The 201,166-nt window shown below is 70.2% G+C and carries 156 protein-coding genes, 2 tRNA genes, 1 pseudogene and 1 riboswitch (1 of these 160 cut by a window edge); of the genes and pseudogenes, 81 read left to right on the top strand and 78 right to left on the bottom strand.

All coding sequences use genetic code 11. From position 1 onward, the window contains the following. Nucleotides 1–491 precede the first annotated feature (491 nt). From MZC64_RS26620 to MZC64_RS26610, 3 genes and pseudogenes are all read right to left on the bottom strand, one after another. A pseudogene (locus MZC64_RS26620) lies at nucleotides 492–866 on the bottom strand (glycoside hydrolase family 27 protein); the annotation flags it as partial. Between the two features lie 522 nt (nucleotides 867–1,388). Beyond that, on the bottom strand, nucleotides 1,389–3,776 hold the full coding sequence (locus tag MZC64_RS26615; RefSeq protein WP_247764057.1) for a cation-translocating P-type ATPase: 2,388 nt from the start codon (nucleotides 3,774–3,776) through the stop codon (nucleotides 1,389–1,391). A gap of 83 nt (nucleotides 3,777–3,859) precedes the next feature. Beyond that, nucleotides 3,860–5,143 (bottom strand): hypothetical protein, encoded by a 1,284-nt coding sequence (locus tag MZC64_RS26610; RefSeq protein WP_247764056.1) that lies wholly within the window; start codon nucleotides 5,141–5,143, stop codon nucleotides 3,860–3,862. Nucleotides 5,144–5,243: 100 nt separating this feature from the next. On the opposite strand from MZC64_RS26610, the gene MZC64_RS26605 reads away from it, so the two are divergent. The 3 genes from MZC64_RS26605 (at nucleotide 5,244) to MZC64_RS26595 (ending at nucleotide 8,917) form a co-directional block, all read left to right on the top strand. After that, complete coding sequence (locus MZC64_RS26605) at nucleotides 5,244–6,518, top strand: MFS transporter (RefSeq protein ID WP_247764055.1); 1,275 nt, start codon at nucleotides 5,244–5,246, stop codon at nucleotides 6,516–6,518. 13 nt (nucleotides 6,519–6,531) lie between these two features. After that, nucleotides 6,532–7,824, top strand: coding sequence for a cytochrome P450 (locus MZC64_RS26600; RefSeq protein WP_247764054.1), 1,293 nt, complete (start codon nucleotides 6,532–6,534; stop codon nucleotides 7,822–7,824). Nucleotides 7,825–7,975: 151 nt separating this feature from the next. Further along, complete coding sequence (locus MZC64_RS26595) at nucleotides 7,976–8,917, top strand: ribose-phosphate diphosphokinase (RefSeq protein ID WP_374205795.1); 942 nt, start codon at nucleotides 7,976–7,978, stop codon at nucleotides 8,915–8,917. Nucleotide 8,918: 1 nt separating this feature from the next. Here MZC64_RS26595 and MZC64_RS26590 read toward each other — a convergent pair whose 3' ends face one another. Then, on the bottom strand, nucleotides 8,919–9,755 hold the full coding sequence (locus MZC64_RS26590) for a serine hydrolase (protein WP_247764053.1): 837 nt from the start codon (nucleotides 9,753–9,755) through the stop codon (nucleotides 8,919–8,921). A gap of 153 nt (nucleotides 9,756–9,908) precedes the next feature. On the opposite strand from MZC64_RS26590, the gene MZC64_RS26585 reads away from it, so the two are divergent. Both MZC64_RS26585 and MZC64_RS48810 read left to right on the top strand, forming a co-directional pair. Next, on the top strand, nucleotides 9,909–10,592 hold the full coding sequence (locus MZC64_RS26585; protein ID WP_247764052.1) for a response regulator transcription factor: 684 nt from the start codon (nucleotides 9,909–9,911) through the stop codon (nucleotides 10,590–10,592). Further along, nucleotides 10,589–12,403, top strand: coding sequence for an ATP-binding protein (locus MZC64_RS48810; RefSeq protein WP_247764051.1), 1,815 nt, complete (start codon nucleotides 10,589–10,591; stop codon nucleotides 12,401–12,403). Before MZC64_RS26585 ends, MZC64_RS48810 begins: the two co-directional genes overlap by 4 nt. 5 nt (nucleotides 12,404–12,408) lie before the next feature. Here the strand turns inward: MZC64_RS48810 and MZC64_RS26575 are convergent, their stop codons facing one another. Continuing rightward, nucleotides 12,409–15,978, bottom strand: a complete 3,570-nt coding sequence (locus MZC64_RS26575; RefSeq protein WP_247764050.1) for a helix-turn-helix domain-containing protein — start codon at nucleotides 15,976–15,978, stop codon at nucleotides 12,409–12,411. Between the two features lie 243 nt (nucleotides 15,979–16,221). Here MZC64_RS26575 and MZC64_RS26570 point away from each other — a divergent pair, with 243 nt between their 5' ends. The 3 genes from MZC64_RS26570 to MZC64_RS26560 all read left to right on the top strand — a co-directional run bounded on the left by MZC64_RS26570 (nucleotide 16,222) and on the right by MZC64_RS26560 (nucleotide 28,445). Further along, entirely contained in the window at nucleotides 16,222–20,145 is a 3,924-nt protein-coding gene (locus tag MZC64_RS26570; protein ID WP_247764049.1) for a hypothetical protein, read from the top strand. Between the two features lie 250 nt (nucleotides 20,146–20,395). Further along, the gene (locus tag MZC64_RS26565) at nucleotides 20,396–24,304 is read left to right on the top strand and encodes a hypothetical protein (protein WP_247764048.1); all 3,909 of its coding nucleotides are present in this window, start codon (nucleotides 20,396–20,398) and stop codon (nucleotides 24,302–24,304) included. Nucleotides 24,305–24,485: 181 nt separating this feature from the next. Beyond that, on the top strand, nucleotides 24,486–28,445 hold the full coding sequence (locus tag MZC64_RS26560) for a sialidase family protein (protein WP_247764047.1): 3,960 nt from the start codon (nucleotides 24,486–24,488) through the stop codon (nucleotides 28,443–28,445). A 4-nt stretch (nucleotides 28,446–28,449) separates the two neighbouring features. On the opposite strand, the gene MZC64_RS26555 is transcribed toward MZC64_RS26560, so the two are convergent. The 5 genes from MZC64_RS26555 to MZC64_RS26535 all read right to left on the bottom strand — a co-directional run bounded on the left by MZC64_RS26555 (nucleotide 28,450) and on the right by MZC64_RS26535 (nucleotide 37,175). Further along, nucleotides 28,450–29,502, bottom strand: coding sequence for a zinc-binding dehydrogenase (locus MZC64_RS26555; RefSeq protein ID WP_247764046.1), 1,053 nt, complete (start codon nucleotides 29,500–29,502; stop codon nucleotides 28,450–28,452). 24 nt (nucleotides 29,503–29,526) lie between these two features. Next, nucleotides 29,527–30,468 (bottom strand): ricin-type beta-trefoil lectin domain protein, encoded by a 942-nt coding sequence (locus MZC64_RS26550; protein WP_246492496.1) that lies wholly within the window; start codon nucleotides 30,466–30,468, stop codon nucleotides 29,527–29,529. 274 nt (nucleotides 30,469–30,742) lie between these two features. Beyond that, a complete protein-coding gene (locus MZC64_RS26545) occupies nucleotides 30,743–34,033 on the bottom strand; it encodes a GH92 family glycosyl hydrolase (protein WP_247764045.1) in 3,291 nt (1,096 codons plus the stop codon). A 161-nt stretch (nucleotides 34,034–34,194) separates the two neighbouring features. After that, the gene (locus MZC64_RS48025) at nucleotides 34,195–35,079 is read right to left on the bottom strand and encodes a DUF3995 domain-containing protein (RefSeq protein WP_282105823.1); all 885 of its coding nucleotides are present in this window, start codon (nucleotides 35,077–35,079) and stop codon (nucleotides 34,195–34,197) included. A gap of 95 nt (nucleotides 35,080–35,174) precedes the next feature. Then, nucleotides 35,175–37,175 (bottom strand): prolyl oligopeptidase family serine peptidase, encoded by a 2,001-nt coding sequence (locus MZC64_RS26535; RefSeq protein ID WP_282105822.1) that lies wholly within the window; start codon nucleotides 37,173–37,175, stop codon nucleotides 35,175–35,177. Nucleotides 37,176–37,259: 84 nt separating this feature from the next. On the opposite strand from MZC64_RS26535, the gene MZC64_RS26530 reads away from it, so the two are divergent. After that, the gene (locus tag MZC64_RS26530) at nucleotides 37,260–38,234 is read left to right on the top strand and encodes a TetR/AcrR family transcriptional regulator (RefSeq protein WP_247764044.1); all 975 of its coding nucleotides are present in this window, start codon (nucleotides 37,260–37,262) and stop codon (nucleotides 38,232–38,234) included. Here MZC64_RS26530 and MZC64_RS26525 read toward each other — a convergent pair. Then, nucleotides 38,224–38,883 (bottom strand): response regulator transcription factor, encoded by a 660-nt coding sequence (locus MZC64_RS26525; protein WP_308301073.1) that lies wholly within the window; start codon nucleotides 38,881–38,883, stop codon nucleotides 38,224–38,226. The two genes, MZC64_RS26530 and MZC64_RS26525, sit on opposite strands and share 11 nt — an antisense overlap. After that, nucleotides 38,880–40,076, bottom strand: coding sequence for a histidine kinase (locus tag MZC64_RS26520; protein ID WP_247764043.1), 1,197 nt, complete (start codon nucleotides 40,074–40,076; stop codon nucleotides 38,880–38,882). Before MZC64_RS26520 ends, MZC64_RS26525 begins: the two co-directional genes overlap by 4 nt. Before the next feature lie 396 nt (nucleotides 40,077–40,472). Between MZC64_RS26520 and MZC64_RS26515 the strand changes: the two genes are divergently transcribed. From MZC64_RS26515 to MZC64_RS26505, 3 genes are all read left to right on the top strand, one after another. Continuing rightward, the gene (locus MZC64_RS26515; RefSeq protein ID WP_247758917.1) at nucleotides 40,473–41,168 is read left to right on the top strand and encodes an ABC transporter ATP-binding protein; all 696 of its coding nucleotides are present in this window, start codon (nucleotides 40,473–40,475) and stop codon (nucleotides 41,166–41,168) included. A gap of 77 nt (nucleotides 41,169–41,245) precedes the next feature. Next, the gene (locus tag MZC64_RS26510; protein ID WP_247758918.1) at nucleotides 41,246–43,408 is read left to right on the top strand and encodes an FtsX-like permease family protein; all 2,163 of its coding nucleotides are present in this window, start codon (nucleotides 41,246–41,248) and stop codon (nucleotides 43,406–43,408) included. Nucleotides 43,409–43,543: 135 nt separating this feature from the next. Then, the gene (locus tag MZC64_RS26505) at nucleotides 43,544–43,750 is read left to right on the top strand and encodes a hypothetical protein (RefSeq protein WP_247758919.1); all 207 of its coding nucleotides are present in this window, start codon (nucleotides 43,544–43,546) and stop codon (nucleotides 43,748–43,750) included. Nucleotides 43,751–43,833: 83 nt separating this feature from the next. On the opposite strand, the gene glyA is transcribed toward MZC64_RS26505, so the two are convergent. From glyA to MZC64_RS26480, 5 genes are all read right to left on the bottom strand, one after another. Continuing rightward, on the bottom strand, nucleotides 43,834–45,084 hold the full coding sequence (gene glyA / locus MZC64_RS26500) for a serine hydroxymethyltransferase (RefSeq protein WP_247758920.1): 1,251 nt from the start codon (nucleotides 45,082–45,084) through the stop codon (nucleotides 43,834–43,836). A gap of 15 nt (nucleotides 45,085–45,099) precedes the next feature. Next, complete coding sequence (gene gcvH / locus MZC64_RS26495) at nucleotides 45,100–45,471, bottom strand: glycine cleavage system protein GcvH (RefSeq protein ID WP_247758921.1); 372 nt, start codon at nucleotides 45,469–45,471, stop codon at nucleotides 45,100–45,102. A gap of 44 nt (nucleotides 45,472–45,515) precedes the next feature. After that, entirely contained in the window at nucleotides 45,516–46,622 is a 1,107-nt protein-coding gene (gene gcvT, locus MZC64_RS26490; protein ID WP_247758922.1) for a glycine cleavage system aminomethyltransferase GcvT, read from the bottom strand. Nucleotides 46,623–46,770: 148 nt separating this feature from the next. Further along, nucleotides 46,771–46,870: riboswitch (glycine riboswitch) on the bottom strand. 53 nt (nucleotides 46,871–46,923) lie between these two features. After that, nucleotides 46,924–48,099 carry an ATP-binding protein gene (locus tag MZC64_RS26485; protein WP_247758923.1) on the bottom strand — a complete coding sequence of 392 codons (1,176 nt, stop codon included), beginning with the start codon at nucleotides 48,097–48,099 and terminating at the stop codon, nucleotides 46,924–46,926. After that, a complete protein-coding gene (locus MZC64_RS26480) occupies nucleotides 48,080–48,733 on the bottom strand; it encodes a response regulator transcription factor (protein ID WP_247758924.1) in 654 nt (217 codons plus the stop codon). Before MZC64_RS26480 ends, MZC64_RS26485 begins: the two co-directional genes overlap by 20 nt. A gap of 130 nt (nucleotides 48,734–48,863) precedes the next feature. Here MZC64_RS26480 and MZC64_RS26475 point away from each other — a divergent pair, with 130 nt between their 5' ends. From MZC64_RS26475 to MZC64_RS26460, 4 genes are read left to right on the top strand one after another with little or no spacing between them, the layout of a single operon-like run. Then, entirely contained in the window at nucleotides 48,864–49,403 is a 540-nt protein-coding gene (locus tag MZC64_RS26475; protein ID WP_247758925.1) for a hypothetical protein, read from the top strand. Continuing rightward, nucleotides 49,400–50,497 (top strand): peptidoglycan-binding protein, encoded by a 1,098-nt coding sequence (locus MZC64_RS26470; RefSeq protein WP_247758926.1) that lies wholly within the window; start codon nucleotides 49,400–49,402, stop codon nucleotides 50,495–50,497. Before MZC64_RS26475 ends, MZC64_RS26470 begins: the two co-directional genes overlap by 4 nt. Then, nucleotides 50,494–51,177, top strand: coding sequence for an ABC transporter ATP-binding protein (locus MZC64_RS26465; RefSeq protein ID WP_247758927.1), 684 nt, complete (start codon nucleotides 50,494–50,496; stop codon nucleotides 51,175–51,177). Before MZC64_RS26470 ends, MZC64_RS26465 begins: the two co-directional genes overlap by 4 nt. After that, nucleotides 51,174–52,400 carry an ABC transporter permease gene (locus tag MZC64_RS26460; protein WP_247758928.1) on the top strand — a complete coding sequence of 409 codons (1,227 nt, stop codon included), beginning with the start codon at nucleotides 51,174–51,176 and terminating at the stop codon, nucleotides 52,398–52,400. Before MZC64_RS26465 ends, MZC64_RS26460 begins: the two co-directional genes overlap by 4 nt. 87 nt (nucleotides 52,401–52,487) lie before the next feature. On the opposite strand, the gene MZC64_RS26455 is transcribed toward MZC64_RS26460, so the two are convergent. Then, nucleotides 52,488–53,153: a C39 family peptidase gene (locus MZC64_RS26455; protein WP_247758929.1), complete on the bottom strand. Its 666-nt coding sequence runs from the start codon at nucleotides 53,151–53,153 to the stop codon at nucleotides 52,488–52,490. Nucleotides 53,154–53,288: 135 nt separating this feature from the next. Between MZC64_RS26455 and MZC64_RS26450 the strand changes: the two genes are divergently transcribed. Then, complete coding sequence (locus MZC64_RS26450; protein WP_247758930.1) at nucleotides 53,289–54,266, top strand: helix-turn-helix domain-containing protein; 978 nt, start codon at nucleotides 53,289–53,291, stop codon at nucleotides 54,264–54,266. Here the strand turns inward: MZC64_RS26450 and MZC64_RS26445 are convergent, their stop codons facing one another. The 4 genes from MZC64_RS26445 to MZC64_RS26430 form a co-directional block, all read right to left on the bottom strand. Beyond that, nucleotides 54,267–55,496: a glycoside hydrolase domain-containing protein gene (locus MZC64_RS26445; protein ID WP_247758931.1), complete on the bottom strand. Its 1,230-nt coding sequence runs from the start codon at nucleotides 55,494–55,496 to the stop codon at nucleotides 54,267–54,269. A gap of 115 nt (nucleotides 55,497–55,611) precedes the next feature. Next, a complete protein-coding gene (locus tag MZC64_RS26440) occupies nucleotides 55,612–57,291 on the bottom strand; it encodes an alpha-L-fucosidase (RefSeq protein ID WP_247759894.1) in 1,680 nt (559 codons plus the stop codon). An 882-nt stretch (nucleotides 57,292–58,173) separates the two neighbouring features. After that, nucleotides 58,174–60,009: a substrate-binding domain-containing protein gene (locus MZC64_RS26435; RefSeq protein ID WP_247758932.1), complete on the bottom strand. Its 1,836-nt coding sequence runs from the start codon at nucleotides 60,007–60,009 to the stop codon at nucleotides 58,174–58,176. Between the two features lie 80 nt (nucleotides 60,010–60,089). Beyond that, nucleotides 60,090–60,782 carry a hypothetical protein gene (locus tag MZC64_RS26430; protein ID WP_247758933.1) on the bottom strand — a complete coding sequence of 231 codons (693 nt, stop codon included), beginning with the start codon at nucleotides 60,780–60,782 and terminating at the stop codon, nucleotides 60,090–60,092. Between the two features lie 112 nt (nucleotides 60,783–60,894). Between MZC64_RS26430 and MZC64_RS26425 the strand changes: the two genes are divergently transcribed. Next, nucleotides 60,895–61,611 (top strand): TIGR02206 family membrane protein, encoded by a 717-nt coding sequence (locus MZC64_RS26425; RefSeq protein ID WP_247758934.1) that lies wholly within the window; start codon nucleotides 60,895–60,897, stop codon nucleotides 61,609–61,611. A gap of 168 nt (nucleotides 61,612–61,779) precedes the next feature. Next, nucleotides 61,780–61,956, top strand: a complete 177-nt coding sequence (locus MZC64_RS26420; protein ID WP_185001948.1) for a DUF3073 domain-containing protein — start codon at nucleotides 61,780–61,782, stop codon at nucleotides 61,954–61,956. Nucleotides 61,957–62,035: 79 nt separating this feature from the next. On the opposite strand, the gene MZC64_RS26415 is transcribed toward MZC64_RS26420, so the two are convergent. The 6 genes from MZC64_RS26415 to MZC64_RS26390 all read right to left on the bottom strand — a co-directional run bounded on the left by MZC64_RS26415 (nucleotide 62,036) and on the right by MZC64_RS26390 (nucleotide 67,950). After that, nucleotides 62,036–62,290: an acyl carrier protein gene (locus MZC64_RS26415; RefSeq protein WP_185001949.1), complete on the bottom strand. Its 255-nt coding sequence runs from the start codon at nucleotides 62,288–62,290 to the stop codon at nucleotides 62,036–62,038. Then, on the bottom strand, nucleotides 62,287–63,333 hold the full coding sequence (locus MZC64_RS26410; protein ID WP_247758935.1) for an HAD family hydrolase: 1,047 nt from the start codon (nucleotides 63,331–63,333) through the stop codon (nucleotides 62,287–62,289). Before MZC64_RS26410 ends, MZC64_RS26415 begins: the two co-directional genes overlap by 4 nt. Continuing rightward, entirely contained in the window at nucleotides 63,334–63,798 is a 465-nt protein-coding gene (locus MZC64_RS26405) for a GNAT family N-acetyltransferase (protein WP_247758936.1), read from the bottom strand. Continuing rightward, nucleotides 63,795–64,967 carry a bis-aminopropyl spermidine synthase family protein gene (locus tag MZC64_RS26400; protein WP_247758937.1) on the bottom strand — a complete coding sequence of 391 codons (1,173 nt, stop codon included), beginning with the start codon at nucleotides 64,965–64,967 and terminating at the stop codon, nucleotides 63,795–63,797. Before MZC64_RS26400 ends, MZC64_RS26405 begins: the two co-directional genes overlap by 4 nt. Nucleotides 64,968–65,020: 53 nt before the next feature. Continuing rightward, nucleotides 65,021–66,571: a substrate-binding domain-containing protein gene (locus tag MZC64_RS26395; protein WP_247758938.1), complete on the bottom strand. Its 1,551-nt coding sequence runs from the start codon at nucleotides 66,569–66,571 to the stop codon at nucleotides 65,021–65,023. Between the two features lie 122 nt (nucleotides 66,572–66,693). Further along, nucleotides 66,694–67,950, bottom strand: a complete 1,257-nt coding sequence (locus tag MZC64_RS26390) for an MFS transporter (protein WP_247758939.1) — start codon at nucleotides 67,948–67,950, stop codon at nucleotides 66,694–66,696. 239 nt (nucleotides 67,951–68,189) lie between these two features. Here MZC64_RS26390 and MZC64_RS26385 point away from each other — a divergent pair, with 239 nt between their 5' ends. The 5 genes from MZC64_RS26385 to MZC64_RS26365 all read left to right on the top strand — a co-directional run bounded on the left by MZC64_RS26385 (nucleotide 68,190) and on the right by MZC64_RS26365 (nucleotide 72,319). Further along, nucleotides 68,190–69,494: an MFS transporter gene (locus tag MZC64_RS26385; protein ID WP_247758940.1), complete on the top strand. Its 1,305-nt coding sequence runs from the start codon at nucleotides 68,190–68,192 to the stop codon at nucleotides 69,492–69,494. Nucleotides 69,495–69,751: 257 nt separating this feature from the next. Then, complete coding sequence (locus MZC64_RS26380) at nucleotides 69,752–70,273, top strand: SigE family RNA polymerase sigma factor (protein ID WP_247758941.1); 522 nt, start codon at nucleotides 69,752–69,754, stop codon at nucleotides 70,271–70,273. Nucleotides 70,274–70,275: 2 nt separating this feature from the next. Beyond that, on the top strand, nucleotides 70,276–71,181 hold the full coding sequence (locus MZC64_RS26375; protein ID WP_247758942.1) for a hypothetical protein: 906 nt from the start codon (nucleotides 70,276–70,278) through the stop codon (nucleotides 71,179–71,181). 75 nt (nucleotides 71,182–71,256) lie between these two features. Then, nucleotides 71,257–71,658 (top strand): hypothetical protein, encoded by a 402-nt coding sequence (locus tag MZC64_RS26370; RefSeq protein WP_247758943.1) that lies wholly within the window; start codon nucleotides 71,257–71,259, stop codon nucleotides 71,656–71,658. Nucleotides 71,659–71,770: 112 nt separating this feature from the next. Beyond that, complete coding sequence (locus MZC64_RS26365; RefSeq protein ID WP_247758944.1) at nucleotides 71,771–72,319, top strand: hypothetical protein; 549 nt, start codon at nucleotides 71,771–71,773, stop codon at nucleotides 72,317–72,319. Between the two features lie 45 nt (nucleotides 72,320–72,364). On the opposite strand, the gene MZC64_RS26360 is transcribed toward MZC64_RS26365, so the two are convergent. Beyond that, entirely contained in the window at nucleotides 72,365–73,414 is a 1,050-nt protein-coding gene (locus MZC64_RS26360) for a chitinase (protein ID WP_374205794.1), read from the bottom strand. A gap of 263 nt (nucleotides 73,415–73,677) precedes the next feature. On the opposite strand from MZC64_RS26360, the gene MZC64_RS26355 reads away from it, so the two are divergent. From MZC64_RS26355 to MZC64_RS26345, 3 genes are all read left to right on the top strand, one after another. Continuing rightward, a complete protein-coding gene (locus MZC64_RS26355) occupies nucleotides 73,678–75,015 on the top strand; it encodes an MFS transporter (protein WP_247758946.1) in 1,338 nt (445 codons plus the stop codon). Continuing rightward, nucleotides 75,012–75,980, top strand: coding sequence for an isopenicillin N synthase family oxygenase (locus tag MZC64_RS26350; RefSeq protein ID WP_247758947.1), 969 nt, complete (start codon nucleotides 75,012–75,014; stop codon nucleotides 75,978–75,980). The genes MZC64_RS26355 and MZC64_RS26350 overlap by 4 nt, the downstream gene beginning before the upstream one ends. Nucleotides 75,981–76,134: 154 nt before the next feature. Continuing rightward, nucleotides 76,135–77,667 carry a carboxylesterase/lipase family protein gene (locus tag MZC64_RS26345; RefSeq protein WP_247758948.1) on the top strand — a complete coding sequence of 511 codons (1,533 nt, stop codon included), beginning with the start codon at nucleotides 76,135–76,137 and terminating at the stop codon, nucleotides 77,665–77,667. 43 nt (nucleotides 77,668–77,710) lie between these two features. On the opposite strand, the gene fabF is transcribed toward MZC64_RS26345, so the two are convergent. The 8 genes from fabF to MZC64_RS26305 all read right to left on the bottom strand — a co-directional run bounded on the left by fabF (nucleotide 77,711) and on the right by MZC64_RS26305 (nucleotide 85,741). Further along, nucleotides 77,711–78,991, bottom strand: a complete 1,281-nt coding sequence (fabF, locus tag MZC64_RS26340; RefSeq protein ID WP_247758949.1) for a beta-ketoacyl-ACP synthase II — start codon at nucleotides 78,989–78,991, stop codon at nucleotides 77,711–77,713. Nucleotides 78,992–79,006: 15 nt separating this feature from the next. Further along, nucleotides 79,007–79,966 carry a hypothetical protein gene (locus tag MZC64_RS26335; RefSeq protein ID WP_247758950.1) on the bottom strand — a complete coding sequence of 320 codons (960 nt, stop codon included), beginning with the start codon at nucleotides 79,964–79,966 and terminating at the stop codon, nucleotides 79,007–79,009. A gap of 281 nt (nucleotides 79,967–80,247) precedes the next feature. Further along, nucleotides 80,248–80,454 carry a DUF5708 family protein gene (locus MZC64_RS26330; RefSeq protein WP_247758951.1) on the bottom strand — a complete coding sequence of 69 codons (207 nt, stop codon included), beginning with the start codon at nucleotides 80,452–80,454 and terminating at the stop codon, nucleotides 80,248–80,250. 27 nt (nucleotides 80,455–80,481) lie between these two features. Next, complete coding sequence (locus tag MZC64_RS26325) at nucleotides 80,482–81,777, bottom strand: MFS transporter (RefSeq protein ID WP_247758952.1); 1,296 nt, start codon at nucleotides 81,775–81,777, stop codon at nucleotides 80,482–80,484. A gap of 139 nt (nucleotides 81,778–81,916) precedes the next feature. After that, nucleotides 81,917–82,009, bottom strand: a complete 93-nt coding sequence (locus tag MZC64_RS26320) for a SapB/AmfS family lanthipeptide (protein ID WP_185001965.1) — start codon at nucleotides 82,007–82,009, stop codon at nucleotides 81,917–81,919. Nucleotides 82,010–82,060: 51 nt separating this feature from the next. Then, nucleotides 82,061–82,153 carry a SapB/AmfS family lanthipeptide gene (locus MZC64_RS26315; RefSeq protein ID WP_185001966.1) on the bottom strand — a complete coding sequence of 31 codons (93 nt, stop codon included), beginning with the start codon at nucleotides 82,151–82,153 and terminating at the stop codon, nucleotides 82,061–82,063. Nucleotides 82,154–82,364: 211 nt separating this feature from the next. Continuing rightward, nucleotides 82,365–85,004: a class III lanthionine synthetase LanKC gene (lanKC, locus tag MZC64_RS26310; RefSeq protein WP_247758953.1), complete on the bottom strand. Its 2,640-nt coding sequence runs from the start codon at nucleotides 85,002–85,004 to the stop codon at nucleotides 82,365–82,367. Nucleotides 85,005–85,072: 68 nt separating this feature from the next. Next, nucleotides 85,073–85,741, bottom strand: coding sequence for a GNAT family N-acetyltransferase (locus MZC64_RS26305; protein ID WP_247758954.1), 669 nt, complete (start codon nucleotides 85,739–85,741; stop codon nucleotides 85,073–85,075). Nucleotides 85,742–86,406: 665 nt separating this feature from the next. Here MZC64_RS26305 and MZC64_RS26300 point away from each other — a divergent pair. The 3 genes from MZC64_RS26300 to MZC64_RS48020 are packed head-to-tail and all read left to right on the top strand — an operon-like array spanning nucleotide 86,407 to nucleotide 91,264. Then, a complete protein-coding gene (locus tag MZC64_RS26300; RefSeq protein ID WP_247758955.1) occupies nucleotides 86,407–87,327 on the top strand; it encodes a ribonucleotide-diphosphate reductase subunit beta in 921 nt (306 codons plus the stop codon). Further along, a complete protein-coding gene (locus MZC64_RS26295) occupies nucleotides 87,324–89,453 on the top strand; it encodes an aldehyde dehydrogenase family protein (RefSeq protein WP_247758956.1) in 2,130 nt (709 codons plus the stop codon). The genes MZC64_RS26300 and MZC64_RS26295 overlap by 4 nt, the downstream gene beginning before the upstream one ends. Further along, nucleotides 89,453–91,264, top strand: coding sequence for an FAD/NAD(P)-binding protein (locus MZC64_RS48020; protein WP_282105821.1), 1,812 nt, complete (start codon nucleotides 89,453–89,455; stop codon nucleotides 91,262–91,264). Before MZC64_RS26295 ends, MZC64_RS48020 begins: the two co-directional genes overlap by 1 nt. Here the strand turns inward: MZC64_RS48020 and MZC64_RS26280 are convergent. Further along, entirely contained in the window at nucleotides 91,248–92,756 is a 1,509-nt protein-coding gene (locus MZC64_RS26280; protein ID WP_247758957.1) for an MFS transporter, read from the bottom strand. The two genes, MZC64_RS48020 and MZC64_RS26280, sit on opposite strands and share 17 nt — an antisense overlap. A gap of 68 nt (nucleotides 92,757–92,824) precedes the next feature. On the opposite strand from MZC64_RS26280, the gene MZC64_RS26275 reads away from it, so the two are divergent. Beyond that, nucleotides 92,825–93,424 (top strand): TetR/AcrR family transcriptional regulator, encoded by a 600-nt coding sequence (locus MZC64_RS26275; protein ID WP_247758958.1) that lies wholly within the window; start codon nucleotides 92,825–92,827, stop codon nucleotides 93,422–93,424. A gap of 59 nt (nucleotides 93,425–93,483) precedes the next feature. On the opposite strand, the gene MZC64_RS26270 is transcribed toward MZC64_RS26275, so the two are convergent. After that, nucleotides 93,484–94,128 (bottom strand): NADPH-dependent F420 reductase, encoded by a 645-nt coding sequence (locus tag MZC64_RS26270; RefSeq protein ID WP_247758959.1) that lies wholly within the window; start codon nucleotides 94,126–94,128, stop codon nucleotides 93,484–93,486. A gap of 32 nt (nucleotides 94,129–94,160) precedes the next feature. After that, a complete protein-coding gene (locus MZC64_RS26265) occupies nucleotides 94,161–94,952 on the bottom strand; it encodes an inositol monophosphatase family protein (RefSeq protein ID WP_247758960.1) in 792 nt (263 codons plus the stop codon). A 102-nt stretch (nucleotides 94,953–95,054) separates the two neighbouring features. Here MZC64_RS26265 and MZC64_RS26260 point away from each other — a divergent pair, with 102 nt between their 5' ends. From MZC64_RS26260 to MZC64_RS26235, 6 genes are all read left to right on the top strand, one after another. Continuing rightward, nucleotides 95,055–95,966, top strand: a complete 912-nt coding sequence (locus tag MZC64_RS26260; protein ID WP_247758961.1) for a LysR family transcriptional regulator — start codon at nucleotides 95,055–95,057, stop codon at nucleotides 95,964–95,966. 200 nt (nucleotides 95,967–96,166) lie between these two features. Continuing rightward, on the top strand, nucleotides 96,167–99,553 hold the full coding sequence (locus MZC64_RS26255; protein WP_247758962.1) for a LamG domain-containing protein: 3,387 nt from the start codon (nucleotides 96,167–96,169) through the stop codon (nucleotides 99,551–99,553). Between the two features lie 14 nt (nucleotides 99,554–99,567). Continuing rightward, a complete protein-coding gene (locus MZC64_RS26250; RefSeq protein ID WP_247758963.1) occupies nucleotides 99,568–106,404 on the top strand; it encodes a polymorphic toxin-type HINT domain-containing protein in 6,837 nt (2,278 codons plus the stop codon). Continuing rightward, on the top strand, nucleotides 106,389–106,874 hold the full coding sequence (locus tag MZC64_RS26245; RefSeq protein WP_247758964.1) for a hypothetical protein: 486 nt from the start codon (nucleotides 106,389–106,391) through the stop codon (nucleotides 106,872–106,874). Before MZC64_RS26250 ends, MZC64_RS26245 begins: the two co-directional genes overlap by 16 nt. Nucleotides 106,875–107,353: 479 nt before the next feature. Further along, on the top strand, nucleotides 107,354–107,692 hold the full coding sequence (locus MZC64_RS26240) for a hypothetical protein (RefSeq protein ID WP_247758965.1): 339 nt from the start codon (nucleotides 107,354–107,356) through the stop codon (nucleotides 107,690–107,692). 188 nt (nucleotides 107,693–107,880) lie between these two features. Then, the gene (locus MZC64_RS26235; RefSeq protein WP_247758966.1) at nucleotides 107,881–108,030 is read left to right on the top strand and encodes a hypothetical protein; all 150 of its coding nucleotides are present in this window, start codon (nucleotides 107,881–107,883) and stop codon (nucleotides 108,028–108,030) included. Between the two features lie 76 nt (nucleotides 108,031–108,106). Here MZC64_RS26235 and MZC64_RS26230 read toward each other — a convergent pair whose 3' ends face one another. Then, nucleotides 108,107–108,727, bottom strand: coding sequence for a DJ-1/PfpI family protein (locus tag MZC64_RS26230; protein WP_247758967.1), 621 nt, complete (start codon nucleotides 108,725–108,727; stop codon nucleotides 108,107–108,109). Between the two features lie 86 nt (nucleotides 108,728–108,813). On the opposite strand from MZC64_RS26230, the gene MZC64_RS26225 reads away from it, so the two are divergent. After that, a complete protein-coding gene (locus MZC64_RS26225; protein WP_247758968.1) occupies nucleotides 108,814–110,148 on the top strand; it encodes a PLP-dependent aminotransferase family protein in 1,335 nt (444 codons plus the stop codon). Nucleotides 110,149–110,220: 72 nt separating this feature from the next. Here MZC64_RS26225 and MZC64_RS26220 read toward each other — a convergent pair whose 3' ends face one another. Continuing rightward, nucleotides 110,221–111,441 carry a class I SAM-dependent methyltransferase gene (locus tag MZC64_RS26220; protein WP_247758969.1) on the bottom strand — a complete coding sequence of 407 codons (1,221 nt, stop codon included), beginning with the start codon at nucleotides 111,439–111,441 and terminating at the stop codon, nucleotides 110,221–110,223. Between the two features lie 109 nt (nucleotides 111,442–111,550). Between MZC64_RS26220 and MZC64_RS26215 the strand changes: the two genes are divergently transcribed. From MZC64_RS26215 to MZC64_RS26205, 3 genes are all read left to right on the top strand, one after another. Next, a complete protein-coding gene (locus MZC64_RS26215; RefSeq protein WP_247758970.1) occupies nucleotides 111,551–112,429 on the top strand; it encodes a sugar nucleotidyltransferase in 879 nt (292 codons plus the stop codon). 166 nt (nucleotides 112,430–112,595) lie between these two features. After that, nucleotides 112,596–113,732, top strand: a complete 1,137-nt coding sequence (locus MZC64_RS26210; protein ID WP_247758971.1) for a nucleotide disphospho-sugar-binding domain-containing protein — start codon at nucleotides 112,596–112,598, stop codon at nucleotides 113,730–113,732. A gap of 6 nt (nucleotides 113,733–113,738) precedes the next feature. Continuing rightward, a complete protein-coding gene (locus MZC64_RS26205; protein WP_247758972.1) occupies nucleotides 113,739–114,692 on the top strand; it encodes an NAD(P)-dependent oxidoreductase in 954 nt (317 codons plus the stop codon). Nucleotides 114,693–114,767: 75 nt separating this feature from the next. On the opposite strand, the gene MZC64_RS26200 is transcribed toward MZC64_RS26205, so the two are convergent. Next, nucleotides 114,768–115,496, bottom strand: coding sequence for a class I SAM-dependent methyltransferase (locus MZC64_RS26200; protein ID WP_247758973.1), 729 nt, complete (start codon nucleotides 115,494–115,496; stop codon nucleotides 114,768–114,770). Nucleotides 115,497–115,535: 39 nt separating this feature from the next. Then, the gene (locus MZC64_RS26195; RefSeq protein WP_247758974.1) at nucleotides 115,536–116,966 is read right to left on the bottom strand and encodes an alpha/beta fold hydrolase; all 1,431 of its coding nucleotides are present in this window, start codon (nucleotides 116,964–116,966) and stop codon (nucleotides 115,536–115,538) included. 180 nt (nucleotides 116,967–117,146) lie between these two features. On the opposite strand from MZC64_RS26195, the gene MZC64_RS26190 reads away from it, so the two are divergent. Genes MZC64_RS26190 through MZC64_RS26180 form a run of 3 tightly spaced genes read left to right on the top strand, consistent with a single transcriptional unit; the run spans nucleotide 117,147 to nucleotide 119,429 of the window. After that, entirely contained in the window at nucleotides 117,147–118,148 is a 1,002-nt protein-coding gene (locus tag MZC64_RS26190) for an acyltransferase domain-containing protein (protein ID WP_247758975.1), read from the top strand. A 24-nt stretch (nucleotides 118,149–118,172) separates the two neighbouring features. Beyond that, nucleotides 118,173–119,123, top strand: coding sequence for an aromatase/cyclase (locus MZC64_RS26185; RefSeq protein WP_247758976.1), 951 nt, complete (start codon nucleotides 118,173–118,175; stop codon nucleotides 119,121–119,123). Nucleotides 119,124–119,159: 36 nt separating this feature from the next. Next, nucleotides 119,160–119,429: an acyl carrier protein gene (locus MZC64_RS26180; protein ID WP_185001989.1), complete on the top strand. Its 270-nt coding sequence runs from the start codon at nucleotides 119,160–119,162 to the stop codon at nucleotides 119,427–119,429. Between the two features lie 66 nt (nucleotides 119,430–119,495). Here MZC64_RS26180 and MZC64_RS26175 read toward each other — a convergent pair whose 3' ends face one another. Together MZC64_RS26175 and MZC64_RS26170 are read right to left on the bottom strand one after the other, a co-directional pair. Then, nucleotides 119,496–120,710 (bottom strand): beta-ketoacyl synthase N-terminal-like domain-containing protein, encoded by a 1,215-nt coding sequence (locus tag MZC64_RS26175; protein ID WP_247758977.1) that lies wholly within the window; start codon nucleotides 120,708–120,710, stop codon nucleotides 119,496–119,498. Continuing rightward, the gene (locus MZC64_RS26170) at nucleotides 120,707–121,972 is read right to left on the bottom strand and encodes a beta-ketoacyl synthase (RefSeq protein WP_247758978.1); all 1,266 of its coding nucleotides are present in this window, start codon (nucleotides 121,970–121,972) and stop codon (nucleotides 120,707–120,709) included. The genes MZC64_RS26175 and MZC64_RS26170 overlap by 4 nt, the downstream gene beginning before the upstream one ends. Before the next feature lie 139 nt (nucleotides 121,973–122,111). On the opposite strand from MZC64_RS26170, the gene MZC64_RS26165 reads away from it, so the two are divergent. The 5 genes from MZC64_RS26165 (at nucleotide 122,112) to MZC64_RS26145 (ending at nucleotide 125,922) form a co-directional block, all read left to right on the top strand. After that, complete coding sequence (locus MZC64_RS26165) at nucleotides 122,112–122,579, top strand: SRPBCC domain-containing protein (RefSeq protein WP_247758979.1); 468 nt, start codon at nucleotides 122,112–122,114, stop codon at nucleotides 122,577–122,579. Then, on the top strand, nucleotides 122,579–123,484 hold the full coding sequence (locus MZC64_RS26160; RefSeq protein WP_247758980.1) for an MBL fold metallo-hydrolase: 906 nt from the start codon (nucleotides 122,579–122,581) through the stop codon (nucleotides 123,482–123,484). The genes MZC64_RS26165 and MZC64_RS26160 overlap by 1 nt, the downstream gene beginning before the upstream one ends. 20 nt (nucleotides 123,485–123,504) lie before the next feature. Then, on the top strand, nucleotides 123,505–124,284 hold the full coding sequence (locus MZC64_RS26155) for an SDR family NAD(P)-dependent oxidoreductase (RefSeq protein WP_247758981.1): 780 nt from the start codon (nucleotides 123,505–123,507) through the stop codon (nucleotides 124,282–124,284). 395 nt (nucleotides 124,285–124,679) lie between these two features. Then, nucleotides 124,680–125,444: an AfsR/SARP family transcriptional regulator gene (locus MZC64_RS26150; protein WP_247758982.1), complete on the top strand. Its 765-nt coding sequence runs from the start codon at nucleotides 124,680–124,682 to the stop codon at nucleotides 125,442–125,444. Nucleotides 125,445–125,499: 55 nt separating this feature from the next. Next, complete coding sequence (locus MZC64_RS26145) at nucleotides 125,500–125,922, top strand: nuclear transport factor 2 family protein (RefSeq protein ID WP_247758983.1); 423 nt, start codon at nucleotides 125,500–125,502, stop codon at nucleotides 125,920–125,922. 125 nt (nucleotides 125,923–126,047) lie between these two features. Here the strand turns inward: MZC64_RS26145 and MZC64_RS26140 are convergent, their stop codons facing one another. Both MZC64_RS26140 and MZC64_RS26135 read right to left on the bottom strand, forming a co-directional pair. Beyond that, on the bottom strand, nucleotides 126,048–126,542 hold the full coding sequence (locus tag MZC64_RS26140) for a hypothetical protein (RefSeq protein ID WP_247758984.1): 495 nt from the start codon (nucleotides 126,540–126,542) through the stop codon (nucleotides 126,048–126,050). A gap of 207 nt (nucleotides 126,543–126,749) precedes the next feature. Beyond that, nucleotides 126,750–127,256, bottom strand: a complete 507-nt coding sequence (locus MZC64_RS26135; protein ID WP_247758985.1) for a hypothetical protein — start codon at nucleotides 127,254–127,256, stop codon at nucleotides 126,750–126,752. 303 nt (nucleotides 127,257–127,559) lie between these two features. Here MZC64_RS26135 and MZC64_RS26130 point away from each other — a divergent pair, with 303 nt between their 5' ends. The 3 genes from MZC64_RS26130 (at nucleotide 127,560) to MZC64_RS26120 (ending at nucleotide 130,575) form a co-directional block, all read left to right on the top strand. After that, nucleotides 127,560–128,570 (top strand): ATP-binding cassette domain-containing protein, encoded by a 1,011-nt coding sequence (locus tag MZC64_RS26130; RefSeq protein WP_247758986.1) that lies wholly within the window; start codon nucleotides 127,560–127,562, stop codon nucleotides 128,568–128,570. Beyond that, a complete protein-coding gene (locus MZC64_RS26125; protein ID WP_247758987.1) occupies nucleotides 128,567–129,370 on the top strand; it encodes an ABC transporter permease in 804 nt (267 codons plus the stop codon). Before MZC64_RS26130 ends, MZC64_RS26125 begins: the two co-directional genes overlap by 4 nt. A 62-nt stretch (nucleotides 129,371–129,432) precedes the next feature. Next, nucleotides 129,433–130,575 (top strand): glycosyltransferase, encoded by a 1,143-nt coding sequence (locus tag MZC64_RS26120; RefSeq protein ID WP_247758988.1) that lies wholly within the window; start codon nucleotides 129,433–129,435, stop codon nucleotides 130,573–130,575. Nucleotides 130,576–130,641: 66 nt separating this feature from the next. Here the strand turns inward: MZC64_RS26120 and MZC64_RS26115 are convergent, their stop codons facing one another. Together MZC64_RS26115 and MZC64_RS26110 are read right to left on the bottom strand one after the other, a co-directional pair. Further along, complete coding sequence (locus MZC64_RS26115; RefSeq protein WP_247758989.1) at nucleotides 130,642–131,760, bottom strand: DegT/DnrJ/EryC1/StrS aminotransferase family protein; 1,119 nt, start codon at nucleotides 131,758–131,760, stop codon at nucleotides 130,642–130,644. A gap of 1 nt (nucleotide 131,761) precedes the next feature. Continuing rightward, entirely contained in the window at nucleotides 131,762–132,724 is a 963-nt protein-coding gene (locus MZC64_RS26110; RefSeq protein WP_247758990.1) for an NAD(P)-dependent oxidoreductase, read from the bottom strand. 184 nt (nucleotides 132,725–132,908) lie between these two features. Between MZC64_RS26110 and MZC64_RS26105 the strand changes: the two genes are divergently transcribed. The 11 genes from MZC64_RS26105 (at nucleotide 132,909) to MZC64_RS26055 (ending at nucleotide 154,301) form a co-directional block, all read left to right on the top strand. Further along, nucleotides 132,909–133,559, top strand: a complete 651-nt coding sequence (locus MZC64_RS26105; RefSeq protein WP_247758991.1) for an NAD(P)H-dependent oxidoreductase — start codon at nucleotides 132,909–132,911, stop codon at nucleotides 133,557–133,559. Nucleotides 133,560–133,630: 71 nt separating this feature from the next. After that, complete coding sequence (locus tag MZC64_RS26100; RefSeq protein WP_247758992.1) at nucleotides 133,631–134,452, top strand: NAD(P)H-binding protein; 822 nt, start codon at nucleotides 133,631–133,633, stop codon at nucleotides 134,450–134,452. A 255-nt stretch (nucleotides 134,453–134,707) separates the two neighbouring features. Then, nucleotides 134,708–136,159, top strand: coding sequence for an NDP-hexose 2,3-dehydratase family protein (locus tag MZC64_RS26095; RefSeq protein WP_247758993.1), 1,452 nt, complete (start codon nucleotides 134,708–134,710; stop codon nucleotides 136,157–136,159). A 76-nt stretch (nucleotides 136,160–136,235) separates the two neighbouring features. Further along, complete coding sequence (locus tag MZC64_RS26090; RefSeq protein ID WP_221489848.1) at nucleotides 136,236–136,538, top strand: antibiotic biosynthesis monooxygenase; 303 nt, start codon at nucleotides 136,236–136,238, stop codon at nucleotides 136,536–136,538. 85 nt (nucleotides 136,539–136,623) lie between these two features. Continuing rightward, complete coding sequence (locus MZC64_RS26085) at nucleotides 136,624–138,885, top strand: excinuclease ABC subunit UvrA (RefSeq protein ID WP_247758994.1); 2,262 nt, start codon at nucleotides 136,624–136,626, stop codon at nucleotides 138,883–138,885. A 104-nt stretch (nucleotides 138,886–138,989) separates the two neighbouring features. Next, on the top strand, nucleotides 138,990–140,180 hold the full coding sequence (locus MZC64_RS26080; protein WP_247758995.1) for a cytochrome P450: 1,191 nt from the start codon (nucleotides 138,990–138,992) through the stop codon (nucleotides 140,178–140,180). 30 nt (nucleotides 140,181–140,210) lie between these two features. After that, nucleotides 140,211–141,254: a ketoacyl-ACP synthase III family protein gene (locus tag MZC64_RS26075; protein ID WP_247758996.1), complete on the top strand. Its 1,044-nt coding sequence runs from the start codon at nucleotides 140,211–140,213 to the stop codon at nucleotides 141,252–141,254. 69 nt (nucleotides 141,255–141,323) lie between these two features. Continuing rightward, nucleotides 141,324–150,479 carry a type I polyketide synthase gene (locus MZC64_RS26070; protein WP_247758997.1) on the top strand — a complete coding sequence of 3,052 codons (9,156 nt, stop codon included), beginning with the start codon at nucleotides 141,324–141,326 and terminating at the stop codon, nucleotides 150,477–150,479. Nucleotides 150,480–150,919: 440 nt separating this feature from the next. Continuing rightward, nucleotides 150,920–152,386, top strand: coding sequence for an alpha/beta fold hydrolase (locus MZC64_RS26065; RefSeq protein ID WP_247758998.1), 1,467 nt, complete (start codon nucleotides 150,920–150,922; stop codon nucleotides 152,384–152,386). Between the two features lie 28 nt (nucleotides 152,387–152,414). Then, the gene (locus MZC64_RS26060; protein WP_247758999.1) at nucleotides 152,415–153,362 is read left to right on the top strand and encodes an NAD-dependent epimerase/dehydratase family protein; all 948 of its coding nucleotides are present in this window, start codon (nucleotides 152,415–152,417) and stop codon (nucleotides 153,360–153,362) included. A 96-nt stretch (nucleotides 153,363–153,458) separates the two neighbouring features. Beyond that, nucleotides 153,459–154,301, top strand: coding sequence for an alpha/beta fold hydrolase (locus tag MZC64_RS26055; protein ID WP_247759000.1), 843 nt, complete (start codon nucleotides 153,459–153,461; stop codon nucleotides 154,299–154,301). Nucleotides 154,302–154,396: 95 nt separating this feature from the next. Here MZC64_RS26055 and MZC64_RS26050 read toward each other — a convergent pair whose 3' ends face one another. Both MZC64_RS26050 and MZC64_RS26045 read right to left on the bottom strand, forming a co-directional pair. Beyond that, nucleotides 154,397–155,026, bottom strand: coding sequence for a GntR family transcriptional regulator (locus MZC64_RS26050; RefSeq protein WP_247759001.1), 630 nt, complete (start codon nucleotides 155,024–155,026; stop codon nucleotides 154,397–154,399). Nucleotides 155,027–155,037: 11 nt separating this feature from the next. Continuing rightward, nucleotides 155,038–156,054 (bottom strand): asparaginase, encoded by a 1,017-nt coding sequence (locus MZC64_RS26045; RefSeq protein ID WP_247759002.1) that lies wholly within the window; start codon nucleotides 156,052–156,054, stop codon nucleotides 155,038–155,040. Between the two features lie 46 nt (nucleotides 156,055–156,100). Between MZC64_RS26045 and MZC64_RS26040 the strand changes: the two genes are divergently transcribed. Further along, nucleotides 156,101–157,423: an MFS transporter gene (locus tag MZC64_RS26040; RefSeq protein ID WP_247759005.1), complete on the top strand. Its 1,323-nt coding sequence runs from the start codon at nucleotides 156,101–156,103 to the stop codon at nucleotides 157,421–157,423. A gap of 156 nt (nucleotides 157,424–157,579) precedes the next feature. Here MZC64_RS26040 and MZC64_RS26035 read toward each other — a convergent pair. Then, nucleotides 157,580–157,655, bottom strand: a tRNA-Lys gene (locus MZC64_RS26035). Nucleotides 157,656–157,950: 295 nt separating this feature from the next. Between MZC64_RS26035 and MZC64_RS26030 the strand changes: the two genes are divergently transcribed. Beyond that, the gene (locus tag MZC64_RS26030) at nucleotides 157,951–159,165 is read left to right on the top strand and encodes an Ig-like domain-containing protein (protein ID WP_247759011.1); all 1,215 of its coding nucleotides are present in this window, start codon (nucleotides 157,951–157,953) and stop codon (nucleotides 159,163–159,165) included. Between the two features lie 259 nt (nucleotides 159,166–159,424). Here the strand turns inward: MZC64_RS26030 and MZC64_RS26025 are convergent. Both MZC64_RS26025 and orn read right to left on the bottom strand, forming a co-directional pair. Continuing rightward, nucleotides 159,425–159,497: transfer RNA gene (locus MZC64_RS26025), tRNA-His, on the bottom strand. 66 nt (nucleotides 159,498–159,563) lie between these two features. Beyond that, a complete protein-coding gene (gene orn, locus MZC64_RS26020) occupies nucleotides 159,564–160,184 on the bottom strand; it encodes an oligoribonuclease (RefSeq protein WP_247759013.1) in 621 nt (206 codons plus the stop codon). Between the two features lie 117 nt (nucleotides 160,185–160,301). Here orn and MZC64_RS26015 point away from each other — a divergent pair, with 117 nt between their 5' ends. Then, nucleotides 160,302–161,828, top strand: coding sequence for a helicase HerA-like domain-containing protein (locus MZC64_RS26015; protein ID WP_247759014.1), 1,527 nt, complete (start codon nucleotides 160,302–160,304; stop codon nucleotides 161,826–161,828). Here the strand turns inward: MZC64_RS26015 and MZC64_RS26010 are convergent. The 6 genes from MZC64_RS26010 to MZC64_RS25985 all read right to left on the bottom strand — a co-directional run bounded on the left by MZC64_RS26010 (nucleotide 161,825) and on the right by MZC64_RS25985 (nucleotide 168,564). Continuing rightward, complete coding sequence (locus tag MZC64_RS26010; protein WP_247759016.1) at nucleotides 161,825–163,435, bottom strand: PH domain-containing protein; 1,611 nt, start codon at nucleotides 163,433–163,435, stop codon at nucleotides 161,825–161,827. The two genes, MZC64_RS26015 and MZC64_RS26010, sit on opposite strands and share 4 nt — an antisense overlap. Then, the gene (locus tag MZC64_RS26005) at nucleotides 163,432–163,953 is read right to left on the bottom strand and encodes a PH domain-containing protein (protein ID WP_247759020.1); all 522 of its coding nucleotides are present in this window, start codon (nucleotides 163,951–163,953) and stop codon (nucleotides 163,432–163,434) included. The genes MZC64_RS26010 and MZC64_RS26005 overlap by 4 nt, the downstream gene beginning before the upstream one ends. 249 nt (nucleotides 163,954–164,202) lie before the next feature. Further along, nucleotides 164,203–165,837 carry an AMP-binding protein gene (locus MZC64_RS26000; RefSeq protein ID WP_247759021.1) on the bottom strand — a complete coding sequence of 545 codons (1,635 nt, stop codon included), beginning with the start codon at nucleotides 165,835–165,837 and terminating at the stop codon, nucleotides 164,203–164,205. A gap of 22 nt (nucleotides 165,838–165,859) precedes the next feature. Continuing rightward, nucleotides 165,860–167,764 (bottom strand): SDR family oxidoreductase, encoded by a 1,905-nt coding sequence (locus tag MZC64_RS25995; protein WP_247759022.1) that lies wholly within the window; start codon nucleotides 167,762–167,764, stop codon nucleotides 165,860–165,862. 78 nt (nucleotides 167,765–167,842) lie between these two features. Beyond that, entirely contained in the window at nucleotides 167,843–168,361 is a 519-nt protein-coding gene (locus MZC64_RS25990; protein WP_247759023.1) for a GNAT family N-acetyltransferase, read from the bottom strand. A 2-nt stretch (nucleotides 168,362–168,363) separates the two neighbouring features. Then, on the bottom strand, nucleotides 168,364–168,564 hold the full coding sequence (locus MZC64_RS25985; RefSeq protein ID WP_185002021.1) for a hypothetical protein: 201 nt from the start codon (nucleotides 168,562–168,564) through the stop codon (nucleotides 168,364–168,366). Nucleotides 168,565–168,732: 168 nt separating this feature from the next. On the opposite strand from MZC64_RS25985, the gene sph reads away from it, so the two are divergent. From sph to MZC64_RS25955, 4 genes are all read left to right on the top strand, one after another. Then, entirely contained in the window at nucleotides 168,733–169,686 is a 954-nt protein-coding gene (gene sph, locus MZC64_RS25980; protein ID WP_247759025.1) for a sphingomyelin phosphodiesterase, read from the top strand. Nucleotides 169,687–169,895: 209 nt separating this feature from the next. Beyond that, complete coding sequence (locus MZC64_RS25975; protein WP_247759027.1) at nucleotides 169,896–170,792, top strand: hypothetical protein; 897 nt, start codon at nucleotides 169,896–169,898, stop codon at nucleotides 170,790–170,792. Continuing rightward, complete coding sequence (locus MZC64_RS25970) at nucleotides 170,792–172,564, top strand: GMC family oxidoreductase N-terminal domain-containing protein (RefSeq protein WP_247759030.1); 1,773 nt, start codon at nucleotides 170,792–170,794, stop codon at nucleotides 172,562–172,564. The genes MZC64_RS25975 and MZC64_RS25970 overlap by 1 nt, the downstream gene beginning before the upstream one ends. Before the next feature lie 71 nt (nucleotides 172,565–172,635). Beyond that, the gene (locus tag MZC64_RS25955) at nucleotides 172,636–173,571 is read left to right on the top strand and encodes a tetratricopeptide repeat protein (RefSeq protein ID WP_308301072.1); all 936 of its coding nucleotides are present in this window, start codon (nucleotides 172,636–172,638) and stop codon (nucleotides 173,569–173,571) included. A 189-nt stretch (nucleotides 173,572–173,760) separates the two neighbouring features. On the opposite strand, the gene MZC64_RS25950 is transcribed toward MZC64_RS25955, so the two are convergent. Then, nucleotides 173,761–174,327 (bottom strand): hypothetical protein, encoded by a 567-nt coding sequence (locus MZC64_RS25950; protein ID WP_247759032.1) that lies wholly within the window; start codon nucleotides 174,325–174,327, stop codon nucleotides 173,761–173,763. An 843-nt stretch (nucleotides 174,328–175,170) separates the two neighbouring features. Here MZC64_RS25950 and MZC64_RS25945 point away from each other — a divergent pair. Both MZC64_RS25945 and MZC64_RS25940 read left to right on the top strand, forming a co-directional pair. Continuing rightward, nucleotides 175,171–177,867: an aldehyde dehydrogenase family protein gene (locus tag MZC64_RS25945; protein ID WP_247759039.1), complete on the top strand. Its 2,697-nt coding sequence runs from the start codon at nucleotides 175,171–175,173 to the stop codon at nucleotides 177,865–177,867. After that, entirely contained in the window at nucleotides 177,864–179,579 is a 1,716-nt protein-coding gene (locus tag MZC64_RS25940) for a thiamine pyrophosphate-binding protein (protein WP_247759051.1), read from the top strand. Before MZC64_RS25945 ends, MZC64_RS25940 begins: the two co-directional genes overlap by 4 nt. Here the strand turns inward: MZC64_RS25940 and MZC64_RS25935 are convergent. The 7 genes from MZC64_RS25935 to MZC64_RS25905 all read right to left on the bottom strand — a co-directional run bounded on the left by MZC64_RS25935 (nucleotide 179,576) and on the right by MZC64_RS25905 (nucleotide 184,477). Further along, complete coding sequence (locus tag MZC64_RS25935) at nucleotides 179,576–180,145, bottom strand: hypothetical protein (RefSeq protein WP_247759055.1); 570 nt, start codon at nucleotides 180,143–180,145, stop codon at nucleotides 179,576–179,578. The genes MZC64_RS25940 and MZC64_RS25935 overlap by 4 nt on opposite strands. Beyond that, entirely contained in the window at nucleotides 180,145–180,933 is a 789-nt protein-coding gene (locus tag MZC64_RS25930) for an ESX secretion-associated protein EspG (RefSeq protein ID WP_247759056.1), read from the bottom strand. Before MZC64_RS25930 ends, MZC64_RS25935 begins: the two co-directional genes overlap by 1 nt. A gap of 3 nt (nucleotides 180,934–180,936) precedes the next feature. Beyond that, entirely contained in the window at nucleotides 180,937–182,127 is a 1,191-nt protein-coding gene (locus tag MZC64_RS25925) for a PPE domain-containing protein (protein ID WP_247759058.1), read from the bottom strand. A 14-nt stretch (nucleotides 182,128–182,141) separates the two neighbouring features. Further along, nucleotides 182,142–182,735 (bottom strand): DUF3558 family protein, encoded by a 594-nt coding sequence (locus MZC64_RS25920; RefSeq protein ID WP_247759059.1) that lies wholly within the window; start codon nucleotides 182,733–182,735, stop codon nucleotides 182,142–182,144. Next, complete coding sequence (locus MZC64_RS25915; RefSeq protein WP_247759061.1) at nucleotides 182,728–183,042, bottom strand: PE domain-containing protein; 315 nt, start codon at nucleotides 183,040–183,042, stop codon at nucleotides 182,728–182,730. Before MZC64_RS25915 ends, MZC64_RS25920 begins: the two co-directional genes overlap by 8 nt. A 142-nt stretch (nucleotides 183,043–183,184) precedes the next feature. Continuing rightward, on the bottom strand, nucleotides 183,185–183,754 hold the full coding sequence (locus MZC64_RS25910) for a DUF3558 domain-containing protein (protein WP_247759064.1): 570 nt from the start codon (nucleotides 183,752–183,754) through the stop codon (nucleotides 183,185–183,187). A 93-nt stretch (nucleotides 183,755–183,847) separates the two neighbouring features. Beyond that, nucleotides 183,848–184,477, bottom strand: coding sequence for a hypothetical protein (locus MZC64_RS25905; RefSeq protein ID WP_247759065.1), 630 nt, complete (start codon nucleotides 184,475–184,477; stop codon nucleotides 183,848–183,850). A 233-nt stretch (nucleotides 184,478–184,710) separates the two neighbouring features. Here MZC64_RS25905 and MZC64_RS25900 point away from each other — a divergent pair, with 233 nt between their 5' ends. Next, nucleotides 184,711–185,466, top strand: coding sequence for a thioesterase II family protein (locus MZC64_RS25900; RefSeq protein ID WP_247759067.1), 756 nt, complete (start codon nucleotides 184,711–184,713; stop codon nucleotides 185,464–185,466). 76 nt (nucleotides 185,467–185,542) lie between these two features. On the opposite strand, the gene MZC64_RS25895 is transcribed toward MZC64_RS25900, so the two are convergent. Next, a complete protein-coding gene (locus MZC64_RS25895; RefSeq protein ID WP_247759069.1) occupies nucleotides 185,543–186,538 on the bottom strand; it encodes a sporulation protein in 996 nt (331 codons plus the stop codon). An 89-nt stretch (nucleotides 186,539–186,627) separates the two neighbouring features. After that, the gene (locus MZC64_RS25890; RefSeq protein WP_247759071.1) at nucleotides 186,628–187,323 is read right to left on the bottom strand and encodes a ceramidase domain-containing protein; all 696 of its coding nucleotides are present in this window, start codon (nucleotides 187,321–187,323) and stop codon (nucleotides 186,628–186,630) included. A 134-nt stretch (nucleotides 187,324–187,457) separates the two neighbouring features. On the opposite strand from MZC64_RS25890, the gene MZC64_RS25885 reads away from it, so the two are divergent. Beyond that, the gene (locus tag MZC64_RS25885; RefSeq protein ID WP_247759073.1) at nucleotides 187,458–189,218 is read left to right on the top strand and encodes a serine/threonine-protein kinase; all 1,761 of its coding nucleotides are present in this window, start codon (nucleotides 187,458–187,460) and stop codon (nucleotides 189,216–189,218) included. A 141-nt stretch (nucleotides 189,219–189,359) separates the two neighbouring features. Beyond that, nucleotides 189,360–190,142 carry an FHA domain-containing protein gene (locus tag MZC64_RS25880; protein WP_247759074.1) on the top strand — a complete coding sequence of 261 codons (783 nt, stop codon included), beginning with the start codon at nucleotides 189,360–189,362 and terminating at the stop codon, nucleotides 190,140–190,142. A 1-nt stretch (nucleotide 190,143) separates the two neighbouring features. Here MZC64_RS25880 and MZC64_RS25875 read toward each other — a convergent pair whose 3' ends face one another. Beyond that, the gene (locus tag MZC64_RS25875) at nucleotides 190,144–191,250 is read right to left on the bottom strand and encodes a serine hydrolase domain-containing protein (protein ID WP_247759076.1); all 1,107 of its coding nucleotides are present in this window, start codon (nucleotides 191,248–191,250) and stop codon (nucleotides 190,144–190,146) included. Between the two features lie 88 nt (nucleotides 191,251–191,338). On the opposite strand from MZC64_RS25875, the gene MZC64_RS25870 reads away from it, so the two are divergent. The 5 genes from MZC64_RS25870 to MZC64_RS25855 all read left to right on the top strand — a co-directional run bounded on the left by MZC64_RS25870 (nucleotide 191,339) and on the right by MZC64_RS25855 (nucleotide 193,790). Continuing rightward, complete coding sequence (locus tag MZC64_RS25870) at nucleotides 191,339–191,815, top strand: MarR family transcriptional regulator (RefSeq protein WP_247759082.1); 477 nt, start codon at nucleotides 191,339–191,341, stop codon at nucleotides 191,813–191,815. A gap of 320 nt (nucleotides 191,816–192,135) precedes the next feature. Then, on the top strand, nucleotides 192,136–192,804 hold the full coding sequence (locus MZC64_RS25865; protein ID WP_247759084.1) for a M23 family metallopeptidase: 669 nt from the start codon (nucleotides 192,136–192,138) through the stop codon (nucleotides 192,802–192,804). Nucleotides 192,805–192,853: 49 nt separating this feature from the next. After that, nucleotides 192,854–193,354, top strand: coding sequence for a hypothetical protein (locus tag MZC64_RS25860; RefSeq protein ID WP_247759085.1), 501 nt, complete (start codon nucleotides 192,854–192,856; stop codon nucleotides 193,352–193,354). Between the two features lie 120 nt (nucleotides 193,355–193,474). Continuing rightward, complete coding sequence (locus tag MZC64_RS49175; RefSeq protein WP_221489854.1) at nucleotides 193,475–193,627, top strand: RGCVC family protein; 153 nt, start codon at nucleotides 193,475–193,477, stop codon at nucleotides 193,625–193,627. A gap of 10 nt (nucleotides 193,628–193,637) precedes the next feature. Beyond that, nucleotides 193,638–193,790: a DUF6307 family protein gene (locus MZC64_RS25855; protein WP_247759087.1), complete on the top strand. Its 153-nt coding sequence runs from the start codon at nucleotides 193,638–193,640 to the stop codon at nucleotides 193,788–193,790. Nucleotides 193,791–193,842: 52 nt separating this feature from the next. Here the strand turns inward: MZC64_RS25855 and MZC64_RS25850 are convergent, their stop codons facing one another. The 3 genes from MZC64_RS25850 to MZC64_RS25840 are packed head-to-tail and all read right to left on the bottom strand — an operon-like array spanning nucleotide 193,843 to nucleotide 196,315. Next, nucleotides 193,843–194,625, bottom strand: a complete 783-nt coding sequence (locus tag MZC64_RS25850; protein ID WP_374205793.1) for an amino acid ABC transporter ATP-binding protein — start codon at nucleotides 194,623–194,625, stop codon at nucleotides 193,843–193,845. Then, entirely contained in the window at nucleotides 194,622–195,473 is an 852-nt protein-coding gene (locus MZC64_RS25845) for an amino acid ABC transporter permease (RefSeq protein WP_247759091.1), read from the bottom strand. The genes MZC64_RS25850 and MZC64_RS25845 overlap by 4 nt, the downstream gene beginning before the upstream one ends. Beyond that, nucleotides 195,470–196,315, bottom strand: coding sequence for an ABC transporter substrate-binding protein (locus MZC64_RS25840; protein WP_247759098.1), 846 nt, complete (start codon nucleotides 196,313–196,315; stop codon nucleotides 195,470–195,472). Before MZC64_RS25840 ends, MZC64_RS25845 begins: the two co-directional genes overlap by 4 nt. Nucleotides 196,316–196,455: 140 nt before the next feature. Between MZC64_RS25840 and MZC64_RS25835 the strand changes: the two genes are divergently transcribed. Then, nucleotides 196,456–196,644 (top strand): hypothetical protein, encoded by a 189-nt coding sequence (locus tag MZC64_RS25835; RefSeq protein WP_247759100.1) that lies wholly within the window; start codon nucleotides 196,456–196,458, stop codon nucleotides 196,642–196,644. 685 nt (nucleotides 196,645–197,329) lie between these two features. On the opposite strand, the gene MZC64_RS25830 is transcribed toward MZC64_RS25835, so the two are convergent. The 3 genes in view from MZC64_RS25830 to MZC64_RS25820 are tightly spaced (at most 48 nt apart) and all read right to left on the bottom strand, a layout consistent with a single transcriptional unit that may run on beyond the window. After that, a complete protein-coding gene (locus MZC64_RS25830) occupies nucleotides 197,330–198,589 on the bottom strand; it encodes a C39 family peptidase (protein WP_247759103.1) in 1,260 nt (419 codons plus the stop codon). Further along, the gene (locus tag MZC64_RS25825; protein ID WP_247759104.1) at nucleotides 198,589–200,145 is read right to left on the bottom strand and encodes a glycoside hydrolase family 10 protein; all 1,557 of its coding nucleotides are present in this window, start codon (nucleotides 200,143–200,145) and stop codon (nucleotides 198,589–198,591) included. Before MZC64_RS25825 ends, MZC64_RS25830 begins: the two co-directional genes overlap by 1 nt. 48 nt (nucleotides 200,146–200,193) lie before the next feature. After that, nucleotides 200,194–201,166, bottom strand: partial view of a quinone-dependent dihydroorotate dehydrogenase gene (locus MZC64_RS25820; protein WP_247759105.1) — the 3' portion only. It continues 116 nt past the right edge of the window; 973 of the gene's 1,089 nt are visible here — the last part of the coding sequence; its start codon lies beyond the right edge, outside the window — the gene reads right to left on this strand; the stop codon is at nucleotides 200,194–200,196.

The raw sequence follows: 201,166 nt of genomic DNA, 5'->3' as shown, positions 1-201,166 counted from the left end.
CAAGCGCCCACTCTTGACACCTCCATTCCGGTGCTAACTGCCGCCGGGGCGAAGGAAAGGGGAGGCGAGAGGTTCCCTCTCCACTTCCGCACCGCCGTCGACCAGGGAGGCCCCACATGAACCGCACCCAACACCCCGGCACCGGACAGCTCGCCCTCTTCACCGCCAAGCCCCGGCCAGTCGGTCCCCGGGCCTGCCGCTACTGCCAGAACTGGTTCACCCCGATCACCCGGTCGACGACGCTGTGCCCGCCCTGCGTGATCAACGAGGTCCACGCCGAGGACCGCCAGGCCGCCGCCCGACGCGTCACCAGCCCCCAGCCAGGACAGCTCAAGCTGATCATCGACCGCCCCACACCGACCAAGATCATGCCGTCCACAGGCCGTGAGACGTCCGGACCCAACCGGATGCAACCGGATGCAACCACCACGAAACACCTGGTCAACGGCCTGCCGCAGTTCAACGCCGCAGGTCCGCTCACCAGGCATTCAGTTGTCGTACTTGAGGTAGTCCACGCCCCAGGAGGCGAACAGCTTGGCGTCCAGCTCCTCGAAGCCCAGACCGCCGGGGAAGCCGCCGACCTTGTTGCAGGTCTTGATGCCCGCGCTGGTGTAGATGCCGAACTTGAGGCCCTTGGCGTGCACGTAGTCGGCCAGCCACTTGATGCCGCGCGGGAAGCGGACCGGGTCGGGCACCAGGTTGCCGTCGGCGGCGCGCTGCGGCAGCGCCCAGCAGTCGTCGATGTTGACGTAGGAGTAGCCGGCCGCCTTGAGGCCGCGGTCGACGAAGATGTCCGCCATATCGGTGATCATCTTCTCGTTGAACTCGGCCCGGCAGTGCGTGGTGTTCCAGTTGTTGAAGCCCATCGGCGGGGTCAAGGCCAGGCCGTCGTCGATGGTCACCACCGGTGGCGGCGGCTCGGCGAGCGCGGGTGGCGTGGTGGCCAGCGCACCGCTGCCCACGGCCACGGCGAACGTGGCGGCCAGCGCGGCTAACCGCCGCTTGGACAGGGAACTCATCCGAACTCCTCGGGTTGGCGTCACAGGCAACCGGTCAGAATCAAACGGAAACAGACACAAGCACGCACAGTTCAACCAGAAGCGAACGGGCTGTCAATACGCCTGAGGCGAGGTTGGTAAACATGGAGTAGCCTGCGGATGACAACGTATTCATCCGCGATGGGCTTGACGCGCCGCAGGTCCGAGGCTTACTGTCTGATCAGTCAGTCCACCGAACTCCCTGGATGGCTACCGCCGATCCAGGGCAGGGGTGAACGCACCGAGTGGCGGCTCGGTGCGTTCACCCTGTTCCTTTTTGTTGTACTTTTGGCTATAGCAAGGGCCGCCTGATTGCTCAGGCGGCCCTTGTTCTGGCGAGTCGGGAATTCCTCAGTCGGCGGGCAGGCCCACGCGCTCCTTCTCCTGGCGCAGCCAGCCGTCCAGCCACCAGCTCAGCTCGATCAGCAGCATGCCGACGCCTGCCACCAGGAAGCTCAGCAACAGCGTGGGCGAGTGGTTCGGGTCGATGTCGAAGAAGCGCTGGCCGAACGGGATGAGCACGGCGAAGGCGAACCCGGCCGCCATGGACAGCAGCAGCACGGCCTTCCACCACACGTACGGCCGGGCGATCACCGCGAGCACCCAGAAGGCCACCAGGAACAGCGTGACCACCGCGGCGGTGCTGCGCTGGGCCTGGGTGGCGCTCGGGTCGGCGATGGCGAGCAGGTAGCTGGTGAAGGTGGCCACCGCGGCGATCGCGCCCGCGGGCACGGCCAGCCGCATCACCCTGGCCACGAACCCGCTGCGGGCCCGTTCCTTGTTCGGCGCCAGCGCCAGGAAGAAGGCCGGGATGCCGATGGTGAAGGCGTTCAACAGGGTGGAATGCCTGGGGTAGAACGGATACGGCACCTGGGCGATGATCACCAGCACCGCCAGCAGCACCGAGTAGACCGTCTTGGTGAGGAACAGGTTGGCGACCCGCTCGATGTTGCCGATCACCCGGCGGCCCTCGGCCACCACGTAGGGCAGGGTGGCGAACTTGTTGTCCAGCAACACGATCTGCGCCACCGCCCGGGTGGCCGGGCTGCCCGCGCCCATGGCCACGCCGATATCGGCGTCCTTGAGCGCGAGCACGTCGTTCACGCCGTCGCCGGTCATCGCCACGGTGTGCCCTCGGGACTGCAGCGCGCCGACCATGTCCCGCTTCTGCGCCGGGGTGACCCGGCCGAACACGGTGCCGTTGTCCACCGGATCGGCCAGCGCCGCCTTGCCCTCGGGCAGGGTGCGCGCGTCGATCGGCTTGTCCGCGCCCGCCAGTTCGAGCGAGGCGGCGACCGCGCCCACGGAGACCGCGTTGTCGCCGGAGATGACCTTCACCGCCACGTTCTGCGCGGCGAAGAAGTCCAGCGTGTCCTTGGCGTCCGGGCGGACCTTCTGCTCCAGCACCACCAGGGCCACCGGGGTGACCACGCCGGGTGCGGCGGCGTCGTCCACCGGGCAGCTCGCCCGGCCCAGCAGCAGCACCCGCAGGCCCTGCGAGCCGGTCTCCTCGGCCTCGGCGCGGACCGCGGAACCCGGCGCCAGCAACACATCCGGCGCGCCGAGCACCCAGTCGCCGTCGGCGTGAAAGCTCGCGCCGCTCCACTTGCGCGCGGAGGAGAACGGGGCGATCGCGCTGACCTGCCAGCCGGTGCCGTCCGGGTGCGCCTCGGCGATGGCCTGCAGGCTCGCGTTCGGGCGTGGGTCCGCACTGGCCAGCCCGGCCAGCGCGGCGGCGATGTCGGCGGGCGAGTGCCCGTCCAGCGGCCGGACCTCGGCCAGTCGCATGCCGTTCTCGGTGAGCGTGCCGGTCTTGTCCGCGCACACCACGTTCACTCGCGCCAGGCCCTCGATCGCGGGCAGCTCCTGCACCAGGCACTGCCGCCGCCCGAGCCGGACCACGCCGACCGCGAAGGCGATGCTGGTCAGCAGCACCAGGCCCTCGGGCACCATCGGCACCAGCGCGGCCACCATCCGGCGGATCGCGTCCGGCACGTCCTTGTTGTCGGCGAGCTGGCTGTAGATGGTGAGCGCGCCGATCGGCACGATCATCCAGGTGATGATGCGCAGGATCTTGTCGATGCCCGAGCGCAGTTCGGAGGAGACCAGGGTGAACTTGCTGGCCTCCTCGGCCAGCCGGGCCGCGTAGGCCTGCCGCCCGACCTTGGTGGCCTGGTAGGCGCCGGTGCCTGCGACCACGAAGCTGCCGGACATCACCTCGTCGCCGGGCTGCTTGACCACCGGGTCGGACTCGCCGGTGAGCAGCGACTCGTCGACCTCCAGGGCCTCGGCGGTGAGCACCAGCCCGTCCACCACGATCTTGTCGCCGGGGCCGATCTCGATCACGTCGTCCAGCACGACCTCGTGTGGGGAGACCTCCACCGCGCGCCCGTCCCTGCGCACCGTGGGTTTGGCCTCGCCGACGATGGCCAGCCGCTCCAGAGTGCGCTTGGCCCGTACCTCCTGCACGATGCCGATCAGCGTGTTGATCACGATGATGACGCCGAAGAGGCCGTCCTGGATCGGCCCGATGACCAGGATGATCGCGAAGAGCACCCCGATGATCGCGTTGAACCGGGTGAACACGTTGGCCCGGATGATCTCGCCGACACTGCGGCTGGCGCGGGCTGGGACGTCGTTGGACTGGCCGGCCGCGACGCGCTGCCGTACCTGCTGCTCGGTCAGTCCACTGGCGGGGTCAACCCCGGCGAGCGCGACCGGTTCTTCCGTCGTCGACACTGCGCGAGGGTACGCGCCACGGGTTGCCGGGAGGTGGCGAACCCGCAGGTCCACTCCGCCGAGCGACGGGACCGGGGGAGTTGCTAGCTCCGCTGGGTGACCTCGGCCAGTTCGGTCCATCCTTCGGGGGACTGCGGGCCGTCGACCTCCAGCAGCCGCAGGTAGCACTCCCTGGCCAGCAGCACCTTCTGCAGCTCCTCCAGGATCTCCTCGAAGAACTGCTCCCGGTAGCTCGCGTCGTTGACCGCGTAGACGGCGAAGTAGAGCGCGGAGAAGGCGGCCATCACGATCGAGACCTGGATCAGCTCGTTGCTGATCCCGTCGATCGGGATCGGGATGGTGAAGAAGGTGCCCTCGGTCAGCGGGTGCCCCACCCAGGCCTCGGCCACCGAGTCCTTGATCGCGATCGCGCCGAAGGTGACGAAGAAGAGGAAGACCAGCAGACCGAGCAGGGCGATCTGCAGGCCCTGGCTGACGAAGGCGATGAGCAGCACGTTCAGTCGTTCACCCAGCTTCATCGGGTGCCGGTCGAACTGCAGGTCCTCATCCGGCAGCTGCTCGGCCAGTCTGCCCAGTTCGGTGCCGGCGCAGGCCGCGCGCACCGAGTCCGGGGTGATCTCCACCCGCAGCTTCTTCAGCTCCTCGGGCAGCCGCACGCACAGGAACAAGGCGATGATCACGATGAAGAACCAGGCGATGCCCCACAGCCGGGGGCGGTCCAGGTTGCCCGACATCTGCCAGTTCTCGGTGTTGATGAACAGGAAGGTGACCAGGAGCAGCAGCAACGGCACCGCCCTTGTCACCAGCCTGCCCAGGTTGCCCAGGTGCGGGACCAGGTGCCAGAGCGACCAGTGCACCAGCGAGCCGATGCCCGCCCTGGTGAAGGCGTAGATCACCAGCACCAGCGCGGCGCCGATGACCAGGTCCTCCCGCGCGTCCGCCCAGCTCCAGTTGAGCAGGCCCTCCAGCACCGGCGGCGCGCTGAGGGTGATCACCGCGCCGGTGATGCCCGCGGTCCGGCTGCGCAGATAGCGGCGACCGGTGCGCAGCCACAGGAACAACAGGGCGGCGCCGATCGCTGTGACAGTGGCCACACCCAGACCGGTGAGTTGGTAGGCGTCGTCCTCGGCCATCCGGGCGCTCGCCTGCGCCGCGGACAGGCTGCCGTAGGGCGGGCTCCAGCGCCAGCTGACCGACACCACGATGTAGCCGAGCACCCCGCCCAGGAAGAACATCAGTGCTGGAAGTGAGCGCGCCAGCACCGGGTGCTTGCGCATGTTGCGCACCACGAACGGCATGCCCTCGCGCAGGAACCAGCGCTCGACCTCTTTGATCGGCAGGCTGTTCCGCTGCTTCTCACTCGCCACCCGGCCGAGGCTATCGGCGTTCCCGCGATCGGGTGTGGCGGCACTCTCGGCGGTGGGAAGGCAGCGGCCAAGAATGAGACATCGGTGTATCGTTTGACTCGTGGACGTCCAATTGGGCCAGGAGGCCGCGCGGCCTTCCCGGGTACCTGTCTGGGGCCTTCTGGGCTCGACGGCGCTGTCCGTCACGGGCAACGCGATCGTCAGTGTCGCGATGCCGATCCTGGTGTTGCAGCGCACGGGTAGTGCCGTGCTCGCCGGTGTGGTGGCGGCCGCGGCCATGGCCCCGCTGGTGCTCTCGGCCCTGTTCGGCGGGGCCCTGGTGGACCGGTTCGGGCGGCGGCGTTCCAGCGTGGCCGCCGATCTGCTCAGCGCGGCCGCGGTGGCCGCGCTACCCCTGTTGGACATGACCCTCGGCCTGGGCATCCCGCTGATCCTGGGCCTGGTCGCGCTCGGCGCGGTCTTCGACGGTCCCGGCATGGCCGCGCGCGAGGCGTTGCGGCCGGATGTCGCGGCCAGGGCGAAGATGCCCCTGGAGAAGATCAACTCCTGGGGTGAGGCGGTGGACGGGATCGGCGGCGTGGCCGGTCCGGGTCTGGCCGGCGTGCTGATCGCGCTCATCGGGCCGATGAACACGTTGTGGGCCACCGTGATCATGTTCTTCCTGGCCTCGATGCTGACCTTCACCGTGGTGCCCTCGGTGCAGCACACCGGCGCCGACCGCCCGGCGGTGGAGCCGTACTGGCAGTCGGTGTGGCAGGGCCTGCGGTTCGTCTGGACCGAGGGCGCGCTGCGGGCCACCGCGATCACCGGCATGCTGATCGTGCTGTTCCTGACCCCGCTGTCCTCGGTGATCATGCCCGCGATGATGTTCCAGGCCGGCAAGCCCGAGCAGACCGGCTTCGTGCTCGCGGTGTTCGCGGTCGGCGGCATCATCGGCGCCATCGGCTACGGCGTGATCGCCCGCTTCGCCGGCCGCCGGATCGTGCTGCTGGTCGCGCTGCTGCTGACCTCGCTGGCCTTCCTCGGGTTCGCGCTGAGCACCAACTTCGGCTGGCTGCTCGCCCTGGCCCTGGTCACCGGCGTGGTCTCCGGTCCGATCAACCCGGTCACCGCGGTGGTCATGCAGGAGCGCACGCCGGAGTTCATGCGTGGCCGGGTCATCGGCACCATCGCCTCGCTCTCGCTGGCGGCCAGCCCGCTCGGCGCGGTCGTGGCCGGACCCATCGTGGAGTACTCCGGCCCGGCGACCGCCTTCCTGATCATCGGTCTCGGCTGCCTGCTGGCCACTGTCTACGCCGCCCTCACCCCAGGGCTGCGCAAGATCGAACCTTCCGACGCGCCGTTCGCTCCGGCGCCGCAGAAGGCGACCACCTGATGAGAGGAAACCGATGAACAACCTGGGCCCCGCCGCCTCCCTTCGGCTTGGCTCGCAGATCCAGGCTGCCAAGGCCACCAACTGGCTGCTCGGCGGGCTCGGTGATCTGCTGGTGCAGGTGGAAAACCCGAAATGGCGGGAAAATCCTTATCCACTCTATGAACAAATCCGGCAGAAGGGCCCGCTCTACCGCGGGCTCAGCGGCACCTGGGCCACCACCTCGCACGCGCTGTGCAACCAGGTGCTGCGGGATCGCCGCTTCGGGGTGAAGAACGCCGACGGCTCCGGTGTGGTCGGCGGCGCGCTGGGCGCGGTGGCCAACACCTACCCGGAGAGCTTCCTGGACCAGGACCCGCCGGACCACACCCGGCTGCGCAGGCTGGCCGCGCCCGCGTTCAACCCCAAACGTGTGGACGGCTACCGGCCGCGGGTGCAGCAGATCGTGGACTCGTTACTGGACAAGGTGGAAGGCCAGGAGACCTTCGACCTCATCAGGGACGTGGCCGCGCCGCTGCCGATCACGGTGATCAGCGACCTGCTCGGCATCCCGGACGCCGACCGGACCGACTTCGCCGAGTACGGCGCGCGGATCGGCGAGGGCCTCAGCGGGGTGCACTCGATCCGCCAGGCCAGGGAACTCATCCACGTGGGCGCCGAGCTGGTCGCGCTGTTCGACCGGCTGCTGAAGGAACGCACCAAGGATCCCGGCGACGATGTGATCAGCAGTCTGGCGGTGGCGGTCGGCGAGGAGAAGATGACCGCCCGCGAACTGCACGGCACCGCGATGTTGTTGCTGCTGGCCGGGTTCGAGACCACGGTGAACCTGATCGGCAACGGCGTGCTCGCCCTGCTGGCCCACCCTGAGCAGTGGGCGCAGCTGCGGGACAAGCCGGAGCTGGCCGCCGCCATGACCGAGGAGGCCCTGCGGTACGACCCGCCGGTGCAGGCCACCATGCGGATCGCGCACACCGACATCGAGCTGGCGGGCGAGACCGTCAAGGCAGGCCAGCTGGTCGGGGTCATCCTGGCCGCGGGCAACCGCGATCCGGAGGTCTACCCGGAGCCGGACAAGTTCGACATCACCCGGACCGGTGGTCCCGAGCACCTGGCCTTCTCCAGTGGCATCCACTACTGCATCGGCGCCCGGCTGGCCCGGATCGAAGGCGAGATCCTCTTCCGCAGCCTGGCCGAGCGGATGCCGCTGCTGCGGCAGGCCGGCCGGCTGGAACGGCGGGAGAGCAGCACCATCCGCGGGCTGCGCGAGTTCCCGGTGACCGCCAAGTTCCCGGCGCAACGCAGTCAGTGATCAGACCAGGCGGCCGCGGTGACCACCCCCAGGGTTGTCGCGGCCGCCTACCCGATCGAGCGTGTCCCAGACCACCTTCACCAGGGCTTTTGCCTCTTCGGGCACTAGCATGCGGGGCGTTGGGGGTCCTCAGGTGATTGGGAGCAGGTTCGTGCGGGACATCGCGGTCTTCAGCGGCAGTGCCCACCCCGAGCTGGCGGCGGAGATCTGCGCCCAGCTCGAAGTGCCGTTGCGGCCGGTGCGCACGCAGCGCTTCGCCAATGACTGCATCGAGGTGCAGTTGCAGGCCAACTGCCGGGAGCGGGACGTGTTCCTGATCCAGCCGCTGGTCACCCCGGTGCAGGAGAACCTGGTCGAGCTGCTGCTCATGCTGGACGCGGCGCGCGGGGCCTCGGCGGCGCGGACCACCGTGGTCATGCCGCACTACGCCTACGCGCGCTCGGACAAGAAGGACGCGCCGCGGATCTCCATCGGCGGCAGGCTGGTGGCCGATCTGCTGGTGGCGGCCGGGGCCAGCCGGGTGCTCGCGATGACCCTGCACTCCCCGCAGGTGCACGGATTCTTCAGCGTGCCGGTGGACCACCTGCACGCGCTGCGCGAGCTGGCCCTGCACTTCCGCCAGCACGACCTGTCCAACACCACCGTGGTCTCCCCGGACCTGGGCAACGCCAAGGAAGCCTCGCACTTCGCGCGGCTGCTCGGGGTGCCGGTGGCGGCCGGGGCCAAGCAGCGGTTCGCCGACGACAAGGTGACCATCAGCTCGGTGATCGGCGAGGTGGCCGGGCGGGACATCATCGTGCTGGACGACGAGATCGCCAAGGGCAGCACCGTGCTGGAGCTGCTGGACAAGCTGCGCGATCTGGGCGCGCGCACGATCCGGGTGGCCTGCACGCACGGCCTCTTCGCCGGCGGCGCGCTCAAGCGGATCGGCGATCAGCCCGATGTGCTGGAGATCGTGTGCACCAACACGGTGCCGATCCCCGACGGCGAGCGGGTGCCCAAGCTGAAGGTGCTCTCCATCGCGCCCGCGATGGCCGAGGCCATGCGGCGGATCCACAACGGCGAGTCGGTCAGCGCGCTATTCGACGCCTGAGTTACTTCTCGGCAGGGAACAGCTGCTCGGCGACCTGGCGGCACACGGACGCGCCGTGTGCCTGCCCGAGTCCGATCGGGTAGCTCACCAGTACGGCCAGCACCTTGTCCGACCACACCGCCAGGCAGTTCACCGCCCAGTTGCGGGTGGCGCTGTGCTCGGTCCAGCCGTTCTTGATCGCGAGCGGCTTTCCGGCCAGACCGGGGGCCTCGGCGATGCCGAAGGCGTTGGAGGGGGCCACGTTCCGCATCTCGCCGCGCAGCCAGTCAGTCCACTGTGGACTGAGATGGCGGCCGTCGAAGAGGCACTGGCCCATCCGGGTGGCATCGGCGGCGGTCATCCGGGTCTTGGACCACCAGCCAGGGGTGATCCTGGTGCCGGTCAGGCCGCAGGTGCTGATCAGCCGCTGGATCACCGCGTCCGAGCCGCGCCTGCGGTAAAGCTGTTGCGCGGCCTGGTCGTCGGAGACGTTGATCATGCGGTGCAGGGCGTTCAGGTCGGCCGGACCGGGTTTGGCCGAACCGAGGCCGTGCAGGAAGTCGAAGGCGATCCAGGCCTTGACCATCGACTCCACCGTGTTGGCGAAGGCGCTCTGGTTGGCCGAGCCGCGGGTCTCGCCGGTCCTGGTGTCGCGCAGCGACCAGGAGTACTGGCCGGGGGTCTGCACCTGGACCCGCGGGGTGTTCGCCCTGGGCTGCACCTCCGGTTCCGGCTGCGGGCTCGGCACGGGCAGCTCGAATCCGGGGGCGCTGGTGCTGACCGTGGGCAGTGCTCGCTGGCAGCCGCCGAGGGCCACCATGAGCAGGGCGAACACGGCAACCGTCCTCTTGCGACTCATGGCGGCGACGCTAGGAACGAGGTGATGAAGAACTGACGAAGAAGCTGTGCGGCAGCGGTGCGATCGGACGCGGCCGGGTGATTTCACGGGTTCCGGGGCGGGCCTTCACCATTTCTTCACGGTCGCGGCGGGGGTGGCTGCGACACTGGGCCGGTGAGCGCGCGCATCCTCCTCGCCGAGGACGACCAGAAGCAGGCGCACCTGATCCGCGTCTACCTGGAACGGGCCGGGCACAGTGTGCTGGCCTGCGCGGACGGCCGGACCGCGCTGGAACTGGCGCGCACCAGGCGGCCGGACCTGATCGTGCTGGACGTGATGATGCCCGAGGTGGACGGCCTGGACGTGTGCCGCATCCTGCGCGCGGAGTCCGCGGTGCCGATCCTGATGCTCACCGCGCGGTCCACCGAGGCGGATCTGTTGCTGGGCCTGGATCTCGGCGCCGATGACTACATGGTCAAACCGTTCAGCCCGGCCGAGCTGACCGCCAGGGTGCGCGCACTGCTGCGCCGCGGCGCAGCCCCTGCCCCGCCGGAGCTGATCACGGTGGGGCAGCTGGAGATCGACCCGACCCGGTTCACCGTGCGGTTGCGCGGCGAGCCGGTGGAGCTGACCGCCAAGGAGTTCGACATCCTGCACGCGCTGGCCCAGCAGCCAGGGGTGCCGCTGACCCGGACGCAGATCCTGGAGCGTGCCTTCGGTTTTGACAACCACGTGCTGGAGCGCACGGTGGACGCGCACGTGAAGAACCTGCGGCGCAAGGTGGAGGACGATCCGGCCCGGCCGCGGTACCTGCTCACGGTGAGCGGGCGTGGGTACAAGCTCGCCGAGGCGCTGTGAGTCCGCGCTGGCACGGCAGTCTCCGGTTCCGGTTGCTGGTGCTGACCGCGGTGGTCGCGGTGGCCGCGGCCGGGCTGACCGCCTGGCTGACGGTGTACCAGGCCAGCCAGCAGGTCTCCTCCACCGCGGCCGCCGAGGAGGCGGCCGCCAAGTCCATTGTGGACGAACTGGTCGGCTACGGCGCGCTGCGCGGCAACTGGGACGGGGTCTCCGGCACCGTGCGGGCGCTCAAAGACCGCACCGGGCAACGGATCCGGCTCACCAGCATGGCCGGTGAGGTGCTGGTGGACAGCGACACCCTCGACGGCGGCGGCGCGCGGCCGGTGGGCAACCGGGCGCCCCAGCTCGTCGACCCGGTGCCCACCCCGGTCCCGCCGCCGGACGGCTTCGACGGCGGCGGGGTGCCGCTGACCACCTTCCGCACCGCGCCGGTCAGCCCGACCACGACGGCAGGCAGGCCCTCCGGCCTGCCCTCCGGCCTGCCCTCCGGCCTGCCCTCCGGCCTACCCTCCGGCCTACCCTCCGGCGTCCCGGAGGCATACGTCGGCGCCGCCACCGAGAGCTGGCCCTCGCGGCTGATCAGCTACCGCCGCAAGGTGCAGCTGGCGAACTGCCTGATCGGCAAGGGTTTCCTGGTGGAGCAGAAACCGCAGCCGGACGGGATCCCGGTGGTGGACCTGATGCCCGGTGAGCTGGACATGGCCAGGAAAATGGCCCTCATCGACTGCACGACGAACCGGGATTACCTGCTCAGCGGCCGGTCCGAGGCCGAGATCCTGAAGTCCTGTGCGGAAAAGAACGTGTCGAACTGTCTGCTCAACAGTTTCCGGGCACAGATCGGCGCGATCATGCCCGCGCCGCTGCTGCTCTCCCTCGGCGCCGGCGACCCGCCGCCCTCGCGGACCGTGCCGCTGCTGCCCGCGTTGCTGGCCGCGGCCGGGGTGGCGCTGGTGGCGACCCTGGGCATGTGGCTGGTCAGCCGCCGGGTGCTGCGGCCGGTGGGCGCGCTGCGGGCCGCCTCCACCCGGCTCGGCGCCGGTGATCTGGCCGAGCGGGTGCCGGTGCGCGGGGACGACGAGATCGCCGAGCTGGCCGGGGCGTTCAACCGGATGGCGGATTCCTTGCAGCGCAGCGAGGAACGGCAACGCCGGATGATCGCCGACATCGCGCACGAGCTGCGCACCCCACTGGCCAACATCCGCGGCTACCTGGAGGCGCTCAAGGACGGCGTGCTGCCGCCGGATCGCGCGTTGTTCGCCTCGCTGCACGAGGAAGCCCTGTTGCAGCAACGGCTGATCGAGGACATCCAGCTGCTCGCGCTGGCCGACGCCGGGTCGCTGGCCTACGAACGCGGCCCGGTGGACCTGGGCGAGGTGGTCGAGGCCACCCGCACTGGCTTCCAGGCGGTGGCCACCGCGGCCGAGGTCGAGCTGGTGTCCACTGTGGACGATCCGGCGCCGGTGGTGGACGGCGATCCGAACCGGCTGCGGCAGGTGCTGGGCAACCTGGTGAGCAACGCGATCCGGGCCACCCCGGCCGGTGGCCGGGTCACGCTGACCGCGCGGACGCGGGGTGCGGAGGCGGTGCTCACCGTGGCCGACACCGGCAGCGGGATCGCGGCGGCGGATCTGCCGTTCGTCTTCGACCGGTTCTGGCGGGCCGACGACGCCAGGGCCAGGGCCACCGGTGGCAGCGGGCTCGGGTTGTCCATCGCCCGCGAGATCGTCGCCGCGCACGGTGGCGCGATCACCGCGGAGAGCCCCGGCGGGGCCCGGTTCACCGTGCGGCTGCCCAGATCAGCGAGTGCGTAGCGGTCTCACCCGCACGGCGGCCGGTACGGGTAGTCCGGGAACCGCGCCGCCCACTCCGCCGCGGTGACCGGGCTGCCGCGCAGCGCGCACAGCCGGTTCACCGCGGCCGCCGGATCGGTGTCCCAGAACCGCAGCGTGTGCCCGGCCGCGGCCACCGCGATCCGCCTGCCGCCGGCGTGGAAGACGTTGGTGACCGGGGCATCCGGGCTGGCCAGCGGGGCGTACAGGGCCGGTTGCGCCGGATCCGTCAGGTCCCACAGCCGGGCGGTGCGATCAGCGCTGGTGGTGACCAGGGTGCGGCCGTCCGGGCTGAACTCGGCGGTGTGCACCGGACCGAGGTGGCCGGTGACGGTGGCCAGCCCGGCAGGCCGGGCCGGGTCGGTGACCGTCCACAGCCGGACGGTCTGGTCCAGGCCCGCCCCGGCCAGGGTGCGGCCGTCGGGGCTGAACGCGACCCCGAGCACCGCCTCCCGGAAACCGGTGATTTTGGCGGTCTGCTGGGGGTTTCCCGGGTCGGCGAGGTCCCAGAGCCGGATCGAGCGGTCGGTGTTGCCGGAGGCCAGAGAGCGGCCGTCCGGGCTGAACGCGACCGCGTTGACGGTGCGGAAGTTGTCCGCCAGGATCGCCAGCCGCCGCGGCCTGCGCGGGTCGGCGACGTTCCACAGCACCAGGTCTCCGGCATCGTCGCCACTGGCCAGCAGGGTGCCGTCCGGGCTGAACGCGACCCGGCCGACGGTCTCCCGGTAACCGTCCAAAGTGGACAGTTCGACCGGGTGGGCCGGATCGCCCAGGTCCCAGAGGCGGACGGTGCGGTCCCGGGAGCCGGTGGCCAGGCGGCGGCCGTCGGCGCTGAACGCGACGTGCTGCACCGCGCCGGTGTGCCCGCTCAGCGTGCCCAGCGGCAGCAGCCCGGACCAGTCGGTGCGCCACAGCCGGACCCTCGGGTCCTGGACGCCGGTGGTGGCCAGCAGGTTGCTGCCCGGGTGGCCGAACACGCCGTCGATCTCGCTGTCCCGGCCGACCGGGCTGCCCAGCGGCTCGTGCCACAGGTAGGAGCGGCCGCCGCTGCTGGAGGAGGCGAGCAGCCGCCCGGCCCGGTCGAAGGCGATGGCGCGCACCCGGTTCGGCTGCCGCAGCCGCTCGATCTCCCGGCCTGCCACCAGATCCAGCACCCGCAGCACCCCGTCGTTGGCGCCCAGCACCACCCGGTCCGGATCGGGCCCGAAGGCCAGGCCGCGGACCAGCACGTCCGGCGCGGGCACGGTGCGCGGCACGCCCTCGCTGACCTGCCACAGCGTGTGCGTCTCGTCGGCGACCACCAGCCGGCGGCCATCCTGGCTGTAGGCGATCGCGCTGACCGGGCCGCGTGCGGTCAGGATCCGTTGCGGGGCACCGGGATTGGCCGGGTCAGCGAGCCGCCAGCCGAGGACCGCGCCGTCCGCGCCCGCGGTGGCCAGGGTGGGCCCGTCCGGGCTGAACGCCAGCCCGTACACCTCGCCCGCGTGCCCTGGCAGCACCGAAACCTGCCGCGGCGCACGGAGATCGCGCAGTGACCAGACCCGGGTCAGCGCGTCCGCCGAGCCCGCGGTGGCCAGCAGCGCGCCGTCCGGGCTGAACGCCAGCTGGTTGACCTTGGTCCGTGGCAGCAGCGCGGCCAGTAGCTCGGGCCGTTGTGGCACAACGACATCCCACAACGCCACCCCACCCGCCCCGGCGAGGGCGAGGGTGCGGCCGTCCGGACTGAACTCCAGCCCGCTGACCCGGCCGGTGTTGGGCAGGGTGCGCAGCGGTTCGTCCCGTCGGCCGTCGGTGGCGTCCCAGAGCTGCACCACCCCGTCCAGGCCGCCGGTGGCCAGCAGTCCGCCGTCCGGGCGCAACGCGACCACGTCGACCTGCTCGGCCCCACCGTGCAACCGGGTCGGGTAGGCGGTGGCGAAGGCCGAGAGCACCGCGCCGCGGGCGGCCGGGGTCTCGGCGAGCTGGTAGGCGGCCAGCGCGAGCTGTCCGGCCAGCGCGGGATCGGCGCCGAGCAGACTGCTCGCGTGCTCGCCGACCTGGCGGGAGGTGGCCTCGTCCCGCGCGGTGAGCGCCTGCTGCCGCTGCACCAGCGCGATCCCGCCGGCCAGCACCGCGATCAGCACGAACGCGGTGAGCGCGGCCACCAGCGCGCGCAGCCGCCGCACCCCGCGCTGTTCCTCGCGCGAGCCTGCCCGCAGGAAGTCCCGCTCCACCGGGCTGAGGTCCTCGGGGTGACCGCGGGCCCACTCCTGGGCGGTGGCCAGCGCGATGCCGCGATAGGTCAGCGCGGCGGCCCGGTCGTGCCCGACCCAGGCGTCCACCGCCTCGCCCAGCCGCTGCCGGGCGCGCAGTCCGGCCCGGTCGGTGTCGATCCACTCGCGCAGCCGCGGCCAGGCCCGGACCAGCGCCTCATGGGTCAGCTCGACCGTGTCGTGGTCGAGCACCAGCAGCCGGGCGGTGGCGAATGCCTCCATCGCCACCAGCGCCGGGTCCTGCCGGCCCCCGGCGGTGAGCTGCTCGCGCGGCACCCGCCGCCGGGTGTCCTCGCCGTCCGCGCCCACCCGCACCAGGCGCAGCAGCAACCGCCGCGCCGCCTGCCGGGCGTCCTCGTCGAGCTGGGTGAACACCTGCTCCGCCGCGGCGGCCACCGCACCGCGGATGCCGCCGGTGGCCCGGTATCCGGCCACGGTGAGCCGGTCCTCCACCCGGTGCTCCCAGGTGCCGCGCAACGCATACGACAGCAGTGGCAGCGCCCCTGGCTCGTAACCCCGTTCCCCGGCGCCGAGATCGCTGAGCAGCAGCTCCACCAGGCCCGGTTCCACGGTGAGCCTGCTCGCCTCGGCCGGTCCGGAGATCGCCTCGGCGAGTTCGAGGCGGGACATCGCGCCCACCGCGAACTGGTTGTGCCGCACCACCTCCAGCAGCTCGGGCTGGGCCAGGCACTGCGGGAAGAAGTCCGCGCGCACCGCCAGCACCACCCCGTCGGCGCCCCGGCGGCACAGCTCGGCGAGGAACTCCGAGCGTTCGGCGGCGGACTCGCAGAGGGTGAAGACCTCCTCGAACTGGTCCACCACCAGCACCGCACCCGCCGTTGGCAACCGCCGCAGCGGGTCCGGTCCCGGCGTGATGATCTCCACCGAGTCCAGTCGCGGCGCCAGCCCCGCCCGCAGCAACGAGGACTTGCCCGCCCCGGAGGCCCCGAACACCACCAGCGGCGCCCCGCGCTCCCTGGCCGCGGCCAGCGCGGTCGCCAGCTCCCCGGTGACCCGTTCCCGCCCGAAGAACCAGCGCGCGTCCGCCGTCTGGAAGGCCGCCAGTCCGCGGTAGGGACACACCGGCTCCGGCACCGCGGCGGCCAGCGCGACCAGCATCCCGTCCGCGTCGAGCACCTCGTCCAGCCGCCGGGCCAGGTCCAGAGTGGCCGGCCTGCGCCCGTGCTCCAGGTTGCCGAGGTAGCCCTTGCTGTAGTGCGTCCGCTCGGACAGCGCCGCCAGCGAGAGTCCGCGCTCTCGCCGCAACCGCCGCAGTTCCGCGGCGAACCCGGCCTCGCCGCTCATGCCGTTCTCCCTGGTCAGCACCTGTATCCCGGTATCCCTCGGCAGAGGATACGGCCAGCGACTCCCGGGGCCCTCGGCCCGCACGCAGACTCGCATCGGCCCGTGGAGCACCCGGGTCAGGACGCTGGTCAGCGCGATCGTCGCCGCCCTGCCACCCGCCGGGGCCGGGCGTCCGGTCGCGCCGTCCCGGCGGCCTCCCCATCGGGCAGTGAAGTCGGCATCGGCCGACGCCGAAGGAGACCCATGAGAACGCCATTACGCCGAAGACTGACCGCGACGGTGCTGACCGGCGCCCTGTTCGCGGGCACCCTGGCCGCCGCCCCGATCGCTCAGGCCGCGGTGCCCGTGGACGAGGCCGGGCTGGCCAACGCGCTCTTCGGCGCCACCATGCGCATCACCAACCGGGACGACGACCTGGCCAAGAACCTGGTGGTCAGCGCGGAACTGCTGGACTGGCGGGCGAAGAACCCGGCCGCCGCCCCCGCCGCGGTGACCACCCACCTGGACGCGGTGCGCAAGCACGTCGAGACCGCCGTGCCCAACCAGGCGTGGAGCCGGGAGCCGGTGGAGACGGTCAGCGCGGCGCTGGCCGCGGTGCGGTCCGCGTCCGGCGCGACCGTCGACGGCGCGCGGCTGGGCAAGCTGAACACCACCTTGCTGGGCCTGGACAACGTGCCGGTCTCCACCAAGCCGGAGGACCGGGTTTCCGGCGCGCAGCAGCAGTTCGCCTGGGAGTCCGGCTACGCCGGCAACCAGCGCGAGGTGTGGACCGGGGTGGCACAGACCTCCCGCGCCGACGCCGGTTTCCGTGGTGCCTGGAACGCCGGTATCGGCGACCAGTTCAAGGTCAACTCCGGCGGCGGCTCCGCCGAGTTCGCCCAGGGCGAGCAGCTGCGCACGGTGCTGGACGTCGGCAAGCTCCAGGCCGCGGCCAAGCTGGGCCAGGTGCAGCTGCGGGAGGCGACCGACAACTCCTTCAAGGACATCGCCGCCAAGCTGTACGCGGAGCGCAAGGAGCGACTGGACCACATGTCCAGCGTGCTGCAGCAGAACCCGCCGGACGCCAAGCCCACCGAACCCTCCGAGGCGCAGAAGACCGCGGCCAAGGCCGATGAGGAGAAGCGCAAGGGCTACATCGACACGGCCAAGGGCGGCCTGGATGGGCTGGCCTTCATCGCCGGTCTGATCGACCCGGACTTCGGCAAGCGGATCACCAAGTTCGCCGAGGGCGCGGTCAAGGTGGCCTACGCGGTGAACAAGGCGGTCACCGCGTTCACGCTGATCAACTCGGCCTTCTCGCTGGCGACCGCGGCCTTCACCGGCAACGTGATCGGTGCGATCAGCTCGCTGATCGGGGTGTTCGGCGTTGGTGGCCCGACCATCGAGCAGCAGATCATGGAGCAGATCAAGGCCATGCGCGAGCAGCTGGAGAAGCTGCAGCAGAACATGAACGACCGCTTCGACAAGGTCGACGCCAAGCTGGACAACATCTACAACCGGATGATCGACGAGTTCCGGAAGCTGGAGAAGGGGGTTGACTGGGTCCGTCAGAACACCGTGCAGCTCCTGGAGAAGCTCACCTCGTTCAGCGTGGAACTCCAGGTCGTCGGCACCACGCTGCTGAAGGCGATCGCCGGGCTGTACAAGCTGGACCGCTGGGGCAAGATCGACCTCTACGTGGACTACAAGCGCAAGCAGGGCCAGGACCTGCCGCAGGCAGGCTTCATCCAGGGCGAGAGCGACTTCTGGGTGACCGCGGTGCAGGCGCCGACCAATGAGCTGTTCGTGGTGCCGCAGGCCAACTACCGCACCGATGTGCCGACCGTGCTGACCAACCTCAACCTGCACGGTGACGGCGGCACGGCCGCGTTCCTGGCCTACTACGCCAAGGCCAGCCTGGACGGCGAGTTCACCGCCGCGGGGCAGGGCGGCAACCCCGCGGTGTGGGGGATCGGCGCGAACGCCTACGGGCTGCTGGTCAAGCAGAACCCGAACTGGGCCAAGCAGATGCCTGCCAACGCCGAGCGGGGCGCGCGGGTGCTCAAGGAGGGCAGGGACATCCGGGACCAGTTGCTGTCCTTCAGCCAGCCCGGCCCCAACGGCACGGTCAACAAGACCTTCCAGACCCTGCTGGAGCGGTACGCGGCCAAGGCGGACGAGCTGAAGGACCAGATGGCCGGGCAGCAGGGCCACGTCAGCGAGGGCAAGCGGCTCTCGCTGTTCAGCGGACCGGAGCAGGGCGCGCCCGCGGGCACCCCGAGCCTGGAGGCGCCCGCGCAGATCGAGGGGTGCCAGCGCATCAACGATCCCGCCTGGCATTTCAGCCTGTCCAAGACCAAGACGACCAGTGGACAGCAGCTCAACCCGCAGATCCAGTTCTACCGCTACTTCCGCGGTGCGGACATGGTCTACCAGCCGTGCTGGACCAGTCACGTGCTCTCCCGCGGCAGGGATCACGACCTGCACGTCAAGCTCACCGACCGGTTCTTCCGGCGGGACGGCAGCTACGTGGAGGGGCTGACCCACACCGCGGTGGTGCACACCTGGCTGAACCAGGACGCGCCCTGGCCACAGGACGCCGTGACCTACCTCAAGAACAACTGGAACCACACCCTGAAGACCGTCTTCGAGCGAGACGCCAGGCCAGTGGGCGACGATGCGCGGACCAGCGCGACCATCATCGCCACCAGGGAGGGCAACGAGCTGCTCAAGGCCAAGCGGGCCGAGTTCTACCGCCTGGCTGGCGAGTTCGTGAAGACCAGTGACGTCGCCAAGGAGCTGAACCTGGCCGCGCGGTTGCTGCGCGCCTACACCGAGGCGGGCTTCCCCAGGGCGGTCAACAACACCGATGAGTACCTGCGGTCGGCGCTGTACGGGCCAAGGCAGCTCTATGGCGCGGGCGAGGTCGACAACGAGTACCTGCTCCGGGAGTACCAGCTCGCCGCGGCCAACGTGGCCACCGGCAAGCCCGCCTGGGACCCGGCCCGCGCGGACGCGCCCTCCCTGTGCGCCCAGGTCGCCGGGATCACCGGCACCGACCCGCACGCCTCCTGCCTGCGGCAGAACATGAAGTTCCGGCAGGACCGGCTCGCCGGCCGTCTCACCGAGCAGTTCAAGCAGCGCTGGGAGGGCGCCGATCAGACCCTGCCCGGTCTGCAGACCCAGCTGCGCACGCTGTGGCTGACCCTGCGCTCGGTGCACCCGGCCTACGATTTCGGTCCCGCGATCGAGGCCCCGGCGCCGATCGCGCCGGCGCCCGCGATCTGGAACGAGCCGGAGGCGGTGCACAACCAGGCCGCGTTCGAGAGCGGCGTGACCACCACCATGTTCAAGGGCCGCCAGTTCGTCACCTGGCGGGGCACGGACGGCAACCTGCACGGGTCGCTGGCCGACAGCCGGGGCGTGCCGGCGCCGGTGAAGATCGCCGACCTGGACACCAAGAAGACCCCGTTCGCACCCACCGCCGCGGAGTTCAACGGCAAGCTGGTGGTGGTGTGGAAGGACTTCACCCCCGGCGCCCAGTACCCGATGCAGCGGACCGCGGTCAGCACGGACGGCAGGAGCTGGACCGTCACCGAGATGCCCGCGCACCGGCGGCAGCTGCACAACCTGGACTCGCCGACGCTGACGGTGTTCAACGGCAAACTGCTCGGCCTCTACCGGGGCGTCGACCAGCTGCTCTACCTGACCACCAGCACCGACGGCAGCACCTGGGGCCCGGCCGTGCCCACCCTGGCCGGGAACATGACCAACCAGCGGCCGGGCATGACCGTGCACAACGGCAAGCTCGTCGTCGGCTGGCGCGGTCACGACTCGCACTCGCGCGCCTATATGGCGTCCTCTGTGGACGGCGTGACCTGGGACGCGCCGGTCCGGGTCGGCGGGACGGACGCCGGGATCGACGGCGGGCCCGCGCTGGCCTCGCACGGCGGCAGGCTGTACGCGGTGTGGCGCGGCGTCGGGGCTGACCAGGCGCTGTACGGCTCCTTCAGCGCCAACGGCACGGAGTGGGCGCCGCAGTACTTCTCGGCCCGCGGGGTCAGGACCAACCACGCGCCCAGCGTGGTGGCCTTCGGCGGCCGGTTGCGGCTGGCCTGGGGTCCGCCCAACGACCTGCTCCAGGGCAACACGGTGGCCACCGCGAGCAGCGCGGTGCTGCCCGGCTGACCCCGTAACAGCACCCCCGAACCGCCCCGGCCGCTCGACTGGCCGGGGTGGTTCGGCATGTCCGCTGGTCAGCACAGGTATCCCAAAGTGGTGGAGCGGAGGATACGGCGAGGGTCTCCTCAAGCCGCCTGGCCGCGCACAGACTCACCTCGGCTCGCGGATCCCGTTCCACGGCCCTGGTCGACATCAACGGCCCGGCGGCCACCACTTCGGGCAGTGATCTCCGCGGCGGCCTACCTCAAGGAGACCCATGCGAACGCCCCTGTACCGAAGACTCACCGTGGCCGTGCTCAGCGGCGCGCTGCTCGCGGGCACCCTGGCCGCCACTCCGATCGCGCACGCCGCGGTGCCGGTTGACGAGGCCGGGCTGGCCAACGCGCTCTTCGGCGCCACCATGCGCATTGCCAACCGGGATGACGCGCTGGCCAAGAACCTGGTGGTCAGTGCCGAACTGCTGGACTGGCGGGCGAAGAACCCGCAGGCCGCGCCGGCCGCGGTGACCGCGCACCTGAGCGCGGTGCGCAAGCACGTCGAGGCCGTCGTGCCCAACCAGGCGTGGAACCGGGAACCGGTGGAGACGGTGAGCGCGGCGCTGGTCGCGGCCCGCTCCGCGCCCGGCGCGACCGTTGACGGCGCGCGCCTGGGCAGACTGAACAACACCCTGCTGGGCCTGGACACGGTTCCGGTCTCCACCAAGCCGGAGGACCGGGTCTCCGGGGCCCAGCTGCAGTTCGCCTGGGAGGCGGGTTACGCCGACAACCAGCGCGAGGTGTGGAGCGGGGTGGCGCTGACCGCGCGCGCCGACACCGGGTTCCGTGGCGCCTGGAACGCCGAGATCGGCGACCAGGCCAAGGTCAACTCCGCGGCGAGCGCCACCGAACTGGGCCAGGGCGAGCAGCTGCGCACGGTGCTGGATGTCGGCGCGCTCCGGGCGGCGGCCCAGCTCGGCCCGGTCAAGCTCAAGGTAGCCACCGACACCTCGTTCAACGACCTCGTCGGCAAGCTCTACGCCGAGCGCAAGGAGGCGCTGAACCACCTCTCCAGCGCGTCGGGGAAGAACCCGCCGGATGCCAAGCCCACCGAGCCCACCGATGCGCAGAAGACCGCGGCCAAGTCGGCCGAGGACAAGCGCAAGGGCTACGTCGACACGATCAAGGGCGGCCTGGACGGACTGGCCTTCGTGGTCGGCATGATCAACCCGGACTTCGCCAAGCGGATCACCAAATTCGCCGAGGGCGCGGTCAAGGTGGCCTACGCGGTGAACAAGGCGATCACCGCCTTCACGCTGATCAACTCGGCCTTCTCGCTGGCCACGGCGGCCTTCACCGGCAACGTGATCGGCGCGATCAGCTCGCTGATCGGGGTGTTCGGCGTCAGTGGCCCGACCGTGGAGCAGCAGATCCTGGACCAGATCAAGGAGATGCGCAAACAGCTCGAAGCGGTGCAGCAGAACATGAACGACCGCTTCGACAAGGTCGACGCGAAGCTGGACAACATCTACAACCGGATGCTGGCCGAGTTCGCGAAGCTGGAGATGGGGGTCGCCTGGGTCCGGGAGAACACCGAGCAGATCCTGGCGAAGGTCAGCTCGCTCAGCACCGAACTCCAGGTCACCGGCACCACCCTGCTCAAGGCGGTCGCCGGGCTGTACAAGCTGGACCGCTGGGGCGTCATCGACTACCACCTGGACCACGAGCGCAAGCACCACGGGCAGCGACTGCCCGAGGCCGACTTCAAGAAGGGCGAGAGCGACTTCTGGGTCACCGCGGTGCAGGCGCCGACCAACGACCTGTTCGTGGTGCCACAGGTCAACTACCGCACCGACTCGCCGACCGTGCTGAGCAACCTCAACCTGCACGGTGACGGCGGCGCGGCCGCGTTCCTCGGCTACTACGCCAACGCCAAGCTGGATCCGGGCTTCACCCACACCGGCCACGGCGGCAACGCCGAGGTGTGGAGCATCGGCGCGAACGCCTACGGACTGCTGGTCAAGCAGAATCCGGAGTGGGCCAGGAACATGGCCACCGACGTGCGCGGCAAGAAGGTGCTCGATGAGGGCCGCGCCATCCGGGACCAGCTGCTGGCCTTCAGCCAGTCCGGCCCCGACGGCGGCACCAACAAGATCTTCCAGACCCTGCTCGCCGGCTACCAGGCCAAGGCCGATGAGCTGTCGGCCAAGGTGCTCGAACGGGAGGCCGAGGTCAACGAGGGCAAGACGCTGGCACTGTGGCGCGGCCCGGAACAGGGCGCGCCGGCGGGCACCCCGAGCCTGTACGCGACACCCCAGGTGGAGCCCTGCCTGGCGAACAGCGATCCGGCGTGGAACTTCAAGCTGTCCAGGGCGAACCGGCACAATGGGCAGCACCTGAGCCCGCCCGTGCAGTTCTATCGGTACTTCCGGGGGCACGAGTTCGGCTACCGGGCCTGCTGGAGCTACGAGGTGCGCCTCGTCCCAGGTTCCTTGCGCGCCTATGACCTGGTCATCGCGATGACCGACGAGTTCACCATGCCCGGCGGCGGCACGAAGACCACCAAGCGGAACCTCGCGGTCGTGCATCGCTGGAACGACGGCCTGCCCGCGCCGCACGAGATCCAGAGCTTCATCAAGAACGAGTGGGACCGGGGTCTCAAGGCCACCTACGACAGCAGTGCCGTGCCCGACTCCGGCACCGACTTCACGACGCCGTTCTTCGCCAAGCTGGGCGAGGACCTGCTCAAGTCGAAGCGGGCAGACTTCTACAACCGGGCCGCCACCTTCGTCAAGGACAGCCTGGAAGGCCGGGAGCTGAACCTGGCCGCGCGGTTGCTGCGCGCCTACACCGAGGCCGGTTTCCCGCGGGCGCTCAACACCGACGAGTTCCTGCGCTCCGCGTTGCACGGGCCCAAGGCGCTCTACGGCGCTGGCCAGAACGACAACCAGTACCTGGTCTGGGAGTACCAGCTGGCCGGGTCCAACGTGGCAGCCGGCAAGCCCGCCTGGGACCCGGTCCGCTCGGATGTCAGCGCCGCGTGCGCCGTGATCGCGGCGACCAACGCCACCGATCCGGTGCGCAACTGCCTGCGGGACAACATGAAGTCCCGGCAGGACCGGCTGGCCGCCCGGCTCGTCGAGCAGTTCAAGCAGCGCTGGGAGGGCGCGGACCAGACCCTGCCCGGCCTGCAGACCCAGTTGCGCACGCTGTGGCTGACCCTGCGCTCGGTGTGGCCGGACTTCGACTTCGGTCCGGCGATCGAGGCTCCGGCGCCACTGGCGCCCGCGGCCGCGATCTGGAACCAGCCGGAGCACGTGGACAACACGCTCAACTCCCTGACCAGGCCGGCGATCACCTCGTTCAAGGGCAACCAGTTCACCGTGTGGCAGGGGACCGACGGCAAGCTGTACGGGTCGCTGGCGAATAGCCGGGGCTGGGCACCGAAGGTGCTGATCGACGATGGGGCCGGGGTGGTCGGGTTCGGTCCCACCGCGATCGAGTTCAACGGCAAACTGGTGGTGTCCTGGAAGAAGCGCGGCCGCGGCGAGGTGCCGGTGCAGACGCACGCGGTCAGCACGGACGGGATCACCTGGACCAGCTCCGTCGCGCACCAGCAGACACCGGGGGTCCGCACCTTCGACGCCCCGGCGCTGGCGGTGTTCAACGGCTCGCTCTACGCCCTGCACCGCGGTGAGGACCAGCAGCTGTACCGGACCACCAGCACCGACGGACTCACCTGGACCGCGCCGGTGCACACCCTGGCCGGGAACATGACCAACCAGCGGCCGGGCATGACCGTGCACAACGGCAAGCTCTACGTCGCCTGGCGCGGTCACGACTCGAATCCGCGCGCGTACATGGCCTCCTCCGTGGACGGTGTCAACTGGGTGCCGGCCCCGGTCCGGGTCGGCGGGACGGCGGCCTCGGTCGACGGCGGTCCGGTGCTGGCCTCGCACGGCGGCAAGCTGTACGCGGTGTGGGGCTTCTTCGGTGACGTGGCGATGTATGGGGCCTATTCCACCGACGGCACCGCGTGGTCGCCGCAGTACACCGTGGCCCGTACCACCAGGACCGGGCCCGCCGGCATGACCGTGCTCGACGGCAGGCTGCGACTGGTCTGGGGACCGCCGGGTGCCCTGGACGGGAGCAACCTGAGCACGGCGAGCAGCGCGGTGCTGCCCGGCTGACCCTGGCACAGATCCCACGAACCGGCCCGGTCCACTCAGCGGACCGGGCCGGTTCGTCGTTTGACCTGGTCAGCGACCGTATTCAGGGATTCTCCGGCAGTGAATACGGCCAGGTACTCCCTTGCCCGGCCCAGCGGACGCAGACTCACCGCGGCTGATGGACCACCGAGGGGAGAGCCGTATGCGCACCAGACCGTGGCGCACCAGGATGACCGCCGCACTGGTCAGCGGAGCCTTGCTGACCGGCGCGCTCGGCGCACCGCCGCCCGCGCTGGCCGCGGTGCCGATCGATCAGAACGCACTGGCCAACACGCTGCTGGGCAGCTACCTGCGGATCGTGGACGGGGACCGGGAGTACGCCAGGCACCTGGTGGCCACCGCCGAATTGACCGACTGGCGGGCACGTAACCCGCAGGCCGACCAGAACGCCCTCAGCACGCACCTCAACGGTGTGCAGAAGGCGATCGAGGCCGTGGTGCCGGAGCGGGTGTGGGACCAGCAGCCGCACGAGGTGGTCGCGGCGAGCCTGCACGCCCTGCGCGGCGCGGCGGGCGCGGTGACCAACGGGCCCAGGATCGTCGAGCTGGCCGCCAAGGTGGTCGGCCGGGACGCCCAGGTGCTCACCGGCCGGGTCACCGACCGCATCGCCAACACGGTGCCGCACCTGGGCTACAACTCCGGCTTCGACACCGCCCAGGCCGGCGTGTGGAGCGCGCTGGGCAGCACCGCCAGGGCGGACGCCAACTTCCGCGGCGCCTGGGACAAGGCCATCGGCTCGGTCATCGGGGTCAGCGCGGGTCAGCCCGCCACCCAGCTCAGCCAGCTGCCGCGGCTCAAGCAGGTGCTCGACATCCAGCCGATCCTGGACCAGACCAACAATCCGGCGCAGCTCAAACTGGTCAGCACGGAGAAGTTCCGCCTGCTGACCAGCCAGCTCTACGAACAGCGCAAGACGGGCCTGGGCAGCATCAAGGCCGACGCGGACGCCGGTGTGCCGGGCAAGAAGGCCACCGAGCCCGACGCCAAGGCCAAGGCCGCGGCCGAGGCGGATGAGAAGAAACGCCAGGGGATCATCAACGGGGTCAAGGGCGCTTTCGACGGCCTGGCCTGGTTCATCGGGCTCAACGACCCGGAGGCGGGCAGGCAGCTGCGTGCCTTCGCCAACGGCGCGGTGCAGATCGCCACCGCGGTGAACAAGTGCGTCACCGCGTTCAAGCTGATCAGCAGTGTCTTCTCGATGGCGACGCTGGCCTTCACCGGCAACGTGATCGGCGCGATCAGCAGCATCGTGTCGGTCTTCGCCGGGGCCGGGCCGAGCATCGAAGAGCTGATCATGGAGGAGATCGGCAAGCTCCGCGAGCAGGTCGTCAAGCTGCACGAGGACATGGTCTCCCACTTCCAGCGGATCGATCAGCGGCTCGACGTGATCTACCAGGGGCTGACCAGGCAGCTCCACGAGCTGTCCCTTGGCCTGGACCACATGCGTGGCCAGGTCGAGACGGTCTCCCAGCAGCTGGTGGACCTCTCCACCAAGACCCAGGTCATCGGCACCACGGTGATCGAGAGCCTGGCGAACCTGAGCAGCAGCCAGACCTGGCAGTCGGCCAACCTGATCGTGGACTACAAACGCCTGCGCCCGACCAAGGACGTCACCTTCGGCATGTACGAGACCGCCGAGAACATCTTCCAGGACGTCGGGCAGCTCAAGGCCATGCAGGCGCCCTACGTGGTGCCGGAGGGCAACTACGGCGTCGATGACGAGACGGCCAGGACCAACCTGGCCAACCACGGCCACACCGGTGTCGTCCGCTACCTCAGCGCCTACGCCAAGGCGCATTTCGACGGGGCCTTCCCGGTGTCGGCCGAGATGGTCAACCCGATGCCGTGGAAGCTGGCCGCCAACGCGTACTCGCTGATCGCCGCGCAGAACCCGCAGCACCTCGGCCAGATCCTCTCGGTCCGGCCGCACGCGGTGGCCAAGGAGGGCGCGCGGCTGCGGGACGCCGCCCTGCAGTTCAGCGAACCCGGGCCGGACGGCGCGGTGAACAAGCTGTTCACCGGTCTGACCGACCGCTACACCAGGGAGATCGTCGACCTCTACAACCACAACGCCAAGACCGACTTCGTCGTCACCAAGGGCAACTACAGCCTGTGGGACGGGCCGCAGCAGCCCATCGACCGGATCGGCGACCTGGCCGGTGAGGCGACCGTGCCCCGCTGTGACTCCGGTGGCAACCAGCGGATCAAGCGGCCGGGGATCGTGGACGGCGCCGTGCTGCCGCCCGCGCAGCGCTTCGCCAGAGCCCACCTCGAGCCCAAGCCGGGCTACGACGCGTGCTGGACCGCGGCGGAGTGGGTCAACAAGCGGGTGGAGATCGTGCCCGTCGAATGCGGCCCGCCGATGGAACGCGGCTGCGAGTACCACTGGCGCTTCGCTGACCTGAAGGTCCAGTTCCGGCAGGACATCGAGCTGCCGGGTTTCGCCGGGGTCAGCCGCTGGACCGCCGGGGTGGCCAGGAAGAACGTGAAGTACGAGGTCTGCGTGGGCAAGAACGGGGTGGTCAACCCCCTCTCCTGCGACACCAGGGCCAAGCCGCATGACCTGGTGGCGGGCGAGTGGGACTCGATGGCCGCGATGTTCGAGGGCAACGCCACCCACTACGACCCGGAGTTCACCGAGCGGGCGGCCGTCACGGCGATGACCGAGTTCCTCAAGCGGAAGCAGGCCGACTACTACCGGGCCGTGGCCAACGACATCCGGTCCACCGGCTCGGCCAGGAAGGTCAACCTGACCGTTGACCTGCTGCGCGCCTACACCCAGCTCGGCCTGCCCCGCGCGCTGGAGACCGACGACCACCTGCGGGCGCTGCTCTACGGCAGATACGCCCTGCACACCAGTGTCAACGACGAGCCGTACGGCCTGGCCGGGAACTACGACCAGGCCGCGGACAACCTGTCCCAGGGCAAGCCGCCGTGGGAGTCCGACCAGCATGAGGCGAGCGCGGACGGCTGCCAGCCACTGCCCGGCCTGGTCACCAGGGACCCGTACGCCGCCTGTATCGCCCGGAGCACCAAGATCAGGCTGGACCGGCTGATCGCCCGCTACACCGAGCAGTTCAAGCAGCGCTGGGAGGGCACCGACCAGAGCCTGCCCGAGGTGCAGACCACCCTGCGCAACCTGTGGCTGACCGTGCGGACCTGGCACCCCGACGTCAAGGAGACGCTGACGGTGGAGCCGCCGGCCCCGCTCGCGCCGCCGGTGTCCCGCTGGTCCCGGCCGCTGACGATGGACGAGTCCGCGCACGGGCACGGCGGTCCGGCGCTGTTGTCCTTCAAGGGCAAGCGGTACGCGGCCTGGCGGGGTGTCGACGGCGAGGAGCACAACATCTACCTCTCGTCCACTGTGGATGGACGGACCTGGTCGCCCAAGCAGCTCGTCGGGTTCGCCGGCACGCAGGGCACCGGGGTGTCGATGACGGAGTTCAACGGCCAGCTCGTGCTGTCCTGGCGGGTCCTGCCCAGCCGCAGGCCGAATCTGGCCAAGATCGCGGTGAGTCCGGACGGGGTCACCTGGACCTTGCGCAACGCGCCTGCCTCGATGCACGGCACCGCCGAGCCACCGGCGCTGGCCGCGCACGGCGGCAAACTGTGGGCCGTGCACCAGGGCGAGGACCACGGCATGTACCTGAGCAGCAGCCCCGACGCGGTGACCTGGACGACCCACCCCAGGCTCTACCCGGCGCGCACCACCAGCCACCGCCCGACACTGATCTCCTTCAACGGCAATCTCAACCTGGGCTGGCGGGACGCGGAGAACGGCCGCCTGCAGCTCTCCACCAGCAGCGACGGATCGGGCTGGAACGCGCCGTACTGGGTGTGGGGCGGCGGCACGGCCGAGAGCGGGGTCGCGCTCGCCGTGGTCAAGGGCAAGCTGTTCGCGAGCTGGCAGAACGCGGGCGACCGCACGCTGTGGGGCTCGGAGAGCGTTGACGGCGCGGGCTGGGTGAAGCAACGCGAGGTGGCCAGGGGCAACTACACCGCCCGTGAGCACGCTCTGTCCGAAGTGGACGGACGACTGCTGGTGACCTGGCAGGCTGCGGACAGTCCGTACCTGATGTCGTCGGTCAGCGGGGTGTTGTAGCGGGTCAGCCGGGCAGGAGCACGATCTTGCCCACATGCCCGCGTTCGAGGAACCGGCGCTGTGCGGCATGCACCGCCGTCAGGGGAAAGGTCGCCGCGACCGGTGGTCGCACGGCGCCCGCCCTGGCGGCGGTGACCAGCTTGGCGAAGTGCGGGCGGGTGTGCATGGACGAGCCGATCAGGCCGATGTTGTGCAGGTACAGCCGCCGCAGGTCGAAGTGGATGGTCGGGCCCGCCACCGCGCCCGCGATCACCCAGCGGCCGTCGTCGCGGATCAGCGGCAGCAGGTCGTTGACCGCGGCGCCGCCGGCGATATCGGCCACCGCGTCCAGGCCGTGCGGGGCCTGGACGCGGATCTGGCCGGCCAGATCGCCCGCGTCCCTGGTGACCAGGCCGGTCGCGCCCAGGGCGCGGACCTCGTGTTCCTTGGCGGCGGTGGTCATCGCGATCGGGCAGGCGCCGCGGGCGGCCAGCAACTGGACCAGGGCCGCGCCCACGCCGCCGGAGGCGCCGGTGACCAGCACGGTCTCGCCGGGGCCGATGCCGCCGCGTTCCAGCATGCCCATCGCGGTGCCGTAGGCCACCGGCAGACAGGCCAGTTCGGCGTCGGTGAGCGGGGAATCGGCGACCTGGTGCACCCGGTCCGCCCGCGCCAGCACGTACTCGGCGAACCCGCCGTCGGCCTCGCTGCCGAGCAGTCCGACCGGTGGCGCGTGCTCGCCCTCGTCCCGGTAGAGCGCCGGATCCACCAGCACCCGCCCGCCGATGAGGTCCGCGGGCAGATCGGGGCCCACCTCCGCGATCACCCCGGCGATATCGCCGCCCTGCACCCGGGGGAAGGCGATCGGGCCGCGCCAGCCGCTGCGCGCCTCCGGATCGCCGGGGCGGCCGTAGGCGCCCTCCCTGGTCCAGATATCGGTGTTGTTCAGCGCCGCGGCGGTCACCCGCACCAGCACCTGGCCGGCGCCGGGCGCCGGCACCGGGTGGTCGCGGCGCAGCTCAAGGGTGTCCGGGCCGCCGTGCCGGGTGAGGACCGCGGCCGTCATGACCTTGTCCATGTCCCCACCCTGGCACGCCAACGGTCACACCGCTGACTTGAACACCCACTTGCTCTCGTTGCCCGAGCACTTGCCCGCGGTCACGTTGCCGCCGGAAGCCCGGTAGCACTTGGTGTTGGACTGCATGTCCGAGATGGTGCCGTTCGGGTTGACCGACCACTGCTGTTTCGGTCCGCCGTCGCACTTGTTCAGCACCACGTTGCTGCCGGACTGGGCCGTGCACAGCTTGTTGTGCTCCATGAACGCGCCGTGGAAGGAGAAGCGCTGCGCGGTGGAGTTGTTGCAGGCGGCCACCTTCAGCGCGGTGCCCGGCTTGGTGCTGTCGCCGGGGTTCTCCAGGCACTGGCCGGTGGCGGTGTTCTTGTACTCGCCCACGGTCGTCTTCGGCTTCGCGCCGCCGTAGCACTCACCGGTGCTGGTGTTGAAGATCGGCGTCGGGTCCACGGTCAGGTTCGACGGCGGGTTGATGATCGATTCCTCCATCACCGGCTTGCCGTCCGGGTGGTAGTTGGTGAGCGCGTCCTCGCAGTCGATGGCGTTCATCGCGTTGCCGCCCTTGCCACCGATCCACAGGTCGAAGTGCCACAGCTTCGGGCCGCCGTTGGGGCCCTGGCCGTCCCATTCCTGATTACAGGCCGAACAATCGTCCTCCATGATGAAATATTTCTTCACCCTGGGCACCCAGACCTTGGTGCCGGGCTTGAGTTCCTTCTTGGAGGTGGCCAGGGTGATCGGGTCGGCGTAGGTGCCCTTGCCGCCCGCGGTGTTGTGGATCTGCGGATAGGCGATGGCCCCGCCCGGCGGCGTGTTGTCCCACCAGCCGTAGAAGGTGAAGAAGACCTTCTGCGCGGCGGCGGGGGCAGCCGGGGCGGCGGGGGTGGCGGGAGCGGCCTGGGCGGCGCCCAGACCGAGCAGGCTCAACATCATCAGGCCGAGCGTGGTCACCGACAACAGACGGCTGCGCATGGTTCCTCCGCGGGATCCGGTGGCGTCGGCGGCGGTGTAGCTGAGCGTCCCGCGCCGAGGGCCGGGCGGACAACCAGGGTTAGGTAGGTTTCTTAACAATTTGCGGATGAAAAAGGGGGCTTTCCGGACGAAACCGGAAAGCCCCCGCACCGGCGTGTTGGCCGTTGTCGTACATGGTGTTGGCCGAACTGGTACACCATCCGGCCAACACACCGTCCAGAACGGCCAACACACCGTACGACAACGGCCAACACGGCTGCTTGGGCCGCTGGGGTCAGCCGGTGGCCAGGGCGAAGATGTGTAGGCCGCTGTTGCGCGGGAAGGTGATGCTCGCGATCTGCTTGCCCTCGGGTGCGGCGAAGGGCTTGGTGGCCAGGATGTGCGTGGGCACCTCCTGCTTGCCGCCGATCCCGTTGCGGTAGGGGGTTTTGGCCACGATCACGTTCTCGTACATCAGGCTGCCGCCCCCGCCGCCCAGGGTCCAGTCGCTGAAGCCCAGGTCGAAGGCGCCGGTGCTGCCGTCGGTGTAGGTGACGGTGCCCGGCGCGGTCCGGCTGCCGTTGATCGCACTGCCCACAAAGGACAGTCGGCTGACCGGCGTGGTCAGTTGTACGGTCTGGCCGTTGGCGGCGATGTTGTCCGGCCGCCCGAACGGCTCGCTGGGCCAGGTGAAGTTCAGCCCCGCCACCGTGCCGGGCTGACCGGCGACCAGGCCCGCGGCGGCCAGTGCCTGCTTGGAGTAGCTGTAGCCGCCGCCGTCGAAGTTGGCCTCCTCGTGCGTGCCGGGGTCGTCGGAGACGCCGGTGTTGTCCAGTGCGGCGAACCAGGTCCGCGGCGCGGCGACCTTCACCGTGAGCTGCCGGGTGGTGGTCTTGCCGCCGCTGACGGTGACCGTGGCGTTGACCGGGTGGTAGCCCTGACCCGCGGTCGCCGCGGTCACGGTGAACTCGACCTTGCCCACCCCGTCCTTGATCGGCACCAGCCCGCTGGACGGTTCGATCTTGAGCCCTGGCGTGGGCGCGATCGAGTAGCGGACCTCGGGCTGTGCGCCGGAGAGGTGGTAGACGGTCACCTCGGCCTTGGCGGTGCCGCCGGGTGAGGTGACCAGGTGGTCCGGTCCGACCCCGATCTGGTAGGGCTGCTCCCCGTCCCGCCAGGATGGCGGCGCGTCCGAAGCCGTTGCGCCCCAAGTGGTGTTCGGCTTGGTGTCCATTGTGTACTCAAGCAGCCCGCCGCGCTGCACGAAGGACTCCGGCAGCCACGGCTTGGCCGACTCGCGCCCGTTGACCCGCAACTGGTGGATGTAGGGCGCGTTCGCCGCAGCCTTGGGCGCCAGCACGGTGATGTCCTTGCCGCGGTCCCGGTTGATCCGGGCGAACGGGAACAGCGGGCTGGACAGCACCAGCTCGGCCCGCGAGGGCACCTGCGGGTACATGCCCAGCGCGGAGAAGACGTACCAGGAGGACATCGCGCCGAGGTCGTCGTTGCCGGGAATGCCACCGGGGCCGGTGGTCCACAGCGTGTTCACCACCTCGCGGATGGTCTGCTGCGCCTTGTAGGGCTGCCCGGTGTAGTTGTAGAGGTAGGGCACGTTGACCGAGGGCTCATTGTCCATTTCGGACTTCTCGTCGCCGGACTTGCTCAGCGCCCAGCTGCCGTCGGCGTTGTGGAAGAACTCGTCCAGGCGCTTGTTCACCCGGTCCTTGCCGCCCATGGCCTGGGTCAGCCCGGCCACGTTGTGCTGCACCATCCAGGTGTACTGGGCGCTGCTGCCCTCGACGAACCCGTCGCCGGTGCCGGGGGTGAAGTTCGGCGTCCAGCTGCCGTCGGCGTGCCGGTTGCGGATGTAGCCGCCGGTGGCGTGCGCGGCCGGGTCGAAGTTGTTCTGCCACCACTGCGCCCGCTCGGTGAAGGTCTTCGCGGTTGCCTTGTCCCCCAACCGATCCGCCAGCTGGGCCAGGGCGAAGTCGGCGGTGGAGATCTCCAGCGTCTCGGCCGCCCCGCCCCAGGCGTTGGACACCGAGGGCATGTAGTTGTGCTTGAGGTACTTGTCCAGCGAGGGCCGCTGGCCGACCGACATCACGTTCCAGCCGTCCCGCTTGAGGTCCAGCGCGGTCGGCACGGTGGCCGCCTTGACCAGGGAGCGCAACGAGGTCCGCGCGTCGAAGTCGGTGCCGCCGAAGGCGTGGATGCCGGCGATGGAGGGCGCGGCCGGGTCACCGTTCATCACGTGCGTGCCGCCGTTGGCGTGCGTCCACCGGTCCCACACGCCGCCGTTCTGCTGCGCCTGGTTGAGCAGCGACTGCGCGATGTCCGAGCCGATCTTGGGCTCCAGCAAGGTCAGCAGCTGCACCTGCGAGCGGTAGACGTCCCAGCCGGAGAAGGTGCCGTACTGCACCTGCTGCCCCGGCACCGGCCGGTGCACCTTCCCGTCCATTCCCGCGTACTCCCCGTTGACGTCGCTGAAGACGTTGGGGTGCAACAGGGAGTGGTAGAGCGCGGTGTAGAACTTGGTCCGATCAGCCTCGGAGCCGCCGCCGATCTGAATCCGCCGCAGCTGCCGGGTCCACGCTTCCCGCGCGTTCGCCGCGACCTCTTCCACCGCCGCCCGCCGCGGGTTCTCCGCCCGCAGGTTGGCCTTGGCGTTGTCCAGGCTTACGTAGGAAATGCCGACCCGGACGTTCACCGCCGGGTTCTTCGCCGTGTCAAAGCCCAGATAGGCCCCGGACCCCTTGCCCACCACCGGCCACCCGTTGGTGCCATAGGTGGTGCCCCCGGTCGACGTGGTCGCGCCGGGCGTGAGCTTGTCGTCCTGCCAGGTGCCCACCGAGCTGAACGCCTGGTCGAACTCGGCCACGAAATGCAGCTTGTAGTAGGACCGGCGGCCTTCCTTGTCGAGGTAGCCGCAGAAGTTCCCACTGGTCACCGACCCGGTGACAGTCCGGGTGGCCGGATCCACCGCCACCGCGGCGTCCGTGGACCCCACCTCGGAGTTGGCCGTGCGCACCAGCAGCGACCCGGCCTTGCCGGCCGGGAAGGTGAATCGCCCGGCGCCACTGCGCAGTGTCGCGGACAGATCGGCCTTGGCCCCCGAATCCAGGGTGACCGAGTATCGGCCGGCCTTCGCCGATTCGTTGGCATGACTGAAGGTGCTCGCGTACACCTCGTCCTTGCCATCCACCGCGGGCGAGGAAGTCACCGCACCCACATGCGGAAAGAACGGAATATCCCCGGATCCACCCGCACAGCCGGTGCCGGACATGTGCGTCAGGCTGAAGCCGCGGATCTTGGTCGCGTCGTAGTGGTAGCCGCCGGGCGCCGCGGTCCGGGTGGCATTGCCCTTGGTGTTCTCCGGACTCCAGGACAGCATGCCGAAGGGCATCACCGCACCGGGAAAGACATTGCCCAGGTTCTTGGTCCCGATCAACGGATCGACGTAGGCCGCCGGATCCCGCACCAGTGGGAACCCGCTCCCGTCAAGAGGCTCGGCCGACGCCGTCCCCCCGACCGTACCCAGCACCAGCGCGGCGGTCACCGCACCGGCCAGAGCCCGTGTCCTTCTCACCTGTCCGACCCCATTCGCAAGATGTGTGCAGACAACGTTGACAAACGGTCGTGCCTGGCGGCGGGTCAGAACGTACGTGCAGGTGAGAGGCGAGTGAAGGGGTGCGAATGGAACCTGTCCGATTCTGGCCGACAACCTTGACCAGGATTCGGTCAATCGGACTACGCGGCCACCACCCGGCGTACTCCTCTGCGGAGGACAAGCCGGACCAGCGCCACTCCCAGCACCAGCCACAGCGGCGCCCACAAGCCCAGATCCCAGCCCGCGTACCACCGGGCCTCAGCCGAGGCGGCCCCGAACAAGGTGACCAGCGCGCCGGAAACCCCGGTGACCCCCCGAACCAGCAGGAACACGATCCCCACCCAGGCCGGCCCCAGCAGCAACCACGCGGGCAGCCGATCCCGCCAGGAGGTGGCCAGCCCCAGGATCACCAATGCCCCCGCCGCCGCGATCACCGCGGTCAGCACGTGCACCCAGAACGCCACCGGCCCGTCCCCGAGCAACAATTCCCGATCCGCCCCCGTCAACGGCGTCTCCGCCATCAGCACCTCGGACCCGAAGGCCCAGGCCACCTTCATTCCGCCATAGGCGAGCGCGCACACCAACGCCACCCAGGCCGCTCCCGGCAACACCGGCCGCCAGTACCGCGTCACCAACCGCCACACCAGCCAGGGCCACACCAGCACCACCAACGGCAGTTGCACCCAGCCCGTCCACACCCCGCGCACGGACAGCAACACCACCCCGGCCGCCATCGCCCCCAGCGTCACCACCAGCGCACCCAGCAGCACCCATCGCGCGACCGGCCCCCACCGTCGCAACGTGGCCAGCACAATCCCCGCCGCGACCACCCCGAGCCCGGCATTCCCCAGTTGCAGCAGCCAGGTCTGCGAATACTGCGCCTGCACCGAATCCGGTGCGACCATCCCGGGCAAGCCCACCTGCCCGACCGCGGCCATATAGACCTTTTCCCCGGCGTAGAAAAGCATCTGGGCCGCCACGACAAAGACCGCCCAGCGCTCCCACCGTCCACCCAGCTCGCTCATACCCGGCACCCTGCGCCATCCCGGCTTCGGCTGCCTCCCGAGGGGGAGGGAGCGGGCTCCCTCTTGCGAGGGAACTCCGCCACCCAAATCCAGCCCTATCGCGGCACGAACGTCATCCCCAGCTCCCGCAGCACAAACCCCAGCCATTCCGCCTGCATTTCCGCCCCCACCCCCGCGTCCATGCTCCCGTGTCCCACCGCGGTCCACACCCGCAACAACACATCCCGCCCACTGCGCGAGGCATCCCGCACCCCGGCCACGAATCGCCGGGCCTGCGACGGCGGACAGCTGATGTCACTGTTGCCCACCACCACGAACACCGCCGGATACGACACCCCGGCCCGGATGTTCTGACAGGGCGAGTACCCGGCCATCACCGCCGCGTCCGCCGGATCAGCCGGATTCCCGTAGTCCTTCTCGTACACCGCCCGGATCATCGCCGTCCCCGGCCCTTCCGCCAGCGGCGCCAGCACATCCAGCACCGGCATCGTCGGCACCACCACCCGCCACAGCTCCGCCTGCTGTGTCACCGCCACCCCGGCCAACAACCCGCCGTTCGAGGACCCTTGGAAGGCAAGGGTTTCCGGTGTCGCGACGCCACGCCACACCAGGTCCTCGGCCACCGCCCGCAGGTCGTCGAAGGTGCGCTGCTTGTGTTCCCGCCGGGCGGACTCGTACCACTCCCGCCCGTATTCGCTGCCACCGCGCAGGTTCGCGTGCACGTACACCCCGCCCGACCGCACGAACGGCGTCATCGCCCCCAGGAAGGTGGGCAGCTTCGGAATGTTGAACCCGCCGTAGGCGTTCACCAGCGTCGGCTGCGGCCTGCTCCGGTCCAGATCCTCCCTGGCCAGCACGAAGTACGGCACCCTGGTGCCATCGGCCGAGGTCGCGAAGTGCTGCTCCACCGTGATCCCGTCCAGGGTCACCCCCTGCGTCAGCACGTCCAGGGCCCCGGTGGCCGGATCCAGCTCATACATGGTGTCGCTGCTGGTGAAACTGCTCGCGGTGAACGTGAGCGCAGCCGACCCGGTGGGCAGCCGCGACAACACGGTCAGCGCGAAACTCGCACTGGCCGCGGGCAACGCCGCCCGCGCCACCGGCACCCCGGCCAGCGAATACGACCGCACATCCAGCGAGACGTCGTTCAGCGCGGTCACCACCAGGTGCTCGCCCAGCCGGTACAGACTCCGCAACACCAGGTCGCCGGCCGGGATCAGCTCCTCCCAGGTGTCCGGATCTGTCGACGTGGCAACGGGAATCCGCACCACCCGCCCGCGCGGGGTGTCCGTGCTGATCGCGACATAGGTGTCCTCGTCAACCCAGTCCCCGTACAGCTCCCCGCGAAACCCTTCCGGCGCGAACGCCCGGAAGGCCCCCGACCCGGTGTCCCCGACCAGCGCCGCCAGGTGCTCGTGCGGCGCCGTCACCACCAGCACCCGGCTGCCCCCTGGCGAGACCTGCGGCACCACCGCCAGCGAGGTCGGCGGCACCCCCGGCAGTCCGCGCGGCACCGATTCCCCGCCCCGCACCGGGAAGAACCGCAACTCGTGCGCGCCGTCGGCCGACCGCCCGGCCAGGTAGAACCCGGAGCTGTCCGGCAGCCACCCGGGCCGCACCAGGTTGCCCTGCATGGCGGGCGCCTCCACCGGCAACCGTTCGCCCGTCTCGACCTCCACCACCAGGAACCGCCCGAACGGATCCCCGCCGGCCGCCGCGTTGAACGCCAGCAACTTCCCGTCCGGCGACGGCTCCGGGTAGATCAGCGAGGTGGCCCGGCCGTCACCCCGCTCGGCCGTCAGCGCGGCCGCGGCCACCAGCACCCGGCCCGGCGAGTCCCGGTCCTCGGCCACCCGGATCGCCTGCCCGGTTCCCGCCTCGTCCTGACCCAGCCAGAACCACCGCCCGGCCACCAGCCGCCGATCCGCCAGCACCCCGGCCAGCTGACCCGCCAGCAACGGCCGCAGCTCCTCGACCAGATCGGCGAACCCATGGAAGTCCCGCGCGGCCGCGATCGCCGCGCTGACCTGCTGTTCCTGCCAGGCCAGGACCTCCGCCGTGTCCTCGTTCAGCCACGCGTAGGCGTCCGTGGTCATGCCCCCACCCTCTTTCGGAATATTTCAGATGGTCGTATCATCTGGATGGTGAGAGTATTTCGGTGAGTGGCTAGGGTTTGTCAAGTGGCGAGACTGACAAGGGCGGAGCTGCAGGAACAGAACCGCGGCAAGATCCTGGACGCGGCCAGGGCCGAGTTCGCCGAACGCGGCTACCGGGAAGCCAAGATCGACGACATCGCGGACCGGGCCGGGCTGACCAGGGGCGCGGTCTACTCCAACTTCCCCGGCAAGCGGGCGCTGTACTTCGCCGTGCTCGCGGGCGCGGCGCTGACCGAACGCTCCGCGCCGGAGCCGGTGGACGGCACGACCGGCAGCGCGCTGGCCGCCTTCGCCCGGTCCTGGCTGGCCCGGACCGCCAACCCGGAGCTGGTCGGCGAGGTGCTCGCCGAGGAGGACACCCGCGGGGTCTACGCGCAGCTGCTGGAGATCCAGGCGGTGATGCTGGGCACCCAGCTTGGCGACGGCGGGGCGCAGCGGGCCCGGCTGGCGCTGACCGCGTTGCACGGGGCGAACCAGCTGGCCACCCTCGCCCCGGACTTCGTCGCCGCCGACGTCGTGGTCGCCGCCTGCGCCCAGCTCGCCGAGCTGCCGGTGGCCGATCCCTGGTCACCGCCAACGGCACTGCCCCAGGTGCGCAGGCCGGGCAGCGCCTGGCCGGAGTCGGTCGCGGTCTGCACCGTGCACGCCACCATGATCGAGCTGAACGCCGACGGGCTGATCCTGTTCCTCGGCCCGGACCGGCTCGGCGCGGTCGAGGACCTCGCGCACGGCACGGACGAACCGGTCACGCTGGTGCTCGGCGCGCTCTGGTCGGCCGAGCTACGCCTGCTCGCCGGACTCACCCTGGCCGGGTTCGGGCACAACCTGCGGGCCGCGGGCGGTAAACCCGGACAGCTGCGGGTGGTGTGCGACGCCAGCGTCCCGGCCATCGCCGAACGCCTCGGCATGACCGGTCCGGAAACCGCGATCCGGGTCGAGCGTGGCCGGATCGCCGCCCGCGCGGACGGCGCCGGCGCGGGCTACGCGATCACCCGTTGAGCAGCCCGGATCGCCACGCCCAGGCGGCGATCTCCACCCGGTTCCGCGCGCCCAGCTTGGCCTGCACCGAGGCCAGGTGCGTCTTCACCGTGGACAGCGACAGGAACAGCTCCGCGCCGATCTCGGTGTTGGTCAGCCCGCGGGCCGCCGCGCGCACCACGTCCATCTCCCGCTCGGTCAGCGGCTCGGCCGGATCCTCCGACTTCGGCCTGCCACCGCCGGATTTGTTGAAGTGCTCCAGCATCCGCACGGTGATCTGCGGCGAGATCAGCGCGTCCCCGCGCACCGCCGCCCGCACCGCCTCCACCAGCAGCGCCGGACCGGCGTCCTTGAGCAGGAACCCGCTCGCGCCGTAGCCCAGCGCGGTGTGCACGTACTCGTCCAGGTCGAAGGTGGTCACCACCACGACCTTGATCGGGTCGGTCACGCCGGGGCCGCAGAGCTGTTTGGTGACTTCCAGGCCGTCGATGCCGGGCATCCGGATGTCCATCAGGCACACGTCCGGGCGCAGTTCCCTGGCCCGGCGCACCGCGCTGATGCCATCGGGCACGTCGGCGACCACCTCGATGTCCGGCTGGGCCTCCAGGATCATCCGGAACCCGACGCGCACCATCTCCTGGTCGTCGGCGATCAAGACCCGAATCGTCACCGCGTTGCCTCCCGCACCGGCAGCCAGGCGTGCACCTCCCAGCCACCGGACAGCCTCGGCCCGGCGCTGAACCGGCCGCCCAGCAGCTCAACCCGTTCCCGCATTCCGACCAGACCGTAGCCCCCCGAACCACCGGCTGGCGCGGCGGAGGACCCCTTGCCGTCGTCGGTGACCCGGACGTGCACCATCTCGTCCGCGGTGCTCACCGCGACCCGTACCGCGGTCAGCCCGACCGCGTGCTTCTGCGTGTTGGTCAGCGACTCCTGCACCACCCGCAGCACCGAGCGGGCCAGCTCCACCGACAGCGTCCTGGGCAGGTCCAGGGTCAGGTACACCGGCAGCCCGGCGGCCGCGGCGTCGTCGACCACCTTGCGGATGTCGGCCACCGGATCGGTGGTGGCCGCGTCGCTGGCGCCGACCTCGCCCACCGCGTGGGTGTCCCGCAGGCTGCTCACCAGCGAGCGCATCGCGGTCAGCGCGTCCACCCCGGCCCGTTCGATGTAGGGCAGAACCCGTTGCGCGGCAAGTGGATCCTGCTCGGCCACCACCTGCGCAGCCTGGGCCTGCACCACGATCCCGGTGACGTGGTGCGCGACCACGTCATGCAGTTCCCGGGCCAGCGCCAGCCGCTCGTCCTGCTGGGCGGAGCTGACCGCGGCGGTCACCACCCGGCGCCGGTCGCCGTCGCGGGCCCGGAAGTACACCCCGGTGCCGATGGACAACAGCAGCAGCATGCCGGGGATGGCGACCGAGGCGAGGTTGTCGAACAGGTTGCCGCCAGGGCGGATCACCCCGGCCAGGATGCCGGCGAAGACGATCCCGGCCACCGCGGTGGTGGCCTTGTTCGGCGAGGCCTGGCGGACCACGGTGGCGATCAGGGCCATCCCGGCCGCGGTCTCCACCGGCCCCATGCCGGCGACCGCGTCCCAGTGGTTCACGTGGGTGTAGCGCAGCCCGGCGGTCAGGCCGATCATGGTCATCGAGGCGAGCAGTGCCGACTCCACCGGACGGCGCGGGGCCACCACGGCGATCAACGCGATGATCGCGTCGGCCAGCCAGGCCAGCCCCAGGATGTCGGAGCGGCTGCCGCCGAGCCCCGAGCTGAACTCGACCAGCAACATGAACCCGAGCGCGCCGGCGATCGGCCACTGCCGCCGCAACAACGGCCGCCAGCCGGTCAACGTGGTGTCCACAGTGGAACACGGTACGTGTTCGCCCCGCGCGCGCACCTCGGCCGGGTGGCCACCCGGTCCCTCGGCCGATCGGCCGAGGACGGCCACCCACGCCTGACCCGCTGGCCGAAGTCACCAGGGGCCGCACTCGGCCAGTCTTTGATCCCGTCAGACACAAGCGCAAGCGCCCCGCCCCCCGATCGCCAACGCAACCACCACAACTTGTTGCGAAACAGGCGTGGCGCGCAGCGACACGGCGGGCTCTTCGCCAGCGGCGGGGTGCCGATTTTTCGCGTTGCCTTGTCGTGTGCCCGACGCATCCGAAGCTTGCTTCGCGTGCGGCGGGCACACGACGAGGCGACTTAGGAGCGAAAAATCCAGCGTGCGGAGCACGCCAATTCAACACAGGAGGACACGTTGACGGTTCCGGGTTTCGGTGCGCAGCCGGTGCTCACCGGCCACCACCTGATCAAGCGCTACGGCCAGACCCACGCGCTCGCCGGGGTGGACATCTCGATCGCACCCGGCGAGGTGGTCGCGATCATCGGACCGTCCGGATCGGGCAAATCGACCCTGCTGCACGTGCTGGCCGGCATCCTGCCCACCGATGACGGTGTGGTGATGCTGGACGGCAAGCGGATCGACCAGTTCGGCGAGACCGAGCGCAGCAAGCTGCGCCGCTCCGCCTTCGGGTTCGTCTTCCAGGCCGGGATGCTGGTCGGGGAGCTGACCGCGGAGGAGAACGCGGCGCTGCCGATGCTGCTCGCGGGCATGGCCAAGGACCAGGCGCTGACCGCCGCACGGCAGTGGCTGACCCGGCTCGGCCTGGCCGGGATGGAGGGCCGCCGACCCGGTGAGTTGTCCGGCGGGCAGGCGCAGCGGGTGGCGATCGCGCGGGCGCTGGCGCACCGGCCGCGGGTGATCTTCGCCGATGAGCCGACCGGCGCGCTGGACTCGCGCACCTCGGATGAGACCATCGGCGCGCTGCTGGCCGCGGCCAAGGACTCCGGGGCCGCGGTGGTCATCGTGACGCACGATCCGCAGGTGGCCGCCCGTGCCGAGCGCGTGGTGGAGATCCGGGACGGACTGATCGCGCGGCGGGTCGCCGCGTGAATCCTTTCCAGCTCGCCCTGCGGGTGCTCCGCGGGGATCGCCGCAGCCTGGTCGCGGCAGTGTTTACTCTTTTCGGCGTGGCCATCGCGGTCACCCTGGTGTCCTGGCTGGCGGCCGTGCCCGGCGCCCTGGACGCCCGCGCCGAACACGAGGCATGGCGCCAGCCCCGGCCCGCCGCGGACGAGTCCGCGGCCGGGATCCTGGTCAAGAACAGCCAGGACCGGGTGCGGGACAAGGCCATCACCCGGATCGACGTGGCCGCGCTCACCCCGAACGCCCCGGCCGCGCCCGGCCTGCTGCGCGTCCCGCAACCGGGTGAGGTGCTGCTGTCCCCGGCACTGGCCGCGCTGGCCCGCGACCTGCCAGCCGACCAGCTGGCCAAACGCTTCCAGGGCAAGGTGATCGGCGAACTCGGCGATCAGGCCCTGATCTACCCCGGCGAGCTCGTCGCGGTGGTCGGGCACGGCCCGCAGACCCTGGCCGAGGGCGATGCCTACCCGGCCGCCGGGCTAGTCCCGACCGGCGAACCCCGGCCCGATTTCATGCTGTTGCTGCTCTCCCAGGTCGGCCTGGTCGTGCTGGTGGTACCGAGCCTGGTGCTTATCGCCTCCTCCGCCCGGCTCACCGCGGCCCGCCGGGAACGCCGCCTGGCCGCGTTGCGACTGGCCGGCGCGACCCCTGGGCAGGTGGTCGCGATCACGGTGGTGGAGATCGCGGTCGCCACGGTGCTGGGCACCCTGCTCGGCCTCGCCCTCGGACCGGTGGCCAGGGAACTGACCACGCAACTCCCGTGGAACGGCGGCACCTGGTTCGCCGCCGACCTGGAACCGAGCTGGCTGCTCTCCCTTGGCATCGGCATCGGCACCCCGCTGCTGGTGATCGGCGCGGCCGTGTTCGGCCTGCGCCGGGTGCTCACCCAGCCGCTGGGCGCGGCGCAGCAGCACAGCCGCAAGCCGCCCAGCGCGTGGCGGCTGCTCATCCTCATCGCCGCGGCCGGGGCCTTCATCGGCGGCATCAGCGTGGCCAGCGCCACCGGCGGCACCTCGGTGCTCATCGGCGGACTGGCCGGGATCGCACTGGCCGCCTCGGTGGTCGGGCCGTGGCTGACCTCGGTGGTCGGCCGGATCTTCACGAAGGTTTGGCGCCGCCCGTCCACCCTGCTCGCCGGGCGACGGCTGCGCGATGACCCCAAGGCCGCCTACCGGGCCGCCTCCGGCGTGGTGCTCGCGGTGTTCGCGGGCAGCCTGGCGCTGACCGTGCTGCCCTCGCTGGAGCGCAAGGTGGACGACCGGACCTGGCAGCCGTGGAAGGAGGGCGTGCTCTACACCACGGTCAGCTCGCACGAGGTGCAGACCGCGGCCGAACGGCTGCGGGTGGAACTGGCCAAGCGCGGGGTGAACACCCCGGTCGGGGTGGCCGCGCACGGCAACCTCAAGAACCAGAGCGGCAACTACGTCGGCCGGGCGATCGTGCTCGGCTGCGAGGACGCCACCGCGCTGATGTGGCTGCAACTCGGCCAGTGCGGCGGCGCGCCCGGCGTCCGGGTCGGCAAGGGGCAGCAGTACCCGTCCGGGCCGCTGCAGCTGTCCACTTACGCGGGCCGGGACGAGGGCAGCACCCCGCTGCCTGCGAAGCCGGTCGTGCACCAGATGGCCGGGGACAACGGCAAGGCGGGCGGCACGATCATCATCGACCCCGCGCTGATCCCCAAGGGCGCCCAGCTCACCGGCTACACGCTGACCGTGATGACCAGCCCGGCCAACGCCGAGCTGGTGCGCACGCTGCTGATCGAGCAGGTGCCCGGCGGCCGGATCGGCTCACTGGAGGCCCAGCAGGGCCGGGACACCATGCAGGTCGGCGACATGCGCCGGATCGCGCTGATCGGCCTGATCATCGCCGGACTGCTCGGCGGCATCAGCGCCGCCATCACCGCGGCCGGCTCGGTGGTCGACCGCAGGCGCACGCTGGCCGCGCTGATCGCGGCAGGCACCCCGGTGCGGGTGCTGGCCAGGGCGTTGCGCACCGAGGCGGCGCTGCCCTCCCTGGTGGCCACCCTGGGCGCGGGCCTGGCCGGGCTGGCGGTCGGCGGGGGGCTGATGACGGTGGTCCAGGCGCCGCTGACAGTCAACTATTGGCTGGTCACGCCACTGGTGGTCGGCTTCGGCGTCGCCATGGTCGCGGCCTCGGCCTGCGGTCCGCTGCTGCGCAGGATCTCCCCTCAGGCTTACGCCGAGGAGTGAGCCCTCGGCCGTTCGGCCAGTCCGCCGACTGGCCGAACGGTCGGGGTCAGGATGGCTTAACGGCCGATCCGCAAGCGGGGTCTACCAGCGCAAACTGGTTTCAGACACAGAGAGCGCGAAGCGAAGGAGACCACGATGCTGGAGATGGTGCTGACCTGGACCGGTGCGGTGCTGAGCCTGCTGGTGCTGGCGCTGATGATCCTCCCGGCCGTGGTCGACGGCCAGGGCGAGCCGAAGGCCGTGAAGGTGGCCCGCACCGAGCGGATCAAGGCCACCCGCGCCGCCCGCGCCGCCCAGAAAACCCACCGCCCGGTCCGCCACGCGGGCCCCATCGCCGCCTGACCCACAACCGCCAACCCGTCGAGTTGGGCCAAGTCGTACGCCTGGTTGGGCAAACCGGGCGTACGACTTGGCCCAAATTGGTGTCAGAGGTTGGGGTAGAGGGGGTGCTTGGCGGCCAGGTCGGTGACCCGGGCGCGCAGGGCGGTCGCGTCGAAGTCCGGGGTGAGCGCCTTGGCGATCACGTCGGAGACCTCGGCGAAGTCCGCGTCGGTGAAGCCGCGGGTGGCCAGCGCGGGGGTGCCGATGCGCAGGCCGGAGGTGACCATCGGCGGGCGCGGGTCGAACGGGACCGCGTTGCGGTTGACCGTGATGCCCACCTCGTGCAGCCGGGCCTCGGCCTGCTTGCCGTCCAGCTCGTGGTTGCGCAGGTCGGCCAGCACCAGGTGCACGTCGGTGCCGCCGGTGAGCACGTCCACCCCGCCGCCTGCCTTGACCAGCGTCTCGGCCAGGATCTTGGCCCCGGACAGGGTGCGCCGCTGCCGCTCGGCGAACTCCTCGCTCGCGGCGATCTTGAACGCCACCGCCTTGGCCGCGATCACGTGCTCCAGCGGCCCGCCCTGCTGACCCGGGAACACCGCGGAGTCGATCTTCTTGGCGAACTCCTGGGTGCTCAGGATGGTGCCGCCGCGCGGTCCGCCCAGGGTCTTGTGCGTGGTGGTGGTCACCACGTGCGCGTGCGGCACCGGGCTGGGGTGCAGCCCGGCCGCGACCAGCCCGGCGAAGTGCGCCATGTCCACCATCAGGTAGGCGCCCACCTCATCGGCGATCCGGCGGAACTCGGCGAAGTCCAGCTGGCGCGGGTAGGCCGACCAGCCGGCCACGATCATCTTGGGCTGGTGCTCCTTGGCCAGCCGCTCCACCTCGGCCATGTCGATCAGGCCGGTGTCCTCGCGGACCTGGTAGGCGGCCACGTCGTAGAGCTTGCCGGAGAAGTTGATCCGCATGCCGTGGGTGAGGTGCCCGCCGTGCGCCAGCTCCAGGCCGAGGATCTTGTCCCCGGGGGTGAGCAGCGCGTGCATGACCGCGGCGTTGGCCTGCGCGCCGGAGTGCGGCTGCACGTTGGCGTGCTCGGCGCCGAAGAGGTCCTTGACCCGCTGGATGGCCAGGCGCTCGGAGACGTCGACGTGCTCGCAGCCGCCGTAGTAGCGCCTGCCGGGGTAGCCCTCGGCGTACTTGTTGGTCAGCACCGAGCCCTGCGCCTCGAGCACGCCCACCGGGGCGAAGTTCTCCGAGGCGATCATCTCCAGGGTGGACTGCTGGCGGCGGAGTTCGGCGCCGAGCACCTCGGCGATCTCCGGGTCGATCTGCGCGAGCGGCGTGTCCAAAGTGGACATGATCGGGTCTTCCTTTCAGCCTGCGGTCAGCTCGTCGTACTCATCCGGCGTGAGCAGCTCCCCGTCCGGGGCCGCGCGGTTGATCCTGATCAGCCACCCGGCTCCGAACGGGTCGGAGTTCAGCAACGCCGGATCCTCGGCCACGGCCTGGTTGACCTCGGTCACCGTGCCGGAGACCGGGGCCAGCAGGTCGCTGACCGATTTCGTCGACTCGATCTCACCGCACGCCTCACCGGCGCTCACCACCGCCCCCACCTCGGGAAGCTGGACGAAGACCACGTCACCCAGCGCCTCGGCGGCGTAGGCGGTGATCCCGACTGTGGCGAGGGGACCGTCGGTGATCCACTCGTGGTCCTTGGTGTAGTGCAGCTCGCTGGGAACCGGCATCGCAAAAACAGCCTTTCGGGGAAAGTATGTGCAGGTGGGAGGGGTCAGCGCGAGCGCTTGTAGAACGGCAGCGCGACCACTTCCGCCGGTTCGGCGTTGCCGCGCACGTCCACCAGCACCTCGGTGCCCGCCGCGGTGTGCGCGTGGTCGAGGTAGGCCATCGCGATCGGGTGACCCAGGGTGGGGGAGGGCGCGCCGCTGGTGATCTCGCCCACCACGGTGCCGTCGGCGAGCTTGACCAGCTGACCGGCCCGCGGGCTGCGGCGGCTCTTGCCGGCCAGTCCGACCAGGGCCCGGGTGGTGTGCTGACGGGCTTCCAGCGCGGCCCGGCCGACGAAGTCGCCGAGCTTGTCGAAGCGGACCACCCGGCCGAGTCCGGCGTCGAAGGGGGTCAGTCCGACGTGCAGCTCGTTGCCGTACAGCGCCATGCCCGCCTCCAGCCGGAGGGTGTCCCGGCAGGCCAGCCCGGCGGGCTTGAGCCCCAGCGGCTCCCCGGCCTCGGCGATCCGCCGCCACACCGCCTCGGCCAGTTCGGCGGCCACGTAGACCTCGAAGCCGTCCTCGCCGGTGTAGCCGGTGCGGGCCAGGTAGATCGGGTGCCCGGCGATCACCGCGGGGCGGCCGGCGTAGTACTTCAGGCCGGTGAGGTCCTCGCCGGTGACCGCGGTGACGATCTCGGCGGCGATCGGCCCCTGCACCGCGATCAGCGCGGTCTCGGCGGACCGGTCGATCACCTCGGCGCTCAGCCCGTGCGCCCGCTCACCCAGCAGCGCCCGCACCACCGCGGCGTTGGAGGCGTTGGCCACCACCAGGAACTTGCGCTCGGCCTGCCGGTAGACGACCAGGTCGTCCAGCACGCCGCCGTTGGTGTGGCAGAGCATGGTGTACCGGGCCCGGCCCACGGCCAGCGAGCCGATCGCGCCGACCAGCGCGTAGTCCAGCACCCGGCCTGCCTCCGGACCGGAGATCTCGATCTCGCCCATGTGGCTGAGGTCGAAGAGCCCGGCCGCCTCGCGCACCACCTTGTGCTCGGCCAGCTCACTGCCGTAGCGCAGCGGCATCGACCACCCGGCGAAGTCGGTGAACTGGGCGCCCAGCGCGACGTGCTGGGCGTGCAGGGGGCTGCGGCGGGACGCGCCGACTGCGGTCACGGGAGGCTCCTGGGGTCGAGGCGTCCACCGGCATGCGGACACCGCTGCTGAGCCTCCCCGCTCTGTCATGGGACCTGAGAGCTTCGCCGCGCGGACGCGGGTTGCACCGTGGGTGAGGTGGGCGAACCCACCTGCTTTCCAGAGTCGCCTCGCTCGAACGGTGACGTTGCCTGAGAGTTTCCGGGGAGTGGTTGCTCCTTCGGCGTCCCGCGCGTGCTTCGTGCCGGGATCTCTCCCGCCCGAGCTCAAACGGCCGATATGCGGTTGTGCCGCGAACCTTCCGGGACGGCCGAGGGGTCTGTCAACCCCTGGGCAGCTCGACCTTGACCCGCAACCCGCCGTCCGGCCGGGGCTCGGCCTTGACCGTGCCGCCGTGCGCGCGGGTGATCGAATCCACGATGGACAGGCCCAGTCCGGCGCCTTCGCCCTTGTCGGTGCGGCCCTCGCCCCGCCGGAACGGCTCGAACAGCTGCGGGATCTGTCCGGCGGGCACCTTCGGCCCGGTGTTGGACACGGTGAGGCCGCCGAAGACGTCGGTGCGCACCCACACCGTGCCGCCCTCGGTGTTGTGCCGGATCGCGTTGGAGACCAGGTTGGTGACCAGCTGGGTGAGCAGCACCCGGTCGCCGGAGACGGTCGCCTCGGTGATCCGCACCTGGAGTTCGATCTCCCGCTGCCCGGCCTCGGCCCGGTACTGCTCGACCGCCTCGGCGACCACGGTGTGCAGGTCGACCTTGGTGCGTTTGGCCAGGCCGCGGTCGCTGCGGGCGAGCACCAGCAGGCCGTCGATGAGTCGTTCGATCCGCCGGTTCGCGGTGAGCAGCTGCTCGCGGATCTCGGCCGCCTTCTCCGGCGTGGGATTGCCTGCCAGCCCGATCTGCACCGCGGCCCGCTGCACCGCGAGGGGGGTGCGCAGCTCGTGTGAGGCGTTGGCCACGAACCGGCGCTGGCTGTCGAAGGAGGATTCCAGCCGGTCCAGCATCCGGTCGAAGGTCTCGGCCAGTTCGGTCAGCTCATCCGGCGGGCCCTTGATCGCCAGCCGCTCGTGCAAGTTGGAGGAGGAGAGCCGTTGCGCGGTGGCGGTGATGGTGTGCAGCGGCCGCAGCACCCGGCCGGAGAGCCACCAGCCAGCGGCCACCGACACCGCGGCCACCCCGATCAGCGACAGGATGGAGATCAGCAGCAGGGTCTCCAGAGTGGTGGCCTCCACCGCCCTGGTCACCTCGGCGGCGGGGAGGAAGGCCAGCGTGCCGTCCGGCCGGGTCTGGCGCAGCGCGGTCGAGGCCTGCAACCCCTCCATCGGGATGGTGCGGGCCACCGCGGTGCCGAGCCGGAACGAGAGCTGATCGCGCACCAGCAGGTAGATCACGGTGAGCAGCACCGCGCCGCTGCCCAGGAACAGCGCGCCGTAGAGCGCGGTCAGCTTGACCCGGACGGTCAGCCGGGGCGGTGTGCGCTCAGATCCGGTAGCCGGCACTGGGCACCGTCTCGATCACCGGCGGCTCGCCGAGTTTGGCGCGCAGCTTGGACATGGCCACCCGGACCGCGTTGGTGAACGGGTCGGCGTGCTCGTCCCAGGCCAGTTCCAGCAGCCGTTCCGAGCTGACCACCGCGCCCTGGGCCCGCAGCAGCACGGAGAGCACGGCGAATTCCTTGGGGGACAGGTCAATCCGCCGCCCGTCTCGGCTCACCAGGCGGTTGGCCACGTCCAGCCGGACGCCGTTGCGGACCAGCACCGGCGGCAGCGCGGGCTGGCTGCGCCTGCCCAGTGCCTGCACCCTGGCCAGCAGCTCGGGGTACTCGAAGGGCTTGGTCAGGTAGTCGTCGGCGCCCAGTTGCAGACCGTCCACTTTGTCCTCAAGGGACCCGGCGGCGGTGAGCATCAGCACCTTGGTGCGGCTGCCCTGGGTGGCCAGTTCGGCGCACACGTCGTCGCCGTGCCTGCCGGGCAGGTCGCGGTCGAGCACCAGCACGTCGTAGTCGTGCACGGCCAGCCGCTCCTGCGCGTCCAGCCCGTCGTGCACCACGTCCACCGCCATCGCCTCCGCGCGCAGCCCGGAGGCCACCAGCTCGGCGAGCACGACCTCGTCCTCGGCCACCAGTACCCGCATGGCACCGAGTATGCGCCGACCCGGGGTTTCCGGAACGTTTCCACCGGCGGAGAGCCTCCGGAAACACCCGTCCGCGTAGACCTGGCACCAAACGCCGGGCCAACGGGTCCGACGCGGTGAGGAGGAACCGATGAAGACGCTGACCCGGCTGGGCCTGGGTGCCACCGCGCTGGTGGCCGCTTTCACCCTGACTGCCTGTGGTGGTGGCGAGAACAAGGGCGACGGCCCGGCCAGCCTCAACGGCGGCAACAAGGGCAACGAGCAGAAGGCCGGCGACGACGTGCCCAAGGACCCCAAGGCCGCGATGCTCAAGTTCGCCTCCTGCATGCGGGAGAACGGCGTCGACTTCCCGGACCCCGACCCCGAATCGGGCGGCATGGCCCGCGCGATCCCGGCCGAGGGCCTGGACAAGAACAAGATGGACAAGGCCAGTGAGGCCTGCAAGAAGTACCTGCCCAAGAGCAACTACGACCCCAACGACCCCAAGGAGAAGGACCGCAGGGCCAAGATGAACCAGTGCCTGCGGGACAAGGGCATCGAGGTCAAGGAGGCCGAGGGCGGCAACGGCGCGACGATCGACTTCGGCGGGGACAAGGAGAAGGCCGAGAAGATCATGAAGGAATGCGGCATGGGCATGGCAGGCGCTGGTTCCGCGGAGCCGGTGAAATGATCGAACAGGAATCATCGCGCCCAGCCAGGCGCCGCTGGCCGTACGTGATCCTGACCGCGGCCACCGTGGTCGCGGTCGGCGTGACCGCGGTGCTGGTGCTGGGTCAGGGCGGGGACGCCAACGCGGACAAGGGAAACCAGCAGCCGCAGACCAAGACCAGCAAGGTGCTGCGGAGCACGCTGGAGGAGCACGAGGAGCTGTCCGGCAAACTCGGCTACAGCGGGAAGTTCGACGTCACCGCTGCCGGTGGCGGGGTGGTCACCTGGCTGCCCAAGCCCGGTGACCACCTCGGTCGCGGCGACGCGGTGTACAAGGTCAATGACAAGCCGGTGCCGTTGTTGTTCGGGGACAAGCCGTTCTGGCGCAAGCTGGAGTCCGGGATGGACAAGGGCGCGGACGTGCGGATCCTGGAGCAGAACCTCCGGGCGCTGGGCTACGGCGGGTTCACCGTGGACGACAAGTTCGACGCCAAGACCGCGGCCGCGGTGAAGAAGTGGCAGAAGAAGCTCGGCCTTGAGCAGAGCGGCGCGGTCGACCCGGCCGCGGTGGTGGTCCAGCCCGGCGCCTTCCGGGTGTCCACTGTGGACGCACTGCTGGGCGCGCCTGCCCAGGGCAAGGTGGTCTCGGGCACCGGCACCACCCGCACGGTCACCGTGGACGTGCCGGTGGAGAAGCAGTCGCTGGCCCAGGAGGGCGCCGAGGTGGTGGTGAACCTGCCCGGCGGCAAGTCCACCAAGGGCAAGGTCACCTCGGTCGGCTCGGTCGCGGAGAAGACCGAGGAGCAGAACGGCGGCGGCGGCGGCAAGACCGTGATCAAGGTCGAGGTGCAGCTCAACGAGCCGGACGCGGTGGGCAAGCTGGACGCCGCGCCGGTGCAGGTGGAGTTCACCAGTCGCCGCAAGGAGAACGTGCTCACCGTGCCGATCGGCGCGCTGCTCGCGCTCGCTGAGGGCGGGTACGCGGTGGAGATCGTGCAGCCGGACGGCAGCGGCAAGCTGGTCGCGGTCGAGCTGGGCATGTTCGCCAAGGGCAAGGTCGAGGTGAGCGGGTCCGGCCTGACCGAGGGCGCCTCGGTGAAAGTGGCCGGACTATGACCCCGGTGATCGAGCTGACCGATGTGTCCAAGGAATACCCGGGTGGCGTGCACGCCTTGCGGGGCGCCAGCCTGCGCATCGAATCCGGGGAATTGCTCGCCGTTGTCGGCCCGTCCGGCTCGGGAAAATCGACCATGTTGCAACTCATGGGCACCCTCGACCACCCGAGTTCGGGCATCGTGCGGTTGCTCGGCCATGAGGTCGAATCGCTCTCCGACCGGCAGCTGTCCGCGGTGCGCGCGCACTGGATCGGGTTTGTCTTCCAGCAGTTCTTCCTGACCCCGTACCTGTCCGCGGCGCAGAACGTGGCCACCGGACTGCTCTATCACGGGGTGCCCAGGGCGGAGCGGCACAAACGAGCCGTGCACGCGCTGGAGCGGGTCGGCCTCGGGCATCGGGTGGGGCACAAGCCCTCCGAGCTCTCCGGAGGCGAACGGCAGCGGGTGGCCATCGCCAGGGCGCTGGTCGGCCGGCCGGCGATCGTGCTGGCCGACGAGCCGACCGGCGCGCTGGACTCGGCCTCCGGGCGCGGGGTGCTGGATCTGCTGCACGAGTTGCACGAGGACGGCACCACGATCGCGGTGATCACGCACGACATGGAGATCGCCCGCTCGCTGCCGCGCCGGGTGGAACTGCTCGACGGCATGGTGCGGCACGACAGCGGGCTGGTGGCGGCATGATCAGACGGAGATACACGGCGCCGGGCGAGTTGCCGAAACTGCCGCGCTCGGCCCGGATCAGCGTGCTGGACCTGGTGCGGGCCGGGCTCACCGGCGTGTTCGGCCGCCCGGCGCGGGCGATCCTGTCCGCGCTGGGCATCGCGATCGGGGTGGCGGCCATGGTGTCCGTGCTGGGCATCTCCGCCTCCAGCCAGGCCGAGTTGCAGGCCAAGCTGGCCGCACTGGGCACCAACATGCTCAAGGTCGGCGCCGGGCAGACCATGTTCGGCGAGTCGGCGAAGCTGCCGGAGAACGCCTCGGCCATGGTGCGCAACATCCGCTCGGTGCAGCAGGCGGCCTCGGTCGCCACGCTCAAGGCCAAGGTGCTGCGCAGTGACAAGGAGAACCCGAACAACACCGGCGGGCTCAGCGTCGAGGCGGTCGAGCAGAACCTGCTCGAACCACTGGGCGGCAAGATCAAATCCGGCGCCTGGTTCAACGCGGCCACCTCGAAGTACCCGGCCGTGGTGCTGGGCAGCGTGGCGGCGCAGCGGCTGGCGGTGACCCAGCCGGGCGAGCAGGTCTTCTTGGGCGGCAAGTGGTTCACCGTGATCGGCATCCTGGAACCGATGCCGCTGGCCGAGGAGCTGGACCGCTCGGCCATGGTGAGCTGGGAGATCGCCAAGAGCCAGCTCGGTTTCGACGGTCACCCGACCACGGTCTACGAGCGCTCGCTGGAGTCCACTGTGGAGCAGGTGCGCAACGTGCTGGCCGCCACGGTGAACCCGAAGAACCCGGATGAGGTCAAGGTAAGCAGGCCCTCGGACGCGCTGGCCGCGCAGATCCAGGCCAAGGCCACCTTCACCACGCTCTTCCTCGGGCTAGGCGCGGTGGCGCTGCTCGTGGGCGGCGTCGGGGTGGCGAACACGATGGTGATCTCCGTGCTGGAACGGCGATCCGAGATCGGTCTGCGGCGCTCGCTCGGGGCGGGTCGCGGACAGGTGCGGGCGCAGTTCCTCACCGAGGCGGTGCTGTTGTCCGGGCTCGGCGGGGTGTTCGGGGTCCTGCTGGGATTGGGCGTCAGCATCGTCTACGCGATGAGCAACGACTGGCCGGTGGCGCTTCCGGTGGAGGCGATCGCCGGCGGCGTCGGGGCCTCGGTGCTCATCGGCACCCTGGCGGGGTGGTTCCCCGCCGGACGTGCGGCCAAGCTGTCGCCGACGGTAGCCCTGGCGGCGGCCTGACCCGCACACCACGAGGATCGGGCGCCTCTCCCACGGGGACTTGTGGGGAGAGGCGCCCGATTCCGCTATTCCGTAGTCGTATTACGATTATGCGGCGTAACCCTTTCCGCCGATCCAGGTGCCCAGGTTGTGCGTGCTGATCCAGTAGGTACGCGGCACGTTGGACCAGCCACCGCCGCCGGCGCCTTCACCGGCCGGGTCGCCGATGAGCACCGTGTTGCCGTAGTCGCCGTAACCGAGGATCGCGACGTAGTGGTAGATGGTGCCGCCCGGGTAGCCCGGCGGGCGCCAGCCACTGACCACGTTGGCCACCATCGGGTAGCCGTTGTCGAGGTTGAGCAGCACATCCCGCTTGAGCAGGTCCCGCTGGGCCTGGGTGGGCGGGTCGTACATGTTCTTGGCCGCGAACCACTGGGTGTTCGCGAACCGGTTGAGCGCGTTGCGGACCAGACCGATGTGGTCGGTGCCGCCGGTGTGCGTGCCCATGTAGTTGGCCAGCGTCTGCTGGCTGGGCGGACTGACCCGGGTGCTCAGCGCGATCCAGGTGGAACCGGGACCACACCAGTATCCGGTCTGCTGTCGTTGCCAGGTGTGGTTGAGAACCCGGCTTTGCGCCTGCACACCCAGGTCGTGTGCGGCGATGGCGGCGGCCTTCTCCGGCGCCGGGGCCTCGGTGGCGCTTGCCAGACCGGCGCTGCCCATCAGCAGGGCGACGGCGCTGACCAGCACCATCGTGATGAGTCGTCGAGTCATGCTCGCTCCCGTCCTTGCCAGTTGCGGTAGTGGAAGTTTCACTGGAGCGTGGGTGTTTTGGCTTTCTTATTCACCTATATCTGAAAAGCGCAGGTCCAGTTAGCTTTCGCGGTGTTCGGGGAAGTGAGACCGCCCATGCTGCGAATACATTTCACACCGGAGGACCTGGGACGGACCAGGGTGGCCAATGCGCCCGATCCGCTCTGGGAGTCGATGCTCAGCCTGCACCGGTTGCGCGCCAGGGACGGCGCCCTGGTGTTCGGCCAGTGGCGCGCGCGGGTCCGCGGCGGGCTGGCCACCGCGCAGTGCCGCCCGGAACTGCGCATGCTGCTGCCGCTGGTGCCCCAGCGCGGCTATTTCCCGGACTTCCTCACCCCGGCCGATGCCAGGTCGGGCTGGCAGGCCGGGATCGACGCGCTGCTGCACACCCCGGCCAGCCGGTTGCGCTCGGAACTGGAGCTGCTGGCAGGCCGGCAGCACCTGCCGTCCTGGGCGGCCGGACTGGCCGACGGCGACCCTGACCTGCTGCGCAGGCTGGCCACCGCGCTGACCGCGTACTACGAGCTGGCGGTGGCCCCCTTCAGCGTCGCGCTGCAGGCCCAGCTGGACGCCGACCGCGCGGTGCGGGCCCGGTCGCTGCTCGACGGCGGCGCGGAGGGCCTGCTGGCCGGGCTGCGGCCGATGATGCGCTGGCAGAACCCGGTGCTGGAGGTGGACTACCCGACCGAGCAGGAACTGCACCTGGACGGTCGCGGGCTGCTGCTGGTGCCCTCGTTCTTCTGCTGGCGGCACCCGATCAGCCTGCTGGACCCGACCCAGCCGCCGGTGCTGGTCTACCCGGTGGAGAAGGACCCGGCCTGGTTCGGCGGCCCGGCCGAGTCCACCGAGCAGGCGGTGGCCGCGTTGCTGGGCGGCACCAGGGCGGCGGTGCTGGCCACCGTCGGCATCGGCTGCACCACGGGGGAGCTGGCCCGTCGACTCCGGATCTCCCCGGCCTCGGCGAGCCAGCACACCACTGTGTTGCGCAACGCGGGCCTGATCACCAGTCGCCGCAACGGCCCGGTGGTGCTGCACAGCCAGACCCCGCTGGGCGCCCGGCTGCTCCGGCCCTGATCACCAGGTCCGGTCCACGAAGTTGCTGTCCACGTAGATCTCCCAGCCGTAGTGCGATTCCAGGTGGCCGCCGGTGTACTGCTTGATCCGCCGCCGCTGCCACATGTCCCCGCGCACGTACCGGCTCTCCACGTTGGCCGCGCCGTCCCAGTGCGCCATCCAGATGTGGTCCGGCAACGGGAACCCCGGCGCGTTGGCCACGGCCTGGATACCGGTGGCGGCACTGCTGTAGACGCCGGTGCGGTAGCCGCGCTGGTGCACCCGGATGATCCAGGAGCGCAGGTAGTTCAGCACCGCGTCCCGGCATTCCCCGTTGCCAGGGTCGAAACTCTCCATGTCGTTGTAGATCGTGCTGCCGCCGCCGATGCCCAGCCTGCCTGCCTGGTGCGCCGCGTCATCGCCGTCGGCCCAGCCCTGGTGACCCGCGTTCGCCGGGTCGATCTTGTTGCGGAACCCGGTGCACGGGGCCTGCAACCCGACGTAGACCGGCAACAGCCGCCAGCCGCGATTGCTCTGCCGGTGCACCCAGTCCCAGCTCAGGAACCGCTGGCCGCACGCCTTGCTGATGCCGCCGATGTAGATGCCGACCGCGCGGTAGGGCGAGTACTTCAGCCAGGTGTCCATGCCCTCGTTGGCCGGCGCGGCGCAGGTGTCGAACCCGTGCCCGGTGAAATCACCCGGCGTGTTCACCCAGGTCTCAGCCCGCGGCCTGGCCTCGGTCACCGACCGGGCCGCCATCGGCACCGCCCGCCCGGTGAGCCGGGCCGAGTCCAGCACCGCCCGGATCCCGGCCACCGAATCGCCATAGGAGGCCGTGACCAGCACTCCCGCCGCGGGCACCTGCATGCTGATCTCGTGCCCGGCGGATTCCGGCAGCACCGCCACCCTGGCCGCACCCGCTGCCGCGGTCACCGTGTCCGACCGGATCGGCGCCGCCGCCAGGGGTTCGATCAGCAGTGCCTCGGTCCGTCCCACCACAGTGGACGGACAGATCGGCTGATCCCCCTGCCTCCCCAGGTAAACCACGTTCTGGTCGAACCGGACGCACCGCCGCGGCGCGGTGTCCAGGTCGACGACTTCCCACGAGCCGGGGACCGCCACCTGGTAGCCCCGGTAGTCCACCAGTCGTAACGGTTCCGCCAGTGCGTCCGGAGTGGACAGTCCGGCGGTGAGTCCTAAAAGGACGACCAATCCGCGAATAGGGTGTGCTGACAGGGACCTGAGCGGCATGATGCCTCCCGGATGCGCGCTGCGCTCGACCAGCAGCGTGACACCGCACCCCGGACCGCGCCGGACCGCGCCGCGTTATCCACCCCGAAGGGTGAGTCCCGCGGCGCGGCCAGGATCAGCGATACTCGATCTTGAACACCCAGGCGTGCGCCCCCGAGGCCCGAGCCGCCGCGGGCACGTCGACCACCAGTTTCCCGTCCTGGATCGCCCAGTTCAGCTCCGGTCCCTGGTAACCCAGCAGCCGCACCCGGTCCCCGGCCCGGACCGGCACCGGCGCGTCCACCACGACCTGCGCGCCCGGCCGTTCCAGCGAGGTGATGTAGAACGATTCCCCCGGCTTCTGGGTGAACCGGAGCTTGCCCTGCTGGGCCATCCGCGCCCAGTAGGTCGTGCCGTAGACCGACTCCCCGTTCACCTTCAGCCAGTTCCCGGTCTCCCGCAACCGGGTCTGCATGATCTCCGGGATGGACCCGTCCGCGCGCGGCCCGATGTCCAGCAGGAAGTTCCCGTTCTTGCTGGTGGTGTCGACCAGGGTGTGCACCACCTCGTCCGCGGTCATGTACATGCTGTCCGGGGTGGCCTTGTTGTAGCCGTAGGAGCGCGGGTCGAGACCGCGGCTGGCCTCCCACTTCTTCACCACGGTGTTCGGGTAGGTCGCGTACTCCGGCGTGGTGAAGTCGTGTGTGGGCACGCCACACCGGTCGTCCACGGTGACGTCCTTGGGACGCGGCCGGTTCTTGGCCCGGTTGAAGTAGTCCGCGAGCACGTTCCGGCTGTCATTGGCCCCACCGATATCGCACCAGATCACGTCGGGGTCGTACTGCCGCACGATCTCACTCAGCTGCGGCCCTTGGTAATCCTTGACGAAGTCCCGCCCGCCCGCGTACCCGGTGTACGGCTCGGCCGCGCCGGTATAAGGATTCCGCGGCCCATGCCCCATCCAGGGCCCGTCCGGGTTGTACCACTCCGGCATGGAGAAGTAGAGCCCGTTGCGCAGCTCCGGCGTGTGCCGCCGCGAAGCCTCGACCAACTCCCGCACCAGGTCCCGCTTGGGACCGAGGTCGACCGAGTCCCGCCCGGACACCTTGGAGTCGTACAACGCGAAACCCTCGTGGTGCTTGGCGGTCAGCACGTAGTACTTGGCCCCCGCCTGCTGGAAAAGTTCGGCCCACGCCTTCGGGTCGTACTTGGCCGCGGTGAACTGCGGGATGAAGTCGTCGTACTTGAAATCCTTGCCATAGGTACGTTCGTGGTACCCGTGCACCGCGTTGTTCTTGTCCTCCATCCACCGCCAGTACCACTCCGCGTACTGCTCACCCGGCGGCGACCAGGCGGGCACCGAGTACAACCCCCAGTGCACAAAAATCCCGAACTTGGCGTCATCAAACCAATAAGGCGACTCATGCCGTCCCAGCGAAGCATCCTCAGCCCGATAGTCCGCCGTCCCCAAGGTGAACCGAACCCCCTGCGAGGCCCGAACCCCGTTCCCCTCAACCACAACGTCCCCATCCACCACCGTGTTCACCGGCGCCCCGGGAACCCGCGCGATCCCAATCCGAACCCGGGCCTCCTCGCCGGGAGCAAGCCGCCGAATCACCGCGGGCGCCACCGTCCGGGCCCCGAACACGTTGGCCCGCACCACAACCCGATCCCGCTCAGTGATCCACTCAGACCCCAGGTTGGCCACCGTGGCCTCCACCGCCTGGACATCCTGCCCGTCCCGCAACAACTTCGTCGTGGACCGGGCCCCCCGGACCGCCAGCGCCCGCCCCGTTCCCGCGGGCTGCACCGTCATCGCGAACACATGCAAACTGGCCTTGTTCACCTGCGCCGGATTGGTGGTGGGCAAGGTAATCCCGACCACCTCCCGCCCAGCGTCAAACCACACCTGCGCCGTGCTCAACGAAACCGGATGCTGATCAACAACCCCGCCCGGCCCATACCGAAACGGCGCGACCAGCGGCCCCGAACTCCCATACCAGTCCGCCCCACCCACGTGCGCCGAACTACTGGACCCATCCGCGTAGTGCACCGTCGCGGTCCCCGAAGCCATCCCATAGCTCCCGGCCACCAACAAATGCCCAGCGTGATACCGCCCCCGAGGCACGCTCACCCGCTGCCCCATGGCCACCACATTGTTCCGAACCCCAGCCGCCGCAGCAGGAATCTCAAACGGCACCCCATCCACCAGGACCCGCCCAGCAGGCAACGCATCCCCGGGAAAGCTGTACCCCGACCCGTCAAAATCCCCATCCCGGGCAGCCGCCGTGGCGATCCCGTCATTGTCGAAATACCCGCCCAGCCCCACACTCACCGCCGCGGGCGGATCCCCCACCGCCGCCGCACTCCCCGGCGCCCCCAACCCCGCCGCCCCCAGGACGACCACCAACCCCAACCCGATCCGAACCCGCCAAGGCCGTGCCCACATAAAGCCCTCCAGCCGGCACAACCCACCGCACATCCGATGTCTGGACCCCGTGGCGGACGGCAAAAACACCCCCACCGCGACATTGCGGCGAGTCATGCATGAGTCATCGGATGACTCGATGCTGCTGGCAAGCCCGCATCGCCGTCAAGGGCCGATCGAGGGCTACCCGCCCCGCCCCGTTTGGCCCAAGTCGTACGCATAGTTGGCCCAAGTGGTCGTCCCACTTTGGCCAACTGGACAGGCGGCGTGTCAGAAGTTCGACAGCACCTGTGCCACGACCTTCTCCAGCGACCGGGCGTCCTGCGAGTCATAAGCCTTCGCCCGGGAAGCCCGCGCGATCCGCTCCAGCACCCGCAGATCACTGCTCTCCCCATAGGCGATCGGGAAAACCCGGACCGACCGCTCCGGGCTGTGCTGCCGCAGATCCGCGACCAGACTCTCCAGGTTCTCGTCCTCCGGATACCGGTTCGCGCCGTCGCTCAACAGCACCACCGCGTTGATCCGCGCCGGATCCAGCTGCTGGCGCATTTCCCGCTGCACCTGCCGGATCGTCGCGTACAACGCGGTATCGCCCCGCGCCTCCAGCTTCTCCACCTGTTTCCGGTACCCGGGCAGCACCGCGGACACCGGACCGGATTCCACCAGCACCCGCCACGGCGTCGACTCCCCGGGCGCCGCCGAGCTGAATGTCCACAACCCCAGCCGGTCATCCGGCGCCAGGTTGTCCAGCGCGGGTCCCACCGCCGCCGCTTTCGCCGCGTCCAACCGGGTCGGCCCACCGGGAACCGCCGGATCGGCCATCGAGCCGGACACGTCGATGACCATCAACACGTTGGCGCGCTTGCGATGTTGCTGCCACACCGCGGGCAGCTTCGCCATCACCGGGCCGGACGGGGTGCGGATCAGCTTCAGCTCCCGATCCGTCAGCAGCCCCTTCTCCTTGCTGAGTTCCGGCCCGGCTTTTCCCTCCGCATCGCGGAAACCGGCTGCCATGAACTGTTCCCGTTTCCCGGTCAGGAAAGTCTGGAAGTCCTTGGCGATGTCCTTGCGCACGGGGTCGGTGTCCGGCCAGTCCAGGGCCAGGTACGGGTTGTCCGACATCAGGGTGCCGTCGTTGGGGTAGACCGCGACCAGGGGCACCTTGGGTGGCTCGGCTTTGCCTTCGGTGCGGCCCTCGGGCTGGCCGCGGTTGAAATCGACGATGGACTTCTCCTCCACCGTCACCGCGCTGATGTAGTCCAGGCCACTGGCACCGGGGCCGCGGCCCGCCTCGTACAAATTCTGCAGGAAGGTCAGGGTGGTTTCGCCGTAGTGCACGACGCTGTTCTCCACGCCCTTGACGTAGGCCACGGCCTTCGGGTCGGCCAGGTCGGCCTCGGTCAGATCATCGGATCTGCCGGTGCCGGCGAAGAAGGCGGCGATGGTGGCGTGCAGGCCGGAGGTGGACAGGTTCGGGTTGGTCTTACCCAGGCGGAAGGCGCCCCATTCCGGGTGGCCGTACTTCGCCCAGCCCGCCGGGTCCTGGGCCAGTTCCAGCAGGGTGCGCCAGCCGATGGGCTTGTCCGGCCAGCCCAATGCCTCCGCCATCGGCCTGGGCATGCCGACCACCAGCGGGGACTTGGCCAGGCTCACCGCCTCGCGATCGGCGGTGGGGGAGACGCCGGTCGGTTTGCCGGGGCATTGCAGGTGGCGTTGCTGGGCGACCTTGAGCCAGGTGGTGGCGGCGGGACTCCAGGCGTCGGGGCGGACATCGCCCATCTGCTGGGTGTTCCAGCCACAGGCCATGCCCTCCACCGCGCCGCCGCTGCCCAGCGCCGAGGACTTCACCACCCGCGCCGCCGCGCATTTGTCCCGCACCGGGCGCCGGGCCGCGCTGTAGTCCTTGGCCAGCGCGCTCATCAGGTCGCTCTTCTCCGGCGAGACCACCACGGTGATCTCCACCCGCTCCCCGGCGCACTCCGCCGTGGCCGGTGGCGCGCCGGAGTTCAGCCCGGGCAGGAACACCACCAGCAGCAGCACCGCGCCGAACAGCGCCAGCCCGACGAACGGCCACCGCAGCCGCCGCAGCAGCCCGTCACCAGCCATGGATCCCCCTCGCCAACTCCGGCCTACCTATCGTTGTCGAGCGGACACGCTCAGTGGTTACGGCACAGCCACCAGAAAGGTCACGGAGCTGCCGGTTCCTCGCCCGGAGCCGGTGCTGGGGCCTGGGGGAGCGGCACGGCGTCCATCAGCTTCAACGCGATCGCGGCCAGCAGCTGCTCCCGCTCCCGGTCATCGCGCAGCGCCGCGGCCATCTCCACCGCGCGCATGGTGTGCGCGCTGCGCACCACCTCGGCGTTCAACAGGTCGAACATCCGGGCCGCGCGTTCCCTGGTGGAGCGGGCCTCGCTGAGGAACAGCGCGGCCACCGCCTCGCACACCACCCCGCTGGCCGTGCCCAGCCAGGCCGCGTCCCCGCCCTGGAACACCAGGATCCCCACCGAGGCCAGGATCACCAGGAACCCGACCCCGGCCGCCCCGGCCGCCAGCCGGAAGCTCAGCGAACTCTCGGTCAGCGCGGTCTCGTGGTAGTCGGCGTAGAGCTGCAACTGCCGCGCGGTGAAATCGGCCTCGGGCCGCCGCGCCCCGGCAGGCGGCTCCGGGTCTGACTCCGGCTCACCCGGCTCGCCTGGCGGCGCGGGCGCGGGTTCCCGGCGCAGCCCGGCGGCCACGCCCTCGGCCAGCTCGCGCACGGGGGAGCGCCCGCGTCGCCGGGTGCGCAGCTGGTGCCGCAGCACCGACACGCTCGGCAGCAGCGCGCCGGCCACGCCGATCACGAAGAACAACAACCCGGCCACCGCCACCCAGCTGTCCACGGGCGGTGACCGTACGCGCACGCTGTGCCACAACCCAGGCAAACCGGGCACATTGGGCCGAACAGGTGCGTTCCGGCACTCCGGATGACCGGCTCGGGCTAACCTCGGCCGGGTGACGGTCCTGGCCGCCGATTTCACCCCGTTCGGTCCCTCGCACTGGGGTGCGCTCGCGGTGTTCGCGCTCGGCGCGGCGGCGCTGGTGGTGCTCGGCCGCGGCCTGCGCACCGAGTCCGCCCGGCTGCGCGGCAGCCGGATCCTGGCCGTGGTGCTGCTGATCTGCCACCTGCCGATGCAGCTCTACGTACTGCTGCCCGCGGAGTTCGGGATCGGCCACTCACTGCCGTTCCAGCTCTCCGACCTGGCCTGGATCGCCGCGGTGATCGCATTGTGGACGCACGCCCGCTGGGCGCTGGCGCTGACCTACTACTGGAATCTCACCCTCACCGTGCAGGCCCTGATCACCCCGGCGCTGCGTGGCCCGGACTTCCCCGACTTCGGCTTCCTGATGTTCTGGAGCCAGCACATCTTCGAGGTGTGGGCGGCGATTTTCCTGATCTGGGGCCTGCGGCTGCGGCCGGACTGGTGGAGTTTCCGGCTCACTCTGGCGGTCACCGCGGGCTGGGCCGTGGTGATGTCCGTCTTCAATCCACTGGCCGGAACCAACTACGGCTTCCTCAGCGAGAAGCCCCCGGCAGGCACATTGCTGGACCTGATGGGCGGCTGGCCGTGGTACCTGTTCCTGGGATACGCGCTGCTCAGCGGGGCTTGGGCACTGATGACCTGGCCCTGGGTCGTGATCACGGCAAGATCGCGCCAGCCGGCGAGCTGATCCTCAATCGGCATGTTTTACCAGGCCGCGCCGCGACATGATCGCGGGGTATGTGTGCTTGCTCCGGTCTGCGCACCAGGTATGCTGCGGCCAGGACAAATACTGAGACGAGCGGGGCCCGTCGGCTATCGGCCGACCGCCCTGCCCCGGGTACGAGGGGGTCGAGCCATGGGGCGCGGCCGAGCTAAGGCCAAGCAGGCGAAGGTCGCACGCGAGATCAAGTACAGCTCGCCGACCACCGACCTCGAGGCCCTTCAGCGAGAGCTGTCCGGACCATCGAGCGGCGGCCGTCAGGTCGACGATCGATTTGACAACAGCGACGATCGTTACCAAGACAGGTATTGAGACTGTCCACTCACCGGGCCCCGTGACGGTGCCCGGCGTACCTACTGATGCCCGAGTCCCGCCGGTGGCGCTTCCCGCGTCACCGGCGGGTTCTCGTGCCGACAAACGCGGCCAGGCTGGCGATGGACTCCAACGAGTCCAGGTTCATGTCCTCATCCGCCACATCCACCCCGAACCGCTGCTGGATCGCGCTGAGCAACTTCAGCCCGGCCAGCGAGGTCAGGCCGATCTCCGGGGCGAACAGGCCGGTGTCCGCGGGCAGCGCGTCGATCGCCGCGCGGTCCAGTTCGACGGCCTCGGCCAGCAGACCGCGGATCTCCGCCTCGACACTCATGCTTGGGTCTCCAGTTCCAGGTACTCGGGGTAGTCGGGCAGCCCGCCCTGATCCAGCCTGCGGCCCAGGATCGCCAGATCCGCCGGCTGCGGGCCGGTGACGCGCAGCCCGCACTGCCGGAACAGCACCCGCAGCTCCACATTCGCCCCGGTCGGCCGCACCGGCACGTGCAGTTCCCGCGCGCCCTCGGCCAGCGCCCGGTCCATCACCCAGCGCAGGAACGCGGGTGCGACGCCGCGTCCAGCGACCCGGCAGGACAACGCGAGCAACCGCACCCGCCAGACCGCCGCGTCCTGCTCGATCACCGCCGCGCCGATCAGCCCGTAGCCGCCGAACCGGTCGCTGAGTTCCGCCACCGGCAAGAACCACCCGTCCGGGTCAGTCAGCCGGGCCAGCACATCCTCGACCGGCGGCACCTCACCGGTGGTGTTCATCCGGTGCGTGCGCCGGGCCAGCTCCACCAGCCGCGGCACATCGGCCGCGGTGGCCGGGCGCAGCGTGAGCCGCATCCCGCACCAGCGCAGGAACTCCGCCCTGGACCCGGTGAAGGCGGTCTCGGCGTCCTTGCGCCGGGCGTCCTCCCGGTAGCGGCGGACCCGGCCGCGGGCCTCCGGGGTCAGCGCCGCCGGGTCCAGCTCGGGTGAGTCCAGCAGCCCGGCCGCCTGTTCCGGGGCCAGCACCAGCACCTCGGGCAGGGCCGCGGCCACCTCGGCCCGCTCGAACGGGTTGTCGTCCACGAAGGCCAGCGCGGCCAGCCCGATGCCCAGCTCGGCGCTGATCCGGCGCAGCGCCACGCTCTTGTCCTGCCAGTCCGCCTGCGGCGCCACGAACCGCTCGGCCAGCAGCTCGTCCGCGAGCAGCAGGCCGAGGATGGACGGGTCGGTGCGGCTGGCGATGCTGCTCATGACCCCGCGCGCGGCGAGTTCGTCGATCAGCGCCAGCACCGCGGGCCGGGGTGCGGGCAGGGTCTCGGTGGTCTGCTCGACGGCGATGCCGTCCCAGAGCGTGCCGTCGAGGTCCCACACCACGCACTTGACGCTCATCTACCGCTTCCGCCGGTCGAGCTTCATGGTCAGGTGCGCGGCCTCGAACCCGAACTGGCGGTAGAGCACCCGCATCGGCAGGTTGCCGGCGAACACCTTGCCCACCACCTCGGTGACGCCGTGCTCGTCCACGTGGTCCAGCCCGGCCTGCAGCAGCAGCTCGCCGACCTGGGTGCGTTCGGGGATCTCCGCGACCGCCAGCGAGCGGAAGTTGGCGTAACGCTGCCCGCTCATCGGGTTGGTGTTGACCGTGATCCACAGCCAGCCCGCCGCGGGCTCCGCACCCCGGCAGGCCACGAACATGCCCTCGGCCGACTTGGCCATCGACTTGGCCATCCGGCGTTCCTGCACGTCCAGATCGTCGATCGCGTCGTCCTGGAAGGAGATCCGGGCGATCTCCGCCTCGAACTCGGCCAGCCTGCGCAGGTCGGTCTCGACCGCGGGCCGCACCTGGAAATCGGTCACGAACTCTCTCCGATGAGCTGGAGCGGCCGGAACGGTCCCTTGCCGCACTTCGGGCAGCCCGCGGCCCGCAGGTCGGCTACCGAGTTCCACTCCGCGCCCACGCCGACCGGGAACTTCGCCCCGCAGTTGCCGCACTCGTACTCGCGCTGCCTGCTGCGCTTCTCCCTGGTGTACAGCGGACCCTCATAGGCCCCCGACACAGCCGAGGCGGTGCCCTCGGTGGTCAGCAGGTGCTGGAAGAAGCCGGTGCCGCCCAGGATGCCGCTGCCCTGGTACTCGTTGAAGTTGCGGATCAGGCTGTGCGTGACCAGGTTCAGCCCGAGGATCTCCTTCTGCACCGCCAGCATCTCATCCGGCCCCTTGGCGCCGAAGGAGAAGAAGATGCTCTGCGCGGGCCCCGGCCGCAGCCCCTCGACCGCCCTGGACAGGAACAGCCGCGCGCCCTCCGCGGTGTAGGGCGGGTCGGTCATGGCCGCGTCGAACTGCCCGGCCAGCCGCTGCGGCAGTGGTTCGCGCAGGTCGTGCTTTGCCAGGTCGACCCGGAAGTCCATGGTGGAGGCGGTGTCGGCGATGAAGTCGAGCACCTCGTCGGAGATGTCCGCGACCGCCAGCCGGGACACCAGCGACACGCCCAGCGCCTGCTCGACCACCGCGATCGCGATGGCGATCTGGTCGTCATCACCGACCAGCAGCACCGAGGACCCGGGCAGCACACCGGCCCTGATCAGCGCCAGCACCCGGCGCACCTTGGTCTCGGCGGTGCAGTGCGACTGGTCCAGCGCCAGATCCGCCCCGGGGCCTGCCGCGGCGATCCGCCGCAACTGCTCCACGGCCTCCTGCAACGCCCGCGGGATCGGGATCTCCAGCCCACCGCAGCGCGAGCAGTCGGCGTCCAGATCCAGCCCGAGCCCCAGGTGCGCGATCAGCGCCAGCCCGTCCTCGGTCAGCCGGGACGGCCGCTGCTCACCCAGCAACCCGTGCCGCCGCAGCTCATTGCCCACCGCGGCCACGATCGGCACCGGCAACCCGGTGTGCCTGCTCACATCCCTGGTGGAGGCGGGTCCGATCTGCCGGAACGCGCGGACCACGGCCCGCACCCCCGCAGGTCCTTCCTGAAGCCGGACCGCCTCGGCGATCTCGGCCAGCACCTCGTTGCCCTGCGTGCTCACAATGGGTCGCCACCCGCGCTGATCTGCATGATTGGCCGAGTATAACTAGGCCGTCAGCGTGGGTTGCGGCACAGCTCCAGCACTGAGTCCTCGCCCTTGGCGCACGGCAGGTAGCTGGCCGCGCGCAGCTTCTCCCGAGCCGAATCCGAGCCAAGGTGGCGGAGGAAGTGGCCGAGGATGGACGAGCTGGCCGGGGTGCCGTTGGTGTAGAGGTACTCCACCGTCCAGAACGGGTAGCTGCTGTCCTGTTTCGGGTCGATGTGCTCGTAGATCGGCTCTTTGCCGCCCAGCCGGACCCGGACCAGCTTCGGGTACTTGGCCCGGTCCGCGGCGGTCTGGGCCTCGGCGTAGCCGATCGCGCCGTCCACCGCGTTCACCCGGTCGAGCAGTTCGCTGGTGCGGGCGCGTTCGCAGCGGGTCCAGGGCACGCCGGGGTTGCGGTCGTTGGTCTCGCAGAACTGGGAGGTCAGGCTGGGGGACAGGCGGTCTTCCGGGAAGCCCAGCACGTACTTCTCGAAGGTGGTGCGGCTGCCGGAGGAGCCGGTGCGGCTGACGATCCGGATCGGCAGGCTGACCCCGGGCTTGACCTGGCCCCAGTTGGTGAACTCGCCGGAGTAGATCTTGCGCAGCTGGTCCAGGGTCAGGTCGGTGATGCCCTGTTTGGACACCTCCTCGTTGACCACCACGCTGAACACGATGGCGGCCAGCGGTTTCGGCTTCAGCTCGGGCGCCACGTCCCCGGCGTGCCCGTCGGAGATGGTGGCCAGCCGCTCGGTCGGTCCGGCCGCCTGGAGCTGTTGCAGGCCCTCCAGGCTGCTGTTGGGCTCCAGCTTGATCTCGGTGCCCGCGCAGCCTGCCAGGTGGCCCTTGGTGATCTCCTCGGCGATCGGCGCGAACGCGGTCGACCCGATCAGCCGGAGCTGCCCGTCGCCGCCGCAGTCGTCCGGGGCGCCCCTGGTGGAGACGATCAGCACCACCAGCACCATCGGCGCCAGGGCGCCGGCCACCCAGCGCAGCACCCGCTGCCGGGTGACCCGCCGCTGCGCCGCCTCGTCCTGGATCAGCCCGCCGTGCAACTGCCCCCTGCTCTGCCGCACGCCCTTCTCGGTGCCGGAGAGCAGCACCGCGAACTTGAACCGCTCCCGCCGGTTCAGGTGCACCTTGGGCAGGGTGACCTCGTTGCCCGCGTGCTCCAGCTCGGTGCTGAACCGCTCCTTGATGTCATCGGATGCCTCGGAGACCTTGACCGCCACCACCTCGCGCGCGCCGAAGGTGAAGCGCAGCCGGTTGACGTACTCCGGCTCGGCCACATCGGTGCTGCCGGAGTTGCGGATGGCCAGGATGACCATGCTCGGCGCATCGACCTTGCGGCCGCGGAAGAAGTGCTCCAGCTCGCCGAACTCCCCCGGCAGGCTCAGGTTGAGCCCCGAGTCGAACACCACCCGCCAGGCCAGCCGGTTCCGCTCGAACAGGTACCGGTCCACCACCAGCCAGACCACCACCACGGTCAACCCGGCGACCAGCACCCACAACCCGGTCTCGCTGGTGAGCGCACCGCCCAGCAGATCCAGCATCCCCAACACGGTGCCGAAGAATCCGGCCATGCCCGCCCCCTCGGCAGCTCGGAACACCAACGTTGGCAGGCGCGCGCGGGGTGCGGGACGGCGGTTACGGAAGCGGGATGGCTTCGCTACGTGGGTGACCGGGGGCTGAACGCCGGGAGAACTCAGCGCGCGATGGCCGCGGCGTCCCGGTCCGGCTGGATCAGCAGCCAGGCCGCCACCCCGCCGAGCACCGCGCAGCCGCCGAAGAGCTGGAACGCCTGGCTGAACCCGGCCACCGGGGACTCGGCCGCGCCGACCAGCACGCCGGTGAGCCAGGGGCCGAGCAGGCCGGCGAGGCTGTAGACGGCGACCAGGAAGCCGACAGTGCTGGCCTGCTGGCCGGGTGGGGCGATGTGCGAGACGGCGGCGGTGGTCAGCGGGAAGACGGCCACGCCGATGCCGTAGCCGAGGACCACCACGGTGAGCGCGAGATATCTGTTGTCCAGCAACGGGACCAGCGTCAGCAGTCCGCCGCCGACGAGCAGGCCGACGGCGCTGAAGATGCCGCGGGTGAGCCGGCTGGAGGCGCCGCGGCTGAGCAGGCGGTCGCTGAACGCGGAGATGCCGACCATGACGATGATCGAGGAGATGCTGGGCAGGCCGAACATCACGCCTGCCTGGACGCGGCTGAAGCCGAGCGCCTTCTCCAGGTAGGAGGGCAGCCAGGTGAGCAGCATGGAGACCAGGGCGTACATCGGGAAGGCGGCCAGCACGCAGCCGAGGAAGGTGCGGGAGAGGCCGATCCGGCGGAACGGCACGGTTTTCCGGCGTCCCTCCACCCGCAGCGGCCCGTCGCCGCCGAGGAAGAACCAGGCCACCGACCAGAGCACGCCGAGCAGGATCAGCGTGACGAACGCCGCCCGCCAGCCGTAGCCGACGATGATGAAGGTCAGCACCGGCGCCACCGCGATCTTGGCGATCGAGGACCCGGCGGTGATCCACGCCCCCGGCAGCGCCCGCTTCTCCTTGGGGAACCAGGTGAACGCGCTCGCCGCGGCCATCGCGGCGGCCGGTCCCTCGGCCGCGCCCAGGGCGATCCGGCTGATCAGCAGCGAGGTCCCGGTGGCCGAGAGCAGCACTGGCAGCTGGGTCAGCGACCAGGCGATGGCCAGCCCGATCAGCACCCACTGCGCCCGCACCCGGTCGGCCAGGAACCCGACCAGCACCCCGGTCACGCTGAACAGGAAGAAGAACGAGCTGCCGATGAAGCCCAGCTCGGCGGGGGAGATCCGCAACTCCGCCATCAACGGCTCGGCCGCCAGGCCCAGGATGGACTTGTCCGCCCAGTTGATCACGATGAAGATCACCAGCATCCCGGTGACCGTCCACGCCCGCACCGGATCCGGCGCGACCACCCCCGCCCGATCCGGCACCGTCATGAGGTTGATCACACCCGCTGGGCCCGGGGGCGACAAGCACCCGAACGGGCCGAGGGAGGCAACTTCCGGACAGGTCCTACGAACGGTTAGCGGCGAGCTGGCCAGGGGCAAGAGGTCTACCCGGGTGGGTGGCTGGGCGGGCCGCCTGACGGCTGTCAACGCCCTGGGCATGGCGCACAGTGACCGGTTGGGTACGGAGCACTATCTTCGGGGACTCTTGGCGACTCCTGAGGAGAGCGATGACCGCCGCCGTACCCCGGACGCTGCCCGTTGGCGCCGCGTTCGACCGCATGCCCTTCACCCGGCGGCACTGGTTGATCGGGCTGGCCCTGTTCACCGCGTTCGTGATCGACTCCTGGGAGCTGGTCGCGCTGGTCTACGTGCAGGCGGACCTGGCCTCCTCGCTGGGGATCGACGAGGCGACCGTGGGGCTGGTGTTGTCGGCCTTGTCGTTCGGGATGATCCCGGGGGCGCTGCTGTGGGGGCCGGTGGCGGATCGGATCGGGCGGCGGCCCGCCTGCTTCTGGTCGATGGTGGTTTACAGCGTGCTGGCCATCGGCTCGGCGTTCGCGCCGGACGCCACCGTGCTGATCGCGCTGCGGGTGGTGTCGGGGTTCGCGCTGGCCGGGGTGTACACGATCACGTTCCCGTACTTCCTGGAGCTGGTGCCGACGCGGGTTCGCGGGCGGGCTGCGGTGTACCTGTCCATGGGGTGGCCGATCGGGTTGCTGTGCGCGATCGGGGCCTCCAGCGTGATCCGGGACTGGAGCTGGCAGATCATGCTCGCCGGCGCGGCGGCCGGGGGCTGGGCGTTCGTGTTGCGGGCGGTGGTGCCGGAATCGCCCTACTGGCTGGTCGCGAAGGGTCGCCAGGAGGAAGCCCGGGTGGTGTTGCGTGGGCTGGCCAGTCCGGACGCGGAGGCCGAACTCGCCGGCAGTGGCGGGCGGATCGGCAATCCGCTGGAGCTGTTCCGGGGTGGGCTGGCCCGGATTGCGATCCCGGCGCTGCTGGTCAACTTCGTCTTCAGCTGGGGCTACTGGGGGCTGCAGAACTGGCTGCCGACCCTGCTGGCGCAGCAGGGACTGACCCTGGACGCCTCGCTGGCCTTCGCCGCGCTGAGCGCGCTGATGATGATCCCCGGCTACCTCAGCGCCTCGGTGCTGACCGCGCGGTTCGGCCGGAAGAAGATCTTCCTGCTGTACGTGCTGGCCGCCTGCGCGGGCGGGTTCCTGTTCGGCACGGCCGACTCGCTGACCCAGCTCTACCTCGGCAACTTCGCGCTGGCCTTCTTCAGCCTGGGCGCCTGGGGCGTGTGGAACACCTGGAACGGCGAGTTCTACCCGACCGCCAGCCGCGGCACCGGGGCCGCCTACTCGGTGGCCATGCAGCTCATCGCCAGCACCGCCGCCCCGGCCGCGATCGGGCTGCTACTGGGTCAGGCCAGCGGTTTCGCGGTGATCATGCTGGTCATCAACGCCTTCCTGGTGGCCACCGTGCTGCTCGCGCTGCCGCTGCCGGAGACCGAGGGACGCACCCTCACCTGAGCCGATTCTCTAGGGAATTCCTTGAACCAGGGGTGTCAATCGGACAGATTTCCCCCACGGAGCCCCAGATGTGTTTACAGTGACAACCGTAGGCCGGGCGGGATCGTCGTGGGCGGGCCTAACCCCCAGGGGTCTGGCCCACGGCCATCGACCACCGGCCTACGCTATTTCGGCCAACGGCCCGGTTGTGTGACGCAAGCCACACAACCGGGCCGTTTGCTGTCGGCGTCCCCTGGGTGAGGGGAGGTGGTGGCCGGGTGCGTGCCGCGGAGGAACAGCGCTACACCGACTACGTCAGCGCGCGGCTGCCCGCGTTGCGGCGGACCGCGTACCTGCTGTGCGGGGACGAGCACCGCGCGGACGACGTGGTGCAGGCGACCATCACCAAGCTGTTCGTGCACTGGCGCCGGGCCGCCGCCGCGGACGATATGGACCGCTACGTGCGGGCGATGCTGGTCCGCACCTTTCTCTCCGAGCAGCGGCTGGGCTGGGCGAAGCGGATCCGACTGGTAGGAGGGAGCGAGGAGCTGCCGCCGAGGGCCGCGCCCGCGGGGCCGGATGTGGAGACCAGGGCGGTGGTGCACGCGGCGCTGGCCAGGGTCGCGCCGCGGGCCAGGGCGGTGCTGGTGCTGCGGTTCCTGCTGGACCTGCCGGTGGCCGAGGTGGCCGAGCTGTTGGGCTGCTCGGCGGGCAACGTCAAGAGCCAGACCTCGCTTGGACTGACCGCGTTGCGCCGCCTGCTGGGCGAGTCCGCACTGATCCACCTGGGGAAGGAGTAGCCGTGCTGGAACCCGAGGAGCTGCTCGCCCCGTTGCGACAGGCCGGGCCGCGCACCCCGTCCACGGTCAGCGTGCCCGCGGCGATCCGGGCCGGGACCCGGCGGCGGCGGGTCCGGCAGCTGGCGGGCACGGCGGTGGTCGCGGTGGTCACCGTGCTGATCGCGCTGCTGGTGCCGGCCCTGCTCGGCGGGCTGTTCCGGGCCGAGCCCGCCCGGCCCGCGGTGGGTTTCGACCCGTTGCGGCAGGCTTTCCGGGTGGGTTCGGCCGGTGGGTTCACCCCGGTCAGCTACGAGACCGGGCGGGACCGGCAGCGGATCCGGCTGGTGCGGGCCGACGGCAGTCCGGGGCTGGCCACCATCACGCTGTCCGGCAGCGGTCCCGCGCCCGCCGGGGAGGCCGCGCCCGCGGTGCACGGGCGGCGCGCGGTGTGGTCGGGCGACGGGGTGGCCTGGGAGTGGACCGACGGGGCCTGGGGGCTCGTCGGCGGCGTCCCGGACCGGGAGCAGGCGCACCGGGTGGCGCAGAGCGTGGAGTCCGGCGCCGGCACCCCGGTGCGCCTGCCGTTCGAGCAGCCGCGGCCGGTCCCGCCGGACGAGGTGCTCGGCGTGATCAGCCCGTACGGGTCCACCGAGCGGGTCACCGACGCGGTGCTGCTGGTGCTCGGCCGTCCTGGTGCGACCGAGGCCGAGCGGGTCCTGGTCGGCACCCAGGGTGATCTGGGCCGGGACCCGGTGACCGGGCAGTCCCGGCAGGCGCCCCGGTGGGATACCGAGCTGGGCGGCAGGCAGGCCGCGGTGACCGGCACCGCGGTGCTGATCGCCGGGACCGGGGGCGGGCCCGCCGCGGTCGCGCTGTCCGGATCCGTTGGCGGGCAACGGCTGGCGGAGCTGGCCCAGGCGGTGCGCTGACCCGGCTCCGTCCACAGTGAACCGAACCGGCGGCAGGCCCGTTAACCGGGACAAACCCACTCTCGGGGGTGCCCCGTGCGAGAAACCGCCCACCGTCGCACACGACTCCTGCTCCTCGGCCTGCTCGGCGTGCTCACCGCCACCGGCGGCGCCGTGCTGTTCGACCGTCCCGCCGAACCCGGTCCACCGTTGATCGCCAGCCCGATCCTGGTCGTCCCGGTCCGGCTGACCCAGGACCCGGAACCACCGGTCTACGCCGTCCCGCCCGAACCACCGCCGCCGATGGTGGTCGAAACGGCCACCCGGGCGCCCAAACCGGTGGCCCGCCCGGCCAAACCCAAACCGGTCCGCCCCAGCCCGCCGCCCGCACCACCGCCGCCGCCACCCGCGCCGCCCGCGGCCGAACCACCGCCGCCCGTGTTCAACCTGTGCGACTACTTCCGGTACTGGCTGCCCAGGCTGTGCCGGGACCGGTGAGCCGGGGCTACGCAGATCTGCGTAGCCGGGTTCACCGCCTCAACGGACGACCGGGACCCCGCGTCCGCCGACCATGGTTGCTGACCAGGACCGGCGGGCGAGGGAGCAGGCGATGACCACCCAGGAAGCGATCAGGCCGAGGAACACGCCGGTGCGGCGTGGCGTGCAGCGGGAGAAGTTGTTGCCGCGGCGCACCCGCAAGGCCGTGCTGGTGGCGCACCTGGTCGGCGCCGGGGGCTGGATCGGCCTCGACGTGGTGCTCGCGGTGCTGGTGTTCACCGCCGCGGGCACCTCGGACGTGGCCCTGGCCGCGCTGTGTTACCAGGCGCTGGAACTGCTGGTCTGGCCGATGCTCAGCCTCGCGGTGCTGTGCCTGGTCAGCGGCGTGATTCTGGGGCTGGGCACCAAATACGGGCTGGTCCGGTACTGGTGGGTGGCGGTGAAACTGGTGCTCAACATCGCGCTGCTGGTGCTGGTGACCTTCGCGCTGCGGTCCGGGGTGATCGAGGTCGCCGAGTACGGCCGCCAGCTGGCCGCGGGCCAGGTCGGACTGCGCGGTCCGGGAGATCTGATCTACCCGCCGATCGTGTCCACCACCGCGCTGCTGTTCGCCACGGTGATCTCGGTGTACAAGCCGTGGGGCAGGCTGCGGAAGAAGTGAGCGGGGAGGGGAGGGCCGCGTTGGCAGACGCGGCCCTCCGTGGTTTCACCGGCCCTGCAAGGACTTCACGTTGTTGCCGAAGGTCCAGTTCTTCGAGCCGTCCCAGTTGATCGACCAGGTCATCAGGCCCTTCAACCGGTTGTTGTAGGTGCGCCAGGCCTGGCCGACCAGCCCGGTGGACATGTACCCGCCGCCCGCGCCCGGCTGGGCGGGCAGACCGGGCACCTGCTTGTCATAGGGCACCCGGATGGTGGTGCCCTGGATGACCAATCCCTTGTCCAGGCAGTCGGTCTGCTTGGTGAAGCCCTGTACCGTGCCAGCCTGGTAGGAATCGCCCGCACAGCCGTACATGCTGCCGTTGTAGTACTGCATGTTCAGCCACCACAGCCTGCCGTTGTCCGCGTACTTCTTCACGATCGGCAGGTAGGCGCCCCAGATCGAGCCGTAGACCACGCTGCCGCCGGTGACGTAGGCGGTCTCCGGGGCCATGGTGAGGCCGAAGTTCGACGGCATCGCGGCCAGCACGCCGTCGATGATCCGGATCAGGTTGGCCTGCGAGGGGGAGAGCTGGTTGATGTTGCCGCTGCCCACCAGACCGGTCTCGATGTCGATGTCGATGCCGTCGAAGTTGTACTTCTTCAGGATCGGCACCACGGTGGCCACGAACTTGTCGGCCACCGCGCTGGAACTGAGGTCGATGCCCGCGGTCGCGCCGCCGATGGACATCAGGATGGTCAGCCCGGCCGCCTTGGCCGCGCACATCTCCGCCGGGGTGGCGACCTTGACGGTCGCGTCCATCCCGTCCTCCCACAGCACGGTGCCGTCCGAGCGGATCACCGGGAAGGCCGCGTTGATCACGTTGTAGCCGTGCTCCCGGATCCGCGGATCGGTGATCGGCGTCCAGCCGAACGGCGGGTGCACGCCGTTGACCGCGCCGTCCCAGTTCTCCCAGTACCCGTGCAGGACCTTGCCCGCCGGCTTGGACTTCACCGCGCAGGTCTCCGCCTGCCCGCTCACCGGCGCCGCGCTCACCGGCGCGGCGAGCACCGAAGCGGCGCACAGCACCGCGGTCGCCAGTCCCAGCAGTCGTGACATGCCACCCATAACCAACCCCTCATCCCGCGGCTGGCCCCGGCGGCAAGGACACTCCGCGCACGATCTACCCATCGCGCCTGGTGCGCCCCTCCATTCGACCAAACCCCGGTGGACTAGACCACCTACTTCCGGGGGCGAACCTGGCGCTCGCGCGGGCGCCCCGATCCCCGGGTGGTTCGGCCCGGTTGCCCGAGGCGGGCAACCGGGTTGCCCGGGTTGCCGGTTCGTGTGACGTCTCGGGCAACCGGAATACGTTGCGGTGCATGGAAATCAGGACGGCGGAACCGGTCGGCGGCACCCGCCGGTGGTGGACCTTGCCGGTGGTGAGCGCGGCCCAGCTGCTGGTGGTGCTGGACGGGACGATCGTGAACATCGCGCTGCCCTCGGCCCAGCGCGCGCTCGGCATGTCCGACGGCGGCAGGCACTGGGCGATCACCGCCTACGCGCTGGCCTTCGGCGGGTTGTTGCTGATCGGCGGCCGGATCAGCGGTGTGCTCGGCCACCGGCGGGCCTTCGCCCTCGGGCTGACCGGGTTCGCGGCGGCCTCGGCACTGGGCGGGCTGGCCGAGGTGCCCGAGACCCTGTTCGCGGCGCGGGCACTGCAAGGGGTGTGCGCGGCGCTGCTGGCGCCGGCGGGACTGGCGTTGCTGGCCGAGACCTTCACCGAGGGCCGGGAACGTGGGCGGGCCTTGGGCGTGTTCGCGGCGGTGGGCGCGGCCGGGTCGGCGGTCGGGCTGATCGCGGGCGGGCTGCTGACCGAGTACGCGAGCTGGCGCTGGTGCCTCTACATCAACATCCCGATCGCGCTGCTGGCCTTGCTGGGCACGGTGTTCGTGCCGCGGAGCCTGCCGGTGCGCGGCGAGCGGCTGGGCCTGGCCGGCGCGCTGCTGAGCACCGGTGGGTTCGCCGGGGTGGTCTACGGCTGTGCGGAGGCGGAGGCCAGGGGCTGGGGATCGCCGGTGGTGCTGGGGTTGCTGGCCGGTGGGGTGGTGCTGCTGGTGGCGTTCGTGGTGGGACAGCGGCGATTGCTCTGGCACCGGGCGCGGGGTGGCGCGTTCCTGGCGATCACCCTGATGTTCCTGGGCATGTTCGGGTTCTTCCTGTTCATGACCTACTACACGCAGACCGTGCTGGGGTACTCGCCGGTGCGGGCCGGGCTGACGCTGATCGTCAACGCGCTGGCCGCGCTGGCCGGGTCCACCTTCATCGCCGGGCGGCTGCACGGGCGGGTCCGGCCCGCGCTGCTGATCCAGGGCGGCTTGCTGGCCGCGGCGGCCGGGATGTTCGTGCTGACCCGGCTCACCCCGGACAGCACCGACATCCTGCCGCTGTACCTGGTGCCCGCCATGGTGCTCACCGGTCTCGGCCTGGGCTGCGTGCTGCCGCCGACCGCGATGCTGGCCACCGCGGGCGCGGCGCCGGCCGACCTCGGCGCCGCCTCGGCCACCTACCACGCCGGTCAGCAACTCGGCGCGGCCCTGGGCACCGCACTGCTCAACACCCTCGGCATCAGCGCGGGCGCGCTCACCGCCTCCCTCGGCGTGCTGCTGCTCGCCGCGCTGCTGCACGCACTCATCAACCTGGAAGGACAACGCGCATGAACCACATCCCGGTCATCGACCTCTCCTCGCGGCACACCGCAGCCGGAAAAGCCTTGCTGGCCAAGGAGATCGGTGCGGCCTGCACGACCTCGGGCTTCTACGTCATCGTCGGCCACGGCGTGCCGAAAGAGCTGATCGACCGCATGATCGCGGTGACCAACGCCTTCTTCCGCTTGCCGGACAACGAAAAAGACCTGCCCGCCTTCCGTTCCTCCGGTGGCACCACCGCGCGCAGCATGGACCTGGAGAGCCCGCCGGACCTGTGCGAGTCCTTCACCGCACACGTCACCGGCGAGCTGCCCGAGCCGGAACGGGAAATCCTCGGCGACTACTGGGCGACCTGGAAGTCAGCCAACACCTGGCCACGGAATCCCAGTGACTTCAAGGAAATCTGGCTGGCGTACCTGGCCGCGCTGTCCGGGCTGGCCGCCGAACTGCTGCGATTGTCCGCACTGGCGCTGGGATTCGACGAGCGGCACTTCGACGACCGGTTCGACCGGCACGTCTCCGCGCTGGTGGCCAACTACTACTACCCGCAGCTCACCCCGCCGCTGCCCGGTCAGCTCCGGCGCGGCGCGCACACCGACTTCGGCTGCCTGACCGTGCTGTACCAGGAGGACGACCTCGGCGGCCTGCAGGTGTGGCAGGACGAGCGGTGGGTGGACGTGCGGGCGATCCCGGGCAGCTTCGTGGTCAACATCGGCGACCTGATGGCGCTGTGGACCGGCGGGGCCTGGCGGTCCACCCTGCACCGGGTGGTGAACCCGTTGCAGGGCAACACATCCTCCCGGCTGTCCATCCCGTTCTTCTACCAGCCCAACCACGACGCGCCCGGCGAGACCGTCAGCGCCGGACAGTGGATCACCCGGAAGATGGACAAGCTGTTCCAAGGTGTTACTCCGCTGGCTGCGAGTACGGGGACTTCCGGGCACATTCCGGCAACCTTCGACTCGAATCCGGCCTGATCCGGTGATCCGGCCCGGCTGAGTCAGCACTATTCGGGGCACACCCACCCCTCCTCTGGCGGATCCGCTTGTGCGGCGGACGCCTGCTTTCAGCGTCCACAATGGACGGTGCGGCGGAGGCGGATGACCCGAGAGGCTGATGATGTCCGGCTGGTTGAGACGACTGTTCCCGCTGGTGCTGGCGCTGGTCGCGGTGGCGGCAGGGCTGCCGGCCACCGCGGCCGAACCGCTGATGGCGCGCACCGAGGCCGGGCTGGTGCGCGGACTGGCCGACGGCGGAGTCCGGCAGTACCAGGGGATTCCGTTCGCCGAGCCGCCCGTCGGCGAGCTGCGCTGGGCCGCACCCCGTCCCGTCCGCAACTGGCACGGGGTGCGGCCCGCCGTCGCACCCGGTCCCCGGTGCGCGCAGACCGCCAGCGGGGAGGGGCCGGCCACCGCGGCGGAGGACTGCCTCTACCTCAACGTCACCGCCCCGGCCGGGCAGATCGGCCGCAAGCCGGTGCTGGTGTGGGTGCACGGCGGCGGGTTCATCTGGGGCGCGGGCTCCTCCTACCACGCGCAGCGGCTGGCCGCGCAGGGCGATGTGGTGGTGGTGACGGTCAACTACCGGCTGGGCGCCTTCGGCTTCCTGGCCCACCCCGAACTCGGCCCGGCCGGTGGCGCGTTCGGCCTGCAGGACCAGGTGGCGGCCCTGCAGTGGGTGCGGCGCAACATCGGCGGCTTCGGTGGCGACCCCGGCAACGTGACCCTGCTCGGCGAGTCCGCGGGCGCGTTCAGCATCTGCGCGCTGCTCACCGTGCCCGCCACCAAACCGCTGATCGACCGGGCCATCGTGCAGAGCGGCTCCTGCTCGGTGCACCTGCCGCGCAACGGCACCTTCCCCGGCTCCGGCGAGTACCGGCTGCTGGTGCCGCGGGCCCAGCTGGAAGCACTGGGCCTGGACGCGGCGAGCACGCTGAACTGCGCTGACCTGGCCTGCCTGCGCCGGGTGGACGCGCAGCGGTGGCTGGACACCGGGCTGATCAACCACTTCTCCCAGGCCGGTTTCCACACCGACCTGCTGCCCGAGGACCCGGCCGCGGTCCTGCACTCCGGCCGCGCCCACCAGGTGCCGATGATCATGGGTTTCACCAGGGACGAGCTGCGGCTGCACACCGGCAGCGCACTGGTCGGCGGGGCCAGCTACGACTACGCGCACCTGATGCGGGACAGCTTCGGGCCACGCGCCCAGGAGATCGGCGCGGCCTACCCGCTCACCGGCGCGGACAAGTACACCTCGGCACTGGCCTGGTCCGCGGTGAGCACCGACGCCGGCTGGGCCTGCCCGACCCTGGCCGACGCGCAGGCGTTCAACCGCGGCCAGCCGGTCTACACCTACGTTTTCGCCGACCGGGACGCGCCCAACCTCGGCTACCAGGCGCCGGCGGACTTTCCGCTCGGCGCGTACCACGGCTCCGAACTCCAGTACCTGTTCTGGGATGCCCCTGAGGAGCCGGGCAGGCTGGGGCTGGCCACCGACCTGATCCGGCACTGGGCGCAGTTCGCCCGGCACGGTGATCCCAACCTGGCGGGCAAGCCGAGCTGGCCGCGCTTCGACGGCGTCAACGCGCAGTCCTTCAGTCCTCGCGACACCGGTTCGGTCAACGCGGGCGCCCAGCACCACTGCCGCCTCTGGACCGCGCGCTGACCACGTCCGTGCCCGGGAACGGTCACCGGGCACGGACGGGGGCTTATGGCTCCCAGCGGCGCAGCACCAGCACGGCGTTGTGCCCGCCGAAGCCGAAGGAGTTGTTCATCGCGATCCGGATGTCGTGCCGCTGCGCGGTGTGCGCGACGAAGTTCATCTCCGCGTCCAGCGGCCGGTCGCAGTTGATCGTGGGCGGGACGATGCCGTCCCGGATGGCCAGCCCGCACACGATCAACTCGACCGCGCCGCCCGCGCCGATCATGTGCCCGGTCATCGATTTGGTGGAGCTGACCGGGATCCGGGTGGCCCGCGCGCCCAGCACCTCGCGGATCGAGCGCACCTCCCTGGCATCGCCCAGCGGGGTGCTGGTGCCGTGCGCGTTGATGTAGTCGATCTCCGCGGCCGCCACGCCCGCGTCCCGCATCGCCGCCCGCATGGCCGCCTTCGCCCCGGTGCCCTCCGGGTGCGGGGCGGTCCAGTGGAAGGAGTCCGAACTGGCGCCGAATCCGGCCACCTCGGCCAGGATCGGCGCGCCGCGCTCGATCGCGTGGTCGGCCGCCTCCAGCACCACCACGCCCGCGCCGGAACCCATCACGAACCCGTCCCGGTCCTCATCGAAGGGCCGGGAGGCCAGCTCCGGCTCGCCGTTGCGGGTGGAGAGCGCACGGGCATTGCAACAGCCGGCCAGGTCCGCCCGGCTGATGCAGTTGTCCGCGCCCCCGGCGATGGCCACGTCCACCGCGCCGTACTGGATCAGCCTGGCCGCCTCGCCGATGGAGTCGGTGCCGGTGGCGCAGGCGGTGCTCATCGACCGGCACGGACCGGTGGCGCCGAACATCAGGCTGATCTCCACCGCCGCGCTGTCCATCGCCCCGGTCACCTGGGAGAGCGGGCTGATCCCGCGCGGACCCTTGTCCCGCAACAGGTCCTGCAGCTTGTTGTTGTAGTTCACCGGACCGTAGCCGCTGCCCACCAGCACGCCCGTGCGCGGTGCCAGCTCCGGACCGATGATCAGTTTCGCGGACTCGATCGCCTCCGCGGCCGCGGCCAGCGCGTACTGCGCGAAGCTGTCGGTGCGCCTGCTGATCTTGCGCGGCAGGTGCGCGTCCGGGTCCCAGTCGTGGATCTCACCGCCGATGTGACTGCCCAGGTCACCCGACTCGAAGGCGGAGAGGTGGCGGATTCCACTGCGCCCCAGCAACATCGCCGCCCAGGTGTCGGCAACGCCAATCCCGAGTGGAGTGACCGCGCCCCAGCCGGTGACCACCACCCGGCGACGTAATCGGCGGAATTCGTCCCGTACCGCCTCGCTACTCGCGCTCATCGCGATCCCCCTGGCTCAGGCACTCGCCGACGCGGGCAGCACCCGGCCGTGCGGGCCGGCGAAACCCTTGACCCGGTAGTCCTCGACGGCCTTCGGCGTGACCACCGCGGTCGGCACCGTGTTGCCGGTGAGCCGGGAGAACATGTTGCGCGGCCCGATGATGTAGGCCTGCTCGGCCCGGCTGCGCCGGATCCCCTCGACCACGGTGGCCCAGCGCACCGGGGTGACCCAGCCGTCCAGCAGGTCGGCCATGATCGCCTGCGGATCGGTGATCAGCTCACCGGTGACGTCGGAGAGCATCGGCACCCTGGCCGGCTGCCAGTCCAGCTTGCTGTAGACCTCGGTCTCCAGCCGCTCCCGCAGCCCGGCCACCATGGTGCAGTGCTCGGCCCGGTTCATCAGGTAGAACGGGAACCCGCCCTCCTCGCGGACGAGTTCGCGGAAGTACTCCAGATCGGCCATCACACCGGAGACCGCGTGCACGGAGTTGTCGAGGTAGACCGAGGCTTCCACGTTGCGGCCCTCGGCCCGGCAGCGGGCCACCAGCCGGTCGACGGCCGGGCCGTCCAGGCGGTAGAAGAAGAAGCAGCCCAACGGTTCGGCCAGGCCGGCGAAGTAGTCCAGTTCCACCTTGGCGCTCTCCCGCACCAGGGTCAGACCGTCCGCATAGGACAGCACCCCGGCGTAGACCGAGCCGATGATGGCGCCGAAACTCTGTCCGCCGAAGACCACCGGGGACAGGTCCAGGTGATCGTCGGCCCAGTCGGCCAGCGCCAGTGTCAGCGCCATGTACCCGGCCTCGTAGACCTCCCAGTCGTAGATCTCGGCGTGTTCGTATGCCTTGATCAGCGAGTAGCCGAGCACTTCGTCCGCGGCTCGTAACCGCGCCTGCGCGTACTCGTTCTCCTGCAGGAAACTCGCGATGGCAGGGAACGTGGTCGGAACAAGTCCGGGAAAGTAGATGGCATCGGCCATGGCCGCCTCCAGGGATGGTCATCACAGTTCCAGACCTGGTGGTGCGGCACTAAGAAGCATCGATGAGGAGCCTCGCGCGAGGCATCAACCCCAGAACTCATCGAGCGCGCCGGAGCAACCACAGGCCAGCGGAACAATGGTAACCGAGCATCGGCGCGGAACAACCCGATCGTATGAAACTACATAGGCAATCGTGATACGCCCGAAACGTGCGACGGCCGGGAAAACTCCCTGGGGGGAGAGTTTTCCCGGCCGCGACGTTGTGTTCAGGAGCAACCGGCTCAGGCGTGGCCGGCGTCCTTCTTCGAAGGAAAGATCATCATTGCGCCGGTGATGACCAGTTCGATACCGCCGAGCACGGCGAGCACGACGCCCACCTTGTCCAGCGAGATGATCGGCGTCTCGATCCCCTTGGTGGTGAAGGCCAGAATCAGGCCGACGATGAGCATGAACGCGCCGATGAACAGCGACTTCACGTTTTTCGACATGGAACCTCCCAGTAACGCTGGTGCCGCTCACAGCTCACGCAGCGGGCGGACAAGGAACAGTGACAGCGCGAGCAGAAGATAGCAGCTTCCGATAACCACGAAAGTGTGATGGCTGCCCAGTGTGGCCAACAGCCAGGTGAGCAAGGAGACTGCGATCGGACTCGGCCCTGACACGATAGTGGTAGCGATGCTGGTGACACCGCCGAACATCGGTTTGGGCACCCGCTCCTGCAAAGCCTGCATGTAGAGCAGGTCCACCGGGCTGGTCAGGATCCCGGCGATGGCCATGATGGCCAGCGCGATCGGCACCTCGGTCTGCCAGGCCAGCAGCAGGAGCATGACCGCCATGCCGATGTAGGCGGTCAGGTAGACGCCGCGGCGGGGGAGTTTGGGGCCGAGCACGCCGTAGCCGATGGTGCCTGCCAGCGAGCCGAGGCCGAACGCGCCGACCAGGCCGCCGTACCAGGCCACCGAACCGAGGATCTCATTGGCGTAGGCGGTCAGCCCGATGCTGGCCAGACCGGTGTCCAGGGCGGCGAACACGGTGGTGCTGATGATCAGCACCTTGAGCACCTTGTCGCCCCAGAAGAACTTCATCGCCATGCCGAACCGGCGGCGGTAACTCAGGCCCTCGAACTCGTCCTGCTCGCTCGGCTCATCCCCGGCCGGCACCTGTTCCACCGCGTTGACCAGGAAGAACACCACGATCGTCGCGGCCAGGATCCCGGCGATGGCATCGATGAGCAGGATGGTCGAGCTGCCGAAGAGGCTCACGATCCCGCCGACCAGGATCGGGCTGGACATGGTCGCGATCGCGTTCATCGCGCGCAGCGTGGCGTTGGCCCGTTCCAGCGAGTGGCCGGAACTCTCCGCCAGCGCGGGCAGCAGACCGAAGGTGGCGACCCGGCCCGGTTCGTCGGCCGCGGCGCGCACGAAGCACAGCGCCAGCAGCAGCCACGGCGGTAGCGATCCGGCCAGGTGCAGCACGTACATCAGCACCGTGATGGCCGAGCCGATGGTGATGGAGAAGATCCACGAGACCCGCATGCCGAAGCGGTCGATCACCGGGCCCATGAACAGGCCGGTGCCGATCGAGCTGATCACCGCGACCGTGACGATGATCCCGGTGAAGGCGATGTCATGGGTGCTGTCCAGCACGAACAGCGGCAGCCCTACCCCGCCGATCCCGTTGCCGACCAGGTTGACCCCGAAGGCGAACTGGGCGACCGAGTACTGCCCGGCGCGGCGGTCCTTGCGGAGCCGGTGCCTGCCAGGGGCGGGTTTGCGATGCCTGCCGGACGGCCTGGCCGGCGCTGCGGTCATGGTCCTCTTCCCCCATCCGCCCTGGCGAACCCGGGCGAGGTGCGGAAAGTCCGGTGCAGGCGCCCGCGTCGAGCGCCTGCACCGGACGTCACCTGGATGGCGAACAACCCAGACGGATCCTTCGCCGTACCCGGCTAATTCAGCAGTTGTTGCTGACGGTGCTGCCGGTCATGGTCAGCTCGGCGGCGTTGGTGTCGAGGCCCTGCAGGTCGAGAATAGCCATTGTATTCACCTTTCCTGAAGAATTGCGGGTTTGTGTTCAGGTGTTACGCGTGGAGCTGATTCAGCAGCCGTTGGAGACGGTGCTGCCGGTCATGGTCAGCTCGGCGGCGTTGGTGTCGAGGCCCTGCAGGTCGAGAATAGCCATTGTATTCACCTTTCCTGACGATTCGTTTGTCCTGACGGGTGGTGCATTGTGCATGGACAAGCGGCCACATTCGTCGCCGGGGAAAAGGAACATGTCCACTAAGCCGGGTAGCGCGCGCCCGGCCGGTCTGATCAGCAGTGCATGCTGAAGGAGCTGCCCGTCATGTTCAGTTCGACGGCTCCGGTCTCCATGCCCTGCAAGTCGAGGATTGCCATGGTGGTCACCCTTCCTGGTGGCTGTTACCGCTGGTCTGGTGCGCACTCCCGGGCTGGGCACGGTGGTCTGTGCCGGACAGGAACGGGAGGAAAGCAGTCCCGCCGCGCAGTGCCGAGGTCAAAGCGACCAGCACGCCGGCGTTACCTGTTGCGACATCCATGGACAAGCGGCTACATCCGTCACCGGGAAAAGAGACATGTCCATTGTAGGCGAGTGCGTAGTGGTGCATCCCGTTGAGATGCTCTCTCACCCGCCTGTCACTAATTGTTTCAGACGCGCCCCTGGAAAGTCCAGCGATTACCGCCATCAATCCGGCCCGGCCGTGAAAGAGATTCGAATCGATCACGAACTCGCTCTGGCAGGCCTGGACCAGCCGGGGCAGCGCGGTCAGCAGCCGCTCGTCCGCGATCTCGCGCACCAGCTCGTCCGCGACCAGCGCGATGCCCGCCGAGCCCACCGAGAGGTAGGGCAGCGTGCGGTAGCCGCCGTCCACCTGGAGTGAGCCGTCGTGCGCGTCCACGCACAGGTCCAGGTCCCGATGTGCCGCCCGCACCGCCAGTTCCAGCCACTGACTGTCCTGAGTGGACTGGTAGAGCCGGAGCAGGAACAGCGCCGGACCGGACCAGCCGCGCAGCAGCCCGGCCAACGTGCCGGCCTGTCTCGCCCGGCCCAGCTCGCCCGCCGGCTTGTCCACCCCGTGTGGCTCGCCGCTGGTGATGGCCGCGCCGAGACGTCCGGCGATATCCAGGGCCCGTTTCCGGTGCGCTGCCTCATCATGCCGGTCGGCCAGGTGCAAGAAGTTGAGCCCGGCGCCGGCCAGACCGCTGTGCAGGCTGACATCGCTGATCTGGGTCTCGTCCGCGCGGGCCAGCAGGTCCGCGGCCGAGCCGGTGTGCCCGAGCAGGTCGAGCACGTGCGCGATGCCGTGCGCCCCGTCGTGGAAGCCGATCTTCTCCCGAGGCTTGGCCGCGTCGGCCAGTAGCCAGCGCTCGTGCTCGGGATCGAGGTCGGAACCGGTGCTGTGCAAGGCCCACAGCACGCCGGCCGCGCCGTGCGCGAAGGTCCCGCCGCCGGAGCGGAACTGCTCCAGATCGCCGGGGAAGAGCCGGTCCGCACGATCCGGGGTGGCGCTGGCGCTGATCGCCGCGGCGATCGAGGACAGTGCCTGTGCCCAGTCACCGCCTGCCCGCGCCGGTGAGGTGCGCGGCAACGCCGACACCGTGGTGGTGGGCGCGGGCACCTCGCCGACCACGTCCAGGATGGAGGCGGCGAAGTCCGCGGGCAGCTCGAAGAGCCCGGTGGCGATCTCGATCAGTTCGGCCAGTTTGCCGGGCGCCAGGCCGACCAGCGAGGTCAGCGGCAGGAACAGCCACAGCTTGAGCACGGCCAGCGCGTGCAGGTCGATGTCCGCGCCGGTCTTGTCCCGGCTGGTGAACCCGGCGTGCCCGAAGCGCTGGTTGCGGTTCTCCGCGATCGGGAAAGCGGCCTCGAAGTCGACCAGGCCGAGGACATCTTCGCCGTCCCGCTCGCTGATCATGATGTTGGCCGGGTGCAGGTCGGCGAAGACCATGCCGCGCTCGTGCACCGCGGCCACCAGCTCGGTCACCTGCTCCAGCACCCGCAACGCGCGCGTCACGTACTCCTGGCGCTGTTCCGGGGTGGAGGCCACGCCGATCAGCGGGTAGTGCTGGCCGAACCAGTGCTGCAGGTTGGTGCCCGGCACCAGGTCCATCACCAGGAACCGGTGCTCCCACACCTGAACCACGTCGTGCACCCTGGGCACCCCGGGAACGCCGTCCAGCGCGCGCAGCGCGGCGGCCTCGTTGTCCAGCCGGACGATCGCGTCGGTGTCGTCGGCGGCCAGCCCGGCGTAGGGGCGGGCCTCCTTGAGCACGACTTCGAGCCCGTCGGAGTTGCGGGTCGCCTTGTAGACGCCGCCGCCGTTGGAGAAGTGCATGGCTTCGACGATCCGGTAATCCAGAGTGGCCCCGGTGGCGCCGCGGGCGGCCACGCTCTCGTCCAGCACCTGGGGCAGGCGCACCCAGTCCGGGGTGGTGAACACCGGCCTGCGGTCATCGGGCACCAGCGTGCCGTCCGGGCGCGCGATGGCCAGCACCCGCTCGCCGTCGGGCGCGGTGCAGTAGCGCGCGTCGAAACCGCCGTAGCGCACGTAGAGCGGACCCTGGTTGTACCGCAGGTCGGTGAGGATGTACGGCCCCGGCCTGCCGCCGATCCGGCGGTCCAGCGAGGTGAGGGTGTCGGCCAGTTCGACCTCGTCCCTCGGGTAGATGGTGATCAGCTTGCCGCTGGCCGCGCGCGGGGCGTATTTGAGGTTGAACGCCCGCAGCAACGCGGTGCTGCGCAGGAACTTGAACGGGATCCAGCGGTCCAGGCAGTACTCGGACACGATGGCCACGATCTCCGCGGCGGTCTCCGGGGTGGCCGAGACGTGGATCTTCCAGCCCTGCGCGGGCAGCTGGTCCGCGGGCGGGCGCAGCATCACCCACTCCCCGCGTCCGGAGCGGCGCCAGCCCTGCGGCAGCTCACCCTCGGTCAGCGGGAAGGCGGTCTCGGTCTGCCAGCGGACCGGGTCCTCGAAGAAGACCCGGTCGGCCAGGGAATACAGTTCCACCAACGGTTTCATCAGCCTGCCCTTCCGCTCCGGTGGTCTAGCCCGGTGATCCGGTTCGACCTAGATCCGCCAAACACGGCCTAGTACGGGCGCTCGCGGGCGGCCCGGTCGGCGAAGCTGTGCCAGGCCGCGTCCTGCTGGTTGGCCAGGTACTTGGCCAGCAGCTCCTTGGCCCGCTGCTTCTCCTTGGCCGGCACCAGATCGACCACCGGCATCTGCTCACTCAGCTCCCTGGCGCCCGCCTCGAACTCCTCGCGCAGCAGGGACCAGACCGTGCGGTCGTGGTACTCGCCATCAAGGAAGTGGTAGTCGCGCAGAATCCCCTCAAGCACGAAGCCGCCCTTGGTCAGCAGGCTCATCGTGTGCTTGTTGTAGGAAGCCGTGCTGAACTCCACCCGATGGGCGTTGAGCTGGTGGAACAGGTGGTCGATCAGCAGACCGAGGCCCTCGCCGCCGACCCCGGAGTTCCACCGCACCGGGTCGCCGATGGCCCCGCCGATGGTGTACGCGCCGTGCGCGCCACTACGCCGGTAGTTCACCACCCCGACCCGATCGCCCGCGGCGGTGACCACCATGAAGTAGCGGACCTGGCCGCTCTCGTTGACCGCCTTGATCGCCTCCGGGGTGATCTGCTCGTTCGCGTCGGAGGTGAGTGCGCTGGTCAGCGCCATGGGCCGGAGCCAGTCGGACACGGTGACGTAGTCGTCCCCGGTCAGGCTTTCCAACGTGCATTTGGGTTCGCGCAGCATCGCCGGCCCTTCCAGAGGTCAGGGTCGCTAGATAAAAAAGGACAATTCAGTTAAACATCGGTTGAGCGGTCGGTTACGGGCCAAAGGCAGGGCCCGAAAACACGCACAGAACTCTTACCGAGTCGAAGTCTTACCCCAGTTTTGTTTCGGATGTTGTGCTTAGTGCGCACATCGCCGCAGATGGCCGCCACTGATGCCGCTGCCCGTGCTCAGGGGGGCTCGCGTCGCCGCGCCCTTGTCCACACCTCTGTGCGAAAACCCCAGTACAGACTGCATCTGCCCCGGAAAGTACTAGGAAGAGCTACCCGGGTCAACCGGAAGATTTAGTACCTTGGGACCAGCACAAGTCTGCCGGTACTCATCCTTGGGGGCTACTCCAGGTGATGGGGCAGGTATGAGGGGTGATCGGCCTACATGCTGGCCTCCACCTTATAAAAATACCCGATGAGGGGACTACCGTTGACGGTTGAGCCCCGCTTGAGCCTCAGGTACGGTCAGCCGCATTCGGCCACGTCGCAGGCCAATCGCCATAGCTTTGCCGCTGTTCGCGCTCTACAGAATCTGCACCCCCTGAAGTTTCCTCGCGTATTTATCACCACTTTTGGGGAAGTGGTGTGTGCGAATGAGCTAGGAGGTCGGTTGTGAGCAGGTGGAGCACGTTTCACATGGACGAGGCGAAGCTCGGAGAGCTGCCGTCGTTGCCGGCGGACGCCGTCCTGCGCCACGCGGACCTGGTGATCGGTCGCAAGCCCAAGCCGATCGAGCTGTACCAGCGCTGGGAGCGTCAGCAGTGGTCGGCCGAGGACCTTTCCCTCGGCAAGGACCACGACATGCTGAACCACCCGCTGCTGCCGGAGCACGTGCGGGTGATGCTCAAGGAGGCCATCGCCACCTTCATCATCGGCGAGTACACCGGGCTGGACATGCTGGGCCCGATCCTCATGGGTTGTCCGGATGAGGAGTACGCCCTGTTCCTGGGCACCCAGATCGCCGATGAGACCCGGCACGCCCGCGCGGTGTTCCGGCTCGGCGAGGAGGTGCTGGAGATGAGTGAGAACCCGAGGGCGATGCTGGCCGAGGCCTGGCAGATCGCCACCCCGGCGCACCGCGAGCTGAGCCTGCTGGAGACCTCGATCGTGCGCGACCTGACCAACAGCCCGCCGGACTACGGTCGCTGGCTGCAGGCCTGCACACTGTTCCACCTGATCACCGAGGGTGTGCTGGCGCTGATCGGGCAGCGTGCCCTGGTGCACTCGCTGCGCGACACCAGCATGTTCGACGGCATCAAGGCGGCGTTCACCGCGATGTGCCGGGACGAGTCGCGGCACATCAGCTTCGGGCTGCACGCGCTGCGCACCGGTGTGCAGGAAGGCTATGGCGACTACATCTACGAGGCACTCGAACAGGCCGTGCCGCTGGCGCTGCGGATGGACGAGGAGTTCGAGAGCGGGGACAGCCGCGAGCAGGACAAGATCCGGCAGATGAGCGTGGACATCCTGCGCCGCCACCTGGGCAACATCGGCGCGGACCCCAAATTCGTCGCGCACCTGACCAACCCCTACGACCTGAGCCTGGCCCGGCAATGACCGGCGTCGGCCTCATCGGCCAGACCGGCGTGCGCTCCTTCGAGGAGCTACGCGCACGATGTCGGGTCTTCGCGGAACACCTGCGGGACAACGGATTCGCCCCCGGTGACCGGGTCGCGATCCAAGGGGGCAACTCGATCGGCTACGTGATCGCGTTACTCACCCTGCTGCACTCCGACGCCACCCTGGTCCTACTGGAGGAGGACCAGTCGGCGGAGGAGACCGCGGCCATCCTGCGGCGGGCGCCGGTGCGCTGGCTGCTGCACGACGGATCGGTGGACCTGCCCGCCGACGTGGCCGGGTTCCGGCTGCGACTGTCCGAACTGGAGCGCGAGGCTTCGCCCGCGCCCGCCGGGTTCGAGCTGGACCTGACCCAGTGGTGGCAGCGCTCGCACGCGGTGGAGGTCTGGCCTGCCGGGGCCAAGGAGGGCGTGATCCGGGCCGGGGGCACGGTGCGGTTCGCGGTGCGGCGGGCTCAGCAGCGGGCCGGGTACAAGGACACCGACGTGCTGTTGCCGTTGCTGCCCTTCTCCCACCCGTACGGGCTGGTCCTGTTGCTGCTGTGGTGGTTCAGCCGCAGCAGCGCGGTGGTGCTGCCCGCCGACCGGCTGGACCTGGCGGTGGAGGCGATCACCCGGATGAACGTGACCGTGGTGGACGGGACCCCGGCGGCCAGCCAGGGCCTGTGCCGGTTGCTGGAGCTGCGGCCGGTGCGGGCCGCGACGCTGCGCTCGGTGCGGCGGTGGTGCGTCGAGGGTGTGCCGCTGCGCGAACGACCCGGCCGGAACTCGGCCACCCCGATTACTTCGCTCAACCGCGATGGGAAGGACGACATGCGCGCACTCCCTGCACATGCCGTGAACAGCACTGGCTCGGTTCGATCCCTGGCCAAACCCGAACCCTCCTCGGCCGCCGTGCCGCTGCCCAGCCGGGTGGCCGCGCTGCGGGCGGTGGAGACCTTCCTGGACGAGCGCCGGGACGAGGTGCTGGCGATCCTGTGCGAGGTGTCCAACCACCGCACCGCCGTCGGCGAACTGGAGACCGCGATCCGCACCCTGCGCGGCGCGGAGGCCGAGGTCACCGCGCACCAGCCGCGGCTGATCGGCAGTGCCGCGGTGTTCATGCCGTCCAACATCCCGCTGTACGCCTACGTGCTCTACGTGCTGGTGCCCAGCCTGTACTGCGAGCGGATCACCTTCCGGCCCTCCGCGCACATCCAGTCCCAGCTGACCCGGCTGCACGAGCTGATGGCGTCGGCGCACGGGCTGCCGGTGACCCTGGCGGCCAGCACCCAGCGGCAGTTCACCGCCGGTCCGGTGGCCGACGCCGAACTGGTGCTGTTCACCGGCACCTACGCCAACGCCGAGCGGATCCGCGGCCAGATCAGTGAGCAGCAGCTGTTCCTCTACTTCGGCCAGGGCATCAACCCGGTCGTGGTCGGGCCGGACGCGGACGTGGATCTCGCGGTGGCCGACGCGGTGGACATCCGGCTGATCAACTCCGGCCAGGACTGCTTCGGGCCGGACGTGATGTTCGTGCACTCCTCGGTGCGCGAGCGGTTCCTGGACCTGCTGGGCAAGCGGATCGACGAGCTGGTCTACGGCTCCTACGACGATCCGCGGGCCGACTACGGCAGCATGTACTACGACCAGGCGTTCGGTTTCGCGCTGGAGTACCTGCACCGCAACGCCGGGCACATCGTGCACGGCGGCCAGGTCGAGCTGCGCACGCGGCGGTTGCAGCCCACCGTGCTGTGCCGGGAGCTGACCCGGCGCTCCAGTTACGAGGAGCTGTTCGCGCCGATCTTCAACGTGGTCAGCTACGACGATCTCGACGCCCTGCACGAGACGCTGACCACGCCGTTCTTCGAGGAGCGGGCCATGGGCGCGATGGTCTACGGCAACCTGCCTGCCACCGTCGAGCTGCTGGCCCGGCGGCACGACGTCTACCAGAACACCACCCTGCTGAGCACCGACAACGGCAACGAACCCTTTGGCGGACTGGGCATGCTGGCCAACTACGTGGCCATCGGCGGCAGGCGGATCGCCGAACCGCTGCTGGTGTCCAAGGCGGTGGCCGACCACCTGAAGCCGCCGGCCGGTCTGGCCCGGCGCGCCACCGCCTGATGTCGCGGACCCGGCCGCTGCGGGTCTGCGTCATCGGCGCCGGCCCGCGCGGCACCGGGGTGCTGGATCGCCTGTGCGCCTTGGCCTCCGGGCCGGTGGAGGTGCACGTGGTGGACCCGTACCCGGCGGGGCCGGGGCGGATCTGGCGGCGGGCCCAGCCCAACCTGCTGTGGATGAACTCGCGGGCGGCAGGCGTGACCCCGTTCTCCGGCGCGGACAACGAAGTCCCGTCGCTGTGGGACTGGGCGCGCGCCGCCGGCGGCCACGCGCTCGCCAGGGGAGAACTGGCCGAGGAGGTGGGCCGGACCACCCCGCGGTGGTTCGCCTCCCGGCCCCTGGCGAGCGCGTACTTCTCCTGGGTGTTCCAGCGCGCGGCCGACCGGCTCGGCCAGGTGCGGGTGCACCGGGACCAGGCCGTCGAGCTGGGCGAAACCGCTGCGGGACAACAGGTCCGGCTGGCCAGTGGCCTGGTGCTGACGGTGGACGCGGTGGTGCTGGCCCAGGGCCACCTGGACGCGCGGCCGACCCCGGCCGAGCTGGCCGCCCGCGAGTTCGCGGACCGGCACGGCCTGGGCTACCTGCCGCGCGGGCAGGCGGACGCGGCCGCGCTGGCCGTGGTCCCGGCCGGCGAACCGGTGCTGCTGCGTGGCCTCGGGCTGACCTTCGTGGACACCATGGTGCTGCTCACCGAGGGCCGCGGCGGCAAGTTCCGGCGCACCCTGGACGGTGAGCTGGCCTATGAGCCCTCCGGGCTGGAACCGGTGCTGTACGCCGGTTCCCGCACCGGAGTGCCCTACCACGCCAAACCGGACAGCGCCCTGCTCGCCGGGCAGCCCGAACTGCCCCGGTACTTCCGGCACGACACCGTGCCCGCGGGCCAGCTGAGCTTCCGGGAACAGCTGTGGCCGTTGGTGTGCAAGGACGTCGCCTACGGGCACTACCACGAACTGTTCCTCGGCCACCCGGACCGGGTGCGGCTGCCCTGGGACGAATTCCTGGCCGGGCTGGACGCGTACGACTGGGCTAGCCCGGAACTGGTCGAGCTGATCGAGGCGGCGGTGCCGGATCCGGCCGACCGGGTCGACCCGGACAGCTGGCCGGATCCGCTGGCCGGCCGGTGGTTCCCGGACGCGGCGGAGTTCCAGGACTGGGTGCGCGACTACGTGCGGGCGGATCTGCACCGGCGCGGCGATCCGCGGTGGAGTGCGGAGATCGGCGGGCTGGCCGGGGTGAACATGGCCGTGCTGACCGTGCTGGAGCTGGCCGGGGCCGGCCGGCTGACCGCGGAGTCGATGGTGCGGGAGGTCGAACGCGGGTTCCTGCCGTTGATGAGCTTTCTGACCAGCGGGCCGCCGGGGCGGCGGCTGGCCGAGCTGCTCGCGCTCGCCCAGGCCGGGGTGCTGCGGTTCCTCGGCCCGGAGTCGCGGGTGCGCGCGGACGAGTCGGCCGGGTTGTTCGTGGGCAGCAGTCCGCGGGTGCCGGGGGAGACGCCCGCGCGGTTCCTGATCGAGTCCCGGCTGGCCGAACCCGATCTGGCCGGGACGGCGGATCCGTTGCTGCGCAAGCTGTTCGACCGCGGTGAGTGCGCCGAGGAGGAGCTGGCCGACGAGACCGGGAGCTACCGTACCGGGCGGCTCGCGGTGCGCCCGGCCGACCACCGGCTACTGGCCGCGGACGGCAGCGCGCATCCGGCCCGGTTCGCGGTCGGGCCCGGCGTGGGCGTGGTGCACACGCCGGGCGTGACCCCGGAGATCGAGCCGTTCGGGCAGAACGACCGGGTGGCGCGGGCGGTGCTCAGCCTCGGTTCCTGAGCCGGAAGATCGCGTACCGGCCGACCGAGTAGATCGTGTCGATCACGAACACCGCGCACCAGATCCGGCCGATGTTGAGCAGCAGGTGGCCGCTGGAGTTCCAGTACCACTCGGCCGGGTGCGGGCCGTTGAACAGCGCCTCGTACGGCCAGGAGTACCCGATGACCGCCAGCACCACCTGGGCCACCAGGAAGATCACCGCGTGCCCGGCCCAGGTGTTGAGCGTGGGCGCGCCCGGCTTGGCCGGTGCGGGTTCTGCCTGCTCCGGGGCCTGCGCCACCGGGTCCGCGCTGACCTCGGCCGGAGCAGCCGGGGCCGGTTCGGGGACGGGCACCCGGTCGGACACGCCGATCCGCCGGATCGCGCCGCGCACCAGCACCGCGGCGGTGGCCAGCAGCACGGCCGCGACCACACAGGCGATCTGCCAGCCGCTGCCGGAGTTGTAGAGCAGCCCGGCGCCGAAGGTGCCGATGGTCGCGCCGAGCAGGGTGGCGCTCTCGTAGATCGCCATGCCCCGGCCCAGGCTGCCGCCGGCGGCCTCGGCCACCACGGACTGCTCGACCGGGATGGCCGCGGCGAAGGCGGCCGCGGACAGGATCCACATCCCGGCCAGCACCACCGGGTGCGGGGCGAAGGACAGTCCGACCGCGAACACCGCGCTGAGCAGCAGCGCCACCGTGACCACCCGGGTCCGGCCGAGCCGGGTGACCACGCCGTGCAGGTACTCCGGCAGCGTGCTGTAGACGATGAAACCGGGCAGGAAGACCAGTGCGATCGCGCCGAGTTGCAGGTTGTGCCCGCGCTGCAGGTGCAGCAGCAGGAGCAGCGCCACCCCGGCCTCGGCGATCGCGGTGATCACGATGACGCCGAGCAGCGGGTACATCCGCCCGCCCAGCTCGCGCAGCTTGGGCGAGGCCGGGTCGATCGCGGCCCGGGGCGGGGATTTCAGGGTGAACAGCACCACCGCCGCGGCCACGCAGCCCGCCGCGCACAGCCAGAACACGCCGCGGTAGTCGATCCGGGAGACCAGGCTGACCGCGATCACCATCGCCACCCAGGTGCCCACGCCCTCGGCCGCGAACAGCTTGCTGAACGCGCCGCTGTCGGTGGGCAGGTCCTCGCCCACCTTGGCCCGCAGCGCCACCCAGAACAACGCGCCGCCCGCGCCGCCGACCATGGCCGCGACCAGCGCCAAGGGGAACGAGGCAGCCACCGCGAACAGTGCGAAGGAGGCCGCGTAGCCCAGCGCGCCGAGCGCGGCCAGCTTGGCCCGGTCGAACCGGTCGGCCAGCACCCCGGCCAGCGGTCTGATCAGGAAGGAGACCAGGGTCTCGGCCGCGGTCAGTGTGCCGACCAGCGCCGGGGACAGGCCCAGCGCGGCGCCCGCCCACAGTGGCAGCAGGAAGTCGAGCACCTCGACCGGGCCCTTGGTCAGCGCGGCGGCGAGCTGCTGGGACTTCGAGTGCCGCGTCTCGGTGACGGCCTGTGCCATGTGCGGCCCCTTCCCTATTAGAATACGATCGTATCCGCAAGAGGGCGAACGGGGCAATCGGAGGTGGCGTGCCGAAGATCGTGGACCACGGCCAGCGCAGGCGGGCCATTGCCGAGGCGCTGCTGCGGCTGGTGGCCAGGTCCGGGATTGAGACGGTCAGCGTGCGCACGGTCGCCGCCGAGGCCGGGGTCTCCGCGGGCGCGGTGCAGAAGTACTTCGCCACCAAGGAGGAGATCTTCGAGTTCGCCCTGGACCTCACCGGTGACCGGGTCTCCCGCCGCTGGGACACCCTCACCCCCCAGGGCGACTACCTCGACCTGCTGCACCGTCTGCTGCTGGAAACCCTGCCGCTGGACGCCGAACGCCGCGCCGAGGCGATCATCGTGACCGCCTTCACCGCCCGCGCCGCGATCCGCGCCGACTGGGCGCAACGCCTGCGCGCCAACGACGAGGACATGCGCACCGGCACCGCCATCTTCCTGCGGATCGCCCAGGACGCAGGCCAGGTCCGGCGCGATCTCCCGGTGCCGACCCTGGCCGATCTGGTGCTGGCGCTTAGCGACGGGTTCGGCGTGCGGTTGCTGCACCTGCCCTTGGACACGCCGGAGGCCGCGGAGTTGCTGGCTGGTCTGGGCGTGGCCCTGCGCGAACTGCTGTCGCCGCGCTGACCGGCGATTGTCGTCGCAGCTCGGGGGAGAGGTCCGTGGCGGTTCCGAACTCCACGGCATCATGCCGAGATGGCGATGGTGAGCGCGAAGGGTCGCGGGCCGTGCTTGCGCAGCAGCGCGGGCACCAGCAGCACCAGCGCCTCGGTGCCACGCGCGGTGCCGATGTCGCCCAGGTCCTCGATCCACTCCGGCGGCCAGCCGAGATCGCCGAGCAGTCCGCGTACCAGGTCCTTGGCCGCCGGGTCGTCGCCGGAGAGGAAGGCCGTGGGCGGGGTGGCCAGCAGGCGCGGGTTGGTCATCACGGTGAACAGCATCGTGTTCAGCGTCTTGACCACCCGGGTCTCCGGCAGCGCGTCCTGGAGCACCTCGGCCAGGCTGCCGTTCGGGAAGCACAGTCCGCCGGGCAGCCCGTCGGCGCCGCGCCGGGTGGCGTTGGCGATGTCCACGAGAACCTTGCCGCGCAACACATCCCGCAGTGCGCGCAGCCGTTCCGGCGAGCTGTCGCCCGGGGTGGCGTTGACGACGACCTCGGCGCGTTCGGCTGCCTCCCGCGCGGTGGTGAAGGTCGCCGGCGGTCCGGTCCACCTTTCTGGTGCCGCGGCTGGATCTCTGGTGCCGATGAGCACGGAATGTCCGGCCGCACTCAGCTTGCCGGCCAGATTCGCCGCGACCCGGCCGGAACCGAGGATGGCAATGGTGGTCATGTGATGTCTCCCTGGTGATCGAGGTGGTGGGGTCAGCGGACCGCGGTGAGCACGTCGACCGCGGCCTGGTGCACCGCGGGCGCGCTGGCCAGGAAGTCCGCGGCGCCCGGCCGCCAGGGCCTGCCGTGGGTGTCGGTGACCACGCCACCGGCCTCCCGCGCCAGCAGGGCCCCGGCCAGCAGCCCGGACCGCACATCGCTGTACTGCCAGAACACATCCAGCCGCCCGGCCGCCAGCTGCACCAGCTGCAGGGTCGCGGGCACCGACATCCGCGCGACCAGCGCCGCCCCCAGCATCGCGGTGATCGACTCGCCGATTCGCCGCAGCGTCCCGGCATCCTCACCCGGTCGCGCCTGCCCGGTGCCCACGAACGCCGCGTCCAGACTCGTCTTCGCCGAGGCGTGCAACGGATTTCCGTTGTGCCACGCGCCTTCGCCGCGCAGGGCGGTGTAGAGGTCCCCGGTCAGCGGCAGGTGCACCACGGTGAGCACGGCCTCGTTGTCCCGCACCAGGGTGGCGGTCACCGCCCAGTCGGCGAGCCCGTGCACGTGATTGATGTTGCCCTCCACCGGATCGGTCACCCACCACTCGCCGGCGGGCAACGCGCCCCCGGCCAGCTCATCGGCCACCCAGCCCGCCCCCGGCCGGATCCGGCGCAACGCCGCCCGCAACACTTCCAGTGAGGTGTCGTCGTTGGCGCGCAAGGCATCGAGGATCGTCGTCAGGCTGTCCGGCCGGGCATCGGCGGTGAATCGCTCGCGCACCCGATCGCCGGCGGCCCGCACCGCGGTCACGACAGCCGGCAGCAACTTCTGGTCAGACATGGGTTTCCCATTCCTGGATATCGGATTGGTTCGACAAAACCCACGCTAATTCCAGCGCCACATGTCGTCAAATGCATGCTATTCAGTACTAACATTACCGCCATGCATTTGGACCTGAACCTGCTGACCGCGCTGGACGCCCTGCTGGAGGAGGGCAGCGTGGCCGGCGCCGCGGCCCGCCTGCACCTGACCCAGCCCGCGATGAGCCGTGCCCTGGGCCGGATCCGCCGCGCCATGGGCGATGAGATCCTGGTCCGCACCGGCCGGACCATGACCCCGACCCCACGCGCCCTGGCCGTCCAGGCCCAGGTGCACACCCTGGTCCAACAGGCCCAAACCGTGCTGACCCCCGACCGCACCCTGGACCTGACCACCCTGGACCGCACCTTCACCCTGCGCTGGCACGACGCGGTCACCACCGCCGCCGCCCCCGGCCTGCTGGCCAGGATCAGCGCCCAGGCCCCCGGCGTCCGCCTGAGCCTGCTCCCCGAAGCCGGCGCCGACACCACCGACCTCCGCCACGGCCACGTCGACCTGGAAATCACCGCCGCCACCCCGGAATCCCCGGACCTGGCACACGAAACCATCGCGCACGACCGCCTGGTCGTCCTCATGCGCGAAAACCACCCGGCGGCAACCCGAAACCTCACCCCGGCCCGCTACGCCAAGGCCGCCCACCTCATCGTCTCCCGCCGCGGCCAACTCGCCGACCCAGTAGACGACCTACTGGCCGAACACGGCCTGCACCGCCAGGTGCGAGCCGCCGTCCCCACTACCGCCGCCGCCCTGCAGTGCCTGCGAGACAACGACTTCCTGGTAGTCCTCCCCGAACACATGACCCGCGCCGCCACCCAGGAGTCCGGCCTGCTGACCCGCCCGCTCCCGTTCCCTGCCGCCCCCATCCCAGTGATCATGGCCTGGCACCAGCGCTACACCGGCGACCCCGCACACACCTGGCTACGCACCCAGACCCGCACCACAGTGACGGAACTGTGCGCCGACCCCACCCGCTGACCGCGGTCACCGCTACGGGGTTCGTTACCGAATGAGGGCTAAGTCACGCCGAAGCGCGGCGTGTCCGGGTTGCCCCGTTTGGGCTATCGATCTGGCGCTCGTCAGCTGCCTATAGTTCGGCCGCGGTTTCTGGCCGCGCGTCTGGGGGGCGCAGCCACGTTCTGGTCGTGGGACCACGTGGTTTTCAAGGGGGAGCAGAGTTGAGGTTCGGCGCACAGCGCTGCCTGGTGCAGCGCGCACTGAGTGCTGCCGTCATGCTGACGGCGGCCGCGATCGCATTGTCCACAGTGGTCATTCCCGCGGCGGCCGCTCCGGCGGCCCCGGTGCGCGAAGCCACCGCTGAGCTGGCCGCGAGCCGGGCGGCGAAGGCACAGAACAAGCCGGTCACCGTGGCGGTCAGGACGACCGAGAGCACCGAGGTCGTGGCCAATCCGGATGGCAGCTTCACCCATGTCGAACACCTCCAGCCGGTGCGCGCCAAGCGCGGCGACAACTGGGTGCCGATCGACCTCAACCTGCGTAAACGTGCCGATGGCCTGATCGAGCCCGCCGCCTCCGCGGTGGATGTGCGTCTCTCCGGCGGTGGCAGCCAGGCCCTGGCGGTGCTCGGCCGGGACAGCCGCGAGGTCGGTCTCGGCTGGGAGGGCGCGCTGCCCGCGCCGGTGCTGGCCGGCACGACCGCGACCTACCGCGAGGTCCTCCCCGGCGTCGACCTCATCGTGCGCGCCACCATCACCGGATTCAGTCAGCTGCTGGTGGTGAAGAACGCCGAGGCAGCGCGCAATCCCAGGGTCCGCAAGGTCGTCTTCAACTCCCACACCAAGAACGTCACCCTGGGCCTGGCGCCGGCCGCGCGCGGCGCGGGCGCCGACCAGAGCGGCGCCGACCTGCACGCCGTGGACGCTGAGGGCAAGCTGGTCTTCACCGGCGAGGCGTCCCGGATGTGGGACTCCTCCGGTACCGGCGCCCCTGCGGATCTGCTCGCCGGTCCCGGTGCGGGCGGCCGCGAGGCGAGCATGGGCGTCGAGCTGTCCGGGGCCAAGCTCGCCGTGATCCCTGATGCGGGATTCCTGACCGCCGCGGAGACCAGGTTCCCGGTCTACATCGATCCGGAGTACCAGCGGACCAGCACTAAGGCGCACCACGCGGTGGTGCAGAGCGGTCACCAAACCGCCAAGAACTACGACCGCACCGACGGTCAGCTGGGTGATCTCAAGGCCGGGTACTCGATCGAGCAGTCACCCAGGATGGCCTCCCGCTCCTTCGTGGAGATGCCCATCGACTGGGCCCACGGCAAGATCATCCACGGCGCTGACTTCATCGGCAGGGTCATCCACTCCTACAAATGCGGTGGCGGCCCGACCCAGCTCTGGGTGACCTCCGGCATCAACCCGAATACCACCTGGCTCAATCAGCCCGGCTGGAACCGCAGGCTGGACGACATCACCCAGTCCGCCTACCCCGGTTGCCCCAGTGACGGCCAGGTGCGGATCAACGCCACCGGCCCTGTTCGCGACGGTGTCGCCGAGCGCTGGGGCAATGTCACCTTCGGCCTGCGGGCCGGGGACGAGGGCGATCTCGGCTCCTGGCGCAGGTTCGATCTCAACGCCCGCCTGGAGATCCGGTACAACACCCCGCCGAACGCGCCGGCCGAACTCGGCATGGAGGGCGGTCTGATCCCCTGTGTCCGCGGGCCGAACCGGCCGGTGGTGTTCACCAAGACCCCGCGGCTGCGCGCCCGGTTGTCCGATCCGGACTCCGGCGCGGTGCTGGACGCCGGTTTCCGGGTCCTGAAGGGCACCCCGGAGCAACACACCTGGGACGGCAACGAGACCAAGATCGGCAATGTGCCCTCCGGCGACTTCGCCGAGGTCAAGGTGCCCGAGGGCGTGATCACCGACGGGCAGGTGCACACCTGGCACCTGTGGGCAGGCGACTACGAGGCGTCGGCCTGGTCGGAGATGTGCGAGTTCACCGTGGACACCGAACGACCGGGCAAGCCCGCGGTGTCCTCGGCGGACTACCCGGCCGGGCAGGTCTCCGGCGGCGCGGGGCAGACCGGCCGGTTCGAGATCACCGCCAACGGCACGCCTGATGTCGAGTACTACCTGTACTCCTTCACCGACCAGAACACCCAGACCCCGTCCTACCGGGCCAACGCCAACGGGATCGGCGGCAACGCGGTCGTGCACTGGACGCCGACCATGGAGCTGCGGCAGACCATGCGGGTCCAGGCAGTCGACCGGGCCAACAACCGTTCGGACATCCACGAGTACTCCTTCTTCGTGAAGTCGCACGCGGTCGCCGCGGCCGGGCTCCAGGCGCACTGGCGGCTGGACACCGACCTGAGCGACTCCTCCGGCAACAACCGCTCGCTCGCCCCGGAGGGCGCGCCCGCGCAGCAGTCCGAGGGATACCGCGGCAAGGCCAGCCGCTTCGACGGGGTGGACGACCGGATGCTGCACCGCGGCCCGGTGCTGGACACCTCCAAGAGCTTCACCGTCTCCGCCTGGGTCAAGCTGGATCGGGACAACGGCTGGTTCACCGTGGCCAGCCAGGAAAGCACGGAACCGAACCACCAGGTCAGCTCGTTCTTCCTGCAGTACGCCGACGAACCGGACCGCTGGGCCTTCGCCATGCCCAACAAGAGCGACCCGTCCGGCGGCACCGCCCGCGCGTTGTCCAGCGCCGCACCGCAACTCGGCGTCTGGACCCATCTGGTCGGAGTGCACGACGCGGCAGGCGGCAAACTCCTGTTGTACGTCAACGGGATCCGGCAGCAGGAGGCTTCGGTCACCGGCTGGTCCGGCGCGGGTGACCTGGTGATCGGCGCGGCCAAGTGGGAAGGCAGGCTGGTCGACTACTTCCCCGGCACGGTGGACGAGATCCGGGTCTACAACCGGGTGCTCCAGCCGAACGAGGCCGCGTTCCTGGCCAACCAGCCGATCCCGCGGACCCACCTGGTGCTGGACGAAGGCACCGGCGCCACCACCAGGGACGCGGTGACCGGCCGCGACGCCCAGCTCCACGGCGGCACCGCTTGGCAGACCGGGGAGCACACCGCGGTGCGCTTCAACGGCGAGCACGGACCCAGCGGCGGTCACCTCGTCGCACCGCGGCCGGACTTCCGGACCGACCAGTCCTACACCGTCTCCGCCTGGGTCCGGGCCGAGGAGATCGCCAACCGGGCACAGACCGTCGTCAGCGCCGGTGATCCGCGGTACTCGCCGTTCCTGCTGCAGTACCGGCCGGAACAGCGGCGCTGGGGATTCCTGGTGTCCTGTGACCCGAACCGGCCCTGTGGCGGTACCGCGCTGAGCGCGGCCGAGGCCAAGCCGGGTGAGTGGGTGCACCTCACCGGTGTCTACGACGCGGTCGCCAGGCAGGCCCGGCTCTATGTCGACGGGGTCCGGGCGGGTGTGGAGCAGAACGTCACCGGCTGGCACGGCGCCGGGGACCTGCTGGTCGGCCGGGCTCAGTGGGACGGGCAGCCGACCGACTACTTCAACGGCGCGGTGGATGAGGTGAAGGTCTTCGCTGGAGTGCCCAGCGACGCCGAGATCTCGCAGCTGGCGATCCGATCCTGATCGAGGGGGAAGAGATGAAGGTTCGGATGTTCTGGCGTGCCGTGGCGCTGACCGCGGCGATGAGCTTGGCGACCACGTCGGCCGCGGCCATCGCCGCGCCCGCCACCACCGCGTTCAAGCCGCGCGAGGTGCAGAAGGAGAAGTCGGTGCCGGGCAAGCCGGTCCCGGTCGATCCGGCGCCCGCGGCCGCCGAGTCCGTGCGGAAGGCGATCACCGCCCCACCCAAGGTCAACTGGCCTGGCCGGGGCAGCGCCGAGGTCGAGCTGCCCGCGGCGGCCACCGCACCGCAGAGCCGGTCGGCCCGGCCCGAACAGTCCACTGTGGAGCATCGCAGCGCAGGCAGTCTGCCGGTGGCCGTCGGCCTGGTGCCGCAGCAGGCTTCCGCGCGGTCGGCGCCGGGTGAGCCGGGCAAGGCCAGGGTGGAGGTCTTCGACCAGGCGCTCGCGGCCAAGGCCGGGGTGGCCGGTGTGCTGCTCAAGGTCTCCGACGCGGGCGGTCTGGCCGGTCGCGCGGTCTCGGTCCAGCTCGACTACCGCGAGTTCGCCGAGGCATTCGGCGCGAACTACGGCTCGCGGCTGCGGCTGGTGCAGTACCCGGAGTGCGTGCTGACCACGCCGGATCGTCCGGAATGCCGCACCGGCACGCCGTTGCGCGGTGACAACCACGCCAAGGACCGGCAGCTGACCGCCCCGGTCGAGCTGGCCGAACCGTCCTCCCCTGGCCGCGCGGCCGTGGGTTCGACGGCCGTGCTCGCCGCGGCGCCCGCGCCGGGCAGCAACGGCGGCAGCTACCAGGCATCGGACCTGGCTCCCGCCTCCAGCTGGTCGGCCGGACGGTCCAGCGGTGACTTCAGCTACTCGTTGCCAGTGAAGCTCCCGCCCTCGCTGGGCGGGCCCGCGCCGAGTGTCGCGCTCGCCTACTCCTCTGGCTCCGCGGACGGCCGCACCAGCGTCACCAACAACCAGGCATCCGTGGTCGGTGACGGCTGGGACCTGAGCGCGGGCGGCTACGTCGAGCGCAAGTACCGCCCCTGCCAGGAGGACAAGGACAAGCAGGGCGTCAAGGGCAACCAGGGCGACCGCAAGGTCGGCGACCAGTGTTACGACACCGACAACGCGACCCTGATGCTCGGCGGCACCTCCGGCGAACTGGTCCGCGACACCGCGAACAACCGGTGGCGGCCGAAGAAGGACGACGGCTCGTACGTGGAGCTGGTCAAGGGCGCCGACAACGGCGACAACGACGGCGAGTACTGGAAGGTCACCACGACCGACGGCACCCAGTACTTCCTGGGCCGGAACAAGTTGCCCGGCAACGGAAACCGGGCCACCCACTCGACCTGGACGACGCCGGTCTACGGCAACCACCCGGATGAGCCCTGCTACAAAGCCGACTTCGGCGCCGCCTGGTGCCAGCAGGCGTGGCGGTGGAACCTCGACCAGGTCATCGACACCCACGGCAACACCACCGTCTACTACTACAACATCGAGGAGAACCACTACGGCCGCAACATCAATCCGGACGCGGGCACCTACTACGTCCGGGCGGGCACCATCGACCGCGTCGAGTACGGCCTGCGCGCGGACAACCCGGCGGCCAAGGCACCGATGCTGGTCCGCTTCGAGACCGCCGAACGCTGCCTGCCCGCAGGCGCCATCACCTGCGAGCCGGGACAGCTGAACAAGGACACCGCGAAGTCCTGGCCGGATGTGCCTTTCGACCAGATCTGCGCGGCGAACGCCAAGTGCGACAACCAGTTCTCGCCGACCTTCTTCACCCGCAAGCGGTTGACCCGCGTGGTCACCGAACTGCTCCGCGAGGTGCCGGGCGCCGAGCCTAGGCACTTCCCGGTCGAGTCCTGGAACCTGCGGCACAGCTTCCCCGAGCCCGGTGACGGACTCTCGCCCGCGTTGTGGCTGGCCGGCGCCACCCGTACCGGCCACGTCGGTGGCACCGCGGCCCTGCCGGAGATCACCTTCGGCGGCACCTCGATGGTCAACCGGGTCGGCACCGTCGACCGGCTCGCCTCGGTCACCCGCTACCGGCTGACCGGTATCGGCAACGAGGGTGGCGGCCACACCACGGTCAAGTACAAAGACCACGAGTGCGCCAAGGGCGCTCCGTTGCCCGCCCCCGAAGTGAACACGCTGCGCTGCTACCCGACCTGGTGGAGCCCGGAGGGCGCGCCCGAGCCCCTGCTGGACTGGTTCCACAAGTACGTCGTGGACCACGTCACCGAGGCCGACCGGATCGGTGGCTCCAGCCTGGTGAAGACCCGCTACGAGTACCCGGCCAAGGGCGGGGCGTGGCACTTCGACGACAACGAGTTCGGCAGGCCGGAGCACCGCACCTACTCCGGCTGGCGTGGTTTCGGCACCGTCACCACGATCAAGGGCGAGGAGGGCACCACCCAGTCGGTCAGCGAGAGCCGCTACCTGCGCGGCATGGACGGCGACCGGATGCCGGGCGGCCGGAAACGCGATGTGCTGGTCAAGGATTCCGAGGGCGCTGAGGTTCGCGACCACGACAGCCTGCAGGGCTTCGTGCTGGAGAACCTCGACTACGACGGCGGCGGCAAGGTGCTCTCCGCCTCGGTCAACCAGCCCTGGCTGAGCGAGCCCACCGCGACCCACGGCGAGGACAAGTCCGTCATCGTGCAGACCGGCGAGGTCCGCGGCCGCACCCGGCTGGCCGACGGGACCTGGCGCCGCACCAAGGTCGCCAAGACCTTCGATCCGAAGTACGGCCTGCCGCTCACCGTCGACGACGCGGGAGACACCGCCGTCACCGGCGATGAGAAATGCACCCAGAACAGCTATCAGCAGAACACCGACAAGTGGCTGCTGGGCCTGGCCGGCCGGGTGCTCACCATCGCCGCGCCGTGTGCGACGTTGCCGGGCAAGGACGCCGACCGGATCAGCGACGTCCGTTCCGGCTACGACCACCAGGAAGCGGGCAAGGTGCCCCTGGTCGGCGAGGTGACCAGCGTCGAGCGCTGGAACGGCGCCGAGTACCAGATCGTCAGCCGCACCAAGTACGACGAGTACGGCCGCACCACCGAGACCACTGACGCGGGCGGACAGCGGAACACGATCAGCTACAGCCCGGCCCGAGGCATGGCCGTCAACACCATCACCTCGCTCAACCCGTTGCAGCACAAGGCGATCAAGACCATCGAACCGGCCTGGGCCAGTCCGGTGGCGGAGACCGGGGTGAACGGGGAACGAGCCGACCTGGCCTACGACGCGCTCGGCAGGCTCACCAAGGTCTGGCCGCCGCACTACCCGAAGGTCAACGACAGCACCCCGGCCAGCACCGAGTACGCCTACGAGTACCGGCCGGACAAGCCGGCCACGATCACCACGAAGTCCTTGCAGGAGAACGGCAAGTACACGACGTCGATCAAGCTGTTGGACGGCCTGCTCCGCGAACGGCAGACGCAGACGCCCGCACTCGGCGGCGGACGGGTGCTCACCGACACCTGGTACGACTCCCGCGGGCTGGCCGCGAAGGTCAACGGCGGCTACTACAACGTTGATTCCGGCCCGGTGCCCGAACTGCTGGGCGTGCTGGACAACTCGGTCCCGAACCAGACCATCACCGAGCACGACGCGCTGGCCCGGCCCACCGAGGTGATCCAGCGCAAGGGCGATGGCACCAACCAGGCTGAGCAGAAGCGGACCAGCAGCCGGTACGAGGGCGACCGCACGCACGTGATCCCGCCGACCGGGGACACCGTCACCACGGTGATCAAGGACGCGCAGGGCCAGATCACCGAGCGCCGCCAGTACCACGGCCAGGTGCCGGACGGCGCCCACGACGTCACGACCTACAGCTACACCAAGTCGGGTCAGCTGGCCGCGGTCAAGGACCCGATGGGCAACACCTGGCGCTACGAATACGACGCGCTGGGCCGCAAGCGCGCCGACCACGACCCCGACCGGGGCAGTACCACCTACCGCTACAACCCCCTCGACCAGCTCACCTCGACCACCGACGCCCGCGGCAAGACTCTCGCCTACACCTACGACCCCATGGGGCGTAAGGACGGCATGTACGAGGACGAGCCAACCGGCAAGAAGCTGGCCGAGTGGACCTTCGACACCCTGAAGAAGGGCCTGCCCACCGCCTCCACCCGCTTCGTCGACGGCGTGCCCTACACCTCCAGGGTGGACGCCTACGACGGGGCGAACCGGCCGACGAAGACCTCGGTGGTCATCCCGGCGCAGGAAGGCGCGCTGGGCCGCACCTATTCTTTCCAGGCCAAGTACTACCCGGTCACCGGCGCGCTGTCACAGACCACCATGCCAGGGGCAGGCGGCCTGTCCGCGGAGAACATCAACTACGAGTACAACCAGCTGGGCCTGCCGGAGAAGACCTACGGCATCCAGACCTACGCCCAGCAGCACAAGTACACCGAGTTCGGCGAGAGTTCCACGTTCTTCCTTGGCGAGGCGCCCAACCTGGCGCAGATCACCACCAACTACGAACCAGGCAGCCGCCGGATCAGCAGCATGATCCTGGACCGGGACGCCAGCCCGAACCGAGAGGTCAACTACCGGCACCTCAGTTATGACAGGGCCGGCAACATCACCCGGATCGCGGACAAGCCCGAGGGCGGCCCGCAGGACGTGCAGTGCTTCCGGTACGACTACCTGCGCCGGATGACCACCGCGTTCACCCCGAACACGGACAACTGCGCGGTCGAGCTGAAACAGCAGAACATCGGCGGCGCGGCGGCGTACTGGTACGGCTTCACCTTCGACCAGGCGGGCAACCGCAAGACCGAGGTGAAGCACACCCCGCAGGGCGACACCACTCGCACGTACCAGTACCCGGCCCCGGGCGGCCCCGCCGGCTCGCAGCCGCACACCGTCCGCAGCATCGAACAGTCCGGTCCAGGCGGCACCCGCAAGGACGAGTTCGGCTACAACGCCACCGGTGACACCACCACCCGCAAGGTCACCGGCTTCGAACAGAAGCTGGACTGGAACACCGAAGGCAAGCTGACCAAGGTCACCGAGGCCGACGGCAAGGAGTCGACCTACCTCTACGACGCGGCAGGCACTCGTCTGCTGAAGAAGGAGAACGGCAGCACCACGCTGTACCTGCCAGGCATGGAGCTGACCATGCCCAAGGACGGCCAGCCCACCGCCAAGCGCTACTACACCCACGGCGGCGCCACGATCGCCGTCCGCGGCACGGTCTCCGGCCTGAACTACCTGGCCGCGGATCACCAGGGTTCGCCGACGACCACGATCAACGCCGGCAACCTGGACGTCAGTCGCCGCTACCAGGACCCGTTCGGCCAGACCCGCGGGCAGACCTCGGCCAGTTGGCCGGATGACAAGGGCCTGGTCGGCGGAGTCAACGACGGCACCGGCCTGACCCACATCGGCGCCCGCGAGTACGACAACACCACCGGCAGGTTCGTCTCGGTCGACCCGGTCATGGACCTGACCGACCCGCAGCAGATCCACGGCTACTCCTATGCCAACGGAAGCCCGGTCACCTTCTCCGACCCGACTGGTCTGGCGCCGGATTGTCGGCCGCATTGCTATGAGGGCGGGGAGAACTACAACCGGGTGACCCCGCCAGGGGTGAGCCGCGCCGACCGCGTCCGCGACGAGAACGCCCGAATCGCCCGTTCCCAGGCACGCATCAAGGCCGAGCAGAAGGCGCGCGAGCGGGCGGGGGTGAGCGATGACGAGTACCGGGAGGCCAAGCGGCTGGCCCGGATGCGGGTGATCGACGTTGTCCTTGAGGTCGCTGGTGATGTGTTGAAGGACGTCATCGGGTTGACCGATATGGAGGACTGTTTCGTCAAGGGCGAGGTCGGCGGCTGTGTGTCGATGGCGTTGAACTTGATTCCGGCGGCGAAGATCTTCTCGACGTTGGGGAAGATCATTTCGGGGATCGCGCGGGCGATTGACGCGGTGGCGACGTGGTTGGACAAGGTGCGGCCGGCGAAGGCGTTGCTGGCCAAGGTCGACAGCATTGCGGATGACCTGAAGGCCAATGGCGGCTCGTGTCCGATCATGAGCTTCGTGCCCGGCACACGAGTGTTGCTGGCTGATGGGTCGTCGAAACCGATCGAAGAGGTCAAGATAGGCGACCAGGTGCAGGCAGCTGACCCTGAGAAGCGGGAGGCAGGCGCACGCAAGGTGGTCGGCACGGTCACCAGCAAGAGCCTCAAGCGCTTGGTGACGATCACCATTGACACTGATGGTGACCGCGGTGAGGCGACTGGCTCGATCGTGGCGACGAACAATCATCCATTCTGGGTCGATGACCAGGGGCGCTGGGTTCATGCGGATGATCTTGTGTCGGGTGATCGGGTCTTGGACTCGAGTGGTCAGCAGAGGCTGGTCGTCTCCACCAGTCAGCAAGTAGCGATCCAGCGGGTGCACAACCTGACCGTTGACGGCATCCACACCTATCATGTGCTGGCTGGATCAGTCCCTGTGCTTGCTCACAACTGCGGAAAGGCAGCCTCGGGTGATTCGGATGACCTGGTAACTGTCTATCATTACACAGACAAGAAGGGATACAACGGAATTCGATCTTCGAAACCTTACGAGATCCGCCCGGGGAGTGCCAAGCATGGAGCCGGCCCCTTCTTTACGACGATGAGTCCGGATGACCTAGCTTCTCCCGGGGCGTTCAAGCGGAGTCTTGGAATCACGTCGGCAAAATCGGAGTATGTTATGGAGTTTACAGTCCAGCGATCGGCTCTTGTTCCTATTAAGGGTGGGCGGGGTGCTCACATTTTTCAGATTCCTGGTGGAATATCGGTAGATAGGTCAGTCGCAAGCTTTTTTGGCAGGGTGACGGATTGGATCGGCTCGTGATCACTGGGTGCGACTCTGTTTTCATTGCGGAAGGAAGTGCCCCGAGGGCCCTGGCCAGATTTTTGCAGGAGTTTTCGTCGGAGTGGCCAGATATGTTGGCGGCTACCGATATGGAAACCTTTGTTCCTTGGCGAGATGCTGTTGGCGTGTTGTCGGCGGATGTCGGCGACATGCTGGTTGCCCGTAGTCAGGAAATGGCTGAGACGTGGCTTGAGGACGGCTACTTCCTGGCAGAACATGGAGGTCCGTTTGCGATCTATTATGAGCCGCTACGGCGAGAGAAATTGAAGATCACTGCTTTGGATGATCCTTACATTCGTGCGGGATTCGGATTTGAGCCGTATGATCTGACGCTGTGCTCGAGATCCTTGTCGCTTTTTACTTTGGTTTCGCCGGATGTCGACTCTGAGTTTTCGATCAAACTGGCGAATATGTTTTCGTCGGTACTTTCGCGAAGGGCTGATGGATAACTATTGAGATGGTGCGGTTCGCATTTTCCTGGGGTCGCCGCCGTCAGTCTCTATGTGCGGTGTCGGCGGCGCGGAGGTGATTCCTGTCTGATCAGACTGGGCTTTCTTGTTGAGTACGGCCGGGTTGGAGGAAACCCCAGAGGGTCTGGCCTTCAAGTGCTTCGTCGCGGCGGCAGGCGGCGTGTATGTAGAGGCAGGAGTGCGCTTCGAAGGTGATGTGGTTGCCGCTGGGCGGCCGAGGCTTTTGATCGGGTCGAGTTCATGCGCGAGTGACCGCGACTTCGCATCAGCACCCCTATGTACCTAACCCAACGGGAGGCACGCCACGACGTGGCTCCGCAGAGCCCCTGGAGTGGTCATAGATATGACAGTCTCGATTGAAATTCCGATGCATGGCCGGAAAGGGATCTATGTAACGATTTCTGATGTGCTTCAGTGCATGTCGAATGTGCTATAGCTCTCGGGATGGGCGGAGATGGATGTGGAGGATCCTGGAGTTTCGCGGAACTGGGGAGATGCTGGATGGCATGTCGGTCGAGGAATTCGAGCAGGCTGTTGACTCGGATCTGCGCGGCGTGCTGCTTGATTGGAATAAGCTTCTGAGATTTGCGAGCGGAGTCGAACAGACGCATGATCTACTTCTAGTGTCGGTAGAAGATGGGGAGGACCTGAGTGTTGCCGAGGTGGATGACGAGGACTTGAGCAGGTGTCCGTTCGTAATTCAGGCGCTCGATAGCGCTAAATGGGTTATAGTGACTCGATCGAACTCGGTCGACTTGGAGGGATATCAGGAACTGAAGAAGCGAGTTCTCGTTTGATCCGATGAGCTGGTGGAAGCCTGGTTTCGGGCGGCGCCAGTAGAGCCGTCCATGCTGCTGGTGGGATAACCATGCGATGATGGAGTCCGTAGAGTGCATCGATTTTCGGAACTCCTCCACGCGGGCTTTCGCTGCGGATTCTGGTTTCTGTCAGCTGTCCTGAGAGGAGGTGAATCGGGGTAAGTGAGATGGTTGGCACCGCCATCAACGAGAGTCTCAAGTGTCTGGTGGTGGTCGCCGTCGATACCGACGGCGATCGTGGTGAGATGACCGGTTCGATCGTGGTGACGAACAACCATTTTGTTGAAACTCTGGCGGACTGTGACTCCATGAGTTGACTGGAGGTGCAGCCGGCCGCGGTCAACTGGGCGTCGAGCACCGGCGTGGCTTCTGGCCGGGAAACGGCAGCCAGTATTAGCCGACTGCGACTTCGGACTCCAGGTACGGAATCACGTTGCGCATGGCGCGCGCGACGTACTCCTCCTTCTCCCCGACCGGCGCCACATAGTGCAAGGCATCCTCAGCGGCTTCCGGCCCGATCAGCCGGGCGATGACCCAGGCGGCCAGGTAGTGCGAGGCGAGGCAGCCGCCCGCGGTGGCGAGGTTGCCCTTGGCGTAGAAGGGCTGGTTCAGGACTTCGATGCCGGCTGCCACCACCCAGGGGCGGGTGGTGAGGTCGGTGCAGGCGGGGATGTCGTTGAGCAGGCCGAGTTTCGCCAGTACCAGGGTGCCGGAGCATTGGGCGGCGAGTAGTTGGCGGGACGGGTCGAGGTTTCGCAGGATGGTCATGATGGTGGGGTCGGCCACCACCTCGCGGGTTTGTTTTCCGCTGCCCACGATGATGGCGTCCGCGGTGCAGGCCTCGGCCAGGTCGGTCATGGACTCGATCACCACGCCGTTCATCGAGCGGACCGTGGGGGTGGGGCTGGCGATGGAGACCCGCCAGCCGGGGCGCTTGACGCGGTTGAGGACGCCGAGGGCGATGAGGGAGTCGAGTTCGTTGTAGCCCTCGAAGGTCAGGATCGCGATGTGCATGGACGGCTCCTTTCCGGTCTGCTGCGGGCAGCCTAGGAGCGGTATCCATGACAGTCGAATAATTGTCATGGATACAATCGGGACCCATGCGGATCCCTCGGTACAAGCGGGTGGTGGACGCGCTCGCGGCGGAGTTGCGGTCGGGGCGCTGGCCGGTGGGGACCCGGTTGCCCACCCATCGCGAACTCGCCGCCCGGGAGGGCATCGCGCTGGTGACCGCCTCGCGGGTGTACGCCGAGCTGGAGGCGATGGGCCTGGTCAGCGGCGAGCAGGGGCGGGGCACGTTCGTGCGTGATCTGGCGCTGCTGGCCGAGGGGGTTGACCAGCAGTTCGTGGCGGCGGACGCCCTCGATCTCCGGTTCAACCACCCCTCGATCCCCGGTCAGGCCGATCTGTTGCGGCAGGCGTTGCGGGAGCTGGCCACCGCGGGCGATCTGGACACGTTGCTGCGCTACCAACCGCCCCGAGGCCGGGTCAAGGATCGGGACGCGGTCGCCTGGCACCTCCGGCGGCGCGGGCTGACCGTGGACGCCGAGCAGGTCCTCATCGTCAGCGGCGCCCAGCACGGGCTCGCGGCGACCGCGATGGCCACGCTCCAGCACGGCGATGTGGTGGCCGTGGACGCGCTGACCTACCCGGGATTCAAGGTGCTAGCGCAGTCACTGGGACTGGAGCTGGTGGCCGTGCCTGGCACCCGGGTCGGGCCGGATCTTGTTGCGCTGGAACGACTCTGCACTCAACGGCCGGTCCGGGCCGTCTACGCCATGCCGACCCTGCACAACCCGCTGGGCTGGGTCATGTCCGCGACCGCGCGCGCCCGGCTGGTGGCGATCGCGCGCCGGCACGACCTGATCGTCATCGAGGACGCCGCCTACGCCTACCTGGTCGAGGACCCGCCGCCGCCGTTGGCCGCCTTGGCGCCGGAGCGCACCGTGTACGTCTCCAGCCTGTCCAAGAGCGTGGGCACCGGGCTGCGGGTTGGTTTCGTTGTGGCGCCTGGTGATCGGGTCGCGGCGATCGCGCGGGTCATCCGGGCGACCACCTGGAGCACGCCGGCGCTGGCCACCGAGATCGCCTGCCGCTGGCTGGCGGACGGCACTGTGGACCGCCTGGAAGCCCGGAAACGCGCCGATGCCAGTGCGCGACAGGCCATCGCGCGCGAGGTTTTCGACGGGCTGCGCGTCACGGGGCACCCGGCGTCCTACTTCCTCTGGTTGCCGCTGGCCGAGAGTGCGCGGGCGGACCGGATCGCGGCAACGCTGGCGCGGCAACACATCGCGGTCTCCACGGCCGAGGCGTTCGCGGCTACCACCCAGGTGCCGCAGGCCCTTCGGCTGGCGCTGGGGTCGATCGGGCTGCCCGATCTGCGCCAGACGCTGAGCGAGGTCAGGCGGGTGGTCGAGGAGGATGCCTGGCGCTGACTGTCCATAAAGGACGATCCCACCCGCGGTGCAGGTGGGATCGTCTGGGGCGGCGGGGGTGGGGCGGGTTGGTCACAGCAGGTGCACGTCGGGGACGTAGAGGATCCACTTGCCGCCCTGCTCGCGGAATGCCTGCTCGCGCTTGATGATCTCCTCGGCGTGGTTCCAGGCGAAGAGCAGCAGGTAGTCCGGGTACGGCGAGGTGAACTCCTCGATGGGGCGGACCGGCAGGTGGGCGCCGGGGGTGAGGCGGTGCTGCTTGCCGGGGGTGGAGTCGAACACGCCTGCCACCAGGTCGGGGCCGATGCCGGCGTAGTTGGTGACGGTGGCGCTCTTCGCGGTGGCGCCGAAGGCGTAGACGGTGGCGCCCTCGTCCTTGAGCTTGCGCAGCAGGGTGACCAGGTCGCCGCAGTTGCGCTTCACCTCGGTGCCCCACTGCTCCAGGGTGGCGAGGTTGTCGATGCCGCGTTCGCGTTCCTCGGCGATGAGTTCGGCGACCCGTGCGGACGGCTGGCGGTGCTCGGGGCGGCCGATGGTGTAGCGGACCTCGCCGCCGTGCGTGGGCAGGCGTTCGACATCGACCAGGTCGAAGCCGAACTGCCGGGCCGCGGCCTGCACCGAGGTGGCGGAGAACAGGTAGAAGTGCTCGTCGTAGATCTGGTCGAAGCTGGCCCGCTCGACGATGTCGCCAAGGTAGGGGTCCTCGAAGACGAACACGCCGGTGGGGGAGAGCAGCGCGTCCACGCCGCGGAAAATCGAGTCCAGGTAAGGGATGTGGCAGACGGTGTTCGCCGCGTAGATCACCTGGGCCGGACCCTCGGCCGCCCGGATCTCCTTGGCCACCGACTCCTCGAAGAAGGCGACCCGGACCCGCACGCCCTTGCTCGCGGCCACCTCGGCCACGTTGGCGGAGGGGTCCACGCCCAGGTGGCGGACCCCGCGCTCGGCCACCGTGCGCAGCATGATGCCGTCGTTGCAGCCGAGTTCCACCACCAGCGGGTCGGCCACGTCGCGGCACTCGGTCTCCAGCAGGCGCAGCGCGGTGCCGGCGAAGTGCTCCTGCATACGCGCCGAGGTCGAGGAGTGGTACGCGTACTCCTCGTGGAACATCTTTTCCCTCGGCACCTCGGACATCAGCTGAACCATCGTGCATTGCTGGCACACGCCGATGGCCATGTGGAAGAAGAACTCCTCGGAGGTGTCCTCCGGCTTGCGGAAAGCATCGGAGATCGGCTGCTGGCCGAAATCGAAGAACTGGTAGACCGGGCCCCGGCAGATGCGGCAGGTAGACATATCCGCACCGTAAACGCGCCGGATTGAGTGGTGGTCGAGCTGGGCTCAGACCGCGCCTGCGGTACTGCACCCGCCGCTGGAGCGACAGGCGAGACACCGGGAGGCTGGCATGCGGGGAATCATACTCGCGGGCGGATCGGGGAGCCGACTTCACCCGATGACGCTCGCGGTGCCCAAGGAACTGCTGCCGGTCGGCGACAAACCGATGATCTACTATCCGCTCAGCGTGCTCATGCTGGCCGGTATCCGGGACATTCTGCTGATCGGCGCGCCCGCGGAACTGCCCCGGATCCGGCACCTGCTGGGTGACGGCGGGGAACTGGGTCTGCGTCTGGACTACCGGATCCAGGACGAGCCGGGCGGAATTGCCGAGGCGCTGGTCCTCGGCGCCGACCACATCGGCGAGGATTCGGTCGCGCTGATCCACGGCGACCACATTTTCCACGGCCAGCGTTTCTATTCGGTGCTGGCCGAGCACAGCGCGGACGTGCTCGGCTGCGTGCTGTTCGGCTCACCGGTGGGCGAGCCGGGCCGGTGCGGGGCGGCCGAGGTGGACGAGCACGGGCGGCTGCGCTCGATCGGGGCGCAGCCGGTGTCCCGGCGCGGCAGGCGGGCGGTCACCGGGCTCGGCTTCTACGACAACGAGGTGATCGACCTGGTCAAGAACCTGCCGCCGGCCGGGCCCGGCGAGCCGGATCTGACCCAGGTGCACCGCGCCTACCTGCGGCGGGACCAGACGAAGCTGGTCGACCTGGGCCGGGGCTTCGCCTGGCTGGAGACCGAGACGCCGGAGTCGCTGCTGCAGGCAGGCCACTACGTGCGCACCCTGGAGGCGCGGCAGGGCGCGCGGATCGCCTGCCTGGAGGAAGTGGCGCTGCGGATGGGCTTCATCAGCGCCGCGGACTGCCACCGGCTCGGCGAACGGCTGGCCCGCTCGCCCTACGGCGAGTACGTGATGGCCATCGCGGCCGAACTGGGCCCGGCCTGACCACCGCGTCCAGCCGGTCTCCAGTCGCGTTCGAGGAATCGCCAGCACCCTGAACCAGGATGTTGTGCGATTGGTGAGATATCGGCCGGGGAAGATTTGCGGAATCGCGCGAAACCCGGTCCGTGCTCTGTTCCAGCTCTCCTGTCCTCATTCCTAAGGTGCGAAGATGAAGATTCTGGTCAACACCGGTCCCGCCCACCCGCTGTACTTCCCGGTTGTCGGATTGGCCTGGGCATTGCGTGCGGCCGGGCATGAGGTGCTGGTCGCGGCGCCGGAGAATTGGGACGCGGTGGTCCGCGGTTCCGGTCTGCCCATGGCCGCGGTATCCGGTCCGATCGAGATGCGCGATGTGATGGGCAAGGACCGCGCGGGCAATCCGCTCAAATTCCCCGAATCGCACGATCAGATGGGCGGGATGACCGGATCCGGATTCGCCCGGCTCGCCGAACGGACCCTGGACGGCACCGTGGACCTGGTGGCCCGCTGGAAGCCGGACCTCATCGTCGCGGAATCCTATTCCTTCGCCACCGCCGCGATAGCGGCCAAGGTCAATGGGGTGCCGTGGGTCAAGCACACCGTCGGTCCCGGCGACCTGCCGATCGTGCCCGCGCTGAATGCGGAGCTGGCCCCGGAGCTGGCCCGCTTCGGCCTGGACCGGCTGCCCGAGGCCGACCTGGTTATCGACAACACCCCGCCGCTGCTGGGCGACTCCATCGCCGGCGCGCAGCCGATGCGGTACGTGCCCTACGGCGAGCCCGGCCTGCTGCCCGGCTGGGTGCTCCAGCCGCGGACCAAGCCCCGGCTGCTGGTCACCCTGGGCTCGGTGCAGCCGCAGGCCGGCGGACTGCCGGTGCTGGTGCAGCTGCTCAAGGCGCTGGGCACGCTGGAGGCCGAACTGGTGGTGGCGGTGGCCGATTTCCTGGTGCCGCAGATGGGCGAGCTGCCCGACTCGGTGGTCGCGGTGGGCTGGCAGTCGCTGACCTCGGTGCTCTCCGGCTGCGACGCCGTGGTGCACCACGGCGGGCCGGGCACCATGATGACCTGCCTGACGCACGGACTGCCGCAGGTGGTCATCCCTGGCATGGGCAAGCCGCTGTCCGCGATCGGCAAGCTGGCCGAATTCGGCGCCATCCGCCGGATCGAGCCGGCGGACCTGACTCCGGAACTGCTGCTGGCAGCCACCGGCGCGCTGCTGGCGCAGGAGAGCTACGGCGTGCGGGCCAGGGAGGTGCGGGACCAGATCGCCCAGCTGCCCTCGCCGGCGGATCTGGTGCCCGTGCTCGAGAAGCTCGTCGCGAAGTAGCCGGCCGTGACCCGGGTGGCGGTGCTCGGCGGCACCGGATGGCTCGGCAGGCAGGTGTGCGCGAGTTTCGCCCGGCACGGTGACGAGGTCATCGTGGTGGCGCGCAATCCAGCGCCCTACCTGGCCGAGCACCGGTTCGCCCGGCTGGACCTGGCGCTGGCCGCGCCGGAGACGATCACCGACCTGCTCCGCGCCGAGCGGGTGGACGTGGTGGTCAACGCGACCGACGCGGCCAACGCCACCGACGGCTGGGCCAACACCGAGGAGCAACTGGCCCGCGGCAACGTCGGCCTGGCCCGCGCGGTGATCGGCGCGGTCGGCGCGCTGCCCTGGCGGCCGCGCCTGGTGCACATGGGCACCATCCTGGAATACGGCGAGGTGCCGGCCGGGACGTTGATCGATGAGAACCTGGCGCCGGACCCGCGCACCCCCTACACCCGGACCAAGCTGGACGGCTCGGTCGCGGTGCTGGACGCGGCCGCCGCCGGTGCGGTGGACGGGGTGGTGCTGCGGCTGTCCAACATCTCCGGGCCGTACCCCTCCCCGGCCAGCTTCGTCGGGAAACTCATCGCCATGCTGTGCACCGCACTGGACTCGGGCGTGCCGATGACGGTGACCGTGACCGAGGCGACCAGGGACTACCTGGACGTGCGCGATGCCGCCGAAGCGGTCAGGCTGGCCGCCGGGGCGCCGGTGACCGGCCGGGTGATCAACCTCGGCAGCGGCCGGGCGGTCACCATCCGCGAGCTGGTGCGCACCTTCGTCGCCGCGGCCGGGCTGCCGCCGGAAATGCTGCGTGAGCGGAACCGGCGGGTGGTCAGCCTCGGCGGAGACTGGACTCAGGTCGACATCGGGCTGGCCAGGGACCTGCTGGGCTGGTCGCCGCGGATCCCCCTGGCGGACTCGCTGCGGGACATGTGGCGGACCGCGGTGGCCGAACAAGTCGTCACCGGAAGCTGAAAACCCTTTAGCGCCAACATAAAACGCCACTGGGCCGGTCCCCGACTACGGGACCGGCCCAGTGGCGTGCGGTGCTCAGCGCAGTGGCTGATCGGTGCGCGTGCCGACGAACAGGCCGCAGTTGAACCGGCCGCCCGGCAGGTACTCCACCCGGCACCCGGCCTGCTCGAAGGCCGCCTCGTACTGCTCGCGCTCGAACAGGGTCATCCAGTGCACATCGGTGTAGTGCTTGATGCCCGCGTCCCGCTGCGCGTCGATGTAGTGCACGGTCATCGGCACCTGGTCGCCCTCCCTGGTGGAGTGCGACACCCGCACCGTGACCCGGTCCTCCGTGCGGACCAGGTCGTTGGCGATGTAGCCCGGCAGGAAGCCGTCCGGGAAGTACCAGGGCTCGATGATGATCACCCCGCCCGGGTTCAGGTGGTGCGCGAAGCTCTTCAGCGTGCTGTCCAGCGCGGCGGTGCTGCCGACGTAGCCGATCGAGCTGAACATGCAGACCACCGCGTCGAAGGTCCGCTCGACGTGGAAATCGCGCATATCGCCTTGGTACACCGGGATGTCCGGCATCGCCCGGTTGGCCCGCGCGATCATGTGCTCGGACTGCTCCAGCCCGGCGACGGTGCCGAACTCCTGCTTGAGGTGGGCCAGGTGCCCGCCGGTGCCGCAGGCCACGTCCAGCAGCGAGGCGGCATCGGGTTTGCGCGCGCGCACCAGCGCGGCCAACTCGGTCGACTCGCCCGCGTAGTCCTTGTCACGACTGGCGTAGATCAGGTCGTAGATCTCGGCGTAGGCCGCGCCGTACATGTCATCACCAACCTCGGTGTGGGATGGGGGATCCAGGGGTCAGACGGGCAGGCTCGGTCGCGGCACAGTGCTCGCGCACACGGTGTCCGCGGCGGGCAGCTCGCCGTCCAGCAGGTACCGCTCGACCAGCTCGTCCACTGCCGCGTTGCCGCGGAAGGCGTAGATCTCGTGCTGGCCGGAGTCCTCGACGGTGATCAGCCGGTGGCCCAGCCGCTCCGCCAGGGCCGCGCCACCCGGGTAGTAGTCGATCGGGTCGCCGTCGGCGTGCACGACGAGCCCGGCCGGGTAGCCCTCGCGGCGCAGCGTGGCGGGCCGCTCCGGCGGGGTGAAGGTGCGGAAGGCGCCGCTGAACGGCTGGGCGCGCATCACGCAGTTGCCGTACGGGTACTTCTCCCGGTACTCGCGCATGTCCGCGTAGTAGGTCTCCAGGTCGGTCGGCCAGTCCTTCTCCGCGATCACCGCGTCCAGCACCCCGCAGCGGGTCGCGCCCTCGGTCTCCGTCGGCGGCCAGATCCGCTCGTCCGCCAGCCACTTCTCGGCCAGCCCCTTGTCACCGGTGCGCAGGTCGGCGACCAGCCTGCCCAGCTCCTCCCAGCGGGCCCGGTCCGCCGAGCGCGAGGCCAGCGCGCAGTCCAGCAGGGTGCGTAACCCGGTGCCCTCCGGCTGGGCGCCGAGCGCGGCCACCGCCGCCTCGACGGTGGCCAGCACCGCCGCGGCGGAATCACCGAGCGAGAAATGTCCGGATCGTCCCGCGACCCATTCCGCCCATTTATCGAGATTTGCCCGATTTGCCGGTCCCTGTGCCATGAGTTGTTCCCGCCAGGACCAGTCCGGGTGCACGCAGGAATCGAGCACGGTGCGGTCCAGCCGGTCCGGGAACATCGCGCCGTAGACCGCGCCGGCATAGGTGCCGTAGGTGTAGCCAAGGTAATTGATCTTGTCTTCGCCCAGCGCGGACCGGATCACGTCCATGTCCCGCACCACGTTCCGGGTGCTGAAGTGCGGGCGCTGCGGACCGCCTGCCCGGTGGGCGCCCTGCTCGCGGGCCCTGGCGTCCTCGGCGATGGTGGCCAGCAGGTCATCCGGCGGCCTGGAGTCGGGTTTCGCCTGGACAGGGGTGATCTCGGCGAGCAGCGGGGTGGAGCCGCCGGTGCCCCGAGGATCGAACCCGATCACGTCGTAGCGCTCGGTCAGCCGGGTGTGCGCCAGCGCGGCCGGGAAACGGGTGCCGAGGCCGAAATAACCGCCGGGGCCGCCATTGAGGGTGAGCAGGATGCCGCGCCGATTGGCCGGGTCCGTTGCTTTCTTCCGGCTGATGGCAATGGACAGCTTTTCGCTGCCGGGATCGGCGTAATTCAACGGGACCGCGATGGTCGCGTATTCGAGTCCGTCGTCCTCGGTCGAGCCGGACCACACCGGTTCCTGGCGATAGAACTCGGACAGGCCGGGCGGTGGCGATTCAGTGGTCATGGCGCTCAGCTCGACCTCCATAAATAGGAAATTCCCGAGGCTCAGGGTCGCCAGGCCACCTCGAATGCCCGTGGAAGCGGGCTTGACCTGCCGGTGGTTCCCGGCCGCGATCCGGCCAGGCTCAGGCGAGCCTCGACAGGCCGCCCGCACCCTCGGCCCAACCGAGGAAAGGGATCGGAGATGTCACCTGTGACAGCGCGGTCCGAGCCGCCGGTCGTGCTGCTGTTCCCTGGCCAGGGCGCCCAGCACCCGCGGATGGCGGCCGGCCTCTACCAGCACGAGCAGACCTTCACCTACTGGATGGACCGGGCCTTCGAGCTGTTCGGCGCGGACGGGCCCCGGCTGCGTGCGGCGTGGCTGGCCGCCGAGCCTCCGCCGGACTACGACGACGTCTCGGTGGCCCAGCCGCTGCTCTACGCGGTCAACCACGCGATGGGCCGGATGGTGCTGGACTGGGGCGTGCGCCCGGTGGCCCTGCTCGGGCACAGCGTCGGCGAGATGGCCGCGGCCACCCTGGCCGGGGTGCTGGAGTTCGCCGACGGCATCCGGCTGATGGACGAGCGGATCACCGAGTTCGCCGGCACCCCGCCGGGCGGGATGCTCGCGGTGTCGGCCTCGGTGGCCGAGGTCGCGGACGTGCTGGGCGAGCGGGTGCACCTGGCCGCGGTGAACGCGCCCCGCCAGCTGCTGCTGGCCGGGGAAGCCGCACCGCTGGCCGAGGCGGCCCGGACGTTGACCGAACGGCACGTGGTCTGCCGGGATGTGCTTGCCCGGCAGGCATTCCACAGCCCGGTGGTGGCGCACGCGGTGACCGCCTCGCTGCCCGGCTGGCGCTCGGTGCCGCTCTCGCCGCCGCGGCTGACGCTCTACTCCGCCTACACCCAGGGCGTGCTCACCGCCGAGACCGCGCGGGATCCGGTGTTCTGGGCCAACCAGGCCGCCGACACCGTGTACTTCGCGCCGACGCTGACGAAGTTGCTGGCCGAGCACGGCGACTGCGTGCTGGTGGAGGCCGGGCCGGGCACCAGCCTGAGCGTGCTGGGCCGCCGCCAGCCCTCGGTGGTCAAGGGCGGTGGCCGGGTAGTGCCGCTGCTGCCCGATCGGCACCGGGGCGACCAGCTCGACCAGGACACCACCGCCGCGGCGCGGCTCGCGCTGGCCGCACCCATCCCCACCGCGTGATCACCGGAAGCAGAGAGGCGCCTGATGACCAGCACCGAATCGACCCGCACCGAGGTCACCCACCGGATCGAGGTGGCCGCACCGGCGGCGGCCGTCTACCGGATCGTCGCCGACGTGTCCCGGTGGCCGCTGTACTTCCCGCCCACGGTGCGGGCCGAGCGGATCGCGGGCGACGACACCGAGGAACGCATCCGGATCTGCGCGCTGGCCAACGGCGACCTGCGCAGCTGGGAATCCCGCCGCAGGCTGTTCCCCGACCGGTTCCGGGTGGAGTTCGAGCAGGTCGTGACCGCGGACCCGGTGGCAGCGATGGGCGGGACCTGGACGGTGCGCCCGGAATCCGATGGCGGCTGCGTGATCGTGCTGGACCACCACTACCGGGCCGTCGGCGACGATCCGGCGAAGCTGGCCCGCATCGCCGGCGCGGTGGAGACCAACAGCGTGGCCGAACTGGCCAACCTCAAGCGGGTGGCCGAGCGCGCGGCGGAGGAGGCCGAGCTGCTGTTCGAGTTCGCCGACACCGAGACCTTCGCGGCGCCGATCGAGCAGGTCTACGACTTCCTCTACGACGCGGCCAAGTGGCCCGAGCGGCTGCCGCACGTGGTGCGCCTGGACCTGCGCGAGGACACCACCGGCCTGCAGCACATGGAGATGGACACCCGCTCGCCGGACGGCTCGGTGCACACCACGATCTCCGGCCGGGTCTGCGAGCCGAACCGGCGCATCTCCTACAAGCAGGTCAAGTTGCCGGCGGCGCTGCGGGCGCACAACGGCGAATGGCTGTTCGAGTCCACTTCGGACGGCCGGGTCCTGGTGACCGCCCGGCACCAGGTGTTCCTGGACCCCGAGGGCATCGCCGCCCTGCCTGCCCCGCCGGCGTCGCTGGCGGCGGCCCGGACCGCCGTGCGCAACGCGCTCGGCGCGAACAGCCGGGCGACCTTGGCCAAGGCGCGCGAGCACGTCGAAGCGCGCTGACCCCCGACCGAACCACAGAATGAAGGTGATCTCCGCATGAGTACCCAGCTGACCCTGGACGAGCTGAAGGAGTTCCTGGCCCGCGCGGTGGGCGAGGACGAGTCCGTCGACCTGGACGGCGACGTCCTGGACACCAACCTGATGGACCTGGGCTTCGACTCGCTCGCGATCATCGACACCACGAGCAGGCTGGAACGGCACTTCAAGATCAAGATCCCGGAGTCGGCGGCCGCGGATATCGAGACCCCCCGGCACCTGCTCGACCTGGTCAACCAGCAGGTCGCACTGGCCGGGTCCACGGTCTGAGGCACCACTCCCGGACAGCCGGACGGGGCGGGCGCGCAGTCTGCGCACCCGCCCCGTCCTCGTTGTTCACGGCCTCGTCAGCACCATGGCCGAGGCGAACCCGCCGTGTCCGCGGGCGAGCACCAGCGCGGTGCCGATCTCCCGCGCCCGCGGCGAACCCACCACCAGGTCCAGCGCCGGATCGGCCTGCTCCGGCTCGATGCCCGGCACCGCCGGGATCATGCCGTCACGCAGGCTGAGCAACGCGGTGGCCGCGTCCAGCGCCGAACCGCCGGAGAGCAACCGGCCCACCAGCGCCTTCGGTGCGCTGACCGGGACCCGCCGGTCGCCGAACAGGGTGCGCAGCGCGCTGGCCTCGGCGGTGTCCAGCGCGGGCACGCCCGCCGCGTCGGCGAAGACCACGTCGACGTCCGCGGCGGTGAGCCCGGCCTCGGTCAGCGCGGCCCGCGCCGCCCGCACCAGGGCGCCACCGCCGATCGGGTCCGGGTCGAAGGCCGCGCCGTGCCCGGCCAGCACCCCGTAGATCGAGGGCGCGCCACGCTGCGCCGCGCCGGCGCGGGACTCCAGGATCAGCACCGCGCCGCCCTCGCCCGGCACGAAGCCGCCGCTGTCCGGGTGGAAGGGCAGGTAGGCCCGGTCCGGATCGTCGCCCCGGCACACCCCGGCGGCCACCGACAGGGTGGACAGGCCGTAGGGACAGAGCATGCTGTCGAAGCCGCCCGCGGTCATCACCGCGGTGCCCTTGCGCACCCGCCTGCGGGCGAAGGCCAGCGAGTCCAGGCCGCCGGCCTGCTCGGAGATCACCACCCCGCTCGGGCCACGCATGCCGTTGCGGATGGAGATCTGGCCCGAGTTCACCGCGTAGTACCAGGCGAAGGACATGTACGGGCTGACCTCCTCCCAGCCCTGGCCCCACAGCTTCTGCAGCTGCTGCTGGCCGAACTCCAGCCCGCCGGTGGCGCCGGAGACGGCCACGCCCATCGAGTACTCGGCCAGCGCCGCCGGATCCACCGCCGCGTCGGCCAGTGCCGCGTCCGCGCACACCATGGCCAGCCGGGTGAGCCGGTCGGTCTGCGGCAGCAGCTTGCGCGGGAAGGCCAGTTCGGCCTCGGACTCCGGCACCTGCGCGGCCAGCCGGACCGGGTAGCCGGTGGTGTCGAAGCGGGTGCAGGGCCGGATCGCGGACTCCCCCTTGAGCGTTGCGGCCCAATAGCTTTCGGTGTCGGTGCCGTTCGGCGCGAGCACGCCGATGCCGGTGACCACCACGTCCTGATCGCTCATGCCGCCCGCCCTCCCGAGGAGAGCGCCAGCGCGCTCTGGAAGCCGCCGAAGCCACTGCCCACGGTGAGCACCGCGTCCAGCCGCCGCTCCCGCGCGGCGCCGGGCACGTAGTCCAGGTCGCACTCGGGATCGGCCTCGGTCAGGTTGGCCGTGGGCACCACCACTCCGTGCTTGATCGACAGCGCGCAGGCGGCGATCTCGATCGAGCCGATGGCGCCAAGGGAGTGGCCGACGATGGCCTTGATGCCGCTCATCGGCGTGCGGTAGGCGTGCTCGCCGAGGCTGCGCTTGACCGCCGCGGTCTCGTGCCGGTCGTTCTGCCTGGTGCCGGAGCCGTGCGCGTTGACGTAGTCGATGTCCTCGGGGTTCAGCCCGGCCTCGGCCATCGCCAGGTTGATCGCCTCGGCCATCTCCCGGCCGTCGGCCTTGAGCCCGGTCATGTGGAAGGCGTTGCAGCGGGCGGCGTACCCGCCCACCTCCGCGTAAATGGTGGCGCCGCGCCGCCGGGCGTGCTCGTACTCCTCCAGCACCAGCACGGCCGAACCCTCGCCCAGGATCAGCCCGGTGCGGTTGCGGTCGAAGGGCCGGCAGGCCGTGGCCGGATCGTCGTTGCGGGCCGAGGTGGCCTTGATCGAGTCGAAGCAGGTGAGGGTGATCGGCGAGATCGGCGCGTCGGTGGCGCCGGTGATCATGACGTCGGCCGCCCCGTCCCGGACCAGCTCGGCGGCGTAGCCGACCGAGTCGATGCCCGAGGTGCAGCCGGTGGAGATCACCGAGGCCGGGCCGAGCGCGCCGGTGCGCACGGCCACCTCGGCCGCGATCGAGCTGGGCAGGAAGCCCTCGTAGAGGTGCGGCACGGCGTAGGCGGGATCGAGCACCCAGTCCTTGCCACCGTTGGACAACACCGCGTACTCCCGCTCCAGCGTGGTGGTGCCGCCGACCGCGCTGCCCAGCGCCACCCCGGTGCGCTCGGCCAGCTCGCCGTCGATGACCAGGCCGCTGTCCAGCACCGCCTCCCTGGCCGAGACCAGCGCCAGCTGGGTCGCGCGGTCGGTCCGTCTGACCTCCTGCCGGGTCAGGCCGTGTAACAGCGGGTCGAAGTCGATTTCGGCGGCGACCTGGCAGCGGTGCGCGGCCGGGTCGAACGCGGTGATCCTGCGGGTCGCGGTCCGGCCGCTGACCAGCAGGTCCCAGAACGGCTGCGTCCCGATCCCTCCCGGCGCGGTCACGCCGATTCCAGTAATGACTGCCCGTCGGGCCATGGGGCCTCCTTGAGATGCCGTCAGGGCGCAGCGTGCGGGCGGTCTCTCGACTCACGGTCCAGGCCCGTTCAAAAGGAGATCGAGCCGCCCCGGCGAGCCTGACCCGGCCAGTGCCGAGCAACTCGTGGTCGGAGGACCCATGCCCCAACGCGTCATCCCGGACGTGCGCAAGTCAGTCGTGGTGCGGGCCAGCCCGCTGCAATGCTTCGAGGCGTTCACCCAGCGGCCAGCCGACTGGTGGCCGCCCTCGCATGTGCTGCTGCGCACGCCCAGGATCGGTCTGGCCATCGAGCCGGGCGTCGGCGGCCGGTACTACGAGTGGGACGCCGAGGGCAATCAGATCGCCTGGGGCGTGGTGCTGGAGTGGAACCCGCCGCACGGGCTGCGGATGACCTGGCGGGTGGACGGCCGCTGGCAGTCCATCCCGGACGACGAGCGGGCCAGCGAGATCGAGGTGAGCTTCACCCCGGCCGGACCCGGCCAGACCAGGGTGGAGCTGGCGCACGTCCGGCTGGACAAGCACGGCCCGGACGCCGAGCGGATCTTCCAGGCCCTGGACGGCCCCAGCCCCGGCGAGACCCTGCAGCGCTTCGCCGAGGTGGTCTGATGTCCACCCAGCCGATGCTGCGGCAGATCGCCGACGGTGTGCACGCCTACGAGCAGCTGCCCGGCGGCTGGTGCCTCAACAACGCCGGGCTGATCGCCTCCAAAGGCCACGCGGTGCTCATCGACACCGCGGCCACCCAGGCCAGGGCCCGGCGCCTGCGCGCGCAGACCGAACTGATCGTGCCGGGCGGGCCGGACCTGCTGGTCAACACGCACTTCCACGGCGACCACGTCTTCGGCAACACCGAGTTCACCCCGAAGGCCACGGTGATCGCGCACGAGCAGACCCGCGCGGACAGCGCGGAGGCCGGGCTGGCGCTGTGCGGGCTGTGGCCGGGGGTGGAGTGGGGTGAGCTGGAGCTGACCCTGCCCGATGTGACCTTCCAGGACCGATTGCGGCTGCACGTGGGCGAGCTGACCGTGGAGCTGGAGCTGGTCGGCCCCGCGCACACCGCCGGCGACGTGATCGCCTGGGTGCCGCAGCGCCGGGTGCTCTTCGCCGGCGACGTGGTGTGGTCGGGGGTGACCCCGTACGTGCTGATGGGCTCGATCGAGGGCTCGCTGCGCGCGCTGGACCGGATGCGCGCGCTGGACCCGGCGGTGGTCGTCTCCGGGCACGGCCCGGTGGCCGGACCCGAGGTCCTGGACGCCACCGAGGCGTACCTGCGCTGGGTGCGTGAACTGGCCCAGGACGGGCTGCGCACCGGGCAGTCCGCGCTGGAGGTGGCCAGGGCCGCCGACCTCGGCCCGTTCGCCGCGCTGGTCGACCCGGAGCGCCTGGTGGGCAACCTGCACCGCGCCTACGCCGAGCTGGACGGCCTCGCGCCGGGCGCACGGCTGGACGTGGGCGCCTCGTTCCGGGAGATGGCCGAGTTCCACGGCGGCCTGCCGCACTGCGCCGCCTGAATCCCTTGGAGGACAACGACATGAGCAACCAGAAGATCGCCTTCGTCACCGGTGTCAGCAGCGGGATCGGCCTGGCCGTGGCGAAGAACCTCATCGCGCAGGGCATCGCCGTCTTCGGCTGTGCGCGCGATGCCGAGCGGGTGGCCACCGTGATGAAGGAGCTGCGGGACCAAGGTGGCACCGCGGAAGGCACCTCCTGTGATGTCACCTCGCCCGAGGACATCCAGGCCGCGGTGGCCGCCGCGGTGGCCCGGTTCGGCCGGATCGACATCCTGGTCAACAACGCCGGCCGCGGTGGCGGCGGCGAGATCGCCACCATGGACGAGGCGATCTGGCATGACGTGTTCAACACCAATGTGAACAGTGTGTTCCGGCTGACCAGGGAGGTGCTCAACGCCGGCGGCATGGCCAAGTCCGGCTGGGGCCGGATCGTCAACATCGCCTCCACCGCGGGCAAGCAGGGCGTGATGCTGGCCGCGCCCTACACCGCCTCCAAGCACGCGGTCATCGGGTTCACCAAGTCGGTCGGCTTCGAGCTGGCCAAGTCCGGGATCACCGTCAACGCGGTGTGCCCCGGCTATGTGGAGACCCCGATGGCGGTCCGGGTCCGGCAGGGCTTCGCCCAGTACTGGGGCACCACCGAGGAGGAGGTGCTGGCCAAGTTCAACGCCAAGATCCCGCTCGGCCGCTACTCCACCCCGGAGGAGGTCGCGGGCCTGGTCGGCTACCTGACCACGGACGCGGCCGCCGCGATCACCGCCCAGGCGCTCAACGTGTGCGGCGGATTAGGGAACTACTAACGCACGAAAATTCCCTATTGACGGTTGCCTGCTTTACCACCTGCGTTATAAAAATGAGATAGTGTACTTGTGGCGGGTATCAGAAAATCGATCACCTTGTCAAGACACGTTTGCACGGAAAATTCCGCGCTGGGGATTTGAGTCAGGTTCGAGTGGGCTGCTCGACCATCTCGCGATCACCCTCTAGGCTGATCGGCAGGCCGTGTACTGGGCGGTCTGGGGGCAAGGCATGGTTAACTGGTCGCTGAATACAGCGGCAGATCCCGCCTACAACGACGTAGCATCGTGGATTCCTGGGGTAAGCAACCTCATCAGCTGAATCCGTATCTCTGGGGGCTTTTGTAATGCAGGTACGTCTTCTAGGAGAGTTAGAGGCAACATTGAATGGGCGGTCGGTGGCACCCACCGCCGCCAAGCCACGACAGGTCCTGGTGCTGCTCGCGCTGCACGCGGGGAAGATCGTTTCGGTCCCGACGCTGATCGAGGAGCTCTGGGGTGATCGCCCCCCGCTCAGCGTCCGGACCACACTTCAGACCTACATCCTGCAGCTGCGCAGGCTGATCGAGTCCGCGATGCCGCCGGAGGCCAGCGGCACCGCCAAGGACGTGCTGCTCACCCGCTTCGACGGCTACGTGCTCAACATCGACCCGGACGACGTCGACGTCCGCGCGTACGAGGCCCTCATCCAGGTGGGCAACCGGGCGGTGGAGGAACGGGACTTCGAGGCGGCGTCCCGTTTTCTCGGCATGGCACTGGCCAAGTGGCACGGGCAGGCCCTGGTCGACGTCCGGATCGGGATGCCGCTGAGCATCGAGGTGGCCCGGCTGGAGGAGAGCAGGCTCAACGCGCTGGAGGCGCGGATCGGGGCGGACATCGGACTCGGCAGGCACCAGGCGGTGCTCAGCGAGCTGACTGTGCTGACCGCCCGGCATCCCATGCACGAGAACCTCTGCGCGCACTACATGGTCTCGCTGTACCGGTCGGGTCGGCAGTGGCAGGCCCTGCAGGCGTTCAAGACCCTGCGCAACACGCTGAACAAGGAGCTGGGGGTCGAGCCCTCGGTGCGGCTGCGCAACCTCCAGCAGGCCGTGCTGCGCTCCGAACTGGATCTCGACCAGCCCGAGCCGGTGGCTGCCGCCCGCCGGGTCGGACTCGGTTAGGCGCCAGGACGGTGCTGACCACCACAGCGTTGACCAACAGGGAAAGGAACGGGGCATGGCGGAGGTAGACGCCGAACGCTACGTCGAGGTGCTGAGGTTCTACGCCCGGCAGATGGCCCTGCTGGACCGGCTGGACCTGGACGGCTATCTGGGCACCTTCACCGAGGACGGGGTGACCCACCACGTCCACCACGGCAAGAAGCTCGAGGGCAGGGCGGAGATGCGGGCCTTCGCCGAGGCGGCGCTGCCGCGGTACCGGGAGAACGTGCCCCGGCACTGGAACGACCACTACGAGATCGAGCAGGACGCCGACGGGGATCTCACCGTCGGCTACTGCTCACTGGTCACCCTGACGGACAAGGAGGGCAAGGTGCGCTTCGAGTCGACCTTCGCGGTCACCGACGAACTGGTGCGCAGGGACGGGAGGTTGCTGGTGCGCTCGCGGACCCTCGTGCGCGACCGGCCGGCCGCGGCCTGATTCCGAGCCACGGTGTGTTGGCCGTTGTCGTACATGGTGTTGGCCGAACTGGTACGCCGGTTCGGCCAACACACCGTCCAGAACGGCCAACACACCGTACGACAACGGCCAACACGGTGGCTTGCTCAGGACGGGCAGGGGGCCGGGATCACCGACTGGCGGTTGAGGTGGGCGGAGATGGGGACGGTGTCCTGCTTGTTGCCCTTCGCGTCGTAGAACGTCGCGCTGCCGTTGGCGGCGAAGCCGGTCAGGCCCTGGTAGTTGGCGGCCATGGCGAAGGTCAGCGAACCGGTGGTGGCCCCGCTGCTGTCGAAGAATCGCTCGATCCCGTTGAGGTCAAAGGAAGTCAGTCCGGTGAGCCGCCAGCGGCCCTTGCCCTCCACCCCGTCTTCCGGCTTGGTGAGGTAGCACAGCGTGCCGTTGAGGTGGAAGGAGAGTTTGGCATCGACCTGCATCGAGGGAAAGGTGATCTTGCCGGTCCACACGCCGACCGGCGGCCCGATCACGTTCCGCGCCGAGCCGGGCGCGTTGCCCTGCGCTGCGGCGGAAACCGTTGCGGGAACAAGCATGGTGGCGGCGACCGCCACCGCGGTGGCGATCGTGCGCAGCGTCTTTCTCATCGTCCGTCATCCTTTTCCGGCCCTGGGCGGGCCTGTTCGGTGGGACAAGCAACCGGCACCTGTCAGCGACCCGGCCCGTGCCTGTGCCACCGTCCCCCCGGATGCGGTGCTGCCACGGTGTCGGCGCGGGCTAGGGGAGGGCTGGATTCGCCCTTGACCGCGAGCCGGCCGCGGCCTGAGAACTCAGGCCGCGGCCGGGGTGCGGGGCTACGAGCAGTTCACCGGAACCAGCGAAATCCGCTTGAAGCGGGACGTGGTGGGGATGGTGCCCAGGTTGTTGCCCTGCGCGTCGAACAGCGTCGCCGTGCCGCCGGCGACGAAGCCGGTCAGCCCCTGGTAGTCGGCGTTCATGTCGAAGGTCAGCGAGCCGGTGGTCGCGCCCGAGCCGTCGAAGTAGCGCTCCTTGCCGTTGAAGTTGAAGGAGTTCGGGTCGGTCAGCCGCCAGCGGCCCGCACCCTCGATGCCACCGCCCGGGTCGGGCGGCGGCGCGATTAAGCACAGGGTTCCGTTGAGACGGAAGGAGAGTTTGATATCGACCGCACCATCCGGGAAGCTGATCTTGCCGTCCCACACGCCGATCGGCGGTCCGATCACGTCCCGGGCCGAGCCGGGCGCGTTGTCCTCGGCTGCGGCGGAAACCGTTGCGGGGACAAGCATCGCGGAGGCGACGATGGCCGTTGCCGCGGCCATCGTGCGCAGTGTCCGTCTGAACATCCGTCATCCATTTCCGGCCCGTTCCGGGCCTGTCCAACAAGACAAGTGACCAGCACCCGGCAGCGCGACGGTCCGTACCTGTGCCAACGGCTCCCGGGTGCGGTGCTGCCACGCTGGCGACGCGCGCTATGGGAGGACTGGATTCCCCCTTGACCGCAAGGGATCCGGCTGCATTCGACCGGAGGTCCAGCGAGTGGACCGACACTGGGCTCGCCTCGACGACGAGCCCAGCCGTGACAGCACGAACCACCGACCGGTGGTCTGCCTACGCGATCACACGTTTCGCAAGGTGATGGAGGAGTGATGACGGACGCGATCGTCGCCGAGGGCTTGAGAAGGCGCTTCGGCTCGACCGTCGCACTGGACGGGATCGACCTGGCCGTCCAGGAAGGCACGGTGATGGGTTTGCTGGGGCCCAACGGTTCCGGCAAGACCACGATGGTGCGGGTGTTGTCCACCCTGCTCCGTCCCGACTCCGGCCGGGCCACGGTGGCCGGGCTGGACGTGGTGGCCGACGCGGTCAAGGTGCGCCGCCGGATCGGGTTGTCCGGCCAGTACGCCGCGGTGGACGAGGACCTCACCGCCAGGGAGAACCTCCAGATGATCGGCCGCCTGTACCACCTCGGTGGTCCGGCGGCCAGGCGGCGGGCCGACGAGCTGGTGGAGCGGTTCAACCTGAGCAAGGCGGCCGACCGGCAGGTCAAGGGCTACTCCGGCGGGATGCGCCGCCGGGTCGACCTGGCCTGCGCGGTGGTGGCCAAGCCCGAGGTGCTGTTCCTGGACGAGCCGACCACCGGTCTGGACGTGCAGAACCGGATGGCGCTCTGGGAGGTGATCGCCGAGCTGGTCCGGGAGGGCACCACGTTGTTGCTGACCACCCAGTACCTGGAGGAGGCCGACCAGCTGGCCGACCTGATCACCTTGGTGCACCACGGAAAGGTGATCGAGCAGGGCACGCCGGCCGCGCTCAAGGCCAAGGTCGGCGGCGAGCGGCTGGAACTGGCCGTGGCCAGCGCGGCCGACCTGCCCGCCGCGCGGCAGGCGCTGGCGGGCCTGGCCCAGGGCGAGATCACCGTGGACGAGCAGGCCAGCCACGTGATCGTGCCGGTGAGCAGCGGCTCGGAGGCGCTGATCGCCAGCATCCGGTTGCTGGACAACGCGCACGTGGCCCTGGTCGGCGCGAACGTGCGCAGGCCCACCCTGGACGAGGCGTTCCTCGCCCTGACCGGGGAGAGCGGGACCGAGGAGTACGAGTCCGGCAAGTCCAGCACTGGCGACGAGGTCGGCGGCAAGGTGAAGGAGCAGGTCCAGTGAACGTGGTCACCAGCGCGATCAGCGATGGCCTCACGCTGAGCAAGCGCAGCTTCCTCAAGAGCCTGCGCAACCCGGACATCGTGGTGTTCTCCAGTGCGGCGCCGATCGCCTTCGCCCTGCTGTTCGGGTTCGTCTTCGGCAGCGCGATCGACATGAAGGGGGCGAACTACCGGGAGTTCATGATCGTCGGCATCCTGGCCCAGACCATGTTGATGACCGCCTCCAACACCGGGGCCGGCATCGCCTACGACATGAAACAGGGCCTGGTGGACCGGTTCCGCTCGCTGCCCATCTCGCAGGCGGCGGTGCTGGTCGGCCGGACCAACGGCGACGCGATCAACAACGTGATCGTGATGATCCTGATGTCCATCACCGGCCTGCTGATGGGCTGGCGGATCCGCGGTTCCTTCCTGGACGCGGTGCTGGGCTACCTGCTGCTGTTCCTGTTCGCCTACGCGGCGTCCTGGATCACCGCGGCGATCGGCCTGACCATCAAATCGCCCGAGGTGCTGGGCAACATCATGCTGATGGTGCTGCTGCCGCTGACCTTCATCTCCAACTCCTTCGTGCCCAGCGAGGTCCTGCCGCCCGCACTGCGGGTGGTCGCGGACTGGAACCCGGTCTCGGCCGTGGTCGAGGCATGTCGGCAGCTCTTCGGCAACATCCCGCCCGGCCGGGTGGCGCCCGAAGTGCTGCCGCTGCAGTACCCGATCGCCGCCTCCCTGCTCTGGGTGGCGCTGATTCTGGCGATCTTCGTCCCGCTGGCCATCCGCCGGTACACGAAGGCCGTCAGCAAGTAGCTGGTGGACCGCTGGGCGCGGTGCGGCCGTGGCTCCCGGTCCCTGATGCACAAGGAGAAACTGTGCGATTCCTGTTCATCACCGGGGGCGGCTCGGCTCCCGTCCACGCCGGCATCCCGCTGGCGTGGACGGCCCGCACCGCGGGGCACGAAGTGATCGTCGCCTGCCCCGAGGAGAACCGCGACCTCATCGCCCACGTCGGCCTGCCCGCCTACGCGGTGACCCCGGTGGGCATCGCGGACGCGATGCTCAAGGACCGGGCGGGCGATCCGCTGCCCATCCCGGAGGACTTCACCGCCCAGCTGGACTTCATCGGCCGCGGCTTCGGCAGGCTTTCCGCGGCGGCCCACCAGGAAACCCTGGCCCTGGCCAAGACCTGGAAGCCGGATGTCATCATCGGCGGCGAGTACAACCACCACGCCCAGCTGGTGGCGCACCAGCTCGGCCTGCCGCTGGTGAGCCACACCTACGCCCTCTACGACCGGGCCGAGGCCGACTGGCAGGGCGCCACCGACGAGCTGGCGCCGGAGCTGTCCGCGCTGAGCCTGTCCGCGCTGCCGGAGGCCGAGCTGTTCGTGGACATCACCCCGCCCAGCCTGCGCCCGGACGACGCGGTGCCCGCGCGGCTGATGCGCTGGACGCCGGGCAACCAGCAGGTCGGGCTGGAGCGGTGGATGTGCGCCAAGGGGGACAAGCCGCGGGTGGTGATCACCTCTGGTTCGCGCAGCAAGTTCGTGCCCGCGCTGGGCGCGGACTTCTTCCGTCCGCTGCTGGCCAACCCCGCGCTCAGCGACGGTTCGGTCGAGGTGGTCATCGCGACCACCGAGCCGGTGGCCCAGCAGCTGCGCGCGGAGTTCCCGGACATCAAGGCGGGCTGGGTGCCGCTGGACGTGGTCGCGCCGACCGCGGACCTGGTGGTGCACCACGGCGGCGGGGTCACCGTGATGACCCTGCTCAACGCCGGGGTGCCGCAGGTGGTGCTGCCGGAGATCCCCACCTCGGCGGTGTCGGTGCGCCGGGTCGACGAACGCGGCGCCGCGATCACCCTGGACGGCAACAACCCGCCGGTGGCCGAGGTGGCCGGGGCCATCACCAAGATCCTGGGCGACTCCGGTTACCGGGCCAGCGCGCAGGAGATCTCCCGGGAGATCGCCGGGCTGACCCCGTCGGCCGAGATCGTCAAGGAGATCGAGCAGCTCGTCTGAGAAAACCCGCTCCCCACAACGGAAAGGGCCACCCGGCGACCGGGCGGCCCTTTCCGCTGGGCGCGTTCACAGCGCGAGCAGCACCTCACGCACCGCCGAGATCACCTTGTCCTGCAGGTCCTCCGGCAGCGCCGGGTACATCGGCAGCGAGAAGATCTGCTCGGCCAGCCGCTCGGTCACCGGCAGCGAACCCTTGGCGTAGCCCAGGTGTGCGAAGCCGGACATGGTGTGCACCGGCCACGGGTAGCTGATGTTCAACGAGATGTCGTACTGCTTGAGCGCCTCGATGATCCGGTCCCGCTCCGGGTGCCGGACCACGTAGACGTAGTAGACGTGCTCGTTGCCCGGATTCGTGCCAGGTAGCACCAGACCGCGCTCGGCCAGCTCGCCAAGGCCCTCCTCGTACCGCCGGGCCACCGCGCGCCTGCCCGCGATGTACTCGTCCAGCCTGCCCAGCTTGCGGCGCAGGATCTCCGCCTGGATCTCGTCCAGCCTGGCGTTGTGCGCCGGCGTCTGCACCACGTAGTAGGTCTTCTCCATGCCGTAGTAGCGCAGCCGCCGCATCCGCTCGTCGATGGCGCGATCCGCGGTGAGCACCGCGCCGCCGTCGCCGTAGGCGCCGAGCACCTTGGTGGGGTAGAAGGAGAACGCGGCCGCATCGCCCATCGTGCCGGCCAGCTCGCCGTGGTGGCTGGCGCCGTGTGCCTGCGCGCAGTCCTCCAGGATGGCCAGGCCGTGCTTGGCCGCGAGTTCCCGCAGCGGCGCCATGTCCACGCACTGGCCGTACAGGTGCACCGGCAGCAAAGCCTTGGTGCGCGGGGTGATCGCCGCGGCCACCTGGTCGGTGTCCATCAGGTAGTCCTGCTCGCGGATGTCCACGAACACCGGGGTGGCCCCGGTCCCGACGATGGCCACCACGGTCGGCGCGGCGGTGTTGGACACGGTGATCACCTCATCGCCCGCGCCGACGCCGAGCGCTTCCAGGCCGAGCTTGACCGCGTTGGTGCCGTTGTCCACCCCGGTGCAGAGGGACCGGCCGTGATAGGCGGCGAATTCCTGCTCGAAGCCACTGACGCTGGGCCCGAGGACCAGCTTGCCGGAGCGGAACACCGTTTCCACCGCGTCGAGCAGGTCCGCCCGCTCGGCCTCGTATTCGGGCAGGTAGTCCCACACGTAGGTAGTCATGTCAGACCGCACTCCATTTCGCGTTTGTCTTGCCCTGTCGCTGGACGAACTCGTGCCAGAACGCCTCCACCGCCTCGGTCAGCGAGCGGTGCGGCCGCCAGCCGAGCAACCGCTCGGCCGGTTCGATGTCCACCTGGGACCATTCCTCGGTGGAGTGCCGGATCGCCGATCCCGGCCGCTCCACGATCACCGCGGGCAGCCCGCTACAGGTGATCAACATTTCCACCAGGGTGCGCACCGGGAAGCTCTGGCCGCGCCCGATGTCCACCAGCCGGCCGGACACCGGGGACAGCGCCGCGGCGGCGACCGCGTCGGCGACATCGCGCACGTCCACGTAATCCCGGTGCGCCAGCAACGGATCCAGCTCGATCACCGCCCGCTGGCCCTGTGCGCCCAGCAGCAGGCGGGCCACCCGGCCGAGCAGGCTGACCTCCGGGCTGCCGGGGCCGGCCAGGTTGGCGATGCGCAGCACCATGCCGGCCAGCCGGCCGGTGCGGGTCTGGCTCAGCACCGCCTGGGTGGTGGCCAGTTTGGCCATGCCGTAGGCGCCGGTCGGCCGGGCAACGGTGCCCGCGCCGACCGTGGTGCCCGCTTGCACCTGGCCGTACTCCAGCACCGAACCGAGTTGCACCAGCCGGGGCCGCTCGGCCAGCAGCGCCAGCGCGTCCAGCAACCGGAAGGTCGGCGGCGCCACCGCCGCCCACATCTGCTCCTCGGTGCGGCCCCAGCTGCTGCCCGCCGCGTTGACGATCACCCTCGGACCGATCACCTCCAGTTCCCGCGCCAGCTCCTCGGCCGGCGACTGGCCGAGGTCGAGGGCCAGAAATCGGCCTGGTGGCTCGTAATCGGGCGGTTTCCGGGCCACGACGACGACGTCGAAGCCTCGGCGGCGCAACTCCGCGCACACGTGCCGTCCGGCGAATCCCGTACCGCCCAGGACCACCGCGCTGCCGTTAGCGGACATGGCGTCCTTCCTCCGCTGCGAATGGGCACTTCGGCCGCATCGTGGACGGGGGCGGTCACGGCTGACTCAAGTCCCGCCCGACGCCAAGCCGGGCTCCGACGTGGTTCGAGCGGAACCGGAGAAGGTCGCACGGCCAGGAGCGCGCCCGTCCGGTGCGTGCCCGCCCGTACCTGAGAGGTGCCCAGTGGCCAAGCTGCTGCATATCGACTCGTCCAGCTCCGTGCATTCGGTCTCGCGCAAGCTGGCCGCGGAATTCCGTGCGGTGTGGGAGAAGGAGCACCCGGAGGGCACGGTGACCTACCGGGATCTCGCCGCCGATCCGGTGCCGCACCCCGACCACGACGCGGTGCTCACCCTGATGTCGCCGCCGCAGACCGAGCGCCAGCAGGCCGCGGCCGCGCTGCACGAGGAGCTGGTGGCCGAGCTGCTGGCCGCGGACGCGGTGCTGATCAGCGCGCCGATGTACAACTGGACCATCCCGTCCACGCTGAAGGCGTGGCTGGACCAGTCGCTGGTGCTGGGTCGCACGCTGCCCTTCGACCCGAGCCACCAGCCGCTCGGCGGTCGCCCGGCCACCGTGCTGCTGGCCTACGGCGGCGGCTACGGGGAGGGCTCGCCGGATGCCGACATGGACCACTGCGCGCCGTACCTGCGCACCGTGCTGGGCAAGGTGCTGGGCTATGAGCTGGAGCTGATCACCGTCGAGCACACGCTGGCCGCCTTCACCGCGAAGGACCCGGCCGAGCAGGCCAAGGGCTTCGCCTCGCTGCGGTCGGCCGAGGCCGCGGTGGCCGAGCGCGCCCAGCGGGTCGCCGAGAGCCTGGTGCAGGCCTGACCGGACGCCATTCCGGGTCCGGATTTTCCGTTGTTTCCCATGGTTTCCAAATAACTGGAGAAGGGTAATCCATGACCATTTTCGTGTCCGGCGCCACCGGCAACGTCGGTCGTCCGCTTGTCGAGGAGTTGCTGGCGGCTGGACACCAGGTTCGCGCGCTCACCCGCAATCCGGCGAAGGCGAATCTGCCTGCGGGTGTCGAGGTGGTGGCAGGCAACCTGGACAACACCGACAGCCTGGCCGGGGTGTTCACCGGCGTCACCGCCGCGCACCTGATCAGCTTCGGCGACAACTACGTGCCGCTGTTCAACGGCGAGGAGATCATGGCGCTGGTCAAGCAGGCCGGCGTGCGCAAGGTGACCGTGCTCCGGGGCGATGTGGAGCCCAGCGCGCTGGACGCGGCGGTCGCGGCGGCCGACCTGGACCACACCTACCTGGGGCCGGTGGAGTTCATGTCCAACACCCTGGAATGGGCCGAGTCGATCAGCAAGGACGGCCTCGTCCGCGAGGGCTTCTCCGGTGTCAAGAGCGCCGTGGTGCACGACGCGGACATCGCCTCGGTGGCCGCGGCCGTGCTGACCAGCGACGGCCACACCGGCAAGGAGTACTGGCTGACCGGCCCGGCGGCGCTCACCCCGCCGGAGAAGGTGCGGATCATCGCCGAGGTGCTCGGCCGGGAGATCGGCTACGTCGACCTGACCGAGGCCGAGGTCATCGAGCAGTGGCGCGCGCAGGGCTACTCCGCCGAGGACATCGGGTTCTTCCTGGGTATGCGGCAGAACCCGCCGGAGCTGGGCGCCACCGTGCAGCCCACGGTCGAGCAGGTCACCGGCCAGCCGGGGCGGACCTTCGCCCAGTGGGTGCGGGAGAACGCGGCGGCCTTCGGCGGCTGAGCGCGGCGGGGCCAGGGCCCCGGTGTCCCGATGGCTGACCGCCACCGGGCGCCGGGGCTCTTTTTCATTGCCAGGGCACGGCATCGATTTGACGGGCATTTCTACGGCAATTTTTTGTCATACGTTTGACGTGCGGGATTCGAGTGCGAATACAGGCGGTGTTGAGTCCGGGAATTGAACATATGAGCCGCGCAACACGATGTGGCTTGCGGGCTGCGTGTCTTTCCCTGCGACCAGAGCCATCTGGAGGCCGCTTTGACCACTTACTCCCGGACCGCCCTACCGATCGGGACCGCACTGACCGATGAGCCCGCCGAGCTGATCGCGCGGTCCGTGCTGGCCCGTTCCGGCCGCATCGCCGAACTGGAGCACTTCCACCGCTGGATGGCCGATGAGAAGCGGCGCTCGCACATGGACGTCCGCGCCGTGCCACTGCAGAGCCTGAGCGGCTGGCGGGTCGACGGGCAGACCGGCAACATCGGCCACGACTCCGGGAAGTTCTTCTCCATCGAGGGCCTGGACGTCGTGGTGCCCGGCGGCCCGGTGACCTGGTGGCAGCAGCCGATCATCAACCAGCCCGAGGTGGGCATCCTCGGCATCCTGGTCACCCGCTTCGCCGGCGTGCTGCACTGCCTGATGCAGGCCAAGATCGAGCCCGGCAACTGCAACGGCCTGCAGCTCTCGCCGACCGTGCAGGCCACCCGCAGCAACTACACCAGGGTGCACCAGGGCTCGGCCGTGCCCTACCTGGAGTACTTCCGGGACACCGAAGGGCACCGGGTGCTCGCCGACGTCCGGCAGTCCGAGCAGGGTTCCTGGTTCCACCGCAAGCGCAACCGCAACATGGTGGTGGAGGTGACCGAGGAGGTGGAGCTGCTGGAAGGGTTCTGCTGGCTCACCCTCGGCCAGCTGCACCAGCTGCTCGCGGTGGACGACCTGGTGAACATGGACGCGCGCACCGTGTTGTCCTGCATGCCTTTCGCCGGGCGCGACCTGCTGCCGCTGTTCGAGGACGTGCGCACCGAGTTCACCGCGGCGCTCATCCGCTCCTACTCGGTGGAGTCCGCCACCCGGCACAGCATGGCCGAGGTGCTCAGCTGGATCACCGAGGTGCGCAGTCAGCAGCTCTGCCAGGTCGAGCTGATCCCGCTGCGCGAGGTCAGCGACTGGCGGCAGGAGGACGGCCGGATCCGGCACGACAGCGGGCTGTTCTTCAACGTGATCGGGGTCAGCGTCACCGCGGCCGGCCGTGAGGTTCGGGCGTGGAGCCAGCCCATGATCGAGCCCTGCGACGAGGGCGTGGTGGCCTTCCTGGCCAAGCGGATCGACGGGGTGCTGCACCTGCTGGCACAGGCCAAGACCGAGCCGGGCTACGTGGACGTGATCGAGCTGGCGCCGACCGTGCAGTGCTCGGTGTCCAACTACGACGCGCTGCCGCCGCAGGCCCGGCCGCCGTTCCTGGACACCGTGCTGGCCGCGGACTACCAGCAGATCCGCTTCGACGCGGTGCACTCGGAGGAGGGCGGCCGGTTCTTCCACGCCCGCAACCGGTACCTGGTGGTGGAGGTGGCCGAGGACTTCGAGCCCGAGCACCCCGGCTACCGCTGGCTGACCCTGGCCCAGCTGGTGGACCTGTTGCGGCACAGCAACTACATCAACATGCAGGCGCGCAGCCTGATCGCCTGCCTGCACGGGCTGTCCGGCTGAGTTCGATCCGGGTTCGAGGGCGCGACCGCAGACTTCTCCTTCGCCAGGCACCATCCGCACTCCCATGGAGATCGACATGAGCAACGGTGGCGTGACCTTCGTGAACCGGTTCACGGTCAAGGGCGACCCGGAGGAGTTCGAGCGCGCCTTCGCCCAGGTCGCGAAGTTCATGGCGGACCAGCCGGGGATCAAGGGCTACACCCTGTCCCGGCACACCGAGGACCCGCAGCAGTACGTCAACATCGCGCTCTGGGAGGACGCCAAAGCCTTGCGCGCGGCGGTCTCGCACCCGGAGTTCGGCTCGCACGTGGGCGCGCTGCGCCAGCTCGCGGTGAGCACCTCCGACCTCTACCAGGACCGCCACCGCGTCCAGGGCTGAGGCGGTCGGACCGGCGGTCGCGGGCGCACGGCTATCCCACAGGCGGCTCAAGTGCGGCTTGAGCCGACGGCACTACCGTGCGCGCGTGACCGATCATGACGACATCCGCATCGTCGGCGCGTGCGAGCACAACCTCAAGGACGTCTCGCTGCGCATTCCGAAGAACAAGATCACGGTGTTCACCGGCGTCTCCGGTTCGGGGAAGTCCTCGATCGTGTTCGACACCCTGGCGGTGGAGGCCCGGCGTCAGCTGTACGGCACGTTCAACTGGTTCATCCGCAACCAGCTGCCGAAGTACCAGCGACCGCACGTCGAGGCCATTGAGAACCTGACTACGCCGGTGGTGGTGGACCAGAAGCCGGTGGGCGGCAACGCCCGCTCCACCGTGGGCACCATGACCGACATCTACTCGGTCCTGCGGGTGCTGTTCTCCCGGCACGCCACGCCGTCGCACCCGCCGTTCCTGTTCTCCTTCAACGCCCCGCAGGGCATGTGCCCGGCCTGCGAGGGCCTCGGCCAGCAGCGGCAGGCCGACGCGGACCGCATGGTGGACCGGACGAAGTCCCTGGACGAGGGCGCCATCCAGCTGCCCAATCACAAGGTGGGCAGCCTGGACTGGCAGCAGTACGCCAACTCCGGGCACTTCGACACCGCGAAGAAGCTGAGCGACTACACCGAGGCCGAATGGCAGATGTTGTTGCACGGCAGCGGCGGCAAGGTCACCGTGCGCACCGCCAACAGCTCCAGCTCGCTCAGCTACGAGGGCCTGGTGGACCGCTTTGTGCGGACCAACCTGAACCGGGACCTCAGCTCGCTCGGCGAGCGCAAGCGGGCCGCCCTGGAACAGTTCATCCACCTCGGCGAGTGCACCGCCTGCGGGGGCGCCCGGCTGAACCCGGAGGCGCTGGCCGCCACCATCAACGGCCGCAGCATCGTGGACCTCGCGCGGATGGAGGTCAGCGAGCTGATCCAGGTGCTCGGCGCCATCGACGACCCGGTGGCCACGCCGATCGCGCGCAGCGTGCGCACCTCGCTGGAGCGGATCGCCTCGATCGGCCTCGGCTACCTCTCGCTGGACCGGGCGACCTCCTCGCTCTCCGGCGGCGAGGCGCAGCGGCTGAAGATGGTGCGCCACCTCAGCAGCAGCCTGACCGGGATGACCTTCATCTTCGACGAGCCCAGCACCGGCCTGCACCCGGCGGATGTGGGCAGGCTCAACGACCTGCTGCGCGCGTTGCGGGACAAGGGAAACACCGTGGTCGTGGTCGAGCACGACCCGGATGTCATGGAGATCGCCGACCACCTCGTGGACGTCGGGCCGGGCGCGGGCGTGCACGGCGGCGAGATCGTCTTCGCCGGTCCCTTCGACGCGCTGCGCGAGTCCGGCACCCGCACCGGCGCCGCGCTGCGCCGCGGCGGTTCGATCAAGGACACCTTCCGCACGCCCACCGGGAAACTGCCGGTGGACAACGTCTCGCTGCACAACCTGCGGGACGTCTCGGTCAGCTTCCCCACCGGGGTGCTCACCGCGGTCACCGGGGTGGCGGGCGCGGGCAAGTCCTCGCTGGTCGCCGAGGCGTTCGTGCAGGCGTATCCGGGCACGATCTTCGTCGACCAGTCCGCGATCACCGCCTCCTCCCGGTCCACCCCGGCCAGCTACCTGGACGTGATGGACCCGATCCGCAAGCTGTTCACCAAGGCCAGCGGCGCGCCAGCCGGACTGTTCAGCTTCAACTCGGCGGGGGCCTGCGAGGAGTGCAAGGGCCGCGGCGAGCTGATCACCGAACTGGCCTACATGGACCCGGTGCGGATGCACTGCGAGTCCTGCGACGGCCGCCGGTTCAAGCCGGAGGTGCTGGCGCACCGGTTGCGCGGCAGGTCCATCGCCGATGTGCTGGAGCTGACCGCCGAGGACGCGGTGCAGTTCTTCACCGAGCGGGAGATCGCGGGCAGGTTGGCCGGGCTGCTCGACGTCGGACTCGCGTACATCAGCCTCGGGCAGGCGCTGAGCACGCTTTCCGGTGGTGAGCGGCAGCGGTTGAAGCTGGCCGGTCAGCTGGCCGGGACCAGCAACATCTACGTGCTGGACGAGCCGACCACCGGCCTGCATCTGTCCGATGTGGACACCATCATGGCGCTGATGAACCGGCTGGTGGACCGGGGCAACACGGTGATCGTGATCGAGCACAACCTGGACATCGTGCGCCAGGCCGACTGGGTGGTCGACCTCGGGCCGGGCGGCGGCAAGCACGGCGGGCAGGTGGTGTTCACCGGCACCCCACGGGAGTTGTTGTCCGCCAACGGATCAGCCACCGGCGAGCACCTGCGCAGGTATCTCGCGGACTGATCGAGCCAGGGGAGGGGAACCGCTCTAGTTCGGTTCCAGCCGCCTCCAAGGTGCCCCGGGGAGGCTTCGGCCGATCCAGGACCCAAGCCGATCCGGGGGCACCGATGGCCGCAGAAACCTTTCCCTACGAGCGGAAATGCCCGTTCTCGCCGCCGAAGCAGTACGAGGAGATCATCGGCGCCAGGCCGGTGTCGAAGGTGCGGCTGGCCACCGGACTGGACGCCTGGCTGGTCTCCGGCTTCGCCGAGGCCAGGCAGCTGCTCACCGATACGCGGGTCAGCGCCTCGCGCAAGCACCCCGGCTACCCGTTCTACTTCGAGGCGCCGCCGGAGTTCCGCAGCGACACCTCCTTCATCGCCTACGACCCGCCGCAGCACACCAACTCCCGGCGCAAGGTCGCCGCCTCCTTCACCCACCGCCGGGTGCAGCAGCTGCGCGGCGCGCTGGAGCGCAACACCGACGAGTGCATCGAACAACTGCTGGCCGCTGGCCCCGGCGCGGACCTGCACCAGCTGGTCTCGCTGCCCGCGCCGATGATCATGATCTGCGAGCTGCTCGGCGTGCCCCGCGAGGACCAGGGCTTCCTGCAGAAGCACGGCGAGAACCTCTTCGGCGGCAGCTCCTCGCACGCCGAACGCCAGGCCGCCATGGTCGAGGTCGCCCAGTACCTGGACACGTTGGTGCGCCAGAAGATGGCCACCCCGGGCGATGACCTGATCAGCCGCGCCATCGCCGAGCACCGCGCCGAGGACGAGGACTTCGACGTCGCCTCGCTGGTGCACATGTGCCGGATGCTGATCAACGGCGGCCACGAGACCACCGCCAACCACATCACCATGGGGGTGGCCGCGTTGCTGTCCCACCCCGACCAGCTGGCCAAACTCCGCGCGGAGCCGGCGCTGCTCAAGCCCGCGATCGAGGAACTGGTGCGCTGGCTCAGTCTTGGCGACCTCGCGGTGCCGCGGGTCGCGCTGGCCGACATCGAACTCGGCGGCGAGGTCATCCGCGCGGGCGAGGGCATCCTGTGCCTGCTGCAGGCGGCCAACCGCGATCCCGGCGAGTTCGACCGCCCGGCGGAGTTCGACATCACCCGCGGCAGCCGCAGGCACATCGGCTTCGGCTACGGCGCGCACCTGTGCATCGGCGCGGACCTGGCCCGGCTGGAGCTGGAGGTCGTGCTGTCCCGGCTGTTCGAGCGGATCCCCACTCTGCAACTGGTGGACCCGGTCGAGCAGATCCCGGCCAAGGAGCGCGCGATCGTCTACGGCCTGTGGGAACTCAAGGTCACCTGGTGAACCCGTCAGCCAACCGGCCGGAGGTGCCCGGTGCGATTTGACGACATCTTCCTGCGCGGCACCGGATCCTGGCTGCCGCCCCGGCGAACGCTGGCCGCGGCGGTGGCCGCAGGCGAGTGCCCGGCGATGCTGCCCGAGCGCACCGGCATGGACGCGGTGGCGGTCTCGGCGGGGGAGTCCGCGCCCGAGATGGCCGTGCTGGCCGCGCGAACCGCCCTGGCCACCGCCGGGTCCGGACCCGGCGACGTGGACCTGATCCTGCACGCCGACACCTACTACCAGGGCCACGACGTCTGGGCGGTGGCCTCCTACATCCAGCGCGAGACCGTCGGCAACCAGTGCCCGGCGATCGAGATCCGGCAGATGTCCAACGGCGGCCTGGCCGCGCTGGACCTGGCCGCCTCCTACCTGCTCGCCGCGCCCGGCCGCCGGGACGCCTTGATCACCACCGGCGACCGGTACTGCCCGCCCGGTTTTGACCGCTGGCGCGCCGATCCCGGCACGCCGTACGGGGACGGCGGCGCGGCGGTGGTGCTGTCCCGGCGCGGCGGGTTCGCCCGGCTCCGGTCGCTGGCCACCTTCGCCGACCCCGAACTGGAACCCTCGCACCGCGGCGAGGACCCCTTCGGCGACGCGCCGCTGTCGCACCGCAGCCCGATCGGCTTCGAGGAGGTGACCAAGTCGTTCAACCGCAAGCACGGGATGTCCTTCGCGCTGCGGCGGGTGGCGCAGGGACAGACCACCGTGCTCAAACACGCGCTGGCCGAGGCCGAACTCGAACTCGCCGAGGCGGACTGGGTGATCCTGCCCAACTTCGGCCGGATCCGGCTGGAATCGCTGTACTACGACCGGTTCGGCATCGAGCAGGCGCGCACCGCCTGGGACTGGGGCCGCACCGTGGGCCACCTGGGCGCGGGCGATCAGTTCGCCGGTCTGGACCACCTGGTGCGCACCGGCGCGGTCAAACCTGGCGACAAGTGCGTGCTGGTCAGCGTCGGCGCGGGATACAGCTGGGGCTGCGCTGTAGTGGAAATCGAGGAACCCATGCCCTCGCTGGGGATCAGTGGTTCTTGAGCCGGAGTCCGGCCGGGGTTTTTACCGTCGCCACAACGGCTTTTCCCCCGCCACTGTGGAGACACCAATATGGATGGCATCGCCGTCGTCGGCATTTCCTGTCGCTTTCCAGGGGCCGCGGCTCCGGGTGAGTTCTGGCGGCTGCTCCGCGCCGGGCAGCACACCATCGGTGCGGTGCCGGCCCGGCGGTGGCGGGCCGAAGGCCAGTTCGGCTCGTTCCTGGACGAGATCGACACCTTCGACCCGGCCTTCTTCCGCATCTCCCCGCGCGAGGCCGCCGCGATGGACCCGCAACAGCGGCTGATGCTGGAACTGGGCTGGGAAGCCCTGGAGGACGCCGGGATCGTGCCCGGCACGATCGCGGGCAGCAAGCTCGGCGTGTTCGTCGGCGCCATCTGGGACGACTACGCCCAGCTGTCCTACCGCAACGCCGCGGCGGCCGCGCAGCACACCACCACCGGCATCCACCGCAGCATCCTGGCCAACCGGCTGTCCTACTTCCTCGGTGTGCACGGGCCGAGCATGGCGGTGGACAGCGGGCAGTCCTCCTCGCTGGTCGCGGTGCACCTGGCCTGCGAGAGCCTGCGGCACGGCGAGTCCGAACTGGCCATCGCGGGCGGGGTGAACCTGGCCCTGCTGGCCGAGACCGCGGCCATCTCGGCCGCCTGGGGCGGGCTGTCCCCGGACGGCCGCTGCTACACCTTCGACGCCAGGGCCAACGGTTACGTGCGCGGCGAGGGCGGCGGCGCGGTGCTGCTGAAGCCCCTCGACCGGGCGGTCGCCGACGGTGACGACATCTACTGCGTGATCCGCGGCAGCGCGGTGAACAACGGCGCGGGCAGCGGCCTGACCGTGCCCAGCGAAGTGGCCCAGGGCGAGGTGCTGCGCGCCGCCTACGCCTACGCGGGTCTGGAACCCGGTGCGGCCCAGTACGTCGAGCTGCACGGCACCGGCACCAAGGCCGGCGACCCGGTGGAGGCGGCCGCGCTGGGCGCGGTGCTCGGCGCCCGGCGGGACAGGCCGCCGCTGCAGGTCGGCTCGGTCAAGACCAACATCGGCCACCTCGAAGGCGCGGCGGGCATCGCCGGGCTGATCAAGGTGGCGCTGAGCGTGCGGCACCGGAGCATCCCGGCCAGCCTGAACTACCGCGAACCCAACCCCGCCATCGACCTGGACCGGCTGAACCTGGCCGTGCGGCAGGACTTCGGCGACTGGCCGGCCCCGGGCCGGCCGCTGGTGGCCGGGGTCAGCTCCTTCGGCATGGGCGGCACCAACTGCCACCTGGTCGTCACCGACTGGCCACAACCGGAAACCCTGGTGGGCCATGGCGATCCGGGCGGACCGTGGGTGCTGTCCGGACGGACCGAGGCCGCGCTGGCCGCCCAGGCCGGGCGGCTGCGCGAGTTCGTGCTCGCCGACCCGGAACTGGACCCGGCCGCGGTCGGCCGGGCACTCGTCGGCGCCCGGACCCTGTTCGAGCACCGCGCGGTGGTGCTGGGCGAGAACCGGGACGAGCTGCTCGCCGGCCTGGCCGACCTGGCCGAGGACAGGCCCGCGCCGGGCGTGCTGCGCGGCCGGCTCGCCGAGGGCGTGCCCGCGGTGCTGTTCACCGGCCAGGGCGCGCACCGGCCCGGCATGGGAAGTGAGCTGTACCAGGCATTCCCCGAGTTCGCCGCGGCCTTCGACCAGGTGTGCGCGGAGCTGGACCCGCTGCTGGGCCGCCCGCTGCGCGAGGTGATCAACTCCGGCGAGGGGCTGGACCGGGCCGAATTCGCCCAGCCCGCGGTGTTCGCGCTGGAGGTCGCGCTGTTCCAGCTCGTCCGCTCCCGCGGGTTCGAACCGGCCTTCCTGGCCGGGCACTCCATCGGCGAGCTGGCCGCCGCGCACGTGGCCGGCGTGCTGTCGCTGGCCGACGCCTGCACACTGGTCGCCGCGCGCGGCAGGCTGATGGGCGCGCTGCCGTCCGGCGGGGCGATGGTCGCGGTCTTCGCCCCGGAGGCCGAGGTCCTGCCACTGCTGGCCGGACAGCAGGAGCGGCTGGGCATCGCCGCGGTCAACGGCCCGAACGCGGTGGTGCTCTCCGGCGCCGAGACCGCGGTGGCCGCGGCGGTCGAACAACTGCGCTCGCGCGGGCACCGGGCCCGGCCGCTGCGGGTCAGCCACGCCTTCCACTCGCCGCTGATGGAGCCGATGCTGGCCGAGTTCCGCGCGGTCTGCGCCGGACTGACCCACAACCCGCCGCGACTGCCGATCATCTCCACGGTGACCGGGCAGCCGGTGGCCCCCGACGCCGAGTACTGGGTGCGGCACGTGCGCGAACCGGTCCGCTTCCTGGACGCGGTGCTCGCGCTGCGGACCGCGGGCGCGGGGACCTTCCTGGAACTGGGCCCGGACGCCGTGCTGGCCCCGATGGCCGCGCGCTGCCTGCCCGAGTCCGGAAGCACGGCCGCCGTGCTGCGCAAGGGAAAACCGGAACGGGACAGCTTCCTGGCCGCGCTTGGCCAGGTCTTCGTCCGCGGCGCGGCAGTGGACTGGCACAGCTTCAGCGCGGGCGCCGGACACCGGGTCAAGCTGCCCACCTACGCCTTCCAGCGGGACCGGCACTGGCTGGACACCGCCGAATCAACGCCAGTCGCCGTGGAGACCGGGTTCGCCGGACGACTCGCCGATCTGTCCACTGTGGAGCGTCAGCAGGCGGTGACCGGCCTGGTCTCGGCACAGGTCGCGGTGGCGCTGGGCCTGGCCGGTGGCACCCCGGTCCAGTTGCGCACGCCGTTCACCGAACTGGGCTTCGACTCGATGATGTCGGTGAGCCTGAGCGAGGCACTGGCCGTGGCCACCGGACTGCGCCTGCCCGCCGGCCTGGTCTATGACTTCCCCACCCCGCACGACCTCACCGGGCACCTGCTGGCCGCGCTCACCGGCGCCGCGGCGAGCGCCGCCCCGGCCCGCACCGCCGAGGTGGACGAGCCGGTGGCGATCGTGGGCATGGCCTGCCGCTACCCCGGCGGGGTGAGTTCGCCCGCGGAGCTGTGGCGACTGGTCGCCGACGAGGTGGACGCGATCTCCGGCTTCCCGGACAACCGCGGCTGGCCCGCGGACCTCTTCGACGCCGATCCGGCCCAGGCCGGGAAATCCGCGGTGCGCCAGGGCGGATTCCTGCACCAGGCCGACGAGTTCGACCCCGCCTTCTTCGGGCTGTCCCCCCGGGAGGCCCTGGCCATGGACCCGCAGCAGCGGCTGCTGCTGGAAACCGCCTGGGAGACCATGGAACACGCGGGCATCGACCCGGAATCGTTGCGCGGCAGCGACACCGGGGTCTTCGCCGGGCTGATGTACCACGACTACGGACCCGCCTACGACCGGATGCCGGAGAACCTGGAAGGGCTGCTCTACACCGGAAACCTCGGCAGCGTGGCCTCCGGCCGGGTGGCCTACCAGTTCGGCTTCACCGGACCCGCGGTGACCGTGGACACGGCCTGCTCCTCCTCGCTGGTGGCCCTGCACAACGCGGTGCGCTCGGTGCGCTCGGGGGAGTGCTCCCTCGCGCTGGCCGGTGGCGTCACGGTGATGTCCTCGCCAGGGGCGTTCCTGGAGTTCAGCCGGTTGCGCGGACTGTCCCCGACCGGCCGCTGCCGGGCCTTCGACGCGGCCGCGGACGGCACCGGCTGGGCCGAGGGCGTGGGCCTGGTGCTGCTGGAACGGCTGTCCGAGGCCCGCCGCAACGGACACCGGATCCTGGCCGTGGTGCGCGGTTCCGCGGTGAACCAGGACGGCGCCTCCAACGGCCTGACCGCACCCAGCGGCGCGGCCCAGCAGGCGGTGATCCGACGGGCCCTCGCCGACGGCGGACTGTCCACTGTGGACGTCGACGTGGTGGAGGCGCACGGCACCGGCACCAAGGTTGGCGACCCGATCGAGGTGGACGCGCTGCTGGCCACCTACGGCCACGACCGTCCCGAGGACCGCCCGCTGTGGCTGGGCTCGCTGAAGTCCAACATCGGCCACAGCCAGGCCGCCGCCGGGATCGGCGGCGTGATCAAGATGGTCCAGGCGATGCGGGCCGGGGTGCTGCCACGCACCCTGCACGTCACCGAGCCGACACCGCTGGTGGACTGGTCCGGCGGCGGCATCCGGCTGCTGACGCAGGCCCAGCCCTGGCCAAACCAGGACGGCCCGCGGCGGGCCGGGGTGTCCTCCTTCGGAATCAGCGGCACCAACGCGCACGTCGTGCTGGAGGAGACCCCCGAACCTGAGGTCCCGGTCACCGATGGCGAACCCGAGGTGCTGCCCTGGGTGCTCTCCGCCCGCACCCCGGAAGCGCTGCGGGCGCAGGCGGAACGACTGCGCACCGCGGTGACCAATCTGTCCACTGTGGACGTCGGTTGGTCGCTGTCCTCGGGCCGCGCGGTATTCGAGCACCGGGCCGTCCTGCTGGGTGATCGCACCCGGTTGACCGATGGCCTGGCCGCACTCGCCACCGGTGCCCCGGCCCCCGGCCTGGTCACCGCGGACACCGCGGCCAAGCGGCGCAAGGTCGTGTTCGTCTTCCCCGGCCAGGGATCCCAGTGGGCCGGGATGGCCAGGGAACTACTGACCTCCGCGCCGGTGTTCGCCACCGCGATGGCCGAATGTGAACAGGCCCTCGCCCCGCACCTGGACTGGTCACTGCACGCCGTGGTCCGCGGCGAGCCGGGCGCGCCCGAACTGGACCGGGTGGACGTCGTCCAGCCCGCGCTGTTCGCGATGATGGTGTCCCTGGCCGCGCTCTGGCGGGCACACGGGGTGGAACCGGCCGCGGTGCTGGGCCACTCCCAGGGCGAGATCGCCGCGGCACACGTGGCAGGCACGCTCTCCCTGGCCGACGCGGCCCGGATCGTGGCCCTGCGCAGCAAGGCCCTGCTCGCACTGGCTGGCAAGGGCGGCATGGTCTCCATCCCACTGCCGCGCGCCGAAGTCGACCAGCGACTGTCCACAAGGGACGGTCGGATCTCGGTGGCCGCGGTCAACGGACCGTCCTCCACCGTGGTCTCCGGCGACGCCGCCGCACTCGACGAACTCTTCGCCGAACTGACCGCGGCCGGCGTGCAGGCCCGCCGGATCCCGGTCGACTACGCCTCGCACTCCGCGCACGTCGAGCTGGTCCGCGCGGAACTGGCCGACCTGCTCGCGCCGATCGAACCGCGACGGGTGCGGGTGCCGTTGCTGTCCACGGTGACAGGGAAGTTCCTCACCGACCACGAGGCCGACGCCGGGTACTGGTACCGGAACCTGCGCCAGACCGTGCGACTGGAGGAGGCCACCAGGGCACTGCTGGCCGAGCAACACGACGCGTTCCTGGAGATGAGCCCGCACCCGGTGCTCACCGTCGGCATCCAGGAAACCGTCGAGGACGTCGGCGCGGACGCCCTGGTCACCGGCACGCTGCGCCGCGATCAGGGCGGCCTCGACCAGCTGCTGACCGCGTTCGCCACCGCCTTCACCCAGGGCGTCCCAGTCGACTGGACCGCGGTGTTCGCCGGCACCGGCGCCCGCCCGGCCGAACTGCCCGGCTACGCCTTCCAGCGCGACAGCTACTGGCTCACCGCCAAATCCGGTGCCGGAGACCTCGCCAGGGCCGGGCTGAGCACGGCCGACCACCCGCTGCTCGGCGCCACCGTGGACAGCGCGACCGGCGGCGACACCCTGCTCACCGGCAGGCTCTCCCAGCACACCCACCCCTGGCTGGCCGACCACCGGGTCCTCGACGCGGTGATCCTGCCCGGGGCCGCGCTGCTGGACCTGGCGCTGCGCGCGGGGGAGCGGACCAGCAGCCCCCGGGTGGACGAACTGACCCTGCTGGAGCCGCTGATCCTGCCGGAACAGGGCGGCGCCGACGTCCAAGTCGTGGTCGGCCCACCGGACGAGTCCGGCCGCCGCACACTGAGCGTGCACTCCCGTCCGGACACCAACCAGCCCTGGACCCGGCACGCCGCCGGGGTGCTCTCGGCCACCACACCGGTCACCACACCCACCTGGCCCACCGACAGCGGCCCGGACATCGACCTGACCGACTTCTACGCGCGGCTCACCGACCAGGGCTACGCCTACGGCCCGGCCTTCCGCGGCCTGCGCCGGTTGTCCCGCCAGGGCCCGGACCTGCTCGCCGAGATCGAGCTGCCGACACGGCGCGGCCTGACCGGCGAGTTCGTACTCGACCCCGCACTGCTGGACGCGGCCCTGCACCCGCTGCTGCTCGGCGTGGCCGAGGGCACCCACCCGGCTGTGCTGCCCTTCGCCTGGTCCGGCGTCACCGTGCACGCGGTCGGCGCCCGAGCGGCCAGGGTGTTGCTGCGCCTGGACACCGGCTCCACCGACTCGGTCTCGGCTGCGCTCACCCTGCTCGACAGCGCGGGCGGCCTGATCGCCACCGTGGACTCGCTGCTGTTGCGCCCCATCACCGCCACCGGCCTGCGCCCGGCCCGCCCGGAGGGCCTGTATCGCCTGGACTGGCCCACCATCCCCGCCGCCGCCCCGGCCAGCACCACCGAGACCTGGGCCGTCCTCGGCCAGGACGAGTCACTCACCCCGGCCACCCTCAGCCGGCAGATCACCACCCACCCGAACCTCACCGCACTGGCGACGGCGAACACCGTCCCGCCCACGGTGCTGCTGCCCATCCCCGGCAGCGACACCGACCCGGTCGAGCACACCGCCACCGTGCTGCGCGACCTACTGACCACCCTGCGGCACTGGCTGGGCGAACAACGCTTCGCCACCTCCCGTCTCGTGGTGCTGACCCGCAAAGCCGTGCCCACCACCGACGCCGAGCAGGTGAGCCCGCCGGCCGCCGCCGTCTGGGGCCTGCTCCGCAGCGCCCAGACCGAGAACCCGGACCGCCTGGTCCTGGTGGACACCGACGGCCGGGAGTCCTCGACCCGCGCCCTGCCCGGCGCACTGGCCACCGGCGAAGCGCAACTCGCCTTGCGCGACGGCGCGATCCAGGTGCCCAGACTGGCCCCCGCGGCCACCGACACCCTCACCCCACCCGCCACCGGGCACTGGCGACTGGTCCCGGTGGCCCACACCGCCCCCGACGACCTCGCACTGGTGGAAGTACCGCGCGAACCCCTTGGCGCCGGCCAGGTCCGGCTCGCGGTGCGCGCCGCCGGCCTGAACTTCCGGGACGTGCTCATCGCCCTCGGCATGGTGCCGGAGCGGAACGTGACCATGGGCGCCGAGGGCGCGGGCGTGGTCCTGGAAACCGGCCCCGGGGTCACCGACCTGGCCCCCGGCGACCGGGTCATGGGCTACTTCGACGGCGCCTTCGGCCCGGAAGCCGTGGCCGACCGCCGATTGCTGGCCGCCATCCCCGACGGCTGGACCTTCGCCCAGGCCGCCGCCGTCCCGCTGGTCTACCTGACCGCCTACTACGGCCTGGTCGACCTGGCCCAGCTGCAGCCCGGCGAATCGGTGCTGATCCACGCCGCCGCCGGCGGAGTCGGCACCGCCGCGGTGCAACTGGCCCGCCACCTCGGCGCCGAGGTCTACGCCACCGCCAGCCCCGCCAAGTGGGACACCGTGCGCGCCCTCGGCGTCCCTGCCGACCACATCGCCAACTCCCGCACCCTGGAGTTCCGCGACCGGTTCCGCACCGGCGTCGACGTGGTCCTCAACTCCCTGGCCGAGGAGTTCATCGACGCCTCCCTGGCCCTGCTCACCCCCGGCGGCCGCTTCCTGGAAATGGGCAAGACCGACCTCCGCGAGACCGCCGAGGTCGAAGCCGCCCACCCCGGCGTGACCTACCGGGTCTTCGACCTCACCACCCTGGCCCGCCCCGAACCGGACTTCCCCGGCGCCGACCCGGACCGCCTGCGCGACATCCTCGCCGAGGTCCTCGCCCTCTTCGACAAGGGCGTCCTGCAACCGGCGCCGCTGACCACCTGGGACATCCGCCGGGCCAAGGCGGCCTTCCGGCACCTGGCCCAGGCCAAGGGCGTCGGCAAGGTCGTGCTCACCATCCCGCCCACCAACCACGGCACCGCCCTGATCACCGGCGGCACCGGCGTACTCGGCGCCCGGATAGCCCGCCACCTGGCCACCCAGCACCCAGGCATCCACCTGCTGCTGGCCAGCCGCAGCGGCCCCGAAGCCCCCGGCGCCACCGACCTGTCCACCGAACTCCGCACCCTCGGCGCCAAGGTCACCATCACCGCCTGCGACCTCGCCAACCGAGACGCCCTCACCACCCTGCTGGCGACCATCCCACCCAGCCACCCACTCACCGACATCGTGCACGCCGCGGGCGTCCTGGACGACGGCATGGTTACCGCCCTGACCCCGGCTCAACTCGACAACGTGTTGCGCCCCAAGGCAAACGCCGCCTGGCACCTACACGAACTGACCCAGCACCTGGACCTCACCTCGTTCGTGCTGTTCTCCTCCATCGCCGGCATCAGCGGCACCCCCGGCCAGGCCAACTACGCCGCAGCCAACACCTTCCTGGACGCCCTGGCCCAGCACCGCCACCGCCAGGGCCGAGTCGCCACCAGCCTCGCCTGGGGCCTGTGGTCCGAGGCGACCGGCATGACCAGCCACCTGACCCAGTCCGACCTGGACCGCATGACCCGCAACGGCCTGATCCCCATCACCCCCGAAACCGGCCTGGCCCTCTTCACCGCAGCCCAATCCCTGGCCGAACCAGTAGTCATCACCACCCCCCTCGACAGGTCCGCCCTACAAGCCCACACCGCCCTCTACCGCGGCCTGATCACCCCCACCCCCCACCGCCGCACCCCCACCCCCCAACCCCAATCCGAAGCCACCCTGCCCGAACGCCTGCTCCCCCTCCCCGCTCCCGACCGCAAAAACCTGCTCACCGACCTGGTCCGCACCCACCTGGCCGCCGTACTGGGCCACGACACGTCAACCGACATCACCCCCGACCGCCCCTTCGACGACCTGGGCCTGGACTCCCTCACCTCGGTAGAACTCCGCAACCGCCTCAACGCAGCCACCGCCCTGCGCCTCCCCACCGCAATCGCCTTCGAACACCCCTCAGCCGCGGAACTGGCGGACCACCTCCTCACCCAACTCGCCATCCCCGAGCCAGACCCCGACGCTCCGGTACTGGCCGCCATCGACCACCTCCGCCAACTCCTCACCACCGCAACAGAGTCCAACCACTCCCTGTCCCACCTCACAGGCCAACTCGCGGATCTCCTGGCACAGGCCCAAACAGGCTGAGCCCACCGGCGCCCCGGGCCGGATCGCACTGCCTGAACCAGCGCGATCCGGCCCGCCCCGGGCGAGGCGGCCGAACAGCCAGCGCGGAGCCAGGCCGGTCGCGGTCGGCTTCTCGCACAGGCGGGCACGAGGATGAAGCGGGCGAGATGACGCCGCTCGGTGACCGCGCCCGCGTGGATCCCGCCCGGATGCCCGAACTCTGTTGTGCCCCAGTCGATCCAGCCGAAGCCCGCCCCACCCTCGCGGCTCGGCAAACACCGCACCGCCTCCGGGGCAACCCACCTTCGCCTGCCACGCAACGTCCGCAGCGCACGCGCCTGCCCTCGCCCAAGTAGCCGGTTCCGGCCACCACCACCGGTTGACACCGCCAAGTGTGAGTGGTTAATTACTCCTCAACGAAAGAGTGAGTGGTCCATCACTCACTACCGAGAGGACGCGTCATGATCGCCGTCAAGTTGGTGGCCGCCGCACTCGCCGCCGCGGTGCTCGCCCCCATGCCCGCCGCGGCCGCGCAGCCGACCGCGGAGTCAGCCTCGGCCCTGAACCCGAAGCCGGCGCCGATCGCCTGGCAGCCCTGCGCCGAGCCGGACTTCAAGGGCCTGGACTGCGGCACCATGCGCGTCCCCGTCGACTGGTCCCGTCCCCGGGCGGGCGAGATCTCCCTCTCGCTGATCCGGCGCAAGGCCGACGAGCCTGCACGGCGGATCGGCAGCCTGCTGCTCAACAACGGCGGTGGCGGGTCGAGCATCGAGCAGCTGCGGTACGCGATCCGGTTCGGGTTCGTCTCGCAGTTACCCGTGGGCAAGCGGTTCGACCTGGTCGCGGTGGACCCGCGCGGCGTCGGCCACAGCACTCCGACGACCTGTGCGAACCGCCCGGAGCGCGCCCCCGGCGTGACCTATTTCCCGGCCAACGAGCAGCAGTACCGCGCGCTGGTGGAGAACAACCGCGCGCTGGCCGCGGCCTGCGAGAACCAGCAGCTGCTGGCCAATGTGGACCTCGCCAGCACCGCCCGCGACATGGAGGCGGTCCGCATCGGACTCGGCGAGAAACAGCTCAACTGGTACGGCATCCACTACAGCACTCTGCTCGGCAAGACCTACGCCCAGCTCTTCCCCGGCCGGCTGCGCACCCTGTTCGCCGACAGCGCGCTGGACGACGGCCAGTCCCCGGTCGCCCGCCTGGCCGCCGAGATCAGCACCGCCGAGCAGTCGTTCAACCGGTTCGCCGACTGGTGCCGCACCGACTCCCAGTGCGCGCTGTCCGGACAGGATGTCGCGGGCCTGTTCGACCGGCTCGTCGCCGACGCCGACCGGCGGCCGATTCCCACCAAGGACCCTCGGCGATCGCTGAACGGCGAGGACATCCGCTCGGCCATGCAGGACTTCCTCAACATCAAGTTCCCGCAGTGGCCGGAGACCGCCAAAGCGATCAAGCAGGCCGTCGACGGTGACGCGACCGCCTTCACCGTGGTGCAGGACAAGACCCTCAACCGGGTCCAGGCACTGACCCGCGCCTGCCTGGACACCGCACCCGCCGCCACCGGCTACGCCGAACTCGCCCAGCTGGCGCGGATGGCCAAGCAGCTCTCGCCGCACCTCGGCGGCGCCGTGCAGGGCTGGAGCCACCTGGCCGGCTGCCAGGGCTGGCCGGTGCGGACCAAGCAGCCGGTGACCGCGCCGCTGCGCGACCTGCCGCCCGCCCTGATCGTCCAGTCCACCCACCAGTCCTCGGCCGCCTACCAGTGGGGTTTCGGCCTCTCGGCGCGACTGCCCGGCAGCGTCGTGCTCTCCCGTGAAGGCGAGGACTACTCGATGATCCTGTTCTCCGACTGCGTCCGCGAGGCCATGGACACCTACCTCACCGAACGGCGACTGCCCACGCCCGGCGCCCTCTGCACCAACTGAATCCCCTTACCCGCAAAGGACATCAGGCATGAACGCCGACCGTGAAACGCACATCGTCTTCGGCACCGGCCCCGCCGGGCTGACCCTGATCGACGAACTGCTCACCCGGGGCCACCACGTCCGCGCGGTCAACCGGAGCGGCTCCGCCCCGGTCCCGCCCGCGGTCGAACTGCGCGCCGCCGACGTCACCGACCTCGACGCCATGCGCTCGCTCTGCGCCGGCGCCACGACCATCTACCACTGCGCGCACGCCCCGTACGAACTCTGGGCCGACCTGCTCTTCCGCTTCCAGGCCGGTTTCCTGGCCGGCGCGGCCAGCAGCGGCGCCCGCCTCGTGGTCACCGACACGCTCTACATGTACGGCCCCACCGGCGGCACCCCGATGACCGAGCAAACCCCGCACCACGCCACCTCGCACAAGGGCAAGCTCCGCGCCGAGATCGCCGAGGGCTACCTGGCCGCCCACGCCAACGGCGAGGCCACGGTGACCATCGCCCGAGCCGCCGACTTCTACGGCCCGCGCGTCCTCAACTCCGCACTCGGCGGCGCCACGTTCATCCCAGCTCTGAAGGGAGAACCGGTCATCGCCTTCGGTGACCTCGACCAGCCGCACGCCTACAGCTACATCGGCGACGTCGCCGCCGCACTCGCCACCCTCGGCGAACACCCCGACGCACCAGGCCGCGCCTGGCACGTCCCCACCACCTCGACCCACACCACCCGCGAGGTCCACCGCCTCATCGGCGAACGCCTCGGCCACCAGCTCACGCCGGAAATCCTGTCCGCGCCAACCGATCAGGCCTGGGGCCCCTTCGACGCCACCCTCATGCGCGAGTACGCCGAGCTGTTCTACCAGTACCTGGAACCGCAGATCGTGGACTGCCAGGCCATCGCCGACACCTTCGGCCTGCACCCAACCCCGATCGAGCAGGCCGTGGACACCACCCTCGCCTGGTACCGCCAGCTCCTCTCCTGAAACCGGCCCACCAGCCCGCGGCCGGCGAACCCCCAAAAGGTGTCGCCGGCGCGGGGTAGCGTGGCCGCGGTCCCACAGCCGCCCTGGAGGTCGACGATGCACTCGTTCCGCACACCCGAAGGCGTCACGCTCGGGGTCGAGCACTTCGGCGATGCGGCGGCGCCACTGGTGCTGCTCGCGGGTGGCACGACCATGCTGTCCTGGCCCGACGCGCTCTGCGAGGCGCTCGCGCGCGGCGGACGTCATGTGGTGCGCTACGACCTGCGCGACTCCGGCGCGTCGACAACCCTCGACCCCGAGGCGCCGGCCTACACACTGCGCGACCTCGCCGCTGACGCTGCCGCGCTCGCCCGTGGGCTTGACGACCGGCCCGCGCACCTGGCGGGCATCGGCGTCGGCGGGATGGTCGCCCAGGTCGCCGCGCTCGACCACCCGGACGCGTTCTCGGCGCTGACCCTCGCCGGGACGCGCTCGCTCGCACCGGGCCCGGTCGACGAGGACCTGCCCGACCACGACCAGACGGCGATGCGGCGACGGTTCGCGCTCCCGATGCCCGACTGGTCCGACCGTGCGGCGGTGGCGGAGTTCGCCGCCGCCGGAGCCGAGGTCCTCGGCGACGACCCCGGCGCGGCACGGGCGAGGGCCGAGCGGATCTTCGACCGCACACCGGGCACGGAGCCCGCGGTCCAGCAGGCCAACCAGCTCGGCATGGTCTTCGCCAGGCTTGACTGCACGCCACGCTGGCGTGAGCGCCTGCCGGGACTCGCGTTGCCGACGCTGGTGGTGCACGGTCGTCGTGACCCGTTCTTCCCGGTGGGCAACGGCGAGGCGCTCGCGCGCGAGATCCCCGGTGCGCGGCTGCTGGTGCTCGAACAGGCCGCGATCGCCATCCCCGACGCGGCCGCCGACGAGGTCGCCGCGGCGATGCTCGCCCGCTAGCTGTCGATCACCCGCATGCGGCCGCCCGGTTGGCCAAAGTCGTACGCCCGGTTGGCCCTAGTCGTACGCCTGGTTGGGCAAAGTCGTACGCCGGGTCAGCGTGATTCGATGATGTGCAGGGTGGCGGAGAGGTGGCGGCGGGTGAGTTCGGCGGCGGCCTCGATGTCGTTGGCGCGCAGCAGGGTGAGCAGTTCGGCGTGTTCGGCGTTGCTGTCCGCGCGCTGGCTCGGTTCGCGCAGGGACAGCGCGACGAACGGGGTGGCACTGTCCCGCAGGCCGGCCACGATCCCGGCCAGCCTGCTGCCGTCGGCGGGGGAGAGCAGCGTGGCGTGGAACTCCCGGTTCAGCTCGGCCCAGCGGGACAGGTCGGTCTCTTCGGCCATCCGCCGCCGCAGCTCCTCCGCCCGGACCAGCAGGTCCGCGCCGATCCCGCCAGCGGCCTGCCGCAGCAGCATCGGCTCCAGCAGGATCCGCAGCTCGTAGATCTCGCGGACCTCGGCCAGGGACAGCTCCCGCACGAACGCGCCGCGATGCGGATCGAGCAGAACGAGGCCCTCGCGGGCCAGATCCTGCAGCGCCTCGCGCACCGGCGTGGTGGACAGCTCCAGCCGGGCGGCCAGTTCGGTCTGGATGAGCTTGGCGCCGGGCGCGAGCCTGCCGTCCAGGATGTCCGCCCGCAGTTGCTGCCGGGCGAATTCGTAGTTGGTGCGGGGGCGGGTGCTCATCGCGGGGAAATCTAGCCGAGGTCGCCGCGCAGGCGGAACTCGCGCTCGATCTCCGCGCGGCTCGCGCCGGTGGCCAGCAGGATGTGCAGCAGCACCCTGGCCTTGCGCGGGCACAGCCAGCCCGCCATCGTCGCGCCCATCGCGAGCAGGCTCGACTCCGAACCGGGAAAGCCATACGTGGCACGGAAGGTGGTGCCGGCGCCGGTGCGGGAGGCGATCACCACCGGGATCTCCGGCAGGACCCGCTCGATCACCTCGGCGCACCCGGCGGAGACGTGACCGACTCCGCCCGCGGCCACCACCACGCCCCGCGCGCCCGCCTCGACCAGGGCAGCCAGCATCGTCCCGTCCTCGGCGAGTCCAGCCTCCAGCACCGGAACCCGCCCGGCGAAGTCCGCCTCCCGCACCGGCAGCGCCCGCGGGCGGGCCGCGGCCGGGTGGAAGTAGTGCACCGCGCCCTCGGCGAGCAGCCCGAGCGGCCCCGCGGGCGCGGAGGAGAACGCCTCCAGGTGGCTGGCGTGGGCCTTGCGCACCCAGCGCGCCTGATGCACATCGTCGTTGAAGGCGACCAGCGCGCCCCGCCCCCGGCCGCGTGGATCCGCGGCCACGGTCAGCGCGCCCAGCAGGTTTGCCGGGCCGTCCGCGCTGGCCTGGCTCGGGTCCCGCATCGCGCCGGTGACCACCACCGGCGCCTCGTGCGGCCAGGTCGCCTCGAAGAAGTAGGCCGTCTCCTCCAGCGTGTCGGTGCCCTGCACGATCACCAGTCCGGCCGCGCCGTCCTCGACCTGCCGCAGGCCCCAGTCCCGGCAGCGCAGCAGCGTCGGGAAGTCCAGCGAGGCGCCGGGCAGGCCGGCGAGGGTCTCGGCGTGCACCTCCATCGGCAGGTCCGCGCCGAGCCTGCCGAGCAGGTCAGCCGCGCTGAGCCGGGGAACCACCCCGCCACCCGCGGCGGGCCGGGCCATCGCGATGGTCCCGCCGAGCGCGGCGACAGCGACCACAGGACGATCGCGCTGAGGGTTGCTTTGCATACTGTGCACTTTATAAAGTCTGCGCACGCCGAGGCAAGGAGCTGGCATGCGCACTCCCCGATACCGCTATGTGGTCTTCGGCCTGTTGGTCGTGGTCGCGCTGGTCAACTACATCGACCGGGGCGCCTTGTCCTATGCGGCGGGCCCGGTGATCGCCGAGTTCGGCTTCTCCACCGGGGAGTGGGGCCAGATCCTCGGCTTCTTCGGCTACGGCTACATGTTCGGCGCCCTGATCGGAGGCTGGGCGGCCGACCGGCTGGGTGCCCGCCGGGTATGGCTGTGGGCGGGGGCGGCCTGGTCGGCGCTGGAGGTGGCCTCGGCCTTCGCCGGAGAGATCGGCATCGGCCTGTTCGGCGGGTCGGCGCTGGCCGGGTTCGCCGTGGTGCGGGTGCTCTTCGGCTTCGCCGAGGGCCCGGCCTACTCCACCATCAACCGCACCATGGCCGACTGGGCGGCGCCGCGGGAACGCGGGTTCGCCGTCTCCGTGGGCCTGCTCAGCACCCCGCTGGGCGCGTTGCTGACCGCGCCGGTCTCGGTCGGCCTGCTCACCCTCACCGGCAACTGGCGGGTCACCTTCATCGTGCTGGGCGTGGCCGGCTTCGCGTTGTTGCTGGTGTTCTACCGCCTGTTCCGGGACAAGCCCGAGCAGCATCCCCGGGTGAGTCCGGCGGAACTGGCGCACATCCGCGCCGAGTCCGGCCCGGAAGCGCCTGCCGGGCAGCCGATCCCGGTCCGCGCGTTCTTCACCAGCCGGACCCTGTTGCTCAACGCGGTGGGCTACTTCGCCTTCATGTTCGTCAACTTCACCATCCAGACCTGGGTGCCGAAGTATCTCCAGGACCAGTTCCAGTTCTCCCTCGGCTCGCTCTGGTACCTCGGCATGATCCCGTGGATCGGCGCCTGCGTGACCATCCTGCTCGGCGGGCGCATCACCGACGCGCTGCGCAGGCGCACCGGGAACCTGCGCATCGCCCGCAACCTGTTCGCGGTGCTGGCCATGGCGGCGACCTCGGTGTGCTTCCTGCTGATCCCGCTGATGCCGGACGCGACCAGCGTGCTCGCCCTGATGGCGCTGGGCAACGCGCTGAACTCGTTGCCCAACGCGGTGTTCTGGGCCGTCATCATCGACACCGCACCCGCCCGCGCCGGCACTTTCGGCGGCTTCACCCACTTCATCGCCAACATCGCCGCGGTCGCCGCGCCCACCCTGGCCGGGTACCTGGCCGCGACCTACGGGTACGGCTCGATCTTCGTCGCCGCCGGGGTGGCCACCGCGGTCGGCATGTGCGCGATGGCGTTCCTGCGTCCAGGCCAGCTCGGTCGCGCCGGCTCCGGACGGCGGGACGACGCGGCAAGAGCGTCAGCCTGACCCGAACACCACGACTCGCGCGGTGTTGCCGTTGCGCCACAACGGCAACACCGCACGGGCGAGCACCTGCCGACGGAAGCCACCCGACCGTGAGTCCACTGTGGACGGTCCAAAACAAACAACCCCACCAGCCGAAGCCGATGGGGTCGATCTCTGTGGTGCGCCGCCAGGGACTTGAACCCCGAACCCGCTGATTAAGAGTCAGCTGCTCTGCCAATTGAGCTAGCGGCGCCAGTCTTTCCACGTCTTCCGGGGGCTCCCCGTCCGACGTGGAGAACATTAGCACAGGGGTTTCGCAGACTAGAAATCGGCTGGTCATGACGTTGGCGCTACTCCGTTCAGGGGATCTTGGGGTGATCATGGAAAGTGGGCAACCCGGTGCGGTGCCGTGGCGTCCTTTGGGGTAGAAGAGAGTGATCCGTCCGATCTGGACTCCTCGTCCGAGGTCTACGGTTTCCCCACGCACGGTGCGCCCATGTAGCACACTGTGTTCCGCCTCTGAATGACTTCGAACGGACGGATCGACCATGGTGGTGTTCGGTAGCCCCGCGGTTCGCCGCACGCCTCGCGCGCTGCTCGTGGCGACGCTGGGTTTGGCAGCCGTGCTGGTTGCTGGTTGCACGGGCAGCGCGCCCGCGGAGACGCAGCCGAAGCAGGCCGCCGACACCTCGACAGCCGCGCCCAAGCCGCCGATCAACCTGGCGCTCACGCCGGCGGACGCGGCGGCCAACGTCGCCCCCGGCGAGCCGGTGACGGTGGTGGCGAGCAACGGCACGCTCGGCGAGATCGCGCTGACCAACGCCGAGGGCAAGCAGGTCCCCGGTGAGTTCACCCCGGACAAGACCAAGTGGACCTCGACCGAGGCGCTCGGTTACGACAAGAAGTACACGCTCTCCGCCGCGGGCAAGGGCGCCGACGGCAAGGACGCCACCGCCAAGTCGGCGTTCAGCACGGTGAAGCCGGGCAAGCAGATCGCCATCAACGTGTTCAACCCCAAGAACGGGGAGACCGTCGGCGTCGGCATGCCGCTGCAGTTCGGCTTCTCCAGCCCGCCGCCGGACAAGAAGGCCGCCGAGCGGGCGATCCAGGTCACCACCGAGCCCAAGACCGAGGGCGCCTTCTACTGGTTCTCCGACAAGGAGGTCCGCTGGCGCCCCGAGCACTACTGGAAGCCCGGTACCAAGATCAACGTGAACGCCGCCATCTACGGCAAGAGCCTGGGCGGCAACACCTTCGGCATGGAGGACCGCAAGGCCGCGGTCACCGTCGGCGATGAGTTCGTCGCCGAAGCCGACGGCAAGTCGCACCAGATGATCATCAAGGTCAACGGCCAGGTAGTGAAGGAAATGCCCATCTCCATGGGCCGCCCCGCCTTCCCCTCCAACAACGGCACCCACGTAGTGACCGAACGCCACGCCAGCAAGCTGATGGACTCCACCACCTACGGCCTCTCCCTGGACCAGGGCGGCTACAAAACCCCGGTCAAGTGGGCCACCCGCATCAGCAACGGCGGCATCTTCATCCACGGCGCCCCCTGGTCAGTCCGGGACCAAGGCCGCCGCAACGTAAGCCACGGCTGCCTCAACGCCTCCCTCGACAACGCCAAGTGGTTCTACGACAACGCCAAAAAGGGCGACATCGTCGTAGTGACCAACACCGGAGGCCCCACCCTCCAACCCTGGGACGGCTTCGGCGACTGGCAAATCCCCTGGGTCGAATGGCTCAAGGGCGGCAAGAAGTAACCAAGACCACAAAGCCGAAGGGGTCCCGCGCCAAGCGCGGGACCCCTTCGGCGTCACAGAAAAGGCCACGAGGAGGGGAGCGCGGGGGAGAGGAAAAGGAAGAGGGGAGGGAGACGAGGGAGGGGGAGGGGCTGAAAAAATCCCCGCTGGTTCGGCACCGCCCGCACCGTGGGGGTCCGGGGGCTCGGGCCCCCGGGTTCAATGACGAAAACGCGAAACCCCCCTCTCAAGCGAAGCGAGAGAGGGGGGTCCCAGAGCGGGTGAGTGACGGGACTTGAACCCGCGACATCTCGGACCACAACCGAGTGCTCTACCAGCTGAGCTACACCCACCATGTGCTGCTCACCGTTGCCGGTGAGCGGTACGGAGACATACTAGCGTGCCGGTGCCACAAGATTCTAATCGGCTGTCTTCTTGGGGCGTTGGGCCTGGAGAGCGCGGGCGGCGGCGTGGGTTTGCTCGGTGGTCGGGCCGGGCTGGGGGACGAAGACGGTGCGGCGGTAGTAGGCGAGTTCGGTGATCGACTCGCGGATGTCGGCGAGGGCGCGGTGGGCCAGGCCCTTGGCAGGCTGGCCGTAGTAGACCTTCGGGTACCAGCGCCGGGCGAGTTCCTTGATGCTGGAGACGTCCACCATGCGGTAGTGCAGGTGGGCGTCGAGCAGGTGCATGTCCCTGGCGATGAAGCCGCGGTCGGTGGCGATGGAGTTGCCCGCCAGCGGCGCGGAGCGCATCTCGGGCACGTACTCCTTGATGTAGTCCAGCACCTGGCGCTCGGCCTCGGCCAGGGTCACCGTGGAGCGCCGGACCTCTTCGGTGAGGCCGGAGCGGGCGTGCATATCGCGCACGACGTCCGGCATGCTGTCCAGCACCTCGTCGGCGGCGTGGATCACGATGTCCACCCCGTCACCGAGGATGTTGAGGTCCGCGTCGGTGACCAAAGCGGCAATCTCGATGAGGGCGTCCTTGCTGAGGTCCAGCCCGGTCATCTCACAGTCGATCCACACTAGACGGTCTGTCACCCGGGTGAGCCTATCCCGCGACGGCGCGTCACACTCCCGTGGCGCACAGCAGGTCGGCGGCCTTTTTCCGTCTTACCCTCGTTCGGCGGGCACGGCGCCCGTCTGGAGGAGGTCGGGATGGCCGAGCAGGCACGGGAGATCGCCGCCGGGTACGCCTCGGACGGCGCCGCGCTCGAACTGGGTGCGGTGGTCATCAGCGACACCGCGGACCCCGAAGCACGCGTCCGCCTCCCCCTCGCCACCCTCAACCGCCACGGCCTGGTGGCAGGCGCGACCGGCACCGGCAAAACCAAAACCCTCCAGCTCATCGCCGAACAACTCTCCGCCGCCGGCGTCCCGGTCCTCATGGCCGACATCAAGGGCGACCTCTCCGGCCTGGCCAGACTGGGCGAGACCAGCGACAAACTCGCCAAACGCGCCACCGAACTCGCCGACGACTGGCAGCCCACGGCCTGCCCGGTCCAGTTCCTCTCCATCGGCTCCGGCGGCCTCGGCGTCCCGGTCCGCGCCACCATCACCGGCTTCGGCCCCATCCTGCTGAGCAAGGTCCTCGGCCTCAACGAGACCCAGGAATCCACCCTCGGCCTGATCTTCCACTGGGCCGACTCCCAGGGCCTGGCGCTGCTCGACATCAAGGACTTGCGTTCGGTCATCCAGCACCTGACCAGCGACGAAGGCAAGGCGGACCTCTCCGGCATCGGCGGTGTCTCCAGCTCGACCGCCGGGGTGATCCTGCGTGCCCTGGTGAATCTGGAATCCCAGGGCGGCGACACCTTCTTCGGCGAACCCGAACTCGACGTCGCCGACCTGATGCGCCAGGCCGACGGCCGCGCGGTGATCAACCTGCTCGAAATCGGCGACCAGCAGACCAAGCCCGCCCTGTGCTCCACCTTCCTCATGTGGCTGCTCGCCGAACTCTTCGAGCACCTGCCCGAAGAGGGCGACCTGGACAAACCCAAGCTGGTGTTCTTCTTCGACGAGGCGCACCTGCTCTTCGACGGCGCGTCCAAGGCGTTCGTGGAGCGGATCACCCAGACGGTCAAACTGATCCGGTCCAAGGGTGTCGGCGTGTTCTTCTGCACCCAGCTGCCCACCGACCTGCCCAACCCGGTGCTCTCCCAGCTCGGCGCGCGCATCCAGCACGCCCTGCGCGCCTTCACCCCCGACGACGCCAAGGCCCTGGCCCAGACGGTCAAGACCTACCCGCGCACCGCGCACTACGAGCTGGGCGAGGCGCTGACCTCGCTCGGTATCGGCGAGGCCATCGTCACCGTGCTTTCTGAGCGCGGCGCGCCCACCCCGGTGGCCTGGACCCGGCTGCGCCCGCCGCGCTCGCTGATGGACACCATCGGCCCGGAGGCGATCGCCCAGGCGGCCAGGGACAGCGAGCTGCACGCCCGCTACGCCGAGACCATCGACCGCGAATCCGCCTACGAGAAGCTCACCGCCAAGGTCTCCGGCACCGAGCAGGCCGAGCCGCCCCAGGAACAGCCCAGGGCAGAACCGCCAGCGAAGGCCGAACCCGGCCTGGTCGAGCAGGTGCTCGGCAACTCCGCGGTGAAGTCCTTCCTGCGCTCGGCCGCCAGCGCGCTGGGCCGGGAGATCACCCGAGGGATGTTCGGGACCGCCCGGCGCCGCCGCTAGCCGCGCTCCAGGAACGGGGTGAGCAGTTCCGGCACGGCCGCCTCGGCCAGTTCCAGCCCGTCGGTCTGGTCCACGTACTGCACCTCGTACACCCCGCCGGAGGTGGCGCTGGTCGCGCCGACGGTGAGCATGTGCGCGCGCCGCTGCAGGATGCTCTGCCTGATCCGCCAGCCGATGATGCCGGTGCGCTGCAGCACCACGGTGTTGCGCAGCACCGAACCGGACCGGCTCACCAGGTACTTCTCGGTCAGCGCGTGGCCGAGGTTGCGGTACTCGTCCCAGCTGATCAGCAGCACCACCGGGATCAGCGCCAGCGCGGCCTGCCACGGCCAGTCCGGGAAGATGCCCTGCCAGGCCAGCACGGCCAGCCCGCCGATGATCACCGGCAGCACCACGAAGTCCCACAGCATCAACCGGCGCAGCGCGGCCCTGGGGTGCTTGCGCAGCGGGGTGGCGGTCGGCGCCGGGTCGACCCGCAGGATCTCGGCGACCACCCGGTGCGCCTCGGCGACCGGGGCCGGCGGCAGCAGCATGCCGCTGTCCTGACCGGTGCCCAGCCCGGTGGCCACCGCCTTCACCGTGGCGCCCTTGACCTGGCGCAGCAGCAGCTGCTCGTGCAGCTCCACGCCCTTGATCCGCTTCTCCTCGATGGTCACCGAGCGCAGCGTGAGCAGGCCGTAGGCCACGTGCACGGTGCCGTCGTCGCGGCGGGTCAGCTTGTAGTTCCAGTACGAGAGCACGTAGACGACCAGCGAGCCGAGCACGGCCAGCACCAGCAGCACACCCAGCGCGAGCGCGATGACCAGCGCGATCGGGGTGTGCCGGATCCAGCCCAGCAGCGCCTCGGAAGCGGGCAGGTGCGCCACGTCGATGTTGAGGGTGCGGGCCAGCCAGGCCCCGGCCGCGCCGAGCGCGCCGACCGCGATCAGGCCGAACAGGGTGAACGGGGCGAAGCGCAGCCACTTCGGGTCGAGCTTGGTCAGCACCCGCTCGGAGTCCGCGGCCGCGGACTCGGGTTCGGCGGACTCGGCGACCGAACCGTCCGGGCGCACCGGCGGCAGCCCCTCGGTGCTGGTCACCGGTGCGGGCAGCCTGCGCAGCAGCAGCGCGCGCAGCCGGTCCGCCTCGGCGTGGTCGATCGCGTCCAGGGACAGCTCGTCCTCGGTGCCCTGGTCCTGACGGCCGGTGCCGATCTTGACCACGGAGAGTCCGAAGATCCGGTGGAAGACGTCCGCGGTGGCGTCCACGGTGCGCAGCCGGTCCCTGGCCACCGAGCGTTCCTTCTTGAAGACCAGGCCGGTGTGCAGCTCCACGTGGGTGGAGGTGACCCGGTAGCGGGTGGTGTACCAGCGCAGCACGCCGAAGACGATCAGCGCCACCGCGGCGGTGATGCCGATGCCCATCTCGATCCAGCTCAGCCCGGAGAACCCGCGCACCACCAGCAGCAGGAAGGCCACCCCGAGCAGGCCGGCGATCTCGGAGAGCGGGGCGACCACCACGGTCCGCTTGTGCAGCCGCTGCCAGTCCTGCTCCACCACCACCGCGTCCGGGGCCTCCGGCGCGACCGCGAAGCCGTCCACTTCGGACGGACGTGCCTCCTGGCTCATGTCGCGTCACCCTGGGTGGCCTCGGTGATCGCGGTGAGCCGGTCGACCAGCGCGGCGGCCACGTCCTTGTCCAGGCCGACGATCTTGAGCGCGCCCGCGGCCGAGGCGGTGGTCACGGTGACCGTGGACAGCCCGAGCGCGCGCTGCAGCGGGCCGCGTTCGGTGTCCACCGTCTGCACCCGGGACAGCGGCGCGATCCGCCACTCCCTGGTGATCCAGCCGGTCTGGGTGTAGACGGCCTGGTCGGTGGTCTCCCAGCGGTGCCAGCGGTAGCGCACCCGCGGCCCGACGATCAGGTCCAGGACCGCCCAGACCACGATGACCACCGCGGCCAGCGACCACCAGATGGTCGCGCCCCAGATCAGGTAGGACACCAGCAGGGCGATGAGGGCGAACACCCAGAGGATGACGCTCTGCAGCGCCCACCAGGTCTTGGCCTGCGGGCTGACCTGGTTGGCCGGCTCGCGCAGCCGCAGCTGCAGGCGATCAGGGGTGTTCGGAGTTGATGCCACGTTCACAGGGGCAACTGTGCCCCAGTTGGCAGGGCGATGCCATGCGTTGCGCGGCGAGCCCGACTTTGGACAAGCGGGCGCCGACTTTCGTGAGGCGCGGCAGGGTGGTGCTCATCGGGGGATCACCCTGCCGCGCCGACCGGCCGGTCCGCCGAGCCTCGGGGGGCAACGACTCGGCCTAGCCGGACCGACCGGAGTTCTTGATCAACTACCAGTCTGCCCGGTGTGCCCGGGGTCACCACGCGCGGGGGTGGGTCAGCCCGGCCGGGGCAGCTCGCGCTTGAGCACCTTGCCGGTGGCGTTGCGCGGCAAGGCTTCCAGGAACACCACGTCGCGGGGCACGCAGTGCCGGGCCAGGTTGGCCTTAACTAGGTCCTGCACTCCGGCGGCGTCCAGCTCGGCCTGCTCGTCGAGCACCACATAGGCGGCCAGCCGCTGGCCGAACTCCCGGTCCGGCACGCCCAGCACGGCCACCTCGCGCACCTGCGGCTGCCGGGCGAGCAGGTCCTCGACCTCGCGCGGGTACACGTTCTCGCCGCCGGAGACGATCATGTCGTCGTCCCGGCCGGCGACGAACAACCGGCCTGCCGGGTCCAGGTAGCCCACGTCGCCGGTGCTCATCATGCCGTCGTGGACCTCCTTGGACTTGCCGTTGGTATAGCCGTCGAAGAGCAGCCCGTTGGCCACGAAGATCCGGCCGGTTCCGCCGGGCGGCACCGGTTCGCCCGCCTCGTCCAGGATGGCCAGCCGGGTGCCCAGTGGCGGCCTGCCCGCGGTGGCCGGCGCGGCGTCCAGCTCGGCCGGGGTGGCCACGCTGACCCAGGAGACCTCGGTGGAGCCGTAGAGGTTGTAGAGCACCGGTCCGAACTCGCGCTGGAACTCCACCGCCAGCGCGCCGGGCAGGGTGGAGCCGCTGGAGGCCACGATCTTCAACTCGGCCGGGTGGTGCTCGCGCAGCACCTCGCGGGGCAGTTCCAGGATGCGTTGCAGCATCACCGGAACCGCGAACAGCACCGCGCACCGGTGCCGGACCAGTGCCTGCACAGTGGACTTCGGGTCGAACCGGCGTTGCAGCACCAGCGGGCTGCCCAGCAGCATGCCCAGCTGCAACGCGGCCAGTCCCCAGGTGTGGAACAGCGGCGCGGCCACCAGCACCCGCTGGCCGTAGCGCAGCGGGATCTTGGACAGCAGGGTGGAGGCGGTGAACAGCCCGTGCACCTCGGGCCGCCGGGCGCCCTTGGGCGTGCCGGTGGTGCCGGAGGTCAGCACGATGACCCGCCCGTGCGCCGAGGGCGCCGGGAGTTCGGTGGCGGGGGAGGCGGCGATCAGCGATTCCACCGTCTCGCTGCGGGTTTTCTCATCCGGCCAGGCGGTCACCCGGCGCACCCCGCGCGGGGCCTTGGCCAGCAGCGGCCGGAACTCCGCGTCGGCCACCACCAGGGTGATCTCCTCATCCCGCAGCACCGCGCCGATCTGGGCCGCGGACGCGCCGGTGTTGAGCAGCACCAGGTGCGCGCCGAGTTTGCCCGCGGCCACCATGGACTCGATCAGGCCGCGGTGGTTGCGGCAGAGCACGGCCAGGGTGTCGCCGGTGCGCAGGCCGAGTCCGGCCAGGCCGTGCGCCAGCCGGGTGCTGCGGGTATCCACCTCGGCCCAGGTCAGGGTGCCCAGCTCGTCGATGATGGCCGGGGCGTCCGGGTGCCTGCCCGCGCCGACCGCGTAGCCGCCGGGCAGGGTCAGCGACCAGCGGCGCAGGGCCTGGGCCATGGTGTAGAGCCGGTCAGGGCGGATCGGCATGACAAGTCCGGTGCGGGCCAGCACGAGCAGTCCGAGCAGGCTGACGCCGCATTGACCGAGTAGTCGGCGGGCGGTGGCGACCACGGTGGTCACGCTCAACTCCTTCGGCGGGGGATCAGACCGCTCCCAGCCGGTAGACCAGGCTCATCACCCGGTCCACCGCCTTGGGGGCGAGGGCGTAGGCGGTGGCGAAGGCGGTGCCCAGCGGCAGGGTCACCCTGGTGGGGCGCCTGGTCAGCGCGGTGAGCACCAGTTCGGCGGCGCGTTGCGGGGAGGCCGCGGGCAGTCGCCGGTAGACCTTGGTCGGTTCGATCATCGGGGTGCGCACCAGCGGCATGTGCACGGTGGTGAAGGTGATCCCGTTGCCGTGCGCCTCCGCGCTGGCCACCCTGGTGAAGGCGTCCAGCGCGGCCTTGGAGGCCAGGTAGGCGGCGAAGCGCGGGGTGCCGACCTGGGTGCCCTGGGTGGAGATGTTGACGATGTGGCCGAAGCGGCGCCGGGTCATGTGCGGCAGCAGGCCGAGGATGAGCCGGACCGGGGCGTGGTAGTTGATCGCCATGGTGCGCTCGAAGTCGTGCTGCCGGTCGGTGGAGCGCAACAGTGAGCGGCGGATGGACCGGCCGGCGTTGTTGACCAGCATGTCCACCGCCTCGTGCTGGGCCAGCACGTCCTTGAGCATGGCCCGCACGGCTTCGGGATCGGTGAGGTCGCAGGGGTAGGCGTAGGCGCCGCCGCCGGCGGCGATGATCTCCGCGCGCACCTCGGCCAGCTCCTCGGCGCGCCGGGCCACCAGCAGCGGGATCCCGCCGTGCCGGGCCACCTCAAGGGCGGTGGCCCGGCCGATGCCGGAGGAGGCGCCGGTGACCATCACGGTGCGCCCGCCCAGCTCGCCCCCGGACCGGGGACGGCGGGCCCGGTCCGGGTCGAGGTGCTCGGACCAGTAACGCCACAGTGTGTCCGCGTACTCACGCAGCTCGGGCACCCGCAGCCCGCTGCCGGCCAGCGCGCCCTGGGTGGCGCCGGAGTCGAAGGTGGCGGTCAGGGTCAGGTGCGGCAGCGCCGCCGCGGGCACGCCGAGCCACTCGAACAGCAGCGTGGAGCCAGGGACGCGGTCCGCGGTGCGACTGAGTGCGCGCAGACCTCGGTCGCTGAGCGCGCGCAGTGGCGCGGAGGCGGTGTGCGGCAAGGAGAACGCCATCGTTGGCGCGCCCGCGGCCGCGGCGAAGGCGTTGTAGACCTCGGTGACCGGCTGCGGGCGCGGGGAGGTCAGGTGGAAGGTCCGGCCGGGCGGGTGCGCGGCGTGCGCGAGGTGGTCGATGGCGTCGGCCACGTAGTCCACCGGGACCACGTTGGTCGCGCCGATGTCCGCCCCGACCAGCGGCAACCGCTTGGGCAGCTTGGCCAGCCTGGCGAAGGTGGGGAAGAAGAAGTAGGGCCCGTCGATCTTGTCGATCTCGCCGGTCCGGGAGTCGCCGACCACCACCGCGGGCCGGTAGATCCGCCAGGGCACCGCGTGCTGGGAGCGCACGAGCTGCTCCGCGGCGAACTTGGTCGCGTGGTACGGCGAGGCGAAGTGCTGGCCGAGGTCGAAGTCCTCCTCGGTGAACACCCCGCGGTGCTCACCGGCCACCGCCACCGAGGACACGTGGTGCAGCCAGCGCACGCCGAGCTGTTCGGCCAGCTCGACCACGCGGCGGGTGCCGTCCACGTTGACCTCGGTGTTGTGCTCCTCGGAGGCGGTCAGGTCGTAGACCGCGCCCAGGTGCAGCAGGTGATCGACGCCGTCGGAGAGCCGCAGCAGGTCCGCGGCGCCCAGTCCCAGCCCGTCCTCGGCCAGGTCGCCGAGCACCGGCATGACCAGCTCGCGCCGCGGCCAGCGGGCCGCGATCCGCTCCAGCTTGTCCTGTGATGCCGGTCTGACCAGCACATATACCCGGTCGCAGGTGTCACGTGCCAGCAACCGGGCAACCAGCTGACTGCCCAGGAACCCGGTCGCCCCGGTAACGAAGTAGGTGCTCACCGCCACCTCCCTGGCGGTGATTCTGACACTACCTACTCGTGAGTAGCTAGTCCCAGTTGGACATTGGTCCGTTTCTGATCACACCCGGACTTCCAGCACCCGCCCCGTCCAAGCCTCCACCTGAACCGTTTCCACCGGCGTGAATCCAGCTCGCACGTAGTACTGCACGAGCGCTCCGCCACCACCCGACCAGCAGTCGACCCGAACCTTCGCCAGCCCCAGTCCCGCGGCCTCCTCGCGTGCGTCGGCCAGCAACGCCGCCCCAGCCCCACGGCCCTCCGCCGCCCGCCGGCCGACCAGTCCCATCACGTACAACTCGGGCTCAGTGGCAGGCGAAACGTAAGCCGGCGCCGGCCCGACCGAACTCATCGCGACCACAAGCCCATCCCGCTCGGCGACCCGCAACGCACCCGCTTCGCCCCAGCTCCGCACCTGCTGCACCCGTTGCGGGATGGCGGAGAACGGCGCCGTGCCCCATTGCCCCGTGTTGCCGCGTTCGGTCAGCCAGCGCACCGCGTCGTCGAAGAGCGCGAGCATGGTGTCCGCGTCCCTGACCGTGCCGCGCCGCACGGTCAGTCGCCCCCTGGTCTCTGACATCACTACTCCGTAGTCACCGCCGCGTAGATGGCCGCCTCCCGCAGGGCAGCCCTCAATCGTCCTACCTCCAGGGGTTCGAGCACAGCGGCTTCGCCAGGCGGCGCGACGATCACGACCGAGCCCTGCTTGACGAACACGGTCAGCTCACGCCGCCGTCCAGCCACGTCTCGGCACCACACCTGCCACTCCCGTCGGACAACCACGGCCCCCGACCTCCAGCCTTGCCGTCTCACGTCCAAGGACGCTCGCGGAACCGGGACGTCTCGGGTTGCGCTTCGTGACGCACGTTCGCGCAGGTTTTCCGTTTCGTTGGTCCACTTGACCGATGGAGGTATCGACAGTGTGACGCTGCACGCTCATTCTTGGTTCCCATGCGAACCCGAACGCTACTCACGTTCGTGCTGGTCCTGGGCGTCACGGCCCTGCTGACCCCGGTGGCCCAGGCCCAGCAGCAGTTCCCCAGGGTCGCCAGCCACAACGTCTTCCTGTTCTCCAAACTCATCTACCCCAACTGGGGCCAGGACCACCGCGCGGACCTGATCGACTCCCAGGGCGTCCTGGCCAACCAGGACGTGGTGGTCCTGCAGGAAGCCTTCGACAACGCCGCCTCCGACCGCCTGTTCGCCAACCTGTCCGACAGCTACCCCCACCGAACCCCGGTGGTAGGCCGGAGCAAGGCAGGCTGGGACGTGACCCGGGGCGACTACACCGACCTGTACCCCGAGGACGGCGGCGTGGCCATCCTCAGCCGCTGGCCCATCGCCGAGCGGGTCCAGCACGTCTACAAACCCAAATGCGGCACGGACAGCTTCTCCGCCAAGGGCTTCGCCTACACCAGGATCAACTCCCCCAGCGGACCCCTGCATGTCCTCGGCACGCACCTCCAGGCCGACGACGGCGGCTGCAACGGCAAGGCCCCGGCCATTCGCGCGGGTCAGCTGGCCGAACTGGCCGCCTACGTCCGGGAGCGCAACATCCCGGCGAGTGAACCGGTGATCGTGGCCGGGGACCTCAACGTCAACCTGGGCACCCCCGAGTACACCGCCGCCCTGGGCACGCTGAACGCCCGCGACCCGGAACGGCACACCGGTCACCCGTACTCCTACGACCCGCAGACGAACTCGATCGCCAAGAACCGCGACGCCGCCGGCCCCCGTCAGCGCCTGGACTACATCCTGCTGCTGAACGGCCACGCGGGCCCCGCCACCTGGATCAACGAAACCCGCGAACTCCACTCCCCGCAATGGACAGTCGAATCCTGGGGCAAGAAGGAAACCTACAACGACTACTCCGACCACTACCCGATCTACGCCACCACCGGCTGACCCCCGGCGGACCACCGTCGGTCGACTTGGCCAAACTCGTACGCCCACTTGGGCCAACTACCCGTACGAGTTTGGCCAACTCGACTTTTGGGGGCACCCGACTGAGTGGTCTCTGGGGGCTGGGCTTGCCGGTCCGGTGCGGTCGCTGTATTCCTGCCAGCACCCCGACCCCGCGGGCACCACCACACCTCCTGCCGCAAGGACACGGAATGTCCTCCTCTGATCTGGCGCGCCGGGCTTTCCTTGCCCGCATTGGCGTCCTGGGCGCGGTCACCGGAGCGGGGGTGCTGCTGCCCCCCGCCTTGGCCGCGGCCCCCACCGCCACTGCCGCCCCGCCACTGCCTATCCTCGTCGACCTGCTTCGCCCCATCCTCGCCGAACTCGCCAGGGACACCCTCAACGGTCTGACCACCTTCGTGGTCCCCGGCCCGGACAGCTACTCCCGCGCCCAGGGCACCCCGGTGTCGAGCCCCGGTGCGCTGGAAATGGGCGCGACCGACTTCATGATCGAGGCACTCGATCACTTCGTGCCCTTCCCTGACCAGCTCGCGAAGCCGCTCTCGATGGCCTTTGTCACCGCGCTCGCCGACACCGGCAGCAAGCTCCCGGACAGCCTGCTCGGGCTGATCGACCTTCAAGTGTCCACAGTGGACAAAGCGCTGGCGATCGTGCTGCAGAACGACGAGTCGCTGCCGCTCTCGCTGGTGATCGCGCTGCTGCTCAACCTGCTCGCGACGCAGGTGAACCCGTTGGCGCTCAACGGACTTTTCCTCTCCCCGTTCGCCAGGCTGTCCTTCGCGGACAAGGCTCGGGCGTTCGAGTTGCTGGAGGGGCCGGACGCCGATCTGGTCGCGTTGCTGGACGGGAATCTGCCGCAGCCGTTGCGGGGCAGTGTTTCCGGGCTGTTGAAGTTCGTGGGTGGAGCCCTGCTGGAGTTCCCGGCCTTCGGCGCGTTCTCCGAGTGGAAGGTCTTCGACAAGAAGACGCGCAAGCTCAAGTCCCGGCCACCGGGCTGGCAGCTGACCGGGTACCAGCCTGCCGGTCCGGTTGAGGGCTGGGACGACTTCCGTGGCTACTACCAGGGCCGAACCTCGGTGGAGGACTGATGCGCGACGTCATCGTGATCGGCGCCGGTGGCGGTGGACCGGTCGTGGCCGCCGAGCTGGCCGGGCGTGGCCTGGACGTGCTGCTGCTGGAAGCCGGGCCCCGGCACGCCAAACCGCGAGAAGAGTGGACGCACTTCGAGAACGACGCCAACAACCCGCTCACCGGCTACCTGCGCTTCGGCCCGCAAGCCAGGGACAAGCCCGCCTGGTTCCGGGAAACCCCGCAGAACTCCTTCCTCTGGCAGCTCTCCGGCGTCGGCGGCACCACCCAGCACTACTACGGCAACTGCCCGCGCGCCTACCCCGGCGTGTTCGCCGGTTACGACGGCGCGGACGCGGCCAACTACGACGTCGAGCACCGATTTCCGTTCGGCTACAAGGATCTCGTGCCCTACTACGAGTGGGTCGAGGCCACCCTGCCGGTGCAGACCGCGGCCATGGGGCTCAAGGAGGAGACCTTCTTCCGCGGCTGCGAGACCATGAACATCCCGGTGCAGAAGACCAAAACCACCCTGGGCGCCTCCTACCGGCCGCAGGAGAACGCGATCCTGCAACCCGGGGGCACCGCGGGCCGGACCACCGACGCGTCGAAGCTGACCTTCCCGATGGCCACTGGCTGCACCTTCTGCGGCTACTGCTTCCAGGGCTGCATGCAGCCCGCGCGGGCCCCGCGCAACCAGTTCGCCAAGCGCTCCACCGACAACAGCTACGTCCCGCTGGCCATCACCGCCCCCGCGGTCCGGCCCTCGGCCAAGGCCGCGACGCTGATCGCGGACGCCTTCGTCACCAAGGTGCGCACCGAACGCCGGGGCTCCGCGCTCACCGCCACCGGCGTCACCTGGCGCACCGGCAAGGGCCAGGAACATCGCGAGGACGCCAAGGTCGTGGTGCTGGCGGCCGGGTGCACCGAAACCCCGCGGTTGTGGCTCAACAGCGGGCTGCCCAACCCCAACGGCTGGGTTGGCCGCGGCTACACCGACCACCATTTCGACTGGGTTATCGGGCAGTTCGACCGGGACACCGACTCCACCAAGGGCGTCGGCTCCTCCGCGCGCTGCGAGTTCCCCGGCTACGGCGGCCTGGAGAACGTCGGCCTGCCCCCGGCCCTGCAAGCCTTCAGCATGACCCTGAGCGACAGCGGCATCCGCGGTCGCTACGGCAACGGCCGCGGCGCCACCGGGCCGTGGGACGGACCGGCGGGCCGGCTCATCGGGCCGGAACTCAAGGAGGTCCTGGCCGGCGGGGTCAACCGGCTGCTCAACGTGCTGGTGATCACCGACGACGATGTGGAGGCGCAGAACCGGGTGGTGCCCTCGGTGCTGCCCGCCGACGAGCACGGGCCGATCGCCAAGGTCGAGTTCCGGCAGCGTCAGCGCACCGCCCGCACCCAGCGCAACCGCGAGTACCTGGCCAAACGCGCCACCCAGCTGCTCCGTGGCGCGGGCGCCAAGCGGGTGTTCCGGATCGACTGGGCGCCGCTGATCCTGCACGTGCAGTCCACCATGCGGATGGGCCTGTCCGAGCAGAACAGCGTCACCACCCCGACCGGGGAGTCCAGGGCCGTCCGCGGGCTCTACATCGCGGACAACTCGGCGCTGGCCAACGCACTCGGCGGGCCCAACCCGACGCTGACCACCCAGGCCGTGGCCACCCGCACCGCCGAGCACATCTTCCAGACCCACTTCGGCGGGTCCCCGTGGGTGCGCGCCGAAGCCCCGATCGTGTCCACCGACCACCGGATCAGCCAGGCGCTGGGCCGCCTCGGCCTGTGACCGCCCCCGGTCCACGGCCTGCCCAGGGCCGTGGACCGGGGTCACCCGGGGCACGTGGAAGACTGCACACCGTGACCGATGCGCCCGAGGCGTTGTGCCGCCAGGCCGCGGCCTACCTCCAGCACGACAAGCCCAAACGCGCCCTGGAAGCAGCCCGGCGCGCCGCTGAACTCAACCGCGACGACGAGGCCCCGCACCGCCTGGCCAGCCTCGCGCTGACCGAACTGGGCAGGCACCCGGAGGCGGTGGCCGCCGCCCGCGAGGCGGTCCGGCTGGCCCCGGCGGACTGGCGTGGCCAGATCGCGCTGGCCGAGGCGCTCGGCGCGGGCGGCGCCATGCTCGACCCGCAGCGACCCGAAGGCCACCAGGCGGTGGCCGCCGCCCGCCGCGCGGTGGAGCTGAACCCGGCCGAACCCCGCTGCTTCGAAGTGCTCGGCGACATCGCGCTGCGCGCCAAGCGCTGGGACATCGCCGAACAGGCCTACCAGGCCGCGCTCCGGCTCGACCCCGGCAACCAGCACGCCAAGCTCAACCTCGTCCTGGTGCGTGAGCGCGCCACCACCCCACCCGCGCCCACCGGCGGCCAGCTCCCCTCGGCCGAACCACCGCCGCCCCCGGCCAACGTGGTCGCCGCCGTGCTGTGGCCGACCGTGCGCACCCTGACGCTGGTACTCAGCCTCGGCTCGCTCGCGCTGATCATCGGCGGCCTGCCCGAGCCCGGCCGCGGCCACGCCTGGCTCGGCGTGCTGCTGCTGGCCGCGACCGGCATCCTGGCCGCCCGGCCGTGGCGCAGGCTGCCGTCCTCCGCGCGGTCGAAGCTGCTTCGAATCCTCGGAACCCAACCGCGGCTCGGACTGACCGTGTTCGCGCTCTCACTGGGTGTGCTGTGCCTGGTGATCTGGACCATTATCTCCTTGTTCCAGCCCGGTGACCTGCAACTTCCCGTGCTGACCTGTCTCAGCTGCGCGGTGGCGGCGGTGCTCGCCCGGCTGCGCCGCGGCTACTAAACGACGTAGTTTCGTTAGTGGGCTCATCCGTCGGAGGGACTATTCGGCGTTTGGGCTCATCCTGAAGCGGTTAAGTCGCATCGGGGACTGGTATCCGAGACAGACGACTTTGGTGCGAGGCTGGCCGATACTTGATCGTGCACCTCGACCATCAACTCACCGCCGGGAGGCGTGCGTGCGCCTGGCCCGTCAGCTGCCGACCCGATCCGGCCCCACGCGCGCCGCGGGGTCGTCCTTGCGGGCGAAGCTGATGACGCCGTCCACCAGCACGATCAAGGTCCAGATGATCAGCGGGGTGTGCAGTGCCTGGGTCCGGGCCGGGTCGCCGGTCAGCAGGATCGCGCCGCCCATCAGCGTGGCCAGCACCAGGTACATGCGCAGCAGCCGGAACCAGGCCCGCCGTTCCCGTTGGGAGCGCGGCAGTTCCCGCTCCACGTCCTGGAATACCGGCGCCTGCGCGCCGCGCTTGCGGGCGTACCTGGTCTGGAACCAGCGGTCCAGCTTGCCGATGTGCCGCTTGCCGTAGGCGAGGGAGTAACCGAGGTAGATCGCGGCCAGCGAGTGCGCCAGGTTCGCCGTCCCGCCGCTGAGCAGGTCCCAGCTCGCCACCGCCAGCAGCACCAGGTCCACCAGCGGCGTCAGCAGCAGGATCACGGTGGACAGTCGCGGCATCCGCAATCCGTAGCGCACGAACAGACCGGCGAACAGAACCGCCCAGAAGGCGAATTCGCAGGCGATGATGACAACGTACAACACGAGATTCTCTCCTGGTGCGCGGAAGGTTTGTGCTGCTTACCAGGCGATTCAAGCACGGCGGCGGTCAGGAGTGGCCGAAGTTGCGTCCAGGGGTGTATAAGCACGCGACCTGCGACGATCCGGACTGGTCAGCCGCACTGACTGGAGGATGACCTCCATATCACCCCCAGGTAGTCCTCCGGAGCTATTACCGGCAGTCCGCACTGGACGCGGCGGCGGCCGCATGGGAACGTTCTCGTGGCCGGGTTGTCCGGTATTGACCCCCAGCTATACCGGGCCCCGGCCACCCGAAGTAGCAGCTCCGGCCACGCCTGTCCAGGCATTTGTGCAGGTAGGGCGGATACATACGCAGTTCTGACGCTTTTCTGTCAATGGAGTGAATAGTCACACCAATCTCACTGGCGCCAAGCTTTTGCCGGGGCAAGTGTACGGAAACGTTATACGGCGGTTCACGTTTCTTTGACATTCCCCTGACGTTGACCCACGGTCAACCGATCGCGCTCCGTGTATTTACGTTGTTACACAGCGTTAATTGCTTTGAAAATATTGATGTGAACTGCCTTGAGCGTGGGTATTGCGACCTGATCGGAGCATGGTTGGTGCTCCGTTCGCCCCAACTTTTTGAAGTGGCCTCCGGTTCGTGTAGTCGACTCGTTAGGGTGGCTATCGAAGCATCTGGGGTGGGTGCCAGTAAGTGAGCGGAACAGTCCCGTGGGCGAGTGCGCATCGCGCCCGCTGTTCAGACCGGCGACACGGGGCAACGGGATCTCGATGGTCCCGACGACGGGTGGCGACGTCGTGGTGGCGATGGCTGTGGTGACGTGGGAGACGGCGGTGGATCCTGTGGCAGCGAGACTGGTGACGGCGAACTCGGTGCGTTCGGTGACCGAGGTCGAGCAGGACGCGCTCCGGGTGGCGGCGGTGTTGCGGGGCAGGGGAGTGGCGCCAGGCGACCGGGTGGTGCTCAAGGCGGACAACTCCGCCGGCTACGTCACCGCGCTGCTCGCGCTGGTGCACCTGGATGTGTCGATCGTGCTGGTCGACCACCGGCAGACCCCGGAGGAAACCCTCCGGTTCGCGGGGCTGGCCAGAGCACGGTGGGCAGTGCTCCAGCCGGCCCTGCCCGCCGACGACGCGGGTGTGGGCCCGGCGGGCGCGCTCTACCTGGACGAACTGCTCGCCGAGGCCGCCGCGCGCACCGAGGACGTGCTGGGCTCGCTGAGCTTCGTGGACTGGTTCTCCCGCACTGACGCGCTGATCGCCTGGTCCTCCGGCACCACCGGGGACCCCAAGGGCATCGTGCGCTCCGGGCACTCCTTCCTGGGCAACATCGAGCGCACCCAGCAGCGGATGGGCTACACCGAGGCCGACGTGCTGATGCCGTTGCTGCCCTTCTCGCACCAGTACGGCCTGTCCCTGGTGCTGCTCTGGTGGGTGGCCCGCTGCTCCTTCGTGGTCGCGCCGTACACCCGTCTCGACCACGCGGTCGACATGGCGGGCCGGTACCGGGCGACCGTGGTGGACGCGACCCCCGCGACCTACCACACCCTGCTCAACCTGGTGCAACGCCGGCCGGACTCGGCCGAGGGCCTGCGCGGGGTGCGCATGTGGTGTGTGGGCGGCGCCCCGCTGGACCGGGCGCTGGCGGACAAGTTCGTCGCGGCCACCGGCCAGCCGCTGCTGGACGGCTACGGCAGCACCGAGGTCGGCAACATCGCCCTCGCGGCGCCCGGCAACGCCATCGGCTGCGGCAAGCCCCTGGACGGGGTGGAGCTGATGATCATCAACGAGAACGGGGTCACCGCCGCGCCAGGGGAGATCGGCGAGATCCTGGTCCGCTCCGGCGGTCTCATGCAGGGCTACCTGGCCGCCGACGGCAGCGTGGTGCCCAGGGACAACGACACCTACCGCACCAACGACATCGGCTACGCCGACGCCGAGGGCAACCTGTACGTGGTCGGCCGCAAGTTCGCCGTGCACCGGATGGGCCACACGCTCTACCCGGAAGCCCTGGCCCGCAAGGCCGAGGCGGCGGGCGCGCCGATCAAGGTGGTCGCCCTGGACGACGAGCGCCGCGGTAGCCAGCTGGTCTTCGTGGTGGCCGACCCCGACCTGCGCGAGGCCCGGCACTGGCGCGAGCTGATCTGCGCTGAACTGCCGCCCTACGAGCAGCCCAACCACGTGCTCGTGATCGCGGAGTTCCCGCTCAACGCCAACGGAAAGCCCGACCCCAGGCAACTGGAGCGACTCGTGCTGGACGCCCTGCCCACCCCGCGCAACCGGGTCGCCCAGACCACCGCGGCCGAACCCGTGCCGGACCTGAGCGCGCTGCACTTCCCCGAGCGGGTGCGGGCGATCCAGGCCGTGCTGGACCTCCTGCGCACCAACCCGCAGCAGGTCATCGACGTGCTCACCGAGATCTCCAACCACAAGGCGGTGCTGGAGGAGATCGAGGCGACCATCGGCGCGCTGGAGGGCGCGGTCGAGGAGGTCTCGGCCTACCGGCCCGGCCAGGTCGGCAAGATGGCCGTGTTCATGTCCTCCAACGTGCTGCTCTACTCCTACGCGCTGTACCTGCTGATCCCGGCGCTGTACTCGGAGGAGATCATCTTCCGGCCCTCCGGCCAGGTGCTGGACACCACCCGCCGTCTGCACGAGCTGCTCGCGCCGGTGCACCAGCTGGACGCGGTCGAGCTGACCACGCTCAGCCAGCGCCAGTTCGTCGACGTGCCGGTGGCCGAGGCCGACGTGCTGGTCTTCACCGGCGCCTACCAGAACGCCGAGCAGGTCCGCTCCTACCTGCGTGAGGACCAGCTGCTGCTGTTCTTCGGCCAGGGCGTGAACCCGTTCATCGTGACCCCCGGCGCGGACCTGGACCTCGCGGTGACCGACGCGCTGCGGATCCGGATGCTCAACTCCGGCCAGGACTGCTTCGGCCCGGATGTGTTCATGGTCAACGCCGCCGACGCGGAGCGGTTCACCGACCTGTTGGTCAAGCGGGTGGCCGACCTGCGCTACGGCAGCTACACCGATCCCGAAGCGGACTATTCTTCCCTCTGCTACGAGACCGCGCTAGAGGCTGCGGCCGACTACCTGCGGATCAACAGAGAACACATCGTGCAGGGCGGCCGGGTGGACTTCCGGTCCAAGCATGTCGAGCCCACGGTGCTCGTGCGCAGGTACAACAAGAAGATGCCCATCGAGGAGACGTTCTCGCCCATCTTCAACCTGGTGGTCTACGAGAACCCGCAGCAGCTCCGGTCCTTCATCAACTCGCCGATCGTGAACGAGCGGGCGATGGCCGCGATGATCTACGGCGACGACCAGGCGGCTGCCGATCTGCTGGCCAAGCGGCACGCGGTCTGCGCCAACATGACGATCTTCGAGGTGGAGAACGGGAACAAGCCGTTCGGCGGCCACGGCGTGGCCGCCAACTACATCGCCTACCGGGGTGAGCGGCACGCCGAACCGATCCTGATCTCCAAGGCGGTCGCCGAGCACCTCCCCGCAGCCCAGCAGAGCAGGATGGCCAACGCATGACTGAACAGACCTACCAGGGCGCCTGGAACGCCGCCGTCGACTTCCTCACCGCGGCCGGGGTGGAGACCATCTTCGGCCTGCCCGGTGACGATCTCGGCATGCTGCGCGCCCTGCAGCCCACCGACCGGCGCATCGTGCTGTGCCGGGACCAGCGCAACGCGATCTTCATGGCCACCGGTTTCGCGCTCCAGTCCGGCAAGCCGGGCATCGCCGTGATCGGCAAGGGCCCGGCGGCCGCGAACGCGGTCACCGGCCTGCTGGAGGCGCACTGCTCGGCCGCGCCGGTGGTGGTGCTGGCCGGCGGCACCAGCGTGGAACAGCGCGGCTCCAACGCTTTCCAGGAACTGGACCAGCTCGCGCTGGTGGCGCCGCTGACCAAGTGGGCGCACCGGGTGGACCACCCGGACCGGGTGGCCGCCGCGCTGGAGAAGGCGTTGCTGATCGCCACCAGCGGCACCCCCGGCCCGGTCTACCTGGAGTTCCCAGATCACCTGCTCAAGGAAGAGATCAACCGCACCCGGCCGTGGCACACCCCGGCCGACGTCACCCGGGTCGACCACGCGGTGACCGCGGCCGACGGCGCCGCGCTGGCCGCGATCAAGGCCGCCAAGCGCCCGCTGATCCTGGTCGGCGGCGGCATGCGGCACCGCAACGCCGACGGCGTGGTGGAGCGCTTCGCCGAGACCATCGGGGCCGGGATCTACAGCACCGCCACCGGACGCTCCACAGTGGATGAGAACCACGCCCAGTTCTGCGGCCTGGCCGGGCTGTACTCGCCGCAGCAGACCGCGGAGCTGTGGAGCGGCACGGACCTGCTGATCACGCTGGGCTCCCGGCTGGAGGAGACCGCGACCTTCGGCTGGGAGGGCATCGGCACCAGCGTGCCGGTCCTCCAGGTCAACATCGACGCCGGCGGGCTCTCGGTGGAGTTCGCCGGGCCCAAGGTGATCGGCGACGGCGCGGGCACGGTGTCCGCCTGGCTGACCGCGCTGGCCGGGCACACCCCGGACGCGGACTGGGTGGCCACCATCTCCCGCTGCCGCAGCGAGGCCGCCGCGGCCGCGCAGGCCCGGCTGAAGGTCTTCGGCGAGGACGCCTACGTGCACGTGGCCGAGGTGCTCGCGGCCATCGACACGGTGGCCCCCGAGTCCCGGATCCTGGTGCAGGAGAACGGGTTGCAGGACATGTGGTCCTACATCTACCCCTACTACTCCTGTGGTGCGCGCGGCGGTTCGGTAGTGCCCTCCGAGCAGACCACGCTGGGCTTCGGCGCGGCCGCCGCGGCCGGGGTGAAGATCGCCGCCCCGGACCGCCCGGTGATCGCCTTCGTCGGCGACGGCGCGTTCAACCTGTTCCGCAGCGACCTGGAAACCCTGGGCCGGGAAGGCATCGGGGTGGTCTACGTGGTGCTGCGCAACGGCGGCTACGGCTGGCTGCAGTCCCAGCTGGACCAGCACGGCCTGCCGGCCGACCGGTACCCGTTCGTCTCCGGCGAACTGGCCGCCGCCGCGCACGCCACGCCGCCGCGGGTCGAGCAGGTGGTGATCTCGGACAAGGCCGCGCTGGCCGAGGGCCTCGGCCGCGCGGTGACCGCCTCCCTGGAGGGCCGGGTCACCGTGGTGCACGTGCCGGTGGACCTGTCCGACGCCCCGCCCGGAATCAGCGACCTGGAGGGCGACTTCCCCGGCGGCAACGACAAGAGCGCGCACTAGGTTCTACGCAGGTAGGCCGTGCCGCGTGGGGACAGCCGGTAGCCGATCTCCAGGCTCTCGGTCAGGCCCAGTTCCTTGAGTTTGCGCACGTCGTTCTTGAACGCCAGGGTGTCCCGGTCCACCCGGGTGGCCAGCTCGGCCGCCCGGGTGCCGGGGCATTCGGCGATCAGCGCCAGCACTCGCGCCGTCCACGGCCCGTGCTTGGCCCGACTGTCCATTCCGGACAGTTTCCGATCCAGCTCGGCGCGGTCGGCCGCGGACAGTTCGTCCTGCTCCAGCAACGAGATCCGCGGATCGACCCCGGCCGGGCGCAACTCGATCCGGTACAGCGCCGCGTCCGCGCCGGCCCGGAGACCGCGTAACAGCGTTGCGCGATCAGGGAATCCGGCCTGTACCGCCTCCGCTTCGGTGAGGTCGGCCACCGGTGTCACCGCGAGGATCTGCACCAGCCCGGCAGCGGTGCGCAGCACGGTGCCCGCGCGCACGCTGGGCCGCCGCCAGCGCCGGAAGGCCAGGGTCACCGACCCGCAGGCGATGCCGTCCAGGACGGCCGCGGTGAACAGCATCAGTCCTGCGCCAGCTCACCCAGCAGGTGCTCCAGCTGGCCGGTCAGCCGGGTGCCGTCGGCCGGGCTCATCGTGGTCCACGGCGTGCCGTCGGACCCGCGGTGCTCCTCCATCAGGTAGCGCCCGGCCGCGGTGTCGAAGAAGGCCACCACGTGATCGGCCCGGTTGCGCCGCCCCAGCCGGTCGGTCAGGGTCGCGCCGAACTGCCCGCTCTGCTCGGCGCCCTCGATCATCTCGGCCACCGCCTCCGCGTCCGCGGCACTGATCCCGTTGTCGCGCAAGGCTTCGGCGAAGGACTTGACCGAACTGCCGACGTTCTGCGCGGCCGTGTCGATCACCGCACTGGGCAGCGACACCGAGTGACCAGGCCCGGCCGCACGCGCGGGCAGCAACCCGACCACGGCCCTGGCCAGTCCGCCAGGGTAGATCGCCCGCAGGTCCAGCACGCCTTCCTCGAGCACGGCCAGCACGCCGTCCGGCCCGGCCCCGGCGGCCAGCGCCCGCACCTCGTGCCCCAGCCACAGCCGGGCGTCCACCGCGCGGGCGGGCCGGGCCAGCAGGGTCAGCGCGTCCACCAGCTCGGGCCGGATGCCGCCGTTGCGCACCAGGTCGTCGCGGTGCAGCTCGTCCCAGGCCGCGTTGATCGCCGCGGTGCGCTCGTGCTCCTCGTACCCGTGCGGGTGCACGTGCAGCACCACCGGCATCTCCGGTAGCCGCAGTTTCTCCCACAGCACCTGGTAGGCCGAGGCGGAGAGCCGGAAGGCCGGGGCGGTGTCGATGTCCAGCACGGTCTACTCCTGGTGTTCGCCGATGACCGGCGGCGCGACCAGCCGATCGTCGGTGAAGATCTCGTCGGAATCGAGCACGTACTGGTTCTCGTGCTCCTCGTCCTCCTCGCCGGGCCGGGCCGCCCCGCCGGGCGCCGCCTGCTGCAGGAACTGCCCGCCCCGCCCGGCCCCCGGCGACCCGGTCCGCGCCGCGGGCACCTGCGTCCCACCACCGACCCCGGCCGATCCACCGCGTCCCAACGGATTCCCCGGCGCGCCAGGTCCACCGGTCGCTCCGCCGAACCCGCCACCGACCACACCGCCGCCGAACCCGCCGTACCCACCGCCGCCACCGGAGACCCCGCCGGACCCGGTGGGCCCGAAGTTCCCCGGCACGTTCGGCGTGCCCTGGGATGGCACCGGCGTGTACTGACTCGGCGTCACCGCCGCCACCCGCGGATCGTCCACCCCGGTGCCCGGCCGCTGCGTCCCGTCCGGTGGCGGCGGACCGTCCTGTTGTTGCGGCGCAACGGGAATCCCGCCGTCCGAACCGCTCGTGCCACCGGGCCGCAGCTGATCCCCGCCGCCGCTCGCGCCCCGCCGGGCCGGCGCCACGGTCCGGCCGCCCCGGCCACCGGGTCCCGGCGGCGGGGGAGTGACCTGTTCGTCCACCGCGACCTGCGGCGGCTCGGAGATCGTCGGCAACGCCCGCACGTTCGCACTGGAGGAGGTCGAATAGGTCGACATCACCTGCGCCGCCCGCAGATGCGCCTCCTTCGCCGCTTCCTCCTCGTCCTGCCGATCGGTCTTGACCCCGAAGAAGTTCTTGACCCCCTTGACCGGCGCCCAGTCCTCCCCGGTCTTGACCTCCACCGGCTTGGGCATCGCCGTCTTGGCCGTGCTGAACGCCTCCGCCTGGGACCCGGTGGCCTTGCCCGAGTTCTCCACCGCGGTCCTGGCCAGCTCCAGCCACGGCCCCAGCCCGCCGATGGCCGCCTGCGCGTTGTCCGCCGCCTGTCCCTGCCAGACCCCGCCGAGGGTCTTGAGACCGGTCTTCAGATCGTTGACCGCGTTGAAGAACCCTTGCGCCAGTTCGGCTTGGAACTTCTTGGCGGGTTCGGCGGTGGCCGGACCGCGGCCCTGTTGCAGGTCGTCGTAGAGCTTCTGGTGCGGAACGGCCAGCCAGTTCCGGCACACATCCAGCGAGTTGAACATGACTCCCCCTGTGGCTATTTCTTCGACAGCGTCGCTAGTGCGGCCTCGGCCACCTGTGCCGCCCGCGTGCACAGCGTTGTCCGGCCCAGCGGTTGCTTCCGGCCGCCCTCGGCGTAGTGCGAGCGCAATGTCTGCCCGTCGGACACGTCGACGTGCACAGTGCAGAACTGGCTGCCGGGTGTGGTTTCCGTCCACACCTCGTAGGCGAGGTAGCCGGATATATTTCCGTCCCGGACCCTGCCGTTGACCCGCCCCGGGCCGAACCGCTCGATGCCCTGCTTGCTGATCGGCACCAGGAAGAAGTTGGTGTTCTCCTTGCGGTTGATGAAGAAGCAGTCATCGGCGTCGAAGGTGGTGCTGTGCCCGGGCTTCGGCGGCTGATCCACCCCGAGGGTGGTCCGCTGCTGTTCGGACAACAGCTCGCAGGCCGCCACCCCGGTCAGGTCGAGGTCGCGGGGCCGGGCGGGTTTGGCCGGGGCGGTGCTGGTGGTCGCCTGCGTCGAAGCCGTGGTGGCGGAGGTGGTGGTGGGTGCGGCGTTGCCGCCGCCGCATCCGGCCAAGCCGAACGCGAGCACGAGGGCGGTGGCGAGGAAACGGCGGTCAGGCACGCACGTCTCCCGGGAACTTCGCGCGGTTGCCCTCATCGGACAAGCGGTACTGCTGCTGCACCGCGGTGAGCTGCTCGATGATCGACTGGAGCCGGTCGCGGAAGGCGGAGATCGCCGCGCTGATGGATCCGGTGCTGCGCAGGTTCCGGTTGTTGAACTCAGTCGCGACATCCCGGCTGACGTCGTCGTTGCCCATCGGCTCGATCTGCAGATCGCTCGCGGCCCGGCTGACCAGCTCGTCGATCCGGTCCTTCGTCTGCTGGTACAACCGGATCGCGGCCGGGACCTGGGCCAAGTCGATCTTCATGCCGTCCACCGACACACTGCCTTGTGGTGCCACCTCAACTACCCCCTGAGATCAGCTCGTCTCAGATCGTAGCCGCGTCAAACAGCCCTCACCGGCCTGTTCGGCCAGCTCAGGCGACTCCACCCGATCGGGTGAGGGGTAACTACTTGGCGCTGGTCAGCGTCCCCAGCGCGGCCTCGGCGACCTTGGTGGCGCGCTGGCAGACCTCGTCCTTGGAGAGCGGCTTGTCGCGGCCCTCCTCGTTGTAGGCGGCGGTCAGCACCCGGTCGGGGGCGGCATCCAGGTGCACGGTGCAGAACTGCTCGCCCGCGGGCTGGTCGGTGCGCACCCGGTAGCCGGGGAAGCCCGCCACGGTCACCGGGTCGGTCTGGCCGGTGGCCTTGCCGGGGGCGAACTCGGCGATGCCGCGGTCGGTCACCAGCACCACCGACAGGCTGACCTTTTCCTTCTGGCTGACGAAAACACAGCTCGGCGCGTTGAAGGTCGGGCTGGTGCCGTCCTCGGCGGCCTGGTCAACGCCGAACTCGCCCTGCTGCGGCTGGGACAGCAGCGCGCACGGCTTGACGTTGTCGAAGGCCAGCTCGCGCGGCCGGGCCGGCGGCTTGGGCGCCTCGGAGTCCGCGGCCGAACTGCCACAACCGGCCAGGCCGAGGGCGAGAGCGGCGATCGTCAGGGCGACGAGCGGGCGGCGGCGGTCGTACACGGCGGGCACGGGGGTCTCCTGGCGCTTGTGCGGCCCGGCTCGGTCCGGACCCTGCGTGTCGCGCAGATTACCGAACGTGCGCCGGGGACTTTCCGGTGCCTGTCAGGCGTTCCGCACCGTGACGTCGCCGCGGTCCGAACTCGCCATGATACCTGGCCCGGCCCCTTGCCGCACCTGGACTTCAGCCTTGCCGAGGCGCTCCTTGACCTTCGTGGTCACCTGGTAGTCCCGGCCGCCCGGCACGGTCACGGTGACCTTGCCGCCCTCGGAATGCGCGGCCAGCCGGTCGAAGCCGCCGGTGGCCTCCACCACGACCTCGCCGAGCTTGGTCCGGACGTCGATCTCCGGCGCGGCCACCCCGGTCAGCGTGATGCCGCCGGTCTTGTTGGCCACCTTGACCTTGACGTCCTTGGGCAGCGTGATGTCCCAGTCCACATCGCACTCGCCCGCGGCGCCGGAGCAGCCACCCATCAGCCGGAGCGTGTCGCCGTCGGGGGTGAGCGCGGCGTGCGAGCGGCGGGTGGTCTGCTGGGTCAGCGCCCGCTTCACCACCAGCCGGTCGCCGCCGGTGATCCTGATGGTGCCGATCAGGTTCTCCAGGTCGACGGCCTTGATCTCGCTGCCGTACTCGCTGGACTGGCGTTCGACCTCCTCGGTGACCTTGTTGACCGCGGCGCACCCGGTGGCGAGCAGGGCGATCGCGGTGGCGAGCACGACCTTGGCGGGGAACATCACTGGCTTGGCTCTCTTCTGCGCCGGAGGGATGACGGACCGGGCCTGGGATCCACGCTGTCGGCCCAGGTGTACCCGCCGCGGACCCGGTCGTCGACGCACAGCGCGGCAAATCGGCCTGGCGGCGGACCCCGGCGGGGCGGGCGTCGGCCTGTGGTCGCACCGGGTTCGCGACCTGCGGCCGCGTAGGGTCGGGCAGCGACTCATCCCCCTGACTCGCGGAGGTCGCCGCGGTGCGCGGACAGACATCGGTGGCCCGGCCCGAGCCGCGCCCGGAGGCCACCCGGCTGCTGATCGGCCTGAGCTACGCCGGCGGCGGCACCGCCCCGTTGCGGCCCTGGGCCCAGGCCGTGCCAGCGGACACCGAACTCGTGCTGGTCTGTTACCCGGGGCGGGAACGGCGGTTCACCGAGGCGATGCCCTCGGTCTTCGACGACCTGGTCACCGATGTGGTGGCCACGGTCCGGTCGGTGGCGCGGGCGCCGTTTGTGCTGGCAGGGCACAGCATGGGCGCGCTGGTGGCGTTCGAGACCGCGGCGCGGCTGGAGGCGGCGGGCGGACCGGCACCGGCGGCGTTGGTGGTGTCCGGGCACGCCGCACCGCCGCACCTGGGTTTCGCCGGGGACACCGGGCCGGTGGCGCGGCACGCCGATGACGAGCTGCTCGCCTGGATCCGGGAGTACGGCACGCTGCCGGAGGAGATCCTGGAAGATCCGGATCTGGCCGGGGTGGTGCTGACCGCCTTCCGCGCGGACCTGGCGCTGCACGGCACCTACCGCTACACCCCCGGCACCCGGGTGCACGCCCCGGTGCAGGCGCTCATCGGCGCGCGAGACCCGGTGACCCTGGCCGGCGCGAGCCGCTGGCGGGAGGTCGCGGCCGGGGACTTCCGGGTGGACGAGCTGCCGGGCGCGCACTTCTACACCGAGGACGTGTGGCCGCACCTGCCCCGGCACATGGCCGCGCTCACCGGGGCGAACCTGGTCTGAGACAAGGAAAAGGGGCGGCCCCGCAGGACCGCCCCGATTCCTCGCTCAGCGCGGATCAGTCAAGACCCGCCCGGACTCACTCGTCGTCGCCACCGAAGAAGTCGCCGACCTCGTCGATCATCTCGGCGGCCACAAAACCGCCGACCACACCGGCCGCACCGGCGGCGACCATGCCGCCCACGCCCATGCCGCCACCGCGGCGACCGTGGTCGTCGTCGTGGTCGCGGTAGTGCTGCGGGTGGCCCCCGCCGTGGCCGTAGCCCTGCTGGCCGTAGCCGGGCTGGTTGCCGTAGTGCTGGGCCATCCGGCCCGCGGCCTGGCTGATCCAGCCGTCCAGGTGCGCGGCCCAGTCGGTGCGCTCGGCCTCCTGGTGGGCGACGTGGAAACGGCCGAAGGCGTCGCCGCCGGAGCGGAACAGCCCGCCACGCTTGTCCGCCTCCAGGACCACCACCAGCTCACTGGGGTTGGCCACGAAGGTCAGCTCGACCTCGTTGATCCGGCCCGCGTACTGACCGGGCGGGAAGAACTCGATCTCCTGGTAGAACGGCAGTTCCTGGCGCACGCCGTGCAGGTGGCCCCGCTCGACATCGGCGTTGCGGAACTGGAAACCGAGCCGGCCGAACGCCTCCAGCACCGCGTCCTGGGAGGGCAGCGGGTGCACGTGCACCGCGTCCAGGTCGCCCTTGTCCACGGCCTTGGCCACCGACAGCTCGGTGCGCACGCCCACCGACATGCCGCGCAGCGGGGCGCCGCCGACGATGGTCAGCGGGGTCTCCCACGGCACCGGGAGCTGGAACGGGATGCTGCGCTGTTCCCCTTCGCGCAGCTGGAACCGGCCCGCCACCGCGACCCGGAAGAACTCGACAGCGGTGTTGTGCTCGCTGTCCCCGTGTTCGACCTCCATGCGGGTCACCAGGGACAGGGTCACGTGTTCGATCTCGACGTCGCTGCTGCCGCCGGAGAGGCGGACCTCACCGGAGAGCTGCCCGCCCGGTCGGCAGTTGGGGTCGTGGAGCACCGTGTCCACGGTCGGCCCGCCAACGCCGAAAGCCTGGAGCATCCGCTTGAACACCAGAAACCGTCCTTATCCCCTGTGTTGATGGTGTAGCCCAGCGTAGGGCCAACGAACGGGACGAACGCCGCGTTCCCGTCACCGGTGTTTCACTGGAGAGTTTGCCGTTCCTTCACCTCGCGCCAGCGCAGGACCAGCGCGTATGCCACCAGGAACAGCACGCCGGAGTTGCACAGGTGCCACAGGAAGTGGGTGCCGATGACGATGTCGCCGCAGACCGGGCCGTCCACCGTGCGCAGGAACAACGACACCGCGAACAGCGCCGCGGTCAGCCCGAACCACTTCCGGTACTCGCGCAGCGAGCGGTCCGGTTGGAAGCCCAGCGCGATGGCGAAGACGATCATGGTGACCAGCGCGGGCAGGTACTGGCCGCCGCCGGAGCCGATCAGGCCGCCGAGAGTGAACGAGATCAACTGGCCGATCACCAGGTAGGCGGGCACACCCAGCCAGGCCCACTTCCACTTCAGGCCCCAGAACCAATGCAGGAAGCAGACCACGTAGAAGTGGATGAACAGCGCGATGAAGCCGACATCCAGCAGCACCGACCAGCGGTTGGCAAAGGTGTGGAAGGCCAGGCTGCCCAGGCCGATCAGCAGCAGCAACGCGGCCAGCGTGTGCAGGCTGGCCGGGGCGGAGGGGCTGTCTGGGCCGCGACGGCGGATGAGCCACCACAGCACCAGCGCGGCGATGATGAACCCGCCGTTGCTCAGCGCGTTGAGCGGCTCACCCCACAGACCGGGTGCCACGCGTTCGCAGTAGTTGTCCAGCGGGGCGTTCCAGTCCACGTGATCACCCTGGCAGGCATCCGGTCCGCCGACAACGTCACAAACAGGTGTAAGCCCACGCTGACCACCGGCCCGCCCGTTGTGGTCACTCCCGGTGCACGGAAAGGTTGCACACCGTGTGGTCAGCAGGAGAGATGCGGGCGGGACAGGTCGTCGCCGGCCGGTACCGGCTGGAGGACCAGGTCGGCGCCGGGGGCAACGGGGTGGTGTGGCGGGCCACCGACGAGCACCTGGACCGGCAGGTCGCGCTCAAGCGGGCGCTGCCCGGCCCCTCCGTCCAGCACGCGGAACAACTCCAGCAACTGCGCCGGGAGGCACGGCTGCTGGCCCAGCTCAACCACCCGCACATCGTCACCCTCTACGACGTGCTCGACGACGGCGCCGAGTGCTGGCTGGTGCTGGAGTACGTGCCGGCGCGCAGCCTGGCCGAACACGGGGTGCTGCCGCCGGAACTGGTGGCCAGGCTGGGCGCGCAGATCGCCGACGCGCTGGCCGCGGTGCACGCCAAGGGCATCCTGCACCGGGACATCACCCCGGCCAACATCCTGATGATCTCCGAGGACGAGGCGAAGCTGGGCGACTTCGGCATCTCCCGGCTGCTGGCCGGGGAGGAGACGGTGACCGGCTCCTCGCTGCTCGCGGGCACCCCCGGCTACGTCGCGCCGGAGGTGGCCAACGGCGGGGACCCGATCGCGGCCTCGGACATCTTCTCGCTGGGCTCCACGCTGTACGCGGCGGTGGAAGGCGCCTCCCCGGTCGGCGGCAAGACCGACAACCCCTTCCTGCGGTTGCGCCGGGCCGCCGAGGGCAGGCTCACGCCCAGCCGCAACAGCGGTCCGCTGGCGCCGGTGCTGACCGAGATGCTGCGGGTGGACCCGAAACGCCGCCCGGACGCGGCGGCCACCCGGCGGCTGCTGGCCGATCTGACCGGGGCCGGGCGCCGGTCCCGGCAGACCGCGTTGCGCCGGTGGCTGCTGAGCGCGGGCGCGCTGGTGGCGGTGCTGGCCCTGGCAGTCTGGCTGGGGCTGGCCAACCTGCCGCGGACCGGGGATCAGCCGGTCTCGCTGATGGGGGACCAGCGCACCGCCGACCCGTGCAAGCTGTTCGACCTGGCCAGGCTGACGAAGTTCGGCGACACCAACCTGATTCCCGACGAGTACCGGTTCGACCGGTGCGATGTCATCGTCAAGGTCGACGACACCAGCAGGGAAACCCCGATCACGTTGTTGCTCGGCAGCACCTCCCCGGCCGACCGGCCGCAGGGGCAGGTGGAGCAGCGGGGCAGGTTCAGCGTGCTGCGGGAAACGGCGGTGCCGGGCCGCTGCGCCCGGCGCCTGCTGCTGCCCGAGGACTACGAGATCCAGATCTCGGTGCGGGTGAAGACCGTGGTCGAGGCCGATCTCTGCGGGATGGCCGACGCGGTGGTGGAGTCGGCGAGCGCGGTCCTGGCCAAGGGGCAGATCCCCCGGCGGGAGTCGTATCCGGATTCGCTGGCGAACCAGGACGCGTGCGCAGCGGGGACGTCCGCGCGGTTCCCCCGGCTGCCCGGGATCGACCCGGCCAGCCCTGAGCCCGGCTTCGGCCGGTTCAGCTGCACCTGGGCCAACGCCGACCGCTCCGAAACGCTGCAACTGGACCTGGCCAGGAGCAACCCGTTCACTGAGGCGAGGGGCACCACCGGCACCATCGCCGGGCGGGATGCCTTCGTCGACCTGGAGATGGGCGAGTTCACCGACGGCTGCCGGGTCCGGGTGGCCACCCGCTCGTACCCCAACGCCTACCGCTCGATCAAGCTCGACGCGGTGTTCGTCCTGGTCACCAGCAAGCACAAGCCCTATGCCGAGCGCTGCGCGGTGGCCAAGGAGCTGGCCGCCGCGTTCTTCCCAGCCGGCTGACCGCACGGACGGCTTGCCGACACCCCCTGGAACCGGCAAGCCGTCCGCTGTTGCGGCATCGTTCTACCGCGACTCGCCGGGGATCGATCCCGGCGCTCATGCCGCATGCTGGAGCGGTCAGCGCACCGGGAGGAGGCCGGGATGGGTGAGCGTCCGGGGGTGCTGCCGCCCGCGCACCACAGCCTGGCCTGGGGCATGGCCGGTGGCGCGCCGGGCACGCTGAACGTGCTGGCGGTGGCCGGTGGCATCACGGTCGGTCCGCGGGAGGGCCGGGAGGTGCTCTTCGGCCGCAACCGGCCGGACGTGCACGTCTGCGTTGGCGAGAACGACCGGCGGATCAGCCGCAGGCACGGCTGCGTGACCTACCGGGACGACCAGTGGTGGCTGAGCACCCTGGGCAGGTTGCCGGTGCGGTTGCCAGGGGCCCGGCTGTTGTTCAACCAGGACGAGCCGATCCCGCTCGGGCCCGGCTACACCCCGGTGTTCGTGCGCGGCTCCAACCATCGGGAGCACCTGCTTGAGGTGCACGTGCAGGGCGCGGCCGAGGACGGGCGCGGGCCCGAGCACGAAGCCTCGACCCGGCCGCCCAACATCTGGGCGCTCTCACCGGTCGAGCAGCTCGTGCTGGTGGTGCTCGGCCAGCGCTACCTGCTGCACGAGGCATACCCGACCCCGCTGTCCTGGCGGCAGGCCGCCGAGCACCTGACCGAGATCCGGCCGGCCGAGGAGTGGACCTCCAAGCGGGTCGAGCACCTGGTGATGAGCGTGCGCAACCGGCTCAGCCGGGGCGGGGTGCCGGGCCTGACCCGGGAGGAGATCAACCACCCGGTCGGCAACACGGTGAACCACAACCTGATCCGCGAACTCCTGGAAAGCACCACGCTGGTGCCGCCGGACCTGCGCCTGCTCGGCTACGAGGACTGAGTCACAGGCAGGAGTAGACCGCGGGGACCAGCCGCTGCCACCGCGGGTCCGCGCCGTGCAGGGTGGTGATCGTCCGGTCCGGGGTGAAGCCGAAGCCCAGCCGGGCGTCCGGATCGGCGAAGCCCAGCGCGCCGCCCGCACCCGGGTGACCGAATGCGCGCGGACCGGGGGAGAAGGGCCGGAGTTCGCCGGGCAGCATGAAACCCAGGCTGAACCTGGTGTGCCCGCACAGCACCGCGTCCCGGCCCGCCGACCGCTCCTCGGTGGCCCCGGCCAGCGAGCCGAGCAGCGGGGCCTGGGTGCGGACCAGGCCGCCGTACAGCTCGGCGACCGCGCGGGCGTTGCCGTGGCCGTTGGCGGCCGGGATCTCCGCCGCCCGCCAGCGCGGGTCGCTCACCAGATCGGGGGTCAGCAGGTCGGGCGGGTTGACGAAGGCCTGCGCCGCCATCGAACCCGGCGCGCCCATCGCGGCCAGCAGCTCGCTGCCGGGCGCACCCGCGGCGGGCGGGGTGAACGGCGCGGCGACGGTGGACGCGGCGCGGTGGGCCTGCTCGGCGGGCAGACCGAGGTGCAGATCCAGGCCGAGGTCGGCGACCAGTTCGCGCGGAGTCCGGCCGGAGGCCCGGCGCAGCACTTCGCCGACCAGCCAGCCCCAGGTCACCACGTGATAGCCGTGCTGCTCACCCGGCGGCCACCAGGGCGTCTCCGCGGCCAGCGCCGTGGTCATCCGGGTCCAGTCGAACAGCGCGCCCGCGGGCTGGGTCTCGCGCAGCGCGGGCAGTCCGGCCCGGTGCGCGAGCAGGTCGGCCACGGTGATCGCAGACTTGCCGGCGGCGGCGAACTCGGGCCAGTAGTCGATCACCGGCGCGTCCGGGTCCAGCTGGCCGCGTTCGATGAGCTGGTGGGCGCACACCGCGAGCACGCCCTTGGTCACCGAGAACAGGTTCACCACGGTGTCCCGTTGCCAGGAGCCGCCCCACAGGTCGACCACGGTCCGCCCGTCCACCTGCACGGACACCGCCGCGCCGCGGTCCTCGCCCGCGGCGAACCCAGCCGCGAAGGCATCCCGCACGGGGGTGAACGCGGGATCGCAGTAGCCGTCGACCATCGGATCCGTCCTCTCCTGGGTACGCTGCCCGGAACTAGTCAACCATAGTTACGCAACCATGGTTTCGTATATTGCGGAGGGATCGCCCGTGCTCGACCCGGCCGATGATCTGGTGCTGCTGTTCACCGCGCTGTCCGCGGCCGCCGACGCCGAGGTGCAGCAACGGGTGGCGGCGGCCGGGTTCACCGGGCTGCGCCGCTCGCACGGCTACCTGTTCCAGCACCTCATCCCCGGCCCGGCCCGGATCTCCGAGCTGGCGGCCAAACTCGGCCTGACCCCGCAGGCGGTGTCCAAAACGGTGACCGAACTGGAGAAGCTGGGCTACGCCCGGCGCAGCGTGGGGGAGGGCGATCAGCGCAGCCGCCTGGTGGAGCTGACCGAGCGGGCCACCGGCGCGATCGAGGCGGCCCGGACCGCGCGAGCTGATCTTCGAGCCGCCTACCAGGACATTCTCGGCGCGAAGGCGGCAGGGGCGGTGACCGAGGGGCTGCGGCGGCTGGCCACCGAGACCGGGGCCCTGGCCGAGCTGACCGCGCGCCGGTTGCGGCCCATACACGGGTCCTGACGCTCTGTGGTTACCCAGTGGTATCTGTCACCAAAGACCGGCCATTGAACCCCGAAGGCTTGCTTCCCGTTGTCACCGGTGGTTACCGTCCCGGCCGAACGTCACGGTTCGGTCACGCGAGACAACCTTGAGGTGGACCCCGAATCCGCCTCAACACCCGGATCCCCCGCCGGGTGGTCTCGACCGGGCTCCCCGAGACGGAAAGGCAACGAGTCTTGGCTCGACATAGAGCCCGCGCCACACCCCCGAAATGGCGCGGAAGCACGCTGGCGGCTGCCGCCCTGACCACCTCCGTGGTGGTCGGCGCCCCGTTCCAGCTGATGACGTCCTCCTCTTCCGAGGCCACCACCCCCGAGCCGGTCGACCTGCAGGCGAACCTCGCCGCGGTCGCCCGCACGGCCCCGGAGGTCCTGCCCAGGGCGGTCACCACCGACCCCGGCATCGAACTGGCGAAGCTGGCCAAGGCCGAGCGGATGGCCGATGAGCGCCAGGCCGCCGTGACCGCCAAGGCCGACGCGGAGAAGGCGGAGGCCGAGAAGGTCGCCGCCGAGGCCGCCAAGCGGGCCGCCGCGGCCGCCGCCAAGTCCACGATCAAGGCCAGTGGCGAGTTCGTCCGGCCGGCCGAAGGCCGGTTCACCTCGAACTTCGGCGTGCGCGGCGGGACCATGCACTACGGCGTGGACATCGCCAACTCCATCGGCACCCCGATCCTGTCCGCCGCCGCGGGCACCGTGGTCGAATCCGGCCCGGCCAGCGGCTTCGGCCTGTGGGTGCGGGTGCAGCACAACGACGGCACCATCACCGTCTACGGCCACATCAACGCCTCCATGGTCCGCGCGGGCCAGAAGGTGCAGGCGGGCCAGCAGATCGCGACCATGGGCAATCGCGGCCAGTCCACCGGACCGCACCTGCACTTCGAGGTGTGGGCGCCAGGCGGCAAAAAGGTGAACCCTGGCACCTGGTTGGCCGAACGCGGCATCCGGCTCTAACCCCGATAGCGGCTGGTGACAGGCCCGGGGTTCATAGCAGTCTCGGACCATGATCCGGGTGGGCGGTGGACGTGCGCGGCATCGCGCGCGTCCACTGTCCGACGCCCAGGCCGAACACCTGGTCGCGGTGATCGCCACCGCGGAGTGGAAGCGGATGGTGCGCCGCCGGACCATCGACCTGGCCGGGTCGGCGCTGTGGACCTCCTTCCAGTTCGGGCTGCGCCCGGCGAGCTGTCGCAGGCTGGCCCGGCAGTCCCGGCGGTTGTTGTCGCCGAACGTCGTCCGCCGGGCCACCGCCCACGTCGGCGGGTTCCTGCCCGGCCGCTGGTCGGTGGAGCGCAAGATCGCCAACCGGGTGCGCCGGAGCTGCCGGTTGCCCGCAGGACAGGGCAGGCTGGCCACCGCGCGGGCGTTGCAGGTGCTCGGGCTCTACGCGTGCGTGCGCATGCAGCGGCCGCCCGCGGAATGCCAGTGCCTCAACGACCTCACCAAGGAGCTGTCCCCGCAGGGGCTGACCCGCAGCCTGCGTGAGGCGCTGAGCCGGGTCTAGGCAGGCCCCGTAGAGTGAGCCCTACCGAGGGTATGTCGCGCGGAGGCAGTCAAGCCGACGCCGCCTTGGGTGCACCACAATGCCCGGTCGCCGAGTGCGGCCGGAGGCGGGAGCGCCGGGATGATCCCGATGGCCTCAGATCTCCAGGACGGCGAGGACGTCGTGTGCGTTGCTTGCCAGCATGCGTGGAGCAGTCACGACCAGATCGCCGCGCGGTTCTGCGCGGCGTCGGCAAGCAGTGGACTCGACCGAGGTTGTGTCTGCACGGGTTAGGAGCAGTCTCATGACCGCCACCATCACCTCCCTCTATGAGCGCCGGGTCGAGCTGGTCAAGACGACCCTGAAGGAACACTCGAAGATGAGCGACAAGGCCGCGCTCGAGCTGGCCGAGCACGTGCTCTACGCGATGGACCACATCGCCGAGACCGTCCGCTGACCGGCGGCGCGCTCCGGGCGGATCCTCTCCCGGAGCGCGGCCACCGTGCGGCCTAGAGCCGGCCCGCGGCGATGATCCGGCTGAGGAACTGCCGGGTGCGGGGTTCGACCGGATCGCCGAGCACCTGTTCCGGCGGGCCCTGCTCCAGCACCACGCCGCCGTCGAGGAAGACCACCCGGTCGGCGACCTGTTTGGCGAAGCCCATCTCGTGCGTGGCCATCAGCAGCGTCCGCCCCTGCCCGGCCAGTTCCCGCACCAGGGCGAGGACTTCGCCGACCAGTTCCGGGTCCAGTGCGCTGGTGATCTCGTCCAGCAGCAGCAACCGGGGTTCGTAGGCCAGCGCGCGGGCGATGGCGACCCGCTGCTGCTGACCGCCGGAGAGCCGGTCCGGGTAGCTGTTCGCCTTGTCCGCCAACCCAACCCGCTCCAGCAGGGCGAGCGCCTGCGTCTCGGCCTGGTCCTTGGCGACCTTGTGCACGACCCGGGGCGCGAGGGTCACATTGTCCACAACGGACAGATGCGGGAACAGGTTGAACGCCTGGAACACCACGCCCATCCGCCGCCTGGCCACGTCCGGATCGGTGCGTGGGTGCGAGATGTCGTTGCCGTCCAACAGGATCTGGCCGTCGTCCAGTTCTTCCAGGAGGTTCACGCAGCGCAGCAGCGTGGACTTGCCGGAGCCGGACGCGCCGATCAGCACCACGACCTCGTGCTCGGCGACGTCGAGATCAACCCCGCCCAGCACCGGGTTCCCGTGATACCGCTTCACCAGGTTCCGCACTCGCAACACTGGTTCGCGCTGTGCCAATGATTCGTCCCTGCCGGCAGGACTCATGCCAAACCCCCACCACTCTGCCGCCGCGCGGCGCGGGCGCTCGCCCAGTCGGCCAGCCGGCCCGAGGGCACCGCCAGCAGCACGAACAGCAACCCGGCCAGCACGTACGGGGTGAAGTTGTAGGCGGTGGCCGAGGAGATCTGCGCCGCGCGCACCGCGTCCACCGCGCCCAGCACCGAGATCAGCCCGCAGTCCTTCTGCAGTGCGACAAAGTCGTTGAGCAGGGGTGGCAGCACCCGGCGCACCGCCTGCGGCAGCACCACGATCCGCATGGTCTGGGCGTGTGTCAGCCCGATCGAGCGGGCCGAGGCGCGTTGCGAGGGGTGCACCGAGTCGATGCCGGCCCGGAACACCTCGGCCACGTAGGCGGAGTAGACCAGCACCAGCGCGATCGAGCCCAGGATCACCGGCTCGTTCGGGATGCCGGTCAGCCGCAGGCCGGGCAGGCCGAAGCCGACCAGGAACAGCACGATGATCAGCGGCAGGCCACGGAAGAGGTCCACGTAGCCGGTGGCCAGCGCGCGCAGCGGGAACCACACCGGGCCACGCAGGCTGCGCAGCGCGGCGATGCCCAGGCCCAGCGCCAGGATCAGCACCTCGCACACCACGAGCACCCGGATGTTGAGCCACAGCCCGTCCAGCACCGCGGGCAGCGCCTTGACCGCGGCGTCGTAGTTGAAGAAGGTCTCCCGCACCCGCGGCCAGCCCGGCGCGCTGGTGATCACCAGCCAGGCCGCGACCGCGAAGACCACAGTGGACAGCAGCGCGACCGCGGTGGAGCGGTGCCGGCGGGAACGCTGGTAGGCCAGGCGTTCCCGCTGGATCGGACTGGGTTCCAGTGCGGTCACGAGAGTTCCGGCGCCTTGCCGGCGGTGGCCAGCCACTCCTGCTCCAGCTTCTTCAGCGTGCCGTCCTCGCGCAGCGCGTCCACGGCCTTGGAGAAGCAGCCGGTGAGCGCATTGCCCTTGTCCAGCACCGCGCCGAACTGCTCCGGCTTGCCACTGCCCGCGGGCAGTTGGCCGACGATGACCGCCTCGGAGATCTCGGCCGAGGTGATGTAGAACGCGGTGGGCAGGTCCACCACCAGCGCCTGGATCTGGTTGTTGCGCAGGGCCTGCTTGGCGTCGTCGTTGGTGTTGTAGACCGCGGCCTGCTTCTTCGGCTTGATCTGGTTGCTCACCGCGTCGTAACTGGTGGTGCCGACCTGGGCGCCCAGGGTGAACCCGGCCAGTTCGGCCACGGACTTGGCGCCGGCGGCCGGGGATTCCTTCAGCGCGACCACGGCCTGGCGCACGGTGTAGTAGGCGGCGGAGAAGTCCACCGCGTTGCGCCGCTCATCGGTGATGGAGAACTGGTTCAGGTCCGCGTCGAAGGTCTTCGGACCGGGCTGGATGGCCGCGTTGAACGGCACCCGCACCCAGGACACCTCCGGTTTGGCGAACCCGAGCTTGCCCGCGATGGCATAGGCCACCGCCGACTCGAAGCCCTTGCCACTGGCCGGGTCGTTCCCGGCGAACCACGGCTCGTAGGCGGGTTCGTCGGTGCCGAAGGTGAGCTTGCCCGCGGCGACGGTCTTCAGCGAGCCCTTGGCGCAGTCCGACGGATTGGCTGGTCCGGGCTGGTCAGCCGGGGCGCAGGCAGTGGCGGCCACGGCCAGGGCAAGGGTGGCGGCGAGCATGGAAACGCGCATGCTGCGCATCTTGCCCCAGGCCGCCCGGGAACCGGAGGTGCCATGCGTACGTTCCAATGGGCGGACACGTTCCCGGCGATTCGGACATCCCCCGTCCGGGTAAACCGGGAACACCCGACCGCTGAACTTGAGGAGTTGAGATGGCCGGACTGTTCTCCAAGCTCGCCCGCTTCGCATCAAGCCCGAAGGGCCAGCGCCTGATCCACCAGGCCCGCAAGCACGCCGCCAAGCCCCGCAACCGAGCCAAGCTCCAACGCCTGCTCGCCCGCCTCACCGGCCGCGGTCGCGGCGGAGGCCACGGCGGAGGCGGCGGCTACTACCGCCCCTAACCCGCGAACCCTCGCGGAGAGCCTCACCTCTCCGCGAGTGTTGGCCGTTGTCGTACGCCGAGTTGGCCGTTATGGACGCCGAGTTGGCTGTTATGGACGCCGAGTTGGCCGTTGTGGGGCGGGGGTGGGGTGAAAACCCCACGACGAGGGCTCTCGTGTCTTCTCCGTACGGCCTGGAGCATGCAGACCACACCTCGCCGAGTGGCCCCTGCAACACAATCCGCCGCCAATCCCACCCAACGAGACCGGGGCCGCTCGGTGAGGTGTGGTTGGCTGGCGGAAGGTCGTGCGGAGAACACGCGAGCCCTCGGAGCCACGCTGGATCCGGCCCCGGCAGCCTGCCCAGCCCCGCAACCCGCTGGACCCGGCTCTTGATCTGCCCCACCCCTCCGGTGGTCTGCCCGGCCGGCGAGGCCATCCTTTTTTGATCTTCGCTTTCGTTTTTGAAGGTGCACGAGCGAAGAGCAAGATCAAGGGCGTCCTCGCCGGACGGGCAGAAATCAAAGGACGGGGAACCGCTCGGATGGAGTTCTCGAAAAGCCAGCCCGGCCACCGGTTTTCGGCTTCGCCCGACCGCAGCTGCCTATGGCGTACAACAACGGCCAACTCGGCGTCCATAACGGCCAACTCGGCGTCCGTAACGGCCAACTCGCCGTACGACAACGGCCAACACGCCGTCCTGGGGTTAGGGGAGGGGGAGCCAGCGGGGGTGGATTACGTAGGCGATGCCGCCTGGGCCGGTGGCTACTGAGCCGTCGGCTCGGTAGCGCTTGGTGCGTTGCCAGATGTTCTCGAATTGGGTGCGTTTGTAGACGTGGCGGACTGCCGGGTTGTTCGGTGAGGCTGGGTCGTTGGCGATTACGTCGCCGGTGCGGGTGAAGCCGACCACCACCATGATGTGGCCGGAGGTGCCGTAGCCCGCGCCGTCGAGTTCGGAGGCCAGGAACGACTGTGAGGTGATCACCGGAATGCCCTGGCGGATATAGCGTTCCAGCTCGGTCAGGGAGCTGAGGCGGGTGATGTGGCCGGCGAGGCCGAAGCTGGCGGCGTAGGCGGTGTTGAACGGCCAGTTGCCGGTGCCTTCGTAGTCGTAGTCGTAGTTGTTGCGGGCGGCGTAGGCCACGGTGGGATCGGTGTAGCCCTTCGGGATCCAGGACATCTGGTCGGGCGAGGGCTTGCGGCCCCAGTACTCCAGGACCATCTGGGTGGAGGTGGGGCTGCACCAGACCTCGCCGCCGCCGCCGTACTCGGGGAAGTTGCCGCGGTGCAGGTTCTGGGAGTAGCGGGGGACTGGGAGTTCCATGCCCCAGGCGCCGCCGGGGCCGCTGGTGGGCACGATGAAGCGGTCGGGGATGGCTGAGGCCATCGCGCCGGCCATGGTCAGCTTCGGGGTCGCGGTGCTGCCGGGGACGCGGTACAGGGTGACCCGGAGTTGGTAGGAGGTCCAGGGTTTGGCCGCTTTGAAGGTGTCGACGTCGACGAAACCGTTGGCGTCGCCCTGGTTTGGCACCGTGGTTCGTTTGATCAGGGAGTCCGCCGAGGCCCACCGGCCCATCACGTACCACTTGCTGTCCACAGTGGACCCGCCGCCGCGGCCGCGCAGTTCGACCTGCAGCCAGGTGTCGGCGGGGGTGGTGGCGTTCCAGGATGTCACCAGTTCGGTGGCGGGGAAGGACACCGTGCGGCGGGACGAGGTCCAGCGGGCGTACTCGTAGTCGCGGGTCTTGCCGGTGTGCGGATCCGCGTAGCTACTGGTTCCGGCGGGGCGGGCCAGGGTCAGGCCGGCCGGGGTGGGGGCGGTGCCCTCGTTGGCGCCCTGGTGGAAGTCGTGGACGGATTGCCAGGTGTGGAAGTCGATCATGGTGGACTTTCCGGCGTTGGCCGTGGCGGGGGCCGCGAGCACAGCGCATAACGCGGCCAGCAGGGTGACGAGCAGACGGCGCATCAGAACTCCCAGAAGGCGGGCACCCACACGGGGCGCGGCGTGCTTTCCCGGTGGGTGCGGTCCAGCGCGGTGACCAGGTAGGTGAACCGGCGGTCCAGCGGCGCGCTCGCGTCGAGCAGCGACAGGCCGCGGGTGGTGCCCAGCAGGGTGGCCGGGTCGACGGTGGAGCAGTCGGTGACGGACTGGTGGCCGGGCAGCCGGTACACCGCGTACGCGGCCGCGGCCGTGCTCGGCTGCCAGGTCAGCTGGTAGCCGCCACCCGGATTCACCGTGGCGCGCAAGGCGATCGGCGCGCCCGGCGGGGTGCCGGGGATGGTGCGGCGGATCGGGACCAGGGCGGGGTAGCGCTGCTGGTCGTTGCGCAGGCGGTCGGCGATGCCCAACGGGTTCGCGAACACGCTGTTGATGTTGTAGTAGATGTCGCCGCCGACCGCGGGGTGGTTCTTGTTGAACGCCAGGTGTTTCGGCATCTCCTCCGGGTCGGCCCAGGCCGCCGGGTTGGTGGTGCCGATCTTGTAGGCGCCCTGTCCGATGTAGAGGGACACCCCGGTGCCCTCGACCTCCTTGGCCCACCAGGGAATCAGCTTGTCGTAGGCCGCGGGCGGGTAGCCGATGCTCCAGTACACCTGCGGGGCCACGTAGTCGATCCAGGCGTTGCGGATCCAGGTCCGGGTGTCGGCGTAGAGATCGTCGTAGTTGTGCACCCCGGCGGTGGTCTCCGACCCGGTCGGGTCGGTGCGCTTGTCCCGCCACACCCCGAACGGGCTGACCCCGAAGGCCACGTGCGGGTGGCTCGCGCCGATCAGTTCGCCGACCTCGCGGATCAGCTTGTTCACGTTGTCCCGCCGCCAGTCCGCCTTCACCGGGAACCCGGCCCCGTGCTCGCGGTAGGTCGCCTCGTCCGGGAACTCCTGCCCGGCGATCGGGTACGGGTAGAAGTAGTCGTCGAAGTGCACGCCGTCCAGGTCGTAGCGGCCGAGCACGTCGGCGAGCACCTCCCGGACGTGTGTGCGCACCGCGGGCACGCCGGGGTTGTAGACGAGCTGGTTGCCGTAGCGGGTCACCCAGTCCGGGTGCACCCGCGCCGGGTGATTGGGCGCCAGCCGGGCCGGGTCCGGCTGGATGCTGGCCCGGTACGGGTTGAACCAGCCGTGGAACTCCAGGTTCCGGGCCCGTGCCTCGGCGATCAGGAAGGCCAGCGGGTCATAGCCGGGATCCTGGCCCTGGGTGCCGGTCAGGAACTGCGACCACGGTTCGCGAGTGGACGGGTAGAACGCGTCCGAGGCCGGGCGGATCTGCATGAACACCGCGTTGAACCGCAGGGCCTTGGCCCGGTCCAGCAGCCGCCGGTACTCATCCTGCTGCTGGGCCACCGGCAGCCCGGCCCGGGACGGCCAGTTGATGTTGGACACGCTGGCGATCCACAGCCCGCGCAGCTGCCGCTTGGGCTGGGCCGGTTCCGGGCAGGCGGCCGGGGCGGTCGCGCCCGCCGGACCGGAGGCCAGCAGCGGCGCCACCAGCAGCAGGCACACGAGCATGCGCAGGAGGCGAAGCATGCCAGTGATTTTCAAGAACCGGCCCGACCTTGTAAACCGCTGACCGGGTCAGTCGGCCGCAACCACCTGGTCGAGGGAGTCATATCCGCTGGCACGAAGCCTCCTGGACAGGTCGCGGTGGATCCGCCGCGGCCACAGCGGGCCGCCGTAGATCAGCCCGGTGTAGCCCTGCACCAGACTCGCACCCGCGCGCAGTCGCTGCCACACGTCCTCGGCCGACTCGATGCCGCCGACCGCCACCAGCACCAGCCGATCGCCCACCCGGGCGCGCAGCCTGCGCAGCACCACCAGCGACCGGTCCTTCAGCGGCGCGCCGGAGAGCCCGCCCGCCCCGGCCGCCTCGACCTCGGCGGCCGAGGTGGCCAGGCCGTCCCGGCCGATGGTGGTGTTGGTGGCGATGATCCCGTCCAGGCCCAGCTCCAGGGCCAGGTCGGCGACGGCGTCCACGTCCTCGTCGGAGAGGTCCGGCGCGATCTTGACCAGCAGCGGCACCCGGCGGCTGCTCGCCTCGTCCAGTGCCGCCCGCACGCCGGTGAGCAGCGGCCGGAGCTGGTCGACTGCCTGGAGGTTGCGCAGGCCGGGGGTGTTCGGCGAGCTGACGTTGACCACGAAGTAGTCGGCGACTCCGGCCAGCAGCTTCGCGCTGGTCACGTAGTCGCCGACGGCCTCGGCCTCGGGGGTGGTCTTGGTCTTGCCGATGTTCACCCCGACCACGGCGGGCTGCCCGCGCCGGGCCCGCAGCCGCTGGGCCGCCGCGGCCGAACCGCCGTTGTTGAAGCCCATCCGGTTCACGATGGCCCGGTCGGCGAGCAGCCGGAACAACCGCGGCTTCGGGTTGCCCGGCTGGGCCTGCGCGGTGAGCGTGCCGATCTCGACGAACCCGAAACCCAGCGCGGCCAGCGCGTCCGGCGCGGTGGCGTCCTTGTCGAACCCGGCGGCCAGTCCGAGCGGCCCTGGCAGGTCCAGGCCGAGCACCCTGGTGCGCAGCGCCGGATCACGCGGGGCGAACAGTCTGCGCATC

Origin of the sequence: Crossiella sp. S99.2, assembly GCF_023094165.1 — a bacterium.
In the GTDB taxonomy this organism is placed as follows: Bacteria; Actinomycetota; Actinomycetes; order Mycobacteriales; family Pseudonocardiaceae; genus Crossiella.
The sequence above is the reverse complement of the archived record's forward strand: the minus strand, read 5'-3'. Positions and strand labels throughout refer to the sequence as shown.

What these genes read in the sequence shown, in the direction of transcription:
- MZC64_RS26600 (WP_247764054.1), top strand. Translation starts at nt 6,532, where the DNA reads ATGAACAACCTGGGCCCCGCCGCCTCCCTTCGGCTTGGCTCGCAGATC.
- MZC64_RS26590 (WP_247764053.1), bottom strand. Translation starts at nt 9,755, where the DNA reads ATGAGTCGCAAGAGGACGGTTGCCGTGTTCGCCCTGCTCATGGTGGCC.
- MZC64_RS26575 (WP_247764050.1), bottom strand. Translation starts at nt 15,978, where the DNA reads ATGAGCGGCGAGGCCGGGTTCGCCGCGGAACTGCGGCGGTTGCGGCGA.
- MZC64_RS26570 (WP_247764049.1), top strand. Translation starts at nt 16,222, where the DNA reads ATGAGAACGCCATTACGCCGAAGACTGACCGCGACGGTGCTGACCGGC.
- MZC64_RS26565 (WP_247764048.1), top strand. Translation starts at nt 20,396, where the DNA reads ATGCGAACGCCCCTGTACCGAAGACTCACCGTGGCCGTGCTCAGCGGC.
- MZC64_RS26560 (WP_247764047.1), top strand. Translation starts at nt 24,486, where the DNA reads ATGCGCACCAGACCGTGGCGCACCAGGATGACCGCCGCACTGGTCAGC.
- MZC64_RS26555 (WP_247764046.1), bottom strand. Translation starts at nt 29,502, where the DNA reads ATGGACAAGGTCATGACGGCCGCGGTCCTCACCCGGCACGGCGGCCCG.
- MZC64_RS26550 (WP_246492496.1), bottom strand. Translation starts at nt 30,468, where the DNA reads ATGCGCAGCCGTCTGTTGTCGGTGACCACGCTCGGCCTGATGATGTTG.
- MZC64_RS48025 (WP_282105823.1), bottom strand. Translation starts at nt 35,079, where the DNA reads ATGAGCGAGCTGGGTGGACGGTGGGAGCGCTGGGCGGTCTTTGTCGTG.
- MZC64_RS26535 (WP_282105822.1), bottom strand. Translation starts at nt 37,175, where the DNA reads ATGACCACGGACGCCTACGCGTGGCTGAACGAGGACACGGCGGAGGTC.
- MZC64_RS26505 (WP_247758919.1), top strand. Translation starts at nt 43,544, where the DNA reads ATGCTGGAGATGGTGCTGACCTGGACCGGTGCGGTGCTGAGCCTGCTG.
- glyA (WP_247758920.1), bottom strand. Translation starts at nt 45,084, where the DNA reads ATGTCCACTTTGGACACGCCGCTCGCGCAGATCGACCCGGAGATCGCC.
- gcvH (WP_247758921.1), bottom strand. Translation starts at nt 45,471, where the DNA reads ATGCCGGTTCCCAGCGAGCTGCACTACACCAAGGACCACGAGTGGATC.
- MZC64_RS26480 (WP_247758924.1), bottom strand. Translation starts at nt 48,733, where the DNA reads ATGCGGGTACTGGTGGCCGAGGACGAGGTCGTGCTCGCCGAGCTGGTG.
- MZC64_RS26475 (WP_247758925.1), top strand. Translation starts at nt 48,864, where the DNA reads ATGAAGACGCTGACCCGGCTGGGCCTGGGTGCCACCGCGCTGGTGGCC.
- MZC64_RS26470 (WP_247758926.1), top strand. Translation starts at nt 49,400, where the DNA reads ATGATCGAACAGGAATCATCGCGCCCAGCCAGGCGCCGCTGGCCGTAC.
- MZC64_RS26465 (WP_247758927.1), top strand. Translation starts at nt 50,494, where the DNA reads ATGACCCCGGTGATCGAGCTGACCGATGTGTCCAAGGAATACCCGGGT.
- MZC64_RS26460 (WP_247758928.1), top strand. Translation starts at nt 51,174, where the DNA reads ATGATCAGACGGAGATACACGGCGCCGGGCGAGTTGCCGAAACTGCCG.
- MZC64_RS26455 (WP_247758929.1), bottom strand. Translation starts at nt 53,153, where the DNA reads ATGACTCGACGACTCATCACGATGGTGCTGGTCAGCGCCGTCGCCCTG.
- MZC64_RS26450 (WP_247758930.1), top strand. Translation starts at nt 53,289, where the DNA reads ATGCTGCGAATACATTTCACACCGGAGGACCTGGGACGGACCAGGGTG.
- MZC64_RS26445 (WP_247758931.1), bottom strand. Translation starts at nt 55,496, where the DNA reads ATGCCGCTCAGGTCCCTGTCAGCACACCCTATTCGCGGATTGGTCGTC.
- MZC64_RS26440 (WP_247759894.1), bottom strand. Translation starts at nt 57,291, where the DNA reads ATGACGGTGCAGCCCGCGGGAACGGGGCGGGCGCTGGCGGTCCGGGGG.
- MZC64_RS26435 (WP_247758932.1), bottom strand. Translation starts at nt 60,009, where the DNA reads ATGGCTGGTGACGGGCTGCTGCGGCGGCTGCGGTGGCCGTTCGTCGGG.
- MZC64_RS26420 (WP_185001948.1), top strand. Translation starts at nt 61,780, where the DNA reads ATGGGGCGCGGCCGAGCTAAGGCCAAGCAGGCGAAGGTCGCACGCGAG.
- MZC64_RS26415 (WP_185001949.1), bottom strand. Translation starts at nt 62,290, where the DNA reads ATGAGTGTCGAGGCGGAGATCCGCGGTCTGCTGGCCGAGGCCGTCGAA.
- MZC64_RS26410 (WP_247758935.1), bottom strand. Translation starts at nt 63,333, where the DNA reads ATGAGCGTCAAGTGCGTGGTGTGGGACCTCGACGGCACGCTCTGGGAC.
- MZC64_RS26395 (WP_247758938.1), bottom strand. Translation starts at nt 66,571, where the DNA reads ATGGCCGGATTCTTCGGCACCGTGTTGGGGATGCTGGATCTGCTGGGC.
- MZC64_RS26390 (WP_247758939.1), bottom strand. Translation starts at nt 67,950, where the DNA reads ATGACGGTGCCGGATCGGGCGGGGGTGGTCGCGCCGGATCCGGTGCGG.
- MZC64_RS26385 (WP_247758940.1), top strand. Translation starts at nt 68,190, where the DNA reads ATGACCGCCGCCGTACCCCGGACGCTGCCCGTTGGCGCCGCGTTCGAC.
- MZC64_RS26365 (WP_247758944.1), top strand. Translation starts at nt 71,771, where the DNA reads ATGACCACCCAGGAAGCGATCAGGCCGAGGAACACGCCGGTGCGGCGT.
- MZC64_RS26360 (WP_374205794.1), bottom strand. Translation starts at nt 73,414, where the DNA reads ATGTCACGACTGCTGGGACTGGCGACCGCGGTGCTGTGCGCCGCTTCG.
- MZC64_RS26355 (WP_247758946.1), top strand. Translation starts at nt 73,678, where the DNA reads ATGGAAATCAGGACGGCGGAACCGGTCGGCGGCACCCGCCGGTGGTGG.
- MZC64_RS26350 (WP_247758947.1), top strand. Translation starts at nt 75,012, where the DNA reads ATGAACCACATCCCGGTCATCGACCTCTCCTCGCGGCACACCGCAGCC.
- fabF (WP_247758949.1), bottom strand. Translation starts at nt 78,991, where the DNA reads ATGAGCGCGAGTAGCGAGGCGGTACGGGACGAATTCCGCCGATTACGT.
- MZC64_RS26335 (WP_247758950.1), bottom strand. Translation starts at nt 79,966, where the DNA reads ATGGCCGATGCCATCTACTTTCCCGGACTTGTTCCGACCACGTTCCCT.
- MZC64_RS26330 (WP_247758951.1), bottom strand. Translation starts at nt 80,454, where the DNA reads ATGTCGAAAAACGTGAAGTCGCTGTTCATCGGCGCGTTCATGCTCATC.
- MZC64_RS26325 (WP_247758952.1), bottom strand. Translation starts at nt 81,777, where the DNA reads ATGACCGCAGCGCCGGCCAGGCCGTCCGGCAGGCATCGCAAACCCGCC.
- lanKC (WP_247758953.1), bottom strand. Translation starts at nt 85,004, where the DNA reads ATGAAACCGTTGGTGGAACTGTATTCCCTGGCCGACCGGGTCTTCTTC.
- MZC64_RS26305 (WP_247758954.1), bottom strand. Translation starts at nt 85,741, where the DNA reads ATGCTGCGCGAACCCAAATGCACGTTGGAAAGCCTGACCGGGGACGAC.
- MZC64_RS26300 (WP_247758955.1), top strand. Translation starts at nt 86,407, where the DNA reads ATGGACGAGGCGAAGCTCGGAGAGCTGCCGTCGTTGCCGGCGGACGCC.
- MZC64_RS26295 (WP_247758956.1), top strand. Translation starts at nt 87,324, where the DNA reads ATGACCGGCGTCGGCCTCATCGGCCAGACCGGCGTGCGCTCCTTCGAG.
- MZC64_RS48020 (WP_282105821.1), top strand. Translation starts at nt 89,453, where the DNA reads ATGTCGCGGACCCGGCCGCTGCGGGTCTGCGTCATCGGCGCCGGCCCG.
- MZC64_RS26280 (WP_247758957.1), bottom strand. Translation starts at nt 92,756, where the DNA reads ATGGCACAGGCCGTCACCGAGACGCGGCACTCGAAGTCCCAGCAGCTC.
- MZC64_RS26270 (WP_247758959.1), bottom strand. Translation starts at nt 94,128, where the DNA reads ATGACCACCATTGCCATCCTCGGTTCCGGCCGGGTCGCGGCGAATCTG.
- MZC64_RS26265 (WP_247758960.1), bottom strand. Translation starts at nt 94,952, where the DNA reads ATGTCTGACCAGAAGTTGCTGCCGGCTGTCGTGACCGCGGTGCGGGCC.
- MZC64_RS26260 (WP_247758961.1), top strand. Translation starts at nt 95,055, where the DNA reads ATGCATTTGGACCTGAACCTGCTGACCGCGCTGGACGCCCTGCTGGAG.
- MZC64_RS26250 (WP_247758963.1), top strand. Translation starts at nt 99,568, where the DNA reads ATGAAGGTTCGGATGTTCTGGCGTGCCGTGGCGCTGACCGCGGCGATG.
- MZC64_RS26240 (WP_247758965.1), top strand. Translation starts at nt 107,354, where the DNA reads ATGTGGAGGATCCTGGAGTTTCGCGGAACTGGGGAGATGCTGGATGGC.
- MZC64_RS26235 (WP_247758966.1), top strand. Translation starts at nt 107,881, where the DNA reads ATGGTTGGCACCGCCATCAACGAGAGTCTCAAGTGTCTGGTGGTGGTC.
- MZC64_RS26230 (WP_247758967.1), bottom strand. Translation starts at nt 108,727, where the DNA reads ATGCACATCGCGATCCTGACCTTCGAGGGCTACAACGAACTCGACTCC.
- MZC64_RS26225 (WP_247758968.1), top strand. Translation starts at nt 108,814, where the DNA reads ATGCGGATCCCTCGGTACAAGCGGGTGGTGGACGCGCTCGCGGCGGAG.
- MZC64_RS26220 (WP_247758969.1), bottom strand. Translation starts at nt 111,441, where the DNA reads ATGTCTACCTGCCGCATCTGCCGGGGCCCGGTCTACCAGTTCTTCGAT.
- MZC64_RS26215 (WP_247758970.1), top strand. Translation starts at nt 111,551, where the DNA reads ATGCGGGGAATCATACTCGCGGGCGGATCGGGGAGCCGACTTCACCCG.
- MZC64_RS26210 (WP_247758971.1), top strand. Translation starts at nt 112,596, where the DNA reads ATGAAGATTCTGGTCAACACCGGTCCCGCCCACCCGCTGTACTTCCCG.
- MZC64_RS26200 (WP_247758973.1), bottom strand. Translation starts at nt 115,496, where the DNA reads ATGTACGGCGCGGCCTACGCCGAGATCTACGACCTGATCTACGCCAGT.
- MZC64_RS26195 (WP_247758974.1), bottom strand. Translation starts at nt 116,966, where the DNA reads ATGACCACTGAATCGCCACCGCCCGGCCTGTCCGAGTTCTATCGCCAG.
- MZC64_RS26190 (WP_247758975.1), top strand. Translation starts at nt 117,147, where the DNA reads ATGTCACCTGTGACAGCGCGGTCCGAGCCGCCGGTCGTGCTGCTGTTC.
- MZC64_RS26185 (WP_247758976.1), top strand. Translation starts at nt 118,173, where the DNA reads ATGACCAGCACCGAATCGACCCGCACCGAGGTCACCCACCGGATCGAG.
- MZC64_RS26180 (WP_185001989.1), top strand. Translation starts at nt 119,160, where the DNA reads ATGAGTACCCAGCTGACCCTGGACGAGCTGAAGGAGTTCCTGGCCCGC.
- MZC64_RS26175 (WP_247758977.1), bottom strand. Translation starts at nt 120,710, where the DNA reads ATGAGCGATCAGGACGTGGTGGTCACCGGCATCGGCGTGCTCGCGCCG.
- MZC64_RS26170 (WP_247758978.1), bottom strand. Translation starts at nt 121,972, where the DNA reads ATGGCCCGACGGGCAGTCATTACTGGAATCGGCGTGACCGCGCCGGGA.
- MZC64_RS26165 (WP_247758979.1), top strand. Translation starts at nt 122,112, where the DNA reads ATGCCCCAACGCGTCATCCCGGACGTGCGCAAGTCAGTCGTGGTGCGG.
- MZC64_RS26160 (WP_247758980.1), top strand. Translation starts at nt 122,579, where the DNA reads ATGTCCACCCAGCCGATGCTGCGGCAGATCGCCGACGGTGTGCACGCC.
- MZC64_RS26155 (WP_247758981.1), top strand. Translation starts at nt 123,505, where the DNA reads ATGAGCAACCAGAAGATCGCCTTCGTCACCGGTGTCAGCAGCGGGATC.
- MZC64_RS26145 (WP_247758983.1), top strand. Translation starts at nt 125,500, where the DNA reads ATGGCGGAGGTAGACGCCGAACGCTACGTCGAGGTGCTGAGGTTCTAC.
- MZC64_RS26140 (WP_247758984.1), bottom strand. Translation starts at nt 126,542, where the DNA reads ATGAGAAAGACGCTGCGCACGATCGCCACCGCGGTGGCGGTCGCCGCC.
- MZC64_RS26135 (WP_247758985.1), bottom strand. Translation starts at nt 127,256, where the DNA reads ATGTTCAGACGGACACTGCGCACGATGGCCGCGGCAACGGCCATCGTC.
- MZC64_RS26130 (WP_247758986.1), top strand. Translation starts at nt 127,560, where the DNA reads ATGACGGACGCGATCGTCGCCGAGGGCTTGAGAAGGCGCTTCGGCTCG.
- MZC64_RS26115 (WP_247758989.1), bottom strand. Translation starts at nt 131,760, where the DNA reads ATGACTACCTACGTGTGGGACTACCTGCCCGAATACGAGGCCGAGCGG.
- MZC64_RS26110 (WP_247758990.1), bottom strand. Translation starts at nt 132,724, where the DNA reads ATGTCCGCTAACGGCAGCGCGGTGGTCCTGGGCGGTACGGGATTCGCC.
- MZC64_RS26100 (WP_247758992.1), top strand. Translation starts at nt 133,631, where the DNA reads ATGACCATTTTCGTGTCCGGCGCCACCGGCAACGTCGGTCGTCCGCTT.
- MZC64_RS26090 (WP_221489848.1), top strand. Translation starts at nt 136,236, where the DNA reads ATGAGCAACGGTGGCGTGACCTTCGTGAACCGGTTCACGGTCAAGGGC.
- MZC64_RS26080 (WP_247758995.1), top strand. Translation starts at nt 138,990, where the DNA reads ATGGCCGCAGAAACCTTTCCCTACGAGCGGAAATGCCCGTTCTCGCCG.
- MZC64_RS26070 (WP_247758997.1), top strand. Translation starts at nt 141,324, where the DNA reads ATGGATGGCATCGCCGTCGTCGGCATTTCCTGTCGCTTTCCAGGGGCC.
- MZC64_RS26065 (WP_247758998.1), top strand. Translation starts at nt 150,920, where the DNA reads ATGATCGCCGTCAAGTTGGTGGCCGCCGCACTCGCCGCCGCGGTGCTC.
- MZC64_RS26060 (WP_247758999.1), top strand. Translation starts at nt 152,415, where the DNA reads ATGAACGCCGACCGTGAAACGCACATCGTCTTCGGCACCGGCCCCGCC.
- MZC64_RS26055 (WP_247759000.1), top strand. Translation starts at nt 153,459, where the DNA reads ATGCACTCGTTCCGCACACCCGAAGGCGTCACGCTCGGGGTCGAGCAC.
- MZC64_RS26050 (WP_247759001.1), bottom strand. Translation starts at nt 155,026, where the DNA reads ATGAGCACCCGCCCCCGCACCAACTACGAATTCGCCCGGCAGCAACTG.
- MZC64_RS26045 (WP_247759002.1), bottom strand. Translation starts at nt 156,054, where the DNA reads ATGCAAAGCAACCCTCAGCGCGATCGTCCTGTGGTCGCTGTCGCCGCG.
- MZC64_RS26040 (WP_247759005.1), top strand. Translation starts at nt 156,101, where the DNA reads ATGCGCACTCCCCGATACCGCTATGTGGTCTTCGGCCTGTTGGTCGTG.
- MZC64_RS26030 (WP_247759011.1), top strand. Translation starts at nt 157,951, where the DNA reads ATGGTGGTGTTCGGTAGCCCCGCGGTTCGCCGCACGCCTCGCGCGCTG.
- MZC64_RS26015 (WP_247759014.1), top strand. Translation starts at nt 160,302, where the DNA reads ATGGCCGAGCAGGCACGGGAGATCGCCGCCGGGTACGCCTCGGACGGC.
- MZC64_RS26010 (WP_247759016.1), bottom strand. Translation starts at nt 163,435, where the DNA reads ATGAGCCAGGAGGCACGTCCGTCCGAAGTGGACGGCTTCGCGGTCGCG.
- MZC64_RS25990 (WP_247759023.1), bottom strand. Translation starts at nt 168,361, where the DNA reads ATGTCAGAGACCAGGGGGCGACTGACCGTGCGGCGCGGCACGGTCAGG.
- sph (WP_247759025.1), top strand. Translation starts at nt 168,733, where the DNA reads ATGCGAACCCGAACGCTACTCACGTTCGTGCTGGTCCTGGGCGTCACG.
- MZC64_RS25975 (WP_247759027.1), top strand. Translation starts at nt 169,896, where the DNA reads ATGTCCTCCTCTGATCTGGCGCGCCGGGCTTTCCTTGCCCGCATTGGC.
- MZC64_RS25970 (WP_247759030.1), top strand. Translation starts at nt 170,792, where the DNA reads ATGCGCGACGTCATCGTGATCGGCGCCGGTGGCGGTGGACCGGTCGTG.
- MZC64_RS25940 (WP_247759051.1), top strand. Translation starts at nt 177,864, where the DNA reads ATGACTGAACAGACCTACCAGGGCGCCTGGAACGCCGCCGTCGACTTC.
- MZC64_RS25935 (WP_247759055.1), bottom strand. Translation starts at nt 180,145, where the DNA reads ATGCTGTTCACCGCGGCCGTCCTGGACGGCATCGCCTGCGGGTCGGTG.
- MZC64_RS25925 (WP_247759058.1), bottom strand. Translation starts at nt 182,127, where the DNA reads ATGTTCAACTCGCTGGATGTGTGCCGGAACTGGCTGGCCGTTCCGCAC.
- MZC64_RS25915 (WP_247759061.1), bottom strand. Translation starts at nt 183,042, where the DNA reads ATGAAGATCGACTTGGCCCAGGTCCCGGCCGCGATCCGGTTGTACCAG.
- MZC64_RS25905 (WP_247759065.1), bottom strand. Translation starts at nt 184,477, where the DNA reads ATGTTCCCCGCCAAGGTCGTGCTCGCCACCGCGATCGCCCTGCTCGCC.
- MZC64_RS25885 (WP_247759073.1), top strand. Translation starts at nt 187,458, where the DNA reads ATGCGGGCGGGACAGGTCGTCGCCGGCCGGTACCGGCTGGAGGACCAG.
- MZC64_RS25880 (WP_247759074.1), top strand. Translation starts at nt 189,360, where the DNA reads ATGGGTGAGCGTCCGGGGGTGCTGCCGCCCGCGCACCACAGCCTGGCC.
- MZC64_RS25875 (WP_247759076.1), bottom strand. Translation starts at nt 191,250, where the DNA reads ATGGTCGACGGCTACTGCGATCCCGCGTTCACCCCCGTGCGGGATGCC.
- MZC64_RS25865 (WP_247759084.1), top strand. Translation starts at nt 192,136, where the DNA reads ATGACGTCCTCCTCTTCCGAGGCCACCACCCCCGAGCCGGTCGACCTG.
- MZC64_RS25860 (WP_247759085.1), top strand. Translation starts at nt 192,854, where the DNA reads ATGATCCGGGTGGGCGGTGGACGTGCGCGGCATCGCGCGCGTCCACTG.
- MZC64_RS49175 (WP_221489854.1), top strand. Translation starts at nt 193,475, where the DNA reads ATGATCCCGATGGCCTCAGATCTCCAGGACGGCGAGGACGTCGTGTGC.
- MZC64_RS25855 (WP_247759087.1), top strand. Translation starts at nt 193,638, where the DNA reads ATGACCGCCACCATCACCTCCCTCTATGAGCGCCGGGTCGAGCTGGTC.
- MZC64_RS25850 (WP_374205793.1), bottom strand. Translation starts at nt 194,625, where the DNA reads ATGAGTCCTGCCGGCAGGGACGAATCATTGGCACAGCGCGAACCAGTG.
- MZC64_RS25840 (WP_247759098.1), bottom strand. Translation starts at nt 196,315, where the DNA reads ATGCGCGTTTCCATGCTCGCCGCCACCCTTGCCCTGGCCGTGGCCGCC.
- MZC64_RS25835 (WP_247759100.1), top strand. Translation starts at nt 196,456, where the DNA reads ATGGCCGGACTGTTCTCCAAGCTCGCCCGCTTCGCATCAAGCCCGAAG.
- MZC64_RS25830 (WP_247759103.1), bottom strand. Translation starts at nt 198,589, where the DNA reads ATGCGCCGTCTGCTCGTCACCCTGCTGGCCGCGTTATGCGCTGTGCTC.
- MZC64_RS25825 (WP_247759104.1), bottom strand. Translation starts at nt 200,145, where the DNA reads ATGCTTCGCCTCCTGCGCATGCTCGTGTGCCTGCTGCTGGTGGCGCCG.